Source organism: Acinetobacter brisouii CIP 110357 (assembly GCF_000488275.1).
GTDB classification, from domain to species: domain Bacteria; phylum Pseudomonadota; class Gammaproteobacteria; order Pseudomonadales; family Moraxellaceae; genus Acinetobacter; species Acinetobacter brisouii.
Map to the genome: position 1 here is coordinate 1 of NZ_KI530762.1, position 223,216 is coordinate 223,216.

At 44.0% G+C, this 223,216-nt stretch carries 188 protein-coding genes, 11 tRNA genes and 3 rRNA genes; 125 read left to right on the forward strand and 77 right to left on the reverse strand.

Annotated features, from left to right (window positions below):
- Window positions 1–177 precede the first annotated feature (177 nt).
- The 6 genes from P255_RS00005 (at window position 178) to P255_RS00030 (ending at window position 6,500) form a co-directional block, all read left to right on the forward strand.
- Window positions 178–1,715, forward strand: a 16S ribosomal RNA gene (locus P255_RS00005).
- Window positions 1,716–1,775: 60 nt separating this feature from the next.
- A tRNA-Ile gene (locus P255_RS00010) sits at window positions 1,776–1,852 on the forward strand.
- A 33-nt stretch (window positions 1,853–1,885) separates the two neighbouring features.
- Window positions 1,886–1,961, forward strand: a tRNA-Ala gene (locus P255_RS00015).
- A 363-nt stretch (window positions 1,962–2,324) separates the two neighbouring features.
- Window positions 2,325–5,216: ribosomal RNA gene (locus tag P255_RS00020) — 23S ribosomal RNA — on the forward strand.
- 213 nt (window positions 5,217–5,429) lie between these two features.
- Window positions 5,430–5,544: ribosomal RNA gene (rrf, locus tag P255_RS00025) — 5S ribosomal RNA — on the forward strand.
- Together the 16S, 23S and 5S rRNA genes with 2 tRNA genes alongside form the textbook arrangement of a ribosomal RNA operon.
- Before the next feature lie 491 nt (window positions 5,545–6,035).
- Window positions 6,036–6,500: a DUF2726 domain-containing protein gene (locus P255_RS00030; RefSeq protein WP_004898711.1), complete on the forward strand. Its 465-nt coding sequence runs from the start codon at window positions 6,036–6,038 to the stop codon at window positions 6,498–6,500.
- A gap of 21 nt (window positions 6,501–6,521) precedes the next feature.
- On the opposite strand, the gene P255_RS00035 is transcribed toward P255_RS00030, so the two are convergent.
- From P255_RS00035 to mdtD, 5 genes are all read right to left on the reverse strand, one after another.
- A complete protein-coding gene (locus P255_RS00035) occupies window positions 6,522–6,875 on the reverse strand; it encodes a RidA family protein (RefSeq protein ID WP_004898714.1) in 354 nt (117 codons plus the stop codon).
- A 4-nt stretch (window positions 6,876–6,879) separates the two neighbouring features.
- A complete protein-coding gene (gene shiA / locus P255_RS00040) occupies window positions 6,880–8,220 on the reverse strand; it encodes a shikimate transporter (protein WP_004898718.1) in 1,341 nt (446 codons plus the stop codon).
- A 210-nt stretch (window positions 8,221–8,430) separates the two neighbouring features.
- Window positions 8,431–9,498 (reverse strand): DNA polymerase IV, encoded by a 1,068-nt coding sequence (gene dinB, locus P255_RS00045; protein WP_035364872.1) that lies wholly within the window; start codon window positions 9,496–9,498, stop codon window positions 8,431–8,433.
- A gap of 1 nt (window position 9,499) precedes the next feature.
- On the reverse strand, window positions 9,500–10,252 hold the full coding sequence (locus tag P255_RS00050; RefSeq protein ID WP_004898724.1) for a glycoside hydrolase family 25 protein: 753 nt from the start codon (window positions 10,250–10,252) through the stop codon (window positions 9,500–9,502).
- A 60-nt stretch (window positions 10,253–10,312) separates the two neighbouring features.
- Window positions 10,313–11,716: a multidrug transporter subunit MdtD gene (mdtD, locus tag P255_RS00055; RefSeq protein WP_004898727.1), complete on the reverse strand. Its 1,404-nt coding sequence runs from the start codon at window positions 11,714–11,716 to the stop codon at window positions 10,313–10,315.
- A 185-nt stretch (window positions 11,717–11,901) separates the two neighbouring features.
- On the opposite strand from mdtD, the gene P255_RS00060 reads away from it, so the two are divergent.
- Both P255_RS00060 and P255_RS00065 read left to right on the forward strand, forming a co-directional pair.
- Complete coding sequence (locus tag P255_RS00060; RefSeq protein ID WP_004898729.1) at window positions 11,902–12,558, forward strand: glutathione S-transferase; 657 nt, start codon at window positions 11,902–11,904, stop codon at window positions 12,556–12,558.
- A gap of 61 nt (window positions 12,559–12,619) precedes the next feature.
- Window positions 12,620–13,078, forward strand: a complete 459-nt coding sequence (locus tag P255_RS00065) for a 2-thiouracil desulfurase family protein (protein WP_004898731.1) — start codon at window positions 12,620–12,622, stop codon at window positions 13,076–13,078.
- Window positions 13,079–13,091: 13 nt separating this feature from the next.
- Here the strand turns inward: P255_RS00065 and P255_RS00070 are convergent, their stop codons facing one another.
- Window positions 13,092–14,327 carry a GGDEF domain-containing protein gene (locus P255_RS00070; RefSeq protein ID WP_004898733.1) on the reverse strand — a complete coding sequence of 412 codons (1,236 nt, stop codon included), beginning with the start codon at window positions 14,325–14,327 and terminating at the stop codon, window positions 13,092–13,094.
- A gap of 683 nt (window positions 14,328–15,010) precedes the next feature.
- On the opposite strand from P255_RS00070, the gene P255_RS00075 reads away from it, so the two are divergent.
- The gene (locus P255_RS00075) at window positions 15,011–15,751 is read left to right on the forward strand and encodes an iron-containing redox enzyme family protein (protein WP_004898736.1); all 741 of its coding nucleotides are present in this window, start codon (window positions 15,011–15,013) and stop codon (window positions 15,749–15,751) included.
- A gap of 115 nt (window positions 15,752–15,866) precedes the next feature.
- On the opposite strand, the gene P255_RS00080 is transcribed toward P255_RS00075, so the two are convergent.
- A complete protein-coding gene (locus P255_RS00080; protein WP_035365206.1) occupies window positions 15,867–16,736 on the reverse strand; it encodes an AraC family transcriptional regulator in 870 nt (289 codons plus the stop codon).
- A gap of 168 nt (window positions 16,737–16,904) precedes the next feature.
- Here P255_RS00080 and P255_RS00085 point away from each other — a divergent pair, with 168 nt between their 5' ends.
- Entirely contained in the window at window positions 16,905–17,807 is a 903-nt protein-coding gene (locus P255_RS00085) for a DMT family transporter (protein WP_004898741.1), read from the forward strand.
- 24 nt (window positions 17,808–17,831) lie between these two features.
- Here the strand turns inward: P255_RS00085 and P255_RS00090 are convergent, their stop codons facing one another.
- Both P255_RS00090 and argS read right to left on the reverse strand, forming a co-directional pair.
- Entirely contained in the window at window positions 17,832–18,422 is a 591-nt protein-coding gene (locus P255_RS00090; RefSeq protein ID WP_004898744.1) for an SPOR domain-containing protein, read from the reverse strand.
- Window positions 18,423–18,439: 17 nt separating this feature from the next.
- Window positions 18,440–20,230, reverse strand: coding sequence for an arginine--tRNA ligase (gene argS / locus P255_RS00095; RefSeq protein ID WP_004898746.1), 1,791 nt, complete (start codon window positions 20,228–20,230; stop codon window positions 18,440–18,442).
- 171 nt (window positions 20,231–20,401) lie between these two features.
- Between argS and P255_RS00100 the strand changes: the two genes are divergently transcribed.
- The 10 genes from P255_RS00100 (at window position 20,402) to P255_RS00150 (ending at window position 35,613) form a co-directional block, all read left to right on the forward strand.
- The gene (locus tag P255_RS00100) at window positions 20,402–20,659 is read left to right on the forward strand and encodes a type B 50S ribosomal protein L31 (RefSeq protein WP_004898749.1); all 258 of its coding nucleotides are present in this window, start codon (window positions 20,402–20,404) and stop codon (window positions 20,657–20,659) included.
- Between the two features lie 242 nt (window positions 20,660–20,901).
- Window positions 20,902–22,599, forward strand: coding sequence for an NAD-dependent malic enzyme (locus P255_RS00105; protein ID WP_004898751.1), 1,698 nt, complete (start codon window positions 20,902–20,904; stop codon window positions 22,597–22,599).
- A 313-nt stretch (window positions 22,600–22,912) separates the two neighbouring features.
- Window positions 22,913–24,208 (forward strand): acyl-CoA dehydrogenase family protein, encoded by a 1,296-nt coding sequence (locus P255_RS00110; RefSeq protein ID WP_004898755.1) that lies wholly within the window; start codon window positions 22,913–22,915, stop codon window positions 24,206–24,208.
- A 472-nt stretch (window positions 24,209–24,680) separates the two neighbouring features.
- Complete coding sequence (locus P255_RS00115) at window positions 24,681–26,072, forward strand: LLM class flavin-dependent oxidoreductase (protein ID WP_004898756.1); 1,392 nt, start codon at window positions 24,681–24,683, stop codon at window positions 26,070–26,072.
- Window positions 26,073–26,348: 276 nt separating this feature from the next.
- A complete protein-coding gene (locus P255_RS00120; RefSeq protein ID WP_004898760.1) occupies window positions 26,349–27,599 on the forward strand; it encodes an SfnB family sulfur acquisition oxidoreductase in 1,251 nt (416 codons plus the stop codon).
- A 946-nt stretch (window positions 27,600–28,545) separates the two neighbouring features.
- Window positions 28,546–31,287: a magnesium-translocating P-type ATPase gene (mgtA, locus tag P255_RS00125; RefSeq protein ID WP_004898766.1), complete on the forward strand. Its 2,742-nt coding sequence runs from the start codon at window positions 28,546–28,548 to the stop codon at window positions 31,285–31,287.
- Between the two features lie 437 nt (window positions 31,288–31,724).
- Entirely contained in the window at window positions 31,725–32,471 is a 747-nt protein-coding gene (gene msuE, locus P255_RS00135) for an FMN reductase (RefSeq protein WP_004898770.1), read from the forward strand.
- Window positions 32,472–32,502: 31 nt separating this feature from the next.
- Window positions 32,503–33,603, forward strand: a complete 1,101-nt coding sequence (sfnG, locus tag P255_RS00140) for a dimethylsulfone monooxygenase SfnG (protein WP_004898772.1) — start codon at window positions 32,503–32,505, stop codon at window positions 33,601–33,603.
- Window positions 33,604–33,890: 287 nt separating this feature from the next.
- Window positions 33,891–34,421, forward strand: a complete 531-nt coding sequence (locus tag P255_RS00145) for an SRPBCC family protein (RefSeq protein ID WP_004898775.1) — start codon at window positions 33,891–33,893, stop codon at window positions 34,419–34,421.
- Between the two features lie 100 nt (window positions 34,422–34,521).
- Window positions 34,522–35,613 (forward strand): NADH:flavin oxidoreductase/NADH oxidase, encoded by a 1,092-nt coding sequence (locus P255_RS00150; RefSeq protein ID WP_004898778.1) that lies wholly within the window; start codon window positions 34,522–34,524, stop codon window positions 35,611–35,613.
- Between the two features lie 46 nt (window positions 35,614–35,659).
- Here the strand turns inward: P255_RS00150 and P255_RS00155 are convergent, their stop codons facing one another.
- Complete coding sequence (locus tag P255_RS00155) at window positions 35,660–36,700, reverse strand: LysR family transcriptional regulator (protein WP_228127498.1); 1,041 nt, start codon at window positions 36,698–36,700, stop codon at window positions 35,660–35,662.
- A gap of 96 nt (window positions 36,701–36,796) precedes the next feature.
- Between P255_RS00155 and P255_RS00160 the strand changes: the two genes are divergently transcribed.
- Window positions 36,797–38,050 (forward strand): acyl-CoA dehydrogenase family protein, encoded by a 1,254-nt coding sequence (locus tag P255_RS00160; protein ID WP_004898784.1) that lies wholly within the window; start codon window positions 36,797–36,799, stop codon window positions 38,048–38,050.
- Window positions 38,051–38,460: 410 nt separating this feature from the next.
- Here P255_RS00160 and P255_RS00165 read toward each other — a convergent pair whose 3' ends face one another.
- Window positions 38,461–39,657 carry an acyl-CoA dehydrogenase family protein gene (locus P255_RS00165; RefSeq protein WP_004898786.1) on the reverse strand — a complete coding sequence of 399 codons (1,197 nt, stop codon included), beginning with the start codon at window positions 39,655–39,657 and terminating at the stop codon, window positions 38,461–38,463.
- A gap of 355 nt (window positions 39,658–40,012) precedes the next feature.
- Here P255_RS00165 and P255_RS00170 point away from each other — a divergent pair, with 355 nt between their 5' ends.
- Entirely contained in the window at window positions 40,013–41,110 is a 1,098-nt protein-coding gene (locus P255_RS00170) for a sigma-54 interaction domain-containing protein (RefSeq protein WP_004898791.1), read from the forward strand.
- Window positions 41,111–41,135: 25 nt separating this feature from the next.
- On the opposite strand, the gene P255_RS00175 is transcribed toward P255_RS00170, so the two are convergent.
- Together P255_RS00175 and P255_RS00180 are read right to left on the reverse strand one after the other, a co-directional pair.
- Window positions 41,136–42,113 carry an ABC transporter substrate-binding protein gene (locus tag P255_RS00175; RefSeq protein WP_004898793.1) on the reverse strand — a complete coding sequence of 326 codons (978 nt, stop codon included), beginning with the start codon at window positions 42,111–42,113 and terminating at the stop codon, window positions 41,136–41,138.
- Window positions 42,114–42,117: 4 nt separating this feature from the next.
- Complete coding sequence (locus P255_RS00180) at window positions 42,118–42,711, reverse strand: ANTAR domain-containing response regulator (RefSeq protein ID WP_004898797.1); 594 nt, start codon at window positions 42,709–42,711, stop codon at window positions 42,118–42,120.
- Between the two features lie 515 nt (window positions 42,712–43,226).
- Here P255_RS00180 and P255_RS00185 point away from each other — a divergent pair.
- The 13 genes from P255_RS00185 (at window position 43,227) to P255_RS00245 (ending at window position 58,444) form a co-directional block, all read left to right on the forward strand.
- Window positions 43,227–44,567: an MFS transporter gene (locus tag P255_RS00185; protein WP_004898799.1), complete on the forward strand. Its 1,341-nt coding sequence runs from the start codon at window positions 43,227–43,229 to the stop codon at window positions 44,565–44,567.
- A 38-nt stretch (window positions 44,568–44,605) separates the two neighbouring features.
- Entirely contained in the window at window positions 44,606–47,152 is a 2,547-nt protein-coding gene (gene nirB / locus P255_RS00190; protein WP_004898801.1) for a nitrite reductase large subunit NirB, read from the forward strand.
- An 11-nt stretch (window positions 47,153–47,163) separates the two neighbouring features.
- Complete coding sequence (nirD, locus tag P255_RS00195) at window positions 47,164–48,774, forward strand: nitrite reductase small subunit NirD (RefSeq protein WP_004898805.1); 1,611 nt, start codon at window positions 47,164–47,166, stop codon at window positions 48,772–48,774.
- A 122-nt stretch (window positions 48,775–48,896) separates the two neighbouring features.
- Entirely contained in the window at window positions 48,897–51,665 is a 2,769-nt protein-coding gene (locus P255_RS00200; RefSeq protein ID WP_004898807.1) for a nitrate reductase, read from the forward strand.
- A complete protein-coding gene (gene mobA, locus P255_RS00205; protein ID WP_004898808.1) occupies window positions 51,658–52,272 on the forward strand; it encodes a molybdenum cofactor guanylyltransferase in 615 nt (204 codons plus the stop codon). Before P255_RS00200 ends, mobA begins: the two co-directional genes overlap by 8 nt.
- Before the next feature lie 105 nt (window positions 52,273–52,377).
- The gene (gene moaA / locus P255_RS00210) at window positions 52,378–53,385 is read left to right on the forward strand and encodes a GTP 3',8-cyclase MoaA (RefSeq protein ID WP_004898810.1); all 1,008 of its coding nucleotides are present in this window, start codon (window positions 52,378–52,380) and stop codon (window positions 53,383–53,385) included.
- 1 nt (window position 53,386) lies between these two features.
- Window positions 53,387–53,638, forward strand: coding sequence for a MoaD/ThiS family protein (locus tag P255_RS00215; protein WP_004898814.1), 252 nt, complete (start codon window positions 53,387–53,389; stop codon window positions 53,636–53,638).
- Between the two features lie 2 nt (window positions 53,639–53,640).
- Window positions 53,641–54,144, forward strand: a complete 504-nt coding sequence (locus P255_RS00220; RefSeq protein WP_004898816.1) for a molybdenum cofactor biosynthesis protein MoaE — start codon at window positions 53,641–53,643, stop codon at window positions 54,142–54,144.
- Window positions 54,145–54,173: 29 nt separating this feature from the next.
- Window positions 54,174–55,097: a bifunctional molybdenum cofactor biosynthesis protein MoaC/MoaB gene (gene moaCB, locus P255_RS00225; RefSeq protein WP_004898819.1), complete on the forward strand. Its 924-nt coding sequence runs from the start codon at window positions 54,174–54,176 to the stop codon at window positions 55,095–55,097.
- The gene (locus tag P255_RS00230; protein ID WP_004898821.1) at window positions 55,094–56,323 is read left to right on the forward strand and encodes a molybdopterin molybdotransferase MoeA; all 1,230 of its coding nucleotides are present in this window, start codon (window positions 55,094–55,096) and stop codon (window positions 56,321–56,323) included. The genes moaCB and P255_RS00230 overlap by 4 nt, the downstream gene beginning before the upstream one ends.
- A gap of 10 nt (window positions 56,324–56,333) precedes the next feature.
- On the forward strand, window positions 56,334–57,101 hold the full coding sequence (gene modA / locus P255_RS00235; RefSeq protein WP_004898822.1) for a molybdate ABC transporter substrate-binding protein: 768 nt from the start codon (window positions 56,334–56,336) through the stop codon (window positions 57,099–57,101).
- A gap of 11 nt (window positions 57,102–57,112) precedes the next feature.
- Window positions 57,113–57,799 (forward strand): molybdate ABC transporter permease subunit, encoded by a 687-nt coding sequence (gene modB, locus P255_RS00240; protein WP_004898824.1) that lies wholly within the window; start codon window positions 57,113–57,115, stop codon window positions 57,797–57,799.
- The gene (locus P255_RS00245; RefSeq protein ID WP_004898827.1) at window positions 57,800–58,444 is read left to right on the forward strand and encodes an ATP-binding cassette domain-containing protein; all 645 of its coding nucleotides are present in this window, start codon (window positions 57,800–57,802) and stop codon (window positions 58,442–58,444) included.
- On the opposite strand, the gene P255_RS00250 is transcribed toward P255_RS00245, so the two are convergent.
- Complete coding sequence (locus P255_RS00250) at window positions 58,435–59,655, reverse strand: MFS transporter (protein WP_004898829.1); 1,221 nt, start codon at window positions 59,653–59,655, stop codon at window positions 58,435–58,437. The genes P255_RS00245 and P255_RS00250 overlap by 10 nt on opposite strands.
- Before the next feature lie 117 nt (window positions 59,656–59,772).
- On the opposite strand from P255_RS00250, the gene P255_RS00255 reads away from it, so the two are divergent.
- The 16 genes from P255_RS00255 (at window position 59,773) to P255_RS00330 (ending at window position 78,193) form a co-directional block, all read left to right on the forward strand.
- Window positions 59,773–60,702: a LysR family transcriptional regulator gene (locus P255_RS00255; protein WP_004898833.1), complete on the forward strand. Its 930-nt coding sequence runs from the start codon at window positions 59,773–59,775 to the stop codon at window positions 60,700–60,702.
- Window positions 60,703–61,175: 473 nt separating this feature from the next.
- On the forward strand, window positions 61,176–61,946 hold the full coding sequence (gene hutC, locus P255_RS00260; protein ID WP_004898836.1) for a histidine utilization transcriptional repressor HutC: 771 nt from the start codon (window positions 61,176–61,178) through the stop codon (window positions 61,944–61,946).
- A 444-nt stretch (window positions 61,947–62,390) separates the two neighbouring features.
- A complete protein-coding gene (locus tag P255_RS00265) occupies window positions 62,391–63,623 on the forward strand; it encodes a Glu/Leu/Phe/Val family dehydrogenase (protein ID WP_044450342.1) in 1,233 nt (410 codons plus the stop codon).
- 232 nt (window positions 63,624–63,855) lie between these two features.
- Window positions 63,856–65,070 (forward strand): aspartate aminotransferase family protein, encoded by a 1,215-nt coding sequence (locus P255_RS00270; RefSeq protein WP_004898843.1) that lies wholly within the window; start codon window positions 63,856–63,858, stop codon window positions 65,068–65,070.
- Window positions 65,071–65,082: 12 nt separating this feature from the next.
- The gene (astA, locus tag P255_RS00275; protein WP_004898845.1) at window positions 65,083–66,114 is read left to right on the forward strand and encodes an arginine N-succinyltransferase; all 1,032 of its coding nucleotides are present in this window, start codon (window positions 65,083–65,085) and stop codon (window positions 66,112–66,114) included.
- A 1-nt stretch (window position 66,115) separates the two neighbouring features.
- Complete coding sequence (astD, locus tag P255_RS00280; RefSeq protein ID WP_004898847.1) at window positions 66,116–67,588, forward strand: succinylglutamate-semialdehyde dehydrogenase; 1,473 nt, start codon at window positions 66,116–66,118, stop codon at window positions 67,586–67,588.
- A 22-nt stretch (window positions 67,589–67,610) separates the two neighbouring features.
- Entirely contained in the window at window positions 67,611–68,954 is a 1,344-nt protein-coding gene (gene astB, locus P255_RS00285) for an N-succinylarginine dihydrolase (RefSeq protein WP_004898850.1), read from the forward strand.
- Window positions 68,955–68,965: 11 nt separating this feature from the next.
- Window positions 68,966–69,949: a succinylglutamate desuccinylase gene (gene astE / locus P255_RS00290; protein ID WP_004898853.1), complete on the forward strand. Its 984-nt coding sequence runs from the start codon at window positions 68,966–68,968 to the stop codon at window positions 69,947–69,949.
- Between the two features lie 76 nt (window positions 69,950–70,025).
- Window positions 70,026–71,504, forward strand: a complete 1,479-nt coding sequence (locus tag P255_RS00295) for an amino acid permease (RefSeq protein ID WP_004898854.1) — start codon at window positions 70,026–70,028, stop codon at window positions 71,502–71,504.
- Window positions 71,505–71,911: 407 nt separating this feature from the next.
- A complete protein-coding gene (locus P255_RS00300; RefSeq protein WP_004898856.1) occupies window positions 71,912–73,186 on the forward strand; it encodes a TerD family protein in 1,275 nt (424 codons plus the stop codon).
- Between the two features lie 23 nt (window positions 73,187–73,209).
- Window positions 73,210–73,785, forward strand: coding sequence for a TerD family protein (locus P255_RS00305; protein WP_004898859.1), 576 nt, complete (start codon window positions 73,210–73,212; stop codon window positions 73,783–73,785).
- 13 nt (window positions 73,786–73,798) lie between these two features.
- Window positions 73,799–74,878, forward strand: a complete 1,080-nt coding sequence (locus P255_RS00310) for a DUF475 domain-containing protein (protein WP_004898861.1) — start codon at window positions 73,799–73,801, stop codon at window positions 74,876–74,878.
- A 33-nt stretch (window positions 74,879–74,911) separates the two neighbouring features.
- On the forward strand, window positions 74,912–75,490 hold the full coding sequence (locus P255_RS00315; protein ID WP_004898863.1) for a TerD family protein: 579 nt from the start codon (window positions 74,912–74,914) through the stop codon (window positions 75,488–75,490).
- A gap of 95 nt (window positions 75,491–75,585) precedes the next feature.
- Window positions 75,586–76,866 carry a VWA domain-containing protein gene (locus P255_RS00320; protein WP_004898866.1) on the forward strand — a complete coding sequence of 427 codons (1,281 nt, stop codon included), beginning with the start codon at window positions 75,586–75,588 and terminating at the stop codon, window positions 76,864–76,866.
- A 12-nt stretch (window positions 76,867–76,878) separates the two neighbouring features.
- On the forward strand, window positions 76,879–77,595 hold the full coding sequence (locus tag P255_RS00325; protein ID WP_004898867.1) for a TIGR00266 family protein: 717 nt from the start codon (window positions 76,879–76,881) through the stop codon (window positions 77,593–77,595).
- Window positions 77,596–77,608: 13 nt separating this feature from the next.
- A complete protein-coding gene (locus P255_RS00330; protein ID WP_004898868.1) occupies window positions 77,609–78,193 on the forward strand; it encodes a TerD family protein in 585 nt (194 codons plus the stop codon).
- A gap of 350 nt (window positions 78,194–78,543) precedes the next feature.
- Here P255_RS00330 and P255_RS00335 read toward each other — a convergent pair.
- A tRNA-Gly gene (locus P255_RS00335) sits at window positions 78,544–78,619 on the reverse strand.
- Window positions 78,620–78,664: 45 nt separating this feature from the next.
- Window positions 78,665–78,740 (reverse strand) — tRNA-Gly (locus tag P255_RS00340).
- A gap of 205 nt (window positions 78,741–78,945) precedes the next feature.
- Here P255_RS00340 and P255_RS00345 point away from each other — a divergent pair.
- The 4 genes from P255_RS00345 to P255_RS00360 all read left to right on the forward strand — a co-directional run bounded on the left by P255_RS00345 (window position 78,946) and on the right by P255_RS00360 (window position 80,960).
- Window positions 78,946–79,254: a BolA family protein gene (locus P255_RS00345; protein WP_004898870.1), complete on the forward strand. Its 309-nt coding sequence runs from the start codon at window positions 78,946–78,948 to the stop codon at window positions 79,252–79,254.
- Window positions 79,255–79,263: 9 nt separating this feature from the next.
- A complete protein-coding gene (locus tag P255_RS00350; protein WP_004898872.1) occupies window positions 79,264–79,653 on the forward strand; it encodes a SirB2 family protein in 390 nt (129 codons plus the stop codon).
- Window positions 79,654–79,734: 81 nt separating this feature from the next.
- Entirely contained in the window at window positions 79,735–80,571 is an 837-nt protein-coding gene (locus tag P255_RS00355) for a ParA family protein (protein ID WP_004898875.1), read from the forward strand.
- 8 nt (window positions 80,572–80,579) lie between these two features.
- Window positions 80,580–80,960 (forward strand): hypothetical protein, encoded by a 381-nt coding sequence (locus tag P255_RS00360; RefSeq protein ID WP_004898877.1) that lies wholly within the window; start codon window positions 80,580–80,582, stop codon window positions 80,958–80,960.
- Window positions 80,961–81,008: 48 nt separating this feature from the next.
- On the opposite strand, the gene P255_RS00365 is transcribed toward P255_RS00360, so the two are convergent.
- The 4 genes from P255_RS00365 to uvrA all read right to left on the reverse strand — a co-directional run bounded on the left by P255_RS00365 (window position 81,009) and on the right by uvrA (window position 86,617).
- Window positions 81,009–81,650 (reverse strand): DedA family protein, encoded by a 642-nt coding sequence (locus tag P255_RS00365; RefSeq protein ID WP_004898879.1) that lies wholly within the window; start codon window positions 81,648–81,650, stop codon window positions 81,009–81,011.
- A 94-nt stretch (window positions 81,651–81,744) separates the two neighbouring features.
- Window positions 81,745–82,119 carry a hypothetical protein gene (locus P255_RS00370; protein ID WP_004898880.1) on the reverse strand — a complete coding sequence of 125 codons (375 nt, stop codon included), beginning with the start codon at window positions 82,117–82,119 and terminating at the stop codon, window positions 81,745–81,747.
- Between the two features lie 210 nt (window positions 82,120–82,329).
- Window positions 82,330–83,229 (reverse strand): porin Omp33-36, encoded by a 900-nt coding sequence (gene omp33-36 / locus P255_RS00375; protein WP_004898882.1) that lies wholly within the window; start codon window positions 83,227–83,229, stop codon window positions 82,330–82,332.
- Window positions 83,230–83,785: 556 nt separating this feature from the next.
- Entirely contained in the window at window positions 83,786–86,617 is a 2,832-nt protein-coding gene (gene uvrA, locus P255_RS00380) for an excinuclease ABC subunit UvrA (RefSeq protein WP_004898884.1), read from the reverse strand.
- A 122-nt stretch (window positions 86,618–86,739) separates the two neighbouring features.
- On the opposite strand from uvrA, the gene P255_RS00385 reads away from it, so the two are divergent.
- Entirely contained in the window at window positions 86,740–87,099 is a 360-nt protein-coding gene (locus P255_RS00385; RefSeq protein WP_004898886.1) for a DUF1304 domain-containing protein, read from the forward strand.
- Window positions 87,100–87,165: 66 nt separating this feature from the next.
- Here P255_RS00385 and P255_RS00390 read toward each other — a convergent pair whose 3' ends face one another.
- On the reverse strand, window positions 87,166–87,549 hold the full coding sequence (locus P255_RS00390; protein WP_004898889.1) for a hypothetical protein: 384 nt from the start codon (window positions 87,547–87,549) through the stop codon (window positions 87,166–87,168).
- A 141-nt stretch (window positions 87,550–87,690) separates the two neighbouring features.
- On the opposite strand from P255_RS00390, the gene P255_RS00395 reads away from it, so the two are divergent.
- On the forward strand, window positions 87,691–88,029 hold the full coding sequence (locus P255_RS00395) for a GlpM family protein (protein ID WP_004898891.1): 339 nt from the start codon (window positions 87,691–87,693) through the stop codon (window positions 88,027–88,029).
- Here P255_RS00395 and P255_RS00400 read toward each other — a convergent pair.
- The 5 genes from P255_RS00400 to tenA form a co-directional block, all read right to left on the reverse strand.
- Complete coding sequence (locus P255_RS00400) at window positions 88,026–88,886, reverse strand: EamA family transporter (RefSeq protein ID WP_004898894.1); 861 nt, start codon at window positions 88,884–88,886, stop codon at window positions 88,026–88,028. The two genes, P255_RS00395 and P255_RS00400, sit on opposite strands and share 4 nt — an antisense overlap.
- 392 nt (window positions 88,887–89,278) lie before the next feature.
- A complete protein-coding gene (gene arsB, locus P255_RS00405) occupies window positions 89,279–90,325 on the reverse strand; it encodes an ACR3 family arsenite efflux transporter (RefSeq protein ID WP_035364885.1) in 1,047 nt (348 codons plus the stop codon).
- A gap of 20 nt (window positions 90,326–90,345) precedes the next feature.
- Window positions 90,346–90,657, reverse strand: coding sequence for a metalloregulator ArsR/SmtB family transcription factor (locus P255_RS00410; protein ID WP_004898899.1), 312 nt, complete (start codon window positions 90,655–90,657; stop codon window positions 90,346–90,348).
- Between the two features lie 4 nt (window positions 90,658–90,661).
- The gene (gene arsC / locus P255_RS00415; protein WP_004898903.1) at window positions 90,662–91,093 is read right to left on the reverse strand and encodes an arsenate reductase (glutaredoxin); all 432 of its coding nucleotides are present in this window, start codon (window positions 91,091–91,093) and stop codon (window positions 90,662–90,664) included.
- Window positions 91,094–91,204: 111 nt separating this feature from the next.
- Window positions 91,205–91,879, reverse strand: a complete 675-nt coding sequence (gene tenA / locus P255_RS00420) for a thiaminase II (RefSeq protein WP_004898905.1) — start codon at window positions 91,877–91,879, stop codon at window positions 91,205–91,207.
- A gap of 147 nt (window positions 91,880–92,026) precedes the next feature.
- Between tenA and P255_RS00425 the strand changes: the two genes are divergently transcribed.
- From P255_RS00425 to P255_RS00445, 5 genes are all read left to right on the forward strand, one after another.
- On the forward strand, window positions 92,027–93,094 hold the full coding sequence (locus tag P255_RS00425; RefSeq protein ID WP_004898906.1) for a DUF475 domain-containing protein: 1,068 nt from the start codon (window positions 92,027–92,029) through the stop codon (window positions 93,092–93,094).
- Between the two features lie 104 nt (window positions 93,095–93,198).
- A complete protein-coding gene (locus P255_RS00430; RefSeq protein WP_004898909.1) occupies window positions 93,199–94,563 on the forward strand; it encodes an MFS transporter in 1,365 nt (454 codons plus the stop codon).
- A gap of 51 nt (window positions 94,564–94,614) precedes the next feature.
- Window positions 94,615–95,226 carry a single-stranded DNA-binding protein gene (ssb, locus tag P255_RS00435; protein ID WP_004898911.1) on the forward strand — a complete coding sequence of 204 codons (612 nt, stop codon included), beginning with the start codon at window positions 94,615–94,617 and terminating at the stop codon, window positions 95,224–95,226.
- 239 nt (window positions 95,227–95,465) lie between these two features.
- On the forward strand, window positions 95,466–96,044 hold the full coding sequence (locus tag P255_RS00440) for a hypothetical protein (RefSeq protein WP_004898913.1): 579 nt from the start codon (window positions 95,466–95,468) through the stop codon (window positions 96,042–96,044).
- Window positions 96,045–96,318: 274 nt separating this feature from the next.
- The gene (locus P255_RS00445; RefSeq protein WP_004898915.1) at window positions 96,319–99,621 is read left to right on the forward strand and encodes a DEAD/DEAH box helicase; all 3,303 of its coding nucleotides are present in this window, start codon (window positions 96,319–96,321) and stop codon (window positions 99,619–99,621) included.
- Window positions 99,622–99,684: 63 nt separating this feature from the next.
- Here the strand turns inward: P255_RS00445 and P255_RS00450 are convergent, their stop codons facing one another.
- Window positions 99,685–101,304, reverse strand: coding sequence for a purine-cytosine permease family protein (locus P255_RS00450; RefSeq protein ID WP_004898918.1), 1,620 nt, complete (start codon window positions 101,302–101,304; stop codon window positions 99,685–99,687).
- Between the two features lie 163 nt (window positions 101,305–101,467).
- Here P255_RS00450 and P255_RS00455 point away from each other — a divergent pair, with 163 nt between their 5' ends.
- Both P255_RS00455 and P255_RS00460 read left to right on the forward strand, forming a co-directional pair.
- The gene (locus tag P255_RS00455) at window positions 101,468–104,950 is read left to right on the forward strand and encodes a hybrid sensor histidine kinase/response regulator (protein ID WP_155756901.1); all 3,483 of its coding nucleotides are present in this window, start codon (window positions 101,468–101,470) and stop codon (window positions 104,948–104,950) included.
- Window positions 104,937–105,860: a response regulator transcription factor gene (locus P255_RS00460; protein ID WP_004898925.1), complete on the forward strand. Its 924-nt coding sequence runs from the start codon at window positions 104,937–104,939 to the stop codon at window positions 105,858–105,860. Before P255_RS00455 ends, P255_RS00460 begins: the two co-directional genes overlap by 14 nt.
- A 411-nt stretch (window positions 105,861–106,271) precedes the next feature.
- On the opposite strand, the gene P255_RS00465 is transcribed toward P255_RS00460, so the two are convergent.
- From P255_RS00465 to P255_RS00485, 5 genes are all read right to left on the reverse strand, one after another.
- Entirely contained in the window at window positions 106,272–107,708 is a 1,437-nt protein-coding gene (locus P255_RS00465; protein WP_004898928.1) for a hypothetical protein, read from the reverse strand.
- Between the two features lie 711 nt (window positions 107,709–108,419).
- A complete protein-coding gene (locus P255_RS00470) occupies window positions 108,420–109,397 on the reverse strand; it encodes a zinc-binding dehydrogenase (RefSeq protein ID WP_004898929.1) in 978 nt (325 codons plus the stop codon).
- 5 nt (window positions 109,398–109,402) lie between these two features.
- Complete coding sequence (locus tag P255_RS00475; RefSeq protein ID WP_004898931.1) at window positions 109,403–110,821, reverse strand: coniferyl aldehyde dehydrogenase; 1,419 nt, start codon at window positions 110,819–110,821, stop codon at window positions 109,403–109,405.
- A 9-nt stretch (window positions 110,822–110,830) separates the two neighbouring features.
- The gene (locus P255_RS00480; protein ID WP_004898932.1) at window positions 110,831–111,517 is read right to left on the reverse strand and encodes a type 1 glutamine amidotransferase domain-containing protein; all 687 of its coding nucleotides are present in this window, start codon (window positions 111,515–111,517) and stop codon (window positions 110,831–110,833) included.
- 18 nt (window positions 111,518–111,535) lie between these two features.
- The gene (locus P255_RS00485) at window positions 111,536–112,144 is read right to left on the reverse strand and encodes a TetR/AcrR family transcriptional regulator (RefSeq protein WP_004898934.1); all 609 of its coding nucleotides are present in this window, start codon (window positions 112,142–112,144) and stop codon (window positions 111,536–111,538) included.
- A 491-nt stretch (window positions 112,145–112,635) separates the two neighbouring features.
- On the opposite strand from P255_RS00485, the gene P255_RS00490 reads away from it, so the two are divergent.
- The 3 genes from P255_RS00490 to P255_RS00505 all read left to right on the forward strand — a co-directional run bounded on the left by P255_RS00490 (window position 112,636) and on the right by P255_RS00505 (window position 116,331).
- Window positions 112,636–114,048 carry a methylenetetrahydrofolate reductase C-terminal domain-containing protein gene (locus P255_RS00490; RefSeq protein ID WP_004898936.1) on the forward strand — a complete coding sequence of 471 codons (1,413 nt, stop codon included), beginning with the start codon at window positions 112,636–112,638 and terminating at the stop codon, window positions 114,046–114,048.
- 149 nt (window positions 114,049–114,197) lie between these two features.
- The gene (locus P255_RS00500; protein ID WP_004898937.1) at window positions 114,198–115,496 is read left to right on the forward strand and encodes an FAD-dependent oxidoreductase; all 1,299 of its coding nucleotides are present in this window, start codon (window positions 114,198–114,200) and stop codon (window positions 115,494–115,496) included.
- 64 nt (window positions 115,497–115,560) lie between these two features.
- A complete protein-coding gene (locus P255_RS00505; RefSeq protein ID WP_004898940.1) occupies window positions 115,561–116,331 on the forward strand; it encodes an SAM-dependent methyltransferase in 771 nt (256 codons plus the stop codon).
- Between the two features lie 333 nt (window positions 116,332–116,664).
- Here P255_RS00505 and P255_RS00510 read toward each other — a convergent pair.
- The 3 genes from P255_RS00510 to hisF form a co-directional block, all read right to left on the reverse strand.
- Window positions 116,665–116,740 (reverse strand) — tRNA-Thr (locus tag P255_RS00510).
- Window positions 116,741–116,854: 114 nt separating this feature from the next.
- The gene (locus P255_RS00515; RefSeq protein WP_004898942.1) at window positions 116,855–117,628 is read right to left on the reverse strand and encodes an outer membrane protein; all 774 of its coding nucleotides are present in this window, start codon (window positions 117,626–117,628) and stop codon (window positions 116,855–116,857) included.
- A gap of 159 nt (window positions 117,629–117,787) precedes the next feature.
- Window positions 117,788–118,546: an imidazole glycerol phosphate synthase subunit HisF gene (gene hisF, locus P255_RS00520; protein WP_004754632.1), complete on the reverse strand. Its 759-nt coding sequence runs from the start codon at window positions 118,544–118,546 to the stop codon at window positions 117,788–117,790.
- Between the two features lie 112 nt (window positions 118,547–118,658).
- Between hisF and P255_RS00525 the strand changes: the two genes are divergently transcribed.
- The 3 genes from P255_RS00525 to P255_RS00535 are packed head-to-tail and all read left to right on the forward strand — an operon-like array spanning window position 118,659 to window position 120,653.
- Complete coding sequence (locus P255_RS00525; protein ID WP_004898944.1) at window positions 118,659–119,615, forward strand: homoserine kinase; 957 nt, start codon at window positions 118,659–118,661, stop codon at window positions 119,613–119,615.
- 3 nt (window positions 119,616–119,618) lie between these two features.
- Window positions 119,619–120,242, forward strand: coding sequence for a DUF1294 domain-containing protein (locus P255_RS00530; protein WP_004898945.1), 624 nt, complete (start codon window positions 119,619–119,621; stop codon window positions 120,240–120,242).
- 15 nt (window positions 120,243–120,257) lie between these two features.
- Entirely contained in the window at window positions 120,258–120,653 is a 396-nt protein-coding gene (locus P255_RS00535) for a DUF4870 family protein (RefSeq protein WP_004898947.1), read from the forward strand.
- Between the two features lie 42 nt (window positions 120,654–120,695).
- Here P255_RS00535 and hisA read toward each other — a convergent pair whose 3' ends face one another.
- The 4 genes from hisA to hisB all read right to left on the reverse strand — a co-directional run bounded on the left by hisA (window position 120,696) and on the right by hisB (window position 123,372).
- The gene (gene hisA, locus P255_RS00540; protein ID WP_004898948.1) at window positions 120,696–121,427 is read right to left on the reverse strand and encodes a 1-(5-phosphoribosyl)-5-[(5-phosphoribosylamino)methylideneamino]imidazole-4-carboxamide isomerase; all 732 of its coding nucleotides are present in this window, start codon (window positions 121,425–121,427) and stop codon (window positions 120,696–120,698) included.
- 81 nt (window positions 121,428–121,508) lie between these two features.
- Window positions 121,509–122,099 (reverse strand): 3'-5' exonuclease, encoded by a 591-nt coding sequence (locus P255_RS00545; RefSeq protein ID WP_004898949.1) that lies wholly within the window; start codon window positions 122,097–122,099, stop codon window positions 121,509–121,511.
- A 62-nt stretch (window positions 122,100–122,161) separates the two neighbouring features.
- A complete protein-coding gene (hisH, locus tag P255_RS00550; RefSeq protein ID WP_004898950.1) occupies window positions 122,162–122,779 on the reverse strand; it encodes an imidazole glycerol phosphate synthase subunit HisH in 618 nt (205 codons plus the stop codon).
- Complete coding sequence (hisB, locus tag P255_RS00555) at window positions 122,779–123,372, reverse strand: imidazoleglycerol-phosphate dehydratase HisB (protein ID WP_004898951.1); 594 nt, start codon at window positions 123,370–123,372, stop codon at window positions 122,779–122,781. Before hisB ends, hisH begins: the two co-directional genes overlap by 1 nt.
- 89 nt (window positions 123,373–123,461) lie before the next feature.
- Here hisB and P255_RS00560 point away from each other — a divergent pair, with 89 nt between their 5' ends.
- From P255_RS00560 to P255_RS00585, 6 genes are all read left to right on the forward strand, one after another.
- Window positions 123,462–123,863 (forward strand): acetyl-CoA sensor PanZ family protein, encoded by a 402-nt coding sequence (locus P255_RS00560; RefSeq protein WP_004898952.1) that lies wholly within the window; start codon window positions 123,462–123,464, stop codon window positions 123,861–123,863.
- A gap of 83 nt (window positions 123,864–123,946) precedes the next feature.
- Window positions 123,947–124,022 (forward strand) — tRNA-Phe (locus P255_RS00565).
- A 128-nt stretch (window positions 124,023–124,150) separates the two neighbouring features.
- Window positions 124,151–124,226 (forward strand) — tRNA-Phe (locus P255_RS00570).
- 337 nt (window positions 124,227–124,563) lie between these two features.
- Window positions 124,564–124,911 (forward strand): cupredoxin domain-containing protein, encoded by a 348-nt coding sequence (locus P255_RS00575; RefSeq protein WP_004898953.1) that lies wholly within the window; start codon window positions 124,564–124,566, stop codon window positions 124,909–124,911.
- Between the two features lie 269 nt (window positions 124,912–125,180).
- The gene (locus P255_RS00580; protein ID WP_004898954.1) at window positions 125,181–125,927 is read left to right on the forward strand and encodes a hypothetical protein; all 747 of its coding nucleotides are present in this window, start codon (window positions 125,181–125,183) and stop codon (window positions 125,925–125,927) included.
- A 275-nt stretch (window positions 125,928–126,202) separates the two neighbouring features.
- On the forward strand, window positions 126,203–127,462 hold the full coding sequence (locus P255_RS00585) for an OmpP1/FadL family transporter (protein ID WP_004898955.1): 1,260 nt from the start codon (window positions 126,203–126,205) through the stop codon (window positions 127,460–127,462).
- Between the two features lie 253 nt (window positions 127,463–127,715).
- Here P255_RS00585 and P255_RS00590 read toward each other — a convergent pair whose 3' ends face one another.
- The 3 genes from P255_RS00590 to ompR all read right to left on the reverse strand — a co-directional run bounded on the left by P255_RS00590 (window position 127,716) and on the right by ompR (window position 131,685).
- Entirely contained in the window at window positions 127,716–129,224 is a 1,509-nt protein-coding gene (locus tag P255_RS00590) for a succinyl-CoA:acetate CoA-transferase ScpC (protein WP_004898956.1), read from the reverse strand.
- A gap of 268 nt (window positions 129,225–129,492) precedes the next feature.
- Window positions 129,493–130,905, reverse strand: a complete 1,413-nt coding sequence (locus tag P255_RS00595) for an ATP-binding protein (protein ID WP_004898957.1) — start codon at window positions 130,903–130,905, stop codon at window positions 129,493–129,495.
- A gap of 15 nt (window positions 130,906–130,920) precedes the next feature.
- Entirely contained in the window at window positions 130,921–131,685 is a 765-nt protein-coding gene (gene ompR / locus P255_RS00600) for an osmolarity response regulator transcription factor OmpR (protein ID WP_004898958.1), read from the reverse strand.
- Between the two features lie 316 nt (window positions 131,686–132,001).
- Between ompR and P255_RS00605 the strand changes: the two genes are divergently transcribed.
- Window positions 132,002–134,356, forward strand: a complete 2,355-nt coding sequence (locus P255_RS00605; RefSeq protein ID WP_004898959.1) for a Tex family protein — start codon at window positions 132,002–132,004, stop codon at window positions 134,354–134,356.
- A gap of 85 nt (window positions 134,357–134,441) precedes the next feature.
- Window positions 134,442–134,954 (forward strand): DinB family protein, encoded by a 513-nt coding sequence (locus P255_RS00610; RefSeq protein ID WP_035365214.1) that lies wholly within the window; start codon window positions 134,442–134,444, stop codon window positions 134,952–134,954.
- Between the two features lie 46 nt (window positions 134,955–135,000).
- On the opposite strand, the gene P255_RS00615 is transcribed toward P255_RS00610, so the two are convergent.
- Both P255_RS00615 and P255_RS00620 read right to left on the reverse strand, forming a co-directional pair.
- Window positions 135,001–135,888 carry an SDR family NAD(P)-dependent oxidoreductase gene (locus P255_RS00615; protein ID WP_004898962.1) on the reverse strand — a complete coding sequence of 296 codons (888 nt, stop codon included), beginning with the start codon at window positions 135,886–135,888 and terminating at the stop codon, window positions 135,001–135,003.
- Window positions 135,889–136,156: 268 nt separating this feature from the next.
- Window positions 136,157–137,434: an O-acetylhomoserine aminocarboxypropyltransferase/cysteine synthase family protein gene (locus tag P255_RS00620; protein ID WP_004898963.1), complete on the reverse strand. Its 1,278-nt coding sequence runs from the start codon at window positions 137,432–137,434 to the stop codon at window positions 136,157–136,159.
- A 259-nt stretch (window positions 137,435–137,693) separates the two neighbouring features.
- Here P255_RS00620 and ettA point away from each other — a divergent pair, with 259 nt between their 5' ends.
- The 9 genes from ettA to P255_RS00665 all read left to right on the forward strand — a co-directional run bounded on the left by ettA (window position 137,694) and on the right by P255_RS00665 (window position 149,210).
- Entirely contained in the window at window positions 137,694–139,355 is a 1,662-nt protein-coding gene (gene ettA, locus P255_RS00625) for an energy-dependent translational throttle protein EttA (protein ID WP_004898964.1), read from the forward strand.
- Window positions 139,356–140,507, forward strand: a complete 1,152-nt coding sequence (locus tag P255_RS00630; RefSeq protein ID WP_004898966.1) for a ceramide glucosyltransferase — start codon at window positions 139,356–139,358, stop codon at window positions 140,505–140,507. It begins immediately after the preceding gene.
- Window positions 140,508–140,510: 3 nt separating this feature from the next.
- Entirely contained in the window at window positions 140,511–141,080 is a 570-nt protein-coding gene (locus P255_RS00635; protein WP_004898967.1) for a DedA family protein, read from the forward strand.
- Entirely contained in the window at window positions 141,077–141,751 is a 675-nt protein-coding gene (locus tag P255_RS00640; RefSeq protein ID WP_004898969.1) for a glycosyltransferase family 2 protein, read from the forward strand. Before P255_RS00635 ends, P255_RS00640 begins: the two co-directional genes overlap by 4 nt.
- Before the next feature lie 449 nt (window positions 141,752–142,200).
- Window positions 142,201–142,530: a hypothetical protein gene (locus P255_RS00645; RefSeq protein WP_051065277.1), complete on the forward strand. Its 330-nt coding sequence runs from the start codon at window positions 142,201–142,203 to the stop codon at window positions 142,528–142,530.
- Window positions 142,531–142,575: 45 nt separating this feature from the next.
- Entirely contained in the window at window positions 142,576–143,895 is a 1,320-nt protein-coding gene (locus P255_RS00650) for a TolC family protein (RefSeq protein WP_228127499.1), read from the forward strand.
- Window positions 143,895–145,094, forward strand: coding sequence for an efflux RND transporter periplasmic adaptor subunit (locus P255_RS00655; protein WP_004898972.1), 1,200 nt, complete (start codon window positions 143,895–143,897; stop codon window positions 145,092–145,094). The genes P255_RS00650 and P255_RS00655 overlap by 1 nt, the downstream gene beginning before the upstream one ends.
- The gene (locus P255_RS00660) at window positions 145,084–148,215 is read left to right on the forward strand and encodes an efflux RND transporter permease subunit (protein WP_004898974.1); all 3,132 of its coding nucleotides are present in this window, start codon (window positions 145,084–145,086) and stop codon (window positions 148,213–148,215) included. Before P255_RS00655 ends, P255_RS00660 begins: the two co-directional genes overlap by 11 nt.
- 83 nt (window positions 148,216–148,298) lie before the next feature.
- Window positions 148,299–149,210, forward strand: coding sequence for a cation diffusion facilitator family transporter (locus P255_RS00665; RefSeq protein ID WP_004898975.1), 912 nt, complete (start codon window positions 148,299–148,301; stop codon window positions 149,208–149,210).
- Between the two features lie 12 nt (window positions 149,211–149,222).
- On the opposite strand, the gene P255_RS00670 is transcribed toward P255_RS00665, so the two are convergent.
- The 5 genes from P255_RS00670 to P255_RS00690 all read right to left on the reverse strand — a co-directional run bounded on the left by P255_RS00670 (window position 149,223) and on the right by P255_RS00690 (window position 151,836).
- Window positions 149,223–149,561, reverse strand: a complete 339-nt coding sequence (locus P255_RS00670; protein WP_004898976.1) for a hypothetical protein — start codon at window positions 149,559–149,561, stop codon at window positions 149,223–149,225.
- Window positions 149,562–149,665: 104 nt separating this feature from the next.
- A tRNA-Glu gene (locus P255_RS00675) sits at window positions 149,666–149,741 on the reverse strand.
- A gap of 25 nt (window positions 149,742–149,766) precedes the next feature.
- Window positions 149,767–149,842, reverse strand: a tRNA-Ala gene (locus P255_RS00680).
- 54 nt (window positions 149,843–149,896) lie between these two features.
- On the reverse strand, window positions 149,897–151,408 hold the full coding sequence (gltX, locus tag P255_RS00685; protein WP_004898977.1) for a glutamate--tRNA ligase: 1,512 nt from the start codon (window positions 151,406–151,408) through the stop codon (window positions 149,897–149,899).
- Window positions 151,409–151,518: 110 nt separating this feature from the next.
- Complete coding sequence (locus P255_RS00690) at window positions 151,519–151,836, reverse strand: hypothetical protein (RefSeq protein ID WP_004898978.1); 318 nt, start codon at window positions 151,834–151,836, stop codon at window positions 151,519–151,521.
- Between the two features lie 451 nt (window positions 151,837–152,287).
- On the opposite strand from P255_RS00690, the gene P255_RS00695 reads away from it, so the two are divergent.
- From P255_RS00695 to P255_RS00730, 8 genes are all read left to right on the forward strand, one after another.
- Window positions 152,288–153,286 carry a sulfate ABC transporter substrate-binding protein gene (locus P255_RS00695; protein WP_004898980.1) on the forward strand — a complete coding sequence of 333 codons (999 nt, stop codon included), beginning with the start codon at window positions 152,288–152,290 and terminating at the stop codon, window positions 153,284–153,286.
- A 168-nt stretch (window positions 153,287–153,454) separates the two neighbouring features.
- Entirely contained in the window at window positions 153,455–154,369 is a 915-nt protein-coding gene (gene rsmH, locus P255_RS00700; protein WP_004898982.1) for a 16S rRNA (cytosine(1402)-N(4))-methyltransferase RsmH, read from the forward strand.
- Window positions 154,370–154,378: 9 nt separating this feature from the next.
- The gene (gene ftsL / locus P255_RS00705; RefSeq protein ID WP_004898983.1) at window positions 154,379–154,714 is read left to right on the forward strand and encodes a cell division protein FtsL; all 336 of its coding nucleotides are present in this window, start codon (window positions 154,379–154,381) and stop codon (window positions 154,712–154,714) included.
- Between the two features lie 10 nt (window positions 154,715–154,724).
- The gene (ftsI, locus tag P255_RS00710) at window positions 154,725–156,545 is read left to right on the forward strand and encodes a penicillin-binding protein PBP3 (protein WP_004898988.1); all 1,821 of its coding nucleotides are present in this window, start codon (window positions 154,725–154,727) and stop codon (window positions 156,543–156,545) included.
- Between the two features lie 11 nt (window positions 156,546–156,556).
- A complete protein-coding gene (locus tag P255_RS00715; protein WP_004898992.1) occupies window positions 156,557–158,056 on the forward strand; it encodes a UDP-N-acetylmuramoyl-L-alanyl-D-glutamate--2,6-diaminopimelate ligase in 1,500 nt (499 codons plus the stop codon).
- A 5-nt stretch (window positions 158,057–158,061) separates the two neighbouring features.
- On the forward strand, window positions 158,062–159,459 hold the full coding sequence (locus P255_RS00720; RefSeq protein ID WP_004898994.1) for a UDP-N-acetylmuramoyl-tripeptide--D-alanyl-D-alanine ligase: 1,398 nt from the start codon (window positions 158,062–158,064) through the stop codon (window positions 159,457–159,459).
- Complete coding sequence (gene mraY, locus P255_RS00725) at window positions 159,460–160,578, forward strand: phospho-N-acetylmuramoyl-pentapeptide-transferase (protein WP_004898997.1); 1,119 nt, start codon at window positions 159,460–159,462, stop codon at window positions 160,576–160,578.
- A gap of 69 nt (window positions 160,579–160,647) precedes the next feature.
- Complete coding sequence (locus P255_RS00730) at window positions 160,648–161,460, forward strand: methyltransferase (protein ID WP_004899001.1); 813 nt, start codon at window positions 160,648–160,650, stop codon at window positions 161,458–161,460.
- Window positions 161,461–161,472: 12 nt separating this feature from the next.
- Here the strand turns inward: P255_RS00730 and P255_RS00735 are convergent, their stop codons facing one another.
- Window positions 161,473–164,016, reverse strand: a complete 2,544-nt coding sequence (locus P255_RS00735; RefSeq protein WP_004899004.1) for a penicillin-binding protein 1A — start codon at window positions 164,014–164,016, stop codon at window positions 161,473–161,475.
- A 173-nt stretch (window positions 164,017–164,189) separates the two neighbouring features.
- Here P255_RS00735 and P255_RS00740 point away from each other — a divergent pair, with 173 nt between their 5' ends.
- The 19 genes from P255_RS00740 to P255_RS00830 all read left to right on the forward strand — a co-directional run bounded on the left by P255_RS00740 (window position 164,190) and on the right by P255_RS00830 (window position 187,478).
- Window positions 164,190–165,248, forward strand: coding sequence for a pilus assembly protein PilM (locus tag P255_RS00740; protein ID WP_004899007.1), 1,059 nt, complete (start codon window positions 164,190–164,192; stop codon window positions 165,246–165,248).
- A complete protein-coding gene (locus P255_RS00745; protein WP_004899010.1) occupies window positions 165,248–165,889 on the forward strand; it encodes a PilN domain-containing protein in 642 nt (213 codons plus the stop codon). Before P255_RS00740 ends, P255_RS00745 begins: the two co-directional genes overlap by 1 nt.
- A complete protein-coding gene (locus tag P255_RS00750; protein ID WP_004899013.1) occupies window positions 165,886–166,608 on the forward strand; it encodes a type IV pilus inner membrane component PilO in 723 nt (240 codons plus the stop codon). Before P255_RS00745 ends, P255_RS00750 begins: the two co-directional genes overlap by 4 nt.
- Entirely contained in the window at window positions 166,608–167,132 is a 525-nt protein-coding gene (locus P255_RS00755) for a pilus assembly protein PilP (RefSeq protein WP_004899017.1), read from the forward strand. Before P255_RS00750 ends, P255_RS00755 begins: the two co-directional genes overlap by 1 nt.
- 14 nt (window positions 167,133–167,146) lie before the next feature.
- Window positions 167,147–169,282: a type IV pilus secretin PilQ gene (locus P255_RS00760; protein ID WP_004899021.1), complete on the forward strand. Its 2,136-nt coding sequence runs from the start codon at window positions 167,147–167,149 to the stop codon at window positions 169,280–169,282.
- A 35-nt stretch (window positions 169,283–169,317) separates the two neighbouring features.
- Window positions 169,318–169,860 carry a shikimate kinase AroK gene (gene aroK / locus P255_RS00765; RefSeq protein ID WP_004754546.1) on the forward strand — a complete coding sequence of 181 codons (543 nt, stop codon included), beginning with the start codon at window positions 169,318–169,320 and terminating at the stop codon, window positions 169,858–169,860.
- A gap of 18 nt (window positions 169,861–169,878) precedes the next feature.
- Window positions 169,879–170,964, forward strand: a complete 1,086-nt coding sequence (gene aroB / locus P255_RS00770; RefSeq protein WP_004899023.1) for a 3-dehydroquinate synthase — start codon at window positions 169,879–169,881, stop codon at window positions 170,962–170,964.
- A gap of 2 nt (window positions 170,965–170,966) precedes the next feature.
- The gene (locus P255_RS00775) at window positions 170,967–171,749 is read left to right on the forward strand and encodes a hypothetical protein (protein WP_004899024.1); all 783 of its coding nucleotides are present in this window, start codon (window positions 170,967–170,969) and stop codon (window positions 171,747–171,749) included.
- Between the two features lie 485 nt (window positions 171,750–172,234).
- Window positions 172,235–176,710: a glutamate synthase large subunit gene (gene gltB, locus P255_RS00780; RefSeq protein ID WP_171063614.1), complete on the forward strand. Its 4,476-nt coding sequence runs from the start codon at window positions 172,235–172,237 to the stop codon at window positions 176,708–176,710.
- 73 nt (window positions 176,711–176,783) lie between these two features.
- Window positions 176,784–178,205, forward strand: coding sequence for an FAD-dependent oxidoreductase (locus P255_RS00785; RefSeq protein WP_004899027.1), 1,422 nt, complete (start codon window positions 176,784–176,786; stop codon window positions 178,203–178,205).
- 136 nt (window positions 178,206–178,341) lie between these two features.
- Window positions 178,342–178,929 carry a LemA family protein gene (locus tag P255_RS00790; RefSeq protein ID WP_004899030.1) on the forward strand — a complete coding sequence of 196 codons (588 nt, stop codon included), beginning with the start codon at window positions 178,342–178,344 and terminating at the stop codon, window positions 178,927–178,929.
- A gap of 17 nt (window positions 178,930–178,946) precedes the next feature.
- A complete protein-coding gene (locus tag P255_RS00795; RefSeq protein ID WP_004899031.1) occupies window positions 178,947–179,846 on the forward strand; it encodes a TPM domain-containing protein in 900 nt (299 codons plus the stop codon).
- Complete coding sequence (locus P255_RS00800; protein WP_004899033.1) at window positions 179,840–180,400, forward strand: TPM domain-containing protein; 561 nt, start codon at window positions 179,840–179,842, stop codon at window positions 180,398–180,400. Before P255_RS00795 ends, P255_RS00800 begins: the two co-directional genes overlap by 7 nt.
- A gap of 256 nt (window positions 180,401–180,656) precedes the next feature.
- Window positions 180,657–181,130, forward strand: a complete 474-nt coding sequence (locus tag P255_RS00805; RefSeq protein ID WP_004899035.1) for a pilin — start codon at window positions 180,657–180,659, stop codon at window positions 181,128–181,130.
- Window positions 181,131–181,232: 102 nt separating this feature from the next.
- The gene (locus tag P255_RS00810) at window positions 181,233–183,137 is read left to right on the forward strand and encodes a hypothetical protein (RefSeq protein ID WP_004899036.1); all 1,905 of its coding nucleotides are present in this window, start codon (window positions 181,233–181,235) and stop codon (window positions 183,135–183,137) included.
- Window positions 183,124–183,978 carry a glycosyltransferase family 2 protein gene (locus P255_RS00815; RefSeq protein ID WP_004899038.1) on the forward strand — a complete coding sequence of 285 codons (855 nt, stop codon included), beginning with the start codon at window positions 183,124–183,126 and terminating at the stop codon, window positions 183,976–183,978. The genes P255_RS00810 and P255_RS00815 overlap by 14 nt, the downstream gene beginning before the upstream one ends.
- 5 nt (window positions 183,979–183,983) lie before the next feature.
- A complete protein-coding gene (locus P255_RS00820) occupies window positions 183,984–185,699 on the forward strand; it encodes an ABC transporter ATP-binding protein (protein ID WP_004899040.1) in 1,716 nt (571 codons plus the stop codon).
- A gap of 4 nt (window positions 185,700–185,703) precedes the next feature.
- A complete protein-coding gene (locus P255_RS00825; RefSeq protein ID WP_004899042.1) occupies window positions 185,704–186,603 on the forward strand; it encodes a rhamnosyltransferase in 900 nt (299 codons plus the stop codon).
- Entirely contained in the window at window positions 186,600–187,478 is an 879-nt protein-coding gene (locus P255_RS00830) for a glycosyltransferase family 2 protein (protein ID WP_004899044.1), read from the forward strand. The genes P255_RS00825 and P255_RS00830 overlap by 4 nt, the downstream gene beginning before the upstream one ends.
- A gap of 13 nt (window positions 187,479–187,491) precedes the next feature.
- On the opposite strand, the gene P255_RS15125 is transcribed toward P255_RS00830, so the two are convergent.
- Window positions 187,492–187,725 (reverse strand): glycosyltransferase family 2 protein, encoded by a 234-nt coding sequence (locus P255_RS15125; protein ID WP_004899046.1) that lies wholly within the window; start codon window positions 187,723–187,725, stop codon window positions 187,492–187,494.
- A gap of 18 nt (window positions 187,726–187,743) precedes the next feature.
- Window positions 187,744–188,877, reverse strand: a complete 1,134-nt coding sequence (locus tag P255_RS00835) for a glycosyltransferase family 4 protein (RefSeq protein ID WP_004899047.1) — start codon at window positions 188,875–188,877, stop codon at window positions 187,744–187,746.
- Window positions 188,878–189,375: 498 nt separating this feature from the next.
- On the opposite strand from P255_RS00835, the gene P255_RS00840 reads away from it, so the two are divergent.
- From P255_RS00840 to P255_RS00865, 6 genes are all read left to right on the forward strand, one after another.
- Window positions 189,376–189,452: transfer RNA gene (locus tag P255_RS00840), tRNA-Met, on the forward strand.
- Between the two features lie 64 nt (window positions 189,453–189,516).
- Window positions 189,517–189,593, forward strand: a tRNA-Met gene (locus P255_RS00845).
- Between the two features lie 204 nt (window positions 189,594–189,797).
- Entirely contained in the window at window positions 189,798–190,322 is a 525-nt protein-coding gene (gene rimP / locus P255_RS00850) for a ribosome maturation factor RimP (RefSeq protein WP_004899050.1), read from the forward strand.
- Between the two features lie 32 nt (window positions 190,323–190,354).
- The gene (gene nusA / locus P255_RS00855; RefSeq protein ID WP_004899051.1) at window positions 190,355–191,839 is read left to right on the forward strand and encodes a transcription termination factor NusA; all 1,485 of its coding nucleotides are present in this window, start codon (window positions 190,355–190,357) and stop codon (window positions 191,837–191,839) included.
- A 10-nt stretch (window positions 191,840–191,849) separates the two neighbouring features.
- Complete coding sequence (infB, locus tag P255_RS00860) at window positions 191,850–194,543, forward strand: translation initiation factor IF-2 (protein ID WP_004899053.1); 2,694 nt, start codon at window positions 191,850–191,852, stop codon at window positions 194,541–194,543.
- Entirely contained in the window at window positions 194,543–194,935 is a 393-nt protein-coding gene (locus tag P255_RS00865) for a ribosome-binding factor A (protein ID WP_004899056.1), read from the forward strand. Before infB ends, P255_RS00865 begins: the two co-directional genes overlap by 1 nt.
- Window positions 194,936–195,224: 289 nt before the next feature.
- Here the strand turns inward: P255_RS00865 and P255_RS00870 are convergent, their stop codons facing one another.
- The 17 genes from P255_RS00870 to P255_RS00945 all read right to left on the reverse strand — a co-directional run bounded on the left by P255_RS00870 (window position 195,225) and on the right by P255_RS00945 (window position 211,856).
- On the reverse strand, window positions 195,225–195,578 hold the full coding sequence (locus P255_RS00870) for a MafI2 family immunity protein (RefSeq protein ID WP_004899060.1): 354 nt from the start codon (window positions 195,576–195,578) through the stop codon (window positions 195,225–195,227).
- A 180-nt stretch (window positions 195,579–195,758) separates the two neighbouring features.
- Window positions 195,759–196,166: a Na+/H+ antiporter subunit G gene (locus P255_RS00875; protein ID WP_004899062.1), complete on the reverse strand. Its 408-nt coding sequence runs from the start codon at window positions 196,164–196,166 to the stop codon at window positions 195,759–195,761.
- A 15-nt stretch (window positions 196,167–196,181) separates the two neighbouring features.
- A complete protein-coding gene (locus P255_RS00880) occupies window positions 196,182–196,457 on the reverse strand; it encodes a monovalent cation/H+ antiporter subunit F (protein ID WP_004899065.1) in 276 nt (91 codons plus the stop codon).
- Window positions 196,454–196,975 carry a Na+/H+ antiporter subunit E gene (locus P255_RS00885; protein WP_004899068.1) on the reverse strand — a complete coding sequence of 174 codons (522 nt, stop codon included), beginning with the start codon at window positions 196,973–196,975 and terminating at the stop codon, window positions 196,454–196,456. The genes P255_RS00880 and P255_RS00885 overlap by 4 nt, the downstream gene beginning before the upstream one ends.
- Window positions 196,976–196,977: 2 nt before the next feature.
- On the reverse strand, window positions 196,978–198,798 hold the full coding sequence (locus P255_RS00890) for a monovalent cation/H+ antiporter subunit D (RefSeq protein ID WP_004899071.1): 1,821 nt from the start codon (window positions 198,796–198,798) through the stop codon (window positions 196,978–196,980).
- Window positions 198,795–199,166: a Na+/H+ antiporter subunit C gene (locus tag P255_RS00895; protein ID WP_004754490.1), complete on the reverse strand. Its 372-nt coding sequence runs from the start codon at window positions 199,164–199,166 to the stop codon at window positions 198,795–198,797. Before P255_RS00895 ends, P255_RS00890 begins: the two co-directional genes overlap by 4 nt.
- A gap of 4 nt (window positions 199,167–199,170) precedes the next feature.
- On the reverse strand, window positions 199,171–201,996 hold the full coding sequence (locus P255_RS00900; protein ID WP_004899073.1) for a monovalent cation/H+ antiporter subunit A: 2,826 nt from the start codon (window positions 201,994–201,996) through the stop codon (window positions 199,171–199,173).
- 316 nt (window positions 201,997–202,312) lie between these two features.
- Window positions 202,313–203,866 (reverse strand): UvrD-helicase domain-containing protein, encoded by a 1,554-nt coding sequence (locus P255_RS00905; RefSeq protein WP_044450322.1) that lies wholly within the window; start codon window positions 203,864–203,866, stop codon window positions 202,313–202,315.
- Window positions 203,802–204,590: a bifunctional phosphoribosyl-AMP cyclohydrolase/phosphoribosyl-ATP diphosphatase HisIE gene (gene hisIE, locus P255_RS00910; protein ID WP_004899076.1), complete on the reverse strand. Its 789-nt coding sequence runs from the start codon at window positions 204,588–204,590 to the stop codon at window positions 203,802–203,804. The genes P255_RS00905 and hisIE overlap by 65 nt, the downstream gene beginning before the upstream one ends.
- A gap of 94 nt (window positions 204,591–204,684) precedes the next feature.
- Window positions 204,685–205,977, reverse strand: a complete 1,293-nt coding sequence (locus P255_RS00915; protein ID WP_035365222.1) for an FAD-dependent oxidoreductase — start codon at window positions 205,975–205,977, stop codon at window positions 204,685–204,687.
- Between the two features lie 159 nt (window positions 205,978–206,136).
- A complete protein-coding gene (locus tag P255_RS15310) occupies window positions 206,137–206,289 on the reverse strand; it encodes a hypothetical protein (protein ID WP_155756899.1) in 153 nt (50 codons plus the stop codon).
- Window positions 206,282–206,665: a VOC family protein gene (locus P255_RS00920; RefSeq protein ID WP_004899080.1), complete on the reverse strand. Its 384-nt coding sequence runs from the start codon at window positions 206,663–206,665 to the stop codon at window positions 206,282–206,284. The genes P255_RS15310 and P255_RS00920 overlap by 8 nt, the downstream gene beginning before the upstream one ends.
- Before the next feature lie 59 nt (window positions 206,666–206,724).
- The gene (locus tag P255_RS00925; RefSeq protein ID WP_004899083.1) at window positions 206,725–208,344 is read right to left on the reverse strand and encodes an ABC1 kinase family protein; all 1,620 of its coding nucleotides are present in this window, start codon (window positions 208,342–208,344) and stop codon (window positions 206,725–206,727) included.
- 12 nt (window positions 208,345–208,356) lie between these two features.
- The gene (locus P255_RS00930; RefSeq protein ID WP_004899086.1) at window positions 208,357–209,019 is read right to left on the reverse strand and encodes a hypothetical protein; all 663 of its coding nucleotides are present in this window, start codon (window positions 209,017–209,019) and stop codon (window positions 208,357–208,359) included.
- Between the two features lie 15 nt (window positions 209,020–209,034).
- On the reverse strand, window positions 209,035–209,982 hold the full coding sequence (gene ubiE / locus P255_RS00935; RefSeq protein ID WP_004899087.1) for a bifunctional demethylmenaquinone methyltransferase/2-methoxy-6-polyprenyl-1,4-benzoquinol methylase UbiE: 948 nt from the start codon (window positions 209,980–209,982) through the stop codon (window positions 209,035–209,037).
- Between the two features lie 130 nt (window positions 209,983–210,112).
- Complete coding sequence (locus tag P255_RS00940) at window positions 210,113–210,817, reverse strand: DUF8198 family protein (protein ID WP_004899090.1); 705 nt, start codon at window positions 210,815–210,817, stop codon at window positions 210,113–210,115.
- A 115-nt stretch (window positions 210,818–210,932) separates the two neighbouring features.
- Window positions 210,933–211,856: a LysR substrate-binding domain-containing protein gene (locus P255_RS00945; RefSeq protein WP_004899092.1), complete on the reverse strand. Its 924-nt coding sequence runs from the start codon at window positions 211,854–211,856 to the stop codon at window positions 210,933–210,935.
- 143 nt (window positions 211,857–211,999) lie between these two features.
- On the opposite strand from P255_RS00945, the gene P255_RS00950 reads away from it, so the two are divergent.
- Window positions 212,000–212,863 (forward strand): pirin family protein, encoded by an 864-nt coding sequence (locus tag P255_RS00950; RefSeq protein ID WP_004899100.1) that lies wholly within the window; start codon window positions 212,000–212,002, stop codon window positions 212,861–212,863.
- A gap of 21 nt (window positions 212,864–212,884) precedes the next feature.
- Here the strand turns inward: P255_RS00950 and P255_RS00955 are convergent, their stop codons facing one another.
- Together P255_RS00955 and P255_RS00960 are read right to left on the reverse strand one after the other, a co-directional pair.
- Window positions 212,885–213,295, reverse strand: coding sequence for an OsmC family protein (locus P255_RS00955; RefSeq protein WP_004899107.1), 411 nt, complete (start codon window positions 213,293–213,295; stop codon window positions 212,885–212,887).
- Entirely contained in the window at window positions 213,292–214,185 is an 894-nt protein-coding gene (locus P255_RS00960; protein ID WP_004899109.1) for a pirin family protein, read from the reverse strand. The genes P255_RS00955 and P255_RS00960 overlap by 4 nt, the downstream gene beginning before the upstream one ends.
- 198 nt (window positions 214,186–214,383) lie before the next feature.
- Here P255_RS00960 and P255_RS00965 point away from each other — a divergent pair, with 198 nt between their 5' ends.
- Window positions 214,384–216,033, forward strand: coding sequence for a PglL family O-oligosaccharyltransferase (locus tag P255_RS00965; RefSeq protein ID WP_004899112.1), 1,650 nt, complete (start codon window positions 214,384–214,386; stop codon window positions 216,031–216,033).
- A 331-nt stretch (window positions 216,034–216,364) separates the two neighbouring features.
- On the opposite strand, the gene bfr is transcribed toward P255_RS00965, so the two are convergent.
- From bfr to gmk, 6 genes are all read right to left on the reverse strand, one after another.
- Complete coding sequence (gene bfr, locus P255_RS00970) at window positions 216,365–216,838, reverse strand: heteropolymeric bacterioferritin subunit Bfr (RefSeq protein ID WP_004899114.1); 474 nt, start codon at window positions 216,836–216,838, stop codon at window positions 216,365–216,367.
- 200 nt (window positions 216,839–217,038) lie between these two features.
- Window positions 217,039–217,233, reverse strand: coding sequence for a bacterioferritin-associated ferredoxin (locus P255_RS00975; RefSeq protein WP_035364910.1), 195 nt, complete (start codon window positions 217,231–217,233; stop codon window positions 217,039–217,041).
- Between the two features lie 156 nt (window positions 217,234–217,389).
- Window positions 217,390–217,770 (reverse strand): RidA family protein, encoded by a 381-nt coding sequence (locus P255_RS00980; protein ID WP_004754460.1) that lies wholly within the window; start codon window positions 217,768–217,770, stop codon window positions 217,390–217,392.
- A 74-nt stretch (window positions 217,771–217,844) separates the two neighbouring features.
- Entirely contained in the window at window positions 217,845–219,950 is a 2,106-nt protein-coding gene (locus tag P255_RS00985; protein ID WP_004899121.1) for a RelA/SpoT family protein, read from the reverse strand.
- A gap of 205 nt (window positions 219,951–220,155) precedes the next feature.
- Window positions 220,156–220,434 (reverse strand): DNA-directed RNA polymerase subunit omega, encoded by a 279-nt coding sequence (gene rpoZ / locus P255_RS00990; protein WP_004899123.1) that lies wholly within the window; start codon window positions 220,432–220,434, stop codon window positions 220,156–220,158.
- Between the two features lie 75 nt (window positions 220,435–220,509).
- Complete coding sequence (gmk, locus tag P255_RS00995) at window positions 220,510–221,130, reverse strand: guanylate kinase (RefSeq protein ID WP_004899128.1); 621 nt, start codon at window positions 221,128–221,130, stop codon at window positions 220,510–220,512.
- Between the two features lie 120 nt (window positions 221,131–221,250).
- On the opposite strand from gmk, the gene ispH reads away from it, so the two are divergent.
- The 3 genes from ispH to pilV form a co-directional block, all read left to right on the forward strand.
- A complete protein-coding gene (ispH, locus tag P255_RS01000; RefSeq protein ID WP_004899130.1) occupies window positions 221,251–222,201 on the forward strand; it encodes a 4-hydroxy-3-methylbut-2-enyl diphosphate reductase in 951 nt (316 codons plus the stop codon).
- Between the two features lie 223 nt (window positions 222,202–222,424).
- The gene (locus P255_RS01005; RefSeq protein WP_004899132.1) at window positions 222,425–222,898 is read left to right on the forward strand and encodes a pilus assembly FimT family protein; all 474 of its coding nucleotides are present in this window, start codon (window positions 222,425–222,427) and stop codon (window positions 222,896–222,898) included.
- Window positions 222,888–223,216, forward strand: a 329-nt coding sequence (pilV, locus tag P255_RS01010) for a type IV pilus modification protein PilV (RefSeq protein WP_023274441.1), incomplete at its 3' end; no start/stop codon positions are given. The genes P255_RS01005 and pilV, both read left to right, overlap by 11 nt.

A 223,216-nucleotide genomic window follows, 5' to 3' on the forward strand; every position in this document is an offset into this window, starting at 1 on the left:
AGAAGATCATTAAGAGAATTGGAAGAACAACTTGTGTGGATTTTTATCAGTTGATCAGTCGAATATATATTTCATTGATTGAATTGGTAGAAATTTCTCGAAGTTTATTTGAGCGAATTTTTAGTCAGTAAGATTAATGAGCCAGATTTAGCACTTTTAGTAAAGTGCAATGATTTTAAACTGAAGAGTTTGATCATGGCTCAGATTGAACGCTGGCGGCAGGCTTAACACATGCAAGTCGAGCGGAGCGAAGGTGCTTGCACCTTAGCTTAGCGGCGGACGGGTGAGTAATGCTTAGGAATCTGCCTATTAGTGGGGGACAACGTTTCGAAAGGAACGCTAATACCGCATACGTCCTACGGGAGAAAGCAGGGGATCTTCGGACCTTGTGCTAATAGATGAGCCTAAGTCGGATTAGCTAGTTGGTGGGGTAAAGGCCTACCAAGGCGACGATCTGTAGCGGGTCTGAGAGGATGATCCGCCACACTGGGACTGAGACACGGCCCAGACTCCTACGGGAGGCAGCAGTGGGGAATATTGGACAATGGGCGAAAGCCTGATCCAGCCATGCCGCGTGTGTGAAGAAGGCCTTTTGGTTGTAAAGCACTTTAAGCGAGGAGGAGGCTTCTTTGGTTAATACCCAAAGTAAGTGGACGTTACTCGCAGAATAAGCACCGGCTAACTCTGTGCCAGCAGCCGCGGTAATACAGAGGGTGCAAGCGTTAATCGGATTTACTGGGCGTAAAGCGTGCGTAGGCGGCTAATTAAGTCAAATGTGAAATCCCCGAGCTTAACTTGGGAATTGCATTCGATACTGGTTAGCTAGAGTATGGGAGAGGATGGTAGAATTCCAGGTGTAGCGGTGAAATGCGTAGAGATCTGGAGGAATACCGATGGCGAAGGCAGCCATCTGGCCTAATACTGACGCTGAGGTACGAAAGCATGGGGAGCAAACAGGATTAGATACCCTGGTAGTCCATGCCGTAAACGATGTCTACTAGCCGTTGGGGTCTTTGAGACCTTAGTGGCGCAGCTAACGCGATAAGTAGACCGCCTGGGGAGTACGGTCGCAAGACTAAAACTCAAATGAATTGACGGGGGCCCGCACAAGCGGTGGAGCATGTGGTTTAATTCGATGCAACGCGAAGAACCTTACCTGGCCTTGACATACTAAGAACTTTCCAGAGATGGATTGGTGCCTTCGGGAACTTAGATACAGGTGCTGCATGGCTGTCGTCAGCTCGTGTCGTGAGATGTTGGGTTAAGTCCCGCAACGAGCGCAACCCTTTTCCTTATTTGCCAGCGAGTAATGTCGGGAACTTTAAGGATACTGCCAGTGACAAACTGGAGGAAGGCGGGGACGACGTCAAGTCATCATGGCCCTTACGGCCAGGGCTACACACGTGCTACAATGGTCGGTACAAAGGGTTGCTACCTAGCGATAGGATGCTAATCTCAAAAAGCCGATCGTAGTCCGGATTGGAGTCTGCAACTCGACTCCATGAAGTCGGAATCGCTAGTAATCGCGGATCAGAATGCCGCGGTGAATACGTTCCCGGGCCTTGTACACACCGCCCGTCACACCATGGGAGTTTGTTGCACCAGAAGTAGCTAGCCTAACAGCAATGAGGGCGGTTACCACGGTGTGGCCGATGACTGGGGTGAAGTCGTAACAAGGTAGCCGTAGGGGAACCTGCGGCTGGATCACCTCCTTAACGAAAAGACGGATTGATTGGTAAGAATCCACAACAAGTTGTTCTTCTGGTATATCGAATGGGTCTGTAGCTCAGTTGGTTAGAGCACACGCTTGATAAGCGTGGGGTCACAAGTTCAAGTCTTGTCAGACCCACCAAAGACAATTCGATATAAATTGATGATATAAGCTGGGGACTTAGCTTAGTTGGTAGAGCGCCTGCTTTGCACGCAGGAGGTCAGGAGTTCGACTCTCCTAGTCTCCACCACGAATTCTGAAGATTAGAGTTCGAGCTAAAGATTACAGAATTTAGTAAGAGAAAAACCTGAAGGTTTTATTTTATTAACTTCTGTGATTTAAGTATCACGGTATTAGTGTGATCCGACGAGGGCACATTAACTCATTAACAGATTGGTAAAATTGAGTCTGAAATAAATTGTTCAACTCATTCATTCGAAAGAATGAAATGAGAACTAGCAAATTAACTGAATCAAGCGTTTTGGTATATGAATTAGATTGAAGCTGTACAGTGTTTAGATACACAGTACTTCAAACTGTAAGAGATTGATGAGAAATCATTGATCATGTCTTATTACTACTTGTAGGTAATAACGACTGTTTGGGGTTGTATAGTCAAGTAATTAAGTGCATGTGGTGGATGCCTTGGCAGTCAGAGGCGATGAAAGACGTGATAGCCTGCGAAAAGCTTCGGGGAGGCGGCAAATATCCTGTGATCCGGAGATGTCTGAATGGGGGAACCCACTTACCATAAGGTAGGTATTGCAACATGAATACATAGTGTTGCAAGGCGAACGAGGGGAAGTGAAACATCTCAGTACCCTTAGGAAAAGAAATCAATTGAGATTCCCTCAGTAGCGGCGAGCGAACGGGGATCAGCCCATTAAGTTATATGTGTTTTAGCGGAATGCTCTGGGAAGTGCAACCGTAGAGGGTGATAGTCCCGTACACGAAAGGGCACATATAATGATGACGAGTAAGGCGAGGCACGTGAAACCTTGTCTGAATATGGGGGGACCATCCTCCAAGGCTAAATACTCCTGACTGACCGATAGTGAACCAGTACCGTGAGGGAAAGGCGAAAAGAACCCCTGTGAGGGGAGTGAAATAGATCCTGAAACCGCATGCATACAAGCAGTGGGAGCACCTTCGTGGTGTGACTGCGTACCTTTTGTATAATGGGTCAGCGACTTATATTCAGTGGCGAGGTTAACCGTATAGGGGAGCCGTAGAGAAATCGAGTCTTAATAGGGCGTTTTAGTCGCTGGGTATAGACCCGAAACCGGGTGATCTATCCATGAGCAGGTTGAAGGTTGGGTAACACTAACTGGAGGACCGAACCCACCGTCGTTGAAAAGCCGGGGGATGACTTGTGGATAGGGGTGAAAGGCTAATCAAACTCGGTGATAGCTGGTTCTCCCCGAAAGCTATTTAGGTAGCGCCTCGGACGAATACCATAGGGGGTAGAGCACTGTTTCGGCTAGGGGGTCATCCCGACTTACCAAACCGATGCAAACTCCGAATACCTATGAGTACTATCCGGGAGACAGACTGCGGGTGCTAACGTCCGTAGTCAAGAGGAAAACAATCCAGACCGCCAGCTAAGGCCCCAAAATCATAGTTAAGTGGGAAACGATGTGGGAAGGCATAGACAGCTAGGAGGTTGGCTTAGAAGCAGCCACCCTTTAAAGAAAGCGTAATAGCTCACTAGTCGAGTCGGCCTGCGCGGAAGATGTAACGGGGCTAAAACTATGTGCCGAAGCTGCGGATTTGACATTAGTCAAGTGGTAGGGGAGCGTTCTGTAAGCCGATGAAGGTGGATTGAGAAGTCTGCTGGAGGTATCAGAAGTGCGAATGCTGACGTGAGTAACGACAAAACGGGTGAAAAACCCGTTCGCTGAAAGACCAAGGGTTCCAGTCCAACGTTAATCGGGGCTGGGTGAGTCGACCCCTAAGGCGAGGCCGAAAGGCGTAGTCGATGGGAAATTGGTTAATATTCCAATACTTCTGTGTAATGCGATGAGAGGACGGAGAAGGTTAGGTCAGCCTGGCGTTGGTTGTCCAGGTGAAAGACAGTAGGCATGCATCTTAGGCAAATCCGGGGTGCTCTATGCTGAGAGTTGATAGCAAGCTGTACTTGTACAGTGAAGTGGCTGATACCATGCTTCCAAGAAAAGTCTCTAAGCTTCAGTTACACAGGAATCGTACCCTAAACCGACACAGGTGGTCAGGTCGAGTAGACCAAAGCGCTTGAGAGAACTCTGCTGAAGGAACTAGGCAAAATGGTACCGTAACTTCGGGAGAAGGTACGCTGCTGACGGTGATTCCCCTTGCGGGATGAGCTATTGGCAGCCACAGAAACCAGGCCGCTGCAACTGTTTATTAAAAACATAGCACTCTGCAAACACGAAAGTGGACGTATAGGGTGTGATGCCTGCCCGGTGCTGGAAGGTTAATTGATGGGGTTAGCGTAAGCGAAGCTCTTGATCGAAGCCCCAGTAAACGGCGGCCGTAACTATAACGGTCCTAAGGTAGCGAAATTCCTTGTCGGGTAAGTTCCGACCTGCACGAATGGCATAATGATGGCGGCGCTGTCTCCAGCAGAGGCTCAGTGAAATCGAATTCGCCGTGAAGATGCGGTGTACCCGCGGCTAGACGGAAAGACCCCGTGAACCTTTACTGCAGCTTGACATTGAACTTTGATCTTACTTGTGTAGGATAGGTGGGAGGCTTTGAAGTTGGGACGCCAGTTCCAATGGAGCCATCCTTGAAATACCACCCTGGTAATATTGAGGTTCTAACTCTGTCCCGTGATCCGGGACGAGGACCATGTCTGGTGGGTAGTTTGACTGGGGCGGTCTCCTCCTAAAGAGTAACGGAGGAGTACGAAGGTGCGCTCAGCGTGGTCGGAAATCACGCGTAGAGTATAAAGGCAAAAGCGCGCTTAACTGCGAGACCCACAAGTCGAGCAGGTACGAAAGTAGGTCTTAGTGATCCGGTGGTTCTGTATGGAAGGGCCATCGCTCAACGGATAAAAGGTACTCTGGGGATAACAGGCTGATACCGCCCAAGAGTTCATATCGACGGCGGTGTTTGGCACCTCGATGTCGGCTCATCTCATCCTGGGGCTGAAGCAGGTCCCAAGGGTATGGCTGTTCGCCATTTAAAGAGGTACGCGAGCTGGGTTTAGAACGTCGTGAGACAGTTCGGTCCCTATCTACCGTGGGCGCTGGAAATTTGAGAGGATCTGCTCCTAGTACGAGAGGACCAGAGTGGACGAACCTCTGGTGTACCGGTTGTGACGCCAGTCGCATCGCCGGGTAGCTATGTTCGGAAGGGATAACCGCTGAAAGCATCTAAGCGGGAAGCCTACCTCAAGATAAGATTTCCCTAGGAATTTATTCCTCTAAAGAGCCGTTCGAGACTAGGACGTTGATAGGTTGGGTGTGGAAGCATAGTGATATGTGAAGCTGACCAATACTAATTGCTCGTGAGGCTTGACTATACAACACCCAAGCAGTTGTATATAAAGCTTAAATCGATTCATAAAAGATCAGTTAAATCTGATCTGAAACAAAGAACTTGATTTAGTAAACGCTAGAACATAAAATTCGACTCAGTTAACCAATTTGTTAATAACTCATTTGGTACACAGTACGGTAGCAACAAGATCAACATGATCTGAGCATAAAACCCGAAAATGTCCATAAACAGTTGTGCTGGCGACCATAGCAAGAGTGAACCACCTGATCCCTTCCCGAACTCAGAAGTGAAACCTCTTAGCGCTGATGGTAGTGTGGGGTTACCCATGTGAGAGTAAGTCATCGCCAGCTCATTATTCTAAGCACCCCCTGACTCAATAGAGCAGGGGGTGCTTTTTTATGCATACCTAAAATGGATTAGTTTAAAAGTTATTCATTTCCTAAATAAAATAAGTATCACCCTAAAGCTTCGCTTTCATCTAATTTTAAATTTCTCTTTGAACATATCTTTTGTTCTGAATCTTTGTCTTATCAAAAGATAAGTCGATCAATTTGCAAGTGAATTCTAAATTCTCGCTCGCTCGTCATTTTACATTCAAACAGTAGGTTATTTTGACAAAAAGACAAGATTATAAAGTCAAAGTAAAAGAATTCAGGATGTGTTATAGATTAGGTAGGTGTTCATAAGGTTGACGAATCTACTCATATTTTTCATTATAAAATTTATGGATTGTCAACGGTATTGTATTGTCCAATGCCATTGGCTATTTGAGGATGAATAAAAGATTTGCACAAGGAGTGCAACTGATACATGAATCAGATAATTATAAGGAAAAGGTGTAATGATCGAACTTATTGCTCTTAGTATATTAAGCTTGTTGATTTTACTTGTTTTCGGGCTTCGTTATCGAAAACGTATAGATCAACATTCTGATAGTGCCTTAAAACAGCGCGCATTGTTTGATTATAATGAACAAATTATTTATCAAAGACTTACACAACTTTTACCACAGCATATTATTTTATCGAATGTGTCTTATCGTTCTTTACTGACCAGTAAATACTCACATACACGGGCAAAATTTAATAATATGACTGCTGATTTTGTGATTTTAAATTCACAGTTTCAGGCTATAGCCATTATTTCATTATGTGATTCAGTGTTTACCCAGCATCGTGAAGATCGCTATGAAGATGCTCTATTGGAAATGGCAGGCTATCGAGTAATCCGTTATGCAGGTGTGCCTGATCTGAAAAGATTATCAAGAGACTTGAATATTCAGGAAAAAAGCATGGCATTTGCATAAGGCAAATGCCATCTTGCAATCTTATGGTTTGACCGCAATTACAGTCATTTCAACCAAAACATCAGGCGCATACAGTTTAGATTCTACACAGGTACGTGCAGGAGCATGACCTGAAACAACCCATGCATCCCATATTTCATTCATTGCAGCGTAGTCCTGTTCTATATCTTTTAGGAAAATAATCACAGATAAAATATGGGTTTTATCTGTTCCTGCATCTGCAAGAAAACGGTCAATATTGGCAAGAGTTTGCTGAGTTTGCGAGCGAATATCTTGAGTCGTATCATCTGCAAGTTGCCCTGCAAGATGGACTAAATTACCTGAAATTGCGACTTCACAAAAACGGGAGCTTACATGCAAACGTTCAACAGCCATAATCTTAATCTACACGGGGAGGATGAATAATTTTTGATGATACTTGACCCTTCATGCGGGCTGCAACAATTGCAGTTAATAAACAGCCAGCAGTTAAGTAAATTGCTACCAATATCCAGTGCCCATGTGCAAGGAAGATGAGTCCTGTTGCAATAAACGGTGTAAAGCCACCACCAACAATGCTGGCAAGCTGATAGCCAACACCTGCACCGCTGTAGCGATATTCGGTACCAAATAATTCAGTAAAAATAGGTTGATGTACACTGACCACCATGTCATGGGCCAGATTGGCAAGTAAAATAGACAGCACAATCAGCCAGCCAATTGAACCACTTTGTAAGGCTAGAAAGAATGGAAATGCAGTGACTGCACCAATTAATCCACCCATAATGCACATGCGACGACGACCAAAGCGGTCAGCAATCATGGCAAAAAATGGAATGCTGAAACAGCTAATTGCACCGACCATTAAAGAGATATTCAAGAATAGCTGTGAAGGCATGTGCAATTTTTCAGTGGAGTAATTCAGTGCAAATGTGGTGACTAAATACATCGATAGCAATTCAGCTAAACGTAAAGCAATAATATAAAAGAAGCCTTTGGGGTTATGCTGAATCGCTTGAATAATCGGGAAACGTGATTTCTTTTCTTGAACTTGATGTACTTGTTTTTGGTGTTGTTTAAATTCTAAAGATTCATCCTGATCGGAACGGATCCAGACCGCAAAGGCAACAAGGATAATGCTAGCAAGAAATGGAATTCGCCAGCCCCAGTCGCGAAAATCATCTTCGCCAATACATAGAATAATCAGCGATACGCAGCCAGATGCCAGCATTAAGCCTACGCCATAACCGACCTGAACGCCGCTACTGTAAAAGGCTTTTTGGGTTTTTGGTGCATTTTCTACAGCCGTGAGCGCCGCACCACCCCATTCACCGCCTACAGCAAAGCCTTGAATGGCGCGTAAAGTGACTAACAGGACAGGTGCCCACCAGCCAATCTGGCTATATGTGGGTAAAAAACCGATCAGTACCGTTGCTCCTCCCATTAGAAAAACAGTGAGGAACAGCATTTTTTTACGACCCAGTTTATCTCCAAAATGTCCAAACACAATACCGCCCAATGGACGAAATAAGAAGCCTACACCAAAGGTGGCAAAAGCCGCCAGTGTGCCCATCGTCGGGTCAATATTTGGAAAAAACTGTTGTTTAAAAACTAATGCGGCAACAATGCCATAAAGTAAAAAATCATACCAGTCGACAACAGCCCCGATAAAACTACTGAGCGCAGCTTTGCGTGCACGTTTTTTTTGTGTGGTATTCAGAGAAGAGGTTGGGGTATTCAAAGAAAGTCTATGCCTAACTGTCGGAGCGCCCTGCAATGCGCAAGATGATTAATCCGATGTATTACAGGGACGGCGAGTTAAAACCATGGATTAGTTTTAAACATGCAAGAGCTTCATGGATAAATGTAAGCGAGCATAGCTTAATCGAAAAATGCATGGCATGCGAGCCTCTATAGCATAAAATTTTTATTAAAGACCTAGATTTTAAGGTCAATGCATCTCTGACCAGAATGACAACTGAATTTTTTGTTCTATCGCAATGAGTTGATATACGCCAATGCCAACTAACCGAAAACGTAGCTGGGGAGAGAGCTGAAGCTCGGAGAGTAAGAGTAAAATGGCTTGCTGTAACTGGGCAAGGTTTTCCAAGGGGCTTTGAAAGCGTTTACTGTGCTGGACAATTTGAAAATCAGGTTGCTTGAGTTTAATGCTGACACCAAAAGCACTCAGTTGGCGTTTTTCCAAACTTGCCCAGACTTTTTCAGCCAATATTTGCCATGCATCATGACAGGCAGATAAATACAGGTCTTGATCAAAAGTGATTTCTTTGGAAATTTGCTGACGTACCCGACTGGCTACGACAGGCCGTTCATCAATGCCTTGTGCATACAAATGTAACTGTTGCCCATATTTGCCAAAATGTTTTTGTAAAACATGTAGCTCAATTTTTTGTAAATCACCTAAAGTATAAAGTTGTAGCTGCTCCAGTTTAGCTTGAGTCACTTTTCCGACTCCTGGAATTTTCTTTAAAGGTAAATCATAAATAAATTGTTGAACTTGCTGAGGTTTAATGACACATAATCCATTCGGTTTATACCAGTCTGAAGCAATCTTGGCTAAAAATTTATTGGGAGCAACTCCTGCCGAAGCCGTGAGCTGCATTTGTTGCCAAATCTGTTGTCGAATCGCTTGTGCGACTTCGGTTGCTGATGCCAAACCGAACTTATTTTCAGTAACATCCAGATAAGCTTCATCTAAAGATACTGGTTCGATCAGATCGGTATATTGCTGAAAAATCTGCTGAATCTGTGTAGAAATTTGTCGGTATAAGTCAAAACGAGGTTCAAGCACCACCACATGTGGGCAGAGTTTTCGAGCTTGTGCCATCGGCATCGCCGAGCGTAAACCAAAACGACGTGCAGGGTAGGAAGCTGTGGTAATGACGGCACGTGGATGATGCGATGCCACGACGACAGGCACATCGATTAAATCGGCACGTTCACGTAACTCGACTGAGGCATAAAAAGCATCCATGTCGATGTGAATGATTTTCCGCAGTTTAATGATGAATCACCCCTAAATAACGTAAATAACTTTGCCACTGGGTCATTGAACCTGCATAAACGTTTAAATCAACAGGCTGTTGAATGCCTTCGATATGCCCTTGTTGCGTATATTGCCAGAACATCCAGCCATGCTGGTCTTTGAGTTTGGGATATGCCTCATCATAGTCCCGAATCCAAAGTGCGTTATGGGGCATGTGGCCCATGAGTACAATATGGTAAAAGGTTTTGGAAGTATAAATAATAGGCGGTTTGCCATAATGCTGATGTAGCATTTTCAGCATGACTTGAATTTGTTTAAGGAGTTGTTCTTGGGTTGAGTTTTGAAGGCAATTGGCATCGTATTCCAAATCAATAACAGGTGCTAAAGCATCGGTTTTGTTGGGCACTGTGGCGATAAAATTGGTCGCCTGAATTTTGGCTTCACGACATAAACGATAATAATGATATGCCCCGACATGCAAGCCCTGTTCGCGTGCTTTGAGCCAATTCTGCTGAAAACTTGGATCTTGGTAGTCACCACCCTCGGTGGCTTTTAAATACACAAACTGGTATTTGTGAGGGGAAATCTTTTTCCAGTCGATATTGCCTTGATGATGAGAGACGTCGAAGCCTTGCACGGGATGGTCTTGCGCTTCTGCTGGCTGGTTCTGGAATAGAACTAGGCTGATCAAACATAAGAGTAAGATCACAAGGGTTGCAGTTAAAGTTCGGACAAGGTGCAAATGGCTTTTGCGGGCAGCTTTCATGATCAAGCAGATATCTAGGATTGAGTATCTATTTTAAGAAAACTGCACCAGAAAGCCTATTTAAACTTGTGACTGATTTTGTTTTGGAATCTGCCAGAAAATCAGCATGGTCACGACATTGAGTGCACCTAGCGTGAGCAGGGTATAGTCAAAAGCCTGAGCAATCGGTAGATGAAAAGTTGTACCCTGATAAAAGTGAATCAGTGTTCCTGTAAATGCGACGCCGATACTCATCGATAGCATCATGATCATGGACAGGAAACTGTTGCCACTACTGGCATGCTGCGATGGCAAATCTTTGAGGGTATAGGTGTTCATCGACACAAATTGAATCGAGTTGAGTGTACCAAAAATAAAGAAATGCAGCGCACGTAACCATTCTGGTGTGGTGGCTGTGGTCAGGGTAAAACTCATGACACATAGCCCTACCGCAGTGGTATTGAACAATAAAACATTACGATAGCCAAACTTCTGAATCAGTGGGCGCACAATCGGTTTGGAAAACAGTGAGCCGAGGACGAGCGGAATCATCATCAGGCCTGTTTCAAATGGTTCGAATTTAAAGACTACTTGCAGTAGCAATGGCAAGACAAAGGGAATGGCATTGCCTGCAAAGCGCGCAAAGAAATTGCCTAAAATCCCAATCGCATAAAACTGATGCCGAAATAAGTCGCTGCGAAATAAAGCATTCTGATGATTGTGTGCATGATGAGCATACAAGGCACTCGCAATCACGCCAGCGATCAGCAAGATATACGCGATTTGATGTGATGAACCTTTGACTGAAAATGAATCAATACCTAAAGTTAACCCAACCATTGCTACGACGAGCATTAACACGCCTGAGCTGTCAAAGCGTTTAACATTTGGTTCGATGATATTGGGCAGCGCTTTGAATGTGACGATAACACCCAGTAATCCCATTGGAATATTAATCAAAAAAATCCAGTGCCAGCTCGCGACTTCCACCAGCCAGCCACCGAGTGTTGGCCCAACCAGTGGCCCAATGAGCCCTGCAAGACTCATGAGGTTTATGGCAGATAGGAACTGCTCACGTGGAATAATTTTTAATAAAGACAGCCGCCCAACAGGTAAGAGTAATGCACCGCCAATACCTTGCAGCACACGGAAAAAGATCAATTGTTCTAAAGTGTTGGATAAGCCGCAACCGAGAGAGCCAATGGTAAAAATAATAATCGCACTTAAATAAACATAGCGCAGCCCGAAACGGTCTGCCAGCCAGCCACTGAGAGGAATACAACTTGCAACTGAAAGCACATAAGCGACGATCACCCCGTGCATATGCAGAGGGTTTTCCTGTAAGTGCTGTGCCATGGCGGGTAAAGCAGTATTGACGATGGTGGTATCGAGAGCCTGCATGAAAAAACCAATCGACACCAAAAGAACTAATAAACGGTATTGAGGTTGTAGTGCCTGATATTTGGGCGTACTTTGAGGTTCCATACAGGAAAAACCTTATAAAAATTCATGAATTTATCGAAAGGTGATAATTTTTATTGTAACAGGAGTGTCATAAGCATTTAAGTTGTAATTGTATTGCACCGAAACGCTAAGTTATAAAAAAGTTCTGATGATCATAAATTGATCTGCTAGGATGAACAGGAGCAACACTTTGGAGGTCGCTTTTAATGATGATTCTGCATTATTTACAGTATTCGCGAGCCTTTCGTATTTTATGGGCTTTGGAAGAGTTGCAACTAAAAGATTACCAGATTCGCTTTTACAAGCGTCAACCCAACTTGGCTGCACCCGATGAGCTTAAGTTTATCCACCCACTTGGCAAATCGCCTATCTTGCAGGATGGTCAACAAGTTTTGGCAGAATCTGCGGTGATTCTGGAAGTTTTACAGCAGCGCTATGATACCAGCTACCAGTTCAAGCCTCGCCCTGAAGATCAGGAACAAGCCTATCAGTATTTGTACTGGATGCATTATGCTGAAGGTTCACTGATGCCACTTTTGGTCTTTCAATTGGTGATGAGCAATATGCCAGCCCACATGCCGTTGTTGATTCGCCCAATTGCTAAAAAAGTCTGTAATGGAGTAAAAACGGGTTTTTTACAGCCTCGGTTGCAAGATCATGTGGCATATATCGAAGCATATTTGGCAGAGCATGATTATTTTGCTGGAGATTTTTCCTTTGCTGATATTCAAATGAGTTTTCCTTTACAGGCAATGTCCAAGCGTATTCCACTCGATATTCCTAACATTCGGGCATTTTTGGCAAGAATCCAGCAGCGTGAGGCATTTCAGCGAGCGCAGGAAATCGATGGGCATTATCAATAGCAACTAGGGTTCTATGTAAAAAGGCGTTATGCTTATATTTTATTTGTGGGTTTGTTGAGTCATGATCTTAGTCAGTGCATGTTTGGCAGGTAAACCTGTCAGATATGATGGAACAGACTGTCTGCATTTGAAAGTTCAACAGCTGATTCATGAACATAAAGCGATTGCCATTTGTCCAGAGTTACTTGCAGGTTTACCCACGCCACGTTCACCTGCAGAAATGGTTGGTGGAGATGGCTATGCAGTTTTGGCGGGTACGGCACAAGTCATTGATCAATCGGGGCATGATGTTACTGAACAGTATATTCAAGGGGCGTATTCTGCACTTGCAATTGCCCAGAAATATCATGCGACACATGTGGTATTAAAAGAAAATAGCCCGTCTTGTGGTAGCCAGCAGATTTATGATGGCTCATTTTTTGGTATACGAGTTGATGGGGTTGGGGTAACGACCGCTTTATTGCGTCAGCATGGGATTTTGGTGTTATCTGAAAAACAATTATCGCAACTTGCTGAATAATAAGCTGATCGATTTATTTGGCGATGGCGAGAGGTGGTACTTCATACACGGCAATCTGATATTGATCGCGTCCGCGATGTTTTGCCAGATAAAGTGCGTGATCTGCAGATGTAATAAATTCAGAAATACTTTCTGCGTAAGAAGGAATGATTGTAGCGACACCAATACTGAGCGTGACATAGGATGAAATTGGGCTTGAGGGGTGTGGCAGTGCGAGTTGATGCATATTTTTAATGAGCTGCTCAGCCCATTGCTTGGCCTGTTGCTCATTGGTTTGTGGGAAAATTAATAAAAATTCTTCGCCGCCATAGCGTGCAACCAAGACATCCTGTTGGCTAGATGTGGATGAATTCAGCATAAACGCAATCCGCTTTAAGCAGTCGTCGCCCTGCACATGACCGAGTGCATCATTATAAAATTTAAAATAATCAATATCGATCATCATGGCGGTGATCGGCTTTGTATACCGAATTGCACGTTCCCATTCATTTTGTAAAATTTCATCGAGATAGCGACGATTTGCCAAACCTGTCAATGCATCCATTTGGGATAGCTTGGAGAGTTGCTGGGCTTGTTGTACCAATTCGAGGTGATTGTGTTCAATAATACAGTTTTTTAGAAAATGCTCACGGTGCTGCCGATCAATAAAATAGGCTAAAGACATGCCCAGAAAACTGCTAAATGTATAAGTGCGGTTGAGCAAAGTCCAGTCGATGGTGGCATTCATATGATTACTTATAATTAAGCCGATTAAACCACCCACCCAGCCAGCGATTAATGCCGTATAAAAACGTAAACCAACGAAGCCGTAAATAATAACTACGGCATACATCATAGCTGTATGGAAAAGAACGGTATTTTGCACTTCTTCTAGGCCATTGACTAATATGAAACTAATTGCAACTGATAAAGTAGAGCCAATACATACATAATAATCGAACCACGAATTGAATCTTTTAACAAAAGACATTAACCATGCAACAAGGATAATGACTCCGACCCATCCATAGAGTGAAATCCAGGGAATAACTTGATCTTCTGGTAAAATCTGATAAATACCCAAAGAAAGGTAAAGATATAAAATAATAATAATAATGCCACGATAACGAAATTCATAGGCTGCTTCATTGCGATAGCATTCAGTGTATATTCTTTCGAATCTTTTAGGAAACCAAAGAAAATTTAAACGAGTTTTTTTGAGTAAATCTACTTGTTCTTTACTAAGAATGCTAGAGCTTTGTAATTTCATAGCCCAATCTCACTATTTAGGAGACGTCTTTCATCAGTTGATTTATTTCTCTTGTACATCATTGAAATATATTCCAATTTTGTTCAGGTAGAACGATAAAGAGAGTGTAAACCATGATGGAAGAGGTCTATATCTACTTTTTTGCTTCTTTTCTATTGGTTATATAATATTTCCGTTAGGATTAAAATTATAACGCGATTTTAATTGTGTATATAAAAATTTCTTAACTATATTTAAAATACTTTGAGGTTTTAAAATGATAATGATTGTTTTTAATATTATGCTAGATGGTATGTCATAGGGTAATCTTTATGATTTTATTGTAAATATCATGTAAAAATTACATGATATTTAGGGTCTGGGGTTTGATTTTAGCTGTTAATTAAATTGTCAAAAAAATCTGCTATAAATATCTAAATCGGCTTCTTTCATTCTTTAATTGCATTTCTTTTATGTTTGATTGAAATAGATTTAAATTTTTCTCGTCGATATCAATAAAGAGACTGTAAGTCTCTATGAAAGAAGCTACATAATTGAGTATAAGCAGTTTCAGTCATCTAATTTATTTTATTAGATTGACTTATAATGCTATATTCAATAAGTCAATAAATTTAATTGATTATTCAAAGCGTATGTTGTATTAAAAATAAAAGCTTAAATGAAATAAATTCAAGAGGAAGTGAATGATGACGGTTCTAAAAAATGAACTCACCTTGGAAATCACGCCTCATAGTATGTGGGCGCAGAAGTTCTGGGATGAACTGATTCCTGCAAAGGAGCGTGTCAGCCAGCATCCTGTATTTATTGGTATGGCAAATGGCACACTTAAACTAGAATGTTTTCGTGCAGCTTTATTAAATTTTTATCCCTTGGTTGCACAGTTTCCATCTTACATGGCGCTGGCTTTGGCTAAGGCAACTCAGTTTAATGAAGCGGGCGTAGTGCCGACCCGGGACTGGCTTATTCAGAATATTAAGGTTGAAGAACGCCATTTGACTTGGTATCGGGACTGGGCGGGTGGTTTTGGTCTTACCGTTGATCAGCTCGATCATGTTACGCCACCTCCGGCCATGAATGCTGTGAATCATTATCTCTGGAGCATTAACCATCGTGGTAGCCTTGCCGAATGTTTGGCAGCAACCAATTTAGCCATTGAATGGGCAACAGGTGACTGGTCTTCACATGTTTATAAAGGCATTCATAATTACCAGAATCATCCCGATGTGAAGATTGATAAACGCTCGCTGGCATGGTTACGTGCCCATGCGCATTATGATGATATTCACCCGTATGAAGCAATGGAACTCATCAAGCGCTTATGTGAAGGTAAACCTGAATTGCAGCAAAAAGCATTTCATGCTGCACGTGAAGGTCTGGAATATTATGCGTTGGCACTGGATGAATGTTATAAGCTTCAAGGTTGATAGGTAATAGCAAGCTTCTTGATGATTGTATTCACGCGCTTTGCTTGGTTTTTATGCCGAGAAATAAAACCGACCGATAAAAAAACTATGGTCTCAGGTTTAGCAGATCAAAATATCATGAAGTATGCTCGCTTCTCAGCTTAGATGGTGTAAAACCAAACTGCTGCTTGAAACGGCGACTGAAGTGACTGGCTGAACTAAAACCGCATTCCAGTGCAATGTCGGTCAGGCTCATATGTTGCTGTGAAATCAAATGATGAGCTTTTTGCAAACGGCGCTGCAAAATGTATTGGTGCGGTGCCTGCTGCATGGAGTGTCGAAACATGTGGGCAAAGTGGTATTCACTCAAATGCGCTTGTGCTGCCAAGTCTGCAATCGTGAGCGGCAAATGTAAATTTTCTTCAATCCATTCAAGTACCCAGCGCAGTGTTGCAGGCGCTAGACCACTCTTCAACTGAGGCATTTGCCAAACAATATTGCTGTAATGTTTTAATAAATGGTTCAGTAATAAAGTGGCTGTGGTGGAGAGTTGGAGTAAGTTTTCTGACTGTTGCCAGTTGCAGCCCAATAAAAAATGCCGATACAGCAAAGTAATCTGAGGGTCAGTTGCAAAGGTTTTTTCATGTAGCTGAATCAGGTTTGGTTCCTTGTCCCAGACATGTGCTGCAAGATCACGCAAATGCTGATCGGTATAATACAAATGCACAAAACTCAATTCTCCGCGAATATCCCATTCAGAATATTGTTGCTGAGGCATCAGACAGAAATGATCGGGACCACCACCATTACGCCAGCCCTGAGCTGTTTTCTGATAACTTTCATAGCCACCGCAAGTATACAGGCTCAAGGTATGGTGATCACTACAGACACTGACACGATCATGCCGATTGTACCAGGCAGCCAGTTGCATCCCTGAACCAAGTTGTACGTGTTCAAGTAATTGGGCTTTATGTCGTTGCAGTTGTTCTAAGGTCTGATAAGCCATATGCGGAGTCATGTGACAAAACCATTGGAAATATAGTCTAGCGATTTTTTCAAAAGGGTTACAAATTTTTAGAAAAAAAGCGCAAGTTTATGCAATTTTCTCCCTGCTTTATGCAAGCAAGCTCAGTGAAATATAAGCAAACTGACGACAGAATTGAGGAGAGTCATCGTGAATCTATTTCTGTATGGACTGGTTGTGCTGATCTGGGGAACAACATGGATTGCCATTACCGCTCAAGCCAATGTGGTCGATCCTGTGGTTGCAGTATTTTGGCGGTTTTTGATTGCAGCGAGTTGTTTGTTGGTCGGGCTATTATTGACAGGACATTTGCGCCGTTTTGCACTGCGTGATCATTTGTTTTGTGCGCTCCAAGGGTTATGCGTCTTCGGACTAAATTTTTTGTGTTTTTATCATGCCATTTCTTATATTAACAGTGGTCTGGAGTCCGTAATTTTCTCGATGGCTGTACTGTTCAATGCCATAAATAGCCGACTTTTTTTCGGGCAAAAAATTGTAGCGCAGTTTTTTCCTGCAGTGGCTTTAGGCTTTCTCGGTATGTTTTTATTGTTTTGGCAAGACTTGAGCAGTACCCATTTGCAGGGCAAAACACTGCTTGGTGTAGGTTTATGCATGCTCGGAACATATGGCTTTTCATTGGGCAATATGATCAGTACCCGCCATCAAAAACGTGGGTTAGATGTACTGAGCAGTAATGCCTATGCCATGAGTTATGGCACACTGTGGATGGGTTTGTTTGCTGCCTCACAAGGCATGCAATTTATACCGGCATGGAACTTACAATTTAGCTTGGCCGTGGGTTATCTGGCAATTTTTGGTTCAGTGATTGGCTTTAGTGCTTATTTTATGCTGGTTGGGCGAATAGGTGCAGGGCAGGCAGCTTACAGCACCTTACTTTTTCCTTTGGTTGCGCTTACCATTTCCACCTTTTGGGAAAACTATCACTGGAGTTTAACTGCAATACTGGGTGTGATCTGTATTTTACTGGGCAATTTGGTGTTCTTTTTAGCCCCCAAATTTCGAAATTTCTCAATAAAAAAAGCGATCAACTGATCGCTTTTTTTACATCTGATTGGCTTAATGCTTCACGATAATCGAATCGATACCGCTGTTTTGCAAGGTCTGCTGTGCAGCAATTGCTTCATTTTGAGAGCCGAAAGGCCCTGAAATGACGCGATACCATGTTTTGCCTTTTTCTGTACCAATAATGACATCGGCAGGCAATTTGTTCATTAAGATTTCTGAACGTTTAGCATCGGCACTATCAGGGTCGGTGTAGCTTTTAACCTGCAAAATATAGCTGGTTTGTGCGACGGTACCCGGTTCAGATGCATTGCTGATTTCAGCCGTTGGCTGTGCAGGCGCTTCAACAATCACCCCAGCTTCTTGGCGTTGATTGGCAGGCACAGCCTGATCAGGAATCGGCGTGACCTGTTGTTTTGGCAACTGGTCATAAAAACGGTAGTCTTTATTGGTTTCGCCCTGTGGCTGTGCAGTATTGATGTCGCTACGTGGATGTACGGGTGCCCACGGCTTCCACAGCATTAAAGCCACCGCAGCGCTGAGTACCATTAAAATCAGGATTAATGTACCAAACCATTTTGGAATCAATGACTGTTTTGACTGTTTTGGGCGTTCGGAAACGCCGCGTTGTGTTTTACCCCACACGTAGCAATCCTCTTGACTTACATAGATGCTGGTGCAGATACACCGAGCAACTCTAAACCGTTACGTAATACTTGTTGTACGTTGACTGAAAGTAACAGACGCGCTTGGGTTAACGCTGCATCTTCACTCAGTACTTTATGTTCGTTGTACCAGCCATGGAATAGCGCTGCAAGCTCTTTCAGGTAGTTACCGACCTGATGCGGTTCGTAAGCATTGGCTGCACGGTTAATAATGTCTGGGTAAGCTGCAAGTTTTGCCAGAATTTCAGTTTCAGCTTCAAGGCTTAACTGTTCAGCAAATTGACGGGCTTGAACTGCATCGAATGCAATACCTGTATCTTTGGCTTTTTCGAGCATACGGCAGATACGTGCATGTGCGTATTGAATGTAATACACCGCGTTGTCTTTGCTTTGAGAAACTGCGAGGTCAAGGTCAAAGTCGATGTGTTGTTCGCTCTTACGCATTACATAGTAGAAACGTGCAGCGTCATTACCAACTTCTTCACGCAGTTCACGTAAAGTCACGAACTGACCAGAACGCGATGACATTTGTACCATTTCACCGCCACGCCACAAGCTCACGAACTGAACGAGAAGAACAGTCAGTTTGCTCGAGTCATAACCCATGGCATCAATTGCTGCTTTAACACGGGCAATATAACCGTGGTGGTCTGAACCCCAAATATCCACAATATGGGTATAACCACGTTGTAATTTGTTGAGATGGTACGCAATGTCAGAAGCAAAATAAGTGGTTTGACCATTGCGACGTTTTACGACACGGTCTTTTTCATCGCCAAATTCGGTCGATTTAAACCAGATATTACCGTCTTGTTCGTACAAGAAGCCGCGCTGATCCAGTGTTTCGAGGGCTTCATCAATTTTTTCAGTCAGGCTGGCTTCACTAAACCACTGATTGAAGGTTACACCGAATTCGCCAAGGTCATCTTTGATGTCATCTAAGATGGCTTTAAGAGCCGCTTGATGGAAAACACGATAGCCTGCGCCGAGTAATTGTTGTGAGTTGCCAATCAAACCGTCGATGTGTTTTTCTTTGTCACCTGAAACGATGACTTTGTTGCCTTCAGCATCTGGTTCAGCCGCATATTGCACATCTTCAGGCACGTCTTTATAAACGTCAGCGACAGGGCGAACATGCGCTGCGCCGTCTTTTTCAATAATGCTTTGCGCGATTTCTTTGACATAGTCGCCTTGGTAGGCATTTTTTGGGAAAACCAGAGTTTGCCCTTGTAATTCTAAATAACGCAAATAAGTTGAGGTTGCCAAAATATCCATTTGACGACCTGCATCATTGACATAGTATTCGCGGTCAACTACTGCGCCTGTTGCTTCAAGCAAGTTAGCAACGGTCATGCCGTACGCTGCGCCACGACCATGCCCGACATGCAGACTAGAGGTTGGGTTGGCAGACACAAACTCGACCTGAATGCGTTGCCCAACATTGCTTTGAGTGCGACCAAATGTCTCTTTTTGTTGTTGAATCTGGTCAAGGATGGCAAAACGCTGGTCTGCATTTAAAAAGAAGTTAATGAATCCTGGACCTGCAATTTCAGCCTTGCTGATATCGGCAACTTCAGGCAAATTTGCCAAGATTTGTTCTGCAAGATCACGCGGTTTTAAGCCCGCAGCTTTGGCAGCGGTCATGGCAACATTTGAGGCAAAATCGCCGTGGCTTCGATCTTTGGTTCGCGTTAGGATACTGTTGTTGTTCCAGTCAGATGGAAGAACACCCTGTTGCTTGAGGGACTGAACTGCATGATCAAGAGCTGCTTGGATTGCCGTATTCATAATGGTTAGAAAAAATGTCGCGGAAAAACGCTAAATATAGCAAATTTTGTACGTTCTAGGGAAAGACTATTTCTGTCGATTTTGTGCATGACCACACGGATTTTTTGACGAAGATGAAAAAAATCGGATAGAATATTGTTATGTTATAACGTAATAATATTGGAGTATGTTATGAAACAAGAAATTCACCCTGATTATCAACAAGTTTTGTTTCACGATACCAACGCGGATACCTACTTCTTAATTGGTTCAACCTTAAAGCCGAGCCAAAGCAAAGAATATCAGGGGCAGGTTTATCCTTATGTGACGCTTGATATTTCCAGTGCTTCGCATCCGTTTTATACAGGTGAAGTCCGTCAAGCCAGCAATGAAGGGCGTGTGGCGAACTTTAATCGCAAGTTTGCGCGTTTTGCCAAAAAGAAAGCCTAAACTCGGTAATCGAAAATAAGCTGATCTGTTTCTTGCAGAATGCCCCGCGTTTTCTGCAAGAAATCAACAAAATCCTCAAAGACCAACTGCATTGGTCAGAATAATTAAATTAGGAAATAAGTCTCATACCATTATAAATTTGCTAAATACCCTTTTTTATCAAAAAAGGCTTAAGCTAGTCGAGTATTTTGAAAAGCTAAACTTCACAATCGTGTAGTTTTAGTCAAAAGATGAGACTAAACATGACCTCTGCTACGCAAAAAAAGCACCCACTTTATATCCCTTATGCTGGAAATACCCTATTAGAACTGCCTTTATTGAACAAAGGTTCTGCATTTAGCGAAGACGAACGGACTCGTTTTAACCTGCATGGTCTAATTCCCCATGTGATTGAAACTATTGAAGAACAAAGCCAACGCTCATATCAACAGTACTCTGCATTTCACGATGCAATCAATAAGCACATTTATTTACGGAATATCCAAGACACCAACGAAACCCTGTTTTTCCGCCTGATTGAAGATCATTTGGCGGAAATGATGCCGATTATTTATACACCGACCGTTGGCGAAGCCTGCCAGCAGTTCTCTGATATTTACCGCCGTCATCGTGGCGTTTTTATCTCTTATCCTGACCGTGAACACATTGATGATATTTTGCAAAACGTGAATCGCAAAAATGTCAAAGTAATTGTGATCACGGATGGCGAACGTATTTTGGGACTTGGCGACCAAGGTATTGGCGGAATGGGGATTCCAATCGGAAAACTTTCCCTTTATACAGCGTGTGGCGGGATCAGCCCAGCCTATACGCTACCGATTACCATTGATGTTGGAACCAACAACCAACAGTTGTTGAATGACCCGATTTATATGGGTTGGCGTCAACCGCGTATCAGCGGTGATGAATACTATAGTTTTGTCGATGAAGTGATTCGCGGTATTCGCCGTCGCTGGCCAAAAGCCTTGATTCAGTTTGAAGACTTTGCACAGAAAAATGCGATGCCTTTGCTGAACAAATACCGCGATGAAATTTGCTGTTTCAATGATGATATTCAGGGAACGGCTGCGGTGTCGGTAGGTAGTTTGATTGCTGCGAGCCGTGCGGCAGGCAAGCAGTTAAAAGATCAGAAAATTACTTTCTTGGGTGCAGGTTCAGCAGGTTGTGGTATTGCCGAGCAGATCGTGGCACAAATGGTGGCGGAAGGTTTAAGCGATGCCGAAGCACGCCAACGCGTGTTCATGGTGGATCGTTTCGGTTTAATCACGGAAAACCAGCCGAACTTACTGGATTTCCAGCGCAAACTAGCACAAAAACCTGAAGCGGTGGCAAGTTGGGCGCACGCCGATGAAATGATTTCACTGCTTGACGTGGTGAAGCATGCCAAACCAACAGTGTTGATCGGGGTATCGGGTCAGCCGGGCTTGTTTACTGAAGAAATTATCCGCACTTTGGCTGCAAACTGTGAACGCCCAATCGTGTTGCCATTGTCGAATCCAACTTCACGTGTTGAAGCAGTACCTGCCGATATCTTGAACTGGACAGACGGGAAAGCGCTAATTGCCACAGGTAGTCCGTTTGCACCTGTCAATTACCAAGGCAAGTTGTATAACATTTGCCAGTGCAATAACTCGTATATTTTCCCGGGCATTGGTTTGGGTGTGATTGCAGCAGGGGCAACCCGCGTCACTGATAGCATGCTGATGGCATCGAGCAATGCGTTGGCAGACTGTTCGCCAATGTTGCAAGATCCAAATGCAGACTTGCTGCCTGAGATTGATGAGATTCAGAAAGTTTCACGTGTGATTGCTTTTAAAGTGGCAAAAGCAGCGATGGATGCGGGCGTTGCACCCGTGATTAGCGATGAACTGCTGATTGAAAATATTGAGAAAAATTTCTGGCAACCAGAATATCGTCAATATAAACGTGTTACATCTTAAGCATTAGATTTCTTTCATAAATCCCTTCTCTTTTTCCCTATAGGAGAAAAATAAAGAGGGGTAAACACTTATGAAACAGGTCTATTAAAATAGATAAAAAATACCTTGCTGATGCGGGGTATTTTTTTGCTTGAATGTTTTCTTGCAATAAATAATAAGGCGACTAGCTTCGCCATAGAATAGATGATATTCATCATTTTTAAATAGCTCAGCCGCAATTATCTAAAATTGTGCTAATCATAGCAAAACAACGTCTGATGGCTGTATGCGATTTATTTTAAGGTAAAGGCATATCGACTTTTTGAGTAATGCCATGACTAATCTAACAATTCAGCATGCCCAAGCCTTTTCTGAATCCCAAATTTATGCGGCATGGGGGCAAGGCCCTTCCAGCCGTTACGATGAACTGGCTCAGCATTTTCGCCCTGTGTTTGCCAAAATTCAGGCAGGCACATTACAGCGCGAGCAGCAGCGTATCTTGCCATATGAGCAGTTGCAGTGGCTCAAAGACAGTGGCTTTACCCGTTTACGTTTGCTGAAAGCGTTTGGCGGCTTTGATGCCACGATTTCTGAATTATTTGCCTTGCTGGTTGAACTTGCCCAAGCTGATTCGAACTTGCCGCAAGCCCTGCGGGTACACTTTGGTTTTACTGAAGATGTCCTGATTTCTCAAGATCCTGCATTTAAAGCACGCTGGCTAAAACGTATTGCCGCAGGCGAAACCATAGGCAGTGCATGGTCGGAAGGCGGTAAAGAAAGTCGTGATCAGTTCCAGACCCATATTTACCGTGATCCGCAAGGTCGGCTGCGCCTGAAGGGGCAAAAGTATTACACCACGGGTAGTTTGTATGCGGACTGGATTGAAGTCGGGATTCAGGACTTAACGGGCGAGTCGGCTTCGGTGTTGGTGCCACGCAATTCTGAAGGGGTCGAGGTGCTGGATGACTGGAATGGCTTTGGACAAAAGCTGACTGCCAGTGGCACAGCAATTTTTAATGATGTGCTGATTGATCCAAGTGAAATTTTGGTAGATGGTACACGTTTTAAATATTCGGCAGCCTATTATCAACTGGTGCAATTGGCGATTATTACGGGATTGGGTCGTGCTGCCAGTTATGAGTTATCACGCGCAGTCGAACAACGTAGCCGCAACTATACTCATGCCAACAGTCAGTTTGTGCGTGATGATCCACAAATTTTGCAGGTTGTTGGGCAGGTGCGTGGCGCGGCCTATAGTGCAGGGGCAATCATTGAAAAAGTGGCGCAGAGTTTGCAACGTACCTATCTGGCGGCCTTGCAGGGCAATGCCGAATATGAAGAACAGCAAAATGCACTGGCTGAATTAGAAACGGCTCAGTCGCAAACCGTGATTACCCAACTGATTTTAAATGCTTCAACTGTACTGTTTGATGCCTTGGGTGCATCGGCATCGGATCAACGCTATGCGCTGGATCGTTTCTGGCGCAATGTGCGTACCTTGTCGTCACATAATCCGCGGGTGTTTAAAGACCGAATTGTGGGTGATTTTAGTGTTAATGGTACGTTACCGCCGTATCAGTGGCGTATCGGCGATGTCAGTCAGGATCAGGCATTGTCCAAAGCCAGTTAAGCGAAGTGATATTTTGAATAGAGCAGTCTGAAGGGCTGCTTTGTTATTTGTTCAATAGGTTATCTGCTTCATGTAAGCTTTTACTGACAATGATTCAGGCGATTTGCCAGTAGGCAGCCATGCTGAATTTGCTATGATGAACTCATCAGGAACAGGAAGTTCCAGAACATAAAACAAAAACGATAAGTTCAAGCATCAGGACGTGAGGTACGACAGGAGTCATACCTAGCAATCAAATACGAAAAACCCCGACAGGATGTCGGGGTTTTTTATTTTGTACTTAAAAAATGATTTGGTGCACCATGGCTTAACGGCAGTTGGCGGTCTGGTGTTTTATAACGAAAAAACTAGATAACCACAGCAGATTATTTCATTAATAGCAAATCTGCTAAGCAGCCAAGTTATTGTTATAAATTAACGATTTTTTTTATTTTAAGATGGCTCTAAAGATAAAAAAATTGAGTTATCCATCATGTCGAAACGTATCAGCTTTAATGCCTTTGAAATGAACTGTATTGCCCATCAGTCTCCCGGTTTATGGCGACATCCGCTAGACCGCTCGACTGAATATAAGGATCTGGAATACTGGACTGATCTGGCAAAAATTTTAGAGCAGGGCTATTTTGACGGGATTTTTATTGCTGACGTTTTAGGAATTTATGATGTTTATCATCACAGTGCCGAGCATGCACTGACGGGTGCGGTGCAGGTCCCTGTCAATGATCCGCTACAGATTGTCCCAGCGATGGCTGCGGTGACCCAGCATCTGGGTTTTGGGGTGACCACATCGATTTCCTTTGAGCATCCTTATCCGTTTGCGCGTCGTTTAAGTACGCTGGATCACCTGACCAAAGGACGGGTGGGCTGGAATATTGTGACCTCTTACTTGGAAAGTGGCTCGAAAAATCTGGGGCTAAAAACACAGGAAAATCATGATGATCGTTATGATATTGCCGATGAATATCTAGAAGTGCTGTACAAGCTTTGGGAAGGTTCATGGGAACAGGATGCTGTGCTACGCGACAAGCAACGCGGCATTTTTGCCGATCATCACAAGGTGCATCCGATTCGGCATCAGGGCAAATATTTTACCGTGCCGGGGATTCATATTTGTGAGCCATCGCCACAGCGTACGCCTGTGTTGTATCAGGCTGGGGCATCCACTCGTGGGCAGCAGTTTGCCAGTCAAAATGCCGAATGTGTATTTATTGCACCGCCGTCTAAAGCTGCAGCTAAAAAAGTGGTGCAGGGGATTCGTGCCAAACTGGTCGAGCAAGGGCGTGATCCATATTCGGTCAAAATCTATACCTTACTTTCGATTGTCACCGACAGCAGCGATGTCAAAGCACAGCAGAAGTTTAAAGAATACCAGTCTTATGGCAGTTATGATGGTGCACTGACCCTGTTGTCGGGCTGGTCGGGTGTGGATTTTTCACAGTATCAACCCACCGATAAAGTCGAATACATTCAGACCAATGCCATCCAGTCCTTGCTGGACTCTTATGTCAATGCTGACCCGAACCGTGTCTGGACGATTGAGGAAATTGCCAACTGGAACAGTGTCGGGGGCAATGGCCCTGTGCTGGTCGGTTCAGCCGAAACCGTGGCCGATGCCTTGCAGGAATGGGTCACAGAAACTGATGTGGATGGTTTTAATTTGGCCTATATTTTGGCGCATCAGACCTTTAGCGATGTGGTGGAATTTATTGTGCCTGAGCTGCAAAAACGTGGCGTGTATCAGACCGAATATGCACACGGCACACTGCGCGAAAAACTGTTTGGGCAAGGGCCGTATTTACCCGAAAATCATCGTGGAGCGGGTTATCGTTTCGGTGAAAAAAATCCGATTGCCGCAGCCAGTTAATCCGCAATCCGTATTTAAAAAATCCATAAGGTGATGTGACACGTACCGATCGGGTTATTTTGGAAAGTAAAACGCTACATGCTATGTGGGCAAACACAGGGCAAGCCGAGAGCATTCCAGACATCAAAATCATAAAATTGGCTGTATGGTACAGCCTTTTTTATTGTTGAAAAATCATGTACTTATTTTGAATAAGCAAAGCATTTTTATCTATAAAATCCCCGAGAAAATAATGCTAAGTTAAGGGCATCCAATGATAAAAAGAGTACACTGATTATGACGACACTGAACCAGACGGGCTTTGCATCGCAAACCGCCATTCCACTCAAATTTTTTGAACACCAGCAAGATGCGCATGTAATCCGTTCCGATGCTGAAGCAATTGCAATTGCACATGAACTGGCTCAGGAATTTGCCAAAGAAGCGTCGCTACGCGATCAGGAGCGTCGTTTGCCTTTGGAGGAAATTCAGAAATATTCGCAAAGTGGTTTATGGGCAATCAATATTCCCAAAGTTTTTGGCGGTGCTGATGTCAAATACCGCACTCTTGCAGAAGTGGTCAAAATTATTTCCAGTGTCGATTCATCTTTAGGGCAAATTGCACAAAACCATTGGGCATTTGTCGAGCATTTACGTTTAGATGCGACCCCAGAACAAAAAAAGTTCTTTTTTGAGCTGATTTTAAAAGGGATTCGTCTCGGTAATGCCTTTTCGGAAAAGGGCAGTAAAACAGTTGCCGACCTGACCACCAAAATTCATAAAACCGCACAAGGTTATGAAATTAATGGTGAAAAGTTCTTTGCTACAGGTGCGTTGCTCGCGCACTGGATTCCGATTGTCGCGGTGGATGAGCAAGGGCGGAGTTATGCAGCGATTGTGCCGCGTGACACCACTGGGGTTGAAATCATCAATGACTGGTCGGGCTTCGGACAGCGCACCACTGCCAGCGGTACGGTGCGTTTAAACCATGTATTTGCCCGTGAAGAATACGTGATTCCTGTGCATCAGGCATTTGAGCGCCCAACGCCTGCGGGTGCAATTTCACAGTTTATTCAGGCTGCGGTGGATGCAGGTATTGCACGCGGTGCGATTGAAGAAACGATTCAGTATGTGCGTCAGTACAGCCGCCCATGGATTGATTCAGGTCTGGAAAAAGCCACAGATGACCCCTACACCATTGCCAATATCGGGGATTTGAAAATTAAGTTACGTGCCGCTGAAGCCGTGCTGGACTTGGCAGGCGATGCGATTGATGTGGCGATTGCCGATACGACTGAAGCGCATGTTGCCGAAGCGACCTTGCTGGTGGCTGAAGCTAAAGTCCTCACAACAGAAGTTGCACTATTGGCCACCAATAAATTGTTTGAGTTATCGGGAACACGCTCGACTTTGTCTGAGCTGAATCTTGACCGTCACTGGCGCAACGCACGCACGCATACCTTGCATGATCCTGTGCGCTGGAAGTTGCATCTGGTCGGTAATTATTATTTAAATGGCGTAGAGTTGCCACGCCATCCGTGGAGTTAAGGGCTAAATTGGCTCATGCCAGTCTGGATCAGGCATTGTCTAAAGCCAGTTAAGCGATGTGATATTTTGAATAGAGCAGCCTGAAGGGCTGCTTTGTTCTTTGTTCAATAGGTGATCTGCGTCATGTAAGCTTTTGCTGACAATGATTCAGGTGATTTGCCAGTAGGCAGCCATGTGGAATTTGCTATGATGAACTCATCAGGAACAGGAAGTTCCAGAACATAAAACAAAAACGATAAGTTCAAGCATCAGGACGTGAGGTACGACAGGAGTTATACCTAGCAATCAAATACGAAAGACCTCAACAGGATGTTGGGGTCTTTTATTTTGTGCTTTAGGCGTTATATCCGCATGTGTTATACCAAATGTGTAACTCGTTTTTTAAGTTGACATGGGTCTACATCTTCATAGATTAACCACAATTTTTTTTACGCTGGAGTCCTTCAGTGGGTATAAGCTTGAGTCGTTGCTCGGAATATTTATTTGGACAACTGTCAGCACACGGGACGTCATAACATTTCGTTCTGATCTCTCGTTGTTCTGCGAGAGGTCGTTAATCTGCCTTGACGGCAATGCCTCATCTACATTGATTGATCAATAGTTGATTAATTGTGTTTTTTCATGAAACTGCATTACTTATCTTTCAAAATGCATTTCGGATAACACAAGTTAAAGATTTATTGCGCCTGCTTATTGGGTTTCTCATATAAGAGGATTGTAGATATGTATCTATATGATCTGAATAACCTATTTAGAAGATCATTGCATGATGTGTCTCATGTGATGTTGATTTCCCATTTTTTAGGCAAAGTAACGGTTCCTATTCCCCAGCGCAAGATCAGTTTTTGATTTGTGAGCGCACTATAAAAAACTTGATGCTTTTCATAGTGTATGAACTGATTTTTCTCCATGAATTTGACTCAAAATTCATATTTTGGAGCTCGTCATGCGCACATTTTTTCTCAAACAACTGTTTCTGAGCTTTTTAAAAGTACGTCACTTCGGGCGGCATTTTCAGCGCTTTATTAGTCTGGAACATGTGACTCGTGCCAACAAAACACAATCATTTCCACCAGAACTGACCAAAACGCTTGTTCAGTCGGCACGACATACGCCTGAGCAGCTCTACCAAGAACTTAATACCAGTCTTGCAGGCTTAGATGAAAATCAGGTCGAACAACGTCAGCAACAATATGGCTTAAATGAAATTCAGCAAGAAAAGCCTTTAAGCTGGTGGGTGCATTTATGGTTTTGCTACCGTAATCCATTCAGCTTATTACTGACATTACTGGCATTGGTGTCCTTTTTTACCCATGACATGCAGGGTACGCTGGTAATTGGAACCATGGTTCTGATTGCAACCATTTTACGTTTTTGGCAAGAGCAAAAATCTAATCAGGCTGCTGAAGCATTAAAAGCCATGGTCACCAATACCGCAACGGTGATTCGTCAATCTTCAGGCTCGCAACAACAGATTAACCCAACCACTTTAAATGTGCAGGCCAGTGAGGAAGTCACCATTCAGGCGCTGGTACCCGGCGATATTATTTTACTTTCTGCGGGTGATATGATCCCTGCGGATTGTCGGGTTCTGGTGGCGAAAGATTTATTTGTTGCACAGGCTGCCATGACAGGAGAATCTTTGCCTGTTGAAAAATATGCCATTCAAAAAGATCAAGATGCAATTAACCCACTGGATCTAGAAAACATTTTGTTTATGGGAACCAATGTGGTGTCAGGTTCAGCGACAGCTGTTGTGTTAACGACAGGTGGGCAAACTTATTTTGGCGCATTGGCAAAACGGATAACGGCCAGCGAGCAAGTGACTACTTCATTTCAACTGGGGGTCAATAAAGTCAGTTGGTTGCTGATTCGTTTTATGGCGGTCATGGCACCGATTGTTTTATTTATTAATGGTTTTACCAAAGGCAACTGGACAGAAGCGAGTCTCTTTGCGCTTTCAGTTGCTGTCGGGCTAACCCCAGAAATGCTGCCCATGATTGTCACATCAACACTGGCAAAAGGTGCGGTGTTTCTGTCGCGCAAAAAAGTGATTGTAAAGCGTTTGGATGCAGTCCAAAACTTTGGGGCAATGGATGTGCTTTGTACGGATAAAACAGGCACACTCACACAAGATAAAATCATTTTAGCAAAACATGTGGATATTTGGGGTAACCCATCCAAGAAAGTCTTGGAGCTTGCCTGTCTCAATAGTTATTTTCAAACTGGCCTAAAAAACTTACTCGATGTTGCTGTGTTAGAACATGGTGAAAGTCATTTAATAGTTTCTGATTTACAGAAATTCAAGAAAGTTGATGAAATCCCGTTTGATTTTAACCGCCGTCGTATGTCGGTTGTGGTTGAAGATGCATCACAGCAGCACACCATGATTACCAAAGGGGCTGTAGAAGAAATTCTTGCGGTATGTCGTTATGTGATGCATGACGATGAAATTATCAGCCTTGATCAACAGTCGCTACAGCATATCCACAAGGTCACCGCAGAGTTCAATGCAGAAGGTCTGCGCGTTGTGGCAGTCGCAACCAAGGCAGGTTTGAGTCACCATGAATATGGCATTGCCGATGAAAGTGATTTGATTCTCGTGGGCTATGTCGCTTTTCTTGACCCACCTAAAGAGTCGACAGCGCCTGCGCTTCAGGCACTATCCGAGCATGGTATTGTGGTTAAGATTTTGACAGGTGACAACGATCTGGTGACCGCCAAAGTCTGTAAAGATGTGGGATTACATGTCAATGCGATCATTCTCGGCAGTGATATTGAGCAAATGGATGATGCTGCTTTGGCTCAGGTGGTCGAGCAATACAATGTTTTTGCCAAACTGACACCTGCGCACAAGGAACGTATTGTACGGATCTTAAAACACAACGGGCATGTGATTGGCTTCATGGGCGATGGCATTAATGATGCACCCGCCTTGCGTAGTGCAGATATCGGTATTTCTGTCGATACAGCCGTCGATATTGCCAAAGAAGCTGCCGATCTTATTTTGCTTGAAAAGAGTTTGATGGTTCTGGAACAGGGGGTGTTAGAGGGTCGCCGTACATTTTCAAACATGCTGAAATATATCAAAATGACTGCAAGTTCAAATTTTGGTAATGTTTTTTCGGTCTTGATTGCCAGCGCATTTCTTCCGTTCTTGCCGATGCTTCCAATACAATTACTGATTCAGAATCTTTTATACGATATTTCGCAAATTGCCATTCCGTTTGACCATGTGGATGATGAGCTTCTACTCAAACCGCAAACTTGGCAACCTGCTGAAATCGGGCGTTTCATGCTGTTTTTTGGCCCAATCAGCTCGATTTTCGATATCGTCACTTTCATCCTCATGTGGTATGTCTTTGGTGCCAATAATATTGCACATCAGACGCTGTTTCAGTCTGGCTGGTTCGTGGTCGGGTTATTAACCCAGACCTTAATTGTGCACATGATTCGCACCCCGAAAATCCCATTTTTGCAAAGTCGCGCGGCCATGCCATTGATGATGATGTCGTTGATGATTATGGCAATCGGGATATATTTGCCGATGGGAAGTTTGGCGCCGTATTTTAAATTACAGGCATTGCCAACACTGTATTTTGTATTTTTACCCTGCATCTTGATTGCTTACATGGTACTGATACAACTTGTGAAACGCTTCTACTTCCGCCGCTATGGTTGGCAGTAAGTAATCAAGGAATTGTTCAGATACACGCTATATCGACGAGGCTTTTTGCTTGACTCGATGATCAGCTGATAGACCACATTAGGTTTATGCAGAATGATGCTTTTTTTGAGTAAAAATGTCGGGAACAGACAGTGGATTTACACATTGAGGTTCTCGGTTGCAATCGGTGCTGTGAGCTTTGTTTGATATGGTTTTATCGTTTAAATAGACATGCTGCTGCTCGGGCAGCTCCCCGAATTGATCATCAAAATAGCTGGGCTGAATACGAATAACAGATGAAACAGAATTGCTGTATTGCATTGTAAATGCAAAGGATATCGTTTTTTAACATATCTTAAAAAACGATAAATTTGCCCGTTTTTATTATTTTACGCTGCATGCCCAAATGTGGATAAATAAACCTCAATAGATTTATATTTCAATTCAGGTTTATGTCCATGTCCACCACTTTAAATGCAGTCAAACCCTTAAATATTGTCGCTGTTTCAGGCGGCTTAAATAACCCTTCTAAAACCGAAGCACTGGTTCAGGAAATTATTCATGAACTGGGTCAGGCAACCCCGATCAACGTGCATTTTATTAAGTTCAGCGAAATCGGGTCGTTATTGGGCGGTGCGATTTATCGTCATCAATTGCCACAGCGCGTACAGGATGATCTGGCAGCAGTTGAAGCTGCAGATGCCTTAATTGTTGGTACACCTGTGTACCGTGCTTCATTTACTGGTTTGTTTAAACATTTCTTTGATTTTGTTGAACAAACTGCTCTAGTCGATGTGCCAGTTTTATTGGCGGCTTCAGGTGGTAGCGACCGCCATGCCTTGGTGCTTGAGCATCAGTTACGCCCATTGTTCAGTTTCTTTCAGGCACAGACATTGCCAATCGGTGTTTATGCCACGGATCGTGATTTTACCCCTGAATACACCATTCAAAGCGCAGCCTTGCGTGATCGCATCATCTTGGCGGTTGCACGTGCCTTACCGATTTTAGAGTGGGCGCCTGCTAAAGGTCAGCGTGCGGAAGTCGTGAAAGCTAAAACCGTTCAAGCCAACCAGAATTTAGGTATTAACCGACAAATTGAACAAGAAGAAGTCTTACCTTCAGCCGCTGTACCTGACTTGCAAGCCGCAGAATCCCGTTTACAACATAAAGCAGGCAAGACCTCAATTCAGGCCGATGTGGCATAACCGCCATCAGTTTCCCAAGGAGAATAAAAATATGGCGCAATCACAACAGCAACTTCAGTTTGCTTACTGGGTACCCAATGTTAGCGGTGGTCTGGTGGTCAGTAATATTGAACAACGTACTGAATGGAACATTGAGTACAACAAGAAACTGGCACAAACCGCAGAAAAAAATGGCTTTAGCTATGCGCTGTCACAAATCCGTTTTACTGCGGGTTATGGCGCGGAAAATCAGCATGAGTCCGTTTCATTTAGCCATGCAATTTTAGCGGCGACTGAAAAGCTCAAGGTGATTGCGGCGATTTTACCGGGGCCGTGGAAACCTGCACTGGCAGCCAAGCAATTGGCGACCATTGATTATTTAACCCAAGGGCGAATTGCGATTAACGTGGTCAGTGGCTGGTTTAAGGGCGAGTTCGATGCAATTGGCGAAGAATGGCCTGATCATGACCAGCGTTATGCACGTTCAGAAGAGTTTATTCGCACTCTGAAAGGCATTTGGACCACCGACAATTTTTCATTTGATGGCAAGTATTATCAGTTTAAAGATTACACCTTAAAGCCAAAACCTGTGCAGCAGCCACATCCTGAAATTTTCCAAGGTGGAACATCACGTGCAGCACGGGATATGGCATCACGCGTTTCGGACTGGTACTTTGCCAATGGCAACACGGTTGAAGGGATTCGTGAACAGATCGAAGATTTGCGCGCGAAAGCCAAGCAGAATCAGCATCAGGTCAAAGTTGGTCTAAACGCCTTTATTATCGCGCGGGATACCGAAGAAGAAGCGCAGGCGGTGCTGCAAGAAATTATTGCCAATGCCAACCCTGAAGCCGTGAATGCCTTTGCTGATGCGACACGTCAGGCAGGTGCAGCCAGCCCTGAAGGTGAGGGTAACTGGGCGAAGTCTAGTTTTGAAGATCTGGTGCAATATAACGATGGCTTTAAAACCAATCTCATCGGTACACCTGAGCAAATCGCAGAGCGCATTGTGGCGTACAAAGCCGCAGGGGTGGATCTGATTTTGGCGGGCTTCCTGCACTTTATTGAAGAAGTCGAATATTTTGGGCAACGGGTTTTACCGTTAGTTCGGGAATTGGAACAAAAACAACAACAGGCAAAAGAAGTCGCTTAAGTTGGGCGAGGTGGGTAATCAATAGACTTTTTTCATTACGGTTTATCCTCTCTTTGTGTTTCTCCCAGAGGGAGAAAGTTAATGGGGCAATGACAAAAGTCTAAAACGAGTTGAGCAACTGACAGCGCATTTTCGGATGCGCTTTTTTTATGTCGAATTTTGGATATTAATTTTATCTATGTATTGGATAGAAATTTAAGATTATTTTTATAATAAAAGCACTTGTATGATGAGCATAAGATTCATATCACAGCGCTGCTTGTGAACAAACATACGAGAAACTGCACATGATGAATTCGATTGTTTGGCCAGCAGGCTATCTGCCTGGCGAAACCGATAATTTCTGTTCCAATGAAGTGATTGTCAAAGGTTTAAGCACCGCAGAGGTATGGCCGTATCTGGTAAATGCTGATGAGTGGCCAAGCTACTACGCCAATTCTTCCGATGTCAGACTGCCTGAAGGTGCAAAGCAACTGCAAGCAAACATGGTCTTTTTCTTTAAAACCTTTGGTTTTCCTGTCGATGCCCAAGTGCTGGAGCTGGTTGCACCGCAAGCAGGCGAGCCTGCACGAATTGCATGGCATGGTTGGGCGGGCGAGGTTGGTTCAGCCGAACGTCTGGACGTGCATCACGCATGGCTCATCGAAGACCTGGACGGTGGTCGGGTGCGTATCTTGACCCAAGAAACCCAACTGGGGCAGCCCGCAAAAGCGCTGGCTCAAGCTAAACCGAATCCGATGATCAATGGGCATCAGGACTGGCTAGAGGGCTTGGTGGCTGCTGCCTGTCAGGCAAAAAATGGCCAATGTCTCTCATAGACTGGTGACTTTACAACATATGGCAAAGTCTTGAATTTTTCAGATAAATACATGATTGGATTTGAATTTTAGGCGATTTTATCGCGATTTAGAGGTTAGCATGACGGCATTATTTACTCCCTTTCAACTTAAAGATGTGACGCTACGTAACCGTATTGCAGTCCCTCCGATGTGTCAGTACAGCGCTGTGGAGGGCAAAGTCACCGACTGGCATCTGGCGCATTACACCAGTATGGCGCGCGGTGGTGCAGGTCTGGTGATTGTCGAAGCGACAGGTGTATCGCCTGAAGGGCGAATTACTCCTGCCTGTCTGGGGTTGTGGAGCGATGAACACATTGAAGGTTTGGCACAGATTGCTCAGGCGATTAAAGCTGCTGGGGCAGTGCCAGGCATTCAGATTGCACATGCAGGGCGTAAAGCCAGCGCCAACCGTCCGTGGGAAGGCGATGACCATATTGCTGCTGATGACCCACGCGGTTGGCAGCCAATTGGAGCATCGGCGATTGCTTATGGTGAAAACTTGCCACGTGTGCCACAGGAAATGAGTCTTGCCGATATTCAACGGGTTCAGGCAGATTTTGCTGCTGCTGCGCGCCGTGCAAAACAGGCAGGTTTTGAGTGGTTAGAGCTACATTTTGCGCATGGTTATTTGGCACAAAGCTTTTTTTCCAAGCATAGCAACCTGCGCCAAGATCAGTATGGAGGTGATTTTGCAGGGCGAAGCCGCTTTTTGCGTGAAACCTTTGCAGCGGTACGTGCAGTTTGGCCAGAGCATTTAGCATTGACCGCGCGTTTTGGTGTGATTGAGTACGATGGCCATGACGAAGAAACCCTGAGCGAGTCAATTGAACTGGTCAAACAGTTGCGTACTGATGGGCTAGATTTACTCAATGTTAGTGTCAATTTTAATATCCCTCAAGCTCAAGTGCCGTGGGCAGAACCTGCATTTTTAGCACCAGTTGCTGAGCGTGTACGCCGTGAAGCCAACTTGCCTGTTGCTGCTTCATGGGGACTGGACAAACCTGAACTGGCTAATCGTTTGGTAGAACAGCAGCAAATGGACTTGGTAATGATCGGGCGTGCCTTCTTGGCAAATCCGCACTATCCGCTGCAAGCTGCCAAAGCATTGCAACTGGAAAAACCGACATGGGTATTGCCTGCACCGTATGCACACTGGTTAGAGCGTTATTAATTTATAGTGATATTCACGGAAAAAGTCAGCCCTGTGCTGACTTTTTTCATGTTGCGACCAGCGGATTGTACAGCGCACAATTTTTTGCAAACTGTTCTTCATTTTGACAGATCTCTAACATGAGTTGACGTAACCAGCGGTGGCGTGGGTCATGCTCAGTTCGTTCATGCCACAGCGCAATTTTACTAAAACTTGGAATCTCCAGCGGCGGTGGCACAATCGCCAAATCCTGACGTTTACACACCAGACGTTTCGGTACAGTTGCCACAAGGTCGCTATTTTGCAAAATCTCAGGCAGCAGTAGAAAACTTGATGCTGACAGCGTGACGCGGCGTTGTCGACCCAGTTGTTGCAATTGTTGATCGGTAATCCCCGAGAAACTGCCTTGAAAGGAGACCAAGGCATGATCCAGCTCACAAAAACGATCCAGACTCAGGGGCTGTTGCAACGCGGGATGTCCCAAACGCATTACGCTGACATAACATTCATCAAACAGATGTAGATAATGCAACTCATTGCCACAGCTATGCTCAAAACTCGACAGCGCCAGATCAATTTCACCCTGTTCCAAACGCTGCGCTTCTTTGTCGGTTGAAGGTAACAAGGCGATTTGGACATGCGGTGCTTGCTGTTTGAGTGCTGCCAGAAATGGCACTAAAATAACCTGATGGGCATAGTCCGTGGCGGCGATACGGACCGTAAATTCAGCCGTGGCAGGATTAAACTCCAATGGTTGCAGCAGTAAATCAATCTGCGCCAAAATCTGCTTGATCGGGCAGATCAGCTCCAAAGCGCGCGGTGTAGGTACAATGCCACGCTGTGAACGAACAAATAATGGATCATCAAAACTGTCACGTAAGCGTGCCAAAATGCTGCTCATGGCAGGCTGGGTAATAAACAGGCGTTCTGCGGCGCGGGTCACGCTACGTTCTTCCAGTAAAATATCCATGGCTTTAAGCAGGTTAAAGTCAAGATGACGCAAGTTTTTGACCATCATTTCTCCCAATTTGGCAGATTGGGCAATCTGGTTATGATTGCCCAAGTGTTGCTCTGGCAACAGTAATTCAACATGGCGCTGTCCAATCAACAATAACCAAAAATAAAATTCAAACAAAATCAATAAATTAAAGTTGGCACAACATCTGCAAGAGTCATGTCAAACCGATAAAATTAGGACGATGACATGACCAGTTTAACTGCATTACAACAAGATTTATCGCTCGGTACCGATTATGAGGTATTGGCACAGCGCTTTCGCCCGATTTTTCAGAAAATCGCCGAGACAGCCTTGCAACGCGAGCAGCAACGTGAACTGCCGTATGAACCGATTCAATGGTTAAAACAGGCAGGTTTTGGCGCAGTACGTGTGCCTGTACAGTATGGCGGTGCAGGCGCCTCAGTACCACAATTGTTCCAACTCCTGATCGAACTGGCAAGTGCTGACTCGAATGTACCACAGGCCTTGCGCGGGCATTTTGCCTTTGTCGAAGATCGTCTGAATGCACACCGTGACCACAGCCAAACCCACTGGTTCGAACGCTTTGTAGCAGGGGAACTGGTCGGCAACGCATGGACAGAAGTGGGTGATGTCAAAATTGGCGAAGTGATTACCCGTTTATATCAGGATGAATCTGGACGCTGGACGGTCAGCGGCAAAAAATACTATACCACGGGCAGTATTTTTGCGGACTGGTTCGACCTGTTTGCCCAGATCGATGCCACCAAGCAAAACGTTATTGCAGCGGTACGCACCTCGCATCCGAATGTCAAAATTGAAGATGACTGGGATGGTTTTGGTCAGCGTACTACAGGTAGCGGCACAGCGACTTTGCATGAGGTCGAGGTTGATCCAGAAAATATTATTGATTTCGATAGCCGCTTTAAATACCAAACTGCATTCTATCAACTGGTCTTGCTCAGTGTCTTGGCAGGCACCGCTCATGCCGCAGTGGCCGAGTTTAGCCGTCAGGTCAAGGCACGTACCCGTGTCTTTAGCCATGGCAATGCTGATCGGGTCGATCAGGACGCGCAAGTATTGCAAGTGATTGGGCTAGCATCGGCACAAGCCTATGCCGCAGAAGCGACCGCCATTCGTGCCGCAGAAGCCGCACAGCGTGCTTATGAAGCGCACTTTGCCCATGCCGATCAGCGTGAGGCTTTGGAGCAACAGGCAAATATTGCTGCCGAACTGGAGTCAGCACAAGCGCAGGTGGCAATTGCACCACTGGTATTGCAACTGACCAGTGATCTGTTTAATGCACTGGGCGCCTCAGCCACCAGTAGCCAAAAAAGTCTGGATCGTTTCTGGCGCAATGCCCGTACCGCAGCATCGCATAACCCGCTGATTTTTAAACAACGTATTATCGGGGATTATGCCGTCAATGGCACAGAACCTGTCTATGTCTGGCAGATTGGTGGCGGCAGTAAACAGCAATAAACAGTGTGACAGGATCAGCCATTTGACTGATCCTGTTTTTAGTCACGGGAATTAAAAAATGCCGATTCGGTAAAAAACCGACTGAAGCGATTAAAAATAAATCAGGAGGATGAGGCTTAGCAGGCTGGCTCCTGTTTTAGCATTCACCTGCTATGTCCTGCACGTCGATTGAACGATTTTAACTGGGTTCATGTTTGACCTGAGAAGTATCGCTTCGCAAGGCTTTCGAGATGAGCAGCATCGCTGCACAAGGGCAACCTACTTGCGCAGCGCATTGCAAAACTCGCTTAAAATCATCTTGTTATTAACAAATCCAAAAACAGTATCTTAAAAATACTGGTCTGGCTCAAACAGTTGCAGATGACCTATTCATATCTCCAATGTTTGAGAATATCGTGATCTCTCTCAGCTTAACTATAAAAACTTGGCTGAGGGACCTCGGCATTCAGTGCCCATTCTCCCAGTTCCTTGATTTTATAATCTACAGGATCATGCAAAGTTTGCGTACGCACATTACGCCAGAAACGGTCGAGACGTAGCGCCGCCTGAGTGGCGCGCGCGCCCGTTACTTCAAACATACGATTACTAATATCCAGACTGACGCGGCTCGCTGCCACTTTCGCGGTAGCAACGGCTATCGCCACTTGTCCACGTTGCTCTGCGGTCAGGGCTTCACCAATCTGCCATGCTCGCTGTAACTGTAAAATCGCCTGCTGGTTTAACGCACGTACCGACTCCAGTTGTAACCAGAACTCGCCATAATGTCGCAAGATATACGGGTCTTGGTCAGCGCGTTCCACCCCAGACAAAAACCATGCTCGGCTTTGCGCTTGGGTGTATTGTTTGGCTTCGGCAAAAGCCCCTTCGGCAACGCCCAAAAACATATTGACAAAAGTTAGTTGAGCAATGAGGGGGCGCAGACAGGCAAATGGCGTGCTGAGTGGGCCGGGTTCGAGTAGCAGTTCATGTTGCTCAACGCGTACATGGCGAAAAGTGGCACTGCCGCTGTCGGTTTGGCGTTGTCCCATATTGTCCCAGTCATGATGCAACTCAATGCCTTCGCGCTGGGTTGGAATTGCAGCAATCAACAGTTTTCCTGTGCCCTGATCAATCCCCGATGCCACCAGCATGTCGGAATCAATGGCACCTGAGCAGAAGCTTTTTTGCCCTGAAAATAAATAGATTCCGTCCTGCTGATGCACCACGGTACGTTGATCTAGCGGGTTTAGGGTATTGCCCCAAAACAGTTGCTGGCTTGCAGTCTGCTGAAACCAGTTTTGCCATTGTTCAGCGCGGGCAAATAGCCGCACCGTTGCCAGCAATAAATGATGAAAACCAAAGACATGTGCCAGTGAGTTATCCACCTGTGCCAAAATCCGCACGCTGTTCATGACATCGAACCAGTTACCATCTAATCCGCCTAAATTTTTCGGAATCGACAGTGCCAGCAAGCCACTATCACGAATCAGTTGGCGCTGTGCTAACGGCGAGCCACCGTCACGGTCACGTTGTACCGCCGTTTCCGCAAAAGCATCGGCAAGGTGTTGAGTTTGTTGTTGTATTTCAGGGTTAAGTAGCGTAGAAAAATCGGGCAGGTTGATCGACATGATTTAATTCCATACAGCCAAGCAGGGCATCCGTGTGATTGCTTACCATAAAGGGCTTAGGGCAAGCAGGCAAGTTGCTTTTTTAAGCAATACACTGACTTGGTTGGTTCAGTAGTGAGAGTCTTGAGCCTTACAAAGAGCATGCCAAATAAAAATAAATTAATTTTCAATGACTTATATTTTTAACGATGAGAAAGCAGTGTTGCATCAGCAACAGTTGCTGTGACCGTGTTGCTGAGGCAACAGATTCGTTATCTGTAAAAAGAATAAATATTCAAAAAATTATGATTGGATGTGATTTATCTGCCTCACTTAAAGTAAGGCTTTGATTGTCCAATGTCTGTTTGGAGTTACCATGCCTGTTGTCAAACATCCTCATTCCCGTGAATTGCTGCACTCTGTGCGGGCAAGTGCGATGGTGTTTGAAGATCCTGAGTCACAGCAATTGCTGGATTATATACAGGCGATTGCACCGAGTCAGGCGACTGTGCTGATTATGGGGGAAACGGGCACAGGTAAGGAGTTGATTGCGCGGCAGATCCATGAGCTGAGTGAACGCTGCGAGCAGGCTTTTATTGCGGTAAATTGTGGGGCATTTTCGGAAAGTCTGGCGGAAAGCGAGCTGTTTGGACATGAAAAAGGCGCATTTACAGGCGCACATGAAGCGCGGGTAGGCTGGTTCGAAGCAGCGCATGGTGGCACGATTTTTCTGGACGAAATTGGTGATTTGTCCTTAGCGATACAGGTCAAGTTGCTGCGTGTCCTGCAAGAAAATCAGGTGGTGCGTTTGGGTTCACGGCAAACCCGACAGGTGAATTTGCGCGTAATTGCCGCGACCAATGTTGATCTGCAACAGGCTGTAGCTGCGGGTAAATTTCGCGAGGACTTGTACTATCGGCTGAATGTTGCCAGTGTACAGCTCAAGCCGCTACGCCAGCGACAGGGCGATATTTTGCCTTTGGCACAGCATTTTATTCAGGACTATTGTCAGCAACTCAACTATGCCCCTGCGCAGTTAAGTCAGGCAGCACAGACAGCATTACTGGCGTATGCATGGCCTGGCAATATTCGTGAACTGGAAAATGCCATTCATCGGGCGCTGTTGGTGTGCCGGCAGGCATTGATTCAACCTGAAGATTTGCAACTGAGTGCTTGCCCTCAAGCATTGGGATTGGTCAGCCAGTTGCCAACCACATCCACCTTACAGCAAGTTTTATTGCACTGGTTTGAACAGGGACTGGACAATCTGGATAAGCAGCTCGAAGCCGAGATTACCCAAGCGGCCTATGCTTATTGCCATCAAAATCAGATGCATACCGCGCAGTTATTGGGCATCAGCCGTAATATTGTTCGGGCACGCCTGCTCAAACATGGTTTACTCAAACCGAGTGAGCGCCGCCGTGAACAGCAACGAAAAAGCCTGCCGAGCGTTGCTGCGCGGATGTATTCATGACACTGCACAGCAGATTGGCTTGAGGCTAAATGATACATGCCTGACTAATACGCTGAATCTGCGCTTCACTTAAACCCAACTGATCCCACTGGTTCATCTGACTAGTGAGCCAGACAAAATCCGAGAGTTTTGGTGCTGCCGAATGGGTCACATAGTTTTGAATAATATGCACAATCGCATGGTAACGTTCGACATGGGTGTCGGGTGAGCAAGGGAACTGAATGATTTCATAGTGAACCAGCATTTGCCACAGCTCGGCAAAATTTTGCAGTTGCTGAATATCTTGCTGCGCCAACCGTAATGCTGTACTCAACGCCAGCAAGGTTTCAGGGTGACGTTTTGCCCATTCTTCAGTCACTGCCAGAACCTTGTCGGCAACGTCAGGCACAATATCCAGTCCAGACGCAACTATCTGGCTTTTACCCAGGATTTCACCTTGAGTATTCCACGGTTCGCCGACACAAAAACCGTCAATCAGACCTGTAGAGATTGCCTCGACCATATACGGTGGTGGTAGGGTCAGTAATTTAATGTCCTTGGCGACATTGCGGTCAGCAAGCGCTAGCCATTCGCGTAAACAATAATGATGCAGTGAGTGCCCAAACACCTGCGCCAGACGAATCTGGCGTTCGGGTAAAATCGTGGCCAGTTTATGCGCGGTCTGGCTGGCAGAGTCCTGAGCGGTGATGCCCAGTTCATAGCACAGTTTTTGGCTCAGGCTGATAAATGTTGCATTTTGACTGAGAACCAGCGAGGTTTTGAAGGGAATCCCGACCTGATCAGTGCCTGCCTGTGCCGCAGGTAACATGGCTGACAGGCAGTGTGCGGCATCTAAAATACCAAATGCCAGTCGGTCACGCAGGCTTGCCCACGAAGCTTCCCTGACCAGTGTGACCTCGAGTCCAACCTGCTCAAAAAAACCTTTGTGCTTGGCCCAAAGTAGGGCAACCGCATCCAGTAAAGGAATGTAGCCGATGTGCAGATGAGTTTTTTCGATCTTCATGCCGTTAATCCTTAAAAGTCTGGTTGAGCAGTTGCTGTGCCTGAATCAGTTGACGAGCCAGATCACCCATGGAAATGCGGGCGTTCATGGCATTTTTGCGTAGCAAGCGAAAGGCTTCTTCTTCGCTGAGCTGTTGCAGTTGCATCATCATATTTTTGGCTTTTTCAATGTCTTTACGATCAGCCAGACGCAGCTTGGTTTCTTTCAGGTCGCTTTCAAGTTGCTGATGTTTTTTATATTGTTCAATGGCAATTTCCAGCACCGTGTCGAGACGTGCAGGGTCAACCCCATCAACAATATACGCCGTGACGCCTGCCTGAATGGCATGCTTAATCGTGTCACGGTTATTGTTTTTGGTAAACAGTACCGTTGGCAAATTACAGTGATTGACAAAAGCTTCAATAATGTCACGTTGTGGGTGATCCATATCCAGCAAAATCACATCGGCATACAGTGCTTGTAAATCTTGTGGCTGAATATCTTTAATGAGCAGGCATGCCACTACCTCAAAATCATGTTCGGTCAGGCAGTGCTGCAAATAGCTTGCACGAAATTCATCATCGTCGATCAAGGCGATTTTGAGTTTGGATGTCGACATAGTGGCTAGCTCAAAGGTTGGCTTGACGGGGTAATGGGCAATTTGATGATGTCCAAGCAAAATCGATGCCATACACCGTGGTTTTGTGATGCACTTTAAATTCAATACAACGTTAAAATTTCTGGATTTGGTTGCCTAATAGTGCGAGATATAACAAAAAATTCTAATAAAACAAAATAATAAATAGAACGCGAGCCAGTGCAAAGTGGTGATGTTGCTGTGCAATCACACCAGTTACGCCTAGATTTAGTGCATTTTTGTGGTGCAGTGCACAATGTGCGCAAAAAAATACATGCAGGCAATCGGTCATAAAAGCATAAATTGATCTTTATCTATTCAAAATCAAGCATTTTAAAAATTGGCATGAGATTTGCTGATATGTCCAGCATAGATCAAAGATGATCGCCTTTATACCCAATATAACGGCCAACGATGTCCGTTCTGATGAATTCTACTGACTGCATGGGTGCATTCAGTGGAGACGTAATTAACGTATCAGTACGCGAGGATTGGCCATGACTACCAATTTAAATTCTCAAAAAGCAACTAAAATAAACCTGTTTAGTTTTTCTACACCTGCCATGCGTGCTTTCCACATGAGCTGGCTGGCATTCTTTGTCTGCTTCTTTGCCTGGTTTGCCTGTGCACCCCTCATGCCCGTGATTTCTGGCGAATTCCATCTCACTAAAGACCAGATTGCCAACATTAACATTGCGGCAGTGGCGATTACCATTCTGGTTCGTCTCATCGTTGGCCCACTGTGCGACAAATACGGTCCACGCAAAACCTACACCGCATTGTTGTTCTTGGGCAGCCTGCCTGTATTTGGTGTGGCAGCAGCCAATAGCTATGAATCTTTCTTGTTTTTCCGTCTTTTGATTGGTGCAATCGGCGCAAGCTTCGTCATCACTCAATATCACACCAGTGTGATGTTTGCACCAAACGTGGTGGGAACTGCCAATGCCGCCGCAGCAGGCTGGGGCAATGCAGGTGGCGGTGCAACTCAGGCATTAATGCCACTGATGTTGTCTGCAATTGTGATGTATGGCGTTGAGCAAAGCATGGGCTGGCGTATTGCCTTACTGGTTCCAGGGGTAATGATGCTGATCGTCGGCGCATTGTACTGGAAATTTACTCAAGACTGCCCAGCAGGTAACTACAAAGAACTTCGTGAACAAGGCATTGAGGTTGAAGGCGGTAAAAAAGGCGGCTGGGCAATCATTAAAGAAGCATCTCGTAACTATCGCGTCTGGATTTTATTCATCAGCTATGCGGCATGCTTCGGGATTGAAATTTTCATGCATAACGTAGTGACCATGTACTACGTACAAAAATTCAATTTTGGCTTAAAAGAAGCAGGCATGGCCGCAGGGATCTTCGGTTTATTGGCACTGTTTGCTCGTGCACTCGGTGGGATTCTCTCAGACAAATTTGCACTAAAACGTGGTTTAGATGCCCGTACTGAAATTCTATTCTTCATGATCTTGGGTGAAGGGTTGTTCCTGATGTTGTTCTCGCAAATGAATGCACCTGTGATGGCAATCCTGAGCATGACTTTATTTGGTTTATTCACGCACATGGCCTGTGGAGCAACTTATGCACTGGTGCCATTCATCGATCGTAAAGCTTTAGGCGGTGTGGCAGGGATTATTGGGGCAGGCGGTAACGTCGGTGCTGTGGCAGCAGGTTTTATCTTCAAGAGCATGCCAGACCTGCAAACTTGCCTGTTTAGCCTCGGCATTATGGTGGTGGTGATTGGTTGTGTGGTGTTGTTCATCCGCTTCTCACCTGAACACAAAGCCCGTGAAAAACAGCTCTTCGAAAAAGCGCTACTTGAACGCAACGAAGCTGTTTAATCCAAATCTCCCAAGAAATCACTTTAAGGATGCCGATGATGAAACTCGTTATGATTGGTCATGGAATGGTTGGGCACAAATTTATTGAAAGTGTCCTCGAACATAACAATGATGACCTTGAAATCACCATTATTGCCGAAGAACCGCGTTTAGCTTATGACCGCGTACATTTGACCGAATACTTTTCTGGGCGCAGTGCCAAAGATTTATCGCTTGCCCGCGCAGACTTTGCCGATGCTTACGGTATTGATTTACATCTCAATACCCAAGCCATTGCCATTGATCGTCATCACCAGACCGTGACCACTGCAACAGGTCAAATTATCGGCTATGACAAACTGATTTTAGCCACAGGTTCCTATGCTTTCGTTCCGCCAATTCCGGGCAATGAACGCGAAAACTGCTTTGTGTACCGCACCATTGAAGACCTAGACGCGATTCGCGCTGCAAGTCTAAATGCTAAATCTGGCGTGGTGATTGGTGGTGGTCTGCTGGGTCTGGAAGCAGCAAAAGCCTTGCGTGACCTGAACTTGCAAACCCATGTGGTGGAATTTGCTCCGCGTTTGATGGCGGTACAAATTGATGATTTGGGTGGTAAGGTTCTCCGTCGTAAAATCGAAAACTTGGGCGTGCAAGTGCATACCCAAAAAGCCACTCAAACCATTGAAGATGGTGAACATGCTTTTCATGTGATGAAATTTGCCGATGGTTCACAGCTTGAAACCGACATCGTACTGTTTTCAGCAGGGATTCGCCCACGCGACGAACTGGCACGCAGCAGCGGCTTAGCAGTCGGTGAGCGCGGCGGAATCGTGATTAACGACTACTGCCAAACTTCGGACGAACACATTTACGCGATTGGTGAATGTGCGCTGTGGAATAACAAAATTTTTGGTCTGGTTGCACCGGGCTATGACATGGCGCGTATTGCGGCGAAACATGTCCAACAACAAGACACCACACTGTTTGCAGGTGCGGATATGAGCACCAAACTCAAACTGATGGGGGTTGATGTTGCTTCAGTCGGTGATGCGCATGCCATGACACCGAATGCGGTCAGCTATTTCTATGCTGACGAAGATGCCCTGATCTATAAAAAACTGGTGGTGGATCAAGCCAAAACCAAAGTTTTAGGTGCGGTGTTGGTTGGCGATGCAACCGAGTACAGCGAATTGCTGCAAATGATGCTCAATGGTTTGCCACTGCCTGAACAACCAGAAAGCTTGATCATGCCAGGCTTTAGTCAAGGTGCAGCCAAAGCAGGTGGCAGCGGTGTGGACTTGCTGCCAGATAGCGCGACCATTTGTTCATGTAACAACGTTTCCAAAGCCGACATTTGCCAAGCGATTGGTGATGGAGCAACCTCTCTCGGTGCTTTGAAAAAATGTACCAAAGCAGCAACCGCGTGTGGTGGCTGTGCGCCATTGGTGACTCAAGTCTTGAAAGCGGAGTTGCAACGCCAAGGCGTCACCGTGAATAACCACATTTGCGAGCACTTTGCTTACTCACGCCAAGAGCTGTATCACTTGGTACGCGTGCATGAAATCAAAACTTTCGATGCCTTGATTCAACAATTCGGACAAGGTTTGGGCTGTGACATTTGTAAACCGACCACTGCCAACATTTTAGCGTCTTGCTGGAATGACTTTGTGTTGAAACCAAGCCATGCAGGCTTGCAGGACAGCAACGACTACTACTTGGGCAACATCCAAAAAGATGGTTCTTACTCAGTTGTACCGCGTATGGCAGGTGGTGAAGTCACCCCAGATGGCTTGATTGCCGTGGGTCAGATCGCTAAAAAATACAACCTTTACACCAAAATCACAGGGGGGCAGCGTGTCGATATGTTTGGGGCGCAGTTACATGAATTGCCGCTGATTTGGGAAGAACTGATCGTCGCAGGTTTCGAGTCTGGACATGCCTACGGCAAGTCATTACGTACTGTGAAATCTTGTGTCGGTAGCACATGGTGCCGTTATGGTGTAGATGATTCAGTTGGTTTGGCAATTCAACTGGAAAACCGCTACAAAGGTTTACGTTCACCGCACAAATTGAAAATGGCAGTATCTGGTTGTACCCGTGAATGTGCCGAAGCACAAGGCAAAGACGTGGGCGTGATTGCCACTGAAAAAGGCTGGAACCTGTATGTCTGCGGTAACGGTGGCATGAAACCACGCCATGCAGAATTGCTGGCATCTGATCTCGATACCGAAACCTTGCTGCGTTATATCGACCGTTTCTTCATGTTCTACATTCAAACCGCAGACCGTTTACAACGCACCAGCGTATGGCGTGACAACATGGAAGGTGGCTTGGATTATCTCAAAGCAGTGATCGTGGAAGATTCACTCGGCTTGGCAGAAGAACTGGAACGTTGTATGGCGCATGTGATCGGCACCTATCAGGATGAATGGCGCACTGCTGTGGAAGATCCAACGGTTCGCAAACGCTTCAAAACTTTCATCAATGCCGATGAACAACGCGATCCACATATTCAATTTACTCAAGAGCGTGGACAGATTCGTCCATTGAAAACAGCAGAACGTGATCAAGACCGAATCGCGATGGTTGAAGCACAGGTTTAAGGAGAACAGAGATGACCAATCAGCAAATGCAAGAAATGGACTGGATTGAAATCTGCGACCTTGACGATGTGACCGCAAATACGGGCGTGGGGGCTTTGATCGCAGATCAGCCAATTGCCCTGTTTCGTGTGGGAGATGAAGCGCGCGTGTATGCCTTGAGCGCACGTGATCCGTTTAGCCAAGCCAATGTCATGGCACGTGGCATTTTGGGGGATATTCAGGGTGAGCGCGTGGTGGCATCACCTTTGTATAAACAGCATTTTAGCTTGGCAACAGGGCGTTGCCTTGAAGACAGCACCCAGCATTTGGCGGTGTATCCGAGCAAGGTTGAAGATGGTCGGGTGTTTGTCTGTAGCCAGCCGATGAAAACCTATTTGACCAGTAACGGACAGCAACAGGACAAACAGTCTTTGGTGCTGGTGGGCAATGGTTTGGCAGGCATGCGCTGTCTGGAAGATTTGCTGGATATGGCACCTGATCGCTACGAGATTACCGTGATCGGGGAAGAACCGTGGGGCAACTACAACCGCATCATGCTGTCACCTGTGTTGTCAGGCGAGAAAAAAATCGAAGACATCATGCTGCACAGCCCAGCGTGGTACGCCGAAAAAAATATCCGTTTTATTGCCGATGATCTTGCGATCAACATTGACCGCAGCCATAAAACCGTCACTACACAAAAAGGTGAAGTGGTCGCTTATGACCGCCTGATTTTGGCGACAGGCTCAAAACCGTTTATTCCACCTGTAGATGGTGCGGAGTTGGGCGGTGTGCTGAGCTTCCGCGACATTTACGATGTCAACCAAATGATTGAATGCAGCCAAAGCCAACGTGATGCCGTGGTGATTGGTGGTGGTTTGCTGGGGCTTGAAGCGGCGTATGGTTTAAAACGCCGTGGCATGAATGTGACGGTGTTGCATTTAACTTCGCACATTATGGATCGTCAGTTGGATGCCTGTGCCAGTGCTATGCTCAAAGCCAGCATTGAAGCCAAAGGCATTCGCGTGATCACTTCGGCATTTACCCAGCGTTTGGTGGGTAATGATGCGGGGCAAGTTACCCAAGTTGAACTGCAAGATGGCACGATTATTCCTGCCGACTTGGTGGTGTTTGCTGTGGGTATTCGCCCGAATATTGCCTTGGCACAGCAGGCAGGCTTGCGCTGCAACCGTGGCGTACTGGTGAATGACACCATGCAGACTTTCGACCCGAGCATTTATGCGGTCGGGGAATGTATCGAGCACCGCGGGCAGACCTTTGGTTTGGTAGAGCCGCTGTGGGGACAAGCCTTTATCTGTGCTTCACATCTGGCAGAACATGGCAGCCTGACTTTTGCCGCGCAGCCTGTACCGACCCAGCTTAAAGTCAGTGGTTGCGATGTGTTCTCGGCAGGCAACTTTGCCCCTGAAGATGATTTTGAAGAAATCCTGCTGCACGACGACAAACGTCAGATTTATAAACGCATCATCATTCAGGACAACAAGGTTGTCGGTGCCGTGTTGTTTGGCGACACCGAAGATGGCATGTGGTATGCCGAGCTGATTGCAGATCAGACGCCGATTCATCCGTTTAGGAACAAACTGCTGTTTGGTAAAGATTTTGCATTAAAACAAGCAGGTTAATGATTAAAAAAAGCTTCTTTCATCGTTATTTACACCCTCTTTATATTTCTCCCATAGGGAGAAATAAAAGGGATTGATGAAAGAAGTCTATAGAGGTTGGATTTGGCAGCGTGGAACACGGTATGAATAGCATTGCAATGGTAGAACAGCCTCAGCACGGTGACATCCAGACCACTTTCAGCACCTGCCCATATTGTGGTGTGGGCTGTGGGGTGCAGGTCGATGTGACTCAGACTGCACACGGGCAACAAGTGACAGTGCAAGGGGATGCCCAACATCCATCTAATTTTGGGCGTCTGTGTATTAAAGGCAGTCATTTGGCCGATACACTGGGTTTGCAGACCCGTGTGCTTGAGCCGATGCAGGGGCGTCAAGCTGCACGCCGCCCGAGCAGTTGGGATGCTGCCTTGAGTCAGATTGCCGAGCGTTTTCAGGACAGTATTGACCAGTATGGAGCAGACAGCGTTGCCTTTTATGTCTCAGGGCAACTGTTGACCGAAGACTATTATGTGGTCAACAAATTCGTCAAAGGTTACTTGGGCACCGCCAATATCGACACCAATTCGCGCCTGTGCATGTCCTCGGCAGTGGCAGCACACAAACGTAGTTTTGGCGAAGACCTTGTGCCTGCCAGTTATGTGGATTTTGAACAGACCAAAATGGTGGTGCTAGTCGGTTCCAACACCGCATGGTGTCACCCTGTATTGTATCAGCGCATCATGCAAGCCAAAGCCGAACGGGATCTGTTTGTGGTGGTGATTGATCCGCGCTTTACCGCCACCTGTGAGCAGGCAGATTTACATCTGCCGATTTTACCGGGGCAAGATGTCAGCCTGTTCAATGGTTTATTGCAATATTTATATCAACATGGTTATGCCGACATCAGTTTTATTGAGCGCTATACCGACAATCTGAATGCAGCTTTACAAGCCAGTCAGGGCGAAACTGATTTGGCCGATCTGGCGCAGCGTACAGGCATCCAACTGGACAAGTTACAGCTATTTTTTGAAAAATTTGCGCAAACTTCACAGGTGATGAGCCTGTTTTCCATGGGCGTGAACCAGTCCTCGCAAGGCGTGAATAAAGCCAATGCGATTATTAACTGTCACTTGCTGACAGGTAAAATCGGACGTACAGGCGCAGCGCCATTTTCCATGACAGGGCAGCCGAATGCCATGGGCGGACGTGAAGTCGGTGGCTTGGCGAATATGCTGGCTGCACATTTGGATGTCGATAACGCTGAGCATCAGCAACTGGTGCAAGAGTTTTGGCAAAGCCCGAAAATTGCCACCAAGGCAGGCTTAAAAGCCGTGGATTTGTTTGAAGCAGTTGAGCAGGGTAAGATCAAGGCTTTGTGGATTATGGCGACCAACCCTGTGGTCAGCTTGCCGAATGCCGATCAGGTCAAACGCGCTTTGGAAAAATGCGAATTTGTGGTGGTGTCGGATATTTGCCAAGACACAGACACCACCCAATATGCCGACATTTTATTGCCTGCTTTAGGGTGGGGTGAAAAAGATGGCACAGTGACCAATTCCGAGCGCCGTATTTCACGTCAGCGTGCGTTTTTGGGTGCGCCTGCTCAAGCCAAAGCCGACTGGTGGGCGGTGGCACAAGTCGCACAAAAAATGGGCTTTTCAGGTTTCGATTTTCAGTCCTCGCATGAGATTTTCCTTGAGCATGCCCGACTCTCTGCCTATCAAAACAGTGATCTAGCAGGGCGTGAGCAGTGCCACACGTTCCGTTATTTTAACTTGGCAGGGCTGAGCGAACTCAGCGCTGAAGATTATCAGCAATTGCAGCCGATTCAGTGGCCGGTGTGGCAGCAACCTCAAGCACAGGAACGTCTGTTTGCACAGGGTCAGTTCAGCTTTGCATCGGGTAAAGCCAAATTTGTGGCAACTGCGCCTGTTGCGCCTGTCCATGCGCTGAGCCGTGACTATCCCCTGATTTTAAATACAGGGCGCATCCGTGATCAGTGGCATACCATGACCCGCACAGGATTGGCGCCTGCATTGGCGAATCACCGTGCCGAAGCCTTTTGTGAAATTCATCCGCAAGATGCGCTGAAATACGGGATTGCCGAGCAGGGTTTGGTCGAAGTGTTTTCAACCTGGGGCAAGTGTGTGTTGCGGGCGCAGTTCTCGCAAGGTGTGCGCCGTGGGCAGATTTTTGCGCCGATTCACTGGACTGAGCAGTTCGCCTCCGATGCGCGGATTGGCAAGGTGGTCAACCCTGTGGTGGATGCGATTTCAGGTGAACCTGAATTTAAACATACTCCTGTGATGGTGCAGCCATTTCATAGTCGCTGGCAGGGCGTGTGTTTTATTCGTGAGGAATATCTGGCACAGGTACGTGACTCGATTCAGTCGATGAGCTGGTGGAATAAAGTCACCACGCCGTATGCCGCGCAATATGAGCTGGCAGGGCGACAAAGCTTTAATGACATCACCAGTAACATCAAGGCATTACTGAATTTTGATGATGACAGTCTGGAGTGGCTGGATCTGAAAGATCAGAGCCAGCATTTGTGTCATATCGTGGTACTCAAAGACAACCGTCTGGTGGCTTGTTTGTACATTTCCGACAAAGCTTTTCTGCCTGATCGGGCATGGATTGCCAGCCTGTTTAAACGCGAACGTTTGAGTGCCATGCACCGTAAAGCCTTGCTGGCAGCTGCACCGATGAATGCTAGCAGCAGTGATGGGCCGCTGGTGTGTAGCTGTTTTAAAGTCGGTAAAAACCGCATTCTTGAGGTGATCAAAACCCAAAATATCACCCATGAGAAACAGGTGACGGCCTGCTTAAAAGCAGGCGGCAATTGTGGTTCGTGCCTGCCTGAAATTCGTGGCTTAATTCAATCGTGCCAACAGGAGCTTGCCCATGACTGATGCACATGACCCCGTCACCGATTTGGTGATTTTGGCAGGTGGGCAAGCCCGCCGCATGCAGGGCTTAAACAAGTTATTGCAGTGTTTTGACAAGCAAATTCAACTGTTAAAAATCTCGCAGCATTTTCGGGGCAAGGTGCAGCAGCAGTGGATTAACAGCAACCGCGACCATCGTATTTATCAGCATATGGTGCCGAACATTCGCAGTTTTCAGGACGATGAATCGGGTTTTTTAGGCCCGCTCATGGGGCTGAAAAGTGCATGGCGACATGTCCAAGCCGACTATGTGCTGTGTGTGCCTTGCGATGTCACCTATTTGCCCAAATCCGTACTCAGAAAACTGCATCAGACACTGGTGCAGCACCCTGAAGCCGACGTAGCTTATGTGGAAATCAATGGCGCGGCGCTGTATCCATTTTGCTTGTTAAAACGCAGTAGTTTGCCCATCTTGAGTGCTCAGATCCAACGGGGTGAATTAAGCCTGAAAAAATGCTTTAAATTGATGCATGCACAGGCCGTCAAGTTTCGCAAACATGCACTGATTTTTCACAGTATTAATTCATTCGACGAATTACAACAATACAAACAGTTGAATGTATTGCTTTAGTGCAGAGTTGGAATATTTCTTGCATCAATACAGATCATAAAAGATGCGCGGGGCTTTGCCCGATTTGCCTATCTTTCTTTTTTAAACGCTTGGAGTGATCCGTGCATGATGCAGCCTGCCAGTTCATGGATTGACCAGTTCGGTCGCCAAAAACGCAAACTGAGAATTTCAGTGACCGATCGCTGCAATTTCAAGTGCCTGTATTGCATGCCAGAGCATCCCGAATGGATGGACAAACACAGCTTACTCAGTTTTGAAGATTTGTATGCGTTTTGCCAGTTTATGGTTGAACGTGGCATCGACAGCCTGCGCATAACAGGCGGCGAACCGTTGATGCGTCAGGGCGTGGTGCATTTTATAGAACAGTTACAATCGCTCAGGGCACTGGGCTTAAAACGCATTGCCATGACCAGCAACGGGCACTATCTGACCAAATATGCCGATGCCTTAAAACAGGCAGGTCTAGATGATCTCAATATCAGTCTGGACAGTGTTGATTCACAACTTTTTCAACAGTTGACTCAGCGTGAGCTTGCGCCTGTATTGGCAGGCATTGCTGCGGCACAGCAGGCAGGGCTGTCGATTAAAATCAACACCGTGCTGATGCAGGGCATCAACGATTCACAAATTTTACCGCTTGTGGCGTGGGCCAAACAGCAGCAGTTACCGCTGCGTTTTATTGAATATATGCCGCTGGATGGTGATGCACAGTGGCAACGTCAGCAGGTGGTGACCGAGCAGCAGATTTTGCAACAGCTTGCACCACATTATCAGATTGAAGCTTTGCCACAAGACCAATCGCCTGCGCGAATCTACCGTTTAGACCAAACTTATGATGTGGGGATTATTTCCACCATTAGCCATGCTTTTTGTGGGCAATGTGACCGTATTCGCCTAACGGCTCAGGGTGAGCTGTATAACTGTTTGTTTGCACCACAAGGCATTGCGCTCAAGTCCGAGATTCAGGCATTAGCAGCGCATTCCGATGTTGCCCGTGACCAGTTACAGCAACGCATTGCCGAATATATCTGGTACAAGAAATCGGGTTTTCATGCCATTCATGCCCAAGCGCATTCCCCTCGAAAAATCAGTATGCATATGCTTGGAGGCTAACATGCAAAAAATTTCCGTGCAGATTGAAGGTTTTGGCGCAGTGACGCGCTGGCTGCCGAGCGATCTTCAGCTTGAGTTCGATGCTCCTGTACACATTGCAGCAGTGCTTGAGCAGCTCGGTCAGCAGTATCCGCAGGCACAGGCCTCGATTCAGCAATGTGCCTGTGCTATTGCTGACCGTTTGGTGTCGCGTCAGGATGCTTTAAATACAGACAGCTCTTTGGTGTTGTTGTCACCTGTGGCGGGAGGATAAATATGGATTTTGCCCGAATTCGGAATCAGGATTTAAGCCTCGATTGTTTCGCTCCGATTGCAGATTTTCCAGCGTGTGGCGGGATTGGCAGTTTTATTGGGGTGGTACGCAATCATCATGCAGGACGTTCAGTCGATGCGCTGTGTTATACCGCTTATGCACCTTTGGCCGAGAAAATGATTCGGCAGATTGAACAGGAAGTGCAAGCCAAATATGCGGTGCAGTATGTGCGGGTGGTACATCGGGTCGGCAAACTTGGGATTGGTGGTAAAGCCATTATTGCCTTGGCTTATGCGGAACACCGCCGTGAAGCATTTGCCGCTTGCGAAGAAGCAGTGGAACGGGTCAAGCATGAAGTGCCTGTGTGGAAAGAAGAATTTTATAGTGATGGCACGAGCCAGTTTGTGACAGGCTGCTGTATTCGTAAAGACTACAGTGCCGAGGAGCATGAGCATTCAGGTCATTCGCATGCACATAGCCATAGCCATGCCCATTCCCAGCATTAACCCAATTTTCTTATTTGAGAACCATCATCATGAAAAATGTTGCCATGAAAGCCGAGAGTTATCGGATTGCAGAAGCCCAAGCAGTGCTGTCTGCGCCGCCGCATTGTATTGAACTCTTACGGCAGGGCAATACGGAAAAAGGTGATGCACTCAAAACCGCACGCATTGCAGGGATTTTAGCGGCCAAGCGGACTGATGAGCTGATTCCGCTGTGCCATCCATTGCCGATTTACCGTGCCGATGTTGAATTTGAACTGCATGATGCCGCAGTAACCATTGTGGCAACCGTGGAAACCATCGGGCCAACGGGGGTGGAAATGGAAGCCTTGACTGCCGCTAGCCTTGCGGCATTGACCTTGTATGACATGCTGAAACCGCACTGTGAGCCTGAAGACTTACAGATGGATCAGTGCCGATTACTCAAGAAAAAAGGCGGAAAATCGCATTTTGTGCGTCAATTAAAACATAGCCTACAAGCGTCGGTGATTGTGCTGTCCGATACGGTTGCTGCGGGCAAAAAACCTGACACTGCAGGGCAGAGCGTCATGCAGATGTTGCAAGAGGCGAATTTTAATGAGATTGCCTATCAGGTGATTGCCGATGATCCTACTGCGTTGCTGGCCTTGATCGAACAGCAAAAAAATCATTATCCGCTGATTGTCACCGTAGGCGGTACAGGCTTAGGCCCGAAAGATTTGACCATAGAAACCTTGCAGCCCTTATTGCAACGTGAAATTCCGGGATTGATGGAAGCGGCGCGCAGTTTTGGACAAAAACGCACCCCGTATGCCGCCTTGTCACGTGGTGTGGCGGGTTATATCGAGCACAGTCTGGTGATTACCCTGCCAGGCAGTCGTGGTGGCGCGAGTGAATCGTTGACCGCGATTTTACCTGCATTGGTGCATCTGTTTGATGTACAAAAAAATATCCCACATGCGGGAGGTTATCAATGAGTGGCTGCGGCGCAGAACATGGGCTGATTTCGATTGATCAGGCATTGGCACTGATTGCACAAACCGTTCAGCCGTTGGGTCGTGAGCCTGTATCTGTCGAGCAGGCATTGCAGCGCATTTTGGTAGATGATGTGCATGCCCCTGTGGCATTGCCGATTTTTTCCCAAAGTGCAGTGGATGGCTATGCACTGGCAGCCGCACGGCATCCGATTGATGCAGGGCAATGCTTTCAGGTGATGGGCGAAGTCCGTGCTGGTCAAGTGGCAGATGTGGTACTTGAAGTTGGGCAAGCGGTACGGATTTTTACAGGCGGCAAAATTCCCGAAGGTACAACCACGGTGGCGCGTCAGGAAATTGTACAGCTCCACGTGGAACAACAGATTGAACTGACCGACGATCTGGCGAAGCATGCCGATATTCGCGATGCAGGCGAAGAAGTACAGGCAGGGCAAGTGCTCGCCACTCAAGGGCAGTCTTTGGGTGTCGGGGCGATTGCTGCACTGTGTATGGCAGGTGTGCAACACGTTTCAGTGTATCGCCAAGCCAAAATTGCGGTGGTGGTGACGGGGGATGAGGTCGCTAGCCATGTCGATGAATTACAGCAAGGCAAAATTTTTGATGCTAATACCCCGATGCTCAAAGCATGGTGTCAGCAACATCGCTTAGATGCAGAATTTTTCTTGGTGGCGGATCAAGAAACCGCACTGACCGAGCTGCTACAGGATTTGAAATCCCGTTTTGATCTGATCATTACCACTGGTGGTGTGTCAGTCGGTGATTATGATTTTGTCCGACCTGTGGCACTGAACTTGGGTTTTCAGCAGGTGTTCTGGAAGGTCAAACAAAAACCGGGCAAACCAATGTTTTTCGCCCATTCACAATCAGCAGAGCGCTGCTGTTATTTACTTGGATTACCGGGCAATCCTGCGGCGGTATATGTGGCGTTGCAAGTCTATGTCAGCAGTGTGCTGCGCGGACTGGCAGGGCAAAGCATTGCACCTGCATGGGTTAGCGCTGTGCTGCAACATGATCTTAAACCAGATCGCCGTGAGCGTTTTTTAAGAATGTCAGCTGAAATTCAACAGGGTCAATTACAGGTGACTGCTTTGAAAAAACAGCAGTCGCACATGCTCAGTAATTTATTCGAGAGTAATTTTTTGCTGCGAGTTCCTACCGATACGGTGCTGAGTGCAGGCACATTACTCAACGGCATTTATCTGGATTAGGATGATGAACATGCGCTTGATTTCTCAACTCAGTCTGCTACTGACGGGAACATTTGCAGCGCTGTGTGTGCAGGCAGGGGAAGTCAAAGTCTATGTCGCCGCCAGCCTGACCAATGCCGTGACCGAGATTGCCAATCTTTATCAGAAACAATATCCGAAGACCAAAGTCGTGCCTGTGTATGCGGCATCTTCTACGCTTGCCAAGCAAATCGTGGCGGGCGCACCCAGCGATATTTTCTTTTCTGCAGATCAGGACTGGATGAGTTATTTGCTGCAAAAACAGGAGGTCAGCACTCAATACGTCAAGCCTTTACTGCGCAATCAATTGGTATTGATCAGCCCGAAAAACCTGAATATCAAGGTTCAGACCAATAGCCATTTTGCCTTTGCCCAAGCCTTTAGCGGTAAGTTATGTACAGGGCAAATGGAATCGGTTCCTGTTGGTAAATACGCCAAACAGAGCCTGATCAAACTGAATTGGCTCAACAGCCTGCAAGGGCGGATTGTTGGAACAGATGATGTACGTGCTGCGCTGACCTTTGTCGAGCGTGGCGAGTGTAATGTCGGGATTGTCTATAAAACCGATGCCTTAGTGAGCCACAAAGTCAAGATTATCGGGGTACTGCCTGATAACTCGCATGATGCGGTGATTTACCCTGTAGCACTGACTAAAGCCGGAGAGCAAAATCCTGAAGCCCAACAGTTTTATCGTTTTATGAGCCACAGTGTACAAGCTTTGGCGATTTTCCAGCATTATGGCTTTAGCATTAATCGCTGATCAGGTGCAGCATGTTTTCCCCTGAAGAACTGAGTGCTCTGGCACTGTCCGCCAAAGTGGCATTGTGTGCAACCTTACTGTGTTTGCCTTTTGCGATTGCTGTGGCATGGAGTCTGGTGCATCTCCAGTTTCGGCTGAAATTTTTACTTGAAGCGTGTTTACAGTTGCCGATGGTCTTACCGCCTGTGGTGTTGGGTTATGGCTTGCTGGTGCTGTTTGGTCATCAGGGCTGGATTGGGCATGCCTTGCAACAGCTCGGGATTCAGTTGGCATTTAACTGGAAAGGTGCGGTACTGGCATCCATGGTGGTGGCATTTCCCCTCATGGTACAGCCGATCAAACTGTCATTTCAGTTGATTGATCAGCGGCTTGAACATGTGGCAGCCAGTCTAGGTGCCAATCCGTGGCAGGTGTTTTATAGCATCAGTTTGCCGATGGCGATTCCGGGCATGATTATTGGCAGCATTTTATGTTTTAGCCGCAGTCTCGGTGAGTTCGGCGCGACGATTACCTTTGTCGGAAATATCCCCGATGAAACTCGTACCGTACCGATTGCGATTTATTCGCTGCTACAACAACCCGATGGTGAACAGATGGCGCTGCGTCTGGTGATGCTGTCGGTGGCTTTGGCATTTACGGCGCTGATTGCCAATCATTTGATTTTGCAGAAATATCAACAACGTTTGGGGCGGATGTAAATGCTGAACTGTCAGTTTGAATATCGCCAAGCCGATTTTGGTTTACAGGTTGATTTGCTGACCCAAGAGCCTGTGTTGGGGATTGTTGGGGCATCGGGTTCGGGAAAATCCAGTTTTTTCAAATGCCTTGCAGGATTGCTGCAACCGCAGCAAGGTAGAATTCAGCTCAATCAACAGACTGTATTTGACAGTCAGCAAGGGATAGATGTGCCTGTGCATCAGCGTAATATTGCCTTTATTTTTCAGCAAGCCTGCCTGTTTCCGCATTTAAATGTCTTGCAAAATATTGGTTATGCCCAGCGCTGGAAAAAATCTTCGACCCCCAAATTTGCCAGTGCTTATATTGTAGAATTATTGGGTTTGGTGTCGTTATTAAAGCGCAAAGTCCATCAGCTTTCAGGCGGTGAAGCACAGCGGGTGGCGATTGCGCGGGCGCTGCTATCATCGCCTGATTTATTGTTACTGGATGAACCAACGACAGGTTTGGATCTGCAACTTCGCCAGCAGTTACTGAGTTTTTTAAATACCATTCAACAAGAACTGGCGATTCCGATGCTGTATATCACCCATCATTGGGAAGAACTGGAACAACTCAATGCCCCACAGCTTCATCTGGCTGCAGGGCGTTTGCATTATCAGGATTGAGTGGAGAGGCGTTCGACTCGTTGTAAACGGCGACCTTCAACCCAGCGAATCCATAAACTGATCAAGCCCATAATCGCTGCAAGCGTCACCACGGCTTGCCAGCCAGCCATCGCATAAGCCTTACTGCCCAGCCATGAACCCGATGCCATACCTGTAAACACACCTGTAAACAGTACCGCATTTAAACGACCGCGTGCAGTCGGTTCTAGGCTATACACCAGCGTTTGATGTGCCACCAAACTGGCTTGTAGCCCCAAGTCAAACCCAATTGCAGCAATCGCAATCAACAGTAGTTGCGCATGCATCGACAACATGGGTAACGCCCACATCGCCGCGAAAGATAGCATCACCAGTGCAGCGCCGAGTTGGGTCACCCGATGCGAACCATAACGGTCAGACAATGACCCTGCAATCGGTGCAGCCAAAGCACCTGCCGCACCTGCAATCCCAAAACCACCTGCTGCTGCACTGCCCAAGTGATAATGCTCCGCCAACATCACTGCAAGGGTCGACCAAAAGGCACTAAAGGCAACCGAAAGCAGACCTTGAGCCAGTGCCGCACGGCGTAAAGCAGGATACTGTTGCCACAAATGCCGCATTGAACCGAGTAAGGCAAAGTAACTGAGCTGTGCATGCGGTTGAAAGCGTGGCAGTACCCGCCATAAACCGTTTGCCACCACAAAGACACTGATTGCTGCCAGTTGGTACATGGCACGCCAGCCCCAGTAGGCTGCAATCACTCCACTGACGGTTCTCGACAATAAAATCCCCAATAACAGCCCTGTCATCACAGTGCCGACAAATTTACCTTGCTGCCCCGCAGGCGCGAGAATTGCTGCACTTGGGACAATGTCCTGTGCCATGGTTGCCGTAATGCCGACCACCAGACTAAACAGCAGCACACTGTAGAGCCCCTGACTCAGACTGAGTACCAATAAAGACACAATCAGCAACAGGCTTTTGATCAGAATCAGCACACGGCGATCATAGCGGTCGCCTAGTGGAATCAGGAAGAAAATCCCCAAAGCATAGCCGATTTGGGTCAGCATCGGAATCAGCCCTAAATTACCAACCGCGATATGCAAGTCACTGGCAAATAACGGCAAAATCGGTTGAGCATAGTACAGGCATGCCACGGCAATACCTGCACCTGTTGCCAGCATAAATACCAATAAGGACGAAACGGATCGGGTGGGGGCAGCAGTAGTCATAATGGCAATCTCTTGATCGGGGCAGGAACAGACGGCTATTTTTGGACAAATGGCGGCATTGTGGTAGCGGTGGTCATGGTAAAATAGTTATACGCCAAACGTATAACCATAACCAAAATGAAATCTCTTGAACGTATAGATCGGCTGGAACTGCTGCATACCCTGATTCGGATTGTTGAAACAGGTTCACTCTCGGGAGCGGCACGTCAGCTTGAAGTCTCGCAGGCAACTGTGAGTCGGCGTTTAAGTACGCTGGAGCAACTGCTTGGGGTAAAATTGCTGCTACGCACCACGCATGCGACCAAACTCACCGATGATGGCGAGCGCTGTTATCAGCATGCCAAAAACCTGATTGATGACTGGCTGAATCTGGAAGATGAGCTGAAACAGGTGGCGGATGAACCTGTCGGTTTGCTACGGGTACGTGCCCCACATGCCTTTGGACAACAGCAATTGTTGCTGCCTGTTCTGGATTTTTTAAAGCGCTATCCTGCACTGAATATCGAATGGCGACTCAGTGATGCCGCACCTGATTTTTTGGCGGATCATATCGACTGTGCGATTCATGTCGGTTTTGAACCTGACCCGAATACAGTGGCAATTTTACTGGCCGAAGTGCCACGGATTATGGTGGCAAGCCCTGAGCTGTTGGTACGTTTACCTAAGATTGAAAAGATTGAAGATTTACAAGATTTCCCTTGGCTGGAACTCAGTACTTATTATCGGCATGAAATTCACCTAAAAAATCAACTCACGCAGCAAACTCAGCGTGTGCCGATCCAGTCTAGGCTTAGTACAGACAGTTTATTTGTCCTGAAAAATGCGGCATTGCAGGGCATAGGTGTCGCCCTGATTTCCAGTTGGCTGGCTGCAGATGCACTGGCAGAAGGGACACTGGTGAATATTCTGCCCGAGTGGCAAGCAGCGCCTTTGCCCGTATATCTGGTGTATCCGTGGGCGCGTTATTATCCAGCACGCCTGCGGCAGTTTTTGAGTTTAATGCGCGAGGTCATGCCGACCATTTCGGGCATGCAGCAACTTAAATAAAGACAAAAATTGGTGAAAGCTAGTGAATTCAGTGATTGCTTAGAATCTATTTTCGAATTTATGGAAATGTATGATGTGCGAAAATGTCATCCGCAACTGTTTGAGGCATGATGGAATTAATAAATAATTGTTTCTGCGACAAATTTGATTATTGGTAACTACTGACGAGTTTTGTGGTGAGGAGCATTGCTCCGCAAGGTAGTTTTGACTACTTTTTCCGAAACAAAAGTAGTGATGAGCTCCAAATATTTGATTTCAATGATAAGAGCCTATTATGAGTTTATTGAAATAATGGAATTTATAATTAAACTTCTAAACTGATTTGTATTGCTTAAACAGTTTTCAAAACTGGCAATGCTGCTGATGATTTATGCTATTTTAGTAAAACTTTTACCCACTCTTGGGTAAATGGATTCATTTTGTTGGCCTATGCCCGCGCATTTTATTATTTATTGATTTTGTTCGAGTTGATCATGACTAACCGTGTCTCTAACCCACAGCAGCAAGCAGAGTTATCGCCATTGCACGACAGCCCGTTGCCGTTGTATGAACAAGTCAAACAACTGATTATTAAAAAAATCCAAGATGGAATTTGGCCAGCCAACTATAAAATTCCCTCAGAAATGGAGTTGGTCAAGTTGCTTGGCTGTAGCCGTATGACCATCAACCGTGCCTTGCGTGAACTGACCGAACAGCGCTTTCTGACCCGTATTCAGGGCGTGGGATCATTTGTGGCAGAGCGACAAAGCGAAGCGGCACTATTTCAGATCGACAACATCGCCAAAGAGATTGAAAGTCGTAACCATCGCCACCGTTCAGAGATTATTTTGCTGGAACAGATTCGCGCCAACAAGGAACAATGCCTGCAAATGCAGGTCGCGATTGGGCAGAAACTCTACCATTCGATTTTGGTGCATTTTGAAAATGATATTCCTGTACAGCTTGAAGACCGTTTGGTCAATGCCGCGCTGATTCCCAATTATATTCAGCAGGATTTTACCCAAATCACCCCGAACGATTATCTGGTGAAACGTGTGCCGATTAGTCAGGGTGAGCACATTGTGGAAGCGATTTTAGCCAATGCCAAAGAATGCAAATGGCTGGAAATCAGCAAGACCGAACCGTGCCTATTGCTCAAACGCCGTACATGGACAGGTGAACATATTGTGTCGAGTGCCCGACTGATTTATCCAGGCAGCCGTTATTATCTGAAAGGCAAATTTACCCCGACCACGCGCTACTAAGTTGTCTTGAAAATTCACGAAGTTGTACAAGTCAGATAGGATATGCACTGAAAAAATGCGTCTAAAAATTACAAAATGCTTTCGTTTAGTGCGTTAAAAATTGACGATTTTTGCTTTAAAAATGACAGTATCATGAAAATGATCATTAAAAATATTATTATAAAATAATGTCTTATTAAATTTTTTTAAAATTTTTAATTCCCTCTCTATTTTTTTAAAAAAAACTGATTTATATTTCAACTTGTATATACAAGTTTATACATATACAGGATGTAGAGAGAGTCATTTTGATGCGCTCTTTGTAGAACTTAAAGCAACGGTAGCGAGTAAATACACGTGGGAAATATGATTTCAGAACAGCTCAAGGCTGAAGCAAACCACAACAAACAGGATTTTGCCGTGGAGACTCATCTCTCTTACGCGCAGCAAAATAACAGTGCATGGATGACTTATCTGGCACAGATTGAACGGGTCAAGCCATTTCTTGGCGACCTCACCCAATATATTGATACCTTAAAAAATCCAAAGCGTGCGCTGATTGTGGATGTGCCTGTGGTGATGGATGACGGTTCAATTCGTCATTTTGAAGGCTATCGGGTACAACACAACTTGTCACGTGGGCCAGGCAAGGGCGGGATTCGTTTTCATCCCAATGTAGACCTCAATGAAGTCATGGCCTTGTCGGCATGGATGACCATTAAAACCGCTGTACTGAATTTGCCTTTCGGCGGTGCCAAAGGCGGTATTCGCGTTGATCCACGTCAGTTGTCCGATGCTGAGCTTGAACGTTTAACCCGCCGTTATACCAGTGAAGTCAGCCATATTATTGGCCCGCAAAAAGACATTCCTGCGCCTGATGTTGGCACCAATCCGCGCGTCATGGCTTGGGTTATGGACACTTATTCGATTGAACAAGGGCATACCGTGACAGGTGTGGTGACAGGTAAACCTGTACATCTGGGTGGTTCACTTGGACGAGTGAAAGCCACAGGACGCGGTGTGTTTGTGACAGGTTGTCAGATTGCACAGAAAATTGGTCTGCCTATTGCGGGCAGTCGTGTCGCTGTACAAGGCTTTGGTAATGTTGGCAGTGAAGCGGCGATTTTGTTTGCTGAAACTGGTGCGAAAGTGGTGTGTGTACAAGACCACACGGGCACAATTTTCAATGAAGCAGGTTTAAATACTCAAGCTTTACAACAGCATGTGCAGCAGCATGGTGGCGTGGCAGGTTTTGCCGATGCGACTGAAATTGAAGCAGAAGCATTTTGGGATGTTCAGGCCGAGATCCTAATTCCGGCGGCACTCGAAGGGCAAATTACCGCAGAACGCGCAGAAAAATTACAGGCGCGTTTGGTGCTCGAAGGGGCAAATGGCCCAACCTACCCAGAAGCGGATGATATTTTGCATCGTCGTGGTGTGATTGTGGTGCCTGATGTGATCTGTAATGCAGGCGGTGTCACGGTGAGTTACTTTGAGTGGGTGCAGGACATGTCGAGCTTCTTCTGGAGTGAAACCGAAATTAACCAGCGTCTGGACACCATCATGCGTGATGCCGTTGCCGATGTCTGGAACAAGGCACAAGAAAAGAACTGCAACTTGCGTACCTCAGCCTATATTTTGGCGTGTGAACGTATTTTGATGGCACGCAAGGAACGCGGTATTTACCCAGGAAAATAATTCACGACGAACTGTGCCTGAGTGGTGCAATCCACAAATTTTCTCAGTTTAAAGTAGGGGTGAAAATTTCCCCCTATGCATCATCTGATGGCAAGCTCACTTGCCTTCAGACCTCTATGAACAGGGCACTAAACGGTTTAGTCCCACATAGAACAAACGCGACACAATGCTGCCGTGACTTGTTTGGTGCATAAAATGAAATTGGCTATTTTTCAATAAATTAGAGGTTAATATGAATCAGCCAATGACGATTACCCGAAATGACTTTAACCAGTGGATGGTGCCTGTGTTTGCGCCTGCCAATTTTATTTTGGTACGTGGCGAAGGTTCACGTGTCTGGGATCAGCAAGGTAAGGAATATATTGATTTTGCTGGGGGAATCGCGGTCAATGCATTGGGGCATGCCCATCCTGTTGCGATTCAGGCGTTAACTGAGCAGGCACAAAAACTCTGGCATATTGGCAACGGTTACACCAACGAGCCTGTTTTACGTTTGGCAAAACAACTCACCGATTCAACGTTTGCCGAAAAAGTCTTTTTTGCCAACTCAGGCGCGGAAGCCAACGAAGCGGCGCTGAAACTGGCACGTAAATATGGCAATGACAGTGGTGTGGAAGGCAAAAATCAGATTGTGGCGTTTAACAATGCCTTTCACGGTCGTACTTTATTTACCGTGACTGCAGGCGGTCAGCCGAAGTATTCGCAAGATTTTGCACCGTTGCCAGAAGGCATTCAGCATGTGGCGTATAATGATTTGAACGCTGCGGCTGCGGTGATTAATGACCAAACCTGTGCCGTGATTGTTGAGCCGATTCAGGGTGAAGGCGGCGTGTTGCCTGCCGATGTGGAATTTTTAAAAGGCTTGCGTGAACTGTGTGACCGTCACAATGCCTTACTGATTTTTGATGAAGTGCAAACAGGTGTGGGTCGTACAGGTGCGTTGTATGCCTATATGAATACCGATGTTGTACCTGATGTGTTGACCACAGCCAAAGCCTTGGGTGGCGGTTTCCCGATAGGGGCAATGCTGACCACCGACGCCTTGGCAAAAGTACTTACTGTGGGTTCACACGGCACAACTTACGGTGGTAACCCGTTGGCATGTGCGGTTGCCAATGCCGTGTTTGACTATATCAACAGCCCTGAAGTGCTGGAAGGTGTGAAAGCACGTCATCAGCAGTTTGTGGCAGGCATTGAAGCGATTAATGCCAAATATCCAGTCTTTAGCCAAGTGCGTGGCGAAGGTCTGTTGATCGGCTGTGTGCTGAAAGACGAATACGCAGGTCAAGCAAAACAAGTCACCAACCTCGCTGCCGAAGAAGGATTATTGGCACTGGTGGCAGGCACAGACGTAGTACGTTTTACCCCATCGCTGATTATCCCTGAAGCGGATATCATCGAAGGATTACAACGCTTTGAACGTGCTGTTGCCCGTCTCGTAAAATAAGGATATTGCCCCATGATGATCGTACGCCACGCCGAGCACCGCGATTTAGACGACATTTATCAGCTTGCCACCAAGGCAGGCACAGGCTTGACTTCCTTGCCTCCCAATAAAGATATCTTGTCGGCACGAATCGAACGTACCCGTAACACCTTAAACGGTGAAGCCAGCAAACATGAACAGGGTTATCTGTTTGTGCTGGAAGACCAGTCCAATGGACGTGTAGTCGGGGTCAGTGCCTTGGAAGTTGCGGTCGGTCTGACCGAGCCGTGGTACAACTTTCATGTGGGTACACAGGTACATGCATCGAAGGCGTTGAATGTCTATAAAGTTTTGCCAACGCTGTTTTTAAGCAATGACCACACAGGCTATAGCGAACTGTGTACTTTGTTCCTTGATCCTGATTATCGGCATAGCAACAATGGCAAATTTCTGTCGAAAATCCGCTTTTTGTTTATTGCGGCATTTCGCCAGTTTTTTCAGCAACGCCTGCTCGCAGAAATGCGTGGGGTTTCCGATGAGCAGGGGCGCTCACCATTTTGGAATGAACTCGGTAAGCACTTCTTCAATATGGATTTCTCTACTGCGGATTATTTAAGTGGTATCGGGCAAAAAGTCTTTATTGCCGAACTGATGCCACGTTATCCGCTGTATGTAGACTTGCTGCCTGAGAGCGCACGCAATGTGATTGGCAAGGTGCATCCACAAACCTTGCCTGCCTACCACGTGCTGGAGGCAGAAGGTCTGCGTTATCAGGGTTATGTCGATATTTTTGATGCAGGTCCGACTATTGAAGCCGAACTGGATGACTTGCGCGCAGTCAAAGACAGTCGTCTGGTGACTGTGAAAATTGGTGCGGTCGACAGCAAAAAATCTCCTTCTCATTATTTAGTTGCAAACGATGCGTACTACGACTATCGCGCCTTGCTGATCCAAGGTCAGTTACACGATGAAATGCTGTATTTAACTGCCGAGCAGGCACAGCAGCTTGAAGTGATAGAAGGGCAGTCCGTCCGTATTTTGGCACTTAATCCATTGGAAAAATAACATGTCAGAACAAGCTTTATATATTGCAGGAACATGGCTGCAAGGGCGAGGTACGTCCTTAGAAAAAACCAACCCTATAACTAACCAATTGATTTGGAAGTCAAATTCAGCAAATTCAGCCGATGTGGATGCCGCCTGTCAGGCCGCCCGCAGCGCATTTAAACACTGGGCACGTCAAAGTCTGGACGCGCGGGTTGAAGTGGTACAACGCTTTGCCAGTTTGCTGGAGCAAAACAAAAACCAGTTGGCGGAAGTGATTAGTCAGGAAACCAGTAAACCGTACTGGGAAACCTTGACCGAAGTGCAAGCCATGATCGGTAAAGTGGCGATTTCGCTACGTGCCTATGAACAGCGTACAGGTGAAAGTAGCACAACCATGGCAGATGGCGTGGCATCGTTACGTCACCGTCCACATGGTGTGCTGGCAGTGTTTGGTCCGTATAACTTCCCTGGGCATTTACCCAATGGGCACATTGTCCCTGCACTGATTGCAGGCAACAGCATCGTGTTTAAACCGAGTGAACTGACCCCGTGGACAGCCGAAGAAACCGTAAAGTTATGGCAACAGGCAGGTTTGCCAAATGGTGTATTGAACTTGGTTCAAGGTGGTCGTGAAACAGGTGAAGCCCTTGCACAACACCCTGAAATTGATGGTTTATTGTTTACAGGTAGCGCCAACACAGGCTACCAGTTGAACCGTCAGTTGGCAGGTGCACCTGAGAAAATCTTGGCACTGGAAATGGGCGGCAACAATGCGCTGATCGTGGAAGATTTTGAAAATGTCGATGCTGCGGTGAATGTCGCGATTCAGTCTGCCTTTATTTCTGCGGGACAACGCTGCACCTGTGCGCGTCGTATTTTGGTGAAACGTGGCGCACAAGGCGATGCCTTCATTCAGCGTTTGGTTGAGGTGGCTGGCAAGTTACAGATTGGTGCTTGGGATGCTGAACCACAACCATTTATGGGGGGCGTGATTTCATCGGCTGCGGCGGAGCGCATGTTACAGGCACAGCAAGCCCTTCTGGATTTGGGTGCAACGTCACTGCTCACCATGACTCGTTTACAAGCCGACAGCAGCTTACTCAGCGCAGGCATTTTAGAGGTGACAGGCGTTGCGAATGTGCCTGATGAAGAATATTTCGGCCCATTGACCTGCGTTCAGCGTTATGACGATTTTGCACAGGCGGTAGAGCTTGCGAACAAAACCCGTTTTGGCTTGGCAGTTGGTTTGATTGCAACGCAACGCGCATTGTTTGATGAGCTGTTGATTGAAGCCCGTGCAGGGATTGTTAACTGGAACAAACCATTAACAGGTGCATCCAGTGCTGCACCATTTGGTGGTGTCGGTGCATCGGGCAACCACCGTCCAAGTGCTTTCTATGCAGCGGACTACTGCGCATGGCCTATGGCATCGTTGGAAACTGACAGCCTGAGCCTGCCTGAAAAATTAACACCAGGGTTGGTGTTGGAATAAGCCACGGAAATTGGAGAAGAAAATGTTAGGTTACGAAGTCAATTTTGATGGTTTAGTTGGCCCCACCCACCACTATGCAGGTTTGTCGTTTGGCAATGAAGCCTCAACCAAACACCGCAATCTGGTATCCAACCCGAAACTTGCAGCTAAGCAAGGGTTAGCAAAAATGAAAGCCCTCAGTGATTTGGGCTTGAAGCAAGGCGTGTTGGTGCCACATGAGCGCCCGCATTTGCCAATGTTACGCAAACTCGGTTTCCGTGGTGATGATGCCAGCGTACTGGCACAGGCGATGCAGTACGCACCGCAATTACTCTCGTCACTCAGTTCAGCATCCTGTATGTGGACAGCCAATGCAGCAACCGTGTCACCATCTGCCGACAGTGCTGATGGTCGGGTGCATTTTACCGCAGCCAACCTGAACAACAAGTTTCACCGTTCGATTGAAGCCGACACCACCTCGCAGGTTTTAAAGGCGATCTTCCGTGACGAGCAGCATTTCGCGCATCATGCAGCGTTGCCACAAGTGGCACTGTTTGGTGATGAAGGCGCAGCCAACCACAACCGTTTGGGGGGTAGCTATGCCGAGCGCAGTGTGCAGGTGTTTGTGTATGGACAGCAGCATTTCAATGGTGAAGCAGGGCCAAAACGCTATCCAGCGCGTCAAACCCGTGAAGCCAGTGAAGCGATTGCCCGTTTGCATCAGTTGGATGCTGCGCACACCGTCTTTGTGCAGCAACATCCTGACGTGATTGATCAGGGCGTTTTCCATAATGACGTGATCGCGGTGAGTAACCAGCAAGTATTGTTCCACCATCAACAGGCATTTTTACATCAGGCTCAAGCCCTCGATGAAATCCGCCGCAAAATGGCCACCATCGAGCAAGAACTGATTGCGATTGAAGTGCCGACTCAGCGGGTTTCGGTGGATGATGCGGTCGTGACGTATCTGTTTAACAGTCAGATTTTGACCCGTCCTGATGGTGGTATGAGCATTGTCGTGCCTGAAGAATCCCGCAAAAATGCGGCAGTTTGGGGCTATCTGAATGACATGATTCAAATGGGCACCCCGATTGATGAGATTAAGGTGTTTGACCTGCGCGAAAGTATGCAAAACGGTGGCGGTCCTGCATGCCTACGTTTACGCGTTGCTTTGAATGAACAGGAATTACAAGCGGTTAATCCGAAAGTATTGATGAATGAGCAGCTATTTGGCGCATTGAATCAATGGGTGGATCGTCATTACCGTGACCGTTTAACTCAAGCCGATCTGGTCGATCCTCAGTTATTGATCGAAAGCCGTCAGGCACTGGATGAGCTAACTGTGTTGATGAATTTAGGTTCGATCTACCCGTTCCAACAAATTTAGGAGGGGCAGTGATGCAGGATTTCTTGGCGATGACGCTCAGTGGTCAATTCCCTGAGCCACAGCAGGGGCAGCAACACGGTTTTGCTTGGCACTGGCTGGCAGAAGGGGTACTGGAACTCACTCCAGTGCAGGACTATCACAAGGTGGTGGTACTTTCGGCTGGTATTCATGGCAATGAAACTGCACCGATTGAATTGCTCAATCAACTGTGTGCCGATCTATTCGCTGGAAAACTGGTGTTACAAGTCCGCTTGCTGATCATTTTCGGTAATCCTGAAGCCATGCGTCAGGGACAGCGCTACCTGAATGCTGACCTGAACCGCATGTTTATGGGTGGGGTCAGTGAGTTTACAGAAAGCGCTGAAACTGCACGTGCCAAAGGCTTGGAGCAACTGGTGCAGCAATTTATGCAGCACAGTGACCCGCAGGCGATCCGTCTGCACTATGACTTGCACACTGCCATTCGCGCATCACGATTCCCGACCTTTGGTTTGCTGCCATATAAAAGTGAACCTTTCGATCCTGAATTTTTAAGCTCGCTAGAGGCCGCCGATCTGGATGCCTTGGTTCATCACCAAAGCCTTGGACGCACCTTTAGCCAGTTGACCGCAGAAACCTGCCAAGCCTCTAGCTGCACGCTGGAGCTAGGCAAAGCCTTGCCATTTGGCTGCAACGACCTGAGTCAGTTTCAGGCAACTGACACCATGTTGCGCAGTGTAGTGGCAAATCAACCTTTACCACCACGTGGTAAGACCAGTGCGATGCGTCAGTTTCAGGTGCAGTATTCACTGCTCAAGCAACATGACGACTTCAAGCTGTATCTCAGTGATGATGCCCCGAATTTTACCGTGTTCGAGCAGGGAGAGCTATTGTGTACCCAGCAACAGCAGGAAACGCGGGTGCAGCACACACAAGAATGGATTTTATTTCCCAACCCGAACGTACAAAAAGGATTACGTGCAGGGCTGATGCTGACAGAAGACACAGGCGCTTAGCACCCAAAGCTTCCGTCACAGCAGAAATGAAAAGGACTGACAGTTAATTACAGCGCAATGCTGGCTAGGAGTGGCGATGAATCGGGAACATAAAGAGACTCACGCATTAATGGGGGATGGTGATCTGTTGGGTCATCATCATATGGAGCAGGAACCGCAACTTGACCGCGCATTAAGCAATCGGCATATCCAGTTGATTGCCATTGGCGGTGCGATTGGTACGGGACTGTTCATGGGGTCAGGTCAGACCATTGCTTCTTCGGGAACCTCGGTTTTACTGACCTATATGATCGTTGGTTTTTTCTTCTTTTTTGTCATGCGTGCCATGGGAGAATTGTTACTCTCCAACACCAGCTATAAATCGTTTGTGGATTTTGCAACGGCGTATTTAGGGCCATGGGCGGGCTTCTTTCTGGGCTGGTCATACTGGCTGGGCTGGGTGGTGACCGCGATTGCCGATATTATTGCCATAGGCGGTTATATGCAGTTCTGGTATCCCGACTTGCCTGTGTGGTTGCCTGCCTTGGCTACGATTGGCATTTTAACCACACTGAATTTGCTGACCGTGAAAATGTTTGGTGAAACCGAATTCTGGTTTTCCATGATTAAGATTGTAGCGATTATTGCCTTTTTGATTTTGGGTATTAGTCTGGTCAGCATCGGTTTTGTATCGCCAAGTGGTGTTAAGGCATCCTTTAAGCACATTACCGATCCAGCCTCGTTTTTACCGCATGGCATTACAGGCTTTCTAAGTGGTTTTCAAATGGCCGTATTTGCTTTTTTGGGTATCGAACTGGTCGGGACAACTGCCGCAGAAACCAAAAATCCTGAAAAATCATTACCAAAAGCCATTAACTCGATTCCTTGGCGTATTCTGTTGTTTTACATTGGCGCCTTGCTGGTGATTATTTCGGTGATGTCATGGCAGCATGTTGACCCGAACCAAAGTCCTTTTGTGGCGCTGTTTAAACTGGTCGGGTTGACCGCTGCTGCTGCTGTGGTGAACTTTGTGGTGCTGACTTCTGCCATGTCTTCGGCAAACAGCGGAATCTTTGCCACCAGCCGTATGCTGTATGGTTTGGCGGTTGAGCAGGATGCGCCACAGCGTTTTACCCGATTGTCCAAAGGTAAAGTCCCTGTTCAAGCGATTTTGTGTTCGATGGGCTGTGTGGTGGCTGGTACCATGATTTTATTTATTACACCAAATGTCATGTCAGCATTTAATATTGTGACCGCATTTACCTCGATTTTAACTGTGTTTGCCTTTGGTATGATCTTGCTATCGTATTTGGCTTACCGTAAACAGCGTCCTGATTTACATGCACAATCAGTCTATAAAATGCCTGCGGGGATTTTTATGAGCTGGGCAGGCATCGCGTTTATGGTATTTGTGGTGGTGATTTTGTGTCTCGATCATGACACCCGCATTTCATTGTTTGCCTCACCGATTTGGTTTATCGGGTTATTTATTGCCTACAAATACCGCAGTAACCGCGACCCAGAACGCACTTGGGTGCTAGAACGTGGACGCCGTATTGAGCCAGAGTCAGACTAAGCCATAAAAATTGCACCTGCCTTGCTTCATGAGCGTAGGCAGTTGCTTAAACCAAAAAATAGACTTCTTTGCTCATTTTTACCCTCATTGTGTGTCTTCTATAACGAGAAACAACAAGGATGGGTGCAAGACATTGCTTCATGAAACATCACTGCCTTCAACCTGAACGCTGTATTTGATGAATTTAAGATATATCTCCCCATACCCTCAAAGGTTCAATCCTTTGAGGGTTTGTTTTTTTATGCAAGATTCGTTGGGGGGAAGACTGATCTGTGATATAAATAAAATCGCTATTGATAATTAAAGTCTATATAAAGTGTTGTTTTTATATAAAGATTTGGCATTAAAAATGCAAAAGAGCTTATTTTATTTAGACATCAAACTCAGAACATAACAAAAGGTGTGTGATGCAACTTATCGCAGGTGCAAATACGGTTTTACCTACTCCGTCAGTCGAACTCGTGATTCGAGCGCGTGTTCCCCAAGCCATAGATTTAGATATTACCGCGTATTTACTGGAACAGACCACGCAAAAAGTCCGTGGTGATACTGACATGATTTTCTATGGGCAAACCCACACCCCAAACCAAAGTATTCAGTTATTTGAGTCGAGTAGCCAACCTGACTATTTAACCCGAATCCGAATCAATACTGCACAGCTTGATAGTGCGATTGGCAAAATTGCGATTTGCGCCACGCTGAGTGAGCCTGCGCATATTCGGGACTTGCAGCAACTCAGTATCGATTTACTCAGCGATGGTCATGTAGTTGCAACATCCGAGATCAATACTCAGAGCAAAACCGAAAAGGCGCTGATTTTGGCGGAAGTCTATAACCACAATGGTCGCTGGAAATACCGTTTTGTCGATCAGGGCTTTAACGGTGGGTTAAAACCTTTGGCGGAAAACTTTGGTGTGGAAGTGGCTGAGCCATCTGCTGCCCCACCGCAACCACAGCCGAGTCCGAGCGTTGCGCCGCCAATTACAAGCAGCAATGCAAATATTTTTGGTCAGCCTGTCAGCTCGACAACGGCATCGCCAAATTCCCAACCTGTACCGCCACCGAGTTCGATCAACCTGTCCAAGATTCGTTTAGACAAGCCCAATTCATCGATTAACCTCACCAAATATAATGGTTCGTTTGGCAAGATTCAGGTGAATTTGAACTGGAATCGTTCAGGCGGCGATCGTGGCAAGAGTTTCTTTCGCAAGCTCAGTGCATCGCAGTCGGTGGATTTAGACTTGGGTGCCATGATCGAGATGCAAAATGGTGCAACTCATATTGTTCAGGCGCTTGGCAATCGTTTTGGCAGTTATGAAAAATCGCCTTATATCGAGTTACAAGGCGATGACCGCACAGGTTCATCCTTAAACGGTGAAAACCTGTGGATCAATGGTGAACATTGGGATCAGATTAAACGCATTGTTATTTATACATATATTTACGAAGGTGCAGCAAACTGGGCGGCAACCGATGCTATTGTAAATATGCAGCTTCCCAATCAGCCACCGATTGAAGTGCCTGTCAATGAAGGCGGTTACCTCAGTACCTGTGCAATTGTGGAATTAAAAAATGTGGGTGGACAAATTCAGGCCAACCGCCAAGTGCAATATTTTGATGACCAACAAAAGCTCGATGAACATTATGGTTTTGGTTTTAGATGGACAGTCGGGCGTAAATAGTTGAAATAAGAGGAAACAATAAAATGGCAATTACTTTAAATAAAGGCGGCAATCTTTCACTCAGCAAGACTGATCCGTCATTAACCCAAGTTTTAGTGGGTTTAGGCTGGGATGCGCGTGCAACTGATGGCGTCGATTTCGATTTGGACGCATCTGCATTTTTATTGGGCGCGAACGATAAAGTTCGTGGAGAACACGATTTTATTTTTTATAACCAGCCACGCTCACCAGAAGGTTCAGTCGAACATACAGGGGATAACCGTACAGGTGCAGGCGATGGCGATGATGAAAGCCTGAAAATTGATTTGACGCGTTTACCTGCTGATGTGCAAAAAATCATTTTCACTGTCACCATTCATGATGCTGAAGCGCGTCGCCAAAACTTTGGTCAGGTGCAAAATGCCTTTATCCGCATCGTAAATAATACTTCACAACATGAAATCGTACGTTTTGATTTAAACGAAGACTATTCGACTGAAACTGCGATGGTGTTTGGTGAATTGTATCGCCACAACGGTGAATGGAAATTCCGCGCAGTAGGACAGGGTTATGCGGGTGGGCTGCGCATGATGTGCCATCAATATGGTATCAATATCTAACTGAGCAGGTTCGGTGAAACATTTTCGTTTTTCGATCATTTTCAGCATCGTCTGTCTTGCGCTGTCTGCCTACTGGGGCTTTACCCACGGGGCAGACGCTGGGCTGATGACCATGCTCAAAGCCCTTGCGATCACGGGGATTTTAGCCGTGATGGAAGTTTCACTGTCGTTTGACAATGCGGTAGTGAATGCTTCGGTACTCAAAACATGGAACCAGTTCTGGCGCACCTTGTTTTTAACCGCTGGGATTATTGTTGCCGTATTTGGTATGCGTTTGTTATTCCCATTGTTAATTGTGGGGGTGACGGCGGATATGAGCATTGTTGATGTTGCTCAACTGGCACTGAATGACCCGAAAAGTTACTCTGCAAAACTCTTGGCACATCATCCTGAAATTTCAGCTTTTGGCGGTATGTTCTTGCTGCTCGTGTTCTTAAACTTCTTGTTTGATGATGAAAAAGACTCACACTGGTTTCACTGGTTAGAGTCCAAACTCGCCAATTTAGCCAGTATTCCTGCGATTTCGGTATTTTTGGCACTGATTTCACTGTTGGTGATGGCGCATTTTGTTGATGCAGACACCAGACTGGCCGTGATGGTGTCAGGGATCTGGGGTATTGTGGTTTATATTGGCGTGCAGGTGATTGGTCACTTGCTCGAAAGTAGTGATGCAGATGACGAAGAAAGTGAAAATCATCCGCAAGGTGCATCGATAGGTGACACGGTTGCAACCGTAGCAAAAGCTGGCATCGGCGGTTTTTTATATCTGGAAGTTCTCGATGCTTCGTTTAGTTTTGATGGCGTGATTGGGGCATTTGCAATTACCAACGATGTGGTGATTATTATGCTCGGTTTGGCAATCGGTGCGATGTTTGTACGGTCTATGACCGTCTTCTTGGTTGAAAAAGGCACATTAGATGCCTATATATTCCTAGAGCATGGTGCGCATTATGCAATTGGTGCACTGGCATTGATTATGCTTGCCAGTGGTACGGGTGTGCATGTGCCTGAAGTGGTCACTGGTCTTATTGGGATTGCCTTTATTGTTTGGGCAGTTCTGTCTTCGATCTCTTATAGTAAAAAACAACATTAATTTAATTTGATACAGCAGAAGGAAATTTAAATCATGGCAATTAACTTGTCTAAAGGCGGCAACATCAACTTATCTAAAACTGCACCGAGCATGAACCTTGTCGATCTTGGTTTAGGCTGGAACCCGCGTGTGACCGATGGTAAGGCATTTGACCTTGATGCTGTGGCATTTCTTGTCAGTGAAAATGGTAAAGTGCGCCGTGATAGCGACTTCATTTTCTTTAACCAGAAACAGTCAGACTGTGGTTCAGTTATCCATAAAGGCGATAACCGTACAGGTGAAGGCGATGGTGATGATGAAACTGTATCTGTTAATTTAGCCAAAGTTCCAGCGGACGTGGCAAAAGTAATTTTTGCGGTCAACATTCACGAAGGTCAGCAAAACGGTCAAAACTTTGGTCAGGTCGATCGCGCTTATATCCGCGTGTTAAACAAAGACAATGCCAATGAAGAAGTGGCACGTTTTGACTTGTCAGAAGATGGCAGCACTGAAACTGCGATGATCTTTGGTGAATTGTACCGTCACAACGGTGAGTGGAAATTTAAAGCCGTTGGTCAAGGTTTCAATGGTGGCTTGGGCACATTGGCTGCCAGCTATGGCGTCGCTGTATAAACTGTCAAAGTGCTAAAAGAGTAATCTTTTAGCACTTGAAAAATTGTTTGCAAATCAGCTGTTTTTCAAGTGCTAATCGACAAGAATCTATTCACATGGAACTCATTTCAGGGCAAAAGCTCCCGCTGAAAAATTTATTCGAACAACAGCAATTTCGGTTACGCGTTCAATTCAATACTCCGCATCCTCTGGATGTTTCCTGCTTTATGCTTAATCCGCAGGGGCGGCTCATTCATGACGATTATATGGTTTTTTATAACCAACCTCATTCACCAAAAAATGAGGTTTGCTATAGCGTGAATGGAATGATTCACGAATTCCAGATCAACCTTGCCAAAATCAATTCCAACAAGGTGGCACGTCTGGTGTTTTGCGCCACGCTTGAAAATCAACAGCTGAGTATGTGCGACATTCAAAGTGGTGTGGTCGAGCTGATCAATAGCAAATCTGAAGTGGTGGCCAGTTACCGCCTGCTGGGCAGCAGCTTTAAACAGGAAAAAGCCCTGATGCTGCTCGAAGTGTATTTTAAAAATGATGCCTGGCGTCTGGCGGCTATTGGGCAAGGTTTTAGCGGTGGCTTAGACACTCTGGTCGAGCATTTTGGTGCTCAGGTCAGCACCCCCGTAGCGCCAGTGGTATCGGGTATCTCGGCTGTGGATTTGCGTAAAAAAATTATTTTAGACAAGGTGCAGGCAGATGCTCCGCATTTGCTGGATTTAACCAAAAAATCCCTGATCAGTCTGGAAAAAAATCAGCTCATCGGCGTGCGGGCACGCGTGGCATTGGTGTTGGATTATTCGGGTTCCATGCTGGGGCAATATCGTCGTGGTGATGTGCAGCAAGTGCTGGATCGGGTGATGCCACTTGCGGTCAACTTTGATGATGATGCCAATTTTGAATGCTGGGCATTTGCCGAGCGTCCACTGCGTTTAAGCGATGTATCACTGCATAACCTGCCTGATTTTATTAACTGCGAACAGGGTGGTTATAAAAAATGGCAGGCAGGAGCGTGCATTAACAATGAACCTGCGGTAATGCAGGATGTGGTGCAGTATTTTCTCAAAGAACAGCCAGATAACTTACCTGTTTATATCGTATTTATTTCTGATGGTGGTATCGGCAGTGCTGGACAGATTAAACGTCTGCTGCGTGAGAACTCTAACCAGCCGATCTTCTGGCAGTTTATCGGGATCGGTGGGCGTGGTTATGGCATTTTAGAGCAGCTCGATACCTTAACTGGCCGCGTGGTTGATAACTGTAATTTTTTTGCCATCGACCATTTGCAGAGCCTCTCAGAAAGTGAGCTGTATGATCTGATGCTACAAGAATTTCCACAGTGGCTTGAACAGGCCAAAACAAAACAGATTTTAAATTAAGAGGATCACAACATGGCTGAATTTAATTTGGTTGGTACACCTGAACCGTTTTTACATGTATCACTGCGTCAGGGTGAAAAAATTTATTGTGAATCCGATGCCATGGTCATGATGGAATCAAATCTGGAGCTTGGCGGTAACTTGCGTGGTGGTCTATTCCAGTCAGTCATGCGTAAGTTCACCACAGGTGAATCGCTGTTCCAACAAGAAATCAAAGCCTCTTTTGGCGCTGGTGAATGTTTGCTCTCACCGAATCTTGATGGTGACATGCAGATTTTAAATATTGGTCAGCAGCAATATGTACTGTCCGATGGGGCCTTTGTGGCATCGACTGAACAGGTCAATGTCAAAGCCAAAGTCCAGACCAATTTGGGTGGCAGCCTGTTTGGTGACAATGGTGGTTTTGTAGTGATGGAAACCTCAGGGCAGGGGCAATTGTGTATTTCAGGTTGTGGCACGCTGATGGAAGTTGAGGTCAATTCACAAAACGGTGAAACCGTGATTGACAATGGTCATGTGGTGGCTTGGGATTCATCATTAAATTATAGCATTGGTATGCCAAGCTCCCGAAATCGAGGCATGTTCGGCAATTTGTTAAATAGTGTCACCAGTGGCGAAGGTATGGTCTTAAAGTTTCAAGGCTATGGTAAAGTCATTATTTGTTCGCGAAATCGCAACAGTTACATTACTTGGTTGGCGTCAGTACTCAATTTAGGCCAACGATCATAAAATAGGAAAAAACATGAGCATTAGCTTAGTTAAAGGTCAGAAAATTTCACTTGCAAAACAAGATGGTTCAAGCCTGTCTAAAATATTTTTAGGTGCGGGTTGGGACGTTGCCAAAAGTGGTGGTTTATTTGGCATGTTTGGTGGTGGCAATAACAGCATTGATTTGGACGTATCAGCAATCACCTTTGATGCGAACAAGCGCCAAATCGATAATGTCTACTTTGGACAATTGCGTAGCCGTGACGGCAGTATTGTGCATTCAGGCGATAACCTGACAGGTGCAGGCGATGGCGATGATGAAGTGGTTTATGTTGACTTAAGTCAAGTTCCATCGAACATCACTTCGATTGTCTTTACCATCAGTAGTTTCCGTGGCCAGACCTTTGAAAAAGTGGAAAATGCGTTTTGTCGCTTGGTCGATCAAAACAGCAATCAGCAAATTGCACACTATAATTTGTCAGCCAAGGGCAACTATACGGCGTTGATTATTGCCAAAGTCTACCGTCATGATGGCGCATGGAAAATGTCTGCATTAGGCGAAACCTGCAACGGGCGTACCTTACATGACATCGTACCGCATGTGGTGAATTATCTATAAATTGTTATATTTGAAACCAAGCCTGAGTTGAGTGATCAACTCAGGCTTTTTAATGGCTGTTATTTGCTCTTGAATCAGCTTGAAGCAAGCGATGGAAAGATCGATTCCCATGCTTTCCAGCCGAAAAATTCAAGTTAAGGATCTATATAAAAAATATGAGAAATATTGGGGAAATCTATAGTAAGAGCTTGAACAAGCTAAAAAATTTAGAAAATGATCGAGATGCTAAGCTCCTGACAGCAGTTTTATTTTGACTTGGTACTGATGTGTGAATCTTTATGGAGTTTTCTCCTGAGAGCACATTACGCAAAGAAAAAGGCGCTTACCGTTCGATAAGCGCCTTTTGAATTTGGAGCGGGAAACGAGACTCGAACTCGCGACCCCAACCTTGGCAAGGTTATGCTCTACCAACTGAGCTATTCCCGCATATTGAGCAGTTTTTTCGAAAACTTACACTTAAAAAACCAAATCTGGAGCGGGAAACGAGACTCGAACTCGCGACCCCAACCTTGGCAAGGTTATGCTCTACCAACTGAGCTATTCCCGCGTGAGGCATATATTACATTAAGTAGATTTAGAATCAACTCATTTTCTAGGTTTATTGAATTAATTGCATAAAATAAAAGCAAAATCTGAAAGATTTTAAATCTTGATCGCAATCTAAACGCTTTCATTAACTAGAAAACCCTGTGAATTTATCAAAAATTGCTATACTCAAGACATGATCTTTTTATGTAACAGGACAGTTTCTCATGAGTTTAGAGCAACAACTAATTGAGCGGTTACAACAGCTACAGCCTACCCATTTAGAAGTGATTAATGAATCAGCAGGGCATGGGGGATATTATCCTGGTAAGGAATCACATTTTAAGGTGGTGATTGTCAGTGAGGCATTTGAGGGCTTGCGCTTAGTCCAGCGTCATCAAAAAATTTATACACTTGCAGCAGAATTACTGGCGCCGAATGCGATTCATGCCTTAGCCATTCATGCTTATTTGCCAAGCGAATGGCAAGGTCAAGCACCCGATAGTCCAGAATGTGCTCATGCACCTAAAGCTTAAGGATACTGCATGAATACGTTGCTCTTATTAAAAATCCTGCATGGTGTAGGCGTTGTATTGTTACTGTTGATGCTCGCGTTGAGCAGCAGACACCTATTTCGTATGCAGGATGAGCAGCTTGCCGCTAAAACACCGCGTTTGGTGATTGCATTGCAACATTCAACCTTTACGCTCATGTTGCTGACGGGAGGGGCATTGTTATGGATGAAACATTTTCAGGTACAACCTTGGTTTTATGCTAAAGTCGCGCTATTTGTCGTTATTTTTTCTTCATTAATCAAAGCCTTTCGCCGTAAAGAAGGTATTTTGCTGGTACAGCGCCGTGCGGGTATCGTGATTGCTTGGATCGCCCTGTTTGCGATTTTACTGTTGGTGAAGATTAAACCCGTATTTTCATAATTGTTGGACAGCTTTAATTACTGACAAAAGGCTCTAGGGTAGACTAGGGCATCAGACCATTAAAATAATTAGGACAAAACTATGCTGACACGTGTCATTTTCAATCAGAAAGGTGGAGTTGGGAAATCGAGCATTACGGTGAATCTTGCCAGCCTGAGTGCCCATCATGGTTTAAAAACACTGGTGATTGACCTTGATCCGCAGTCCAATGCCAGCCAGTACCTGCTTGGAGATGCTGCGAGTTTTAATGGTCGCCAGCAGGCGCTTGAACCGAATATTGAAAATTTTTATCAGGAAGTTTTGGGAAGCTCAAATAAAAGCCTGATCGGTAATACCTTGGGGGCGCTACTCAAATCACGCTCGCAAGGTCTGGAAAGCTATACCCATCAGTCACCTTTTAACCATCTGGATATTTTGGTGGCTAGCCCAAGTCTTGGCGCACTGGAACACAGTCTGGAAAGCAAACATAAGATTTATAAACTGCGAGATGCGATTGCCGAGCTGTCTGGAAAATATGACCGTATTTATATCGATACGCCACCTGCCTTTAATTTCTTTACCCTGTCTGCGCTGATTGCGGCTGACCGTGTGCTGATTCCCTTTGATTGTGACGTATTTTCACAACGTGCCTTACAAACACTCATTGAAAATATTTTAGAAACGCAAGATGATCATAATCAACGACTGGAAATTGAAGGGATTGTGGTGAATCAGTTTCAGGCTCAGGCAAAACTGCCGCGAGAAGTGGTACAGCAACTCAAAGATCAGGGCTTACCTGTCTTGAATAACATGTTGCCACCTTCGATCCTGATGAAAGAATCACACCACAAGAACAAACCTTTGATTTATCTGGCACCCGAACACAAATTGAGTCAGGCTTATTCGGCTCTGTTTGCTGAAATAGAACAACTCTCCTGAGGTGAGACATGAATAGATGGGCGATAGCAGCAAGTCTAGTGATTGGCACGGCATTGACAGGTTGTGCCACAACGGTCAAACCCAGTTATGTGTCGCCCACCCAGTATCAGGCACTAAACTGTACACAGCTACAAGGTGAATATGACCGTATTCAGCGCTATCTAGAACAAGGTGTAGAGCCAGAAAAACGCACTGGTGTCGGGGTGGGGGTCGGTGTTGGTGGTGGCTGGGGACACGGCGGCTGGGGTTTTGGCCCGACCTTCTCGGTCAATTTGGGACAATCTTCAAATACTAAACGTAGTGAAATCGCCCAGTTACTCGGGCAGCAGGATGCCATTGTGCAGGCTGCGCATTTTAAAAACTGCCGAATCTTGACCGTGAAAAAATAATCCGCATAAAAAAAGGTCGATGCTTCGACCTTTTTTTATTTTTTTAGTTTAGCTGCTGGCTTTGTTGCTGCGGATTTTTGCCCGCACAAACTCAATAACGGCAGGAAGTAAACTAAATACAATAATACCGAGCATCAGGTGGCTAAAGTTGTCTTTGACAAAAGGATGTGTCCCAAAGAAATAACCGAGCGTAATAAATGAACCCACCCAAGCCAATCCGCCAATCGCATTAAAAGCTAAAAAATGTTTGTAGTTCATACGACCTGCACCTGCAACAAAAGGTGCGAAGGTGCGAATAAACGGCATAAAGCGCGCAATAATAATGGTTTTTCCGCCGTATTTTTCAAAAAATACATGGGTTTTGAGTAAGTGATCTTTTTTAATAAACCGTGATTCCATTTCAAATATACGCGGACCAATATAGCGCCCGATGTGATAATTTAAGGTATCACCCAGCACGGCAGCGATAAACAGTAAGCCGATTAACAGCCAAGGGTTCATTTGCCCTGTAGAGGCGGCCAAAGCACCTGCTGCAAATAACAGACTGTCACCTGGTAGAAAAGGCATAACCACCAGACCTGTTTCGACAAAAATAATCAAAAACAGGATGGCATAAATCCAGACACCGTATTGTTTTATAAATTCAAGAAGATGTTGATCGACATGTAAAATGAAATTGATGAGTTCCATGTGGAAGTAGGGGCAGCAAAGGATAGCTAGATGCTAGCAGCCCCTACATGGAATGTCAGTAACCAAGCTGTACCATTTTTACGCGAGTTATCGTTTATTTTTTGATAAAGTCTTGACCATCAATCACAGCATGCCAATGTCCTTTGAGCAGATAGGGCGCTTTATCGATTTTAAACCGATTACCAAATTCAGGAGTGCCCGCTTGAATGTATTGGGTATTGAGTACAGTAATTGGCGCGGTCATTTCAGATTGTTCGGTACTTTCAGATTGACTATGTGCTGTACGTTGCTGTTGATATTGACTTTCATGATATTGCAATTGACCATCGCGCTGAATCTTGAGTTCACTATGTGGGCTTTGCCAAGTTCCAATCCAGTGATCTTGACCTTTTAAAATAGGGCTGGTTTGGGAACAGGCGATCAGTGTGATACAACATCCAGTCATCAGCATACTATTATGTAATCGCATAGGTTAGCCTATTCAATTTGTTGTTTTCAGTACTATGTTAAGCAAGTGAATAAGAAAGTCATTTCAAGATTTACATGGCAAGTGTAAAAGATTTTTTTTAAATTGTGAAAAAATGCAGTTTTTACAGGCTAAACGTAATATTGCATTGGACGTATAGGCAATAAAAAAGGGCTCAGATGAGCCCTTTTAGTTTTAGATTAAATATCTAAATTAGAAACGTGCTTTAGCATTCAAACCGATAGTTTGAGTGTCAAGGTTGTAACCAGTTGTATGGCTAGAGTTTGCATTGGTGTAAGTTGCGCCAACAGAGATTGCAGGTGTGATGAAGTAATTCACGTTTGCACCCCAAAGTTTGTCAAACACAGCTTCTGATGCAGTAGTTCCTGCAAATGAAGCACCAACGCTTAGTTTAGGTGTCAAGTAAAGGTCAGTGTTGAACTCATAAGAAGTTGCATCACCAAATACCAAGCCTGCATCAAAACCAATTGACATGTTAGTACCATCAATCGCACCTACGTATTTAGTACGTGCAGTGATTGCATCTTGTTTGTCATTGATAGAAGCAGTTTCGCCTACAGCGTTTACAAAACCTTTGTTCAAGATACGGAAAGTATCTAGAGAGAACTGGTTCGCAACATTGGTATAACCAACAGCAAGCAAGAAGTTATTTGTTGGCATTGCACCGACTTCTAATGCATAACGGTCACCATGGTCATCACGAGAAATGGCATTTTTACCATCTACATCAGTGTGGTTGTAAGACGCGCTTGCATATAACGGAATTGAAGCAGTGTAAGGAGTTGTGAAGTAAGTTTCACCTTTCACGCCATAAGTACCAAGATGGTAGTTAACCCAATTTTTCTCGTTATATTGCTCGTAGCTGTAACCAACAGATACATTTGATGCTTTGTTCAAGAACGCAGCTTCAGCTAAAGGACCTTTAGAAGCATCTACATTTTTGAAATAGTAAGTACCTTGAAGGTCACCAGTATAGTTTTTGTCATTGGCAGTAGTATTTAAATATTCAGACTGGCCTTTTACTTCAAATTGGTATGCGTGTGCACCAGTCATGGCAAGTAAAACTGCTGCAGCTAAACCGATTTTTTTCATGTTAATTTCTCAACTTTCCAATAGACATACTTGCTATTCTATTGTTACAAAATATTAAGTCAATCAATTCGGCCGCATTACAATGTTTTAAAATTGTAGTTTTTCTTCATCTAAATTAAATAAATCACAAAAAAATTACTTTTTAGGCAATAAATGAAAATAAAAAACGACTGTTATTTACAAATTTTTAATTTGTTTTTCAATGATATATTGATTTTTAAATAATCGGAAAATAATTTGAAATATAAATCAGTCTGTCATTCATATTTTCTACAGAATATCAATCTAGAATTGTAAGAAAAGCTAATTCAGTGGCTATGAACAATATTTGATCATCAATTTTTTTGGTAAAAAACTTGGGGTTTTGAGATGATGTTGTGAATGATTGAGGCAATCAATGTGATTGTATGATGAAAAATGCTCAAGGAAAAAAGGAAAGGAACAGTAATTGACGTGATTCATGGTTTGCCCATTTTTAGTTTTTCTCCCAGCGTAAGAGAAATAAAATGGACTGATGAAAGACGTCAACGGTTCCTTCCTGATGCAAGAGACAAAATTATTCTAACAAGGGTTTTAAAAAACGCCCTGTATGTGAAATCGCCACTTCTGCCACTTGTTCAGGTGTACCTTCGGCAATAATTTCTCCACCGCCAGAACCTCCTTCAGGCCCTAAATCCACAATCCAGTCAGCGGTTTTAATCACATCCAGATTATGCTCGATCACCACAATGGTATTTCCTTTGTTGCGTAGCTCATGCAGGATGTCGAGCAGCTTGGCAATATCATGAAAATGCAGTCCTGTGGTTGGCTCATCCAGAATATACAGGGTTTTGCCCGTATCGCGTTTTGCCAGTTCGCGCGCCAGTTTCACCCGCTGTGCTTCACCGCCAGACAGGGTAGTAGCTGCCTGACCCAAACGGATATAGCCCAAGCCCACTTGCATCAAGGTATCTAGACGACGATGAATCACGGGAATGGCATTAAAAAATTCTGCGGCATCTTCCACAGTCATATTGAGCACATCGGAAATGTTCTTACCTTTATAACCGACTTCCAGTGTTTCGCGGTTATAGCGTTTGCCATGACAGGCATCACAAGGAACATACATGTCAGGTAAAAAGTGCATGGCGACTTTAATCATGCCATCACCTTCGCAGGCTTCACAGCGTCCGCCTTTGACATTGAAGGAAAAGCGCCCCGCACTATAACCACGGGCTTTGGCTTCAGGAGTCTGAGCAAACAGTTCACGAATCGGAGTAAATACGCCTGTATATGTTGCAGGGTTGGAACGGGGTGTGCGCCCAATCGGACTTTGGTCAATATCGACCACTTTATCCAGATGCTGCAAACCATCAATTGACTGGTATTTTTCTGCGGTCAGCGTGGTTGCACCGTTGAGTTCGGTTGCTGCAAGTGGCAGTAAAGTACGGTTAATTAAGGTCGATTTTCCTGAACCCGAAACGCCTGTGATACAGGTCATCACACCTAAAGGTAGATTGAGCGTGACATTTTTCAGGTTGTGCCCAGATGCCCCGCAAAGCTGAATGCTATTTTCAGGGTTTGGTGGGGTAACGCGCTGTTCAGGCACCGCAATTTTGAGTTTACCTGCCAAGTACTGTCCCGTCAGCGAGTTTTTATTTTTTGCCAGTTGCTTGGCAGTTCCTTCGGCAATAATTTCCCCGCCATGGACTCCCGCGCCAGGGCCAATATCAATGATATGGTCGGCAGCGCGAATCGCATCTTCGTCATGCTCAACGACCAGTACCGTGTTGCCCAAGTCACGCAGGCGAATCAGAGTTTGCAGTAAGCGGTCATTGTCACGTTGATGCAGACCAATCGAAGGTTCATCTAGCACGTACATCACGCCCATCAAGCCTGCACCGATTTGTGAAGCGAGTCGGATACGCTGTGCTTCACCGCCCGACAGGGTTTCAGCCGAACGTGACAGACTCAAATAATTTAGCCCGACGCTGACTAAAAATTGTAGGCGTTCACGGATTTCTTTAAAAATTTTATCGGCAATTTCGCCTTTTGCCCCTTCAAGGCTCAAGTGTTGATAATAATCTGCAGCATCGCCAATCGACATGCTCGTGATTTGTTCAATACTGTGGTCTTTGACTTTCACATGCCGTGAAATTTCATTCAGGCGTGAGCCGCCGCAGGCATCGCAGGCTGCGTTGGATAAGTACTGTGCTAAATCATCACGAATATAGTTGCTTTCCGTTTCACGGTAACGGCGCTCTAAATGTGGCAGTACGCCCTCAAATGTCATGACACGACTGTGTTTACGCCCACGTTCATCAATATAGCTCAGGTCGATTTTCTCTTTGCCTGTACCATTCAGGAATTTCTTTTGGGTATCTTTGTCGAGATCTTGCCACGGGCAATTTAAATCAAAGCCATAGTGTGCTGCGACTTTTTCTAGCATGCTGTAGTAATAAGGACGCTGACGATCCCAACCGCGAATTGCGCCTTGATAAATCGACAGGTGTGGATTAGGAATCAGTTTTTCAGCACTGAAATGACTGCGTGTTCCCAAACCATCGCAGACAGGGCAAGCACCAAACGGGTTGTTGAATGAGAACATACGTGGTTCAAGTTCTGCTACGGCACGGTCACATTCAGGGCAGGAGTGACGTGCTGAAAACACGCGATCAGGTTGCTCGCCTTTCATCCAGGTTAAAATCGCCAGATCGCCGCCTAGGCGCAGGGCTGTTTCAAAGGATTCTGCCAGACGATTCCCCAAATCATCGCGGACTTTAAAGCGGTCGATCACCACTTCAATGCTATGTTTTTTCTTTTTATCCAGCTCTGGTGGGCTGTCGATATCAATGATTTCGCCATCGACACGGGCACGCACAAAACCCTGACTTTGCAGTTGTTCAAACAGGGTGCTGTATTCGCCTTTACGCTCTCGCACTACGGGTGCAAGTAGCATCAGTGCTGTGCCTTCTTCTAACGCTTTTACCGCATCGACCATTTCAGAGACGGTTTGTGCCACCATCGGCAGGTCGTGTTCAGGGCAATACGGTGTTCCGACGCGTGCATAGAGCAAACGCAAATAGTCGTAAATTTCGGTAATGGTTCCCACAGTTGAGCGTGGGTTATGGCTGGTCGATTTCTGCTCGATGGCAATCGCAGGGCTTAAGCCTTCAATCGAGTCGACTTCAGGTTTTTCCATTTGCGATAAAAACTGGCGGGCATAGGCTGACAGTGATTCGACATAACGGCGTTGTCCTTCAGCGTATAAGGTATCGAATGCCAGTGAGGATTTTCCTGATCCCGAAAGTCCCGTAATCACCACAAATTTATCACGTGGAATATCGAGGGACACATTTTTCAGGTTATGGGTACGTGCGCCTCGAATACGGATATGACTGTGACTCATAAGATCTCTCGGTAATAAGCAAGTAGAAACTGCTATATGATAACGATTTAAAATTGTTCAAGCTGTAACAAAACGATTTTAGGCGTCAGATTGTGTCGGGTAAATGAAGAAGGAAAATAAAAATGTGGATCGCAAAAATATTGATTGCACTGATCGGCATCTTGCATGTCTATATTCTGGTTTTAGAGATGTTTTTATGGGACAAGCCGCAAGGTTTAAAAGCCTTTGGCAATAGTCTGGAAAAAGCCAAACTCACCAAAGTTTTGGCACAAAATCAGGGCTTATATAACGGCTTTCTTGCTGCGGGATTGTTTTGGTCATTGTTGGTCAGTAACCCCGATTTTGCGCGTGCAATTGTCACGTTCTTTTTAGGCTGTGTTTTTGTGGCAGGGGTTTATGGTGGCTTAACGGCCAGCAAAAAAATTATTTATATTCAGGCTATACCTGCGCTGCTGGCTTTAGTGGTGCTGCATTTTGCCTAAATAGAGGCTGTATTTATAAAAAAAGCACAGGAAAACCTGTGCCATGGAGGAAAACGTAATTAGTGATTAAGCGCATGCAGGGGGTAATTCGCGCTCAAAAATCGAGTCGATTTGCTCAAAACGCAGCGTACACCGCTGATGCTGCTGAAAGGCATAATCAATCACCTGTTTTTCAAGCATAGACAAGAAATGTTCATAGGCACCTGAAAAGCCATTTAAATCAAGAAAATCAAAACATTTAGTATGATGATAGTTATATTTTTCAATAAAATTCAGCATGAAATCCTGAATCGGGCGATTGGTAAAATAAATCAGATAAGTCGCAGCAGAACCGCAATGTAAACAGCCTTGATGCAGATAGATTTCTTCGTGTTCAAACCAGCATTGTCTCAAGGTCATCATAGCTCTGAGTGCTTCTGTCCCTTGCGTGTCTTTTTGCATGGTGGTCATTTTGGTTATCATTGATAATGATTATTATTTATATAATTAATGATTCCTGCTGCAAAAGCAAGCACGGATTGCAATAAAACATAGGCAATCACGCAATTCTTTGTAAAATGCATACGAAGTAGATTAAGCGGTGAAGGGACGATGTGGGCGTTAGTATTTAAATGTACTTTGGGTGCACTGGTCGTGTTGCTGATTTCAATACTATCGAAAAGCAAGGCGTTTTATATTGCTGGGCTGGTGCCATTATTTCCGACCTTTGCCTTGATTGCACATGTGATTGTCTTTCAACAGCAAGGGGCAGATGCGCTGCGCCGTACGGCTTTATTTGGTTTATGGTCGCTGATTCCGTATGCGATTTACCTGATTGCGGTGTATCTGCTGGCTACCCAAATGTCCGTGCTGAGCTGTTTAAGTCTGGCAACGCTGGCATGGACGATTGCGGCGGGCATTTTACTGTATGGCTGGTATTTGTGGGCTTAAAGCTCGCTGTGTTGACGACCTGTCACCGCAATCCCAATCGATGCCGTAACAATCAACAATAACGCAATCCATTGAAAAAGGCTGAGTTGTTCGGACAGTAAAACATAACCTGTTAATGCTGCGACAACAGGCGATAAACTGGTCAAAATACTATAACGCAGTCGTGCCAAATGTTTTAGTGCAACTAAATCTAAGGCATAAGGGATTGCTGTCGCTAAAATTGCAATCACTAAACCAAGCCACCAATACTGCACAGCAAACAGTTCATCGGGGTGTTGCCACAGTTCAATAGGCAATAACATGATTGCTGAAAAACTAATGGCAATACTGAGCATATGGATGCCGATATTTTGCCGAACCACTTTGTGTCCAAAATAAATATACGCTGCCCAAAACAGTCCCGCACCAATCGCAAGGCACATGCCTAGATATGAAAAGTCCGCACTGTGCCCACCCCACGGAATAATCAGAATAATGCCTAAGATTGAGCAAAATACCCAAATCAAGTCACGACGACTCTGAATGGAGCACAGTGCTAAACCCAAAGGGCCAATAAACTCTAAACCTACTGCAAGACCCAAAGGTAGATGGCTGAGTGAGCTATAAAATAACAGGTTCATGAGTCCCAATGAGATGCTATAGCACAACAGATCACGCCATTTGAGTGTTTTGAATTTCGGCAAAATACGCCATGAACGAAACACCACAATCACAATCATCGAGGCAAAACACAGCCGAAATAAGGTCACACTTAATGGACTGAGATGTTCAAATAGTTGTTTGGCAAAACTGGCACTGACCTGATAAGACGCCATTGAGAGCAACATACAGCCTGCGGCAAAAAGTTGTGAATTCATGTACTGCCTCGCCGAGAAAAAAGTTCATGATTGAAATGCCCTGATCATTCCATAAAAATGCCAGCAGCAATCTGCAAAAAGTGATGTCAAGACTGAGTCATTGCATACGGTTCAGACATTCGCTGGGCAGTCGGTAATGCTAATGTCAGCCCACAAAAATCGGAGCAGTATACAGCAGAACAATGCTGTGTTCAGCATAGGTATAGTTTGAAAAAATTCTATAAAATTATTTTTTTATATTAAACACTGCGTTTATTAATATGTTTATAAAACGCATGTATTATCCAGCCCAACTGTTTCAAAAATCCTTGCAGGCATGAACAACAGATGAATCAGAACAAGAAGAGTCAAGGCAGTCGCTGTGGCTTCGATGCGACTGCCTTGAATTGAATCTAGCTCAATTCATGATGAAAGAATTTTTTACGAATCCAGAAACTGACACTGACCAGCGAGATCAGGACAGGCACTTCCACCAGTGGGCCAATCACCGTGGTAAAAGCCACAGGTGATGCCAGACCAAAAGTTGCCACGGCTACCGCAAGCGCCAGTTCAAAGTTATTGCCTGCAGCGGTAAATGAAATTGCCGTGCTACGCGCATAGTTGTTGCCGAGCCATTTGCTCATGGCAAAACTCAGGAAAAACATCACGATAAAATAAATGGTTAGCGGAATGGCTATCCGAAGTACATCACTTGGCAGGCTCAGCACTTCACCCCCTTTCAGACTAAACATCGCCACAATGGTCAACAGCAACGCCAAGAGGCTCATCGGGCTGATTTTCGGTAAAAACTGGCTCTGATACCAGCTTAAACCTTTGGCCTTGACCAAAATGCTACGGGTGAGAAAACCCGCGAAAAATGGAATGCCTAAATAAGTTAGCACGGCTTGGCTAATGTCGAGAAAACTGACGTCAATCACTTGTCCTTTTAGGCCAAAATACGGCGGTAAAAAGCTGAGAAAGAACCACGCATAACTACTAAAAAACAGGATTTGAAATAGGCTGTTAAATGCGACAAGGGCTGCAACATATTGATTGTCGCCACAGGCAAGACCATTCCAGACCAGTACCATGGCAATACAACGTGCCAGACCAATCAGAATCAGTCCTGTCATGTAGTTTGGCGAGTCATGCAGAAAAATCACGGCTAATGCAAACATGAGAAGTGGAGCGATCAGCCAGTTCTGAATTAAAGACAGGGCAAGGGTTTTCTTGTCCTTAAAAATTTCAGGCAGGGCAGCGTAATCCACTTTTGCCAGCGGTGGATACATCATTAAAATTAAGCCAACTGCAATCGGCAGATTGATTGAACCGACACTCAAATGATTGAGGGCGGTAGAGGCTTGTGGGAAAAACTGTGAAATTGCAATCCCTAGCCCCATAGCCAGAAAAATCCACAGTGTCAGATTGCGATCAAGAAAGGATAAACGAGATTGAGTCATGGCAAACATCATGTAAGAAATTAATCACAGCAATGCACTGTGGTTGAAGGCGCAGCAGGGAAGGTATCGTTTTGCTGCAACAACGCTAAAATTTCACGACACCATGTCGGCAGTTGCTCATGCAGACGGTAATACACCCATTGTCCCTTACGGCGGTCTTGTAAAATTCCCTGATTACGTAGCAGCGCCAGATGCCGTGAAATTTTCGGCTGACTGAGTTGTAATTTTTCGGTCAGGTCACAGACACATAACTCTTGGTATTGTGTGACCAATAACACCAGATTGAGGCGGGTTTCATCGGCAAGGCATTTAAAAAACTGTACTTGATCCATATTTTCAGCCTGAGACACGTTGGCCATGTTCATCAATGATCTGTTCGCCATCTTCTTTATAAAAAGCACCAAGCTGTGGTAAGGGTAAAATCTCTAGCACCACTTCAGACGGGCGGCACAGGCGTGTACCTTTTTCAGTCACAACAAAAGGGCGGTTGATTAAAATCGGGTACTGCAACATGAAATACAGCAATGCGTCATCTGACCAGTGACTCTGTTCGAGTTGTAAATTGATGTACGGTTCGACATTTTGGCGTAAGGCTTCGCGCACGCTTAAACCCGCATCGTGAATCAGTTGAACCAGCTGTTCTTTGCTTGGCGGGTTTTTAAGATATTCAATGATTTCAGGTTCTATGCCTGTGTTTTTAATCAGGGCAAGCGTGTTACGTGATGTTCCACACGCAGGATTGTGGTAAATCTTGATGCTGGTCGACATATCAAAACTTCAGTCTATGGCAGATAAAAGCCTTTATATATGAATATCCATATATATACAATTACAGATATATGACAGATTAAAAAAGCGCCAGAATATGGCGCTATATGACTAGACAGGATCAAGTCCAAGCCAGTGCTGTTGATGATAGGCACTGTCCCAAAACAGCCATTCTAGCTCAGCACCACGGCGGTAGACCTGCTGCATTTTGGCAAGTGTGTCGCCATCACAGCGTGCAGCAACTTTATCAATCGTGGCAATCACATTGCGTACCGCAGCGTGAAATTCTTCACCTGCATAGGTATCAATCCATGCCTGATACGGATTGTTGGCAGCCGAGTTTTCAACAATAGCCAATCCCACTTCGGCATAAATCCAGAAACAAGGCAGTAAGGCGGCCAGTACTACAGGATAGCTTTCTGACCATGCTGTTGCGAGTAAAAAAGAGGTGTAATGGTGGCAAGCCAAACTCAATGGTGTATTGGCAAACTGTTCAGGGCTAATCCCAAATTGCTGCATAAAGCCGGCATGTAAACTACGCTCTACAATAATCGCAATTTTTGCACCTTCCGAAAACTGCATGATGTCATCGGCATCAAAGGCTTTGGCTGCTGCGACCGCAAGAATGCGCCCATATGCCAGTAAATAATGTGAGTCCTGAATAATATAATGTTGAAAAGCTTCCGATTTGAGCGTGCCCTGCGCCAACTCCTGATTAAATGGATGCTGGACAATTTTTTGGTATAAGGCAAGGTTGTTCTGCCAGAGCTGCTCTGAAAAACGCATGGTCACTCCACGATGATGCGAAAACTGCAATATAGCGTGTTTTTTTTAAATAGGTAAAAAAACAGAAGCGAGTATAATGCTGAGTATTCCTTTCTGATACATGCGAACACAGCATGTACTTTTCATTTTTATAGGTCAGGTCAGTTCATGAAACATTTTCGTTTCTCATTTATTTTCAGCATCATCTGCTTGGGAATTGCAGCCTACTGGGGCTTCACGCATGGCCCTGAAGCAGGGATTTCAACCATGCTACAGGCGCTCTCGGTAACTGCCATTTTGGCGATTATGGAAGTGTCTTTATCTTTCGATAACGCCGTGGTCAATGCATCAGTACTGCGGAGCTGGGATCATTTCTGGAAAATGATTTTCCTTACACTCGGCATGATTATTGCGGTGTTCGGTATGCGTCTGGTGTTCCCGATTGTGATTGTAGCGGTGACCGCTAACATGAACATGATGGATGTGGTCAGTATGGCGCTCAATGATCCGAAAAATTACTCGATGCGTTTGATTGAACATCATGCGGAAATTGCAGCATTTGGTGGTGCGTTCTTGGCACTGGTGTTTTTCAATTTCTTCCTTGATGCAGAAAAAGATACACACTGGTTCAAATGGCTTGAAAAACGCCTGACCAACTTAGCCAATGTTCCTGCCATGTCAGTGTTTTTAACGCTGATCGCCTTACTGGTGATGGCGCACAATGTGGGCGAGAGCGAGCGTTTGGCTGTGACCTTATCGGGGATTTGGGGCATTGTGGTCTATATCGGAGTACAAGTGCTTGGGCATTTGCTGGGTGGTGAGCCTGAAGTGGACGAAGAAGCCAGCAGCTCAGGCAATGCTGCCAATGGTGTGATCAAAGCAGGTTTAGGTGGTTTCTTGTATCTGGAAGTACTGGATGCATCTTTTAGTTTTGACGGGGTGATCGGGGCATTTGCGATTACTTCTGATGTCATCATCATTATGCTCGGGTTGGCAATTGGCGCAATGTTTGTGCGTTCCATGACGATTTATCTGGTCGAAAAAGGCACTCTAGAAGCTTATGTTTATTTGGAACATGGTGCGCATTATGCGATTGGTGCTTTGGCGGTGATTATGTTGGCTAGTGGTACAGGCGTACATGTGCCTGAAGTGGTCACAGGACTGATTGGTGTGGCATTTATTGTTTGGGCAGTGATTGCTTCGATTCAATATAGTAAACGTCAGCTGATTGATTAAGGCAAATTTCAGAAAAATATATAAAATGATGGGGTACAATGCAGTTGTACCCCATTTTATTTTGAATGCTTTGCTTGTTTGCCCCCAAGAGATTACAGATTGATATGATGAATGCTTTAGAACGCCGTTCCACTTTTGCTTTAAGCAGTATTTTTGCATTACGCATGTTGGGATTGTTCATGATTATTCCTGTGTTTGCAGTGGCTGGGCAGACATATCAATATGCAACGCCTGCATTACTTGGGTTTGCCGTAGGTGTTTACGGGTTATCTCAAGCGATTTTACAAATCCCGTTTAGCCTGTGGGCAGACCGTTTTAGCCGTAAGCCTTTGGTGGTCATCGGCTTGTTATTGTTTGCTTTAGGTGGCGCAGTGGCTGCCATGTCACATACCATTTATGGCGTGATTTTAGGGCGTGCGATTGCAGGGGCAGGTGCGGTTTCCGCAGTGGTGATGGCATTGCTTGCCGATGTTACCCGTGAAGAAAACCGTACCAAAGCCATGGCGGCTATGGGCATGAGTATTGGGCTATCATTTGTGGTGGCCTTTAGTCTTGGACCGTGGCTGACGCATCTGGTGGGAATTTCAGGGCTGTTTTGGGTGACTACCATTATGGGACTGGCTGCCATAGTGATGCTGCTATTGGTGCCGAAAACCACACGCCATCATCGTAATTTCCAACATGGTTATTTGAAGCAGCTTAAACATGTCTTGAAAATGCCTGACCTGAACCGTCTGCATTTCTCGATTTTTTCACTGCATTTGTTGCTCACTGCGATGTTTATTTATGTGCCATCGCAACTGATCCGGTATGCAGATATTCCTTTGGAAAAACATGGTCTGGTGTATTTGCCACTGCTGTTGATCGGGGTGATTTGTTCTTTCCCAAGTATTATTGTGGCTGAGAAATACCGCAAAATGCGTAGCATCTTTTTAGGTGCAATTGTCGGTGTCGTTGTGGGGTTACTGGTACTGGTTTTTGGTTATCAGTCCAAATATAGCTTACTCCTAGGTTTGGGGATTTTCTTTGTGGCATTCAATGTCATGGAAGCATTGTTACCCTCTTGGTTGTCGAAAGCTGCACCAATTCAGTCCAAAGCCACCGCCATGGGTGTAAATGCCAGTGCCCAGTTCCTGGGAGCATTTTTTGGAGGCACACTTGGCGGTCAATTATTAATGCTACATAATACATCAACAGGTTGGGGCATTCTGGTTGGGATTGCCATGATCTGGGCATTGGTGAGTTTTGGCTTGCAGCAACCGCGTTATTTATCTTCGTTAATTTTACGTTTGCCTGAAGGTAAACAAACAGATGAATGGACTAGTCAGTTGTTGGCAATTCATGGTATTGAAGAAGTGGTGGTCATGCTGGATGAGCAGGTCGCCTATGTAAAACTGGATAAAAAGCAGCTCGATGAAACTGCGCGACAACATTTAACGCACTTGTTGGGGAAAGAGCTAGTCATTTGAAGATAACTCTTATAAAGTAAAACGTAGAAACATATAGGAAGATAGTAGCGAATGCGTGGTGTCAATAAAGTTATTTTGGTCGGTACATTGGGTCGAGATCCTGAAACCAAGACTTTTCCAAATGGTGGGTCTTTAACTCAGTTCTCAATTGCAACGAGTGATTCTTGGGTAGACAAAAGTACAGGTGAGCGAAAAGAGCAAACCGAATGGCATCGTATTGTGTTGCATAACCGTTTAGGTGAAATTGCCCAGCAATATTTGCGTAAAGGTTCAAAAGTCTATATTGAAGGCTCGCTGCGTACCCGCCAATGGACAGATCAAAACGGTCAGGAGCGTTATAGCACTGAAATCCGTGGTGATCAGATGCAAATGCTGGATTCAACCCGTGGTCAGTCAGAACAAGGCGCAGGCGATAACTCAGGTTATGGTCAACCGCGTTTTAACAATAATAATCAGCAAGGCGGTGCTAATAACAACTACGGTGGTGGTTATGGTCAAAATACTGGCTTTAATCAGCAAGGTGGTAGTCAAGGCGGTGGTTTCAACAACTATGGCGCAGGCAATAACAATGCTCAAGGTGGTTTTAATAACAACCAGGCGGCGAAGCCAAAACCAGCGGCAGCACCAGCTCCTACAGATTTAGATGACGATTTACCGTTTTGATTTTAATGAAATTACGGCATTGAATTTGAAAAAACCTGATTGAGATCAGGTTTTTTTATGTCTGAAAGTACCTGTATAATTAAATAGAGAATGCTAGAACCTGAGAGACGATAAAAATATATTGATAATATTGAAGTTAATTCATAGAAAATCAAAAATGGTAAATAAAATTGAGAACATACCAAGATTCATTTGATTAAAAAATCTTATAACTTACTTACACATGGGGAATCGCTTTTGTGAATTTTAAAACAAATATGGCATGGTTATGGAAAATGCTGAAAAAGCATTGGTTTAGACTTTTTGCAGTAATTTTTATTTTCTATAGTTTTGTCTTACCTTGGTATGTCATTAAATATCATTCAAATTTACCTCCTCAAGATCAGCTTTATAAAGAAGTAGGAACTTTAAATTATAAGTCGCTTAGCGCTCGAACAGGCTATTTAGTCGGAATTACAAGCCATGGTCAAACAAATTATTTTACCTGCCGTAGCCCAATGGAGAAGCGTAATGATTGTTTGATTCATCAAAAATTTGATGAGTTGAAAGCTAATACAGGTAAGCCTGCTGAAGTATTGTGGTTTAAACATGATCAAGGTATTGGCTATAGCCAAAGATTAGTTGCTCTAAAAGTTGATGGCAAAACATGGGTCAGTCTAAAAGAAGGGGAAAGACAATTAAGCATCCAGCGTGAAGGAATAGATGGCCTTACAGTATTCGCACTTCTTTTTATGTTCTCTATATTATGGGTGCAAAATAAACTAGAACGAAAAAAGAAAGACATGGAAAATGTTAAAAATGAAAAGAAGCTCATTTAAAAAATAAATCATTTGATTAGAAAAATGAGGGGCAGCTTTTGTGAACTTTAAAATGAGTATTGCTGTCTATGCAAAAGACAAAAAACCTAATTCATAAATAATGGGAGTAAATTTTAGCGATTGACTGGGCTGAAAGAGACATATCTTTTCTGTTTATGAACTTCAATTAGCAAAGAGATTTTTTTATTCAACCAAAAAAAGCATGCACTTTTAAAGCCAATATCGTTACTATAGCTTCCTGCGTTTTCGTTTAGTGTCATGATGTTTGGGAAATATGAAGATTGTTCAACTACTTTCAACTTTTGATAGCGCGACCATTGAGCGTAGTCGCCGTTATATCAGTGAGATAGATGCTGAACAACTTTCCGTTCAACCCCAGTCGGCGAACCGCTGGCTGATTCAGGCACAAGTCAAGGGGCAGTCAACCTATCGTACTCGTGTCACTCTCGATGCTGCCCGACAGCAGGTCTTGCAAAGCCGTTGTAGTTGTCCTGTGGGTGATCACTGTAAACATGGTGCAGCGCTTGTTCAGTACGTCGTACAGCATCATTTGATCACATCTCCTCAGATTGAGAATACCAGTTCGGCATGGTCACAGCGTTTTGAGTCAACCCTGAACCATTTGCAAGTGCATCCAGAAATGACGTCGGTTCTGGAAGAAAACTATTTTATTTATATTGTTGAGCGTCAGCCGCAAACGGGTTTAATGAGCCTGCAGCTCTACAAGGTACGCCGCAATAAACAAGGTGAAATTCGCGAAGCCAAACAATATACCAATTATGCCAATATCCTGAACGCTCATGTGGATACAACCGTGCAGGAGCGCGTGTTGTTTCAAGAGATATATTCTGCACAAAATACAAAGAAAAATAATCAGTTACCTTCACATACTTTAAGTTTTAAAGGTCTGCCAGCCAATCTGTTACAACAGGTCACACAGTATGGCTGGCTGTATGCCGAAGACTATAAACACGCTCCCTTACGTTGGTCGGATGCACTGTATCAACTGGATTTTACTTGGGAAACCCAGCCCGATGGACAATCCGAGCAGTTGATTGCCGATATTTATGCACTGGGCAGCAAGAATGAATTAAAGCATGTACCGCATATCTGGATTTTGGCGACACAGCCTTTAACCTATATTGATCTGCGCCAAAATAGCATTGGTCGGGTAGAAGCAGATTATCGTTATGACATTATCGATGATTTGCTGAATATGCCGACCATTCCTAGCCATTTGCTGGGGCAGATGGAGCAGACTTTACAGCGTTATCGGGTTGATCAGACTGTATCTGCTTATCCGCTTGAGCAGAATCTACCTGAAATGCAGGGTAATCCAACCGCCGTGTTGCGCTTTGGTGATCAAGCCCATCTGGATCAGATTTTCTCGAAAAACGATTTGGCATGTGCCAGCGTATTTTTTGATTATCCTACAGGGCGTATTGCTGCAAATTATGCAGAAAATAGTTTTGTGGGGCAGTATGAGCAGCAGCCTGTTCGACAAATACGTGATTTAAAACAGGAACAGAACCTGTTACGCAAGCTCTGGGACCACCTGCCGAATATCGCATGGCTGGAACAGTTGCCTCAGCTCAAATTGCCATATGTCGATATGACGAATCTGGTTTGTATCGATGCGCATGAATTGATCTCAGCATTGTTGCCTGTCAATTTGATTGAAGCGTTGAATTGGAAAGTCGAACATAGCGCACAGAGTTTATTTAATCTGCAATTGGCACAGCATGTCGATGTTGCCCTGACCCAAGCCGATGAGCGTTATGAATGGTTTAACATTGGCATGACCATTCAGGATCAGCGCGGTCATAAACACAACTTGGCCGAATTGCTGGCACGCCTGATTCAGTTACACCCCAAATTACTCGATATACAACGTTTGCATGAGTTTGATGAAGATCATTATTTTGTGCTGCCGATCAGTCATGCACCGAGCTTGCTGATTTATTTGAAAGACATCAAGCCGATTCTGATTCATTTAAACCAGTTGTTTAATCAGGAAGATGATTTTCAGCTCGATGTTTATGATGTGGCACTATTGTCACAAGCCAATGATTTGAATCTGAACTTGTATCATGCAGATCGTTTAAAACAGTTTGTACAACGCTTGCAGCAAGGTGAACAGCAGCCTGTTGCGACACCTGCTGGTTTCTGTGGAGAACTTCGCAGTTATCAACAGCAAGGCTTGGGGTGGTTGCAGTTTTTGACCGAAACTCGTCACGGTGGAATTCTGGCAGACGATATGGGTTTGGGGAAAACCGCACAAACGCTGGCACATATTTTATTGCAGCAGCAAGCAGGAAAACTAAACAAAACTCCAGTCTTGATTATTTGCCCGACTTCGCTGACCTCGAACTGGTTTAAAGAGGCACAAAAATTTACACCACAACTCAAAGTATTGGTGTTGCATGGGCATAACCGTCATGTGCATTTTCAGCATTTGCCCGAATATGATGTGATCATTAGCACTTACCCATTGTTGGCGCGTGACATTCACCTGTTAAAAAATCAAAAATTTCATACCGTGGTGCTTGATGAAGCACATTACATTAAAAATCCGAATGCCAAAGTTTCACAAGCCGCGCGGCAACTGCAATCGCAGTATCGTTTGTGCTTAACAGGTACACCGCTGGAAAACCATTTGGGTGAACTGTGGTCATTATTTCATTTTCTGATGCCCGGATTTTTGGGCACGCAAGATCACTTTAACCGCAAGTATCGTTACCCGATTGAGCGTCAGCAGCGTGTTGATTTGCAGGAACGGCTGATTTTACGCACCCGCCCATTTATTTTGCGCCGCTTAAAAACCGAAGTCGCGAAAGAACTGCCGAAGAAAACCACGATTGAAGTCAATATTGACATGAATGATGCACAGCTTAAGCTCTATGAGGCGCTGCGCACCGCAATGCAGAGCAATGTGCGTCGCTTACTGGCAGAGCGGGGGTTAAAACGCAGTCATATTCAGATTCTGGATGCCTTGCTGAAATTGCGTCAGGTGTGTTGCCACCCGCGCTTGCTGAATCTGGAAGGCATGAATAGTCACAAGATCCATTCTGCCAAACTGGATTATCTCATGGAGACCTTACCTGACATGTTACAGGAAGGGCGTAAGATTCTGATTTTCTCACAATTTACCAGTATGCTCGGCCTGATTGGCGATGCCTTGCAAAAACAGGGTATTGAGTTTGTTAAATTGACAGGTCAGACGCAAAAACGCGATGAAGTGATTCAACGGTTCCAGTCGGGTGAAGTGCCCATTTTCCTGATCAGCTTAAAAGCAGGCGGAGTGGGCTTGAACCTGACTGCTGCCGATACGGTGATTCACTATGACCCATGGTGGAACCCTGCTGCAGAAGAGCAAGCATCGGATCGCGCGTGGCGAATTGGACAAGACAAGCCGGTATTTGTCTATAAACTGATTATGAATCAGAGTATTGAAGAAAAAATCTTGCTGATGCAGAAAAACAAGGCACAACTGGCACAGTCGATTTTGTCGAAAAATAGCCAGATCAATGCGGCATTTAGTGAAGATGAGCTGTTGCAACTGTTTGATGCTACATAAAAAAATAGCGATGTTTGGGGACATCGCTGGGGGTAGAAAACGTCTTCTTGGAATGTTTTATTATTATTTGTCTAGGGTTTTACACAGCGAGCAAATGGTGCCGCTATGTTTGTGTGAGAACATCACATCTGGACGTTCATAAACTTCATCACACACCACGCAGCTATACACGGTTGCCACTGGCGTACCTTCTGCGTCATAACGTGGCTCTTTAATACCATCATGGTCTTGTTTGATGTAGTACTTGCCACCTGTGACCAAGCCCATCACTGGAGTCAGCACAAAGGCAACTACAAGCGCAATCAATGGTGAGTAAGCTGCAAGGAAGCTGCCGAACATTCCAAAGAACGCTGCGATAGATAGACCTGCTGCGGCAAGGAAAGCCACCATACCCACAGGGTTGATGTTGTAAAGCATGTCACGGCGGTATTCAGGTTCTTTCGGTGAAAGTTTCAAGACATATTTGTTGATGGCAATGTCGGTTGCAACCACTACCACCCAAGCGATAGCAAAGTTGGAATAGAAGCCCAAGATTTTACCTAACACCGCAAACATGTTGCCTTCCATCAAGGCGAGGGCAATCGCCAGATTTACCAAGACAAAGATGATACGTCCGGGATAATGTTTGCTGATACGGGTGTAAGCGCTGGTCCACGCCAAAGAGCCTGAGTAAGCATTGGTCACGTTAATCTTGATTTGCGAAATCACCACTAAAATCACTGCCAAAGCGAGCGCTAACCAACCTGGAAGCATGTCATGGAAAGCGGCATTGAACTGTTGTACAGGTTCGGTTGTGTTGACCCCTGGGACTTTGGTGAGTAAATAGAACCCTAAAAATGCACCGATGATTTGTTTGATCGCACCTAAAATCACCCAACCCGGTCCTGCGGAAATTACTGCTGCCCACCATTGTTTACTGTTGGCTTTGGTTTTGGCGGGCATAAAGCGCAGGTAGTCAATTTGTTCACCAATTTGCATGATCAGCGATAAACATACCCCCGCACCGAGCATGATGGCTGCCATATCCATCGGGGCAAAGCCGTCATGACCAGTAAACTGGGCAAACTGACCGACCAGATTCGGCTCTTTATTGATGAGATAGGCGACAGGGCCGATCATCAAAATTAACCAGACAGGGGTTGTCCAGACCTGTAATTTACTCAAGGCTTTCATGCCGTAAATCACCAGTGGAATCACCATAAAGGTCGAAAGCAAATAGCCTGCCCAGAGCGGAATACCGAGGCCGAGTAGCAAACCTTGCGCCATGATCGAACCTTCGAGTGCAAAGAAAATGAAGGTAAAACTGGCAAAAATAATACTGGTCAGCACCGAACCGAAGTAACCAAAACCTGCACCACGGGTAATCAGATCAAGGTCGATGTTATAGCGTGCGGCGTAGTAGGCGAGCGGAATCCCTGTCAGGAAAATGATGATTGCGGCAAATAAAATCGAGAACACGGCATTGGTGGTACCGTAAGACATGCCGATACTCGCGCCAATCGAGAAGTCCGCGAGGTAGGCAATACCACCGAGTGCCGTAATTGCCACTACTTTTGGACTCCAACGTCTAAAACTGTGTGGTGCGTAACGCAGGGTATAGTCTTCTAGGGTTTCGTTGACTGCTTTTTGATTGTCACTGCTGCCTTCTAGGCTGTTTACATCTGAATGTTGAGATACGCTCATAATCGCCATCCTCCCCGATATCGATGCTGAATTTTTGAGTTGCATTCAGTGTGGCGTGTCAGGGCAAAATCGAAAATACGTTATATTGCGTATCTGTACGCAAGATAAAAGCATGGTCAAAATCAGCAAATTTTGGCAAAGTGCAAGCAGCACTTGAATGTTCATGCCTTGCTGGAATTCCATCATGCCGAAATCGCCAACGCCACCTTCAGCCCCGCAACGGGTGATTCCAACCCGCCGTGAGTACAACATTTGGGTGGCGGATGAGAGTATTGAAGATTTTGCCTTACGCTATGCACCGCGCTCGGTACGGAAATGGTCGCCGTGGATGGTGACCAATACCGCCATGTCGACGGTGAGTTTTCTGGCGATGGAAGCGATTGGCGCGACCCTGCTGTGGCAATACGGTTTTAGCAATGCACTCATGGCAGCGATTGTGGTGTGTAGCCTGATTTTTCTGACCAGTTGGCCGATCAGTTACTATGCCGCCAAATACAATGTCGATGTAGATTTACTCACCCGTGGCGCAGGTTTTGGCTATATCGGTTCGACCATTACCTCAGTGATTTATGCCAGTTTCACTTTTATTTTGCTGGCGTTTGAAGCAGCAATTATGGCAATGGCACTGGAGCTAGCGCTGCATATTCCGCAGAGTATCGGTTATCTGATTTCCGCCCTGATCATCTTGCCTTTGGTGGTGAAAGGGGTTGGATTTATCAATAAAGTTCAGGCGATTACCCAACCGATCTGGCTGATTTTACTGCTGTTGCCGTGGATCTTTGTATGGTGGAAACAGCCGCAACTGCTCGAACAAAGTATGCAGTTTGTTGGCATTACTTCACATTCAACCGCATTTAACCTGACGTATTTTGGCGCAGCCTGTACCTTGCTGTTTGTGTTTGTGATTCAGATTGGCGAACAAGCCGACTATTTGCGCTTTTTGCCGCCGCGTGAGCAGCATCCGCGCTCATGGTTGCTGGCGGTATTTTTGGGTGGACCCTCATGGATTATTTTTGGCTTTGTCAAAATCCTGATGGGCATGCTGCTGATGGTGTTGGCTTATCGCTATGCCGTACCACAGATTGAACTCAGCAATCCGACCTATCTGTATTGGTTCGCTTTTCAGCAAGGCATTTCCTCTGCAGATGTGGCGCTGTGGCTCACGGTGCTGCTGGTGTGTCTGGCACAAATCAAGATCAACATGACCAATGCCTATGCAGGTTCACTGGCATGGTCAAACTTCTTTGCGCGTTTAACCCATAGCCACCCTGGGCGGATTGTCTGGCTGATTTTCAATATCCTGATTGCCATCATGTTGATGGAAATGGGCATCAGCCATGCGGTTGAGCAGATTTTGGGGTTGTATAGCAATATCGCACTGGCATGGATAGGTGCAGTGGTTGCGGACCTGATTATCTGTAAACCACTGGGTTTAAGCCCGAAAGGCATCGAGTTTCGCCGTGCCTATTTATATGACATTAACCCTGTCGGGGTAGGTGCGCTGCTGTTGGCATCGTTGCTGTCGATGCTGAGTTATCTGGGATTTTTCGGGGAACTGGCAAAAGGCTTGGCGAGTTTTATTGCACTGGGCACAGCCATGCTGAGTGTCCCGATCATTGCCTATCTGACCCGAGGGAAATATTACCTTGCACGTCAGCCTGAAGCTTTAGCCATGACTTCAGTGGCAACCTGCGTGGTGTGTCAGCGTGAATATGAAGTGGCGGATATGGCGAGTTGCCCTGCCTATAGCGGGGAAATTTGCTCTTTGTGCTGTTCGTTGGAAGCCCGTTGCCATGACCGCTGTAAACCGCATGCACGCTGGTCAGAACAATGGAAAAGCTTGCTGATTCGTTACCTGCCGATTACGTGGGCGCAGCGCCTGAATACGCGTTTGAGTCTGTATTTACTGGTGATGCTGAGTTTGGCGCTGGTACTGGCGGTCTGTCTGAGCTTGGTGTATTTGCAGGAAAAAAGCAGCTTGGACGCGATTCATACCGCAGGGCAGCAGCAACTGTTTGCGCTGTTTGTGAAAATTTACTGCATTCTGTTTTTACTGATCAGTGTGGCGGCATGGTGGTTGGTGCTGAATGATGAAAGCCGCCGTAATGCCGAACAGGAAAGTGAGCAGCAAAATAGCCTGCTCCTCGAAGAAATAGCCGCGCATGAAGTCACTTCGCAGCATTTGCAGGATGCACGGATTCAGGCGGAAAAAGCCAACGAAGCCAAAAGTCGTTATGTGATTGGCATTAGCCATGAACTGCGTACGCCGCTGAACAGTATTTTGGGTTATAGCCAGTTATTGCAAAAGCAGGAAAAACTCTCGGAACAGGGCGAAAAGGCTTTGGGGGTGATTAGCCGTAGCGGGCAGCATCTGACGTCATTGATTGATGGTTTGCTGGATTTGGCACGCATCGAAACAGGCAAGATTTCCCTGAATATGGTCGATATTCATTTCCCTGATTTTATTCAGCAAATCGTGCAAATGTTTCAGCCGCAGATTGAGCAGAAGCATCTGAAATTTGTCTGTGAGATTAGTGAACACCTGCCGCAATATGTGCGTAGCGACAAAAAACGTCTGGAACAGGTGCTGATTAATGTCTTGGGCAATGCGCTGAAATTTACCCGTAAAGGCGAAATCCGCTTGCAGGTCGATTATCGTTTTCAGACTGCCTATTTTACCGTTCAGGACACAGGCTGCGGGATTGCCAAGGAAGATTTACAGCGCATTTTCACGCCTTTTGAACGTGGACGTAATGTGGTGCAGGGCGGTTTTTCGGGGACAGGGCTAGGGCTACCGATTGTTAAATTACTGGTGGATTTGCTCGGCGGACAACTGACGGTGAGCAGCGAGCTGAATCAGGGCACGAGTTTTCATATCAAGCTGTATTTGCCATCCAAAGACCTGATTCACCCGATTCGTAACCTGCATAGCAATCAGATTGTCGGTTATGTCGGCGAGCGTAAACGGATTTTAGTGGTGGATAATGAAGCGGTCGATCGTGGTCTGGTCGCCAACTTTTTGCGCCCGCTCGGTTTTGAGTTGCAAGAAGCCGAATCGGGGATTGACTGCCTGCGCCAAGTGCCGATGTTTCAGCCTGACCTGATTCTGATGGATCTCAATATGCCGTTGATGGGCGGCTGGGAAACTGCACGTTTGCTACGCCAAAACCATATTACCAATGTGCCGATCGTGATTATTTCCGCCGATGCCAATGAGCGTGCGGTGAATCCACAAGATGCTGTACTCACCGAAGATTTTCTACTGAAACCGATTGATCTGAATTTATTGCTGAGCAAAATTGGCGACAAACTGGATTTAACATGGCTGAATGCCGAGCAGCAAGCACAGCAGCCCAATTTGCTAAATCAAATGCAATCGACTCAGCCAGCATCATCAAACTCAGAGAAAGTCACTGAAACATTATCAGCAACTTCAGTACAAAGCTTGCCGCAAGCCTTGGCACATTTACAGGAGGTGCTGAGTCAGGGTTATATTCGCGGGGCACAACAGGCGCTGCAACAGTATCAGCAGGATTTTCCCGAACAGCAAAAATTATGGTTGCAGTTGGCACAATCTGTGCAAAAATTTGACCTCAAAATGGCCAAACAGCAGCTTCAGGACTTTAGCATTGATGAATCATCATGATGCGGTAATTTTAATTGTGGATGATGTGCCCGAAAATTTGGGGCTTTTGCATGAAAGCCTTGATCAGGCAGGCTATCGGGTGCTGGTCACCACCGATGGTTTAAGTGCGATTGAAATTGCCCATCGCTGTCAGCCCGATATGATTTTGCTGGATGGCAACATGCCACATATGGATGGTTTTGAAAGCTGTCTGCAACTCAAAGCTAGCCCGATTACCCAACTCATTCCCGTGATTTTTATGACAGGGCTGTCGGAAACCGAGCATATTGTGCGTGGTTTTCAGGTCGGGGGCGTGGACTATGTCACCAAGCCGTTAAATATTGAAGAAGTGCTGGCGCGGGTGCGTACACATCTGACGCATGCTAAGCTGTTACAGCAACAAAAACAGGTGATTGATGCCACTGAAACTGCGATTTTGGCACTCGATGCGGAAGGGAAAATGTTATGGCAAACCCAAAAAGCCGAGCAGATTTTACAAGAATGTCTGCCTGACAATGCTGGTTTCGAACAGGGACTAAAGCACTGGTTTAGTGAGCTAAAACAGGACAAAGACCCGAAACGTTTGATGAGTTGTAGCTATGCGACCTCTACGCAAAATTTACAGCTTTTATTACTCACGCCGTGGCAAGCTGAACGCAGCAATCAAAATTATCTGGTGCAAATTAAACTGGCAACCGCGACCTTAAGCGTGGCGGACATTTTGAAGTTTTGCCCGCAACTGACCCAACGTGAAGCAGAAGTGATGCACTGGCTGATTTTGGGAAAAACCAATAAGGATATTGCGGAAATTTTGGCGCTGAGTCCTCGTACTGTGAACAAGCACCTTGAACACGTGTTTGCCAAACTGGCAGTTGAAAACCGCACGGCTGCGGTGGCGTATCTGCATAGTCTGGTGCAGGATAAGGGGTAGATTGATCTACGTTTGATGCGTGTATTTGAAAAATGGGGTACGCGGAAATCTCATCGGCAACTGTTCAAGCCAAACCAATATTTGCAATATTTTTGATAAAAGTAGATCCTGAGAGACATGCTACTGATGCTTGAGAAATATTGCTCAAGGCTTCTATGTCTATATTCTGTGGGGATAGAAGTCTTAAAATATTAATTTTGTATAAGAAAGTTTATGTTAAATGCCAATAATATTTAATTTGTAATATTAGAAGCATAGTGAATAGCCACCAAAATTATTTAATATATTGGCAATCATTCTTTGAAAATGGAATGGGTTTACAAATATCTGATTTATGGAAAGTCTCCCCTTGGTTAAGGGAAGACTTAGAAAGCTTAACTAATTTTAATTACTGGAATTTTAAGGATTGTATTAATATAATATTTTTTTAAAATCTCGATAAATATTTTTTCCAGCTCTATTATCACTTGGTGTTTTTGCAAAACTTTGGGGATAGCGTGTATCTAAGCGAAAATTTGCCTTAAGATGTTTACCATCTTCACTTAGTTCAATATTAAAAGGCGAAAGAGCCTTTCGTAATTTTGTATTATTACCTTTAAAATCATTTAATACATTTTTTAAATGCTCTATTTGATTAGAGTATTCTTCATAGTCTTTATCTTGCTTAATATTAGATACAATATCTTCAAATATTTCTTTTTTTCTATCACTTAATCCTAAATTATCAACTTGTAATTCTAGTAATAAATTATACATTTTATGCTTAATTTCTTTTTCAAAATATTGTGAAATATTAAATGGAATGCTAAAAGAATTATTACTATCTTCGGGGCTGACTTCTCGAGAAAAATCTTGGTAATCGTATTGATAAGAATTGTTTTCCAATTCTAATATTTTCTTATTTTTAGCTTCAATTTCAGCATCATACAATTTTATTAGTTCTTCATAATCCTGAGGATTTTTTAACTCTTTTTGTTTTAGTCCATCAATTTGAGTTCTGAATTTTTTCTCTAGAATAGAATGTCTAGTTAAACTTTTTGGAAACTTTTGTACAAGTAAAGAGCTACGAACTAAACGGTTTAAATTATTTATTAGTAGCTGAGTTGTTTGGTCTGCTTTTAGAAAAAGCTTTTTACTAAATCCATTTTTCCAGTATATACCAATTGACCCATTATAAGCATTTTTACTATTGCTGGCTTCTTTTAATTTATATGAAAATGCTTGATAGTTATCTTGTGGTTCAATAAAAATATGAGCTAAACCAAACAATTCTTTTTGAAGATCCTGAATTTGTTCCTCATTAAAACAAACTGGTTGGCTAAGATATACACATGGTAAATGACCTGTAAAATCTCCATTAACAAATTTAGAAACAGTTTCAATCCAATAAGTTGAGTTATCTAAGTAATTTATTTGATCTATCAAAAACTCTCCATCAAAAGCAGCACCTAGCTCATCAATTAGTTTACTGATAATTAGAGGTTTTTTTATTGGCTGATTATCAGGTCTTGGACTTGTACTGATTGTTTTAAGTTTAACGCCAATTTTAAAATTAGTAGCATTTTTTTCAATAGCAATAATGGTAATCCATTGATTTGATTTATGAATATCTTTTTGATATTCAAAATAAAAATTTTCTACTTGATCGCAATCTACATAATTCGCTAAGACCCTTTCCGAATGATTAGGAGAAATTATATCTATGTCTTCATAAGCATTAAACTTTAAATTCTTAGAATTAAATTTAGAATTACGACTTGCATAAAGCCATTCGCAACAAATATTTTTAACATCTTCTAATGTTTTACTTTGAGAATCCACATTAAAAATTGTTTGATATAGAATCATAGATAGCCCCATCTATTTTTAATAAATATATAAAAGTCATTCAATTGCAGTAGTGCTAATCAATCAGTGCCATTATAAAACAATGTAGTAAGCTAAAGCAGATATTATAAAATTAATTGAATTAGGTACTAAAAAGCATTCAACTTCTGACTTTAATACTTACTGAAAATTAATTTCTTATCAGGAGCAGTTAATTGTAGAGCTGAATGCAATAGAGAAAGTTGATAATTAAATTTTTCTAAAATGAACATAATACAGCTTATACGAAATCCATTCAGTTTATTTATGTTTTTCAGTATCTTATATTCTTTTGCATTAGCCCGATTCTCACCAATTGGGCTTTTACATGAATCTTAACGTAACATGCCTAATGTTTAGCCAATGTTTCACGATTTTGACTTGTTGCTGTGAACAATCCCTCTACCCATACAGATCGAAAAATTAGCTCTAGAAGCCCTTTGGCTCAGGTTCCAGATCGGCTGGTGGGACAGAATCTTGATCGGTAAACGTAGTCATATGGGATTTTGAGGCTTCTAAATAAAAATGTTTGGCGACCACGATGATTCCACACAAAGGCTTGTACCTAAATGCTATTGTTCACTACAAACAGTGTTTAGAGCATGACTTAAAATGATAAATCTTCGTTAATCTATATTTTAAACTATTAAATGAACAGGCATCGAACTTGTGTTGCCTGTTCCATATTTTAATTTAAGGACGCAGCAAGACTTTACCCTGTTTACCTGAACTTAGACTGCGTTTCACTGCTTGTTTAATTTCGGCAAAAGGAAAAATCGCCTCAACAGGTAGCTTCAATTCTTGGCTGACAAGACGTTGCATAAGCTCGGTAATCAGGCGCTTTTTATCGGCCACACTCATGTTTTGGCTGACTTTACTGCCCCAAAAACCTTTTACTGTGGCTTGTTTAAAAATCAAATCCCCCGAAGCAATTTGCATCGGCTCGCCAAGCTGAGTACCAAATGAGACCAATGTGCCATTTTCACCAAGCAGGCTGAGTAAGTCTGCGCTGGCTTGTCCGCCAATCGAGTCCACCGCAGCCCGAATCTGTGCGCCCGCCACAATCTGCTCAACTTGCTGTTGCCAACCCGTTTGCGCTGTGGAAACCACATGCTGAATGCCCAACGCTTGTAACTCAGCTACAGCTTCATTGCGACGTACAAGGTTAATGCTATGCACACCACGCGACTGCGCCAGCATGGCGAGCGTTTTGCCGACTGTACCATTGGCGGTATTTTGGATGATCCATTCACCCGCATTGACCTGTAAAAACTCCAGTAACATCAGGGCACTGAGCGGCATGGCAATCAACTGCGCTGCAACTTCATCGGGAATTGCATCGGGCAGTGGAATCACTATATGGCTTGGCGCAATAAAATATTCTGCCCATGTGCCATTTACCGAAGCCACCGCAACCCGTTGACCCACCTGTAAATGTTCAACTTCTGCACCGATAGCATCAATGATCCCGACCGCTTCACTGCCACCAATCGCAGGGAAAGTTGGCTTATAGCCATAACGCCCGCGAACTGTCCATAAGTCATGATGATGAATCGGCGCGAGCAGGGTACGAATCCGCACCTGATCAGTCTGCAACTCAGGTACAGGTTGATCGGCCAAATGCAGGACATCTTCAGGTTCGCCAAAGCGCTCATGAATTAAACTTTGCATGAAAATTACTCCTGAATTTGATTCAGCACATTCTGTAATTGCTGATACGCTGCCGCATAAGGCGCGCGTAAACGTAGATTGGATTCGCCTTGTGGACTTTGCACCACAATCGGTTTGGCATGACTAAAACATCTGAAACCATGAACCCCGTGATAAGCCCCAATTCCCGATGCACCGACACCGCCAAATGGTAAAGTTTCAATCACCACATGGGTCATGACATCATTCACCACCAACGCGCCAGAAGTGGTTCGTTCCGCAAAATACTGTTGTGCTGCGGCATCTTCTGAGAAGTAATAAGCCGCCAACGGGCGTGGATGCGCATTGATATAGTCAATCGCTTGCTGTTCTTGCTGATAGATTTTAATCGGCAAGATCGGGCCAAAAATTTCTTCCTGCATCACCAACATGTCATCGCTGACATTCAGCACCAAAGTCGGCACAATTTTACGGCTGGCATCATCATGAGTGGCTTCTTGAGTGTGCGCAGTCAAAGGAATCAAGGTCGCTCCTTTGGCCTTTGCATCGTCTAATACTCGCATTAAACGCTGATAATGCCGCGGGTTAATAATCGCGGTGTAATCAGGATTGTCTTGGAAATGGCTGAAGCTCTCTGCCATAAATTGCTGGGCGAACGCCACAAAGTCCTGCCGTTGCTGTTCAGGCAACAATACATAATCGGGTGAAATACAGATTTGCCCTGCATTGACGGTTTTCACCGTCAAAATACGCTGCACCGCTTGTTCAAGTTTGGCATCAGGGGCAATCACCACAGGCGATTTACCGCCGAGTTCCAAGGTCACAGGCACCAGATTTTCTGCGGCAGCACGCATCACATGCCGTCCAACTTGGCTACTACCTGTAAATACCAAATGATCGAAAGGCAAGGCACTAAATGCTGCACCCATCTCGGCATTACCTGTGACCACACCCAGTTCTAGTGCATCGAAATATTGTGGAACCAGTTCTGCCAACAGGGCTGCGGTTTTAGGTGTTAGCTCAGAGGGTTTGATTAAGGCACGGTTACCCGCAGCAAACACACCTGCCAGCGGGCTAAAGGCAAGATTCAGTGGGAAATTCCACGGGCTTATAATCCCTACCACACCGAGCGGTTGCTGATGAATCTCGGTACGCATCTCGGCATACGGTGCAGCCACAATTTCAGGTTGCATCCACACAGCCAGTTGCTCTTGGGCATAACTCAACGCACCAACCGAAGCCAAAATGTCTGACACCAAACTTTGGTAGGCACTGCGATGTCCAAAATCTGCCGAAATCGCAGCAATTAGTGCCTCATGATTTTCAATAAGTAATTTTTTTGCACGTTCCAAACGGTCATGGCGTAGTTCCAGACTGGCTGGAGCCGCTTGAGTATGCGCTTGGCGCATGGCTGCCAAGCGTTGCTGTAAGGTTGTAATATCCATCGGAAGCGCTTAAGCCGCTGGATTTAGTAAAGCGAGAAGCTGTTCTGCAACGGCTTCCGAGCTGGCAGGGTTTTGCCCTGTCACCAGATGTCCTTCGCTGACAATGAAAGACTGCCAGTCTGCACCTTTTTGATAGTGTGCACCTTGTGCCGTAAATTCATCTTCAATTAAAAATGGTACAACCTCAGTCAGTCCAACCGCAGCTTCTTCACTGTTGGAAAAGCCTGTAACCTTTTTACCTGCCACAAAAGATTGACCTGCTGCTGTTTTGACATGTTTCAGTACTGCAGGAGCGTGGCAGACCAAGCCCATTGGTTTGCTTGCACGGTCAAAATATTCAAGTAGTGCAATTGAAGCAGCATTTTCAGTCAGATCCCAAAGCGGGCCATGTCCCCCTGGATACATCACCGCATCAAAGCCAGTCACATCAACCTCGGCAAGGACGTGGGTGTTTGCCAATAGCGCCTGAGCCTCAGCATCTTGCTCAAAGCGTCGGGTTGAATCCGTCTGGAAATCAGGTTCGTTACTTTTAGGATCAAGTGGCGGTTGTCCACCTTGAGGTGAGGCTAATGTAATTTCTGCACCTGCATCTTTAAACACATAATATGGCGCAGTAAATTCTTCCAACCAAAAACCTGTTTTATGACCTGTGTTGCCCAAGCGGTCATGTGAAGTGAGTACCATTAAAATTTTCATCATATTCTCCAAAATGCCTTAGGCGGTCGCTTGACCGAGCATAAATTCTGTTGCCCGCAGTGCATCGTGCATCGGGTCTTTGCTTTGACTGAGTTTGCTGAGCAGGGCAGCACCGAGCCACATCTGATACAGCACTTGTGCAGTGGCAGCAGGGTTGCTGCACAGATGCATCGAACCTTCATCGACACCACGTTGTAGAAATTCACTGAGGCGAGCAATAAGGACTTGCACGCCTTGGTGCATGATTTCACGCATATCTTCCGATAAATCAGCCACTTCAGCCGCAAGTTTGACAATCAGGCAGCTTTCGGCCCAGCCTGTATCGGGTTGTTCTGGGTCTTGAATCCATGCCTGAAAATAGCTCAGCAACTGTGTGCGTGCCGACCGTTCAGGTTGATTCCAAAGAATCGACAGACGTTGTCCATAGTTGCTGATGTAGTGTTGCAGTAGCTCGCAGCCAAACGCCTCTTTAGACGCAAAGTAGTGATAGAACGAGCCTTTAGGAACACCACTGGTTTTTAAAATTTCCTGTAAACCGACACCGACAAAGCCTTTGTGCAGCACCAGCTCAAAGCCTGTATCTAAAATATGCTGTCGAGTTTGTTCTGCTTTTTTGCTCAGGGTCATCAGGTTACCTATTTAAAATAGACCAGTCGTCTATTTATTAGGATAGCGTAAATTATTTTGTTGTCAATTGGGTGGAATAGGGGAACAGCTACAATTAAAAATGCTGGAAATTGTTATCAATTCAACAGCTTTGTCGAACATGGCAAAGATGACAGCATAAGATTTTTACAAAAGACTACAATTGTAGTGTGGGTTCGTGAAATGACTCAGTTTTACCACCCGAACAATTCGTGTTTAGCTCGCATAGCCTTTGTTTTCAATCGAAGAGGGCAATCATTTGATACATGGTATGTATTAAAAAATTGTTTTTAATCAATGAAATTTATCCATCATTTTCATCGTTTCATCATGATGAAGTCAAAAATTTAACCCTCCCAACGTTAGACCCATTTCCCCTGAAAGCATGTATTGGTTTTAATATAACCTGTTTGGCATTTTTCTTGTATAGAGCTCTTTGTTAAACTAGATCTTTAGATTTTCTCTCTGCGCATATGTCGGCACTTTCGCATTATTTACAACAGCAACAGTTTTGTCTGGTTCTTGAACAGATCGTGTCTAAGCGTACAGAATTACCGCCGATATCGACTTTGGCAGGCTTACCTTGTGTCATGGCATTTGCCGATCGTGTGCATGCCGATGATGATCCATCACCCATCACGTTGGCTCAGAGTGTCAGTCCTGAACAGGCCAAGCTGCTGCATTTCTCAGGGAAGGCGCGTGATGTTAAAGATTTACAGCAGTTTGTCGAGCAAGCCAAACAGCAAAATCTGCATGATGTGCTGTTACTCACAGGCGATAAGCTCAAGCAGCATAATTTTGGTCACACAGATCCACGACAACGCACACGTTATTTAGAGTCAGTCAGTGCGTTAATGTGGGTGAAAGCGCATGCACCTGAGATGTATTGTGGTGTGGCATTCAACCCATTTAAATACACTGAAAGTGAAGAACAGGCCCAGTATCTCAAATTTGAAAAAAAGCAGCGTGCGGGTGCAGACTTTGTGATTACCCAGTTGGGTTATGATCTCAATAAAATTTTGAAATTTAAACAGTTTGTGGATGCAAGTGCGCAGCCTTGTCCTGTGTTGGCCTGTGTGATGCCATTGACCTATCGCCGTGCCAAATTCATGGTCAAGCAACAGGTGGCAGGCATTGAAATTAGCCGCCATTTATTACAACACTTGAAAGCCGAGCTGCAAGAAAATGCCGCATGGGCAGAGCAACGGGTTTATGCACGGGCAGCACTGCAAATCTGGATTTATCGACACTGGGGACTGGCAGGCATTCATGTCTCAGGCTGTCAAAATCCAGAGCAGCAGGCTTTGCTGGAACAGGCTATGGCTCAATATCAGACATGGACGCTGGAGCAATGTTTGATGGAGTGGAATCGCCTGTGCAAGATTGTGCGTGGCGATGAAATGCAGCCTGATTTATCGGCTGCCTATCCACAGCGGCAAGCTTCCGTGCTGAAATATCAGGTTTTACAAGTTACTCATGACTGGTTATTTGACAGTACACTGGCGCAAAAAATCGGGCGTTTTGTGTTTCAGCGCCAGTTTTGGCAACAGGGCTTGGCAGCGAAAAGTATCTTGGCCGTTGAACATGCCAGTAAACATGCTGTAGTCGGCTGTGAAAGCTGCGGGCAATGTCGTTTGGCAGAAACCCTGTATATTTGCCCTGAAACCTGCCCGAAAGGTTTAGCCAATGGGCCTTGTGGCGGAACCCGTCTTGATCGCTGCGAATTTGCAGATCGGGAATGTATTCATAGCCAAAAATACCGTTTAGCCAAGCAGGTCAGGCAGCAGGACATTTTGCGTTACGAACTGATTCCTGCCGTACCTGTCGAAATTCGCCAGACAAGCTCATGGGTGAATTGGTTTAATCCAAAAGTCATTGATTTTTAATTTGTTATTTAAAAAAATCAAGCTAGGATTGTTTGTAAAAAATGACTGTAAGCGAATGTAAAAAAAACGAATTATGGTATTTTTTAACAAGGTATTTGCTGGCAACATCGCACATAATGAAAAAAATGGGCTAAAAAACGGATAAAACATTGGATATTGCAGTCATTGGTAGTGGCATGGCTGGGCTTGCTACTGCAAGAATTCTCAAAGATGCAGGACATAATATTACCGTATTCGAATCGTTGCCCGGACGAGGCATGGACAGTCATACGGTCGAGTTTGATGGTGGAATTATTGATGCGCCACTGCGTGTCATGAATCCGTATCTCTGGAAAAATACCTTAAGTCTTGCAACTTATTTAGGGATTAAAACCTTTCCAGTACGTACCTACATGGCATGTAGCTGGTTGTTTGAAGATAAAACCGAAACATGGCTGACCACTTCACGCGCACCGATTGGGAATTTCCCGATCATCAACAACCGTAAAGGCTTACAGCAATACGGTGTGCGCTTGGTCAAAGGCATGCTCCAGCTTAAAACTGCAATTCACCGTTTCTTTAAATCGAAAAATCAGAATATTACCCTGACTGAATTTATTAATAAAAACGACATCGAAGAAGTGTTCTGGCATGGCGCAGTGATGCCAGTGCTGTATACCATTTGTACCTGTAACCCGAAAACCATTGGCGAATGGCCAGCAAAACCGTTACTGGTGTTTTTAAGTCAGTTGACCAGTGGTGTTGAATTGTTGCGTTTGCAAGGCGGGACACCTGCTTTTGTGGGCAAGCTGATTGAAGGCATTACCATTCATAGCGGTGCTGCGGTAACAAAAGTTGAGCTGAAAGACGATAAAGTTTTGGTTGAAAATCAAGCAGGTACACAGCAGTTATTTGATCGTGTGATTGTGGCAACTCCAACCAATAAAATTGAAGATTTCCTCAATCCAGAACAGTTTGCTGAAGACTTGCAGCTTTTAAAACAGTTCCGTTTTGAAGAAGGCGATTTGGTGATTCATACCGATGCAACTGTGATGCCGCCACGTCGTAAGGACTGGGCAGTACTCAGCTACATGATGGATCGACACTTTACCCGTCAGCAATTTACGGTTTGGATGAACGCGATTGAGCCAACACTGGTCGGGAAAAACCCTGTGTTCCAGACATGGCGTCCTGTTACACCGATTGACCCGAAAAAAGTCATTTCTACCGTGAAACTGACTCGTGCAGTGGTAAATTCTCAAACTGTAGAGTTGAGTCAGGAATTACAGCGCCGCCAAAAAGCGTCAGATCGTAAAGTTTACTTCTGTGGTTCATGGTCATGTGATGGGTTGCCAATTTTGGAGTCTGCGGTGACTTCTGCGATGCAGATTGCCAAAAATCTGGGTGCGCCAATTCCATTTGTAGGATTAAAACCAAAACCAGAAGTTGCCCCAGAATTGGGTTACTAATTTGCAATTTCTGCAACGTCTACGCCAGAAACTTCCCCAGCATAAATATGCGATTAATACGCAAATGTTGGGGGACTCTGCCACGCTGGCGTGGAGTAATTTGGGCTTGTGGTCTGCACCAGCCCAAACTTATGTGCAGGCATGTGAACAGCTTGCCGAGCATCTCGCACAAAGTATTCAACTCACAGCACAAGATCACCTGCTCGATTTAGGTTGTGGGCATGGCGCAAGCCTACAGTATTGGGCGCAGCATTATGCTGTGCAGCATATTGAAGCAGTAGAAATACAAACCGCCTGTATTGAAAAAATTCAGCAACAAGCTTTGGCGTGTGTGCATGCCGCGCATCAGCGCTCTTTTATGAATTTAAATGCTGAATGTTTTGAGCAGAAATTTGATGCAATCGTTTGTCTGGATGCACTGTATCATTATGATTTAAAAAAATTCATGGTGCAGATTCCAGCACTTTTACAATCCAAAGGGAGAATTGGTTTTCATTATTTACTATTCAATGACAACTGGTCAAAAGCCAGTTTCCTGAGTAAACAGCGTGATCAGTACCTGCTAAAACTTGCCGATGTGCAACTGCAACATCTAATGTACCAAACGGAACTTGAACACGTGTTGACACTGCATGGCTTTGAGCAAATTCAAATACAGATTTTGTCTGAACCTGTATTAGGTGGTTTTGCTCAGTACGTGCAACAGGAACTTCAGTTACATGGTTTTCAGCATGACCTGAATGCTTTAAAAATTCAAATGACAGCTAAATTGTGCCAGCAATTATTTCAGGAGCGGCGTATTGATTATGTACAGGTTACCGCAACCTTAGCTTAATGATGTGTGATGATGATGCTATTCGCTAGTCATCATTTTACGGGGTACACATGCGCGATTAAAAACAGTACTGTAACAGCCACTACAATAAAAGCCATCTAGCCAAGAACAAAAGCCAAGCTTCTACAACTCTCAGTTGAATCACAATAAAATGTAACTCTCAAGCAACAATAATGCAAAGTGCCAACACAAATCTTTGAGGCAATATCACCGTGATTGGATTTGATCGATTGGGTGGAATTTAAAATGCTTCTAGCTGAATCACAACTTAACAACTGATTTTAATTGCATAAAAAAAGCCCCAAGTACAAACTTGAGGCTTTTTGAATTTGATGGTGCCGACACACGGATTCGAACTGTGGACCTACTGATTACAAGTCAGTTGCTCTACCAACTGAGCTATGTCGGCAACGTGGCGAGAATTTTACTGGATTTGGGTAAAAGGTCAAGCCAAAAAATGAACAATTGATTGATGTGAAAAAAATAAAGAGGGCATAAGCCCTCTTTATTAAATTTTAAAATCTTAGAATGCGTAACGTAGACCTAGAGTTACGTCATGGGCATCAACTTTAACTTTATTTTCTACTTCGACAGTGTCAGAAGTGCTTTTGTTAATATAGTGAAGTCTGTTAGTAACATTACCACCATTCAGATAGCGGTAACCTAGATCTAAATGAAGTTTAGGATTGATTTCATACGCAAACCCAGCTCCAACGCCTAATGCGATATGTGATTTTGTGTTTGAACCGATGCCATCTTCAATAATAGCTGTACTACTAGTAAGCACCGCACCTGTCTTTAATTTTGTATGTGCTAAACCAACACCTGCTGAAAGGTATGGTGTAAAACGCGAATGGTTTGTAAAGTCATAATAACCGTTGAGCATATAGCTTTGTAATGTCAGGTCATGCTTATAGTTAATGTTGTCAATATTCAAGCTGCTTACAGATAGAACAGGTGAACCAGATACAGACGAGTGAAGCGCAGCTTTACCATGATAGGCATATTCAACTTCTAAGCGTACTGGTACGTTATATGTAGGAGCAAAATTAACACCGTAAGCAATGTTACCAGTGAAAACTGTTTTGCTATCATCACTTAATTTGACAGAGCTGGTTTCACTTTTAGAGGTTGCAACGGTATTGTAAGTAAAAGAAGATTTATTGTCGTAGTTAGAAACTGAGCTTGCACCGAATTTTGCTGAAACATAAGCAGATTCTGCCAATGTGGCTGCATGGCTAGAAACACTGGCAGTAAAACAAGAGAGTGCGATGACTGATAATGTAAGTTTTTTCATTGTTAACCTTTAGTTAGTTTCACTTGTTATTAATTTTGAATATGTATTTTACAAAAAATATACATTGTATCAATGAAAAATTCATTTTTTATTTTTTGGTCAAATAAAAAAGATGACAATATGTCATCTTTTTTAAAAAATTTATTAAAAATAAGTTGCTTATAAGCGCATTTCAATGCCTTGTGCTGCCAGGAATTGTTTAGCTTCTGGAATTGTGTGCTGACCAAAGTGGAAAATGCTGGCAGCCAAAACTGCATCTGCGCCACCTTTTAGAATTCCGTCAGCCAAATGTTGCAAGGTTCCAACACCACCAGAAGCAATCGTTGGAATCGTTACGCGGTCATTAATTGCACGCATTAAAGCAAGGTCGTAACCTGCTTTGGTTCCATCAGCATCCATACTGGTAATCAGGAGTTCACCTGCACCGTAGTCTGCCATTTTAACCGCCCATTCAATGGCATCAATTCCTGTGGGTTTACGCCCACCGTGAGTAAAGATTTCCCATTTATTCTCGCCCGTTTTTTTGGCATCAATCGCAACCACAATACATTGTGCGCCAAAACGCTGAGAGGCTTCCTGAACAAATTCAGGGTTAAACACCGCAGCAGAGTTGATGCTGACTTTATCTGCACCAGCATTCAGAAGTAGGCGGATATCTTCAACTTTACGTACGCCACCACCAACAGTCAGGGGAACAAAAACGCTTTCTGCCATACGTTCTACAGTACGATACGTAGTGTCACGTCCATGATGGGTTGCGGTAATGTCGAGAAAGGTGATTTCATCGGCACCTTGTTCGTTATAACGACGTGCAACTTCAACAGGATCACCTGCATCACGAATATCTAAAAATTGTACGCCTTTCACTACGCGGCCATTATCAACGTCAAGGCACGGAATAATACGTTTTGCAAGCATTGTGACATCCAAATGTATCGGTATATGGAAAGAAAGTTCCCGAGAATGGGTGACATCTTGGTAAACTATGCGCACATTCTACCAAACTTATTTTGTTTCACGCAGGTTTTCTATGTCGGTTTACACTCCTTTGAGTTTAGATGAAGTTCAGCAGTTTTCTGAGGCCTATGGATTGGAGGTGGTTGAACTCATTCCGATTCAAGGGGGGATTCAAAACACCAACTATTTTATTGTCACCCAAGATCAGAAACAGTTTGTGTTGACCGTCTTTGAAAATGAAACAGAACAAAGCGCAGGGGAGCTGGTTCCTGTCCTGCAACAGTTGGCTGCACATGGTGTGCCTGTCGCTGCACCGCTGATGCATCATGACCGTGCGATTCATTATATTGTGGGTAAACCTGCACAAGTTGCACCGCGAGTTTGGGGTGAACATCCTGAAACAACAACCATCGCTCAAGTTGCTGAAATTGCCACAGCACAGGCGAAGCTGCATGTTGCACTACAAGATTTTCCGTTAACGCGCAGCCATAGTCGTGACCATGTTTACTGGACAGCGATTGGGCAAAACTTAAAAAATAGTATGTCGGCAGAAGATGCCGCACTGATGGAACATGTTTATGCGGTATTTGCCGAGTATCAGGCGCAGTACCCGCAACGTCCAAAAGGCTGGGTACATTCTGATTTGTTCCGTGACAACACATTGTTTGAAGGTGATGAACTCAAAGGAATTCTGGATTTCTTTGAACTGAATTTTGATGAATTGCTGTTTGATGTTGCGATTACCATTAATGATTTTTGTAGCCAGTTCCCGAATGTGGAGTTGGATGCAGATAAATTACAAGCTTATTTGGATGCGTATCAAGAGATTCGCGCACTAACTGCCGATGAACAAGCCTGTTTAAATGTGTATTTGGCCATGGCAGCCTGCCGTTTCTGGTTCTTGCGTTTAAATGTGGCACGTCTTAATGCTGAGCAGAGTCGTGGCGGTGATGATGTGCATTGTAAAAATCCAAATGAAATGCGTGCCATGCTACAGCAGCGTTTAAGCCTCGTGTCTGGAGAAAAATAAAAAATGCGTGATCAAGGGCGCTTGGTTGAATGGTTTGATGATCAGGGTTACGGGTTTATTCAACCTGATGATTTAAGCAAATCACAGGTCTTTTTGCATATTAAAGATTTTGCTCAGCGCGGCCCACGTCCGATTGTAGGCTGCGCCCTTGATTATGTGGTGATTGTAGATGAGCGCGGGCGTTTTCGTGCCAAGCAGGTGGTTTATCTCAAGGCAAACCAGACAAAAAATACACGTCAAACCAGCCAGTTGGCTTCTAAGCCACATTCATCACTTCACCCGATCACGATAGCTATCGGAGTGTATGCTCTGTTTTTGCTAGTGGCGATTGGACTTAGGGCTTTGCCAAGTTGGTTGCTGTTGTATAGCTTGCTGATCAATGCATTGTGCTACTGGCAGTATGCGCAAGATAAAAGTGCAGCACAGCAAAACCTGCGCCGTGTGCCTGAGCAAACTTTACACTTACTTTCATTGCTCGGAGGGTGGCCTGCGGCGTGGTTTGCACAACAAAAGTTACGTCATAAAACCCAAAAGCAACCTTTCCGTCAAATTTATTTTGCTACGATTGTGCTGAATATCATGCTGTTATGTGCATTGATTGTACTGTTACCGAAGTTCATGCACTAGATCGGGGAGAGAGGAATGTACGTTGAAGCTGAGTTACAGTCGAAAAGAAATCTGACTTTGCTGCTGTATGTGCTGTATGGTTTTGCGATTTTCTCTGCTGGAGTTTTGGCAGTTGTGGCTCTGATTGTCAATTATGTGAAGCGTGATGCAATGCAGGGCACGATTTATGCCAGTCATTTTACCTGGCAAATCCGCACAGTCTGGTGGTATCTGTTCTGGAATGTCATCGGTGTGCTGCCATTTGGTTATTTGTTCTTTAGCTTTGATCAACCCAATGTTTTTCTTGGCACGTTATTGACAGCGTTTATCTTTTGGGGGGCGGTCGCAACCGTTTCGTGGATCTGGATTGTGTATCGGGTAATACGTGGCGTGATTGCACTCAATGATGAGCAACCCATGTATGCAGACTAAAAAAGAGCTCTGATGAGCTCTTTTTTATGCGTTTCTGAAGAATTAGATTTTATCTTCATCGAGCAGGATTTGGGCATCACGTAGGTTGAGTGTGCCTTCATAAATTGCACGACCTGTGATTGCACCTAAAATCCCTGTTCTGCCTTTCAATGCACGTACATCTTCAAGGTCAGTTACACCACCAGAAGCAATAATTGGTAAACCACAGTAGTCTGCCAAAGCCACAGTTTGTTCAACATTGACACCTTGCATCATGCCATCACGCGCGATGTCGGTATAAACAATGCTAGATACACCCGCATCGGCAAAGCGTTTTGCCAAATCAGTTGCTTTAAGGTCAAGCACATTTGCCCAGCCATCGGTTGCCACATAACCTTCTTTGGCATCAATGCCGACAATAATATGCCCAGCAAATTTCTTACAGGCTTCTTCAACAAATTCAGGTTCTTTGGCTGCTTTTGTGCCAATAATCACAAAAGAAACCCCAGCTTCTAAATAATGTTCGATGGTTTCAAAAGAACGAATTCCGCCCCCGATCTGGATCGGTAAATCTGGATGTGCTTTGGCAATTGCTTCAACCACGCCTTTATGAATCGGTGTACCTGCAAAAGCACCATTTAAGTCGACTAAGTGTAAACGACGTGCACCTTCATTGACCCAATGTGTTGCGGTTGCTACTGGATCGTCAGAGAAAACGGTATCGTCTTCCATGCGTCCTTGTTTCAAACGGACACATTTACCATCTTTAAGGTCAATTGCTGGGATGATGAGCATGCTGTAGCACCTTATGAAAATTGCAATCAGAAAATAATGGGATTTATCTTAGCAAACTATTTTTAAATCATTAATCTTTAATCACTTGGATTTTAGCTTTTCTTGCTGTAACACCAGATAGATTTTCAGGCTGGCATAGGCATCATTGGCGGCATAAGCACGTTGCATGGCTGAAAGTGGCTGCTGACTCCAGTTGGATAACCGAACGCGTTTCGATTTTGGAAAATATTGCTGGAATAACAATGCAACCGCAGTCTGAACCCCGATCTGATTGCGATATCCAAATGATTTGAACTGCTGTGACAGATCAAACATTCCCTCAAGCTGTAACTGATGTTTGTGCAACATTTTACGATCATTTTTCAGACCGAAACCTACTTTTAAAATATCAGGGTTGGCAAGAAGCTGCTGCAGGACAGGGTGTTGAAACTGATGGTATGAAAATAAAAATGCGTAATGTTCAGTGGCAATCTGGATCAGATGTGGCCCAGTTTGAGTTTCACCTTTTTGAAAAGTTGGTTTGCTTTCTGTATCAAAACCAACAGCTTGAACATGCTGGGTTTGTTGTTCAAACAGCTCAAAATGTTCGGGTTGATGAACATCAATAATCTGCTGGGCATCTAAGCCCTGAAAAGCAGGAAGTTGGGTCAGTGTAGCTTTGTCTATAGACATGTAGGATGGCAAAAAAAATCGACCTATACACTATAGGTCGATTGATCTGTTTGATGAAGGGGTTAAATATCCCATTCCACAAAGTTTTTCAGTAATTGCAGACCTGCTGTATGGCTCTTTTCAGGGTGGAACTGTGTTGCAAACAGGTTGTCTTTTAAGATTGCGGTGCAGAACTCAATACCATAATCACAAGTTGCAGCAACCACGGCTTGATCTTTTGGTTCAACATAGTAGCTATGTACAAAGTAGAAGCGCGCATCTTGTTCGATGTTGTTCCACATTGGGTGGCTTGGGTCAAGCTGATGAACCTGATTCCAGCCCATGTGTGGCACTTTTAAGCCTTCGATTTTCGGGAAGTGTTTCACCACACCTTCAAAAATACCGAGTGCTTCACTGCCGCCATTTTCTTCTGAGCTTTCCAGTAAAGCCTGCATACCGACACAAATTGCCAAGACAGGTTTGTTGAATGCAGCGTTGCGAATCACTTCATCAATGCCTGCTTCGCACATACCCTGAATACAGTCACGCATTGCCCCGACACCAGGGAATACGATTTTATCGGCTTGTGCAATCAGCTTTGGATCATTGGTAACATCAACTGTTGCCCCGACATGCTCGAGTGCTTTAGCTGCCGAATGCAGGTTGCCCATGCCATAATCAAGTAAAGCGATACGGGTCATTACAGGCTCCCTTTGGTTGAAGCAATGCTGTCAGCAGCACGTGGATCAACTTCACATGCCATACGTAAAGCGCGTGCAAAGGCTTTAAATACGCTCTCAATCTGGTGGTGGCTGTTTTTGCCTTTCAGATTGTCAATGTGCAGCGTCATCAGTGCGTGATTGACAAAGCCTTGGAAAAACTCGGAGAATAAATCGACATCGAAAGTACCAATACGGGCGCGGGTAAATGGAATGTCCATAAACAATCCTGGACGACCCGAAATATCCACAACAACGCGTGACAAGGATTCATCTAGCGGCGCATAGAAATGCCCATAGCGGCGAATGCCTTTTTTGCTGCCAAGGGCTTGGGCAAATGCCTGACCGAGGGTAATGCCACAATCTTCAACGGTATGGTGATCATCAATTTCCAGATCGCCATCACAATGGATGTCGATGTCAAATAGACCATGGCGCTTGATTTGATCAATCATATGGTCTAAAAAGGGAACTCCAGTATTTAATGTGCCCTGACCCGTACCATCGAGGTTAACCCGAACTCGAATTTTGGTTTCGTTGGTATTTCTGACCACTTCACTGATACGTTGCGTCATAGACACATTCCTCAAAAACGTCAAATTTTGCGATAAAAATAGCTGTGATACTGAACACAGCATATTAATTTGCTCAGGAGGGTTAATCAATGCCTATTACCGTACATGCCTATACTTCGATTGCCGATGAAGATATACGCAATCAACTTGAGCGTTTATACGATACCAGCCCTGAATTTAGCGATGGGCAAGATGCAATTGATCAACTTGAACACAATCTTGCTCAGTATACCTTACTTTATACCGCAGAATTTAATAGCCGTATTATTGGTGCAATTTGGTGTACGGGGAGTGGGGATGAACGTACCTTGCAGTATATCGTGGTACACCCTGCCAACCGTGGACGCGGGGTTGCCGAGCGACTGGTTGCTGAAGTTTGTCGGATGGAACAGGATAAGCAGGTAGAGCATTTTATTCCAGGTTGCGGTGCCATTCATCGTTGCCTGATGCATTTGGGTAAACTACCTCTTATTCCAAGCACATTTAAATAGTGCTGGAAAAATATGCAAATATCATTTTTTTTAAATTTAACCCTTGACGCTTGATGCATTAAAGTGTTTAATACGCCCACATTGGCGCGATAGCTCAGTCGGTAGAGCAACGGATTGAAAATCCGTGTGTCCCCAGTTCGATCCTGGGTCCCGCCACCATGAATTTGTGTTTTCAATCCCTGATTCCTAATCAGGGATTTTTTTTGCTTAAAGCTTAGTCAAACGGGTTTAAAAACAAAATATTACGTTGACACTTTTATCAAGTTCAGGCTTAATACAAACCAATCGGCGCGATAGCTCAGTCGGTAGAGCAACGGATTGAAAATCCGTGTGTCCCCAGTTCGATCCTGGGTCCCGCCACCATATTCGAAAAACCCCAAACTATAAGTTTGGGGTTTTTTTATTTGGAAATGATTTAAAAGCTATAAGGTATTTATCTTTTCGCACTGCATATATAACAGTAAAATCTGTCTGTTTGATATTTTCACAGCTTAATTTTTATTTAAAAATTATTTATGCAAATTAAAAATATAAATTTTATTCAATAACCCATCAATACTGTTTGGCATCTCCTTTGTTTCAGGCTAGCTCGTCCATATGTCAAATAGTGAAGAATTCTCACTTGCGATTAGTATTAATTATCATTTATTATTGCGACAATTCTGATCTGTTTCATGTTCAATTGCTCAAGGTATCGCCAATGCGTACGAAATTTCTTGTAAAAAAATTGATTCTGAGTGCCTTACTCGTTTCTGCAGCAAGTGTGGTGCAAGTACATGCCGCTGATGCCGAGCAGTCTTTAGTGATTAAAAATCACCGTTTTGAACCTGAAGAAATTAAAGTTACAGCAAATCAACGGATTAAATTGAATGTCAGTAATCTGGATACCACACCAGAGGAATTTGAAAGTCATTCCTTGCACCGTGAAAAACGGATTCCAGCTGGAGCTACGGCGGTCATTTATATTGGCCCGTTAAAACCAGGTCGCTATGAATTTTTTGGCGAATTTAATCCTGAAACAGCACTGGGTGCAGTTGTTGCCAACTAATTAAAGGGTTGTTCATATTCGGAACAGAATGAACCGTTTTCAGGGCGATGCTAGAAGCGACCTTGTTTATCGGGATTGATTCGTAATGATTCTGTACTAGGCATGCGACTACATGGTGTGGTGAGCGATGAGGCAAGGTCAACCCTGATGCAGATCGTATTTGATTTAAGTTCAATCGCCGTAATTTGGTTTGCTGCCAAAAAATGAAGGCATTTGTTGCTACAGCGTAAACAGCTGGCTGTAGCCATCTCAAGGAAAAGGAAATAAAGATGTTATTTAACAAGGGTGTCTTTCAGGCAGGAGCACTATTGTGCCTGTTTTTAACAACAGCAGCTTATGCGGACCCTAGTGACTATGTGCGGACCCCGACGGTTGAGTACGGCGAACACGAAATTGATTTTAAAGCAGGTGTGCAACGTAATCGTGATAGCAGTTCGGAATCTGCTTATTCTATCGGTTATGGTTTTACGCCAACGCCATGGTGGTTTACAGAAGTGTATGCCAAGTATGCCAAACCAGCCGGTGAGTCTACCAAATTTGATGCTTGGGAATGGGAAAACCGCTTTCAGCTGACTGAGACAGGCAAGTATCCAGTCGATGTTGGTTTTTTACTTGAGGTAGAGCGTCCACAAGATCGCGCAGAAGGTTATGAACTGACTTATGGCCCGATGTTTCAGACATTATGGAATCAATATCAGTTCAACTTTAATGTATTGTTCCAGAGACATGTACATGCCAGTGAAGTTTTTGACACTGAATTACATTATCAGATGCAGGTAAAGCATTTGGGTAATACTGAAAAACTGGACTGGGGTGTGCAGGCTTTTGGTAATGTGGGGCAGTGGGATAACTGGCGCTCTTCTTCAAAGCAGGAATTTAAGATTGGCCCTGCATTGTTTGGCAAAATTAAAACAGGAACTAAACAGGCGATCAGCTGGAATACTGCATTGCTGGCTGGAACAAACAATGCGACACCAAACACGACCTTACGTTTGCAAATGGAATACGAATTCTAAAGTACTGTTGAAAATTTAACCTTGTACCCTTGTTGAAATATCAAAGCCTCAATCATGATTGGGGCTTCTGATTTTTTGTCTTGTTTATTCGGTTTAATTGATTCATTTTAAAATTTTTATTTTAAATTTGATCCAATGTGAAGCATGAATTTATAGCTGGGGCAGAGCTACTTTCTATATGATAAATAATGGAAAGCATCTTACTTTTTATTATAAAAATAGATATATAAAAAGAATATAATGTGTTGGTCTTAACTACTCTATATGCGTCCATCATGAAATTGAAGCCTCAATTCCTTGCTCTTGTAGCAACGCTTCCCTTCTTTGCAACCAATGCATTCGCAACCAATGGTTATTTCATGAATGCTTATAGTGTGACGTCACAAGGTAATTCTGGTACATCGATTGCTAACTTTCAGGACAGTTTAACCATTGCCAGCAACCCGGCAGGTCTTAGCTGGATAGGGCAACGTTTCGATGCTAGTGCGACTTTGTTTATGCCAGACCGTGAGGCCGATATTGTAGGGAATGGTGCAGGTGCAGATGGTCATTATGATGGGAACAGCCGCAAATCTTTTGTCATTCCGAGTTTTGGTTATAGCCATCCCGTGAATGATCAGTTGACCGCGGGGATTGCAGTTTATGGTAATGGTGGTATGGACACCAATTATAAAAAGAACCCATATGCTTCTTTTAATAATACAGGTAGTGCAGGGGTGAGTTTAAGTCAGTTATTTATTTCCCCAGCTCTTTCCTGGAAATATGCAGATAACCAGTCGATTGCACTGGCTGCCAATATTTTGTATCAACGTTTTCAGGCCAAAGGGATTGGTGGAGACGTGTTTGGTGGTTTTTCCCAAGATAAAAATGCCATGAGTAATCGTGGTAATGATGACTCAACGGGTGTTGGAGCACGTATTGGCTGGTCAGCCAAAGTTAATGATCGGCTGACTGTAGGGGCAACCTATGCTTCAAAAATTCACGCCAGCCGTTTTAAAAAGTACGAAGGTTTATTTGCTGAAAATGGCAGTTTTGATGTACCAGAAAATTATGGTGTGGGGCTGAACTATCAGTTGACGCCAACACTATCGGTTGCTGCTGATTATCAGCGTATTAATTATTCTGATGTTAAATCGGTGGGTAATCAGCTCGATGTTGCACAGGTGATGGCGGGGAATACTTTTGGAACAGCCAACGGGCCGGGTTTTGGCTGGAAAGATATTAATGTCTATAAGATTTCTGCAACTTATCAGGCATTGCCAAAACTGACTTTACGCGCGGGATATAGCTATAACGATCAGCCAGTACAGGCAAATCAGGCTTTTCTGAATATTTTGGCACCAGGCGTGGTACAGCAACATGTGAGTGTGGGCGCAACATGGAATATTGATCCTAAGCAGGAAGTCAGCCTTGCTTATACTCGTGCACTGGAAAAAACAGTGCATGGTTCAATTTCGCCAGCATTTGGTGGTGGACAAGCGAATTTGAGCATGGATCAGGACATTCTGGGTGTTTCATACGGTTTGAAATTCTAACTGTCCAGATTTTGACTTTAAATTCAACCCGGCATGTGCTGGGTTTTTTACATCACAATCGGGTCAAGCTGAACCTGGTTGAAGATCGGTAAAAGAATCTGCAAGCAGAGTGTAAATCTTGTCCAAGTTTTGGGTCTTGAGTGAAATGTGCGAGATTCTGTTCATGATATTCCCCAGCCAAGCTGTGCGATTTAGGGGCTTGTATTCAGCCATAAAAAAACGCCCAACTGGGCGTTTTTTTTGCAAGACATGATTAAGCGTTTGCTTCCTCTTGAATCAGCATCTGGCCAGTTTTTTTGAAGTTTACATGCCAAGACAATGCTTCTTCTAGAACATGTGGTGTTTGACCACCTTGTTCACATGCACGGTTGAAGTAGTCATTTAAAGCATCTTTGTAGGCTGGGTGTGCACAGTTGTCGATGATAGCACGCGCGCGTTCACGTGGAGCCAGACCACGAAGATCGGCAAGACCTTGCTCAGTCACTAAGATATCGACGTCATGGTTGGCATGGTCAACGTGAGATGCCATTGGTACTACAGAAGAGATCGCACCACCTTTTGCAATTGATTTGGTCACAAAGATTGCAATGTTTGCATTACGAGCGAAGTCACCTGAACCACCAATACCATTCATCATGTGAGTACCGCAAACGTGTGTTGAGTTCACGTTACCGTAAATGTCGAATTCAAGTGCAGTATTGATACCGATAATACCTAAACGACGCACGATTTCAGGAATGTTTGAAATTTCTTGTGGGCGAAGTACGAATTTGTCTTTGTAATGCGCCAAGTTGCCAAATACGCGGTTACCGCATTTTTCAGACAAGGTCATTGAACAGCCTGAAGCAAATGTCATTTTGCCAGCATCAATCAATTCAAAAGTACAGTCTTGCAATACTTCAGAATACATCACCAGATTTTCAAAGCTTGAGTGTTTAAAACCTGTCAATACTGCGTTGGCAATTGAACCAATCCCTGCTTGTAGAGGTCCCAAATTGTTTGGTAAACGACCTGCAGCAACTTCTTTTTCAAAGAATTCGATCAAGTGGTTTGCAATTGCCTGAGTTTCTTCATCTGGGTCAGTTACGGTAGATGGAGAGTCTGGAGTGTCATTGAAGACAATAGCAGCAATTTTGGCAGGATCAACATCAATACCCGTAGTACCAATGCGCTGTTCAGAATAAGTTAAAGGAATTGGTTCACGGTTTGGACGTGCTGAAGGGATGTAGATATCGTGTACGCCTTCAAAATCAGTACTTACAGAAGTATTGATTTCAACAATCACTTTGTCGGCATATTCTACAAAGCTTGCAGAGTTACCTACAGAGGTTGTTGGAATGATGCTGCCTGTTTCAGTAATAGCAACGGCTTCAATAACTGCGATTTCTGGACGTTTAATTTGGTCACCGCGCATTTGTTCAACAGTTTCAGACAAATGCTGGTCAATAAACATGACTTGACCATTATTAATGGCTTTACGTAGTGTATTGTCTACTTGGAATGGCATACGGCGAGCTAAAACACCCGCTTCGGTTAACTGTTTGTCTAGGTCGTTTCCTAAACTTGCCCCAGTTACCAGGCTAATTTTTAATGGATTTGTCTTTGCGCGCTTCACTAAAGCCAAAGGTACGGCTTTAGCTTCACCAGCACGAGTAAAACCGCTCATCCCTACTGTCATACCATCCTGAATTAGTTCTGCTGCTTGCTCGGCTGAAATGACTTTGTCATGTAATGAAGCTAAGCGAATACGATCTAATGACATGTTCTACTCTCAAAAAAAATGGATTTTTAAGTTATGCAGAGGCGATTCTACCCTCTGGTCAGGTAATTTTCATGCTTGTTAGGCTAAGGTCTAATTTTTAAAATAAATATGAATATCAAGTAAATAAATGAATTTTAAGTCATTGAAAACAGTTGTTTTATTGAAAATAAATCAAACCTTTGTCTAAATAAAAAATGATGAATAAATAATCATTTTATTTCAGGGTTGCAATGCTTTTTCCCAGATGTTCAAAAGAGGGGTTGATCTTTTATGATTTTTCAGCTTTAGCAACAGGCAACAAAATAATCGCTTCAAACCCACCTTCAACACGATTACGCAAAATCAGTTCACCCTGATGAATATCAACAATGCGTTTCACAATTGCCAGACCCAGACCACTGCCCTGAATGGTACGGGCACTATCGCCACGTACAAAAGGTTGCATCAATTCCTCGATTTGATCGGCAGGAATACCTTCACCATGATCCGCTACGCAAATCTTGATTTTGTCGGTATCAACACTGGCTGAAAGTTCAATCGGTTCTGCACCATAGCGTTTGGAGTTATTGATTAAATTCCCGATCAGACGTTTGAGTGATAAGCTTCGTGCTGGAATAATAGGCAATGGTTGTGGCGTAAAGCGAATATCCAGAGGTTTAAACTGTACGACTAACTCTTGCAGTAAGGTATTGATATCGGTATCAGAAAGTTCTTCATCTGACCCATCTCGCATATAGGAAATGAACTGATTTAAAATCGCATCCATATCTTCAACGTCATAAATCAATCCATCACGCAAAAATTCATCGGGTAGCATTTCGGCAGTCAGACGGATACGGGTCAGGGGAGTGCGTAAGTCATGTGAAATACCCGCTAGCATAATCCGACGGTCTTTCTCGATTTGCTCAAGCGTGTAGATCATATGATTAAATGCCTGGTTGACTTCCCGAATTTCTAATGGGCCGTGATTGGTGGCTAAAAATGGGGCTTTACCTGTTTTACTGTAGCTGTTGGCTGCATTTTGCAGGCGCTTCAGTGGGCGGTTGAGCTGACGTACCAGAGTTAAAATAATAATCGCAGATAAAATAGGGACACCAAAAAACCACCCTAAAATCAGCTCTAAACTATAGTTTGCGTAATTTTTTAAAGGTTCACGAATCCATCCACCATGCATGCTTGGAGTTTGTACCCAAATACTTGGCGTGGGTTTGAATTTAAAAAAGACTGTAACGTCTTTGGGATCTGCATTAATCGCACTTGCCAGACTTTGTTTAATGCTGTCGGTAAAAAAGTCAGCGATTGGTTTATCGACAATCGCTGGGCGCTTGCTGTCATCAGTCATGAACTCAACACCTAAACGTTGATTGAGCCATGTATCGACAGGGATTTCTTTGCCGTTGTTTATAATTTTAAAATTGGGATTGTGAATAATCTCGGATTCAATCGCCAGATAACCCGCGTGTTGTTGGAGTTCAGGCAAGTATAAGGTACGCCAAATAAACCATAACGACATAAACAAGCTAAAACACACCACAAAAGTCACAAGAACTGTGGTGCGCAGTGCAGCCGAACGCGGTTTTAGTTTGTCTAAAAAACGTTCAAATTGGGTTCGTGGTTTGGCATAGTAACCCGAAGAATCGAGAACAATATTATTCTTCGGGTTATTTGGTTCAGCTGTCACGTAAGACCGCCCTAATTATTCAGCACCATCTGGAACAAACACATAACCGACGCCCCAAACGGTTTGAATATAGCGGGCACGTGCTGGATTATCTTCAATCAAACGACGTAAGCGAGAAACCTGTACGTCAATTGAACGTTCCATTGCACCCCATTCACGACCACGGGCAAGGTTCATGAGCTTGTCACGGGTCAACGGTTCACGCGGATGCTGTACCAGTGCTTTAAGGACAGCAAACTCACCTGTGGTTAAGGTGACCACTTGACCTTCACGAGTCAAGGTGCGAGTCGATAAGTCGAGTGACCAAGGGCCAAAACTCACCACCTCCATATGCTGGCTTGGTGCACCAGGCACTTCACGTACTTGGCGACGTAAAATAGCGCGGATACGTGCAAGCAATTCATTTGGGTTAAATGGCTTTGGCAAATAGTCATCTGCACCTGCATCTAGACCAGAGATACGATCAGAATCGCTACCACGTGCAGTTAGCATAATGATTGGTGTATCAATATTGGACTGGCGTAAACGACGGCAGATACTTAAACCATCTTCTACAGGCAGCATGAAATCGAGCACAATTAACGAAAACAACTCTCGTTGTAACAGGCGATCCATTTGAGTGGCATCGTGAGCAGTTTTCACGACAAAGCCTTTATCTTCTAAAAAGCGTTGCAACAGAGTACGAAGACGGACGTCATCATCTACGACCAAAATTCGTTCAACGCGATCGGTGTCGTGAAGTGCGACATCTTTATTGTCAGCAGGTACCACTAAACTCATGAAGTGCTCCCTTGATTATCATTTATATAATAGTCGATGCTTTGAGTATAATGCTTTCATAATGCTTATGGCTATGTATTAATTTGCTCAAATTAACAAATATATACAGTCGTCTGAGTTATTTTACCTAAATTTTATTCAATTGATTTTATTCAGCTCTTTTTGCCAAATATAACTCATATTAAGAACGGAAAAACCAAGAAACAACTGAATGATGATGATAATTTTAGTTTTTCGGCATAATTTCTGTAGATTTTACGAGCATGGTCTTTATAATCACTGCTTTTAGTTCTTATTCCTTATGGGATCAAACACGATGACTGACCTCGTTCAGCAGTTGGCAAGCGAGCTTGCCGTACGTCCGAACCAAGTAGAAGCTGCGATTCGCTTAATTGATGAAGGTGCAAGTGTTCCGTTTATTGCCCGCTACCGTAAAGAAGTCACCCAAGGCTTAGACGATACACAACTACGTCAGCTCGATACGCGCTTGAGTTATTTGCGTGATCTCTACGAGCGTCGTGAAAAAGTAATTCAATCATTACAAGAACAAAACAAGCTCAATGATGATTTATTGGCACGCGTCAATGCCGCAGACACCAAAAATGCGCTTGAAGAAATTTATGCACCATACCGCCCAAAACGCACCAGCAAATCGTTTAAAGCGCGAGAGGCTGGTTTAGGTGATGCGGCAGAGAAAATCTTGACTGAACAAATTGAGCCAACGGCTGCAGTCGCAGGTTTTGAACATGCCGATTATCCAGATGTCGACAGCCAGCTTGATGCGATTCAGCACATTATTATTGATGACTGGGCACAAAATATTGCGCTGACCACAGAATTGAAGGCGCTATTTGCAAAAACTGCCATTTTAAAAAGTGCAGTGGCTTCTGATGAGAAAAAAGAAGTTGGCAAAAAGTTCCGCGACTACTTCGAATTTTCAGAAAATCTCAACAAAGTTCCATCGCATCGTTTACTGGCCATGTTACGTGGTCGTCAAGAAAATGTCTTGGGCTTGAAAGTCGATGGTCAAGATGATGCAGCATTGGCACGTATCGAAACCGAATACAATCTGGATCAAATCCAGCCACAAACACGCCAAGATTTCTTAAAGCAAACTGCGAAATTATTCTGGCTGGGTAAAATTCGTCCACAAATCGAACATTCTTTACTGACAGAAAAACGTTTGGCGGCTGAAGCTGAGGCGATGAATGTCTTTGCTGAAAACTTACGCCACTTGTTGTTGTCTGCACCAGCAGGAGCACGTTGTACTTTGGGTGTTGACCCTGGTATCCGTACAGGCGTGAAATTGGCTGTTGTAAACCAGTCAGGCGATGTAGTTGCACACAGTACGATTTATCCATTTGCACCAAAAGAAGATAAAGCAGGTTCAATTGCCGAGTTGGCACGCCTTTGCCGTGAACATCAGGTTGAACTGATTGCGATTGGTAACGGTACAGCAAGTCGTGAAACCGAAGCTGTAGTTGCTGAAATGATGGCGCAAAATACTGATCTTCAATTGACGCGTATTACTGTCAGTGAAGCAGGTGCATCCGTCTATTCGGCAAGTGAGCTTGCATCACAAGAATTGCCTGAACTTGATGTTTCGATTCGTGGTGCGGTGTCAATTGCCCGCCGTTTACAAGATCCACTTGCTGAGCTTGTGAAAATCGATCCAAAATCGATTGGTGTAGGTCAGTACCAGCACGATGTCAACCAGACTGGTTTGGCAAAAACGCTGGATGCTGTGGTTGAAGATTGTGTGAACGCAGTGGGTGTTGATGTGAACACTGCATCAGCGGCAATTTTGGGTTATATCGCGGGTCTAAACAAAGCAATTGCTCAGCAAATCGTTGAATATCGTAAAGAACATGGCCGTTTTGATACACGTCATGCATTGAAAAAAGTACCACGTTTGGGCGAGCGTACTTTTGAACAGGCGGCGGGTTTCTTGCGTATTCAAGATGGTTCTGAGCCTTTAGATGCTTCTGCAGTTCACCCTGAAAGTTATGGCTTGGTTGAAAAAATTGTGGCTGCGAAAGCAACGACAGTGAAAGATATCATTGGCAATACTGAAATTATTCGTCAGGTCGATGCGGATCAATTTGTTGATGAACAGTTTGGTTTACCAACGATCAAAGACGTCTTGGCTGAGCTTGAAAAACCAGGTCGTGATCCACGTCCAGAATTCCGCACAGCCAAGTTCCGTGAAGATATTACCGAAGTCGCTCAGTTGACAGAAGGCATGGAACTTGAAGGCGTTGTGACAAACGTAACTAATTTTGGCGCGTTTGTAGATATCGGTGTGCATCATGATGGTTTAGTGCATATTTCTGAATTGGCAAATGAATTTGTTTCTGACCCACATAAAGTGGTGAAACCAGGTCAAATCGTCAAAGTCCGTGTAATTCAGGTCGATGCAGAACGTCATCGTGTGAATTTGAGTATGCGCCCTGAAGGATCGCAAGCACCAGCGAAAGCACAGCGTCAACCACGTCGTGAAAATGCTGCGGAGCAAGCGGATCGTAAACCAAAACGCCCACAATCACGCCCTCAAGGTGAGCGCCCACAACGTCAAGGTGGTCAAAAACCTCAAAACCATAAACCACAAGAGCAAAAAATTGGTGGTTTAGGTGCGTTGTTGCTACAAGCAGGAATTAAAGGTTCAAAATAATTTGAACTGATGAAACCTCCCTTCGGGGAGGTTTTTTTATGACTTACAATTAGAAAAAGATTGAGAAAATAAGGCAATAACAATGATCAATTTAGAAAGCTTGCAGTTATTGGCACGTTATAATATTTGGGCAACGACCAAATTAAGCCAGTCTTTAGCGGATGTGACGGATGCTGATTTTTATCGGGATAGTGGCTTATTTTTTCAAAGTATTTTTGGAACATTGAATCATCTTTTGCTGGGTGAACATGAATTGTGGTTTCCACGTTTTGCAAAAGGATATTCGCCAACGCTTCAACTCAATAGCATTGTTGAACAGAATCGGCATGTTTTAATTCAGACATTACAAGAAAAGGCATTGAGTTGGATCACATTTTTAAATGTGCTAGATCCACAGGATTTGGCAGGAAATTTAAATTATCAAACATCGGCAGGGCAGCCAAAGTCATTACCATATGCAGCAACTTTGGTACATGTGTTTAATCATGGCACGCATCATCGAGGGCAAATCAGCGCAGCATTGACAGCGATGGGCTATGCTTGCCCTGAGTTGGATTTGGTGTATATGTTGGTTGAAGAGCAGCAGAATTTACAATAAAAATTGAAACCAAGCCTGTATTGATCAGGCTTGGCGAAATAGCTGTTTACCAGTGTTCACCTGGAAATAATCGTGCATAAGTGCGTTGTACCCAGTTGAGTTTTTGCTGCTCGCCAACAGAAGCGGTAGAACTTGGGAACAGGTTAAAGCCGATGGACATGATCTTGTCGTTAATTTCAGGCGCAATCGCATACGTCAGTGAAGACAGGTAACCCAAGTGTGTGGCAATTTTCTTCGGTTTTTTCACAATTGCATACGCGACTAGGTCTGCTGCCTGTTCAGGTGACAGAGTCGGTACGTATTTGTAAATCTTGGTTGGTGCAATCATTGGGGTACGTACCAATGGCATATACACTGTTGTAATGGAAATCTTGTGAGAATGTACTTCAGCAGACAAACAGCGGCTAAAGGCATCAAGTGCAGCTTTTGACGCAACATAAGCTGAAAAACGTGTGGCATTGGCAAGAACACCAATCGAACTGATATTAATGATTTGCCCGTGCTTACGTTTCATCATGTGTGGCAAGATATTTAAGACCAAACGTACTGCACCAAAGTAGTTGAGCTGCATGGTACGTTCAAAATCATGAAAACGATCTATCGATTCGTGTACAGCGCGGCGAATGGATCGTCCTGCATTGTTAATTAAAATATCAATATGGTCGACATCGGCTAAAATTTGTTTGGCGACGGCATCAATCGCTTCCATGTCATTCAGGTCGCATGGGTACACCGATGCCTGACCACCGTTTTGTTCAATTTCAGTTTTGACTTCTAAAAGTTTTTCTTCAGTACGGGCGACCAAGAGTACGTGTGCACCTGCGCTAGCCAGTTTTTTAGCGACCGTCATACCAATGCCACTTGAAGCCCCGGTTACTAATGCGATTTTGCCGTGCACTTTCCCTTGGAATATTTTTTCAAGTTTTTTATCCACGTGTTTAGCCTGCCTCGATTTGATTTAAAAAATGGGTATTTAATTATTTTATGGAATGTTGCTTCTCTGCCGAAAAGAAAGAGAATGCTAAAAAATCATACAACCAATATTGAAGGAAAAGCTAGGGGTAAGTGTATGAATTTATAAACAATAAATAGAGCAATTGCTCTATTTATTGTAACAATTTAATGATTAAAACATAAATTGTACTGGCGATATATTTTTACCCGATCAAGGACACTAAGAAATGGGCAAAACAATCTGCTCTTTATACAGCATTGAGTGCCTGTTCAAGGTCAGCAATCAAGTCATCAATATGTTCAATTCCGATGGATAAGCGCACCATATCTACACTGACGCCCGCTGCTTTTAGCTCATCTGGGTTAAGCTGACGGTGTGTTGTAGTAGCAGGATGACAGGCTAAGCTTTTGGCATCGCCGATATTCACCAGACGGGTAAACAGTTGTAAGGCATCAATAAAACGCGTACCACCTGCCAAGCCATCTTGTACCCCAAAAGATAAAATCGCAGAAGGTTTACCCTGTACATATTTTTGTGCCAGTGCATGCTGTGGATGCTCAGGCAGACCTGCATAGTTGACCCATTTGACTTTTGGATGTTGCTGGAGGTATTCGGCAATACGCTGAGCATTTTCGGTATGGCGCTGCATACGCAGGGAGAGGGTTTCCAGACCTTGTAAAATCAAAAAGGCATTAAATGGGCTAATCGCTGCGCCTGTGTTGCGTAATGGCACAACGCGCGCTCGAGCAATATATGCTGCTTCGCCCAAGGCTTCGACATAGTTCACACCATGATAGCTTGGATCTGGGGTGTTTAACGATTTAAAGCGTTCAGGGTATTGTCCCCACGGAAATTTACCACTGTCGACAATAATTCCGCCAATACTGTTGCCATGTCCGCCAATATATTTTGTCAGTGAGTGGACAATAATATCTGCGCCAAATTCAAACGATTTTTGCAGTACTGGTGTAGCAACAGTGTTATCGACAACAACAGGAACGCCATGTGCGTGAGCAATTTCGGCGATTTTTTCCAGATCAATAATATTTCCCAAAGGATTGCCAATCGATTCGACAAACACCAGCTTGGTTTTTTCATCAATGAGCGACGCAAGTTGATCAGGCTGTTGATAATCAAAGAAACGAACTTCGATACCTTGCTTAGGCAGGGTATGGGCGAACAGGTTATAGGTACCACCATATAAAGTCGAAACCGATGCAATATTGTCGCCTGCTTCAGCAATGGTCTGAATTGCATAAGTAATGGCTGCCATACCCGATGCCAGCGCCAGTGCTCCAATCCCGCCTTCTAACGCTGCGATACGTTGCTCCAACACGGCTGTGGTCGGGTTCATGATGCGGGTATAGATATTGCCCTGAACTTTGAGATCAAATAAATCGGCGCCATGCTGCGTGTTGTCAAAAGAATAAGACGTCGTTTGATAAATTGGAACGGCAACCGCTTTGGTGGTGGCTTCTGGGCTGTAACCTGCATGAATGGCAAGGGTTTCGTCTTTATGGCTCATGTCGTTTTCTTGTCCTATGTATTTATATTCGTTGAGTTTAAAATGTTTTAATTGCAGCATGTATATGCTTTTGTGCGTTACTTATCTGAATTTATGCAATATCTGGTTGAATATATAGTAGCGCCTTTGACAATGAATTGTCACAAACTGCTGACATGATCTAGGCGATAGTCTTATGTTTTTGACTGATTCATCGTATAATGCGAGCAATTTTTGTCGCGGTTTGCGATGTTTTGCTTTTTCAATTGAGGAGTCCTAAGTGGCCCAATATATTTATACGATGAACCGAGTGTCTAAGATGATTCCGCCTAAGCGCGAAATCTTAAAAGACATCTCTTTATCATTTTTCCCGGGTGCAAAAATTGGTGTACTTGGTTTAAACGGTGCAGGTAAATCGACCTTGCTTCGTATTATGGCGGGCGTAGACAAAGATTTTTCTGGTGAAGCACGTGCGCAACCGGGTATCAAAATCGGTTATTTAGAGCAAGAACCACCGCTCGATCCAAATAAAGACGTTCGTGGCAACGTAGAAGATGGTTTGCGTGAACCATTAGATGCTTTGGCGCGTTTGGACGAAGTGTTTGCTGAATATGCGTCTGAAGATGCAGACTTTGATAAGTTAGCGAAAGAACAAGAAAAATTAGAAGCGATTATCCATTCATGGGATGCGCATAACCTCAGCAACCAAATGGATCAAGCCGCAGCTGCGTTGAACCTTCCAGCTTGGGATGCTGATGTGACTTTACTGTCAGGTGGTGAGCGTCGTCGTGTTGCGTTGTGTCGTTTGCTTTTATCTAAGCCAGACATGTTGCTTCTAGACGAACCGACGAACCATTTGGATGCAGAGTCTGTGTCTTGGTTAGAGCGTTTCTTGAAAGACTTTGCGGGCACTATTGTGGCGATTACGCATGACCGTTATTTCCTAGATAACGTTGCCGAGTGGATTTTGGAGCTTGACCGCGGACATGGTATTCCTTACCAAGGTAACTATTCTTCTTGGTTGGAGCAAAAGAATGCGCGTCTAGAACAAGAGAATAAGCAAGAAGAGTCTTTTGCTAAAGCATTGAAGAAAGAACTTGAATGGGTTCGTTCAAATGCCAAAGGTCAACAAAAGAAAAACAAAGCGCGTATGGAGCGTTTTGAAGAGCTTAACTCACGCGAATTCCAACAGCGTAACGAAACGTCTGAAATCTATATTCCACCTGGTCCACGCCTAGGCAACAAGGTTGTAGAAGTAGAAGGCATCAGCAAATCATTTGATGGTCGCGTACTATACGAAAACTTAAGCTTTACTGTACCACCAACTGCAATTGTCGGTATCGTGGGTCCAAACGGTGCGGGTAAAACCACACTGTTCCGTATGATGACTGGTGAACAACAGCCAGATACAGGTACGGTAACGTTGGGCGAGTCGGTTAAAGTGGCCTATGTTGGTCAGATTCGTGACACCTTAGATAACAACAAAACTGTTTGGGAAGAAGTTTCTGGCGGTTTGGATATCTTAAGAATTGGCGATTATGAAATTGCATCACGTGCTTATATCGGTCGCTTTAACTTTAAAGGTCAAGATCAGCAAAAACGTGTAGGCGAATTGTCAGGTGGTGAGCGTAACCGTTTACAACTGGCGAAAATCCTGCAAATGGGCGCAAACGTGATCTTACTGGATGAGCCATCGAACGACTTGGATATCGAAACTTTACGTGCGCTTGAAGATGCCATTTTGGTATTCCCAGGTACAGTGATGGTAGTATCGCATGACCGTTGGTTCCTTGACCGTATTGCAACGCACATTTTGTCATTTGAAAATGAACAACCTGAATTCTACGAAGGCAACTATGCTGAGTATGAAGCATACCGCTTGGCACGTTTAGGCGAAGATGCGGTACAAAAGCGTACCAAATACAAAAAAATCAGTGGATAAATGGCACTGTTAGCAATTATTGCTGGGATAGCAAGCTGCACATTATTGATTGTGCAGCTTGGCTCTCTTTATGTTGCTTTTCGGCGACTCAATTCTCCGATACATTCTTCTATTCTTAAAAAAACACCACACATTACATTGATTCGACCACTCTGTGGTCTAGATAATTTTGCAGAAGAATTACTTTTATCCTGCTTTAAACAGGATTACCCATGTTATGACATCCTTTTTTGCGTTGCTTCTGCACAAGATCCAGTCATTCCTTATGTCAATCGCTTGATTGATTGCCACCCTGAAAGATCCGCCAAACTCCTGATCGGAAATGACCTGATTACGAAAAATCCGAAACTCAATAACATGGAGAAGGCGTGGCAAAGTACATCTGCTCAATGGATTGCGATGGCGGACAGTAATCTGTTGCTTCCACCAGACTATCTGCGCTCATTAATTTTGAGTTTTGATGAGCAAGATACAGGGCTTGTGAGTTCACCTGCGATTGGGATTCGACCAGCGAATTTGTGGGGTGCAGTTGAAGCGGCATTATTGAATACACATCAGGCGCGCTGGCAGTTTTTATCCGATGCCATCGGCCTTGGATTTGCACAAGGCAAGACCCTGTTTTGGCACAGAGATGTTCTTGATCAGCGTGGTGGGCTGTCAGCATTAGGGCATGAATTGGCAGAAGATGTTGCATCGACGAAACTGGTTAGAGATGCGGGCTTGAAAGTTCATTTAACACCAAGACCTTTTGCTCAGCCGATTGGTGAGCGAACATTACGCGCGGTCTGGGATCGTCAGTTACGCTGGGCACGTATTCGTCGGCTTGGTTTTTTCTGGCTATTTATTCCTGAAATATTGTTAGGCTCTGTACCAGTCATGGCGAGTCTGATTTATCTGGTTCATCTACAGATGATTCCCTGGATATTGCCTCCTGCTGTCTTTATTTTGTGGTACGGCGCTGAGTGGATGGTGGCGAAGCTGCTGCATTGGCCACATAGTGCCAGAGATGTATGTGCAATGATCATTCGTGACATGCTATTGCCATTGTTATGGTTATGGTGTTGGGCTGGCCGCAGTTTTGTGTGGCATGGGAATGCGATGAATAGTCCTGCTTCTGCCAATGTGCAAGAACAGAAAGAGATGGAGCATTAATCCATGTTTGATCTCTCAATGACGGAAGCTTTAATCAAAGCACATGGCTTGTTACTGTTAACGCCTTTGGCCGTGATTGAAGGGCCAATTGTTACGGTAATTGCGGCGTATCTGGCCCGTCTAAATTATTTTAGTCTGCTGACTGTGATTGTGGTCGTGATCATGGCCGATCTAATTGGTGATATCTGTTTTTATCTGCTCGGTCGTGGCATGGTGAAAAAGGGAAGTGTGCCTCCGAAATGGATGCAGCGTTTGGGATTGAACCCAGCCAGACTAGATGGATTGGTCAGTAAATTTGATGTAGAGGGCGGAAAACTTATTGTGATTGGCAAACTCACACATTCTGCAGGTATCGCAGTTTTGTTGGGGGCGGGAATTGCAAGAATGCGTTTTCTTCCGTTCGTTTTTTATAGCGCCGTATCGACGATTCCTAAAAGTCTTTTTTTTGTTGCAATCGGTTATAGCTGTGGAAATTTTGTTAATCGGGTTGATCACTGGATTGGAATGATCTCTTTGATTCTTCTGGTGATTATTGTTTTTGTCAGCATTTTTTGGCTGAAGAGAACTTCATGAAATTAAGTTGTATTATTCCTGCCTACAATGAAGCACCCCGTATTGAAAAAGTACTGGATGCAGTCTGTGGGCATGCACTTGTCGATGAAATTATTGTTGTCGATGATCGATCGACAGACAATACGGTTGAAGTCGCGCAGCGATCTGGCGTTAAAGTCATTAGTTTAGAGCGTAACGGTGGGAAAAGTAATGCTGTTGCGGCGGGAATTTCTGCTGCATCGGGAAGTCATGTACTTTTGCTTGATGCTGACCTGATTGGATTAACCGCATCGGACATTACGGCATTGGCTGAACCGATATGCTCTGGTTCGGCTGATGTGTCTTTAAGTTTGCGTGGTAATAGTCCATTGCCGTGGCAAGTGATTGGATTGGACTATATTTCAGGAGAGCGTATCTTCAGGCGTGATCAGGTGATGAAATATCTGGATGAAATCGGAACGCTGCCCCGTTTTGGGTTGGAGGTTTGGTTAAATCATTTATGGCTTGCAGATCATTCCCGAATTAAAGTTGTGCGTTGGCCTGATGTCATGAGCCCATATAAAGCGAAAAAAATGGGGTGGTTACAAGGAGGTATGGCAGATATCCAAATGCTGCGAGATATTTTTAATACCGTCCCACTGCATAAAGCAAGCATGCAAATAGTGAGAATGTGGTTTAACAAAAGAAAGTGAATAAGATTTTGCAATCTAATCATAGCTAACTATTGGTTATATTTAAAATTTTATAAGTAATTTTAAAAATGGTTCCAAGGCTAGATTGGCACTGTCTTGCAAAAAGAATAATTTCAGGTTGCATTTCTATCATCATAGGTCGCTGTTTTCATTTTTAAATTTAATTTTGGGACAACACCTACACCCTGAATCTACAGTTCGCAGGCTGTTACGTGATGTTAAGTATGGCTTTGCTTTAATGATTCTATCTGGATGTATTGAGTCCGTTTAGCGGTTCTTGTTTGATCGAAGTATTGTCATCTTTATATAAACCTTAAAAACGTGATTCTATAACATGTCATAAAACTGTTATATTTGCGCGGAATCGTTCGAGAGCTTCTGCGTTGAAACGTTGCAGTGTTTTTATCACCATCTTGCTAACTTTGTTCACGTTCCAAAGTGTTTGGAATGTGGCAGCGGCATTTTGCACCCATGAAAATCGACCTGCGATACAAAAAACGAGTTCAGCGCATTTTGGACATCATCAACTGACCTCCGAGCATCTGGCACAGCATCCGAATGTATTGAACACTGCAGATGATCCACCCGATGTTCAGGATCATAGTGATCATTTACCGTCTTTTTCACCTGTAATGGCAGCCGTGCAGGCACATACCCTTGTACCACATCAGGTTTCTATTCAGGTGCTGCGACATTATGACTGGCATAATTTATACCAGTCCCCTGATTTGTTCGCCGCAAATCCACCGCCTGTTTTTGCCCCGCTATTGGTGGGGTAGCCGAAAAATCGCCCACCGTAATATTTCTTTTTACGGGGCAAAACTATGTTTTTTTCTTTCTTCCATGCACAGGCATGGCGTTGCAGCATGCTGCTGGGTGTATGCAGCATGGCAACTTCTATGGCGTATGCTGTAGATCATTCGCTAGGTTTTCAGCAAGCTTTTAAAAAAGTTGAGCAATATCAGGCACAGCAAGGGCTGTGGCAGGCACGCGAAAGCATTGCCAATGCACAACAGCAACAGAGTCGTTTGTGGGAAAACCCAAGTCTTTCTGTTCAGCAAACTGGTTTTGGTTCTAGTCAGGATCGCGAACTGGAAGTTAATCTGTCGCAAAAACTGGATCTGTTTGGTGAGCGTCGCGCTGCACAGCACTTGGCAAAACTTGAGTTGAGCCAAGTCCAGCTTGATCAGCAGCTTTATCGGGTACAGTTACAACTGGCACTCAAATATCGTTGGGTGCAGTTGGCAGTTTTGCAGCAAGAACAGCAACTGACGCGGGCACAACTTAAAAGTAGTCAGGCATTACTTGATGCCACCCGCCTGCGGTATCGGGCGGGGAGTATTTCCCAGTTAGATTTAGATCGTGGTTTGATGGCGCATATTGAAAATCAACAACGCAATCAGCAAGCTCAACAGGCTGTCCAAATCGCCAAGCGGCAACTGGCACACTGGTGGGGTGAAACCAATAGTGATGCATTGGATCTGCAGCTTGAAGATCCATTACGCAGCACTGAAGCATCGATCAAACAGCATCAGCAGCAGAATTTGTTCACTCGCAGCTTGCAATTGCAAAGCCAGCAACAGCAGGCTCAGATTCAACATTTGCGCGCGCAGGCGCGACCTAACCCCATGCTACTGGTGGGTATGGTACGTAGCCAAACTGCAAATCAAAACAATACCGAACAACAGGTACGGGTTGGTGTGGAGATTCCACTGACGCTATTTAATCGGCAGCAATATGCCCAGCAGATGGCGCAGAGCAAAGCCAATTATCTCGATCATGCACAGCAGCAATATCAACAAAATACAGGGCGGTTGCTTGAGACGGCACTGTTGGAGCTACGCAATTTAAACCAGCAACTCAGCTTGGTCAGAGATCAACAAATTCCATTGTCAGAGGGGATTTTACAAAAAACCTTGCAAGGGTTTCAGGCAGGAAAATACGCCATGAGTGATGTGCAACAGGCAAATCTGCAACTGCAGCAGCAGCGTCTACAACAAGCACAGCTGTTAAAAAATGTCTGGCAAAAAGCATTGGATGCCGAGAGTTTGGCACTGGGTGTCGAGCCGAGCGTAGTGGGTGCAGAAGATGCCATCAGCCAAATCCAACAGCGTTTTTCCGCCAATCTTGCAGGAGCACAATAATGTTGAATGTAATCAAAAAATCCCAATTGTTCTGGGTCGTAGTAATTGTGCTGTCGACTGTGGTGTTGGCTGCAGGATTATTATTGGATAATAAAAAGAATACGGGTGCGAAAAGCGAAACCGAACACAGTGAGCAGAAAGAAGCAGGACATGCTTCTGAGTCAGAAGGTGTGGAATTTAGTTCAGCACAAATTCAACAGCAGGGGATTCAACTGGCACAAGTCGCCTATGGCGAGGTCAAGCAAAGTATCAGTTATCCTGCCACGCTGTTAGTAAATACCGATCAGCAGGCGCATGTATCGCCAAGTTTTGCGGGGCGTGTGGAACAGGTTAATGTTGAACTGGGTCAGCAGGTCAAACGCGGGCAGGCATTAGCGACGTTGTTTGTCCCTGATGTGGTCGATCAGCAAGCTAGCTTAAGCATGGCGCAGCAAAATTTACAGCTTGCCGAGCAGGATTATCAACGTGAGCGCCAGCTTTGGCAGCAGGGGATTTCTGCAAAGCAGGATTATCAGCGCGCTTATAGTACCTACCGCCAAGCGCAAATTACCGTACAGGCAGCACGTTCCCGTTTGAGTGCATATGGGGTGAATGCCAACAGTCAGGGACGCTATGTATTGTATGCACCGATTTCTGGAGTGATCAGCAATAAAGACTTGGTGGTTGGGGAAAATGTGCAGCTCAGTGATCAACTATTTACCATTGATCAACTGGGGCAATTGTGGCTCGAATTTGTGTTGCCAAGTTCAGCGCAGCATTTGCAACCTGAGCAAAAAATCCAGTTTAAGTCCTTACAAACAGGCAAGATTTTTCAAGCACAGATTCAAAGCCTGAGTACCGAAGCAGATAAATCTTCTGGGCGCTTAAAAGTCCGCGCCAAAGTACTGGAAGCTTCGAGCGAATTACGTCCAAACCTGATGGTCAATGTCCTGTTTGATGCCGAACAGCCGAAACAGGTGCTACGGGTTGCCAAAACCGCCGTGCAACAGCTTGAAGGTAAAAATGTGGTTTTTTTGGCAAAAGCTGAAAAGGATAAAACCCATTTTCAGCCTGCTGAAGTTCAGTTGGGTGCATATTCGAGTGATGGTCAATGGGTGGAAATCTTGTCTGGGCTAAAAGCAGGGCAACGTTATGTTTCGGCAGGCAGTTTTGTGCTGAAGTCGGAAATGGAAAAAGGCGAGGCTGAGCATGGACACTAAACTGCCACAGCCTGAAGGCTGGTTTGACCGAATCATTCAGTTCGCCATTCAAAATGCACTGTGGGTGATGCTATTTACTTGTGCTTGGATTGGCATTGGAGTGTACAGCTATCAGAAACTGTCGATAGATGCCGTGCCTGACATTACCAATGTACAGGTGCAAATTAACTCGCAAGCCAATGGATTTACTGCACTGGAAGTTGAGCAGCGGATTACCTACCCGATTGAAACTGCGATGGCGGGCATGGCGCATTTGCAGCAGACCCGCTCGATTTCCCGCTATGGGTTGTCGCAAGTCACGATTATTTTTGAAGATGGCACCGATATTTACTGGGCACGACAACTGATTAGCCAGCAACTCCAGCAGGCTAAAGCCGAGTTGCCCGACGGCATCGAACCGCAACTTTCACCGATCTCAACAGGCTTGGGCGAGATTTATCAGTGGGTGATCAAGGCTGAGCCGAATGCCAAAAAGCCAGATGGGCAAGCCTATACCGCAATGGATTTACGCGAGATTCAGGACTGGATTGTGCGTCCGCAGTTACGGCGTGTGCAGGGCGTAGCAGAAATTAACAGTATTGGTGGCTATAACAAAACCTATGTGGTTGCCCCTGATTTAAAACGCCTGCAACAACTACAAATTCCGCTGAGTGATTTGCACACTGCACTACGGGATAACAATGAAAACCGTGGAGCAGGCTTCATTGAGGACAATGGGCAACAGTTGACGGTGCGTGTACCAGGTGTGCTGAGCTCTGTGCAGGATATTGAAAATATCAGTGTCGCCAACAAAAATGGTCTACCGATTCGGGTGGCAGATGTGGCACATGTCTCCATCGGACATGACTTGCGTACAGGCAGTGCAACCTACAACGGTCAGGAAACCGTACTCGGCATCGCCATGATGATGATGGGTGAAAATAGCCGCACTGTTGCCCAAGCGGTGCATACCAAAATCCAGCAGATTCAAAAAAGCCTGCCAAAAGGTGTAGTGATAGAAACGGTGTATGACCGAACTTCACTGGTGGATAAAGCCATCAAAACCGTGGCGAAAAACCTGATTGAAGGTGCGGTGCTGGTCATCGTGATTCTGTTTATTTTCCTTGGGAATTTCAGGGCTGCACTAATTACTGCCTGTATTATTCCGCTGGCGATGCTGTTTACCTTAACAGGCATGGCAAAACAAAATATCAGTGCCAACCTGATGAGTCTGGGTGCGCTGGACTTCGGCATCATTATCGATGGCGCGGTGGTGATCGTAGAAAACTGTATTCGGCGTTTGGCAGAAGCCCAGCACCGAACAGGAGGATTGTTAACCCGTAGCGAGCGATTTCGTGAAGTGTTTTTAGCGGCGAAACAAGCGCGCCGTCCGCTGATTTTTGGGCAAGCCATTATTATGGTGGTGTATTTGCCGATTTTTGCCTTGTCAGGCGTGGAAGCCAAAATGTTCCATCCGATGGCATTTACCGTGGTGATTGCCTTGGTCGGGGCGATGATTTTGTCAGTAACCTTTGTGCCTGCGGCAGTAGCCTTATGTGTGACAGGCAAAGTACAGGAAAAACCAAGCCGCTGGATGCTGACCTTACAACAAGGCTATGCCAATATTTTAGATCGTGCTTATCAATATCGAATCGTCGTGTTGACCGCAGCACTCAGTTTATTGCTGCTGACAGGGGTACTAGCCACCCGAGTCGGCAGCGAGTTTGCACCGACCTTGAGTGAAGGTGACTTTGCAGTGCAGTTGATGCGTGCGCCGAGTACAGGCATTGAACAGTCACTGAAAATGCAGGAACAGGCCGAGCAGCAACTGTTGCAAAAATTCCCTGAAATTAAAGCAATTTTCGCACGGACAGGCACAGCCGAAGTGGCTACCGATGTGATGCCACCCAATATTTCCGATGGAGTGATCTTACTCAAACCGCGTGAACAGTGGTCAAATCCAAATGAAAGCATCGATCAACTCCGTGAGCGCATGCTGAAATTTGTCGCAACACTGGCAGGCAATAACAGTGAATTTTCTCAACCGATTGAACTGCGTTTTAATGAGCTGATTTCAGGCATTCGCAGTGATGTCGGCGTGAAAATTTTTGGTGATGATATGACCGTACTCAATCAGGAAGCCGAAAAGATTGCCCAAAAATTACGTGCAATTTCAGGGGCAAGCGAAGTTAAGGTTGAGCAAACTTCAGGGCTGCCTATGCTCAATGTCGCGATTGATTCTGCATTGGCTGCACAATATGGCTTGTCAGTCAAATCAGTTCAGGACTTGGTCGCCAGTAGTGTTGGTGGGCAAAATGTCGGGCAGATTTTACAAGGTGACCGACGTTTTGACTTTGTGGTGCGTTTGTCTGAGGAGTCACGTAGCACACAGCAATTGGCTCATTTGCCGATTCAACTGCCGAATGGCGGGTTGATTCAACTGCAAGATATTGCCAAAGTTGAACAGGTTTTAGGTTTAAGTCAGGTTAGTCGCGAGCAGGGCAAGCGCCGTGTGGTGGTGACTGCCAATGTGCGGGATCGAGACTTGGGTTCATTTGTGGCAGAGATGCAGCAAACCTTGCAGCAGCAGGCATTGCCAACAGGGTACTGGCTCGGTTTTGGTGGTCAGTTTGAAAATCTGGCTTCAGCAAAAGCCCGTATGCAGATTGTCATTCCTTTGGCTTTGCTGATGATTTTTGCCTTGCTGATGGCTGTATTTTCCAATGTCAAAGATAGCCTGCTGGTGTTTAGTGGCGTGCCATTGGCCTTGTCAGGTGGTGTGGTTGCGCTGTGGCTGCGTGATATTCCTGTGTCAATGTCGGCAGGGGTGGGCTTTATTGCACTTTCAGGTGTCGCCGTACTGAATGGCTTGGTGATGCTGAGCTTTATCAAGGGATTGCGTGAAAACTATGATGTGCACCGCGCCACATGGCAGGGAGCAGTATTACGCCTAAGACCTGTGCTGATGACGGCCTGTGTCGCCTCATTGGGCTTTATTCCGATGGCACTGGCGACAGGCACGGGCGCAGAAGTACAACGACCTTTGGCAACCGTGGTCATTGGGGGGATATTATCCTCAACGCTACTGACTTTGCTGTTATTGCCTGTGATTTATCGCTGGCTGAATGAAAAATCCAGCTAATCATTTTTTGAAAAACCACGTTGGACAAATGCTGAAAATTTGTCTAACGTGGTTTTTATAACCATAAAAACAGGAGTCCCTGTATGAGTGGACACCATCATGGGCATGAGCATCATCATGCCGCAGCTAGTGAAAATAATTCGAAAAAACTTTGGCTGGCACTGGGTCTGACCAGTAGCTTTTTAATCGTTGAAGTGATTGCAGGTTTTCTAACCCAGAGTTTGGCGCTCTTATCCGATGCTGCGCATATGTTTACCGATGCGGCCGCACTGGCAGTTGCACTTATCGCCATTAAAATTGGTAAACTGCCTGCCGATGACAAACGCACGTTTGGGTATCAGCGGTTTGAAATTTTGGCGGCACTGTTCAATGCGCTGATGCTGTTTTTAGTGGCTGTCTATATTTTATATGAAGCTTATGTGCGTTTTAGCCAGCCACCCGAAATTCAAAGTCTAGGTATGTTGGTGGTGGCAATACTGGGTTTAGTGATTAACCTCATCGCCATGAAAATCTTAATGTCAGGCGTGGACGATAGCCTGAATGTCAAAGGTGCATATCTGGAAGTATTGAGCGATGCACTGGGTTCGGTCGGGGTGATTTTTGGGGCAGTACTGATTTATCTGACGCAATGGGTGTGGGTGGATACCTTGGTTGCGGTTTTCATTGGGATGTGGGTGCTGCCACGGACATGGCTTTTGCTCAAACAAAGCATCAATATTTTGCTAGAGGGCGTGCCTGATGAAATTGATATCGAGGCGTTGCGGCAAGATCTGTTATCTCTGGATGGTGTGGAAAGCATTCATCAACTGAAAGTCTGGGCAATCAGCTCCAAGAATATTCATCTCGCGGTACATTTATTTGCACCACAGGCGGAGCGAAATCGTCTATATCGTGAAGCAACAGAAATGCTGACACATCGTTATGGCATTCGGCAGGTGACGTTACAGATTGAAGAAAATCCCTGCCATTCTCATGAACATTTGCATCAGCATTAAGGTTTTAAGATCTTATAAGTGCCACTCATGATTGCAGTCACGGCATTTCCATGCTTTTTGTGACTGAAGAAATCCTTGCATTGATAATTTAAAGTTTGGAAGTTGGCGCCAGAACAGCAGACCTGAACCCACGGTCACCAAAAATACTACGCCTGTAGCAATTTGCAGGATTGGGCTTGCACCATGGGCAAAAACCGACATCACAATACACGCAATCACGAGCAGGAGCAGTAGAAAAATCGAAAAGACCAAAATGACTAAACTTTTTGGAATTTCTGGGCGGACGGCATTGCTCCCTTGGGCAACAGGCATAATTTTAGCACTTTGGCATTGTGGGCAACGATATTGCATGGACACTCCCAAATGAATTTATGGTTATTTTAGCGAACTTCGTGGCAAAGCAAAAAGTTTAGTCGAAAAAAAACCACTGATCATGTCAGTGGTTTTTTAGAATTTGGCGTCCCTACGGGGATTCGAACCCCGGTTACCGCCGTGAAAGGGCGATGTCCTAGGCCTCTAGACGATAGGGACTTATCGAGGCAACACATATGAGGTTTGGTGGAGCCAAGCGGGATCGAACCGCTGACCTCTACAATGCCATTGTAGCGCTCTACCAACTGAGCTATGACCCCAGTCTGTGTGAGCGCAATATTAGGGGCATTCCACTCACACGTCAAGCAAAAAGATTACTCGCTTGTTTCAGTTGCTTCATTTTTCGGCAATTGGATGCTTTCGTTGAGTTTTTCCCAAACTTTAAGCTCTTTTTTGCTCGGACCGCCGACAATTTCAAGCGCACGGCGTAAGCGCGCATAGGTCAGGTCAGGGCCAATGGTAACCATTGCTTGCATCACAGGGGTTGAACTGGTTGAACCTGCAATCGCAATAAAGAACGCTGGCATAAAGTCACGCAGTTTAATGCCCATCTGGTTTGCCAAGTCCATCAGAATCTGGCTGACCGTGTCATTGTTCCATGTGAAGGTTTTTTCCAGACGCCAGATGGCAAACTGTAAGCTTTGACGTACTTGTTCTTGGTTCAATTTTTTGCTTTCAAACATCTCTGCAGTGATGTTTGGCATGTGGTTGAAGTAAAAACCTGCCCAGTTCACGGCTTCTGACAACAAGTTGATACGCGGCTGAATCGCGGTGGCAATCTCTTCAAGTTTTTTGCTGTCATTTTGCCAAGTCAAAATACGCTCTAGCAGTTGTACAGGGCTTAAACCTTTAATCCACTGACCATTCAACCAGTTCAGTTTATCGACATCAAACACTGGACCACCCAAAGACACACGGTGAATGTCAAAATTGTCCATCATGTCTTGTAAGGTGAACACTTCACGCTCGTCAGGCATCGACCAACCCATACGACCCAAGTAGTTCAATAGTGCTTCAGGTAATACACCGATGTCGCGGTAGTAGTTGATTGACGTCGGGTTTTTACGTTTTGATAATTTCGATTTGTCTGGGTTACGCAACAATGGCATGTGACAAAGCTGTGGCATGTCCCAACCGAAGTATTGGTAAAGCAACTGGTGTTTTGGTGCCGAAGGTAACCATTCTTCACCACGGAATACATGGGTGATTTGCATGAGATGGTCATCGACTACGTTGGCCAAGTGGTAGGTTGGCAGACCATCGGTTTTCAGCAAGATTTGCATGTCGACCTGCGCCCAAGGAATATCCACTTCGCCACGCAGTAAGTCATTGACTTTACAGATACCTTCTTCAGGAACTTTCATACGAATCACATGTGGTTCGCCTGCTGCAAGACGGCGTTGAACTTCTTCTTGAGAAAGTTTTAAACCACGACCATCGTATTTTGGCGTTTCGCCACGTGCTTGTTGTTCCGCACGCATCTGATCCAGCTCTTCGGCTGTCGCAAAACAGTAAAATGCGTGTCCTTTTTCCACCAGCTCCAGCGCATATTGTTTATAGATATGCATACGCTCAGACTGACGGTAAGGTGCGTGTGGACCGCCGACATCTGGGCCTTCTGACCATTCGATACCTAACCAGCGTAGTGAATCCAAAATCATTTTTTCTGATTCAGGTGTTGAACGCAGTTGATCCGTATCTTCAATACGTAAAATAAACTCGCCGCCATGTTGTCTAGCGAAGCACAAGTTAAATAAGGCAATATAAGCTGTACCTACATGAGGGAAGCCTGTAGGAGAGGGCGCGATACGGGTACGGACTTTCATAATGGATTCAGTTTTAAAATCTAATGCGGGCTATTATAACGAAAAAAGCCCTGTATAACGTGAAAAAGCAACGTAACACAAGGCTGATTTTGACGGGAATGTCTTAGGAATTAAGAGTCGCGCGTTTGAAATAATGCTTGGAGAATTCGAGAAAAACGTTCATGTTGGTAAGCAAAGAAGTTTTGGCTTGGCTGTACATGAATGGCATTTAAGATTTTGATGTTATCCAGATCTGAATCAATCGCTTTGGTATTTTGCTTTTGCTTACTGAGTTCTTTTTCAATCAATGAAACATGATGAGCATTTTTACCCAGTGTAATGGCGGTTTTGCTTGTTACTTTGTCTTTATTTTCAATGACATTTGCATAGCTACCTGTTGCACCTAAACTTAGACACAAGCCTAAAACTACACCATGAAAATATGCCATAAAATAAAACTCCAAAAAGTTAAAGCGGCTTTTTTTGTTATTCCCAGCGTATTTAAACAACGCTACCACTGATTTTATCAGTTGCTACTATAACGTACATTTACATAAAAGAAAGCGTATTTATTTTACAAAATACCCATCTGGTTTATGGCGATATACTGAGAATCCTACATAATGGCTGTTTTAACAAAGAAATAGACTTGTTTGGTAAGCCCGTTTTATTTTCTTGTGTCTCATTGAAATAGATTTCAATTTTGATCAAAGAAAGATAAATAAAGAGCGGGTAGCCATGATGAAACAGATCTAGGTCATCAGAATGAATAGTCAATAGTCACATATCAGTAGTATAGAAGAAAAACCTGAAAGCTTAGAATAAAACATTATAAATGTTTGATATTTCAAATTTATTAAGAATAAGTATAGTGATTTAAAAATATTTTGAGAATAAAAAATGCGCAAGCTGATTACAGCAGGGGTAGTAACACTGCTCACAACAACAAGTTCATGGGTTTATGCAGATAAAACCTTCCTCAATGTGTCTTATGATCCAACCCGAGAGTTTTATCAGGAATATAATCAAGTTTTTGGGCAGTATTGGCTCAAACGTACAGGTGAGAAAGTTGAGTTTAAACAGTCACATGGTGGTTCAGGTAAACAGGCTCGCGCAGTTGCTTCGGGTTTGCCAGCCGATGTGGTGACGTTGGCACTTGCTAACGATATCGATGAAATTGCCAATGCAGGCTATATCCGTAAAGACTGGCAGCAACAATTTCCGCAGCATTCGGCACCATACACATCAACCGTGGTTTTTTTGGTGCGTAAGGGCAACCCAAAACAGATTCATGACTGGAAAGATTTGACCAGATCTGGTGTGGAAATTATTACGCCAAATCCAAAAACGGGCGGTGCACCGCGCTGGATTTATTTGGCGGCATGGGGTTATGCGCTTAAGCAGCCAGGTGGTAATGATACTAAAGCCCGAGAACTGGTATCTAAACTGTATCACAATGTCAAAGTGCTTGACTCTGGGGCGCGCGGTTCACTGACGACATTTGCTGAACGTGGTATTGGGGATGTGTTGTTGACTTGGGAAAATGAAGCTTTACTGGCACAAAATAATTTAGGCAAAGATAAGTACCAGATTGTTTATCCTTCGGTGTCAATTTTAGCCGAACCTTCGGTGGCAATTGTCGATAAAACAGTCGATAAAGATGGCAATCGTCTTTTGGCAAAAGGCTATTTAAACTTTTTATATTCCCCACAAGGGCAGGCACTGGCAGCCAAATATAATTTCCGCCCGCGCAATGCACAGGTTGCACAAAAATACGCGTATAAATTCCCGAAAATCAAATTATTTACCATTGATCAGGTCTTTGGTGGCTGGGCAAAAGCGCAAAAAATCCATTTTGCCAATGGTGGTGTTTTCGACCAGATTTATGCAAAACCTTAAACAATTTGCCTCAGGTCGCTGGGGCGCAGTATTGATTTGCTGATTTTTTTAACAAAAAACGGAAATAACTATCGCAAAATAATATTTCCGTACAAAAAGCCGTTTGGAACTTGCATGAAACATGGAGATAATGTGCAATTACATTTTTAATTCTCGATTTCCGTCCGTATGTCACATATTTCTGTATTACTCCATGAAACTATAGATGCGTTGTTAGCAGATCGTCATACAGGAATTTATGTCGATGCAACTTTTGGGCGTGGTGGACACAGCCGCTTATTATTATCAAAACTCGATGCCAATAGCCGCGTTTATGCCTTCGACAAAGACCCACAAGCTTTGGCTGTGGCTGCTGAACTAGAACAACAAGACCCTCGTTTTAAAATTATTCATGCCAGTTTCGCCGATATTCAGCAAGAACTGACTGCATTAGGTCTGCATGAAGTCGATGGCATCATGGCAGACTTAGGCGTCTCATCCCCTCAGCTTGACCAAGCCGAGCGCGGTTTTAGCTTTATGCAAGACGGCCCGTTGGACATGCGCATGGACAATTCAAAGGGGCAAACTGCCAGTGAATGGTTATTGAGCATTGAAGAAGAAGCGCTTGCCAATATTATTTTCCAGTATGGTGAAGAGCGTTATAGTCGCCGAATTGCCCGTGCCATTAAGCAGGCAGGGGAAATTCGTACAACTGCCCAACTTGCTGAAATTGTCAAAGTTGCCCATCCGAAATGGGAAAAAAACAAGCATGCCGCGACGCGTACTTTCCAAGCCATTCGTATTGCGATTAATAAAGAACTCGATGATATTGAAAAGTTTCTACCACAAGCGGTAGATTTACTCTCAGCACATGGGCGTTTGGCAGTGATTAGTTTCCATTCTTTAGAAGACCGTCTGATCAAGCAATTTATTCAAAAAGAGTCTACTCTGGCAGAAGATCATGGTTGGGGCTTGCCGCAACAGCGAGTTGATACGCGTCGTCTGAAAAAAATCTCGCGCATTCGCGCCAGTGAACAAGAAGTAAAAAGTAACCCACGCTCACGTAGTGCATGGTTACGTGTGGCTGAACGACTAGATAAATAAAGGCACACCATGAATATAGAGGTTGTTGAAGAAAAACCAGTCAAGGATCGAGTTGTGTTGAAAAAAGGGCTGACCTATTTGGTTTTGGTCTGCCTGATTTTTATCAGCGCGGTTATGGTGGTATTTGAAGTATACGAATATCGGTATGATTATCGTCAATTGAGTAGTTTACTGCGTGCTGAAGATGATCTAAATGCCGAATGGGGACGGTTGCTGATCGAGCAGCAAACTTTTGGGGCAACTGCCCAAATCGGGACACGTGCCGTGACCCAGCTTCGTATGTACTCACCACCACCTTCGGATACCGTGGTGATTTCTCTTCCTTCAACCGCGCAAAAAAAGTAAGGTCAGTTCAATGACTGAAAAACGAATGAATTTAAAACGTAAAACCAAGCTTTCAGTGACTGAAAAGAGCGAAATTACCTTTGATCAATGGCGCTTTTATTTGCTCTGGGGCATTGTTTTACTGTGTTTTTTAATATTGGTATTTCGTGCATTTTATGTGCAAATTATTAATAAGGACTTCTTGCAAAATAAAGCCAATGCGCTGATTTTACGTGATGAAACCATTAGACCGATGCGCGGCATTATTAGTGACCGTAATGGTGTACCGTTAGCCATCAGTACGCCGATTATGAAAGTGGTGATGGATCCACGTGATTATTTTGAAAACAAAAAACTCTATGATGAGATGACTGCTCCGCTTAAACCTGGCGAGCGTCGCAAACCAAAACAAAAACTGCCGGATAAAAACTTCGATCTCGATGAACTGGCAAATATCGTCGGTGTCGATGCTGACTGGCTGAAGAAGCAGATGCAGGCGCATCCTCATTCACGTTATTTGGTATTAAAAACCGAAGTACCACCACCACAGGCAGACTTTATCCTTGAACATGATTTTCAGGGTGTGTATACCGAAAAATCCTACAAGCGTTTTTACCCGCAACCTCAGCCGAATGCCCAGATTATTGGTTTGACCAATAATGATGGTAAAGGGGTGGAAGGTCTGGAAATGAAGCTGAATAAAAAATTGACGGGTGTCAATGGCTTGCAGATCAACATTCGCGATAAATACGGTAACCGTGTTAAAGATCCAGAAGTGGTGAAACCTGTACAGGCAGGAGAAAATTTCACCTTAAGTATCGACTCGCGCTTGCAATATATTATGTACCGTGAATTGACTGCTGCGGGTATTGCCAATAATGCACGTTCAGCAACAGCAATTGCGGTCGATGTCAAAACGGGTGAAATTCTGGCGATGAGCAGTTGGCCATCGTACAACCCAAATGATAAAACCAGCTTAAATAATAAAGACGCGATGCGTAACCGTGGTGCAGTCGACATGTTTGAACCAGGTTCAACCATGAAGCCATTTACCATTGCTGCGGCATTGGAAAGTGGTAAATATACAGAAAATACGATTATTAATACCTCACCAGGTTCCATGCGGATTGGTAATCATATTATTCATGACACCCATAACTACGGTGCATTGACTTTGGCAGGGGTGATTATTAAATCTTCGAATGTCGGTGCAGCAACCATTGCGCTGTCTTTACCAACGCCAACCATTCCGACCTTCTTTAAACGTGTAGGTTTCGGGCAGCGTTCTGCCGTACATTTTCCAGGAGAAAGTCCAGGGCTGATCTTGCCATCGAAATATTGGAACATGTCTGAAATTGGTACGATGGCCTATGGTTATGGTTTAAATGCTACGGTATTACAGTTGGTGCAAGGCTATGCCATGCTAGCCAACCACGGCATGGAAGTACCCTTAACCTTGTATAAACTGAATAAACCAGTTCAAGGTAAACAAGTGCTTGATCCAAAAATTGCCGATAAGGTCGTGCTGATGATGGAACAGGTCACCCAGCCAGGTGGTACAGCAACACAGGCACAAGTTCCTGGCTATCGCGTGGCAGGGAAAACGGGAACGGCACATAAGCTGAATGCTGACCGACGTGGTTATTCAAAAAATGAATACCGTGCGTTGTTTGCAGGGCTTGCACCTGTGAGTAATCCACGTATTGCCATGGTTGTTGTGGTGGAAAACCCACAAGGTACTTATTATGGTGGTACGGTATCTGCACCTGTATTTTCGCGCATTATGCAAGAGTTTTTACGCTTACTGGATGTGCCATTGGATAAACCCTTACAAGCCCCTAAAATTCAATAATTGGTGAGTTCATGTCGATTACTTTGCAGCAGATTTATCCTGTTGAGTCTATTCAAACTTGGATGACTCAGCCCTTTCAAGGGTTTTGTTTAGACAGCCGTCATGTTGAAGCAGGGCAGATTTTTATTGCGCTGACCAGTTATTCTCAGCCTGAAAAAACCTTGCACTTTGCACAGGCTGCATTGCAGCGAGGTGCGATCGGAATTATTGCCGAGCAGCCGTTGCCACTGGAGAACTGCGTGGTTTGTCCAGATGTGCGTCAGCGCATGGGGACATGGCAAAAAGCCTATTTGCAAGCGACAGCAGCTACAGCACCGTTGCATATTTTGGCGGTCACGGGTACCAATGGTAAAACCACCATTTCACGTTTGATTGCTGAATTGATCAGTTCACAACATCAACGCTGTGCAGTGATGGGAACCACAGGTAATGGGATTTTACCCAATCTGGAACCCTCGACCCACACCACTGTGGATGCACTTTATTTACAGAATTTATTGCATAGCTACGCTGAGCAAGGTGCAAGCTTTGCTTCGCTCGAAGCCAGTTCACATGGTTTGGAGCAAGGTCGTTTAAATGGCTGTGAGATTGAAATTGCCGTATATAGTAATTTAAGTCGCGATCATCTGGATTATCATAAAACGCTAGAGGCGTATGCTGAAGCAAAATCCCAGTTATTCACATTTACGTCATTAAAATATGCTGTGATTAATCTGGATGATGCCTATGCTGACGTGATGCTGAATGCTGCACGTCATAATCCAGCACAACCAAAAATTTTCACCTATGCAATCCAGCAAGCTGCTGATTTTTATGTTTCAGATTTGAACTTTAGCTTGCAAGGTGCACGTTTTACTTTACATAGTCCAGTCGGGCAGTTTGCAGTGAACAGTCCATTGCTCGGACAGTTCAATGTTGAAAACTTATTGGCGAGTTTGATTGCAGCCTATGCGGCAGGATTTGATTTATCAGCATTGATCGCGGCTGTACCACAATTGCAAGGTGCACCAGGTCGCATGCAGGTCTTGCGCGATCAGCAGCGTTTGTTTGTTGTGGATTATGCACATACCCCAGATGCCTTGATTCAAGTTTTGACCAGTTTGCAACGTCATGTCGAGCATCGCTTATGGGCTGTGTTTGGCTGTGGCGGTGACCGTGATCGTGGCAAGCGCCCACTCATGGTTCAAGCGGCATTGGAACATGCCAATCCTGTGCTGTTGACCACAGACAATCCACGCACCGAAAACCCTGAACAGATTTTTGCCGATATGAAACAAGGCATCAATTTTGCTCAGCATGAAGTGCATGAAATCCATGACCGCCGCGAAGCGATTAAATTTGTTGTGCAGCAGGCACAGGCAGGGGATATTGTGGTGATTGCAGGCAAAGGACATGAAAATTATCAGGAAATCGATGGCGTTCGTCATTGGTTTGATGATGTGGTAGAAGTAAAAGCGGCTATCGATCATCAGCACGGAATGCTTACCGCGTATTCAGCTTTGGAAAATTAACGCACATGCATACATCGACCACCAGCACTGTTCCCTTGATGCCTTGGACAGCGGCTGAACTTCAACAGGCGACACAAGGTTATTGGTATCAAGATCAACAGCCAGAGCAAGTGATTAAGCGGGTTTTGACTGATTCACGACATGCCGAAGCAGGCGATGCCTTTTTGGCACTTAAAGGTGAGCGTTTTGATGCTCATAATTTTGTTAAAAATGTTGCAGTGCAAGGCTGTCAGGTTGTTATTGTAGAACGCCCGATTGAGCAGCTCGATATTGCCCAATTGGTAGTGGCGGATACCCGCTTGGCTTTGGGGTATTTGGGGCAATTTCGCCGTCAACAATTTCCAGACCTGAAAGTACTGGCGTTAACAGGCAGCAGTGGTAAAACCACCACCAAAGAAATGCTGGGTAGTATTTTGTCTCGGTTAGCCCCAACACTGATTACCCGTGGTAACCTGAACAATGATTTGGGCGTACCGATGATGTTACTGGAACTACGTCCTGAGCATCAGTATGCCGTAATGGAACTGGGCGCAAGCCACGTTGGTGAGATTGACTATACCTCAAACTTGGTTCAGCCACAGGTGGCAGGCATTTTAAATATTGGCACTGCACATCTGGGTGAGTTTGGTGGGCGTGAAAAAATTTGTCAGGCAAAATCGGAAATTTATCGTCATATTTCTCCTGAAGGCACATCGATTGTTCCAGCAGTAGATGACTTTACTACACAAATTAACGCAGCTGTCCAAACGACAAAACGCTTAAGTTTTGGTGAAGGCGGTGATGTTTTTGCCGAGCAAATTCAATTGCATCCACAATCAGCCAGTTTTGTATTACATACGCCACAAGGTTCAGCATCGGTTGAGTTGCCTTTTGCAGGATTACACAATGTGCAGAATGCTCTGGCAGCATGTGCTTTTGCATTGGCAATCGGTATTTCCCTTGAAGATGTGGTACAAGGTTTGCAACAGGCAAAAGGCGCAAAAGGGCGTTTGAATTTTATTTCACATCAGCAATATGTGTTGATTGATGATACCTATAATGCAAATCCAACATCGATGCGTGCTGCGGCTGAGGTATTGACTCAGCAACAGGGCATTAAAGTCATGGTGATGGGTGATATCGGTGAGCTGGGTGACAGTAGTCGCGACGAACACTTTGCCTTAGGTCGTGATTTGGCTCAGTTGCCATTAGATTATGTGCTTGCTGTGGGTGAATTCGCCGATGCAACAGTAGCGGGTGCAGCAGCAGAGCATTGCCATGCATTTGAAACGCAGGCACAAGCGCTGAAATTTTTAATTAATCTTGTAGAAAAACATCAACCTCAGACCATGAGTTTCCTGTTTAAAGGTTCTCGTTATACCCATATGGAGACGTTGATGGCTGATTTGATGGAGAAGCTTTAAATGCTGTTATGGTTATTTGAACATTTGGCAGGATTCGACAGTTCCTTCAAAGTTGTTCGTTATTTGACACTACGTGCTTTGCTCAGTGTATTGACTTCCTTGCTGATCGGATTGTTTTTGGGTCCTGTGATGATCCGAAAATTACGTGCCTTAAAATATGGTCAGGCAGTCAGCTCGTTTGCTCCTGAAAACCATGCCAAGAAAATGGGCACACCGACCATGGGCGGGGTTTTGATTCTGATGTCGATTGGGATTAGCACCTTGCTGTGGGCAGATTTGTCTAACCCTTATGTCTGGATCGTGCTTGGGGTGATGGTGATTTTCGGGGCTGTTGGCTGGGCAGATGACTGGATCAAAATCCGCTATAAAGACAATGCAGGTTTGCCTGCACGTAAAAAGTTCTTCTGGACATCGGTCGCGTCTTTAGGCGCTGGTATTGCGTTGTATGTGATTGCGATTAATCAGCATAACCCATTGTATACACACAATATGCTGGACTTGTTGATCCCATTTTTCAAAAACCTCAGCATTCCATTCTCAGTGATTCCTCTTGGACTTGCCTTTATTGCCTTTACTTATTTGGTGATTAATGGTGCATCCAATGCAGTTAACCTGACTGACGGTCTGGATGGTCTGGCGATTATGCCTGTGGTATTGGTTGCTGCAGGGCTGGGAGTATTTGCCTATTTGTCAGGGGATACTCGTTTTGCCAATTATTTGCATATTCCTTATATTAAATATTCATCTGAACTGATTGTGATCTGTTCTGCGATGGTTGGTGCAGGTCTGGCTTTCCTTTGGTATAACGCACATCCTGCTCAAGTCTTTATGGGTGATGTGGGCGCGCTGGCACTGGGTGCAATGCTCGGTACGATTGCCGTGATGGTTCGTCAGGAAATTGTATTTGCGATTATGGGCGGTGTTTTTGTGATGGAAGCCATTTCAGTGTTCTTGCAAATTGGTTCTCTGCGCATGCGCAACAAGCGTGTCTTCTTGATGGCACCGTTGCACCATCACTATGAAAAGCAGGGCTGGAAAGAAACTCAGGTGGTGATTCGTTTCTGGATCATTACGATTATTCTAGTGGTTTTAGGCTTAATGACGTTAAAATTGCGTTAATCCCTAATCCATAGCAAAAAAGCTGGCTTCGGTCAGCTTTTTTATTTGCAGAAAATCGGAGTGAAAACCATGCAATTGCTGATGTGCCCTGTCTGCCGAGATTCATTAACCTTAGATGCACGAACTTGGCGCTGCCCACAGGGGCATAGTTTTGACTTGGCAAAACAAGGCTATGTCAATTTGCATGTGGTACAGCATAAGCATAGTAAACAGCCCGGAGATACGCCTGAAGCGGTTGATGCACGCCGAGCTTTTTTATCGGCAGGGTTTTATGCACCCTTACGTCAAGCTGTTGAGCAAGTATTGCAGCGTTATCAGCCGAAAACACTACTAGATATTGGCTGTGGTGAAGGCTATTACACCAGTGCCATGCAAGCTCATGTGGAACAATGTGTTGGGGTTGATATTGCTAAAAGCGCTGTGCAGCGTGCAGCCAAGCTGAATCAAGACGTGACTTGGGTGGTTGGGACAGGGGCTGTTTTGCCTGTTTTGGATCAGTCGATTGATTTTTGCACCAGCTTGTTTAGTCCTATTCCGCAGCAGGAAATTTTACGAGTTTTAAAACAAGAAGGATTATGCTTGGTGGTCACGCCTGCGCCTCGGCATTTATATGATTTGCGAGTGGCATTATTTGAACAGGTGAATTTGCATGAGCCTGAAAAATTTGTGGCACAGCTTAGTGAAAATTTTGAACTGATTGACGCGCCTGTGGTTGAAGCAAAACTGAGTTTACAACAACAAGATATTACGAATTTATTGGCAATGACGCCATATGCCTACAAAGCGAAACTTGAAAAGCGCCAAGCTTTAGAACAACGGGATAGTTTGCAGGTCACCGCATGTTTTCAGCTGTACCTCTTTAAAAAGAAAGCCGTCATTTGACGGCTTTTTCCTTTAGTCCACTTTATTAATCAGCTGTTCTAAAGAGTCTGGGCTTGATTTTTTTGCTGCCGCAGCAGGTTGTGTATTATTCATTTTGGGTGGCGATTTTTCTGATGGAATCAGGATTTCTTCACCTGGCAGATCTGAAAAATCTTCAACATCCTGCTTTTTGCTGACTGGTTTGCTCACAGGAACAGGATGATAGATTGGTCGGGCCAATGGTGGCGCAATGCGGTTTTCATTACGACCAGCCTGTTCAACTGTAAGCTGCTCATGAGAAATAGGCGCTTTGGCATTTTTATCCAAAGTGACCCATGCAGGTGGTGTGCCTTCGAGTGAGCGACTCATGAAGTTAATCCAGACAGGTAACGCTGCGACACCGCCGTATTCTAGGCGTCCCAATGTGGTTGGCTGGTCAAACCCAACCCATGAAATTGCCACCAGTTTGCCATTAAAGCCCGCAAACCAAGCATCTTTGGCATCATTGGTGGTTCCTGTTTTACCACCCAAATCATCACGCCCAATTTTTAATGCTGCCCGTCCTGTACCATGCTGAATCACATCGCGCAAAATATTGGCCATATCATAGGCTGAACTGGATTTAATAATACGCTGTGCTTGGCGGAATTCACTGTTGCTGGCATCAGCCTGTTTGATTTGTACCTGAGGCTGTTGCTTAAAGGCTTCATCGTCAGGTGTGGCTGCTTGCTCAGAGGCAGTTGTATCATCGTTATTATTGCCATTAATGCAGGAAATACACGCATATTCTGGGTTGGCTTTATAAATGGTTTTGCCATAAGCATCTTCAATATGCTCAATAAAATAAGGCTCAACCCGAAAACCGCCATTGGCAAAAGTGGCATAACCGGTTGCCATTTGTATCGGTAAAACCTGTGGTGTTCCCAGAGCAATGGTAAAGTTATTTGGAATTTGATTTTCCTGTAAGCCGAAATCCATTAACAACTGACGAGCCCGATCTACACCTACACTTTGTAATAAGCGAACAGAGACGGTATTACGAGAAAGATATAAAGCACGACGTAAAGGAATCATGCCTAAATAGCGGCCATCAGAGTTTTTTGGCGACCATTTGCCAATCGTAATTGGACTATCATCTACCATCGTATAGGGAGTCATTCCTCGCTCTAATGCCAGTGCATAAATAAATGGCTTAATGGTTGAACCTGGTTGACGCCAACCCTGAATTGCACGGTTAAACGTTGACTGAGCATAGCTATAACCACCTACAACAGCTTCAATTGCACCATTATTAGGATTTAATGCGATTAATTGCCCTTGGACTTTTGGAATTTGAACCAACGACCAGACTGTTTTATTGTCATTTGGACGTAAGCGTACAATATCATCGGGTTTAACAATTTGAGATGCATGGGTTGGTGCTGCACCAACACTATTGGCATTGCGATAAGGGCGCGCCCATGACATGCCTGACCACGGCACTGTGACGATGGAACCATCTTTTAATTCGGCTTCAAAACTGTTGTTGTCGACTTTAATGACTTTGGCAGGATAATTGTTGGCGTAAGTAAAGAATTTTGCTAAGGATACGCCATGTGCTTCAGCGCCACGCCAGCCATGACGGCGATCATAAGCTTCTAAGCCTTCTTGTACGGACTGTTCTGCATATGCCTGACGTTTGCTATCAATCGTGGTGTAAATTTTAAAGCCAGAATCAACTGCTTTTTCCCCGAATTTTGCAACAATTTCGGCACGAACCATCTCGCCAATATACGGAAAGCGGGTTAGCACACCGCGATCTGGCATATTCAAGTTTAAAGGTTCTTCAATTGATTTTTGATACTCTGCCTGATTGATATAACCGAGTTGGCGCATACGCCCTAAAATCCAGTTACGACGTTCCAGTGCGCGTTCAGGATTGGCAACGGGATTGTATTTAGAAGGAGCTTTAGGCAGACCTGCGATCATTGCCATTTGAGCGGTGCTGAGCTGATTAATATTTTTGTTATAGTAAATTTTAGCTGCTGCAGCGATCCCGTAAGCATTTTTCCCTAAAAAGATTTTATTGACATACAGTGTCAAAATTTCGGGTTTGGTTAGGTTTTGTTCGATTTTTCGTGCCAGAAAAATCTCGGTGAGTTTGCGCTTTAAAGTACGTTCAGGTGAAAGATAATAATTTTTAGCCACCTGCATGGTAATGGTTGAACCACCCGTTTGTGTATCTGAACCCGTTAAGCTTTCACTGACTGCTCGCCCCAAGCCTTTAAAGCTAATGCCACTATGTTCAAAAAACGAAGAATCTTCTGCTGCCAGAAACGCCTGAATAAAATGGGGTGGAATCTGCTTGTACTCAACAGGCACAGATAATTTTCCACCGTATTCTGCAATCAGCTGATTGTCTGCTGTATAAATTTGAATAGGCTTTAAAAGAGGTGCTTTTTTTAGACTACTCATTTCAGGTAAGGAAGGGGCAATGTATAAATACATGCCATAAAAGCCCATTGGAATAAGAAGAATAATGATCAGTAAAAACAGAAAAATTGGATGAATTCGACCTGAACAAGATAGATTTTTCATAACAAGTAATATTTAATATGGAAAATGGGCGATCGGAGCTTGAGTATAGCTGAAGCCCAGTATAGCCGAGAAGAACCTTGTTCAGGGTATTATATCCGTCATTATGGCGACGAAATGCATTACACGACAAGGTATTATGCTATTCTAAATAAAAAATAACAGGAATAAACATCGTGCTAAGGTTATATCGTAAACCTAAAAAGGGGTTAATAGGGGTTGATATTAGTTCGACTTCTGTAAAAATGCTGGAGCTTTCGGCTAAGCATGGGCGTTATTGTGTAGAAAGCTATGCGCTTGTACCTTTGCCAGAAGGCGCTGTCGTTGAAAAAAATATTATTAATCCAGAGGCTGTTGCTGAAGCTTTAGAGAAAGCGATTGAAGCAGCAAACCCATCGACTGTTAATGCCGCTTTTGCAATTCCTACTTCAAGCGTTATTCATAAAATCATCGAAATGGATGAAGATATGAGTGATGATGAGCGAGAAATTCAAATCCGAATGGATGCTGAACAGTACATCCCGTTTCCACTTGATGACGTGAGTTTGGATTTTGAAGTTTTGCCAGAACCTGTGTCCAAAGCAAATCGTGTCAATGTCCTTCTGGTCGCAACGCGTACAGAAAACGTGGAAGCGCGCAATGAAGCCCTGATTTATGCGGGCTTAACCGCGAAAGTTGCAGATGTTGAAAGTTATGCAATGGAACGCGCATTGGGAATGTTTGCTGATACTTTGCCGCTTGGTACACGTGTTATTGCCATTTTGGACATTGGTCATTCTATGACCACCTTGTCTGTGATGCATGATGGTAAAAATGTTTATACCCGTGAACATGTGTTTGGGGGCAAGCAGCTCACCAAAGAAATTCAAAGTCGTTATGGCTTGTCTTATGCAGAAGCAGGACGGGCAAAAAAAGAACGTAGCTTACCCGATGATTTTGATGCCGAAGTGTTGTTACCTTTCATGGATAGCATTGCTCAACAGGCACAACGCTCGTTGCAGTTATTTTTCTCATCTTCGCAGTTTAATGATGTTGATCATATTTTATTGGCAGGTGGTACGGCAAATCTGCCTGGTCTGGCAAAAATATTACAACAGCAGTTGGGTTATCGAGTCACTGTAGCGAATCCATTCTTACAAATGAGTTTTTCTCCAAAAATTAATATTAAAAAAATTGAAGATGATGCTTCCTCTCTTCTGGTTGCTTGTGGTTTAGCGTTAAGGAGTTTTGATTAATGTCAAAAATAAACTTACTACCTTGGCGTGATGAGCTACGGGAACAGCGCAAAAAAACTTTTATTCTCATTTCTATTCTTGTTGCAATCTTGGGTGGTTTTTCAGTTTTTGCAGCATGGATGTATTTTGATCAAAAGCAAAGTGATCAAGAAAGTGCGAACCAGCTGATTACTACAAGTAATCAACAGCTTGATCAAAAACTAAAATCACTTTCTGGTTTGCAAAAACAAACGCAAGCGATTGTTGAGCGCATGAAGCTGATTCAGAATTTACAAGCACAGCGCCCAATTACAGTCCGTTTAATTGACCAGTTAGTACGCACAGTGCCAAGTAATATGTATCTGACCAAGTTTGAACGGGTTGGTGATCATTTTACCATTGAAGGTAAAGCTGAAAGCCCAAATGTTGTGGCTGATTTTATGCGAAACTTAGGTCGGTCAGCATGGTTTCGAAATGTGTTTATGAAATCATTTGATGCGGCTGCAGACAATAAATCAAATCCAACACAAAGTTCAGTCGTGCCGCGTGTTGAAGTAGGATATGGCAGCTTTGTTGTGACTGCTGATTTGGGTCAGATTGCACAAGTAACAGAAGATCAAATGGCTTCAGAACCTCAAACAACGAAAGGGGCTGCGAAATGAGTCAAGAACAATTAGATGAATCAACAGGAAATGCAGTCAAGCCAGCAAAAAACAAAATGACACTGGATCGTTTTGTAAAGCAGTTTAACTCTCTGGATGCCTCTAATTATGGCGGATGGCCTGTTTCGGTTAAAATTACCTGCTGGATTTTTATTTTCCTTATTGTTTGTATTGTTGGATACTTTGTACTGATCAGTTCTAAAATCGATGCGATTACAACAGCTCAGGCTCAAGAAGCCAATTTGCTGAATGAATACCGAGAAAAAGATTCAAAATTACGTAACTTGCAACTTTATCAGAAACAGTTGGTAAAAATGCAGGCAGATTTTAATCAGCAGCTACAGCAATTACCTAAAGAATCTGAAATTCCTGGATTAGTTGAAGATATTAACGTGACTGGCGTTACTGCAGGGTTGAAATTTAAAAATATTTCTCTTGAACCTGAAGTCAAGCAACAGTTCTTTATGGAACAACCAATCTCAATTCAGGCAACAGGTGATTATCATTTATTCGGTCAATTTGCCAGTGCAATTGCTGCATTGCCACGTATCGTGACCCTACATGACTTTTCAATTGTCGCAGGGCAGGATGACAATAAAAAATCAGATATTCCAGTCGTGAATTATACATTGCATGCCAAAACTTATCGTTATCTTGGTGCAGAAGAGCAGACATCTGCTTCTGAACCTAAAGCAGCTAAAGCGGGAGCACCAAAATAATGAATAAGTATTTTATTATTGCTTTGTTGCCAGTTTTCTTGGTGGCGGGTTGTAGTTCTCGTATTGATGTCGTCAATGATGAAATGGCGAAAATTCGGAGTGAACCGCCAGCACCGATTAAACCTGCACCAGCTTTTGAACCTGTACCACAGTTTGAGTATGCAGCACAAAACTTACGTAGCCCATTCTTGCCTCACTCTTTGTATACTGAGTTGAAAATCATGGCGGGCAAGCGAGTTTATCCAGATTTCTCACGTCAGCCACAACCTTTGGAAAGTTTTGCATTAGAGTCAATTACGTTTAAAGGTAGTATGCGTAATGCGAATGGGCAAATTTTGGGGTTGATTCAAACTCCAGATAAACAGGTTGAACAAGTGCATGTCGGAAGCTACATGGGGCTCAATCAAGGGCGTATTACTAAAATTACGCCAACTCAGATTGATTTGATTGAGATTGTTTCAGATGGTCGGGATGGTTATATTGAACGACCACGTAGTCTTGTACTCATCGGACCTGCAGCATAATTTGGGGAATAATAATGAAAAAATCTGTAAAAAAATTTGGGGATACGCAACGAATGAAGCCATTTATTCATCAATTTGCTTTAGGTACCGTAGCAATGGCAATGGTTCAGATTGCAAACGCTGCTGTTGCAATTACGAATGTTGTGCCTTTGCAAATTCCTGGACAGGGCACTGAAATTCGTGTCATGTTCAATGGCTTGCCACCACAACCACAAGCCTATCAGGTTGATCAGCCATCACGTTTGATTCTGGACTTTGATAAAGCAGCACAAATGCTCAAGCAAAGTTCAATTCCTGTTTCAACGACTGAGGCAAGTTCTGTAGATTTGGCAGCAGATGCCCAGCGCGCTCGCCTGACTGTTAATCTCAAAAAAGCAGGTGCATTTACCACGCGTGTAGAAGGTAATACCTTTATTTTAAAAATTAATAATGCTTCTACACCACAATTAGAAAATATTGCGCCTGCCATCATGCCACCTTCTCAAGGTGTGACTAATGTTGATTTTCATCGTGGCGATAAAGGTGAAGGGCAAGTTGTGGTTGATTTATCAAACCCAAATACGCCTGTCGATGTGAAGCAGCAAGGCAGTAAAATCGTTGTGCGTTTTCTGGGTAATAAAATTCCGACAGGATTGGCTCGTCGCTTAAATGTGAATGATTTTTCAACGCCAGTATCCTCTGTAGATGCTTTTAATGAGGGGCGCAATGGGGTCATTAACATTCAGGCAAATGGTAGCTTTGATTATATGGCATATCAAACCGATAACCGTCTAATTATTAGCGTTGCCAAAAAAGAAGCGACAACAGCAAATGCCCAGCCTCACTCAGGTCATAAATACGCGGGCAAAAAGATTTCTCTGGATTTCCAAGATATTGAAGTGCGCCGAGTTTTACAGTTGCTTGCTGATTTTACCGGCGTGAATATTGTGGCATCGGATAGTGTTCAGGGTAATATTACTTTACGCCTTAAGGATGTTCCTTGGGATCAGGCTCTCGACATTATTATGAAATCCAAGAACTTGGATAAACGTAGAAATGGTAATGTCATTTGGGTGGCTCCTGTCCCGGAGCTATTAAAATCAGAAGAAGATGCCGCTAAAGCATATGCTCAGTCTGTTAAACTCGCACCTTTACAAACTGAGACGATGCAGCTGAATTATGTCAAGGCAGCTGATGTCAAAACAATGATTGAGGATGCTAACAAAACAAAAGCGAATGGAAATTCATCTACAGATGATGGTATGCGTTCTCTCTTAAGTAGTCGTGGTTCTATTGTTATAGACACTCGTACCAATACGGTGATTATGAGTGATACCGCTGAGAAGATTGAACAGCTCAAAAATATTATTAAACAAATCGACTTACCTGTGAAGCAAGTCATGATTGAAGCGCGTGTGGTTCGAGCAACAACAAGTTTCTCTAAATCAATTGGGGTGAAATGGGGCTTTCTGTCTAATAATAGTACGAGCGTAGCCAGTAATATTGATAATGTTAGTGCCATGAACTCAGCATATAAGAGCCTAGGTTTAACAAGTGCGAGTACAAATAACTTAAACGTAGATTTGGGTGCATCTAGCTCAAGTACAGGTTCTAGCCCTGCAAGTATTGCTTTTGGTTTAATTAATACCGCTGATAGCTTGCTGACTTTAGAGCTTTCTGCATTACAGGCAGATGGTCAGGGTGAAGTGATTTCGACACCAAAAGTCATGACAGGGGATAAGCAGGAAGCGATCATCAAATCGGGTACGAAAATCCCATATTCAACCACCAGTGCGAATAATGGCACTACCACAACTTTCCAGGATGCCAATCTCGAGTTAAATGTCACTCCAAGTATTACCCCAGATGGCAATGTTCAAATGAAATTGAAGATTACCAAGGATACTGTAGGGTCATTGACAAGTGCGGGTTATGTAATTGATACCAATGCGTTACAAACCAATGTCTTGGTGAATAATGGTGAAACTGTGGTGCTTGGTGGTATTTATGAAGATACGCATCAAAATGATGTCAATAAAGTTCCATTCTTTGGTGACTTGCCTTGGATTGGTAATTTATTCAAGACGAAGACCACGAGTGATAGCAAGAATGAGTTACTGATTTTCATTACACCACGAATTGTAGATGACACTGTTTCTAGAAATCATTAATATAAAATTATTGCTGTAATTGAGAAGGTGGCTCCTTGCCAAACAAAGCATTCAATACCCTGCCAAATATTTACTTGGTAGGGCCCATGGGGGCTGGAAAGACGACTGTTGGTCGACATCTTGCAGAACTGTTAGGTCGTGAGTTTGTCGATAGTGATCACGAAATTGAACGAAAAACAGGTGCTTCGATTCCTTGGATTTTTGAAAAAGAAGGTGAACTGGGTTTTCGTCAGCGAGAACAGTTGGTCATTGATGAATTGACCAGACGTTCTAATTTGGTGCTCGCAACAGGTGGTGGAGTTGTTACTCAATTGCCAAATCGCAATGCCTTACATCAACGAGGCATTGTGGTTTATTTATTTGCACCTGTAGAAGTGCAGTTGCAAAGAACCTACCGTGATAAAAACCGTCCTTTGTTACAAGTCGAAAACCCCGAAAAACGCCTGCAAGATTTACTGACTTTGCGCGATCCTTTGTATCGGGAAATTGCACACTACGTGATTGATACTCATCAGGGTGGCGCTCGAGAACTGGCGCAAAAAATCCTGAAGGATATTGCTGTCAATTATTCAATTTAAATATTTTCTGGTTTTAATATGCAAACGTTATATGTCGAATTGGGTGCTCGTCGTTACCCGATCTATATTGGTAGTCAACTTGACCCTGAGCAGCTACTTGCACCTTATGTTTTGGGTAAGCAAGTCATGATTGTCTCAAATGATACGGTTGCACCTTTATATTTGCAGCATTATGAGCAAGCATTACACAATTTAGGTAAAACGGTTGCACATTGTATTTTGCCAGACGGTGAGCAGTATAAAAATATTGAACATCTTAATTTGATTTTTGATGCGCTATTGTCATCTGGTTTTAACCGTGATTGTACCGTACTTGCATTGGGTGGTGGTGTCATTGGCGATATGGCGGGTTTTGCAGCTGCCAGTTTCCAACGTGGCGTGTATTTTATACAAGTGCCAACTACCTTACTTTCTCAGGTAGACTCAAGTGTTGGTGGAAAAACAGGGATTAATCATCCATTAGGTAAGAACATGATTGGGGCATTTAAGCAGCCACAAGTTGTCCTTGCTGATATGGCGCAGCTGAAAACTTTGCCACCACGTGAATTATCTGCTGGTTTGGCAGAAGTGATTAAATATGCACTTTTGGGTGATGTTGAATTTTTAACATGGCTTGAACAGCATATTGATGCACTGGTTGCAGGGGATGAAACTTTACTTGCTGAAGCTGTTTATCGCTCTTGTGCCCATAAAGCACGTATTGTTGCCAATGATGAAAAAGAGCAAGGTGAGCGTGCATTGCTTAATCTGGGGCACACATTTGGTCATGCGATTGAATCTTATCTAGGCTATGGTGTCTGGTTGCATGGCGAGGCCGTTGCAACAGGGATGGTCATGGCTGCGGATTTATCATGCCGTTTAGGCTGGCTTTCAGAAGCAGATGTTGCGCGTACAAAAAATATTATTCAGCGTGCCAAGTTGCCGATAAAATGCCCTGCAATTCCACTTGATGAATTTTTATCATTTATGTCACATGATAAAAAAGTGTTGAATGGACAGTTGCGTTTAGTATTAATGCGTCAATTGGGGCAGGCAATCATTACGAAAGACTTTGATGTCGAGTTAATGCAGCAGGCAATTTTGGCAAATCAGGAAAAGGCATAAGTATGTTACAACAACACCCTGTAGAAACAACCATAATACGTCGGATTTTATTGATCGGTGGGGGAGTCTGCTTGGTGGTTGCTGGTGCTTGTTTATTTTTAATCAATACACAGCCGTTAAAACAAGCTTCTACGACACCTGTTGAAGAGGATATTCAGCCGCAGTTTCAGGCTGAAAAATTATCTACAATTCCAAATTTGGGCGTTATGGTTAATGAAGTGCGTCCATTGCAACAAACGACACGTGTAGTGGCTTCTGGTCAGCATAGTGCTGAATTTCGTGGTACACGTTTTCTTCAGGAAAATCTAAACAATAATAGTCTGGAACTTTTTATCACCAGTAAAGAGGAAATCATTCTAGATTTTCTAGACAAACGAGCAGATCGTAACAAATTTATGTATTTGCGTTTGGCTGCTGAGCATCAACCCGAGCGTTATGTTTTGCTCTATGGTGTCTATACTGGAGAGGCTGATGCTGAACAACAGTTACAGTCGTTAAATTTGGGTTTACCTAAATCGATTCACCCAAAAATAGTGCAATTTAAAGATTATACCGACTTAGTCAATGATATGGGAGCAGAAGAGCTGTCAAATCAGAAGCTGTACTCCATCGAGTTAAAGCCAGCAGTGATACCTCCACCTGCGATTGTGCCTAAAACCAGTTCGGCATCTGTTGTTGCACCTGTTTCCCATGCTTTGCAAACGACAATTACCCGTCATGATCGAGATGGGAATGTGGTGAGTGTGACCCAGTCAGCAGGTTTAGAGGCTTCAGTACCACGTTAAAATTTTAAAATGCTGCATTTTGGTGCGATTTAAAAAAATCCAACTGTGTGAAAAAAGTTCTAAAATAAGGCAAAAAATAATCAAGATACAAATAATGCACAAAAATAGTGCGTAATTTTAAGAGTATTAAAGCTGATTTATGATGTTTTTTTGATTTATTTATATGAAATATATGAACTTTATATCTTAATTGTATTGTTTGGCATATTTTTTGCTTAAATGGTGCATGAGTTGAGTTAATTGTCCTTATTTTGGAGCAAAGAGATTCAATGTGGGCGTAATAGCTTCCAGTCCAGACACGACCAAAGTGTCACGTAGAAAAAGCATATTTTTGTCACAAAAGTAATGCAAGATTAGCCTAAAAAAGGCTATTCTTGAGAGCTGTCTGCGCGCTTGCTGCGAGGTCTGAGGCCTAAGTCGCCAAGGGAATTTGAAATATGTAATGCTCATTCGAGCAATGTTGAAAAGAAGGGTACGCTATGCACATGCCATCGCCAAATACTGTAGCTCCCGCTCAAGGTTTATATCAACCTGATGAGTTTAAGGATAACTGTGGATTTGGGCTTATTGCCCATATGCAAGGAGATGCAAGTCATCACCTTGTGAAAACTGCAATTCATAGTTTAAGTTGCATGACGCACCGTGGTGGGATTGCCGCCGATGGTAAAACCGGAGATGGATGTGGCTTATTATTAGCCATGCCCAAAGCATTTTTCCGCGAAGAAGCCAAGAAACTCAGTGATGTAACTTTAAGCGAAATTTTTGCTGTAGGTACTGTTTTTCTAAATATTGACCCTGCTTTAGCGCAACATTCAAAAAATGTGCTCACCAAAGAGTTGGATGATGAAGGCTTACGAGTACTGGCTTGGCGTGTTGTGCCAACCAATACTGAAGTACTTGGTGAAATTGCATTACAGTCTTTGCCTGCATTTGAGCAAGTGATTGTAAACTGCCCAATGGGTGTGAGCGAAGTTGAATTCAACCGCAAACTGTTCATGGCACGCCGCCGTGCAGAAGAAAAATTATATAATGATGCTTCATTTTATGTGACAACATTAAGCTCAAATGTCATTAGCTATAAAGGCTTAATGATGCCAGCAGCGATTGCTGACTTCTATACAGACCTTGCTGATGAGCGTTTAGAATCTCATATTGTCGTATTCCATCAACGCTTCTCAACCAACACATTACCGCGTTGGCAGTTGGCTCAACCATTCCGTTATTTAGCACATAATGGTGAAATTAATACCATTACTGCAAACCGTAACTGGGCTTTGGCGCGTACTCCAAAATTTGAAAACCCGTTATTGCCAGGTTTAACAGAGCTTAATCCGCTAGTAAACTTGACAGGTTCAGATTCTTCAAGCCTTGATAATATGCTTGAGATTCTGGTTGGCGGTGGCATGGACTTGTTCCGTGCATTGCGTATGCTTGTACCACCAGCATGGCAAAATGTTGAAACATTAGATGCAGACTTACGCGCATTTTATGAATTCAACTCAAAACATATGGAAGCATGGGATGGCCCAGCGGGTCTGGTGATTCAGGATGGTCGCCATGCGATTTGTATGCTTGACCGTAACGGTCTACGCCCAGCACGTTGGGTAATTACCAAAAATGGTTACATGACTCTTGCATCAGAAATTGGGGTTTGGGATTACGAACCTGAAGATGTGATTTCAAAAGGTCGTGTAGGACCTGGTCAAATCTTGGTGATCGACACCGTTACAGGCAAATTGCTTGAAACCAGTGATGTCAACAACCACCTGAAAAAAATGCGTCCATACCGTCAGTGGTTACGTGAAAATGCGGTGCGTTTACAAGGTAGCCCAGAGCTTGAAGAGCATTTAAGTGATAAAGGCTTAACAGGTGACCAGCTCAAAGCAGCTCAAAAAATGTTTATGGTCACTTTTGAAGAGCGTGATCAGTTATTGCGTCCGATTGCAGAAAGTGGTCAGGAAGCTGTCGGTTCAATGGGGGATGATACCCCAATGGCGGTATTGTCACGTCAAGTGCGTCATGTGTCAGATTTCTTCCGTCAGCAGTTTGCGCAGGTAACTAACCCGCCAATCGACCCATTACGTGAATCGATTGTAATGTCGCTTGAAACTTGCATGGGACGTGAGCAAAACGTATTTGAACAAAGCCCTGAACATGCGGATCGTTTGATCATTTCAAGCCCAGTGCTTACAAATTCAAAAATGCATCAGTTGCGTACTTTAGGTCGTAAAGGTTACGAGATTGCTGATATTGACCTGAACTATCCTGAATCTGAAGGTTTGCAAGCTGCGATTACACGTATTTGTGAAGAAGCGGCGCAGGCTGTTCGTGACGGCAAAACTTTATTGGTGATTTCGGATAAGAAAATCCGTGAAGGTTATTTACCAGCCAATGCTGTGCTAGCAACAGGTGCGATTCACCATTATTTAAGCAAAACAGGTTTGCGTACCGATGCGAACTTGATTTTGGAAACTGCAGTTGCACGTGATCCGCATCAGTTTGCGGTGATCTTGGGCTTCGGTGCAACAGCGATTTATCCATATTTGGCATATGATGTGATCAATGACTTGATCGCAAAAGGCGAATTGCTCGGTGATCCAATTCACGCACAAGCCAACTTCCGTAAAGGAATTGAAAAAGGCTTATTGAAAGTTCTCTCTAAAATGGGGATTTCAACAGTTGCGTCTTATCGTGGTGGTCAATTGTTTGAAGCAGTTGGTTTATCTCGAGAAGTTGTGGATCAGTGCTTTACAGGTGTTCCAAGCCGTATTCAGGGTGCAACATTTGTTGATCTTGAAAATGACCAGAAAAAACTGGCGGATTTGGCATGGAAAAACCGTAAGCCGATTGACCAAGGCGGTATGCTGAAATTCGTATTTGGTAAGGAATATCACGCGTTTAACCCAGACGTGATCAATGCTTTACATAAATCTGTACGTTCAGGCAAATACGAAGACTTTAAAGAATATGCAGAACTGGTAAATAACCGCCCAGTGGCAACGATTCGTGACTTATTCAAGTTAAAAACCACGAACTCGATTGCACTAGATCAAGTTGAATCGGTTGAAGAAATTCTTCCGCGCTTCGACTCAGCTGGGATGTCTTTGGGTGCACTTTCTCCTGAAGCGCATGAAGCGATTGCGATTGCCATGAACACCATTGGTGGTCGTTCGAACTCGGGTGAAGGCGGTGAAGACCCTGCACGTTACGGCACGATTCGTAACTCGAAAATCAAACAGATCGCGTCTGGTCGTTTTGGTGTAACACCTGCATATTTAACTTCAGCAGAAGTGTTGCAAATTAAAGTGGCGCAAGGTGCAAAACCAGGTGAAGGTGGTCAGTTACCAGGTGGTAAAGTCAACAGCCTGATTGCACGTTTACGTTACTCTGTACCGGGTGTGACGCTGATTTCTCCGCCACCGCACCATGACATTTACTCAATTGAAGATTTGTCACAGCTCATCTTTGACTTAAAACAAGTCAATCCAAAAGCAATGGTGTCAGTGAAACTGGTATCTGAGCCGGGCGTGGGCACAATTGCCGCAGGTGTTGCGAAAGCTTATGCTGACTTTATTACCATTTCAGGTTATGACGGTGGTACAGCAGCTTCTCCATTGTCTTCAATTCACCATGCGGGTTCTCCGTGGGAATTGGGGCTGTCTGAAGCGCATCAGGCACTTCGCGTGAATGACTTGCGTGGTAAAGTACGTGTACAAACCGATGGTGGTTTGAAAACTGGCCTAGATGTCATTAAAGCAGCAATTTTGGGTGCAGAAAGCTTTGGTTTTGGTTCAACACCAATGATCGCTTTAGGTTGTAAATACCTACGTATTTGTCACTTGAACAACTGTGCAACCGGTGTTGCAACACAGCAAGATCACTTGCGTAAAGAGCATTATATTGGCGAACCAGAAATGCTCATCAACTTCTTCAAATTTATTGCTGAAGAAACGCGTGAATGGTTGGCAGCACTTGGTGTTTCTTCACTGAAAGACTTGATTGGCCGTGTTGACTTGCTTGAAGTGTTGCCAGGTGAAACAGACAAACATGCACACCTTGATTTAAGTGCATTGTTGACTTCACATCCATCGGCTGAAGGTAAAGCACAATATTGCCAAGTTCAGGGCAATGAACCTTTCGATAAAGGTGTGTTAGCTGAGAAGATGATCACTGAAACACTTCCTGCGATTGAGTCTGGTCAGGGCGGAGAGTTCTCTTATACAGTCAGCAACTGTGACCGTTCAATTGGTGCACGTTTGTCTGGCGAAATCGCACGTCGTTATGGCGATTTAAGTATGGAAGCGCATCCTGTCATCTTGAACTTGACAGGTACAGCAGGTCAGTCTCTCGGTGTTTGGAACGCAGGCGGCTTACATATCAAACTTGAAGGTGATGCCAACGACTATGTTGGTAAAGGTATGGCAGGTGGACGCGTGTCGATCTTCCCACCAAAAGGTTCACCATTCCAGACACAAAATACCGCAATCATTGGTAACACTTGCTTGTATGGTGCAACAGGCGGTAAGTTGTTCGCAGCAGGTACTGCGGGTGAACGTTTCGCGGTACGTAACTCAGGTGCGTTTGCGGTAATCGAAGGTGCAGGCGACCACTGCTGTGAATATATGACAGGCGGTATCGTCACTGTACTGGGTAAAGTGGGTCATAACTTCGGTGCAGGTATGACAGGTGGTTTTGCTTATGTCCTTGACCTTGACAATGACTTTGTAGACTACTATAACCACGAGTTGATTGACTTGACTCGTATTTCAACCGAATCGATGGAAGATCATCAAGAGTTCTTGCTTCGTATTCTGGATGAGCATATTGCTGAAACAGGTAGTGCTTGGGCGTATAAGATCCGCAATGAATTTGATTTCTACAGTCGTAAGTTCTGGTTAGTGAAACCAAAAGCTGCCAACTTCCAGACTTTGTTGAAAAAAATGAAAGCTGATCCTCAATAATTCCACTACTCAAGATTGACAGGTCGGTGTGATTAACCAGGTAGGTTATTCACACTTGCCCACGGAGAGAACAATGGCAGAGCGCCTAAATAATGACTTTCAATTTCTGGATGTAGCACGCCAAGATCCAGAGAAAAAAGATATTACTGTCCGCAAAGCAGAGTTTGTGGAAATTTATAAGCCATTTACTGCGGAAGTTGCCCAAAACCAAACACACCGTTGTTTAGGTTGTGGTAACCCGTACTGTGAATGGAAATGCCCAGTGCATAACTATATTCCGAACTGGTTAAAGCTGATTTCTGAAGGTCGTATTTTCCAAGCGGCGGAATTGTGTCATCAAACCAATACTTTGCCAGAAGTTTGTGGTCGTGTTTGCCCACAAGACCGTTTGTGTGAAGGAGCATGTACCCTCAATGACGGTTTTGGCGCAGTGACCATTGGTAACGCTGAAAAATATATCAATGATACCGCCTTTGCTTTGGGCTGGCGTCCAGATATGTCCAGTGTGAAATGGACTGACAAAAAAGTTGCCATTATTGGTGCAGGACCAGCAGGTTTAGGCTGTGCGGACATTTTAGTGCGCAATGGTGTAAAACCTGTTGTATTTGACAAGCGCCCTGAAATTGGTGGTTTGCTGACTTTTGGTATTCCAGAATTCAAAATGGAAAAAGATGTAATGAAACGTCGTCGTGAAATTTTCCACGGCATGGGCGTTGATTTCCGCTTAAATACCGAAATCGGTAAAGATGTTACGATTGATCAATTACTTGAAGAATACGATGCTGTGTTCATGGGCATGGGAACCTACACTTATATGAAAGGTGGTTTCCCTGGTGAAGACCTTGAAGGTGTGCATGATGCGCTTGATTTCCTAATTGCTAACGTTAACCGTTGCCAAGGCTGGGAAAAAGATGCGGCTGAATACATCAGTATGGAAGGCAAGAAAGTTATCGTACTGGGTGGTGGTGACACCGCGATGGACTGTAACCGTACTTCGATTCGTCAAGGTGCAGCCGAAGTCACTTGTGCATACCGTCGTGATGAAGCGAACATGCCAGGTTCGCGTCGTGAAGTGAACAATGCGCGCGAAGAAGGTGTAAACTTCCTATTTAACCGTCAACCAATTGAAGTTGTTGGTGAAAATGGAAAAGTAACAGGCATTAAAGTTGTGACAACGCAATTAGGTGAGCCTGATAGCCGCGGTCGCCGCAGCCCAGAACCAGTACCTGGTTCAGAAGAAATTCTACCTGCAGATGCAGTTCTGTTGGCATTTGGTTTCCGCCCAAGCCCAGCTGACTGGTTTGATGATGTAAATATTTCGATGGATGGTTCAGGTCGTGTGGTTGCTGTTGAACAGCAGGAATTCAAATTCCAGACTTCAAACCCGAAAATCTTTGCAGGTGGTGATATGGTGCGTGGTTCTGACCTTGTCGTGACTGCGATTTGGGAAGGTCGTCAGGCAGCAGAAGGTATTCTGGATTATCTTGATGTTTAATCAGCATCAAATCTGAATATCATCAAAACCCCAATTTCGATTGGGGTTTTTTGTATCTATAAAAAAGTAGCTGCCGATAAAATAATCACATACAATAAATTGAAAATATCAAATAACAATAATACGGATATCACATATGAGCTTAATCAAACGAATGGTACTGACCATCTTACTTACCACAACACTATTGGTTTCAGGCTGTGGTTATAACAGCTTGCAGGCCAAAGATGAGGCGGTCAATGCGGCATGGTCAGAAGTTGAAAATCAGTATCAGCGTCGTGCCGATCTTGTGCCAAATCTGGTCAATGTGGTGAAAGGTTATGCCACGCATGAAAAAGACGTTTTAGTTCAAGTCACACAAGCACGTGCCAGTGTGGCCAGTTTAAAAATCGATGCGCAAACCTTACAAGACCCAGTCGCTTTTCAAAAATTCCAACAGGCGCAAGCTCAACTTGGTTCAGCGCTTTCACGTTTAATTGCAGTCTCAGAAAACTATCCTGATTTAAAAGCCAATCAGCAATTTTTAGATTTACAGGCGCAACTCGAAGGAACTGAAAATCGCATAGCAGTCGCGCGTAAACGCTATATTTCAACTGTGCAGGATTACAATACGTATGTACGCCAGTTCCCACAATCATTAACAGCAAAAGTGATCGGCATGAAAACGCGCCCTAACTTTAGTGCTGAAACAGGGGCAGATAAAGTACCAACAGTTTCATTCTGATTGAGAAGGTGGTTACGATGTTGCAGATCAGCCGCATATTGTGTTTATGGATGCTTATATGTTGGAGTAGCCAGCTCCTTTGGGCCGATAATTCTGCTGCATCTGAAGTCAGTACAATTGCCTTACCTGTACTGGATCAGCCTGTAATTGATCAGGCTCACGTATTGACAGCTACAGAGCAGCAAGCCTTAACCCAAAAAATTTTGACGGTATATCAGCAGCAGAAAGCGCAAATAGGCATTTTGATTGTTCCAACAACGGGGCAGCAGGACATTTTTGATTACGCCATGCGTGTTGCTGAACAGTGGAAATTGGGGCGAAGCCAGCAAGACAATGGTTTACTGATGGTGGTCGCGATCAATGATCATCATATACAAATTCTGACAGGTTATGGTTTGGAAGGTGTTCTACCCGATGTTGTGCTGAGTCGAATTATCCGCGAGCAAATGACGCCACTATTTAAACAGCAACAATATGCAAAAGGTATTCAGGCGGGGTTGGATGAGATTATTCAAATTTTAAATCAAGACCCAGAACTTGCGAAGCAAGCCGCAAACCAGTTAAAGCAACAGCATGCAGAAGCACTGCTTAAACAGCAATCCTATACAAAAATGCTATCTTATGTTGTGGTGATTCTTATTGTGGGCGTAGTGGCATCATTGATTGTTGGAGATGGGATCAGTGCAGTGTTGGCTGCAGTTGCAACCGTTATTGCAGGTTGGGTTGCGAGCGTGGGGATTTTAATGAGCTTAGCAGCTGGAGTAATTGTATTTTTTCTACTCATTACTTCTCTGGCACAGCTTATTTTCCAGTTGGGATTGTCCATGGCAGCAGGTGGGACAGGCCCACAAGGTGGTGGGCGTTACCGAGGTGGTGGCGGTGGTTTTGGTGGTGGAGGAGCATCGGGTTCATGGTAATACAACTCAAGCGAACAGCTCATATTGTAACCTCGGAGAGATCTTTGCCTGCCTCGCGAAGCCTCAGACGTTGGTTGAAACATCTTTTTTATGTCTCAATGCGTTCTGAGTATTTTTCTGTGAAGGATCGTGCGCAAATTACCCGTATGGTACAGCAGGCAGAGCTAGGGCATAGCGGAGAAATTCAGGTGGTGATTGAGACTAAGTTGCCCAGTCATTTGGCTTATCGGTACACGACTTATAGTCGAGCATGTCAATTATTTGCTGAGCTAGGTGTTTGGGATACTGCATTGAATAGTGGTGTACTCTTGTACTTGAATTTATGTGAGCGGCGGATCGAATTGCTTTTTGATCGTGGGTTACAGCAAGCTGCTTCTCAGGAAATGTGGAATCAGATTTGTAATCAAATGATTGAGCTGATTCAACATGAGCAATATTTGAAAGCCATACAAATTGGAGTCCAGCAGATCGGGAAAATTTTACAATATTTTTATGCTCAGCAACCTGTTGTGACAAACGTGAATGAATTGGGAGATGAGCCTATTTTGTTGTGATTTTTTATATTTTGGTTTGATTTTAATCAAAGCATAAGAAAATAAGGTATTAACTGACAAAAAATGTCACTTTTTGTCTTATGTATGTTGCGGAAATGTTAGATTTGAATGCTTAAAAATAAAATAAAAAAATTAAACCTTTTAAAATCAAAGCTATTAAAAAATTGGCATAGTCTGTGCTATGATTAGTGCACAAACAAATTGTATAAGTAAATTATACAAACAAAATAACTTCCATGATTTCCGGAGAATGTTGATGAACGCTCAAAAGGGTTTTACTTTAATTGAATTGATGATCGTTGTTGCGATTATTGGTATTTTGGCTGCGATAGCGATTCCTGCATATCAAAGCTACATTGCTAAATCTCAAGTCACTCGTGCCGTAGCTGAATTGGGCGCATTGAAAACTGCTTATGAAGACTGTTTAAATAATGGTCAAACAGCGACTAACACATGTCAGATTGGTTGGACAGGTTCTAACATTCAAAAATTATTAATTCCAGCGAGCGTAGCTGTTAAAACATCTGCACCAACAAATGCTGGAACCGCATTATCAACAACTGGTGCTATTGAAGGTCAATTTGATGCTACTAATGGTGGCGCTTCTTCTACGTTAAACAATAAGAAAGTTCAGTGGAACCGTACAGCTTCTGGTACTTGGACTTGTACTACAGATGCTGATAGTAAATATGCTCCAGTTGGTTGCCCAGTTGGCGGTACAGTTAGCTAATTATTGGTTAACATAAAAAAGAGTGCTTCGGCACTCTTTTTTAATTGCAGTAACTTTTTGGCATTATATACTGACGGCATTCATTTCAGAGGAATCTGCTATATGCAAGCCTTGCAAAATAATAAATTAATATTGAGTATTTTTTTAGTTTTAACTGGGGTGGTGTATTGGATTTATAGTCAAGGGTTTACAGGAGCTTTTTATTTTGATGACTTTCGCCCATTAGGAAATTTGCAACAGGTACATGATTTTCAAACAGGATTGCAATATATCACTAATGAAACTTCAGGACCTCTCGGTCGACCCGTTGCCATGTTGAGTTTTTTACTTAATGTGGGAGATTGGCCTGATTATCCGCAAAATTTTTTTAGAATTAATACAATTATTCACTTGTTGAATGGATTAATCATCTATTTCTTAAGCTTGAAATTATTTAAACTTGTTAAGCCACAGTCAAAATATCAGGCTTTATTTGCGCTATTTACCAGTTTTTTTTGGCTTGTTTTACCTTTAAATGTTTCGACCTCTCTTATTGCTGTTCAGAGGATGGCAAGTCTGTCAGCAACTTTTGTTTTTTCAGGCGTATTGGCTTATTTGTATGCGCTGGATTATCAGGCTCAGCATCTAAAGAGAGGGCAATGGGTTGTTTATGTAGTTATTGCTATTTTTAGCCTACTTGCAATGTTTACCAAAGAAAACGGCATGTTATTGCCTTTATTTTTATTTGTGGCAGAAATTACTTTATTTAAACATCAAACAGAATATCAACATGGACGAAAATTACGTTTAGTTGTATTGGGTGGATGTTATTTTATTATTTTGGCTTATTTGGGGAGTTTACTGCCTCATATTGCAAATGCATATGTAGACCGTCCATATACATTTATCGAGCGTATTTCTACTGAACCTCAAATTTTATTAGATTATTTACGTTTACTATTTATTCCTGACATTTTTTCTTATAATCCTTTTCACGATAATTATCCAACCAATAGTTCTCTATTTGCAACATTTTATAGCAGTTTGAGTGCGGTGTTCTGGTTGGCCTTAGTCATTTTAGCTGTGGTTTTTAGACATAAGTTTACTGTTTTTAGTTTTGCTATTTTATGGTTTTTAACAGCACATATTTTAGAGTCAACGATTGTTCCGCTCGAATTATATTATGAGCATCGTAACTATGTTGCCACGTTTGCTGTGTGTTTTTGTGTCGTATATTTAGTTACCACGATTCACGGTAAAAAATCTCAAATTTTTATGGCAACATTGCTTTCAGGATATTTAGTTATTTTAGCAGGTTGCTGTTATTTAGTGACAAAAACATGGGGTAATCAGCACTATGCTGCTTATGCTTGGCAATACAATCAAAAAGGTTCGATGCGAGCCACTGAACATTTGGCACTCAAACTTTTGGCAGATGGTAATAAACCTGATGCACTGATGTTTGTCAAAGAAAATACTAAGAATTGCCCTGATTGTTTGAATTCTTATGTGCAACAGATGGTGATAGCTTGTTCAATGAATCTAAATAGTAGTGTACAAAGTGCACGCCAATATCTGTTGCAATACAATCGACCACTCCGCTCTGTTGCAGGTTTGCCTTCAACTTTATCGAGTTTATTTGATATGGTAGAAAATAAGCAATGTAAATTGGTTGATTTGCAAACCTTGAAACAACTCAATCAAAAGTTCTTGCAAAGCCCAAAAGGTGGTATCAACACAGGCAATCATGTCGGCCTACATAATAACTTGTATATGATTGCAGTAGCGGAGAAAAATATTTCTGAACAAGAGCGTCAAATTAACCAGATGTGGATGCTCTCTCATGCTCCTTGGTTAGCTAATCTAAAATTAGAGTGGTTATTGCAGCAACATCAATATGATAATGCAATTTATTTTGTACAAAAGGATCTATGCACTTTGGCGGAGAATTCGACATCGCCATTAGAACAAAGTTGTTTGCAAGCGCCAAATAAAATTAAAAGAGCAATGATGAATGGTAAAAACTAGTGTTGTTCTTCCTGCTAAAAATGAAGCTGGTGCAATCGGTCAAACTATTGAGCAAATTTTGGCGCTACAGCTTGTTGATGAAGTGATTGTGGTTAATGATGGATCGTCGGATCAAACTTTGCAAGTCGCAGAACAAGCGGGAGCAAAAGTGATCTCACATCCATATTCGAAAGGGAATGGTGCTGCGATTAAAACAGGTGCTCGCCATGCTCAGGGTGAGATCATTATTTTTATGGATGCGGATGGTCAGCATGACCCTGCAGATATTCCAAAATTTATTGAAAAATTAGAACAAGGTTATGATCTGGTTGTGGGTGCTCGTCAAAAAGGGTCACAAGCCAGCCTCGGACGTGGTTTTGCCAATGCTTTTTATAATAAGCTTGCAACTTATATGACCGAACATCAGGTCGAAGATTTAACCTCAGGTTTTCGGGCTGTGAGAGCTGAAAAGTTTCGTGAGTTTTTATATCTATTACCCAATGGTTTTTCTTACCCAACAACCAGTACTATGGCATTCTTTCGTGCTGGGTACTCTGTAACCTATATTCCGATCCATGCAGCAAAACGTATTGGTAAAAGTCATATTCGTTTATTACGAGACGGTACACGTTTTGTACTCATTATTTTTAAGATAGCTACATTGTATTCACCTCTAAAAATGTTTCTGCCTATTGCTATTTTATTGTTTATGATGGCAACAAGTTGGTATGGTTATACATTATATGAATATAGCCGCTTTACTAATATGAGTGCTCTATTATATACGGGGAGTATTATGGTTTTTCTGATGGGACTTATTTCAGAACAGATTACTAGCCTTATGTATAAAGATAGCGAATAATTAAGATGTTGGATATTATTTATCGTTTGTGGAAAACTTTAACTCAATTAGAAAAAAGAAAATTTGTTATCGTTCTTGTTTTAACTATTTTAATGGCATTTTTAGAAACACTTGGTGTAATTTCAATTATGCCGTTTTTAGCCGTTCTTTCTAGTCCTAATATTATTCAAAATGATCAAAAGTTTTATTATTTTTATGAGCTTTTAAATGCTAAATCTTATACTAATTTTATTATTAAATTAGGCTTGGTTTCAATGGCGTTGATTATTCTGTCAGCTATTTTTAAAGTGATTCATTCTTATGGAACAAGTCGCTTTGTAAGTTTGCAGCGCCATTATTTATCGACTCGATTACTTTCGATATATTTAAAACAAGATTATGAATTTTTTATTCAAAAAAATAGTTCGGAACTAACAAAAAACATCCTTTCACAGATTGATCAGCTGGTTGATAATATTATTCAGCCTATCATGATCATAATATCTTATGGTCTAGTTATTTTTGCTATGATTATGTTAATATTTATACATAATCCATATATAGCAATCACTGCATTTACCTTGTTTTTAATGGTATATGTTTTAATTTATTTAGGTGTAAGAAAATTTTTAGGTCGAATTGGTCAGGAATTTCATTATGCGAATAGTGAACGTTATAAAGCTTGTAATGAAGTCTTGGGCGGTATCAAAGATGTTAAAATTAACCATGCAGATCAAGGGTATTTAAAACATTTCCAAGAACAATCTCGAATTTTTGCAAGACATTTAGCAGCCAATCAAACCGTGGGGAATGTTCCCTTGTTGTTGGTTGAAGCAATGGGGTATTGTGCAATTATTGGCTTAGCAATAGGCTTAGTATTAAATAATCAAAATATTTCTACAATATTGCCATCATTGGGCTTATTTGGTTTTGCTGCATATCGCATGTTGCCTGCAGCACAAAATATTTATCGTGCAATATCAAGTATGCGTTTTTCTTTAGATTCAGCCAATAAAATATTAGATGATTTGTACTTGCCTACTCAATTAGATCAAAAGCAGCATTACCCACAACTTAGCTTTAAACATCATATTGAGCTGCGAAATGTAAGTTATGCTTACCCAAGTGACCCACATAAAAACGTATTAGAGAATTTTAGCCTTGTTATTCCTTGTAAGAGTAGTATTGGAATTATTGGAAAAAGTGGTTCGGGTAAAAGTACACTGATGGATATATTGCTCGGACTCTTAGAACCACGGCAGGGCGAGTTATTGGTAGATAGTATTATTATTAATAAAACCAATGTGCATTCGTGGCAGAACTTAGTTGGCTATATTCCTCAATTTATTTACTTAGCAGATGATACCGTCGCTCAAAATATTGCGTTTGGTGTTCCAAAACATAATATTGACATGAATGCTGTTATAAAAGCTGCAAAGGCAGCACAAATTCATGAGTTTATCGTAAATAACCTAAAAGATGGTTATGATACTTTTGTGGGTGAGCGTGGGGTGATGCTTTCTGGTGGGCAGCGTCAACGTATCGGGATCGCTCGGGCTTTATATAGAGATCCTCAAGTCTTATTTATGGATGAAGCAACTAGTGCTTTAGACACAGAAACAGAGCAGGCGGTAAATGAGGCAATTCAAGGATTGAGCGGGGAAAAAACGATGGTGATTATTGCACATCGAGAGAGTGCAGTAAGAGATTGTTATCATTTAATTCACCTTTCTAATACTTAAATTTATGAATAAAAATAATATTTCTGTAATTACGGTAACATATCATCCTGATCTAATATTATTGGAGCAGCAATTGAATCAGCTTACTGAGTGTCTGTGGGTGATTGTCGATAATGGTTCGAAAGTAGAAGAAATAAAACAGATAGAGAGCTTAATTCAGTATAGAAACAATTGTACGCTAATTAAAAATGTATCAAATCAGGGGTTGGCGAAAGCATTGAATACGGGAGCATATTATATAAATAAAAATTTTCAGAATATAGAGTTTCTATTATTATTAGATCAGGATAGTGTTTTTGAGAAAGAAGCAATAAATATATTGAGAACTGCTTTTTTACAATTAGAAGCCCAAAATAAACAGGTGGGATGTGTTGGCCCAAGGCTAATTGATTTTAAAACTAAGCATCAGCATGGATTTCATTATATGAAGCATGGGCTGTGGAAAAGATCCTATCCATTAGAAAAAGAAACTAGGCCAATTCAATGTACCAATATTAATGGCAGTGGAACATTTATGCGCTTGCATGTATTTTTAGGATTAGGTGGTTTAAGAGAAGATTTCTTTATTGATCATATTGATACAGAATGGTCATTTCGTCTTTTGGCTGCTGGTTATGAATTGTACGGAATCCCTCAAGCAATTTTTGATCATCGTATGGGGGAAGATAGTTTTAGATTCTGGTTATTGGGCTGGCGAGTTTGGCCTTTACGATCACCTCTACGTCATTATTTTTTATTTAGAAATACAATCAAATTATTAAAGCTACCCTATATTCCATTAACTTGGAAATTTTGGGCGTTAATAAAAATGAAAATTACATTCATGGTATATTTAACTTTTAACCGTCAAAGAATAAAACAAATGAATATGATGCTTAAAGGTATAAGGAGTGGGCTAAAATGATGAAAATTGGTGCAATAATTGTAACTTTTAATCCAGACGTTGATAATTTGAGTGGGCTTATTTCAAGGTTATTACTTCAAAATATAAAAATTGTTATAGTCGATAATGGCTCTAAAAGTTTTAACTTGGTTACTAATAATTATGAGTTAATTAGATTAAATGAAAATAAGGGGATTGCTTCTGCACAAAATATAGGAATTCAGTATCTTTTGAGTGAGGAGGTGGATTATATTATTTTTTTTGACCAAGATAGTGAAATAGATAATAAATTTATAGGTAATTTATTTAATGAATTTTTATATATTAAGAATAATATTGATTCAAAAATATTGGCTATAGGACCTAGATTATACAATGAAAATAATGATTACTTTTATAAAATTACAAATGTAAATTTCTGGGGTTTTAGAAAACATCTAGATGTTTCTAATATTTCACAGTCAGTTGAGGCGACTATTATTATTTCATCTGGTTCATTAGTAAGTGTTAAAGATTTATTAAAAGTGGGATTTATGCGTGATAATTTATTTATTGATTATGTTGATATAGAATGGTGCTTTCGAGCAAAAGGTATGGGGTTTCACTGCTATGTTGCACATAATGTTATTATGAAACATCGAATAGGTGATTATGATTTGAATATTAATAAATCTCCACGGTCAGTTCACTCAGCTTTTAGGAAATATTTTCAAATACGTAATGCTATTTTATTGTTAAATATATCCTCAGTTCCTAAACTGTTTGCATTAAAAGAAATTTTGGGGCATATCTTATTCTCATTAAGGCTTATTTATTTAATTAAAAAATCACGAAGACAATATAGTATTGCTTTGTTAAAGGGAATAAGAGATGGTTTGAGAGGTATTTTCTTATAACAATGTTTCTAAGTTACATATTCCACTGAATAAAGGATGAACCGGAATTTTTCGTATTGTAAATAATATGAGAAACTTTAGGGTGATTACGATATAGTTCGATTATATCTCTGCTTTCATCAGTCGAGCAGTCATCTAAAATAATAATCTCAAAATTTTGATAAGTCTGCTTTAAGATGCTATCTAGACGAGCATGTAGGAATTTGTGGTGATTATAGTTTGGAATAATAACAGATACTTTTATCATAAAAATCTCTCTGAAAGATTAGGAAAAAATAGAGTTGTTAATTTTATTCCCCATATTTTTCCATGAAAAATTAGCAGCATAGTGTATACATTGCTGTTTTTTTAACACTGGATTTAATAATGAAGCAATAATTGCCTGTGAAAGGTCTTCATAATTTTGGTGATTAATTAAATATCCTGATTCCCCATTTGAAACAGCATCAACAATGCCACCTGTCGCAAAAGCAATGGTCGGTGTGCCATGTGCTGCGGCTTCTATAGCAACCATGCCAAAACCTTCAGGGTCATGAGGAATATGTTTTACTGGAAAAACGTGTAGATCTGCCAAATAGTAAAAATTTGCCAGTACATCATCATCTCGAATGTTGCCAGTAAATATAATATTGTTCGTTAGCTTATGTTTTTTTGCTGTGGTTAAAATCAGCTCTTTAGATTGCAAATTCTTATTCAGTGATTGGTTTGGAGTGTCACCAATAATAATTAAAACAGTATTCGGTAGAGCCTTCACTACTTTTGATAAGCATTGATCTATAAACTCGTTCATGCCTTTACGTTCGGTCAGTCGGCCTACAGAAATCAAAACTTGTTTATCGTTTAAGTTGTATTTTTCTCTAAGAGTTTGAATGATCTTTTCATTTTTATGCTTTGGAGGATAAGAGACACCAGGGTGAATAATGCTTATTTTTTCTTTTGAAATATTTTTTTGAATACAGAGTTGGTATGTTGGGCTACTGTTAGCAATTATCTGATCGGCCTGACGTATAAATGGAATCCAACACAGATTATAGATCTTGTTGTTTGTACCTATATCTAGACCATGTATATAAACAATACTTTTTTTTCTAAAAACTTTAGCCAGTATGACGACTATGGGGGCAGTCAGCCCACTTCCTGCAAATAAAGTATCTGTTGGTTGTGTCATGCAAATCCAGAAAGCACGTAAAAAGCTAAGAATAAGGAAAAGAGGGAGTGGGCTTAGAGGGGCTTTATAGAATTTTACATTTTCAGGAGCTAATTTTTTTGCTGCTGAGTGGCTAATAATAGTCACTTTATTTTGTTTAGATAACTCATCTGCAATATGCCAGTTTAAACGCTCCATACCACCGACTAGAGGGGGTAAATTTCGAGTGATAATAAGAATATTATTATTCATCTTGGCACAATTAAAATTAGAGTCATGCAATTATATAGAATGAATTGATAGGTGAGAAAGCAATAACTCGAAAAAGATAAAACCCGAGCAAGCTCGGGTTGAATATCTTGGTCAAACGTCCAGTTTAACTACATCCTTTGTTTGTCTCTCCATTGACAACTCAGCATACAATCCATGTGTGAACAAATCCTTTGTTCATTTCCATTTGCTGATGGCGCTATATTAATTGCCCGCATAAAATTACAGTAGACGCAAAAACCGTAAAATAATGTAAGTATTTTCTTACAAAGTTGGATTTGTTGATCTGCTTTTAGCTCTTGTGATTGAATTCTGTATAGCTTAAAGATTGATATTGCATAAAAAATGTCAGGTTGAAGTACATTGCAATAAAAAAGTGCAAAATTGCTTGCGTATAGGGAGGGTCTTCTATACAATGCGCCAATCGGTTGTAAACTGATAGTTAAAACTTACTTTAAACCAGAAAGTAAGTTATGTTGATGCGGGATGGAGCAGTCTGGTAGCTCGTCGGGCTCATAACCCGAAGGTCGTTGGTTCAAATCCAGCTCCCGCTACCAATCAATAAAGTATGCAACTTTATTGAAGCTAAAGTTAAATTTAGTTAAACTATTGCATCGTTAATGCGGGATGGAGCAGTCTGGTAGCTCGTCGGGCTCATAACCCGAAGGTCGTTGGTTCAAATCCAGCTCCCGCTACCAAGATTCTTTCGAGAAGGCTCACAGACAGGTGGGCCTTTTTGCACAATGGGCTTTGCTCGTTGTGACAGATGGGGCGAATTAACGCCCTTTTTTATTGGCGATCGTGTAGTGTCGACATCAATTGGTCAAAAAACCGTGTTTCACTACTAAAGGTTGTATCGGTGGTTCACCGATTGTTGTATTGCACAAAAATGACGAGAGTACATGAAACTATCAAATAAAACCCAAGCGTTACAAGATCTAATCGCACCAGCAGTTCATGCTTGTGGCGTTGACCTTTGGGGAATTGAATTTCTACCTCAAGGTAAGCGTTCTTTATTACGCATCTATATTGATAAACCAGTCGATGAAAATGCAGAACCTGTCATCAATGAAGATGGTGAAGTTGAGCATGGTCGTGGTGTCGGTGTAGAAGACTGTATCCGTGTAACCCAGCAGGTCGGTGCAATGCTGGATGTTCATGATCCTATTTCAGGTGAATATGCACTTGAAGTGTCTTCACCAGGTTGGGATCGTCCATTTTTTCAATTGGCACAACTGCAAGATTATATCGGGCAACAAGTGGCTTTGCGTTTAATCAGTGCTGTTGATAATCGCCGTAAATTTCAGGCAAAACTGGTTGCGGTGGATTTAGACGCGGAAACCATTCAGGTTGAAGTGGAAAAACAGCAGGTACTGGAAATCGATAGTCATAATATCGACAAAGCAAACTTAGTTTATCAAGACTAAATTATTAAGAAAATCTGAGATATAGGTGACTTATGGGTCGTGAGATTCTTACCGTTGCAGAGACGGTCAGTAATGAAAAAGGTGTAAGCCGCGAAGCCATCTTTGAAGCACTTGAACAAGCGCTTGTTGCTGCGACTAAGAAAAAATTCTACGAAGGCACAAATTCAGAAGAAGCACGTTTGCGCGTTGAAATTGACCGTAAAACAGGTGACTATCGCACTTTCCGCCAATGGGAAGTTGTAGCAGACGAAGATCATGAAATGCCTGCTTGCCAAGATGCAATTTCTGATGTTGATCCAGCGAAATGGTCAATTGGCGATATTCGTGAGCTTGAAGTTGAATCAATCGAATTTGGTCGTATTGCTGCCCAAATCGCGAAACAAGTGATTGTGCAAAAAATTCGTGAAGCTGAACGTGCGCTTATTGCTGATGCATATGCCGCTAAAGTTGGTGAGTTGATTTATGGTGAAGTGAAAAAACAAACCAAAGACGGCTTTATCATTGATTTAGGTGACAACGCAGAAGCATATTTGGCACGCGATCAAATGATTCCAAAGGAAATCTTGCGTCCAAAACAGCGTGTCAATGCGATTCTTTATGAAGTGAATCGTGAAGGTCGCGGTGCGCAGCTATTATTGTCGCGTTCACATCCTGATATGCTGATTGCTTTAATGAAAAAAGAAATTCCAGAAATTTCTGAAGAAATTATTGAAATCAAAGCAGCTGCACGTCAAGCCGGAGTCCGTGCTAAAATTGCAGTGAAAACCAACGACCATCGTATTGACCCAGTGGGTGCATGTATTGGTATGCGTGGTACGCGTATTCAGGCAGTTCAGTCAGAATTGAATGGCGAGCGTATTGATGTTGTGGTGTGGTCAGATGATCCAGCACAGTATATTGCTAGCGCATTGGAACCTGCTGATGTATCAGGCATCGTTATTGATGAAGATGCAAAAACTGCGGATATTATTTTTGCAACCAGTGACCAGTTGGCACGTGCTATCGGTTCGCAAGGTCAAAACGTACGTTTAGCGTCTGAATTGACTGGCTTTAAGCTCGATATGATGCTTGAAGATGAATACCGCGCGCGTCAGCAAAACGAAGCGCAGCAATACCTAGACATGTTTGTAACCCGTCTGGATATTGATGAAGGCCTAGCGATGGCTTTGGTTGAAATGGGCTTTACTTCACTTGAAGAAATTGCTTATGTGCCTGCAGAAACTTTCGATGAAATCGATTTGGATGAAGACACAGTTACATTGTTGCAATCACGTGCTAAAGAAGCTGCTTTGGCAGATGCTTTAAAACAGCAAGAAAATGTACAAGAGCCAAGTGAAGAATTATTAAATATGCAAGGTATGACACAAGAGATTGCCTATGCACTTGCCGGTCGTGGCATTGTGACGATTGATGATTTAGCAGATCAAGCCACCGATGATATCTCTGATATCGAAGGGTTAAATGCCGAAGCTGCAGGTCAATTGATCATGAAAGCGCGTGAATCATGGTTTAACTAGGAGGTGGTGAATGACGGACAAGTCGATTAAAGAATTGGCGCAAAGTGTAGAGCGTTCAGTTGAAAAACTTCTAGAACAAGTTCGTGATGCCGGGCTGCCACAGCGTCGTGCCGACGATATCATTACTACAGAACAGCAAGATACCCTTGTCAGCTATTTGAAGAAAGTTCATGGGCAGGACAGTGGTAATGCAGGAAAAATCACGTTGAAACGTAAAACAACCAGTACAGCAAAAGTTGCAAGTACCTCAGGTAAAGCGAAAACTATCAATGTAGAAGTACGTAAAAAACATACTTTTACCAAGCCTGATCCTGAACAGATTAAAGCTGAAGCAAAAGCGAAGCTTGAAGCTGAAACTAAAGCGCGTGCTGAAGCAAATGCACAACCACGTGCAGAAGAAACTCGTCGCCAACCTGAAAATAACGCGACAGCAACTTTAGAAGCAATGCGTGCTGCGCATAAGCAAGATAAAGTTGTGGAAAGCCCTAAAACTGCGGTTGTGGTGAAAAAGCGTGGCGGTGGTACATTGAAACCATTACCAAAACCAGCAGAAACACTCGAACAGAAAAAAGCACGTGAAGCTCAAGCTGCACAGCTGAAAGCGACCGAAGAAGCAGCACGCCGTAAAGCTGCAGAAGAAGCACAACAGCGTACACTTGAACAGATGCGTAAAATGGCATCTAAGTATTCAACTGACGAAGCAGCTACAACTATTCGTGTAATTGATGATGCTCCACTTGCCGCTGGTCTTGTTGGTCAGGCATATGAAGATTCGTTTGCTAAAGAAGACCGCGAAATTAAACGTGGTGGCAATACCAAAGATACGCGTAGCCAAAAGAAAGGTGGACGCAATCAGGAAGAACAAAACTTCCAGAAAGCACATCATAAACGCGGTTTGAAATTGAGCCAGTCAAATAAACACGGCTTTGAAAAACCAGTTAAAAAACAAGTCTATGATGTTGAAATTGGTTCAACAGTTGTAGTTGCTGACCTTGCACAGAAAATGGCTGTAAAAGTGCGCGAAGTGATTAAAACACTCATGAAAATGGGTGAATTAGTAACTCAAGACCAATCGATTGAGCAAGATACTGCTGCACTTGTTGTTGAAGAAATGGGGCATAACCCGATTCTTGTGTCGGATACTCAGGCCGAAGACAACTTACTTGAAGCGGCCGAGCAAAAACGTGGTGAACTCAGCACTCGTCCACCTGTTGTGACGATTATGGGTCACGTTGACCATGGTAAAACCTCATTGCTTGACCGTATTCGCCGTTCAAAAGTGGCTGCGGGCGAAGCAGGCGGTATTACTCAGCACATTGGTGCTTACCATGTGGAAACACAAAAAGGTATTATTACTTTCCTAGATACTCCGGGACACGCAGCGTTTACTGCAATGCGTTCACGTGGTGCGAAAGCGACTGATATCGTGGTATTGGTTGTTGCAGCAGATGATGGTGTTATGCCACAAACTGCAGAAGCGATTGACCATGCTCGTGCAGCAGGTACGCCAATTATTGTTGCGATCAACAAAATGGATAAAGAATCTGCTGATCCAGATCGCGTATTGAATGAATTGACCACCAAAGAAATCGTACCTGAACAATGGGGCGGTGACGTTCCAGTTGCATTGGTTTCAGCACATTCGGGTCAAGGTATTGATGAACTTCTTGACTTGATCCTGATTCAGGCTGAAATGCTAGAACTTCAAGCCTCTGAAGAAGGTGCTGCGCAAGGTGTTGTCATTGAAGCACGTGTTGACAAAGGTCGCGGTGCAGTGACTTCAATCTTGGTACAAAACGGTACATTGAATGTAGGTGACTTGGTTCTTGCAGGTTCATCTTATGGTCGTGTACGTGCCATGTCAGACGAAAATGGTCAGCCAATCAAATCTGCAGGTCCTTCTATTCCAGTGGAAATCTTGGGTCTTCCAGATGCGCCAATGGCAGGTGACGAAGTTCTTGTTGTTAACGATGAGAAAAAAGCACGTGAAGTGGCTGATGCGCGCGCAGACCGTGAGCGTCAAAAACGTATTGAACGTCAAAGTGCAATGCGTCTTGAAAATATCATGGCGTCTATGGGCAAGAAAGATGTACCAACTGTTAACGTGGTGCTTAAAACTGACGTTCGCGGTACATTAGAAGCCTTGAATGCAGCATTGACTGAATTGTCAATGGACGAAGTACGAGTTCGTATCATCAGCTCTGGTGTTGGTGCAATTACTGAATCAGACGTAACTTTGGCAGAATCTTCTGAAGCGGTACTGCTTGGCTTTAACGTTCGTGCTGATGCAACTGCACGTCAGAAAGCTGATCAAGACGGTATCGATATTCGTTACTACAGCGTGATCTATGAATTGATCGATGACGTAAAAGATGCCATGAGCGGTAAATTGGCACCTGAACATCGTGAAACCATCTTGGGTATCGCACAGGTTCGTGAAGTGTTCCGTTCAAGCAAGTTCGGTGCAGCTGCGGGCTGTATGGTAATGGAAGGTGTAATTCACCGTAACAAACCAATTCGTGTCTTGCGTGATGATGTCGTGGTATTCCAAGGCGAACTTGAATCTCTACGTCGTTATAAAGATGTGGTTGAAGAAGTTCGTGCTGGTATGGAATGTGGTCTTGCCGTAAAAGGTTATAAAGACATCAAACCACTCGACAAGATCGAAGTGTATGATGTTCAAATTGTGAAACGGAGTCTTTAATGGCGGGTAGTCAACGTCTGAAGCGTATGGCAGATTCAGTACAACGTGAGTTGTCTGGGCTTATCCGTCAGGAGCTGAAAGATCCACGCTTAGGTGGTTATGTGACCATCTCCGCGGTGAAAGTCAGTGCAGACATGGGTTATGCTGAAGTTTATGTCACTGTAATGGGACGTGAGCTTGGTGATGAGCAAAGTGAAGCAGCAAATAAAGAAACTTTAGACGTATTAAATAAAGCTTCTGGTTTCTTGCGTCATGAGTTGAGTCGTCGTATCAAGACACGTATTACGCCAAGATTGCGTTTCCACTATGACAAAACTAATGCTTATGGTAACTATATGTTTGGCCTGATCGCTGAGGCAGTCAAAGACTTGCCTGAGCAAGACAAAGAATAAAGAAAAAGCCACCTTCGGGTGGCTTTTTTTATGTGTATTTCTATGTGCATATTCATATGTTTTGTTTCAGCGATGATTTGTCGATTTTGTGAATGTTTGGGCATTCTTATTAATTTGATCTAATCGAAATCGTGGAGCACTGGTTAAGGAATAGGTGTAAAGTGTGACGGTACACGTAAAAGTCGTTGCTGTGTGCTGAATACTGGAACAACTTGGTATAAGTTTATGATTTATATTAAATAAAGCAACCGATTTTGTATAAGTTGTATTTTTTTAATTTTAGGAAATGTTAAAAATCATACTCATGGCGTAGATAAACCCATCCCCAATTTCCACGCTTATCTACAATAGCTTCAGAAGATGGAATTATTTCTAAAGTAAGTAAAAAATAGGTTACTTCATTATAAATATCTGCCAAAACTTCTGTATTAGCTATATTCATTTCCTCCTCTTCTTCTTCTGATAATTTGCTATCAAAAAATATTATTGTCTCAATAATTTTACTTTTATGATCATAATTAAATGTTATGCCACGCATTTTTTTGCTAGCTCGACCAAGTAAACTATAAAAAGTTGAGGCTTTTACTCGTTGAAATAGAGGAAGATTTTTTTCTCTGTTAATTTGGATCTCATCTATTAACATTTATGAATTTCCTTAAAAATATAGCTATTATTTAGCATAATTTGCGTTATGTGAAATGCGCCTTAATATATTATTATTTTTCAATTTTTTAAATTTCGACTGACTTAAAAATAGTGATTAGAAACAAAGTACTCTCTCCATCAGAAAGATAAAGAGAGTATTAACTGTGATAAAAGAAGCTTATTCATCAGGCGTTTGGTTAAAGCGTTTTTCACGCTTTTGCGCTTGACGCTGCAAACGGTAACGATCCCAAGGCAAAGGACGTTCTATCGCTTCAGGAACATCGCCACTTAAAGAACGTAGCTTTAAATGCAGTGCCGCCTGTGCCATTAAATTTGCAGATACAGGTGCAGTAATAAACGCCAGTAAGGTAATGAGCAATTCGGCAAAACCAAAATGTCCCTGAAATGCCCAGTAGATCATGGCTGCAATCAGAAAGCTGCCCAAACCGAGCGTACTGGATTTGGTCGGTGCATGTAAACGGGTAAATAAATCGGGTAGGCGAATCATGCCAATACCGCCCACCAGCATAAAAAAGCTACCGACTAGTAGGAAAAACGACACCAAGATTTCCATCAATAATTGCATGTTTGATTCTCCTGCTTAGTCGATCACATGGCCTGTTGTGAAGTAACGTGCCAAAGCAACAGTTGACACAAAACCCAGCATGGCAATCAGAAGTGCACCTTCAAATAGTTGCGTGGTTGCCCAGTACACACCCAGCACGATCACAAGACCTGTAGCATTGAGAAACAGGGTATCTAGCGCCAGCAGGCGGTCAACAATCGAAGGACCAAATACCAAACGCACCAGACATAACAACATGGAAATACAGATCATGACTAAGCAAATGCCCAATACATACGGCAAAATCATCATGGTGTTTCTCCTTGTTTAGCTTGGAAAATTTTCAGCAAAGGTGCTTCATAGCGCTGTTTGATCTGATCAATTTCGGCTTGGGGATCGCTGCAACTGAGTGCATGCACCAAAATGTCCCCACGTTCCTGATCAATCCCTGCGCTGACTGTACCAGGTGTCGTGGTAATAATCATTGCCAGTAAGGAGTTGACCTGTTCATGCTGAGAGTCGAGCGGAACACGGAACCATTTGGGTTGTAATTTGTCCGTTGAGCCAAGTACCAGTTTTGCGACTACAAAATTCGCGACAATGACATCGTAAAGCACCACAAAAAACAGTCGAATAGCTTGTTTTGAGTCGATATGGGGGGTGCTGGTAATAAAATGCTGTAGCAGTTTGGGAATCAACACGGCCAGTAGTGCTGCCATGAGTAAGTCTGAAGCATCTAAACTATGCGACAGCATGAGCCAAGATAGCCCGACCATGACTGAAACAAAAGGGTGGGGCAAGCAGCGATCAATCCAAAAGAATTTTGTCATACTTAGCGCTCCACAGACTGTAGTTTCAATTGTTCATGATCAGGCGTGTCGGGTACATCATGAAGGTTGTTCAGCTGGTCATGAATCTGTTGTTGCTTGTAAGGTGAAATATGTTCGCCATGTAGTGTATTCGGGTGAATGATGGCAGGAATCAGATGGGCGTTAGCATCGGGGTTTTCACCGCCATATTTGGTTTCGGGAATATATTCAGGATCAAAAGGTTGGGTGCTGATATATTGCCCATCTTGATCACGTTGCAAAATATGCTGTTGATACAGACTTTGTTGCTCCAGTTGCAGGCTGGCCGCACTTAAATAACGTTGTACAGGTTGTGCCGCAGCAACGTATGCTACCAATATCAACAGTAGCAGATACAGCGCTATCGCATTACCTTTTGGTGCAATTGCAGGCAGCGCCTGATAATTTCGATAAGCTTGAGTTGCTGGATTATCCTCAGGTTCGCTCGATTGCCAAAATAAAATCAACCCGACACGAATAAACGCCACAATGCTGAGTAAACTCACGACCAAGATGCCAGCAATAATCTCGAGTTGCCATGGGTGCTGCTGAACAGCATGTAAAATAAACACCTTACCCAAAAAACCGCTAAATGGCGGTAAGCCTGCCATCATCAATGCAATAATAAAAAAGCAGATCGACAGCAACTTTTCCTGTTTCATGCGCGGTGCAACTTTCAGGTGGTCTTTAAATTCACCACGCTGCGCGGTAATCCAGCCACAAAGTAAATAAAATGCTGCACCAATGATGGTGCTATGAAACAGATAATATAAACCTGCCGCCCATGCTTCTGTACGGTGTAGGCCAATCGCAATACAGATCGTACCCAGCGATGATAAAATCATAAAGCCGACAAAACGCCGTAACCGCAAAGCCCCAATCGCGCCAATCACACCATACAGTGAACTGAGCAATCCCAAAATTAACAAGATATCAAACAGGGAGTGATCATGGTCATTGAGGAAAATCACCGAGTTGACCCGCAAAATTGCATATAAGCCAACTTTGGTCATCACAGTGAAAATTGCAGCGACAGGGGTGCTGGCAACTGCATAGGTTTTAGGCAACCAAAAGCCCAAAGGCAAAACTGCTGCCTTAATCGCAAACACAGTAAATAAAAGATAACCCCCTGCTTGAGCCAGCGCTGCCTGATCGGGGGCGAGTGTTGGAAATAAACGTGCGACATCTGCCATGTTCAGGCTGCCAACACTGGCATAAATCAGCCCAAGCCCAATCAAAAATAGAGCACTGGCGAGCAGGTTAATCACCACGTAGTGAATGCCCAATTGAAAGCGCGCCTTGCCTTGCCCATGAATTAGCAAAACATACGATGCCATCAGCAGGATTTCAAAAAATACAAACAGGTTAAATAAGTCGGCAGTCAAAAATGCACCGCATAACCCCATCAATAAAAACTGGAACAGTGCATGAAAATAGCGCCCGCGTGCATCCCATCCCTGACTGGCATACGCAATAATCGGTAGGGCAAGCGTATAGGTCAGGAGCAGCATAAATGCTGAAAGTCGGTCGAGCACGAGGACAATACCAAAAGGTGCTGACCATTCGCTGAGTTGATAGACACTGATTTGCCCTGAACTTGCATGCACAAAATAGCTGATCGCAGTGATGAAACCCAAAGCAGTCGCTACAATACTGAGTCCACGTCGCCATGTCTGACGATGATCTTGCGCCAGTTGCCCTGCACCAGGATTGCCTAAAAGCAGGAGAATAAAGCCTGTAAATGCAGGAATGAGAATACTAAAAATAGGCGTATGTTGTTGCCAAAAATTAAACCATGTCATCATGATGCTTTATCCTCACTCGGGTCATCAGGTAACTCGGTAATTTCTTTGGAATCGACATGATCCGTCCCTGACTCATAGCGACTGCGTAGCGCCAATTGCACAATAAATGCAGTTGTGGCAAAACCAATCACAATTGCGGTGAGTACCAGTGCTTGAGGTAAGGGGTCTGTCACATGTGTAGTTCTGGTCAAGATTGCAGGTGCATTGACCTGAATCCGACCTGTGGCAAATAAAAATAGGTTCACGGCATAGCCAATCATGGCAAGACCCAGCACCACGGGAAAGGTACGTGCCCGTAGCAATAAATACACACCTGTTGCAACCAGTAGTCCTATTCCTGAAGCTAACAGTAATTCTAAGCTAATCATTGTCTTACTCCTTTGGGATAGGGCCTGAAATGTTGGTGTGTCTTGAGTCACCCAAGACTGAAATCATGAGCATGGTGGCACCGACAACAGTCAGGTACACACCTAAATCAAACAGTGCCGCTGACGCCAAATGCAGCTTGCCGAGGATAGGCAGATACACATAGACATGCGCACTGGTCAAAAATGGATGTGACCAGAGCCATGCCAGTACGCCTGTTATGCCTGCAATGCTTAAACCCGTGCCAATCCAGATTTCATATAATCGTCCAGATTTGGCTTTGAGCAGTTGCTCAGCATAGTCCTGACCAAGAGCAATATATTGAATAATCAATGCCATTGCCGTGATCAAGCCTGCAATAAAGCCACCTCCAGGGAGGTTGTGCCCACGCATGAAAATATACAGGCTGACCACTAATGCGATAGGCAGCACCCATGATGCAGTCGTGCGTACCAACAGAGGAGATGGATTAAAACGGTAGCTCAGCCCTTGGGTAATGGTGGTGCCGTGCGTACGCATCCCATCCATAAGCGATAATGTGCCAAGTGCAGCAATACCCAGTACAGTAATTTCACCGAAGGTATCGAAACCACGAAAATCGACCAGAATCACGTTAACAATATTTGAGCCACCGCCCAGAGGTAAGGACTGCTGCACAAAAAACCATGAAATTGAATCATGATCTCGGGTCAGAATCAGCCAGCTGATCCAGCCGACACCTCCACCTGCAACAATTGCTAAAATTGCATCGCGCCAGCGTTGGGTTTGAGTGGATTCATAGGGGGTCAGTTGAGGTAATAGTGACAGGCTCATTAACAGCAGCACGGTGGTCACGACATCGACGGTAATTTGGGTCAGTGCCAAATCTGGTGCAGACAGTGCGACAAAAACCAGAGTCACCACCAGACCGACTGCGCCACTAATCAAGACAGCCTTAATCCGTTCATGATGAAACCACAGCATCATCCAGCAGGCACTAAACAACAGTAGCCAGAGCATGATGGCAATCCATGGTGCCTGAGTGAGTAGATGCGTACCTGTACGGAGTGGTTGGCTGCACAATGGAATGAGCAGCATGACAATACTAAAACTGATGATCCAGAACAAATAATGTTGCAGCTTCCCTGTTTCAGTTTTGAGCTTGACCGCACGTCCAAGATAAACAATCTGCTGCATGAGGTATTCAAAAATCAGTTTACCTTGCAGCTTGCGCAGATAATCTTCGATATCAATATGACGGATCAGTGCTCCACGACTTAAACGTAGATAAAAGACTGAGCCACCGACCAGTGCCACCATACTCATGAGTAGGGGTAAATTGACCCCATGCCAAATCGCTAAATGTGCGCCGTGGAATTCGTTGAGTTGCAAGGATGCACGAGTCACCTGGTTGACCAGTGTTTCAGCAAAAAATGCTGGGAAGATGCCCACTAAAATACATAAACTTGCGAGCAAAATAATTGGGCTACGCATACCCAGTTTAGGTTCATGTGCATGAGGATTTGGAATCTGTTCGCCAATTTCACCATCGAAAAATACGCCATGCACTAAACGGAATGAGTAGGCAACCGCAAAAATTCCTGCCAATGTGGCAACTGCAACGCCTAAAATGAGACTAAAACCAGACAAATGCTGAACCAGTTCAGTAAAAAACATTTCTTTGGATAAAAAACCATTGGTGAATGGCACGCCTGCCATGGCAGAAGCAGTAATCATGGTCAGTGTGCCTGTGAACGGCAGTAAGTACCAGATCCCTTGCAGTTTCTTCAGGCTGCGCGTACCTGTTTCATGATCAATAATGCCGGCGATCATAAACAAGGCAGCCTTAAAGGTTGCATGGTTTAAAATATGGAAAATTGCAGCTGCAACGGCCAGAGGTGAACCCAGTCCAAGCAGACACATAATCAGCCCCAGATGGCTGATGGTTGAGTAAGCCAGCAAGCCTTTAAGGTCTTCTTTAAAAATCGCAAAAAATGCACCGAGTGCAAAGGTGGTCAGCCCGACAAGGGTGACTAAATTGTGAAACAAGCTAAAACCAACAAAAATCGGCAGTAGGCGAGCCACCAGAAAAATCCCTGCTTTGACCATGGTGGCCGAGTGTAAATAAGCGGAAACAGGCGTTGGGGCTGCCATGGCGTTGGGGAGCCAAAAGTGAAATGGAAACTGCGCACTTTTGGTAAACGCACCTAGTAAAATCAACAAGAGCGCAGGTACAAATAACGGCTGCGTTTGCAAACTCGAACCTAGTGCTAAAATCTGATCCAGTTGAAAACTACCAGCCATTTGCCCCAGCAGCATAAAGCCACCGAGCATCGCCAGTCCGCCCATGCCTGTAATGATCAGTGCCATGCGTGAGCCGCGCTGTGCAGCATCATAACGATGCCAGTACGCCACCAATAAAAATGAGGAGATACTGGTTAGTTCCCAAAACACCAGTAAAATGATCAGGTTATTGGACAGGGAGATACCGAGCATGGCTGCCATAAACAGCATCAGTAAGCCATACAGCTTACTCAGGGAGTTTTTTTCACCTAAATAATAATAGGCATAAATAAAAATGAGGGTTCCAATCCCACTAATGAGCAAACCAAACAACAAGCCTAAAGCATCGAGGCGGAAACTGAAGTTAATGCCAATTTCAGGCAACCAAGCCCACGTTTGTAATAGGGTTGCACCATGGAAAACCGAATTTGACTGACTGAGCAAAAGCCCGAAACAACTTAAGCTAATACTTATGGCGGCGAGCATGTTGAGACGGCGTGGTGCGTGTGATAAACACGAAACCAGACCTGTGCCGAAAAGCAGAGGTAACAGTATGATAATGGCTAACACACTTGAATCCCTAAGTTGTCAATTAGGTCATGACCTAAAGTTATGTTTCTTTTAAAAATCAGAGGAGCGCAAAGAGCATTCCAATATTCAATTTTTAAAAGCCGAAGTGCGCTCTACTAGGGTGTAACCGAGAGATCGACTGGGTTAGATGGATGAAATATGTGCTAAAATAAATTAAGTACAAGATTATTCTACATTTTTTGACTGCTAAAACTAGCCTTTTTCAAGGCTGTTGCGCCGTTTGTCCTGTAAATACCTATTCTGATTATAATTTTTATGTTTTATAAATTTGTTACTTACTTTGGGCCAATCGCATCTACACTGAAGTGGGCACAAGGGTCTGTGGCTTAAACGGAGTTTTCTGTTTAAGTTGTTGGATTAGATCATAAATATGATGGATGTTTAGGCTGACTTTGGCACGGGTACATGCCACATACAGTAAGCGTAATTCTTCATCACTGATTTTATGGTCATGGGCATTGAGCTTAAATTGGTAGTCATCTTCCAGATGGACCCGATCCCATTCCAGACCTTTGGCTTTATGGGCGGTAGAAATCACATAGTCAGCTTCCTGAATCGGCGTGATTTTTTCCAAAGCGCGTTTGAGTGGCGCAGTCCCATGATCATCGACCAGTTTGACGAGGGGTTTAATATCACTGCCTTCATTAGTTTCGCAGTATTCATGTACGTCATGCCATGAATTAAACCATGCCAGTTCAGGCACATCGGTGACGCGTTTGCCTTGTTTTAGAATGCTCGCGGCATCAATAAAACGGTTCAGGCGGGCATGATCGGCCTGCAAACTGACTCTCTCACCACTGACCAGACCTGCCAGAAGCAATTCCATGGCACGCGCGTTGGTACGACATAAAATCGCATCACGCTTTTTGGTATGTGGTTTGTTGAAAACTGAGGATTTACGTTCAGGATTGCCATGCAAAGGAACGGTTTCTTTTAGTCCACCCAGCAAGCTGTTGGCAACCTCGGCAATCGGTTCGCCAAAACGAAATGAGGTGGTCAGGCGTGACTCTGTCAGTGGCAGCTTTTGCATGGCATTCACCGCACCACGCCATGCATAAATCTGCTGATGCGCATCACCGACATAAATCACTTGAGTATTTTTCTGTTGCAGCAAAATACCCAGCATCAGTGGATCAGCATCTTGAGCTTCATCAAATAAAATATAATCTGCTGGAATATACGGTTCGGACAGCGCCCACAGTTTGAGATAGATATCGTGCCCAATGCCTGCCTGATGTTGTGGATTGACTGAATCGAGCCAGCGGCGCTCCAGCGCAGGGTATAAATGTTGTTGCAGGGCGGTTGCATCATCGGGATGCAGCCAGCTTGGCACCTGAATATGCCGCGGGGCAGGGTATTGCGAACTGGTAGCACAAAAGTAACCTACAGCATTGACTACGATACTGGCAAGGCGGCTTGGCATCAGTGCGTATTTTTCGTAACGACCGCCCATCAAGCGACGTAAGGTAATCGGTTCAAGCCGATATTCTTTGGCCAGAAAACTCGGACTCAGACGTGGCAGGCGCAATTTGTCGGTAATGTTGCGTGGCACACTGCGATAGGCAAGTGAGTGAAAGGTGCGGCTGTCAACATTGCGGTGAAATTTTTGCTGGGCTTCACTGGCAATGGCTTTGTTAAATGCCAGATACATGCCACGCCGTTCAGGCATGGCAGCACTGATCATTTGCAGCGTGGTGGTTTTCCCTGTACCCGCGTAGGCCACCACTTTGAACGATTCGCCACGGAGCGCATGCTCAATGGCGATCTGCTGTTCGGCAGTTGGTTTAGTGGGCTGCACGATTTGCCTTTTCAACCAGTCCTGACAAACCTTGACGGCGTGCCAGTTCATTCAGCACGATTTGTGGGTCAATATCAAAGTAACCGAGCATCACAATGCTGTGGAACCACAAGTCGGCTACTTCATAAATCAGGTCATTCTTGTTGTCTTCGCTGGCATGGCTGGCGAAATCTTTCGCGGCAATAATCGTTTCGACACTTTCTTCGCCAACTTTTTCTAAAATCTTGTTGAGACCTTTGTGATACAGCTTCGCCACATAAGAACTTTCAGGGTCGGCTGCTTTACGCTCAATCATCATTTTACCGAGATAATCGAGTACTTCGACGCTTTCTGCCTGTGCATTGGACGCGGACATGGCAAGGGTATGCGGATTGCTAGAAGCGGTATTGTGATAGATCTCGCTAGGGTCTTTTAGCTGAGCATCGACAATTTCCCAACCATTTTCAGTCAGTTTGCGATAGAAGCAAGACTCGCGACCTGTATGGCAGGCGATCCCACCATGTTGTTCGATTTGCAGCACAATCACGTCAGCATCGCAGTCAAGGCGGATTTCGTGTACGGTCTGGAAGTGCCCAGACTCTTCGCCTTTATGCCAGAGTTTTTGACGTGAACGGGAAAAATATACTGCCTGTTTTTTCTCGGCAGTTAGTGCAAGTGCTTCTCGGTTCATCCATGCCACCATCAGGATTCGTCCGGTATGATGATGCTGTGCAATCGCAGGAATGAGACCTTGTTCGTTAAATTTTACTTCATCGAGCCATTGCATATTGTTCATGGAAAATCACCAAATTTCTTGCGTGGAAAAAAGAGGCTTAAATTAAGCAGGGCTATAGTGTACGGCATCTAACCAGTTTTCCAAAACCAATATTTCAGCATTTTGCCGAACCCAGTACTGGAGCTATGGGCGATTGTGCGATCTCTGCATAGTTTAGCTGTTGCAGGGCATTGGTTTTAAAACCTGAAATGGTGATCGCCATTTGTCTGCGGAAATACGGAATTCGATACATGAGCGGGAACAATACATCACGCATTCGGCTCGCCCAGCGTAAATCTGACTGGTATAGCGGGGTCAGCAAACGGCTAAGACTCTGATAGAAAAAGGTCGAAGAACGCCGTAGCTGATGATAATGCTGCCACAGTTTTGCCCAGCCCAGTTGCTGCTGCGCATAGCTGTGTTGTACCGACTGTGACAATGCCCATGCATCAAGCAGTGCCATATTCGCGCCTTGTCCAAGTTGCGGGCTCATGGCATGGGCAGCATCGCCAATCACCCCAATGCGTCCCTGACCATATTGGGACATGACCACGTCGCGATACTGTGCCGAGAGCCATGTGGTGGATGCCGTTTGAGTCACCTGTTCCAGCCAGTCTGCGGCTTTGCCCCAGCGCTTGGAGACTTGACTGAGCCAAAGCTCACGCTGCTGTTCCTGTTTGAGAAAATGCGGAAATTGCGCACTTGGCAAACTCCAGAACACACTGGACAGGCGTTGCTCAGATGCAGTAGGAATTGCACCTGTGGGTAAGATGCCCATCATGATCTGGCTGGTATCGTAAAACTGATGCAGGATTTCACGATCAAACTGCTGACACTCAGGCACAATCGTCCATGCTGCTCCCCACGGATAAGGTTGATCAATCTTGACCCATGCCGATGGACGCAGTTGGCTACGTGCGCCGTTCGCTACAATTACCGCATCAAAAGCGGCATCAAACGGTTGTTGCTGGGCATCTTGTCCAATCAAGCGAACCTGCTCAGGGGATTCTTGTAGTTGTTGAATGTCATAACCCATAAACCACGTAATGGCATCCCGATGCTGATTGACCGCAGTTTGTAATACATGGCACAAGGTTGCGCGGTGAATGCCTAATCCCGTGTAGTGATTGCCTGCTTCGTGATAATGGCTATCCACCAATAAACGACCATCGGCAAGCTGACCTTCCAAGCCTGTGACTTTTGCCCCGAGCTGGCAGGCGTGTTCCAGTACACCCAAATGTTCAAACACAGCTAAACCCGCAGGCTGTAATAACAAACCTGCACCGACTGGCTCTAAATGTTGGGCTTTTTCAAAAATACTGACTTGAAAACCTTGTTGGGCGAGTAGGGTAGCCGTAGCAAGCCCTGCTGTGCCTGCGCCAATAATGGCAAAATGTATGGTTTTAATTGGGATCATTTATCGCTATTTTCATATTATTTTTCTGTATTTTGAACATGTTGCGGGGGATTTGTAAATCAAAACCTGCATGGGATCGCATGAATACATAAAAAAATAGCCCATTTAAGAATGAGCTATTGGAGTTTGATCAAAGACCCGTTCTGATGCTTAAGCCCATGAAGTGGCTTGCATATCAACCACAAAATGATATTTCACATCACTTTTCAGCAGGCGTGCAAATGCCATTTCAATCTCATGTCTCTGAATCAATTCAATCTCAACCGTGATGTCATGCTGAGATAAGTGCTCTGAATTATTCAATATAATTTGAAATCTCAATCAGGTTTTGATCAGGGTCGCGAATATAAACTGACATAATCGCACCCGTTGCGCCTGTACGCTGAATTGGCCCTTCTTCAATGCTTATGCCGCATTGATGTAATTCAGCAATAATATCTTCTAAGGGTGTGACTGCAATAAAACACAGATCAGCCGAGCCAGCAGTTGGTTTTTCGGCTTTGGGTTCAAATTCTTTACCGACCTGATGCAGATTGATTTTCTGCTGTCCAAAACATAAGGCTTTACGGTCACCGCGAAAAGTGACCACTTCAAAACCGAGAACGCGCTGATAAAATTCACAGCTCTGTTCAATGCTGGCAACGGTCAGAACCAAATGATCTAAATGACTGATCTGCATGTTGATTTACCTATTTTAAAACCATAAAAAAGCGGGACATGCCCGCTTTGATCATCGGCTTAACGCACAATTCGCCACAGTGCGATCAGACTAGCCACAACAATCAGTGGAATCGACACAAACCACGGGCTGATGATGGCGATGCTGAGTAAAATCGCGATCATGCTGCCAAAAATCCAGCTACGTTTTTGCTGCTGTTGCATTTGTAAACGCAAATGTTGTAATTCGCGTAACTGCTTGTCCTGCCATGCGGACTGATTTTTTAAACCATTCAAGCTGTCCACAATCAGCGTTGGAATATCCTGTGCACCCAACAGCAAGTCAGGAATTTGCTGTCCTAACTGTTTGATATTTTTCACAGGGTCCATGTTGGATTTGACCCATTCGGTCAGAATCGGTTTAGCCAGTTTCCAGATATCCAGTTCAGGGTAGAGGTCTGTACCCAAGCCTTCCACGTGTACCAAGGTTTTTAGCAACAGCATTAACTGTGGCGGAATTTCCAAGTGGAAACGACGGGCAATATCCATCACCTGAATCAGGATGCCTGCAAAATCCAGCTCATGCATCGGCTTGGAAATCATTGGGCCAACGGTGCGGCGCATTTCACGGGCCAACGCATCTTGATCGGTGCCTGGTGGAATCCAGCCTGCCTGATGCACCACCTGAATCAGCTGCATGAAATTGCCATTCATCACGGCAAGTAGCATACGGGCAACCGTCATTTGATCCTGCTTGGAGAGTTCACCCATAATGGCGCAGTCGAGCGCAATATAACGCGGCTGCTGCGGGTTGATGGTTTCCACAAACACGTTGCCAGGATGCATATCGGCATGGAAAAAGTTATCGCGAAAGACTTGGGTGAAGAAAATGGTTAAACCTTTTTCTGCCAAGTCCGCACGGTTCATACCGAGACGGTCAAAAGTTTCGGTATCTGAAATCGGTACGCCCGTAATGCGTTCCGCCACCATGACATCGGTACTATCCATATAGACATCAGGCACATACATCATGCTTGAGCCTGTAAAATAATGCCGCATACGGCGAGTATTATCCGCTTCGAGGGTCAGATCCAGTTCATTCAGAATGGTCTGGCGGTAATTCTGAATAATTTCCGATAGATGTAGCGCACGCGCGGCTTCAAGACGGTTTTCGAGGTTATGCCCAAGCCACGTCAGAATTTCAAAATCTTGCAGAATTTGCGCACGAATATTCGGACGGGTGACTTTGACTACCACCTCACGTCCATCATGCAATGCCGCAGTATGCACCTGTGCAATCGATGCCGCGGCAAGTGGTTGTTCATCAAAACGGGAAAATAGCGAGTTGATATCTGCTTTCAAGGATTGCTGAATGCGCATTTTGGCGACATCGGCTTCGAAGGGCTTGACCCGATCTTGCAGTAACACCAACTGCTGCAAGATTTCAGGTGCAATCAGGTCGCGACGGGTCGAAAGCAACTGCCCGAGTTTGATCGCTAACGGCCCCATATCTTCCAAAGCTTCTTTAAGCTTGAGCGGGTTTTTGCCCTGTCTGCTTGACCATGCCGCAGGGTGCAGGCGAATCAGTTTCAGTAAGGGGCGCGCCTTGATTGGAATGTCTTCCGCAGCAACCAACGTGTCGAGTCTATAGTGCGCAGCAATACGCCACAGTTCGATTAAACGGGAAATATGCGGAATCATTGAAGCGGTCACCTAATCTTGTTTTGGGAGAATTTTCTGCTGTAATGCCTGAACTTTGGCTTCCAGTCGGTCAATATTTTGTTGCAGGGCACGCGTGCCTTGTTGCAGTTCGTCCATTTGCCAGCGCGGTGCAAATAAACCACTGTCTTCTTTTAAGGTATCTGCGGCAAAAAACAGTTTGCTTTGCAACGAGCGTTTCACCAGTTGGGGTAAGTGCTGAATTTTACCCAGTTCATGTGCCAGCGTTGGCCCAACCCATGGCGATAAATGTGCCGCCAAGTCTGGTTCAAGGCGTTGCAAAATGTCTTGCAGGGTTTGCAACAGGCGAAAATCACCCTGTACAGGAATCGTACCGACTTCTTTATTCAGTAATAATTTCAGCAGCTCGACCACATTGGCAACCTGTAAGGTGGCATTGGCAGTGCTTGGACTATGCTGTGGATCGAAAGGACGTTGTTCAAACAGGCTTGGGGTTTCGCTGTGTCCTGTTGCCGTTGGCTCTAGACGTAAGATGTTTTCATCAAAAAAAACATCGACTGAGAGTTGTGGCGAGGCAATCACGACACGGAGGAGTTGCCCTTGGAGTTGATTGAGTTGGATGCGTGTAATCGCGTCAAGGTCAATCACACGATTGACCAGACGTTCAGCAGCACCTAATGCAAGAATTGACCACATCAGGAGCGTCCTCGATTAGAGTTTGAAACCACGGTGTACTGCAACAATACCGCCAGTCAGGTTATGGTAATCACAGTTCTGGAAGCCTGCTTTTTCCATCATGCCTTTTAAAGTACGCTGGTCTGGGTGCATACGAATCGATTCAGCCAAATACTTATAGCTCTCTGAGTCATTCGCCACCAATTTGCCCATAATTGGCAATGCGGTAAATGAATACAGGTCATAGAGTTTTGAGAATGGTTCAAACACAGGTTTAGAAAATTCTAAAATCAGTAAACGACCGCCTGGCTTCAATACACGATACATCGATTCAAGCGCCGCATCCTTATCCGTGACATTACGTAAACCAAAACTGATGGTCAATAGATCAAAGCTGTTGTCGGCAAATGGTTCTAAGGTTTCTGCATTGGCAAGCACGAAATCAACATTGGTACAGCCTGCATCGAGTAAACGGCTACGACCGACATTAAGCATGGATTCGTTAATGTCAGACAAAACTACATGACCTTGAGGGCCAACTTCGCGGCTAAATACTTTGGCAAGATCACCTGTACCGCCTGCAATATCTAGAACATGCTGACCACGGCGCACACCTGACATGTTAATCGCGAAGCGTTTCCATAAACGGTGAATCCCGAATGACATCAAGTCATTCATAATGTCGTATTTGCTGGCAACCGAGTGGAACACTTCGGCAACTTTTTGCGCTTTGTCTTCGGTACGCACTGTTTTAAAACCAAAGTGGGTAGTGTCGCCGACATTGCCTGTTTTGCCTGCACCGCGTGGCAAGTTGTAGTGAGGGACTTGCTCTGTAATAGGGGTATCTTGTGAGGCTTGGTTAAGGCTGGTTTGCTGACCTTGTGGTGTGCCTTCAGGAAGCGGCGAAGTTAAAAAAGGACTAACTTTATTAGAATTTTGTGTCGACTCATTTGGTGTATTTGGCGTTGGGTGTTCGTTCGACATGAGTCTCTCCTCATTCACCGGTATAAAAGAATTAGTGCGCATGATGACAGATTATGCAGAATTTTGCAGCGATCATCATGCTTGAATAGATGAATAATATACAGAAAAAAGTCTGCTTTGTGCGGGGCGATTATTGAAAAGGCTGTAGATCGCCTGCATGAACACGATGAATCACCTGACGTTCCTGTGCGGTAAAATCGCGAACAAAATTTTCCGCAGACTTGAGTGGCTTCATGGCTGTAAATCCTTCATCCATAAAGTCGTACATCATTTGGAAATGGTGTTTATACGCCACCGATTTACACATTTTAAAGGCGGTATGAACCACAAAAGAACGCAAATAACGGTCTAGATAATGCCCGAATTCATCCGCCATACTGAGCTGTTGCAGACGTGCCTGTGCCTGATCGAGCTTTAAATAGGTTTGGCGCATGATTTCATCATTTAACACTTGGTTATGCGGATAATTGTTCTGAATGTGTGCCGCAACTTGTTCATCAAGTTCAACTGCATAAATGGCGAGTAAAATCCCGTGCGTTCCTGCTTTAATGGCATTTTCGGGAATAAATTTTTCAGCTTTATGCGCATGTTTGAGTAAGCGTTCAATCTGTTTGGCCAAGGCATCAAAATCTGGCCCACCATATAAACGGTCGACAAAGTAAGCTGCCATGAGCCGATTATTTTTTTCGGAAAATAATGCCTGATGTGAGTGCTTTAAGCGGTTCTTTTGCCATTGTTGTACATCTTGTAGGCGTTGAAATAACACAGGATCTTGATGATATTGCAATTGTTTATAGCGTTGTAGCAACTGATCTAATGCACTGAGTTTCGACATTTTTTGAAAAATTACGCAAAAAGAAAGCTATCTTAAAGCAGAGATTGCCTTCAATTCCATGCTTTTGCACAAATTAACTGGGTCAAACTGTTACAAATGGTCTGCTTACAAAGACTTAGGCGATATAACCCGCTTCGCGCCCCACCATGTTGCGTAAGCCTTGTATCAGGCTTTCAATCAGTTTTTCAATCACTAAACGTTGTCCTTTACGTGATGCATAGACCAGTTGGACTGTGCCAATATTGGATTGCCAATCGGGCAATACCTGTATTAAATCGCCGTTTTTCAGATCTTCTTGCACACTCAGCACAGGCAAGTCGGCAATACCCAAACCATCTTTGACTGCATAATATACACCTGCCAGATCATTGCACTTTAAACGAGGGTCAAAATGAAAATTCACGGTTTCACCCGTAGTGAGGTGCTGCAAATGCCACGTATACTGGTTTTTCATCAAGCCTAAAGCCAGTGCTGGGTATTGTGCCAGCTCCTGATAATGTTGAATGGTATGGCCTTGTAACAGGCTTTGGCTTGCCACCAGACAATGCGTAGTTTTTACCACATCGCGGACAATTAAGCTGGAATCTACATTGGGGTTGAAACTGGTGCGAATTGCAATGTCGATATTGTCATGCAGTACATCGACACGGCGGCTGGTCAGTTCCAGCTCAAGTTGAATTTTGGGATATTGTTGTAAAAAAGCATTTAGAATCGGACGAATCTGAAATTGCAGCATGACATTTGGACAACTAATGCGCACCAAACCTTGAGGTTCGCTTTTTTGTTGTAATAGCACGTTTTCACTGCATTCAATCTGGTTAACGACTTTTTGACATTCTTCATAAAACTGTTGCCCAAGTGGCGTCACCTGAAAATGCCGTGTGGTGCGTTGAATCAATTTAATATTAAAGCGTTCTTCAAGTTCTAAAATTCGCCGACTGAGTTTAGATTTGGTAATTTGAGTCGCTTCACTGGCTGCACTGAATCCGCCATGTTTGACCACCAGATAAAAATAATAATAATCATCAAAAATATGCATGGTAGCCTCTTGCGTTCAGACAACCAATTGATTGTAGCGGAAGTTGTTTATTGCATATATAAGATAATCCGTCTTATTTTTATGATTTTTTGACTCTCGCTTAGAATGTAAAATTATGCTCTAAATCAGTTGAGGATTCCGACATGAAAAAAGTCATTGGGCAGTATCGGACACAGCAAAAACATTGGGTGGGCGATGGTTTTCATGTCAGCACCTTGTTTTCTTATGACCGTTTGGGGCAGGTTCTGAGTCCTTTTCTGATGCTGGATTATGCTGCGCCTGAATTTTTTAGTCCAACCACCACGCCACGCGGGGTTGGAGCACATCCGCATCGCGGTTTTGAGACAGTGACCATTGCCTATAAAGGTGAAATTTCGCATCGTGACTCGCATGGTGGAGGTGGAACTATCCAGACTGGTGATGTGCAATGGATGACCGCAGGCGCGGGTTTATTGCATGAGGAGCTACATTCGAAAGCTTTTGCCCAGCAAGGTGGTGAGCTAGAAATGGTACAGCTTTGGGTCAACTTACCTGCTAAAGACAAAATGACTCATGGGAAATATCAAGCCATTACCCAAAGTGAGATTCCTTCAATTGTACTGGATGAGGCAGGCAGTTATTTGCGGGTCATCGCGGGACAATATGCCGATGTGCAAGGCGCGGCTTCGACTTTTAGTCCTGTGAATGTCTGGGATATTCAGTTGATGGCAGGGCAGCAGCATGAATTTAACGTGCCTGTGGGGCAAACCTGTATTGTGGTCGTAAGACAAGGAACAGTTTCAATCAATCAACAGTATCAGGTTGCTGATCATAGCTTTGTCCTGTTTGACCGAGACGATGCCGAACCGATTCAGATCAGCGCTGAACAGGGTGCGGGAATTCTGATTTTAACAGGACAACCATTGAATGAGCCGATTCAAGGTTATGGGCCATTTGTCATGAATACCCAGCAAGAAATTATGCAGGCTATTCATGACTTTAACCGTGGTGATTTTGGCGAAATGTAATAACATTTGCCAACCTGTAAACTATGTAGCAGGGTCGAAAATTTGTGTTTCGATCTTGACACTGCGCAACAAGGTTTTTGTGACAGGTGTTTTTTGACAAACGGCCAAAAGTTTCTGACGCAAGTCATCGGTTATGGGTTGAGGAAATTCAATTTGACGTTGAATGTGTTCAGAACCATCCTGATGGCTCAGAAACTGAGCAGTGACCTTAAACTCGCCCAAGTCAAATCCTTTATGTTTGGCATACATGCGTAGCGTAATCATGGTGCATGCTACAAGGCTACTGCATAGCAAGTCATAAGGTGCTGCACCCTGATCATGACCTTCAAGATGTTCAGGTTCATCAGTAAAAAAGTGATGTTCACCACAATGAATCAGTCCTTTCCATGGTTCAGGTAAGCTTTGAACTTGACTACGACCCACAATACTCATTTTGATGCCCTCATTTGTTCGGGAAATGCAGGTGCTTGTAAACGTTCACCTGGATAATCAGGAATCTCTCCAAAGCGGCTGTCATGCTGTAACCAGTGTTGATGCGCAGCTTTAATTTCATCTTCGCTACGACCGACATAGTTCCACCACAGTAAAATTGGTGATTCAAATGGTTCTCCACCAATCAGGAGCACGCGGCTATCGGCTGACAGCACCAGACTGATGTCACTTGAACCTGTTTCAAAGATCAGCATATTGTCTGTGGTCAGCACATGATCATTGATCTGCGCCTGCCCCGAGAGTAGTAAAATGCCATACTCAAAATCGGGCTTCAGCGGCAATGTGGTCTGGGTTGCCTGTGCTGCATACAGATCGACGGCAAGTAATGGGCTATAGACTTCGACAGGGGATGTATGCCCTAAAAAGTCGCCGACTAAAACCCGACATTCAATCTGGTCTTTCTGTATGACGGGTAGCTCAGGATAATGCTGAAACTTGGCGGGCATATTGCGTTTGTCATCGGGTAGGGCAATCCAGAGCTGTGCTGTATGCAGTTGGGTTTCATGAGGAGGCGTGACTTCTGTATGAGAAATACCGTAACCTGCAGTCATGAGATTGACCTGTTTGGGCTGGATCAGTTGTTTTGAACCCAAACTGTCAGTATGCATTAGCGTACCTTCAATCATCCACGTGAAGGTCTGTAAACCAATATGCGGGTGTGGGCCAATATCCAGTCCCTCACCCTGAACAAACTCGACTGGACCAGCATGGTCGAGAAAGCACCATGCGCCAATCATGCGTTTTTCTCGGTGTGGCAAGGCACGTGCAATGACTGTACCTTGCCCAATTTCGGCGCGACGTAAATGAAGCTCTTTTCCTTGATGCGGCATGCGATGTGTCCTTTGTTGTCAATGTTATGAGTATGATCTTAGCAAGCTCTGCCTTGATGACATGTTTGAATTTTATAAATCATCATCCTATAAATAGAAAAATTTATTCAAGATTAGGGTGTAATGGTGAGGTTGTGCTACATAGCTTTACTCAAAAATATTCTATAATACGTGCTTTATTTTTCACCTGTTTTGCTCATGATGCAAAGATTCCTGTTTCTTGCGATTGCGGTGCTGCTGGCATTGTCATGGCTATCTCCATATCACTATACCCCGTGGCTGACGCTATCTAGTGAATTATTAGCATATGCGGCTGCCTTATGTACGCTGGCTCTATATATTGACAAGCCCTTACAATTGCCCAAGCTGAATGTGCCACTATTTGTGATGGCCTGTATCCCGTTTGTGCAGTGGGGATTTGGCATTGAGTTTTATTTCAGTAAGGCATTGTTGTCGACATTGTATGTTTTTGCCTTTGCCATGATGGTTGTACTTGGATTTAATCTGACCCAAGATCCCGTGCAGCGTGAAAAAGTCTTTAAAGGCTTTAGCTTACTGACTTTTGTAGTCGGTTTAATCAGCGTTGGCATAGCATTGCTGCAATGGCTGCATCTCGATCAGGGATTATCACTGATTATGCCATTACGTGGTAATCGTCCTTATGCGAACTTTGCTCAGCCCAACAATATGGCAACTTTCCTGATGATGGGGTTGATGAGTTGTCTATATCTGTTTGAAAAACGCACCTTACCCACTTGGTTGGTCACGTTAGGGGCATTATTGCTCACCTTTACCATTGCACTCAGTCAGTCTCGTACGCCTTGGGTGGCTTGTGTGGTACTCAGTATTTATCTATTTTTTAAACTCTCCACGGCGTATCGTTTCAAGCGTTACCATGTTGCTGCATGGGTGATGATTTACGTGGGTTGCTTACTGGCAATTCCGAGCCTAAATGCGATTTTGGTTCATCTGGGGTTGTCTCATTCAGAAATGTCGGATGTGATTGCGCGTGCCAGTTCGAGCCACTCTCGCTTTAATATCTGGATGCAAATGCTGTATGCCATTCAGCAACATCCGTGGTTGGGCTATGGCTGGAATCAAACCAGTTATGCGCAATTGGTCGGAGCAGATTTTCTTCAGCACAACGAACGAACCAACAGTGCGCATAACCTCATTTTAGAATTACTGGTCTGGAATGGTGTTGTTGTTGGAACAGCGATTGTTGCTTATATCGCATGGTGGCTTTGGCGGCTCAACAAACAGGTGGAAAAGAGCGAGTCATTGGTTGCAACGCTGATGGTCTGTTGTGTCTTGATTCATGCGATGTTTGAATTCCCACAGGATTATGCTTATTTCTTATTACCTATTGGCTTTTTACTGGGAGTCATTCAGGCACAGACCCCAAAACTCAAGGTGTTTTCACTATCTGCAAACTTGAATACTACCATTTTAGTGATCGGTATTTTGCTTTACGGTTTAATCTGGCGCGATTATCTCAGTTCAATTGATGCCTTAAATCAGGGGCATAAACATTCTGATCAGGGTATTCCAGCAGTTAAACCTTATCGAGTTTATGTGTTGGATCAGTTTGATCAACGTGCTAACTGGTATTATCTGGATCGTTTTAGCCGTTTGTCACCACAACAATTAGAGCATTATCATCAGGTTGCCGTTACTACACCAACGCATTATGATTTATATAAATATGCCCAGCTTTTAGCATATAACGGGCAGAACCAAGAAGCCCAGCATCAATTAACCTTGATTCATGGTTTATATCAAGTGAATCATCCTTATGGTCAGCTCTTGCTTGACCAAGATCATAATAGTCGTGCTATTCGTAAGTGATGCTCAGTAAAAAACCTGCTTTACAGCCTAATGCCAGTCAGTTAAGTAATTGACTGGCATTTTCTTTTTTGAATTGATGATGCGTGATGCTTCACAGAAGTGTTATCTATCTTTAGTCAAGATAAAACATATCGAGCAAAAGATGCTTCCGAGATTTATCCATTCAATGAGGATATTGACCTGTTTTTTGGGCGAAGAATATTACTTGTGTAAATGAGTGAAAATGAATTTAATTATTTGATTTATAGTAATTTATTTAAATTTATCAAAAACATGAAGGAGATGATTGAAAATCTCCTTCACTGATCAGCATTTACATGTCTGCTGGTTCTTACTCATCAGCCATGTTGCTCTGAATATAGTTTTCGATACCTACACTTTCTATGAGGTCGATCTGAGTTTCCAGCCAGTCCCAGTAATTTTCCTCATGCTCTAGAATTTCCTGAACCAGATCACGTGAGACATAATCTTGCAGCTGTTCTGACAATGCGACAGCTTTTTGCAGTGCTTCAATATTTTCTTTGACTTTCCGCACATCGCACTGTAACACCTCTAAAGTATGCTGACCGATATATAATTTACCTAAATGTTGCAGGTTTGGCAGACCTTCAAGAAATAAAATACGTTCAATGACTTTGTCCGCATGTTTCATTTGACGGATAGATTCTTTGTATTCGGCAGAGCCAAGTTTCTCAACTCCCCAGTCATTAAACATACGTGAATGCAGAAAATATTGATTGATCGCCGTGAGATGGTGATACAACACCTGATTTAACTGATTGATAACATCGCGATTGCCTTTCATTATTATTTCTCCGCAAATAATGCAAGCCTCAACAGGGTTAAGGCAATGATAAGTTTATCTTAACCAAGAAGTTGTATTGCTGCGAGTAATTTATCGAACGGCAAATGAAAATCACCATCACATGCTGAAGATGTGTCTTTGAGACCTAAAACCCACTCTAAATCAAAAGCGGACAAGGAGATGTTGCCCCTGTAATGGAGCTATGCGGCGATAGAAATCTTTGCAGCAATGGCAGCCAGTTCTTCATTAATCAGGTTACGGGCTTCAGGTGCACAGCGACCACAGCAAGTGCCTAAATCGAGTAAATCACGAATTTCCCGAAAACTTTCTGCACCATTGGCAACTGCATCTTTGATATCTTGGTCGGTAATTCCACGACATAAACAAACATACATGTGCGCACCCATGAAAAGATAAATACGATTATTGATATTAGTGATAATTTTTATCGTTTGTCAATGGGTTTCATCTACAGATACACAAAACTCTAATTGGCTTTTTGAATGAAAAAAAACCACCTGATCGGTGGTTTTATAGACAGCGTTTGGTGCTTAAGGAATGATCACAATACCATCCATTTCAACCAAAGCCCCTTTAGGTAAGCTTGCCACGCCCAACGCTGCACGTGCAGGGTAAGGCTGCGGGAAGTATTCCCCCATAATCTGGTTGACTAATTGAAAATTAGATAAGTCTGTCAAGAAGATATTCAATTTTGCAAAATCTGCTAAAGAGCCGCCAGCAGCTTCACAAACAGCCTTGATGTTGTCAAAAACACGGCGAATTTGTGCTTCAATACCATCAACCAATTCCATGCTGTATGGATCTAAACCAATTTGTCCAGAAAGATACAGTGTATTCCCAACTAAAATGGCTTGAGAGTAAGTTCCAATCGCAGCAGGTGCATTTTCAGTATGAATCACTTGGCGTGACATTCATGTCTCCTTTACAAATTCAATGACCTATATCATTTATATATAGCACACAATCTATGTAGGATGCGCTTAAATTATACAACTTTATGCGTTTCGCTAATCATCACAGGTGTATCTTGACGTAAAATTCGTGGAAAACCGAAGTGTAAACGCAGCTCACGAATGACTTGAGCAATTTCTTTACGGTTATTGACCACGACATTGACATAGGTTTTGTTGTCTTGGGAGTTAATCATTTCTACCCCAAATTTGGCTTTACGACATTGATAGATCAGATCAGAAATTTGCTCGTCATTCATGCTCATATCAATGCATAAATATGCGGTAAAACTCACATCATCAACTTCGTAATCACTCCACTGTAACGGCATGATATTTTCAGGATGTAGATGCTGCTCATGTAGCAGATTATGGCAGCGTTCACGGTGTACAATCAATCCACGACGGGATAAATGTCCTTGAATTGGATCGCCCAAAATTGGGTTACAACAGCGCGCATATTTGACATCAATACCATCTGTCCCCTGAATCAGGCGATGTGAACTTGGTTCTTCCACTTGACTGTCGATAGCAAATAAATGATTGGCAACCAGTTGTGGTAGCAGATCACCGACAGCAATTTGTTCATATAGGGTATTTTTATTGTCAACATGACGCCATTCTAAAACATTGATCCAGTCATCTTCAGATAACTCGTGACTAGAACTGTTAAACAGGCGTAAAGCACGATCAAGTGCCTGTTTACCAATAATACGCTGTTCTTCAACATCTTGATCACGCAAAATGTTTTGGATTGCACGGCGTGCTTTTTGTGTATTAATGAAACTCAGCCAGTCAGGGTTTGGGCTTGCGAGCACATCGGTTAGAATTTCTACCACTTGCCCACTCGCAAGAGGGGTGGACAGCGGCTTGGTCTCTCCATCGACTTTTGCCCCAATCGCATGGTTACCTAAAAACAGGCTGGCAGCATAGGCAAAATCGACAATAGTCGCACCTTGCGGGAGCTCATGAAGATGCCCGTGTGGTGTATAAACCCAGATCTTTTCCTGATGCAGATAGTCTAGTAAATCATTAAAAGTCGTTTTGGCACATTCACCATCAATTAAGGTATTCAGGTTTTGCATAGATGCCTGAATGGCTGAGCGGCATGCTTGAGGGGCATTTTCACCGAGGACTACACCAAAACGTGCGGCCTTGCGCATAAGCTCAGTTTGAATGGTCAGGGATAGGGTAGTTTTTTCACCCTTTAATCGCATCATCAGGGACTGGTTGCCACCTGGTAATGGTCGACGGATATGATCGTTAAATTGTAAAACCTGAAAGTTTTCCCGTAACACATCGACAAGACGGTCACAGTCGGCAATGCTGGTTAGAATAATTTCGAAGGTATGACTACGGGTAAGTTCTTGTAGATTAATGTCATTTTTAAGGAAGTGGCGAATCAGCTCAATATTATTATTTTTCTTTTTAATGCGACCTGTAATCTGGTGTCGCTGTAGCAACTGTGTGAGATTTTTTTCCCAGATTTGTTGATATTCACAGCGTTTCGGTCGAGTCTGTTGAAGTGCTTGCTGAATTTTGTTGAATACGTCAAGGTCAAGATTTTGGTAACATAGATATTCGAGATTATCACCCATTTCATTCATCCCGACGATACGTGCCATAGGCACAAAAATATCAAAGGTTTCTTGGGCAATTCGGGCGCGTTTATCAGGGCGTAACGCATCAAGCGTGGTCATGTTGTGATAGCGGTCTGCCAGTTTGATGATGATTACGCGTGGGTCTTGCAAAGTGGCTTGTAGAATTTTACGAAAAGAGGCGGCTTTATTGACCTGTTTGTCACTAGAGTGGGTCAGTTTGGTGACACCGTCGACCAGTTCGGCAACGACCTTACCAAACTTGCTCGCAATCTCTTCTTTACTAAATTCAGTATCTTCAATTACATCATGCAGCAACGCTGCCATCAGCGTCTGGGAATCAAGTCGCATGTGCGCCAGAATGCTAGATACGGCAATTGGGTGCAGCACATAAGGCTCGCCGCTTTTACGTGTGATCCCGCTGTGAGCAAGGTCGGCAAAATCACAGGCAGCAAGCACCAGTTCGACATCTTTTTCTGACAGATATTCGTCAATAATCAGTTTCAGTTGTTGCTTGGCTTGGCTGACTTCTTCGCCTGGCATAAACCACCTTTAATTCAATGCTAAATCACAAATGGAAACGTTAGCCCTTTAATGAAAAACATTCTGTGGGTCTTGTCAATTTTTCTCACTGAAAAAACCAAAAATATTTCAATAAAGTTGATTATTTCACTCAATATTGCATCATAACTGTGCAAACAAAAAAGCCTAGTTGAACCAACTAGGCTTTATTGCAAAAAACTTGGACTTAGAAAGTAAAGCCTTCTAGGTTTAGGTTATTTGCAGAAAGAGCAAGATCAAGGCTTGATACTTGGTAGTCTTGCTCACGTTGTTTCAAAATGTCTTTGTTTACATGACCTGCTGCAATTTCACGTAAAGCCACAACTGTTGGCTTGTCATTGTCCCACTCTACAGTTGGTTCAATGCCTTGACGTGATAATTGGCGCGCACGTTTACTTGCCACAAGGACCAATTCAAAACGGTTGTCTACATGGTCTAAACAATCTTCAACAGTTACGCGTGCCATAACAAATCTCTTACTGAGTTAAATTTAACTAGACTATGCAGTATAAGGTGCTTTGCACATAGACTCAAGTTTTAATCAATTCTCTGGGTGCAACAATTTTTCAATCAATTGCTGATGACGCCGAGCTTGCTGTAGCATAGTCAGGCGGTTAGCGTTGATTACGGACTCCAAATCATGTAGAGCTTTATTAAAGTCATCATTAATAATCACATAATCAAAATTGACGTATTGCTGCATGTCGGTAATTGCGCAACTTAAACGATGTTCAATGACTTCTACTGCATCTGTACCACGGTTTGACAGGCGTTGGCGTAAGTCAAACTGACTTGGTGGCAAAATAAAAATCTGTTTAGATTCAGGGAATAATTTGCGAACTTGCTCTGCACCTTGCCAGTCAATTTCGAGTAAAACGTCATGCCCTTTTTCAAGTTGCTGCTTGACGGTTGCTTGTGACGTTCCATAGTAATTACCAAATACTTCCGCATATTCGATAAAACCACCTTCTTTAACTTGCGCTAAAAAGTGATCTTTACTGGTGAAGTGATAATGTACGCCATCGAGTTCACCGGGACGCTGCCCACGAGTAGTATGAGAAACAGAAACATGTAGATTGGTTACACGTTCAAGCAGGGCTTTGACCAGAGATGTTTTGCCAGTTCCTGACGCTGCAGAAACGACAAACAATAGACCCGACATGATATTTTTTCCTGATATGATAAAATATCTTCTCTATATTAGAGTAGAGCGCGGCTAAACTGAATAGTTTGGTCAATAAATTCAAAAAATACAGTCATTGCCTGTCAGATTGAGGAAGTTATGGAAATTGTATTGGCGAACCCACGAGGCTTTTGTGCAGGTGTTGACCGTGCGATTGCAATTGTCAATCGGGCACTTGAGTGTTTTCAGCCACCAATTTATGTACGCCATGAAGTCGTACACAATAAATTTGTCGTAGATGATCTGCGTCAGCGTGGTGCGATCTTTGTCGATGAACTTGACGAAGTTCCAGACGATAATATTGTGATTTTTAGTGCGCATGGGGTATCCAAAGCAGTCCAGCAGGAAGCAGCGCGCCGTGGCTTAAAAGTATTTGATGCAACTTGTCCGCTGGTTACCAAGGTACATATTGAAGTGACTAAATATGCCCGGGAAGGCGTAGAAGCGATTCTGATTGGACATCATGGTCACCCTGAGGTTGAGGGAACGATGGGCCAATACGATAAAAATAACGGTGGTGAAATTTACTTGGTTGAAAACGAGCAGGATGTTGCTGAGCTACAAGTAAAACACCCTGAAAGAGTCGCTTTTGTCACGCAAACCACACTGTCGATTGATGATACTGCGAAAGTGATTGATGCCTTGCGCCAAAAATACCCGCATATTCAGGGTCCTCGTAAAGATGATATTTGCTATGCAACCCAAAACCGTCAGGATGCGGTGCGTGATTTAGCTGAAAAGTGCGATGTTGTTTTGGTTGTGGGTTCTCCTAACTCATCCAATTCGAATCGTTTGCGTGAACTTGCAGAGCGCATGGGGAAAACCGCGTATTTGGTCGACAATGCCGAGCAGTTGCAGCCAGACTGGTTTCAACCAACCACTAAGGTCGGTGTAACTGCGGGCGCATCAGCTCCCGAAATCTTAATTAAGCAAGTGATTCAGCGGTTACAGGACTGGGGTGCAGAGTCTCCTGAAGAACTTGATGGGCGTGAAGAAAATGTAACATTTAGCCTGCCTAAAGAGTTGCGTATACATATTGTGCAAGCTTGAACATTATAGTTTTTAAAACGGATCGTGACTGGTCCGTTTTTTTTGTTTTATTTTTTGATGTAAATTGATATATTATGTGATATGTATCACAAAATAGATACATTTTAAATACATCTTATTTCATAAATTATGAATTTTATTAATAAATGACAGCACTTAATTTGTACGAATTATGAAGTAAATCTTATTAAAAATATGAATTATTTAAAAATATGAGGGGAATATGCAGTCCATTCGGGGATTTACATTATTTGAATTAATCGTAGTAGTTATTATTATTGCTATTATTTCGGTAATGGCTGTGCCAGCTTTTGCGAATATTCTTCTTAAACAGAATTTAAATAAAAGTACACGAGATTTAGTCATTGTCTTGGAAAAAGCGCGCTCTAAAGCGGCTTTAGAGCGCCGTACTGTGACAGTAACTTTGAATTCATCCTCAGCAGATACAGACAGCACTTTAAATTGGGCTGCATCAGGAAAGGCAGCCCTTGTTTCAACGACAACATCAATCGTATTTCGTTCTGATGGCATGGTTCAGGACTCAACCACCACGACATCACCGCTAAGCTCTGATTTAACCTTGGTTTTGTGTGATCAAGTACAGGCACAGGCGCAATATTCAAAAAGAATAATTCTTTCTCGTATAGGGGTAGTCCAACAACGTGATCTTGTGACGGGGAACTGTAATGCCAGTTAAATATCAGCAAGGTGTTGGTTTGCTCGAAGTTTTGGTTGCATTGCTACTTTTGGTAATTGGAGTGTTGGGCTTTGTGGGCTTGCAGTTGCGTGCTGTAGAAGCAACATCCGAAGGGTTTAATCGTATTCAGGCCATGAATATAGCACGCGATTTGGCTGAAAAAATACGGATTAATAATTCTGCTATAACCGAATATCAGACTCAATTAGCCAATAACGCCAATAACGCCAATAACGCCAATAACGGCAATAACGGCAATAACGGCAATAACGGCAATAATGGCAATAATGGCAATAACGGCAATAACGGCAATAACGG

What these genes read in the sequence shown, in the direction of transcription:
- P255_RS00030 (WP_004898711.1), top strand. Translation starts at nt 6,036, where the DNA reads ATGATCGAACTTATTGCTCTTAGTATATTAAGCTTGTTGATTTTACTT.
- P255_RS00035 (WP_004898714.1), bottom strand. Translation starts at nt 6,875, where the DNA reads ATGGCTGTTGAACGTTTGCATGTAAGCTCCCGTTTTTGTGAAGTCGCA.
- P255_RS00050 (WP_004898724.1), bottom strand. Translation starts at nt 10,252, where the DNA reads ATGAAAGCTGCCCGCAAAAGCCATTTGCACCTTGTCCGAACTTTAACT.
- mdtD (WP_004898727.1), bottom strand. Translation starts at nt 11,716, where the DNA reads ATGGAACCTCAAAGTACGCCCAAATATCAGGCACTACAACCTCAATAC.
- P255_RS00060 (WP_004898729.1), top strand. Translation starts at nt 11,902, where the DNA reads ATGATGATTCTGCATTATTTACAGTATTCGCGAGCCTTTCGTATTTTA.
- P255_RS00065 (WP_004898731.1), top strand. Translation starts at nt 12,620, where the DNA reads ATGATCTTAGTCAGTGCATGTTTGGCAGGTAAACCTGTCAGATATGAT.
- P255_RS00070 (WP_004898733.1), bottom strand. Translation starts at nt 14,327, where the DNA reads ATGAAATTACAAAGCTCTAGCATTCTTAGTAAAGAACAAGTAGATTTA.
- P255_RS00075 (WP_004898736.1), top strand. Translation starts at nt 15,011, where the DNA reads ATGATGACGGTTCTAAAAAATGAACTCACCTTGGAAATCACGCCTCAT.
- P255_RS00080 (WP_035365206.1), bottom strand. Translation starts at nt 16,736, where the DNA reads ATGGCTTATCAGACCTTAGAACAACTGCAACGACATAAAGCCCAATTA.
- argS (WP_004898746.1), bottom strand. Translation starts at nt 20,230, where the DNA reads ATGAATACGGCAATCCAAGCAGCTCTTGATCATGCAGTTCAGTCCCTC.
- P255_RS00100 (WP_004898749.1), top strand. Translation starts at nt 20,402, where the DNA reads ATGAAACAAGAAATTCACCCTGATTATCAACAAGTTTTGTTTCACGAT.
- P255_RS00105 (WP_004898751.1), top strand. Translation starts at nt 20,902, where the DNA reads ATGACCTCTGCTACGCAAAAAAAGCACCCACTTTATATCCCTTATGCT.
- P255_RS00110 (WP_004898755.1), top strand. Translation starts at nt 22,913, where the DNA reads ATGACTAATCTAACAATTCAGCATGCCCAAGCCTTTTCTGAATCCCAA.
- P255_RS00115 (WP_004898756.1), top strand. Translation starts at nt 24,681, where the DNA reads ATGTCGAAACGTATCAGCTTTAATGCCTTTGAAATGAACTGTATTGCC.
- P255_RS00120 (WP_004898760.1), top strand. Translation starts at nt 26,349, where the DNA reads ATGACGACACTGAACCAGACGGGCTTTGCATCGCAAACCGCCATTCCA.
- mgtA (WP_004898766.1), top strand. Translation starts at nt 28,546, where the DNA reads ATGCGCACATTTTTTCTCAAACAACTGTTTCTGAGCTTTTTAAAAGTA.
- msuE (WP_004898770.1), top strand. Translation starts at nt 31,725, where the DNA reads ATGTCCACCACTTTAAATGCAGTCAAACCCTTAAATATTGTCGCTGTT.
- sfnG (WP_004898772.1), top strand. Translation starts at nt 32,503, where the DNA reads ATGGCGCAATCACAACAGCAACTTCAGTTTGCTTACTGGGTACCCAAT.
- P255_RS00145 (WP_004898775.1), top strand. Translation starts at nt 33,891, where the DNA reads ATGATGAATTCGATTGTTTGGCCAGCAGGCTATCTGCCTGGCGAAACC.
- P255_RS00150 (WP_004898778.1), top strand. Translation starts at nt 34,522, where the DNA reads ATGACGGCATTATTTACTCCCTTTCAACTTAAAGATGTGACGCTACGT.
- P255_RS00160 (WP_004898784.1), top strand. Translation starts at nt 36,797, where the DNA reads ATGACCAGTTTAACTGCATTACAACAAGATTTATCGCTCGGTACCGAT.
- P255_RS00165 (WP_004898786.1), bottom strand. Translation starts at nt 39,657, where the DNA reads ATGTCGATCAACCTGCCCGATTTTTCTACGCTACTTAACCCTGAAATA.
- P255_RS00170 (WP_004898791.1), top strand. Translation starts at nt 40,013, where the DNA reads ATGCCTGTTGTCAAACATCCTCATTCCCGTGAATTGCTGCACTCTGTG.
- P255_RS00175 (WP_004898793.1), bottom strand. Translation starts at nt 42,113, where the DNA reads ATGAAGATCGAAAAAACTCATCTGCACATCGGCTACATTCCTTTACTG.
- P255_RS00180 (WP_004898797.1), bottom strand. Translation starts at nt 42,711, where the DNA reads ATGTCGACATCCAAACTCAAAATCGCCTTGATCGACGATGATGAATTT.
- P255_RS00185 (WP_004898799.1), top strand. Translation starts at nt 43,227, where the DNA reads ATGACTACCAATTTAAATTCTCAAAAAGCAACTAAAATAAACCTGTTT.
- nirB (WP_004898801.1), top strand. Translation starts at nt 44,606, where the DNA reads ATGAAACTCGTTATGATTGGTCATGGAATGGTTGGGCACAAATTTATT.
- nirD (WP_004898805.1), top strand. Translation starts at nt 47,164, where the DNA reads ATGACCAATCAGCAAATGCAAGAAATGGACTGGATTGAAATCTGCGAC.
- P255_RS00200 (WP_004898807.1), top strand. Translation starts at nt 48,897, where the DNA reads ATGAATAGCATTGCAATGGTAGAACAGCCTCAGCACGGTGACATCCAG.
- mobA (WP_004898808.1), top strand. Translation starts at nt 51,658, where the DNA reads ATGACTGATGCACATGACCCCGTCACCGATTTGGTGATTTTGGCAGGT.
- moaA (WP_004898810.1), top strand. Translation starts at nt 52,378, where the DNA reads ATGATGCAGCCTGCCAGTTCATGGATTGACCAGTTCGGTCGCCAAAAA.
- P255_RS00215 (WP_004898814.1), top strand. Translation starts at nt 53,387, where the DNA reads ATGCAAAAAATTTCCGTGCAGATTGAAGGTTTTGGCGCAGTGACGCGC.
- P255_RS00220 (WP_004898816.1), top strand. Translation starts at nt 53,641, where the DNA reads ATGGATTTTGCCCGAATTCGGAATCAGGATTTAAGCCTCGATTGTTTC.
- moaCB (WP_004898819.1), top strand. Translation starts at nt 54,174, where the DNA reads ATGAAAAATGTTGCCATGAAAGCCGAGAGTTATCGGATTGCAGAAGCC.
- P255_RS00230 (WP_004898821.1), top strand. Translation starts at nt 55,094, where the DNA reads ATGAGTGGCTGCGGCGCAGAACATGGGCTGATTTCGATTGATCAGGCA.
- modA (WP_004898822.1), top strand. Translation starts at nt 56,334, where the DNA reads ATGCGCTTGATTTCTCAACTCAGTCTGCTACTGACGGGAACATTTGCA.
- modB (WP_004898824.1), top strand. Translation starts at nt 57,113, where the DNA reads ATGTTTTCCCCTGAAGAACTGAGTGCTCTGGCACTGTCCGCCAAAGTG.
- P255_RS00245 (WP_004898827.1), top strand. Translation starts at nt 57,800, where the DNA reads ATGCTGAACTGTCAGTTTGAATATCGCCAAGCCGATTTTGGTTTACAG.
- P255_RS00250 (WP_004898829.1), bottom strand. Translation starts at nt 59,655, where the DNA reads ATGACTACTGCTGCCCCCACCCGATCCGTTTCGTCCTTATTGGTATTT.
- P255_RS00255 (WP_004898833.1), top strand. Translation starts at nt 59,773, where the DNA reads ATGAAATCTCTTGAACGTATAGATCGGCTGGAACTGCTGCATACCCTG.
- hutC (WP_004898836.1), top strand. Translation starts at nt 61,176, where the DNA reads ATGACTAACCGTGTCTCTAACCCACAGCAGCAAGCAGAGTTATCGCCA.
- P255_RS00265 (WP_044450342.1), top strand. Translation starts at nt 62,391, where the DNA reads ATGACTTATCTGGCACAGATTGAACGGGTCAAGCCATTTCTTGGCGAC.
- P255_RS00270 (WP_004898843.1), top strand. Translation starts at nt 63,856, where the DNA reads ATGAATCAGCCAATGACGATTACCCGAAATGACTTTAACCAGTGGATG.
- astA (WP_004898845.1), top strand. Translation starts at nt 65,083, where the DNA reads ATGATGATCGTACGCCACGCCGAGCACCGCGATTTAGACGACATTTAT.
- astD (WP_004898847.1), top strand. Translation starts at nt 66,116, where the DNA reads ATGTCAGAACAAGCTTTATATATTGCAGGAACATGGCTGCAAGGGCGA.
- astB (WP_004898850.1), top strand. Translation starts at nt 67,611, where the DNA reads ATGTTAGGTTACGAAGTCAATTTTGATGGTTTAGTTGGCCCCACCCAC.
- astE (WP_004898853.1), top strand. Translation starts at nt 68,966, where the DNA reads ATGCAGGATTTCTTGGCGATGACGCTCAGTGGTCAATTCCCTGAGCCA.
- P255_RS00295 (WP_004898854.1), top strand. Translation starts at nt 70,026, where the DNA reads ATGAATCGGGAACATAAAGAGACTCACGCATTAATGGGGGATGGTGAT.
- P255_RS00300 (WP_004898856.1), top strand. Translation starts at nt 71,912, where the DNA reads ATGCAACTTATCGCAGGTGCAAATACGGTTTTACCTACTCCGTCAGTC.
- P255_RS00305 (WP_004898859.1), top strand. Translation starts at nt 73,210, where the DNA reads ATGGCAATTACTTTAAATAAAGGCGGCAATCTTTCACTCAGCAAGACT.
- P255_RS00315 (WP_004898863.1), top strand. Translation starts at nt 74,912, where the DNA reads ATGGCAATTAACTTGTCTAAAGGCGGCAACATCAACTTATCTAAAACT.
- P255_RS00320 (WP_004898866.1), top strand. Translation starts at nt 75,586, where the DNA reads ATGGAACTCATTTCAGGGCAAAAGCTCCCGCTGAAAAATTTATTCGAA.
- P255_RS00325 (WP_004898867.1), top strand. Translation starts at nt 76,879, where the DNA reads ATGGCTGAATTTAATTTGGTTGGTACACCTGAACCGTTTTTACATGTA.
- P255_RS00330 (WP_004898868.1), top strand. Translation starts at nt 77,609, where the DNA reads ATGAGCATTAGCTTAGTTAAAGGTCAGAAAATTTCACTTGCAAAACAA.
- P255_RS00345 (WP_004898870.1), top strand. Translation starts at nt 78,946, where the DNA reads ATGAGTTTAGAGCAACAACTAATTGAGCGGTTACAACAGCTACAGCCT.
- P255_RS00350 (WP_004898872.1), top strand. Translation starts at nt 79,264, where the DNA reads ATGAATACGTTGCTCTTATTAAAAATCCTGCATGGTGTAGGCGTTGTA.
- P255_RS00355 (WP_004898875.1), top strand. Translation starts at nt 79,735, where the DNA reads ATGCTGACACGTGTCATTTTCAATCAGAAAGGTGGAGTTGGGAAATCG.
- P255_RS00360 (WP_004898877.1), top strand. Translation starts at nt 80,580, where the DNA reads ATGAATAGATGGGCGATAGCAGCAAGTCTAGTGATTGGCACGGCATTG.
- P255_RS00365 (WP_004898879.1), bottom strand. Translation starts at nt 81,650, where the DNA reads ATGGAACTCATCAATTTCATTTTACATGTCGATCAACATCTTCTTGAA.
- P255_RS00370 (WP_004898880.1), bottom strand. Translation starts at nt 82,119, where the DNA reads ATGCGATTACATAATAGTATGCTGATGACTGGATGTTGTATCACACTG.
- omp33-36 (WP_004898882.1), bottom strand. Translation starts at nt 83,229, where the DNA reads ATGAAAAAAATCGGTTTAGCTGCAGCAGTTTTACTTGCCATGACTGGT.
- uvrA (WP_004898884.1), bottom strand. Translation starts at nt 86,617, where the DNA reads ATGAGTCACAGTCATATCCGTATTCGAGGCGCACGTACCCATAACCTG.
- P255_RS00385 (WP_004898886.1), top strand. Translation starts at nt 86,740, where the DNA reads ATGTGGATCGCAAAAATATTGATTGCACTGATCGGCATCTTGCATGTC.
- P255_RS00390 (WP_004898889.1), bottom strand. Translation starts at nt 87,549, where the DNA reads ATGACCACCATGCAAAAAGACACGCAAGGGACAGAAGCACTCAGAGCT.
- P255_RS00395 (WP_004898891.1), top strand. Translation starts at nt 87,691, where the DNA reads ATGTGGGCGTTAGTATTTAAATGTACTTTGGGTGCACTGGTCGTGTTG.
- P255_RS00400 (WP_004898894.1), bottom strand. Translation starts at nt 88,886, where the DNA reads ATGAATTCACAACTTTTTGCCGCAGGCTGTATGTTGCTCTCAATGGCG.
- arsB (WP_035364885.1), bottom strand. Translation starts at nt 90,325, where the DNA reads ATGACTCAATCTCGTTTATCCTTTCTTGATCGCAATCTGACACTGTGG.
- P255_RS00410 (WP_004898899.1), bottom strand. Translation starts at nt 90,657, where the DNA reads ATGGATCAAGTACAGTTTTTTAAATGCCTTGCCGATGAAACCCGCCTC.
- arsC (WP_004898903.1), bottom strand. Translation starts at nt 91,093, where the DNA reads ATGTCGACCAGCATCAAGATTTACCACAATCCTGCGTGTGGAACATCA.
- tenA (WP_004898905.1), bottom strand. Translation starts at nt 91,879, where the DNA reads ATGCGTTTTTCAGAGCAGCTCTGGCAGAACAACCTTGCCTTATACCAA.
- P255_RS00425 (WP_004898906.1), top strand. Translation starts at nt 92,027, where the DNA reads ATGAAACATTTTCGTTTCTCATTTATTTTCAGCATCATCTGCTTGGGA.
- P255_RS00430 (WP_004898909.1), top strand. Translation starts at nt 93,199, where the DNA reads ATGATGAATGCTTTAGAACGCCGTTCCACTTTTGCTTTAAGCAGTATT.
- ssb (WP_004898911.1), top strand. Translation starts at nt 94,615, where the DNA reads ATGCGTGGTGTCAATAAAGTTATTTTGGTCGGTACATTGGGTCGAGAT.
- P255_RS00445 (WP_004898915.1), top strand. Translation starts at nt 96,319, where the DNA reads ATGAAGATTGTTCAACTACTTTCAACTTTTGATAGCGCGACCATTGAG.
- P255_RS00450 (WP_004898918.1), bottom strand. Translation starts at nt 101,304, where the DNA reads ATGAGCGTATCTCAACATTCAGATGTAAACAGCCTAGAAGGCAGCAGT.
- P255_RS00455 (WP_155756901.1), top strand. Translation starts at nt 101,468, where the DNA reads ATGCCTTGCTGGAATTCCATCATGCCGAAATCGCCAACGCCACCTTCA.
- P255_RS00460 (WP_004898925.1), top strand. Translation starts at nt 104,937, where the DNA reads ATGAATCATCATGATGCGGTAATTTTAATTGTGGATGATGTGCCCGAA.
- P255_RS00465 (WP_004898928.1), bottom strand. Translation starts at nt 107,708, where the DNA reads ATGATTCTATATCAAACAATTTTTAATGTGGATTCTCAAAGTAAAACA.
- P255_RS00470 (WP_004898929.1), bottom strand. Translation starts at nt 109,397, where the DNA reads ATGCAAAGTTTAATTCATGAGCGCTTTGGCGAACCTGAAGATGTCCTG.
- P255_RS00475 (WP_004898931.1), bottom strand. Translation starts at nt 110,821, where the DNA reads ATGGATATTACAACCTTACAGCAACGCTTGGCAGCCATGCGCCAAGCG.
- P255_RS00480 (WP_004898932.1), bottom strand. Translation starts at nt 111,517, where the DNA reads ATGAAAATTTTAATGGTACTCACTTCACATGACCGCTTGGGCAACACA.
- P255_RS00485 (WP_004898934.1), bottom strand. Translation starts at nt 112,144, where the DNA reads ATGACCCTGAGCAAAAAAGCAGAACAAACTCGACAGCATATTTTAGAT.
- P255_RS00490 (WP_004898936.1), top strand. Translation starts at nt 112,636, where the DNA reads ATGTCGGCACTTTCGCATTATTTACAACAGCAACAGTTTTGTCTGGTT.
- P255_RS00505 (WP_004898940.1), top strand. Translation starts at nt 115,561, where the DNA reads ATGTTGGGGGACTCTGCCACGCTGGCGTGGAGTAATTTGGGCTTGTGG.
- P255_RS00515 (WP_004898942.1), bottom strand. Translation starts at nt 117,628, where the DNA reads ATGAAAAAACTTACATTATCAGTCATCGCACTCTCTTGTTTTACTGCC.
- hisF (WP_004754632.1), bottom strand. Translation starts at nt 118,546, where the DNA reads ATGCTTGCAAAACGTATTATTCCGTGCCTTGACGTTGATAATGGCCGC.
- P255_RS00525 (WP_004898944.1), top strand. Translation starts at nt 118,659, where the DNA reads ATGTCGGTTTACACTCCTTTGAGTTTAGATGAAGTTCAGCAGTTTTCT.
- P255_RS00530 (WP_004898945.1), top strand. Translation starts at nt 119,619, where the DNA reads ATGCGTGATCAAGGGCGCTTGGTTGAATGGTTTGATGATCAGGGTTAC.
- P255_RS00535 (WP_004898947.1), top strand. Translation starts at nt 120,258, where the DNA reads ATGTACGTTGAAGCTGAGTTACAGTCGAAAAGAAATCTGACTTTGCTG.
- hisA (WP_004898948.1), bottom strand. Translation starts at nt 121,427, where the DNA reads ATGCTCATCATCCCAGCAATTGACCTTAAAGATGGTAAATGTGTCCGT.
- P255_RS00545 (WP_004898949.1), bottom strand. Translation starts at nt 122,099, where the DNA reads ATGTCTATAGACAAAGCTACACTGACCCAACTTCCTGCTTTTCAGGGC.
- hisH (WP_004898950.1), bottom strand. Translation starts at nt 122,779, where the DNA reads ATGACCCGTATCGCTTTACTTGATTATGGCATGGGCAACCTGCATTCG.
- hisB (WP_004898951.1), bottom strand. Translation starts at nt 123,372, where the DNA reads ATGACGCAACGTATCAGTGAAGTGGTCAGAAATACCAACGAAACCAAA.
- P255_RS00560 (WP_004898952.1), top strand. Translation starts at nt 123,462, where the DNA reads ATGCCTATTACCGTACATGCCTATACTTCGATTGCCGATGAAGATATA.
- P255_RS00575 (WP_004898953.1), top strand. Translation starts at nt 124,564, where the DNA reads ATGCGTACGAAATTTCTTGTAAAAAAATTGATTCTGAGTGCCTTACTC.
- P255_RS00580 (WP_004898954.1), top strand. Translation starts at nt 125,181, where the DNA reads ATGTTATTTAACAAGGGTGTCTTTCAGGCAGGAGCACTATTGTGCCTG.
- P255_RS00585 (WP_004898955.1), top strand. Translation starts at nt 126,203, where the DNA reads ATGAAATTGAAGCCTCAATTCCTTGCTCTTGTAGCAACGCTTCCCTTC.
- P255_RS00590 (WP_004898956.1), bottom strand. Translation starts at nt 129,224, where the DNA reads ATGTCATTAGATCGTATTCGCTTAGCTTCATTACATGACAAAGTCATT.
- ompR (WP_004898958.1), bottom strand. Translation starts at nt 131,685, where the DNA reads ATGAGTTTAGTGGTACCTGCTGACAATAAAGATGTCGCACTTCACGAC.
- P255_RS00605 (WP_004898959.1), top strand. Translation starts at nt 132,002, where the DNA reads ATGACTGACCTCGTTCAGCAGTTGGCAAGCGAGCTTGCCGTACGTCCG.
- P255_RS00620 (WP_004898963.1), bottom strand. Translation starts at nt 137,434, where the DNA reads ATGAGCCATAAAGACGAAACCCTTGCCATTCATGCAGGTTACAGCCCA.
- P255_RS00630 (WP_004898966.1), top strand. Translation starts at nt 139,356, where the DNA reads ATGGCACTGTTAGCAATTATTGCTGGGATAGCAAGCTGCACATTATTG.
- P255_RS00635 (WP_004898967.1), top strand. Translation starts at nt 140,511, where the DNA reads ATGTTTGATCTCTCAATGACGGAAGCTTTAATCAAAGCACATGGCTTG.
- P255_RS00640 (WP_004898969.1), top strand. Translation starts at nt 141,077, where the DNA reads ATGAAATTAAGTTGTATTATTCCTGCCTACAATGAAGCACCCCGTATT.
- P255_RS00650 (WP_228127499.1), top strand. Translation starts at nt 142,576, where the DNA reads ATGTTTTTTTCTTTCTTCCATGCACAGGCATGGCGTTGCAGCATGCTG.
- P255_RS00655 (WP_004898972.1), top strand. Translation starts at nt 143,895, where the DNA reads ATGTTGAATGTAATCAAAAAATCCCAATTGTTCTGGGTCGTAGTAATT.
- P255_RS00660 (WP_004898974.1), top strand. Translation starts at nt 145,084, where the DNA reads ATGGACACTAAACTGCCACAGCCTGAAGGCTGGTTTGACCGAATCATT.
- P255_RS00665 (WP_004898975.1), top strand. Translation starts at nt 148,299, where the DNA reads ATGAGTGGACACCATCATGGGCATGAGCATCATCATGCCGCAGCTAGT.
- P255_RS00670 (WP_004898976.1), bottom strand. Translation starts at nt 149,561, where the DNA reads ATGCAATATCGTTGCCCACAATGCCAAAGTGCTAAAATTATGCCTGTT.
- gltX (WP_004898977.1), bottom strand. Translation starts at nt 151,408, where the DNA reads ATGAAAGTCCGTACCCGTATCGCGCCCTCTCCTACAGGCTTCCCTCAT.
- P255_RS00690 (WP_004898978.1), bottom strand. Translation starts at nt 151,836, where the DNA reads ATGGCATATTTTCATGGTGTAGTTTTAGGCTTGTGTCTAAGTTTAGGT.
- P255_RS00695 (WP_004898980.1), top strand. Translation starts at nt 152,288, where the DNA reads ATGCGCAAGCTGATTACAGCAGGGGTAGTAACACTGCTCACAACAACA.
- rsmH (WP_004898982.1), top strand. Translation starts at nt 153,455, where the DNA reads ATGTCACATATTTCTGTATTACTCCATGAAACTATAGATGCGTTGTTA.
- ftsL (WP_004898983.1), top strand. Translation starts at nt 154,379, where the DNA reads ATGAATATAGAGGTTGTTGAAGAAAAACCAGTCAAGGATCGAGTTGTG.
- ftsI (WP_004898988.1), top strand. Translation starts at nt 154,725, where the DNA reads ATGACTGAAAAACGAATGAATTTAAAACGTAAAACCAAGCTTTCAGTG.
- P255_RS00715 (WP_004898992.1), top strand. Translation starts at nt 156,557, where the DNA reads ATGTCGATTACTTTGCAGCAGATTTATCCTGTTGAGTCTATTCAAACT.
- P255_RS00720 (WP_004898994.1), top strand. Translation starts at nt 158,062, where the DNA reads ATGCATACATCGACCACCAGCACTGTTCCCTTGATGCCTTGGACAGCG.
- mraY (WP_004898997.1), top strand. Translation starts at nt 159,460, where the DNA reads ATGCTGTTATGGTTATTTGAACATTTGGCAGGATTCGACAGTTCCTTC.
- P255_RS00730 (WP_004899001.1), top strand. Translation starts at nt 160,648, where the DNA reads ATGCAATTGCTGATGTGCCCTGTCTGCCGAGATTCATTAACCTTAGAT.
- P255_RS00735 (WP_004899004.1), bottom strand. Translation starts at nt 164,016, where the DNA reads ATGAAAAATCTATCTTGTTCAGGTCGAATTCATCCAATTTTTCTGTTT.
- P255_RS00745 (WP_004899010.1), top strand. Translation starts at nt 165,248, where the DNA reads ATGTCAAAAATAAACTTACTACCTTGGCGTGATGAGCTACGGGAACAG.
- P255_RS00750 (WP_004899013.1), top strand. Translation starts at nt 165,886, where the DNA reads ATGAGTCAAGAACAATTAGATGAATCAACAGGAAATGCAGTCAAGCCA.
- P255_RS00755 (WP_004899017.1), top strand. Translation starts at nt 166,608, where the DNA reads ATGAATAAGTATTTTATTATTGCTTTGTTGCCAGTTTTCTTGGTGGCG.
- P255_RS00760 (WP_004899021.1), top strand. Translation starts at nt 167,147, where the DNA reads ATGAAAAAATCTGTAAAAAAATTTGGGGATACGCAACGAATGAAGCCA.
- aroB (WP_004899023.1), top strand. Translation starts at nt 169,879, where the DNA reads ATGCAAACGTTATATGTCGAATTGGGTGCTCGTCGTTACCCGATCTAT.
- P255_RS00775 (WP_004899024.1), top strand. Translation starts at nt 170,967, where the DNA reads ATGTTACAACAACACCCTGTAGAAACAACCATAATACGTCGGATTTTA.
- gltB (WP_171063614.1), top strand. Translation starts at nt 172,235, where the DNA reads ATGCCATCGCCAAATACTGTAGCTCCCGCTCAAGGTTTATATCAACCT.
- P255_RS00785 (WP_004899027.1), top strand. Translation starts at nt 176,784, where the DNA reads ATGGCAGAGCGCCTAAATAATGACTTTCAATTTCTGGATGTAGCACGC.
- P255_RS00790 (WP_004899030.1), top strand. Translation starts at nt 178,342, where the DNA reads ATGAGCTTAATCAAACGAATGGTACTGACCATCTTACTTACCACAACA.
- P255_RS00795 (WP_004899031.1), top strand. Translation starts at nt 178,947, where the DNA reads ATGTTGCAGATCAGCCGCATATTGTGTTTATGGATGCTTATATGTTGG.
- P255_RS00800 (WP_004899033.1), top strand. Translation starts at nt 179,840, where the DNA reads ATGGTAATACAACTCAAGCGAACAGCTCATATTGTAACCTCGGAGAGA.
- P255_RS00805 (WP_004899035.1), top strand. Translation starts at nt 180,657, where the DNA reads ATGAACGCTCAAAAGGGTTTTACTTTAATTGAATTGATGATCGTTGTT.
- P255_RS00810 (WP_004899036.1), top strand. Translation starts at nt 181,233, where the DNA reads ATGCAAGCCTTGCAAAATAATAAATTAATATTGAGTATTTTTTTAGTT.
- P255_RS00815 (WP_004899038.1), top strand. Translation starts at nt 183,124, where the DNA reads ATGGTAAAAACTAGTGTTGTTCTTCCTGCTAAAAATGAAGCTGGTGCA.
- P255_RS00820 (WP_004899040.1), top strand. Translation starts at nt 183,984, where the DNA reads ATGTTGGATATTATTTATCGTTTGTGGAAAACTTTAACTCAATTAGAA.
- P255_RS00825 (WP_004899042.1), top strand. Translation starts at nt 185,704, where the DNA reads ATGAATAAAAATAATATTTCTGTAATTACGGTAACATATCATCCTGAT.
- P255_RS00830 (WP_004899044.1), top strand. Translation starts at nt 186,600, where the DNA reads ATGATGAAAATTGGTGCAATAATTGTAACTTTTAATCCAGACGTTGAT.
- P255_RS15125 (WP_004899046.1), bottom strand. Translation starts at nt 187,725, where the DNA reads ATGATAAAAGTATCTGTTATTATTCCAAACTATAATCACCACAAATTC.
- P255_RS00835 (WP_004899047.1), bottom strand. Translation starts at nt 188,877, where the DNA reads ATGAATAATAATATTCTTATTATCACTCGAAATTTACCCCCTCTAGTC.
- rimP (WP_004899050.1), top strand. Translation starts at nt 189,798, where the DNA reads ATGAAACTATCAAATAAAACCCAAGCGTTACAAGATCTAATCGCACCA.
- nusA (WP_004899051.1), top strand. Translation starts at nt 190,355, where the DNA reads ATGGGTCGTGAGATTCTTACCGTTGCAGAGACGGTCAGTAATGAAAAA.
- infB (WP_004899053.1), top strand. Translation starts at nt 191,850, where the DNA reads ATGACGGACAAGTCGATTAAAGAATTGGCGCAAAGTGTAGAGCGTTCA.
- P255_RS00865 (WP_004899056.1), top strand. Translation starts at nt 194,543, where the DNA reads ATGGCGGGTAGTCAACGTCTGAAGCGTATGGCAGATTCAGTACAACGT.
- P255_RS00870 (WP_004899060.1), bottom strand. Translation starts at nt 195,578, where the DNA reads ATGTTAATAGATGAGATCCAAATTAACAGAGAAAAAAATCTTCCTCTA.
- P255_RS00875 (WP_004899062.1), bottom strand. Translation starts at nt 196,166, where the DNA reads ATGCAATTATTGATGGAAATCTTGGTGTCGTTTTTCCTACTAGTCGGT.
- P255_RS00880 (WP_004899065.1), bottom strand. Translation starts at nt 196,457, where the DNA reads ATGATGATTTTGCCGTATGTATTGGGCATTTGCTTAGTCATGATCTGT.
- P255_RS00885 (WP_004899068.1), bottom strand. Translation starts at nt 196,975, where the DNA reads ATGACAAAATTCTTTTGGATTGATCGCTGCTTGCCCCACCCTTTTGTT.
- P255_RS00890 (WP_004899071.1), bottom strand. Translation starts at nt 198,798, where the DNA reads ATGATGACATGGTTTAATTTTTGGCAACAACATACGCCTATTTTTAGT.
- P255_RS00895 (WP_004754490.1), bottom strand. Translation starts at nt 199,166, where the DNA reads ATGATTAGCTTAGAATTACTGTTAGCTTCAGGAATAGGACTACTGGTT.
- P255_RS00905 (WP_044450322.1), bottom strand. Translation starts at nt 203,866, where the DNA reads ATGAACTGGCACGCCGTCAAGGTTTGTCAGGACTGGTTGAAAAGGCAA.
- hisIE (WP_004899076.1), bottom strand. Translation starts at nt 204,590, where the DNA reads ATGAACAATATGCAATGGCTCGATGAAGTAAAATTTAACGAACAAGGT.
- P255_RS00920 (WP_004899080.1), bottom strand. Translation starts at nt 206,665, where the DNA reads ATGCAGATCAGTCATTTAGATCATTTGGTTCTGACCGTTGCCAGCATT.
- P255_RS00925 (WP_004899083.1), bottom strand. Translation starts at nt 208,344, where the DNA reads ATGATTCCGCATATTTCCCGTTTAATCGAACTGTGGCGTATTGCTGCG.
- P255_RS00930 (WP_004899086.1), bottom strand. Translation starts at nt 209,019, where the DNA reads ATGTGGTCAATTCTTGCATTAGGTGCTGCTGAACGTCTGGTCAATCGT.
- ubiE (WP_004899087.1), bottom strand. Translation starts at nt 209,982, where the DNA reads ATGTCGAACGAACACCCAACGCCAAATACACCAAATGAGTCGACACAA.
- P255_RS00940 (WP_004899090.1), bottom strand. Translation starts at nt 210,817, where the DNA reads ATGTCGAAACTCAGTGCATTAGATCAGTTGCTACAACGCTATAAACAA.
- P255_RS00945 (WP_004899092.1), bottom strand. Translation starts at nt 211,856, where the DNA reads ATGCATATTTTTGATGATTATTATTATTTTTATCTGGTGGTCAAACAT.
- P255_RS00950 (WP_004899100.1), top strand. Translation starts at nt 212,000, where the DNA reads ATGAAAAAAGTCATTGGGCAGTATCGGACACAGCAAAAACATTGGGTG.
- P255_RS00955 (WP_004899107.1), bottom strand. Translation starts at nt 213,295, where the DNA reads ATGAGTATTGTGGGTCGTAGTCAAGTTCAAAGCTTACCTGAACCATGG.
- P255_RS00960 (WP_004899109.1), bottom strand. Translation starts at nt 214,185, where the DNA reads ATGCCGCATCAAGGAAAAGAGCTTCATTTACGTCGCGCCGAAATTGGG.
- P255_RS00965 (WP_004899112.1), top strand. Translation starts at nt 214,384, where the DNA reads ATGATGCAAAGATTCCTGTTTCTTGCGATTGCGGTGCTGCTGGCATTG.
- bfr (WP_004899114.1), bottom strand. Translation starts at nt 216,838, where the DNA reads ATGAAAGGCAATCGCGATGTTATCAATCAGTTAAATCAGGTGTTGTAT.
- P255_RS00975 (WP_035364910.1), bottom strand. Translation starts at nt 217,233, where the DNA reads ATGTATGTTTGTTTATGTCGTGGAATTACCGACCAAGATATCAAAGAT.
- P255_RS00980 (WP_004754460.1), bottom strand. Translation starts at nt 217,770, where the DNA reads ATGTCACGCCAAGTGATTCATACTGAAAATGCACCTGCTGCGATTGGA.
- P255_RS00985 (WP_004899121.1), bottom strand. Translation starts at nt 219,950, where the DNA reads ATGCCAGGCGAAGAAGTCAGCCAAGCCAAGCAACAACTGAAACTGATT.
- rpoZ (WP_004899123.1), bottom strand. Translation starts at nt 220,434, where the DNA reads ATGGCACGCGTAACTGTTGAAGATTGTTTAGACCATGTAGACAACCGT.
- gmk (WP_004899128.1), bottom strand. Translation starts at nt 221,130, where the DNA reads ATGTCGGGTCTATTGTTTGTCGTTTCTGCAGCGTCAGGAACTGGCAAA.
- ispH (WP_004899130.1), top strand. Translation starts at nt 221,251, where the DNA reads ATGGAAATTGTATTGGCGAACCCACGAGGCTTTTGTGCAGGTGTTGAC.
- P255_RS01005 (WP_004899132.1), top strand. Translation starts at nt 222,425, where the DNA reads ATGCAGTCCATTCGGGGATTTACATTATTTGAATTAATCGTAGTAGTT.